This window comes from Rhodobacteraceae bacterium M382, assembly GCA_025141015.1.
GTDB lineage: Bacteria > Pseudomonadota > Alphaproteobacteria > Rhodobacterales > Rhodobacteraceae > Aliisedimentitalea > Aliisedimentitalea scapharcae.
In genome coordinates this window covers 57,672-287,933 of the sequence record CP081101.1, presented here as the reverse complement: position 1 = coordinate 287,933, position 230,262 = coordinate 57,672, and the positions used below count along the sequence as shown (strand labels likewise).

The following is a 230,262-nucleotide window of genomic DNA, read 5'->3' as shown; positions in this document are numbered from 1 at the left end:
ACGGTCGACCCCGCCACACTGGCCTGGTGATGTCGCGGCGAGGCACAACTCCAAGCCGCTTGAACCCTGCTCAAACGCCTTGGTACCTGTGGGATATGCTGGATTTAGTCGGAAGGCTGCTCGGCTTGGATCCGCCGGGCCACTTTTTGACGGAACCGCATCGCTCCTGCATCCAGTCCCAGGTTTAGATACGCAGACTTGCGATTGGCCATTCCGCGCTGGACCTCTTCGAGCACTTCCTTGTCCTCGGTAAATGCCATGATCGCCCCTTCGAACATATGTTTGTCGATCTCGGCGACGCCAGCATGGCGGTTGCGGTGCTGAAACCAGAAGTACAGCGAGTTTTCATGATCCACTGGTGTGATGAAGTTGTAGGAAATGTTCACGAATGCTTCGTCAGACAGCGGCCTGTCCGCGCCACCCTGTCCGGCGGGAGCATAGACCGACATGTTGATTGCTGTAGATGGCACCCGACATTCGTAATGCTGTTTGCGGTCACAATTGTCACCAAAGGTCAGCATCGACGCATAATAGGGTGCGGCTGGCTCTGAATGGATCCAGCGGAAGATCGTGACATGGTCGTCGCTTTCTTCCATCTCCAGTGGCCTGTTGTCGGTGCCGGCTCCGGCAAATGACGTAAGGTGGACCCACGCCACATGACTGGGATCCAGTAGGTTGTCGGTGATATAGAGATAGTTGCAGGCCATCCCCATTGATCCGCGTTCGGTGCGCCCCCATTGGGGATTGTCAAAGTTGGGGATGTCTATGATTTCGCCAGGGTCGGCGGTTTCTTCATCGCCCATCCAAATCCACAGGAACCCCCAACGATCTTCAACCGGATAGGATCGCACGGTCGCTCTTTTGGGGATCGCATTTTCCTGGGTTGGGGCGGCCACACAGGCACCGCTGCAATCAAAGGTCAGGCCATGGTACCCGCAGACCACGGTGCTGCCCTGGATTGACCCTCTGGACAGGGGCAGCTTGCGGTGTGGGCAGGCGTCCTCCAATGCGATGGGTTCACCGGACTCGCCACGAAAGATAACGACATCATCGCCCAGGAAACGGTTCGCCGTCAGGGATTGGCCAAAATCTTCGCTCCGCCCGGCAACATACCAGCAGTTGCGAATGAAGCCGTCACTGCCCGTTAAATCGTTTTGCATGAAATATCTCCCGATTGCGATCCGACCTCGTGATTAGGTCTGGAGCGTATTTAACCATCAGTTGAAAAATTTCATATCAAGAAAAAATGTTCCGAGCAAGAAAAAACGCGGCGCAAGGCCCGGCTTCAATTCATATCTGCACTTTCCGCCTTGGAAATCACGGTTACGAATGTGACCTTGGGTGTCAGCAATTCCACAGGACCATGAGCGGCGTTGGACACAAAAGACAAGCTGTCTCCTGGCTTCATCGTAAACTGCCCATCGCCGCAACGATAAACCATCTCACCGTCCAGCACGTGAATGAATTCAATCCCGCGATGTTGATACAATGGCCGCTTACTGAGCGGTTGTTCCAGTGTGACGGCAAAACTCTCAAAGCTGACATGGTTCGCATCGGCGCGTCCAACCAGTTTGTAGGAGTGGCCAAAGGCACTGCCTTGGCGTTGGACTTGAACGCCTTCGCCTGCAGGAACAAAAGAGACATCCGTCTTTTCCACGGTTCCGGCAAAGAAGTTGATCAGTGGCACGCCGATCGCTTCGGCCAGCGCCCCCAGTGTGGTTAACGACGCCGAAACCTGACCGCGTTCGATCTTGGATATCATTGCTGTGGACACAGAGGCGCGTTTTGACAATTCAGCCAAGGTCAATCCGGCGAGCATGCGGTCATTTTTGACAGCAGCACCGACGATCAGATCAAGAGATGGCCTGTCGTCCAAAGCCTTGCGGGGTTCTTTCATGATATCCTGTGGCGCGTTGTTTTGACGGGAACAGAGTTGCACGGAACGCCGCTCCTTGGAAGTCGTTGCCGTTGGCATTTTCCCATTTTCGCCAGAGCAGGGTCAGATTTTCACAGCTGCTGCTGTGGCAAAGGCGCAGCTGTCATCCCCGTTTCTTCAATCCATCCGTTGGCCGGGAGCGCCGTGAAGGAGCACGACGAAGAACAGGGGGGGGGGGGCGATATCCAGAACATCGAGGCGCGCCAATAGTGTGTTCGCCGGGCCTGGGACCAGCACCGACAATGTCGATGGGGAGCGGGTCCATCCGATTTATCCTGTTGGGCGCACGGCAGAAACACAATGCGGGTCCCACAACATGAAGCACAATGCGCATTGCTGCGCATAGGGCGGCACGACGAATGGAGCCATGGGGGATTGGCTGTCGCCCCTGCCGCCGCCTCAGACGCCCAAATATTGATTGGTCACATCATGAGACAGCTCGGCAAAGGCCCCGGTCCAGACAGATTTTCCTTTTTCGAGAATAACAGCCGTGTCAGCGACAGTGGACAATTCGCGTATGGATTTGTCGATGACCAGAATGGACAAACCAGCGTCTTGTTTCAACCGAGCGATGGCAGACCAGATTTCCTGGCGGATCACCGGAGCAAGCCCCTCGGTGGCTTCGTCCAAGATCAAAAGGCGCGGATTGATCATCAAGGCGCGCCCGATGGCCAGCATCTGTTGTTCACCGCCCGACAATGAAGCCGAAGATTGGTCCCGCCGTTCTGCCAGGCGTGGGAACAGGTCTGACACGGTCTCAAAGCTCCACGCGCCAGGACGCGCCGCTGCGATCAGATTTTCGTAGACTGTCAAGTTCGGAAAACACCGCCGCCCCTCTGGAACCAATCCGACGCCCAAACGGGCGACCCTGTGCGAAGGCAGGTGTGTCAGGTCTGTGCCGTCGAAATTCACAGCCCCGCCGCGGGCCTTTAGCATCTGGCATATGACTTTGACCGTGGTGGTTTTACCCATGCCATTGCGTCCCATCAGCGCAAGAACTTCGCCCGGTGCAATGTCCAGAGAGACATCGAACAACGCCTGTGAGGGACCGTAAAAGGCGGATACATTGGTCAGCTTTAACAGGCTCATGACAGGTCCTCCTCTCCCAAATAGGCTTCGCGGACCGCCGGATCGGACCGGATGTCATCAGCGGTTCCGGTCGCGACGATCTGGCCATAGACCAGCACGCTGATCCGATTGGCGAGCGAAAACACAACGTCCATATCATGTTCGATCAACAGGATCGGAGCCTGATGGCGCAATGTGTCCAAAACACCCGTCAGATGGTGCGACCCTTCGGCCCCCAGACCGGCCATGGGTTCATCCATCAGGAACACCCGCGGGTTCAGGGTCAGGGCGACTGCGACCTCCAGTTGACGTCTCTGACCATGGGACAGGTCGGCGGTTCGATAATTGGCAAAATCCTCCAACCCGACGCGGTCCAATGCCGTCATCGCGGTCTCCAGCAGGCCAGCGTCCTTCATCACCCGGTTGAACAGGCGAAACACTGTGCCACGTTTCCCCAGCGCTCCGAGCACCACGTTCTGTAAAACGGTGAATTCCATCGCCAGAGACGAGATCTGGAACGTGCGCCCCAGTCCCTTTTGGGCGCGTTTCACTGCATCCAGTGGTGTGACGTTTTCGCCCTGAAACCAAACCGTGCCGCTGTCAGATGCCTCGCTGCCTGCGATCTGTCGGATCAGAGTGGACTTCCCCGCACCATTGGGGCCGATCAAGGCGTGGATTTCGCCAGGACGCAGGTCCAGAGACACACCATTGGTCGCCTTGAGAGCGCCATAGGATTTATGCAGGTCCCGAACGTCCAGAATGGGCTTAGTCATGGGCGACCTCCCGTCCGGCCAGCAGTTCGATCAGGCCACCACGGGCAAACAGCACAACGGCCAACAGCAATCCACCCAGATAGATGTGCCAGAATTCGGAAATGCCACCCAGCACATGTTCCAGCAGGATGAACAGGGCCGCGCCGACGACTGGCCCAAACAACCGGCCTACACCGCCAAGAATGACAAAAATCATGATCTCTCCGCTGGTTTGCCAACTGAACATTGCCGGGCTGACAAAACGGTTGAGATCCGCATAAAGCGCGCCGGACAAGCCAGTGATCGCACCGGACAAGGTAAACGCCATCAACCGGACGCGAAACGGTTCAACACCGACGGTTTGCACCCTTTCGGCATTCTGCCGTGCGGCGGCCAGCACCAGGCCAAACGACGACCCAGCAACCCGTCCGGAAACACCCAAAACCACCAGAAGCAACACAAAACAGATACCAAAGAACTGCATCGGATCCAGGGTGTTGAGGCCGGGGAATTCGTTGCGGACATAGATCGACAATCCGTCTTCGCCGCCATAAGCGGGCCAACTGATTGCAAAGTAATAGAACATCTGACCAAAGGCCAAGGTGATCATGATAAAATAGACGCCGGCCGTGCGCAGTGAAAGTGCGCCGATCAGCAAGGCCGCCAAGGCGCTGATCACAACAGCCAACACCCAAATCACAGGCATCTGGTTGCTGCCCTCGATCAGGAACGGCCATTCCATCAGCGGGGAATAGTCCTGTGCGTGGCTAGCCAGGATGCCCATGGCATACCCGCCGATGCCAAAAAATGCAGCGTGACCAAAGCTGACCAAACCGCCCAAGCCAAGAGCCAGGTTCAACCCGACCCCGGCGATGGCAAAGATGACAACCTTGGTTGTCAGCGAGATGATAAAGATCTCGCCGGTCGATTTTGCCCACAGCGGCACGGCGATCAGCACCGCCAGAACCGCCAGATTGATCCATCGTTCACGTGTCATCTCAGGCCTTTCCATACAGTCCAGTTGGGCGGAACAGCAGGATGCCTGCCATCAACACATAGATTGACATCGACGCCAGCGAAGAGCCGACCGAATTGGCGGCCGCTGGGTCCATGAACAGGCCGAACACACCAGGCAGCAGCACGCGGCCAACAGTGTCGGTCAGGCCGACGAGAATAGACCCAACCAGCGCACCTTTGATCGAGCCGATACCGCCAATCACGATCACAACAAATGCCAGGATCAGCACAGGTTCTCCCATTCCGACCTGCACCGACTGGATCGCGCCCACCAATGCCCCGGCAAATCCGGCCAACGCGGCCCCCAAGGCAAACACCAATGTATACAGCCGGGAGATATCCACGCCCAATGCGGCAATCATTTCACGATCGCTTTCACCGGCGCGAATACGGATACCGATACGGGTCCGGCGGATCAGGGCGAACAGTCCGACGGCAACAGTCAGACCAATGGCGATGATGGTTAAACGATACAGCGGATATTCGATCCCACCGGGCAGGCTGACCGGGCCCGAAAGGGCAGGGGGGACATCCAGAAACAGCGGGAATGACCCAAAGATCCACCGCGTGCCTTCGGAAAAGATCAGAATCAACGCGAATGTGGCCAGCACCTGATCCAGATGATCCCGGTCATATAATCGGCGGATGATGGTGAATTCGACGATCGCACCGGCCAGCGCGGCCGCCATCAGACTGGCCGCCAGAGCCAGCACAAAGGATCCGGTGGCCGCAGCCACGGCCGAGGCTGCAAAAGCACCGATCATATAGAGCGAGCCATGCGCCAGATTGATCAGCCCCATCACGCCAAAGATCAGAGTCAGCCCTGCCGCGGTCAGAAACAGCATGACGCCAAATTGCAGCCCGTTCAAAAGCTGTTCGAAGAAAAGAACGAATGTCACAGGATTTCTACTTTGTTTGCTTTGATCACGCCCGCGCTCTTGTGATCGCGGGGGTCAACCTTTGGACGTGTCAAAAGGCGGTGGAGCACAATCAACGTCTTTGTCAAATCGCCACAGTTTGACGGACCAGGATTTTTCCAGAGAGCGCCTGAGTTCATGCGATAGGCAATAGGACCGTGTCCTGAGATAGGGCGAGCCATCTTCAAGCGCGGTCTTGAAAGCCGCCATTTCTGCTTCGACTCGCGAATTTTCGACCAACACCAGTTCACCCCAATACAATTCGAAGAACCGACGTTCGGCTGTTTTCCATTCAGGCGTGTCACGACCGGCGGTCGCAAGGACGGAAACTGTGGAAACAGCGTCGCGATACATTTCCAGCTGATAGTCGAGAAATGGTCGCTTGGCCTCAAGACGTTTGCTGATCAGAAACTCCGTCGCCCCCCAGGCGATACCCAAAAAGGCGACGAAGGTAGCCAGGAGCTTCAATTTGGCTTCCAGGGCCGAAGGCTCTTTTGCCATGTTGATCTCCTGATCCTTTGCCTATGCTTACATCTTGCAATCGGCGGCGTAGACGTCGGCATGGTTGCTCAGCGCAGTGCCGATGATTTTATTGGTGAACACGTCACCTTCCTGAATCACCTCACGCACATAGATGTTTTGGATTGGATGATGGTTCGACCCAAAGGCGAAATCACCCCGGACACTGTCGAATTCCGCTGCTTTCAAAGCTGCTCGGAAAGCATCCTGATCGTTTACATCAGCCTTGGCCGCAGCGCTGATCAACAGGTTGGCTGTGTCGAAACCCTGGCTTGCATATAGGGAAGGCAAGCGGCCGTATTCGGCCTGGAAGCTTTCGACAAAAGCTGTGTTTGCCGCGTTGTCGATGTCCTTGTTCCACTGGCTGGTGTTTTTCACCCCCAGAGCGGCAGACCCAACAGCCTGCAAGATACCCTGATCAAAGCTGAAGGCAGGGCCGACAACGGGCAGGTCCACGCCACTGTCAGCATATTGCTTGAGGAATGCGATCCCCATGCCGCCGGGTAGGAAGAAGAAGACGCTGTCTGCGCCGCTGGCGCGGATTTGGGCGATCTCGGCGGCGTAATCCTTTTGTCCCAGCTTGGTATAGACCTCACCAGCCAGTTCGCCACCATAAGTCCGTTTGTATCCGGTCAGCGCGTCCTTGCCGGCGGGGTAATTCGGCGCGAGAATAAAGGTGTTCTTGTAACCTTCGCTCTGGGCATAGGCCCCGGCCCCTTCGTGCAAGTTGTCATTCTGCCAGGCGACGTTGAAGTAGTTTTTGTGGCAACGCTTTCCGGCCAGCGCCGAGGGACCTGCGTTTGGTGACAGATAGAATTTGCCTTGTGCGGTGGCGGAAGGCACTACGGCCATCGCCAGGTTGGACCAGATGATGCCGGTCAGGACATCGACCTTTTCGGACTGAATCATCTTGTCAGACAGCTGAACCGCCACGTCGGGTTTGCGCTGGTCGTCTTCGATCACGACTTCGATGTCATCGCGGCCTGATTGTTTCATTGCCAGCATGAAGCCGTCACGCACATCGATGCCCAGACCAGCGCCGCCGCCGGACAACGTGGTGATCATGCCAACCTTCAGCCCTTCGGCTTGGGCATTTGCGCCGAATGCGACAACTGCGGCAACCGCCGCCAGAGTTTTGAAATTCATGTCCCTGTCCTCCCCTTGGGATCGTTTTTGCGCCCCTACCGTAAGATCGGAATTCTGATCTTACAATTCGCAAAGGGTCTTGGAGACTATTCCGCACTGAATGGAATTAAAATTCAACCCTAAAAATTTAGAGCTTAAAGTAATTGGATTTTGGAGGGCTCATGCAGGCGTATCCAGCGTCGCCCATGGTCCCGTGGAGCATTGAATTAGTTATATAATATGCAGTTTGAACGGGCAGGGCTCATGAAGCGGACTCTACTGTACCTCAAGGGTACAGGTTCCGCAAATGTAGTTGTCATGTTTAGTAATATGAAAGCGAAACCAGGCCGTTCAGACAAATAGATCCAAAAGCGGATCACCTGGGATCGGCCCGTTCAGATCAGTCGCGCTATAGGGATTATCAAACACCGTATCATAGCCCATATCTTCGAGAGCTGCGATGGTCATGAGGGACACAAAACTGTTGGTGTCCACATAGCCAGTCATGATTTCCGTATCAAATTCCGTTTCGTCCCAATGTCCGCCGGCGGTGCCAGGCCCGCCATCTGTTTCCACCGGCACACCCAACAGAGATCCTGAATCTGCACTTGCAATACCCGAGAATTCGGTTTGATAGACGTCGGTGGCATTGGCACCGGTAAACCGCATGTCGCCACCTGCAACTGAACCGCTGGTCAGCCCCATCAGAGACCACAACGTACCAAACCCCAAGGCGTGCATCATTTCGTGCAGTACAATGGTTTCCCAATTGCCAAGATCAAATTGGTCCTGCGCATCTGCGCTGTCAAAGGTCATCGCCCCTGTTGCGGACAAATAGGTGCCATCATTGCGGATCATGCGAGGTCCTGCACTTCCCAAGGTGCCGCCGATGCCGTCGATCCCTTCGAGTGTGGCCGTGATGGTGATATCATCAACCACAACCCCATCGACAACAGCGTCCGGAATGTCGGCTAGAATGATCGTGCTGAGATAATCGGCTGCTTCGGTGAATGCGGCCTGCAAGCTGGTGGTCCAGGTGCCGATGAATTCGATTGCAACGTTATACGAGGACGCAGCCGGACCGCCGCTGACATAGTCGGCAACTGGGCCGGTGACCGGGGGAACATCAGGGGTGGCTCCGGGATCGCGACCGTATTCGGCGTTGTCATCGCCCGGCGCAATGCTGGGCGGGGTTACCCGTGGCGTACCAGGGGTTTCCCCGGTTGGGCGGCCGTTGTTTGTTGGGGCTGGCGGGGTTTCCGGTAGCGCAACAGGAGTCGGTGCCGGGTCTGCATCAATGTCTTCAGGCGGTGTGTCATCGGAAGCGGGCCCTGTGTCATCGCGACCATTGCCGCGGTCAGCCGCCATATCGCCCGAAAAGGGTGTTGTTGTGTCGTCACGCGTGTTCTGGTCCTCAACCGGGATCGGTTCCAGATCCGACAGCGGCACGAATTCGAAATCGTCGACGCCCCAGGGATTGATATCCTGGTCCAGGCGGGTTGTCTCCGGATTGCGCCCGAGGTTGACCAGAACAACATCTGTTTCTGCAATCACCGGAACCACCGGATTGCGTCCGGAGGGTCCAGATGCAGAACGATTGAGCAAGTTCTCGGACTCTCTGGAACGCATGGGCTATGACCTAAACAACAACTGACGTGTCGACCGTATCACCCATGGCCTATTTGCGAAATGACTTCCTACTTAAAATAGGGCCGGTTTCCCCACCAACATGTTACGCTGGTGGGGCATCGGGGATCGGGGACTATTCAGCCGCCGCACGCACCTGTTGTTCCGCATCAATCAGCTTTTGCAACCGGCGGCGATACAACAGCGGGCCCGCGTCAATGGCAATGTCGATATTGCGGGTGGTTTTTTCCTCCATGCCCTTTTGCACTTCGATGAGAATGTCGCGGTCTTCGTTGAACGCGAACATCACCGAGTCGCTCATGTATTGAGAGATTTCTTCGTCGTCTGGCTTCACATTCCGGACCTGAAACCAGAAGTACCGGGTGGTACGTTCGTCGACGGGTGTCATGAAGTTATAGCTGTCCATCTGGAAATACTGTCCATCTGGAAGATTTTTGGCGTCGCCTCCGGTGCCTTTTGGGGTGAAGATCGCCTTGATATACGCCAGCGAAGGATAGCGGACTTCATAGTGTTGTTCGCGGTCGCAATTGCCCTCAAACGGAACCAGTTTCTTGTAAAAGGGTGCAACCTCGACGTCATACATCCAACGTGACACGATCACGCCGGTGTCCGTGCCGGTGACGGTCAGGGGCTCTTCTTCGCAGGCCGCATTCCCGAACGAACTTTGATGCACCCAGGCGACGTGCGAAGGATCCAGCAGGTTGTCGGTGATATACAGGTAATTGCAGGGAAACGGAATCGCGTCTCCCTTGTTGATCCCATAGTTGGGGTCGTCGAAATGTTCGACCACAAAGATCTTGTCTGGATCGGCCAACGCCGGATCGCCCATCCAGATCCAGACCAGCCCATAGCGGCTGACGACAGGATAGGAATGTACATTGGCCGCGCCGGGAATACGGTCCTGACCCGGCACCCGCACGCAGGAGCCCGAACAATCAAATGTCAGCCCGTGATAGCCGCATTCGATCTGATCACCTTTGATCCGGCCCTTTGACAGGGGCAATTTGCGATGGGGGCAGGCGTCCAACAGGGCGACCGGGTCACCGGCTTGGGTGCGGTACGTGACGATCTTTTCGCCCAAAATCTTGATCTGTTTGGGCTCTCGTGTGACTTCGCTGTCCCATGCAGCGACGTACCAGGTATTGCGGAGATACATGTTCAGCCTCTTCTGTCTGGAGCGTCCGGTGCCACCGGGCGCGGGGTTTTGGATGGATCGGCGGGAGGGTGTCGCAGCGACAGTGCCCTCAGGTGATCGGTCAGAGATTGTGCCAGGGACCGATCTGTTACGATGTGGACATCGCGGGTGTTGGTCCACCAGATTGTACAATCATAATGGTTCAGCCGGGTGCGCACGGCGCGCGCCTGCCGAATGGGGGCGCTGTGCAAATCGGCGCGGGTATACTGGGCGACGAAATGCAACGCCTCTACTCCGCGTAAACGCAGATGGGTAACGCCGTGGGAAATGTCGGTCTCGCGAAAATCTCCCTCGGGGAGCAGACCGCTGGCCCAGATTACATCGGGCCAAAGCCGAAGGCACAGGCCCGTGCTGTCCGAGCGAACCTGGCCAAAGGGCAACGCCATGTCCAGCGTGGCAGTCGAACCGGACAGCGACATCAGTGGCAGGAATTCTTCGTCCAGCCGCAGCCCCAGTGGCCCTGGCAGGAACCCGGCGGCATCGGTGACGGGGCGCGGAAGCAGTGTTTCAGACATGCAGACGCTCTCCTTTTGGGTCATAGGCGCAAGCGGGTGTGACACGCACACGGACCGATTGCCCGGCGATGGGGGAATGAGCCCAAAGGGTGTCACCCATACGGGCACGTCCGTTGGTCAGAAGCGCCAGGGCAATGGGGAGCCCCAGGGTTGGACTGAGGACAGCGGCTGTCAGGTGACCGCAGGTCTGCGCCAGTCCATTCGCATCCAGTTCCGTATCGCTGAGATGCGCGGCATAGGGAATCTGTGTGGTGCCATCTTCGGGGATCAACCCGACCAGCTGTTCGCGCCCTTCTGCTTGCAAGGCCGGGCGCTGTAACAGCCCGCGCCCGACAAAGCCCTTCTTTTGAGAGACCATGCCGCCCAGACCCAGATCAGCCGGAGTGCGCCGCCCGTCAATTTCTGTTCCGACCGAAAGGTGGCCCTTTTCAATCCGCAGCACGTCCAGTGTTTCCAACCCGTATGGGGTGATGTTCCATTGGCTGCCTGCGGCCATCACACGATCCAGCAAGATGTCGGCAAACCCTGCTGGAGTGTTGATCTCGTAACTCAACTCGCCCGAGAAGCTGACCGAAAACACCCTGACCGGTAGGTCGTTCAGAAACCCTTCGCGCACTGCGGCGAACGGAAAGGCGTCGCCCGATGCGTCAAAATCGGGCATGAGCGCGCTGAGAAGGTCGCGGGCGTGCGGGCCTGCAATGGCCAGCGACGCCCAGTGATCACTGACCGAGGTCAGCGTCACATCCAACTCGGGCCACTCCACCTGTGCGCATCGCTGCATATGCCGCCAGACCGATCCCGAATTGGCGGTTGTGGCGGTGACCAGAAAATGGTTTTCGCTCAAACGTGCGATGGTGCCGTCGTCAAACAGATACCCATCCTCGCGCAGCATCAGCGCATACCGCAGCCGCCCTGGTTGTAGCTTGGCAAAGGCATTGCAATACAGCCGGGACAGAAACTCCAATGCGTCCGGTCCCTGAACGTCGATTTTGCCCAGGGTGGACATGTCGATACATCCCAGGCTGCTCCGTACGGCGTTACATTCCCGCGTGATGGCCTGGGCCATGGTTTCACCTGCAACGGGAAAATAGCGCGAATAAAGCCAATCTCCCGAGGTCTGGAACACGCACCCCATTCGTTCAAACCCAGTGTGAAATGGCGTGCGGCGGGTCGGGGTCATTTCGGTCCCGACTTCGGTCCCGACCAACGCACCAATGGAAACGGGTGAAAATGGGGGGCGATAGGTCGTGTGGCCGATTTCGGCAGGGTCGTTGCCGGACAATTTGGCGATTTCCAGGATCCCATTGGTCCAGCTGGTCTTGCCCTGATCAGTGCCCATGCCAAGCGTTGTATAACGCTTGGTCAGCTCCACATCGCTGTACCCTTCGCGCTGTGCCAGCGCCACATCGGCGCGGGTCACATCATTTTGCAGATCGACAAACGCCTTTCCCGGCCCGGATTCGAACGCTTGTGTGGGGGCTGGTGTCGGTGTTGGGCGTGGCAGGTCGAGATGTTTGTGCATCTCAAGTTCGGCCATGGCCTGATGTGCGCCGGCCTTGCCGTCGGTCAGACATTCGTCCAGGCCCAGAACGCCGCGGGCACCGCCAACAGGTTGCAGGATGCCATCCGTGGCGGGGGGCAGCAGGCTTTGAGCGTCTGCATCGAAACTGAGCCGTGGGCCCATATGAGCAAGGAGATGGGCGGTGGGCATCCAGCCCGCGGACATGGCGATCAGATCACAGGAGGTTCGATGGCGTTTTCCAGCCTCGTCGCGCCAGACAAGGCCGCTCAGATGCCGCTTGCCGGAGGTGCCCAGCAAACGGGCTCCAGGTTCCAGAGCAGCGACGACCTGGATATCGGCTGCAAGCAACGCGGCAATTGTATCTGCGCGTTCCGCCGGATCGGCAACCGCGACTATAGCGCGTTTGCCCGGAACAACAGCAAAGCGACGGATATAGCTGCGCACTGCGCCTGCCAGCATCACCCCAGGGCGGTCGTTGCCGGGAAAAACCACAGGGCGTTCAATCGCACCGGCAGCCAGGAGGATGCGTTTGGCGCGGATCTTCCACAGGATGGCGCGGGTGACGCTGCCGGGGGGCTGAGTCTCGACCGCCTGCACATATCCATGATCATAGTGGCCAAAGGCCAGCGTATGCGGCATCACGGTTACATTTGACAGCGCGGCCAACGCGTCGCGCGCGTCCTGGACCCAGGTCCGGGCTGATATGCCTTGTATCTGGGTGTCGCTGTCCAAAAGAGCCCCACCCAATTCGTGGTCCTGTTCCACAATTATGATCGTGGCTCCGGCCTGGGCCGCAGTGAGAGCCGCCGACAGACCGGCCGGGCCGCTGCCAATGACCAGCAGGTCGCAATGGCGATGGCGTTTGTCATTGAGGGCCGGATCGGCCGTCGGATCAACCTGACCATGCCCGGCTGCGCGTCGGATGATAGGGGCATAAGTCTTTGACCAGGCAGCCTGGGGCCATTTGAAGGTCTTGTAGTAGAACCCTGCGCTCAGCATCTTGCCGCCCAGCCCCAATATAGCTGCGCGGTCGTTCTCCAGGGAGGGATGGGCGTTCTGGCTGCTGACCTGCAATCCATCCCTCAGAAGAACTTCGGTGACTTTGAGGTTGGGCGTGCTGCCGGTTTCATCCGTGACGGTGACCAGCGCCGATGGTTCTTCGAGCCCGGCCGACACGATGCCGCGCGGGCGGTGGTATTTGATCGACCGGGCCACCAGATGACGCCCATTGGCCAGCAGCGCCGAAGCCAGCGTATCGCCGGCATGGCCAATCATCTTGTGACCATCGAATGTGAAAGTCAGTGTGGTTTCGCGGTCAATCAGACCGCCGGTGGACAGGCGCATCATATGTCCCCTGTCACAAAATCATGGTTGGCGGTGTCACGGGTCAGGGTGATCCAGCATTCACAACCGGATGTATGGTACCACAGCTCGCGCAACGGGCCTCGCGGGTTGACCCCATGATAGAGCGCGTTGTGACCAGTGTTTACGTCAGCCTCCAATGCAGGCAACGCGCGGGCCGGGCCACCATAGGAAAATTCACCTTCGTCGCGGGGGCCGCAGTTGGGGCAAGGGATCAATAACATCGCACCTCTCCTTAGTGCAGCCAGGGATATGGGCCGAGACCCGCATCATCTTGTTCGGTGCCGCTGGTGAACCGGTCCAACGCAAATGGCGCGATCAGTGCGGGTGTTTTCCCGGTGGCCAGCAACTCGGCCATCTGGTGGCCGACTGCCGGAGTTGCCTTGAACCCGGCGTAACCCCAGCCGCCATTGATCATCAGACCCTGGATGGGGGTGGGGCCCATGATGGCGTTGCCGTCCATCGGAATGTCGGCGGTTCCCGACCAGTGCCGCATCACCCGCAGTCGCGACAGAAAGGGAAACATTTGCACCGCTCGGGCCAGCACGTCTTCGATACGCTCAAAGCTGCCGCGGCGGGCAAAGGAGCCATAGCCGTCAGTCGCTCCTCCCAAAACAAATTCACCCTTGTCTGTCTGGCTGACATAGGACAGGCCCGCATTGTAGTTCACCACCGCATCCAGAGCGGGTTTTACCGGTTCGGTCACAAAGGCCTGCACATTGATCGAATTCAGTGGCAGATCGACCCCGGCGAGGCCCGCAACATGGCTGCTGGCACCCGCGACGCTGATCATTGCCTGCTTGCAGCTGATGCGGCCCCGTGTTGTTTCTACTGCGTTCAAACGACCCTTCACGATGTCAAAGCCGGTTACCGGACAATTTTGAAAGATGTGAATGCCTGCCTTTGATGCCTTGCGGGCAAATCCCCAGGCCACTGCATCATGGCGCACCACCCCGCCGGCTTCCTGCACCAGAGCGCCGCTGACCGGGAACCGCTTGCCGTTGGACAGATCCAATTCCGGTACACGTGCTTGTAAGGCGTCACCCGTCAGGATCGAGGCGTCCGCCCCGCCCAACCGCATGGCGTTTGCCCGCAAGGTAAAATGCTCCAACTCGCCGTCCGAATGGGCGAGATCCACATAGCCGCGGGGTTCATACATCAGGTTGAAATTCAGATCACGGCTCAGGTCCGCCCACAGTCCAAGAGCGAAGTTCTTGAGCCCGAAGCTGGAATTCAGGAGGTAATCCGACCGCACGATTGTGGTGTTGCGGGCGGTATTGCCCCCGCCGATCCATCCGGCTTCAACTACGGCAATATTGCTTAGCCCGTGGTTGTCCGCCAGATAATAGGCGGTCGCCAGCCCATGACCGCCGCCTCCGACAATCACGATGTCATAGGTTGCGCGCATGTCCGGCGCAGCGATGATCGCTGGCCAATGCCTGTTTCCCGTGATTGCATGTCCCAAGAGGGACAGTCCTGAATAGCTCATGCTCGGATCCGTTTCGCGCTGAATCTGTGATCACAGTTAGCGCGGGAAATTCTATTTGGCAAGCTGCAGATTTTTATTGATCTGTGATCACAGAAGAGTCATAGCTGAGTCCATAACAAGACTTTTGCCAAAGGGGACGAAATGGCCGAGATCGCTTTGGAACAATTGGTACCTGGGGCACGTAACCTGTTGCTGGCCTGTGCGGGCGCACAAGCCGGGGACCGAGTTTTGCTGGTCGGCGAAGAAGGTCCTGATCTGTATTTCGATCCAGCCCTGTGCGACGCCGTTGCCAAGGTCGCCACCGATCTGGGCATGACACCAGAGGTGGTTATGGCAGCTCCCGTTACAGATGCGAGCGCCTTTCCTGCCAATGTGCGCGAGGCGATGGAGCGGGCAGACAGGACCATTTTCTTTTCCCGACTAGGCGATCAGGTGCGGTTCAATCTGTCGGGCGACAAGGCCAAGGCCGTGATGACCTATACGTTGGACCTGGGGTATCTTTCGGCCCCCTTTGCCAGTGCGGATTTTGCGGTGATGAAAAGGGTGCACGATGCGCTTCTGGATCTGATCCTGAGTGCGCGCAGTTACCGCATCAGTGGCGATTGCGGCACGGATCTGACCAGCGAGATCAAAGTGGGGCGCGAGGACGCCGTGGCCGATTTTGCGCTGGAGCTGTTTCCGGTGATGATCTTTCCGCCAGTTATCTGTCATCGGATGCAGGGGACCCTCGCGATCAAGCACTTTGTCACGTCGTCTTCGACACGGGCCTATGACGACAGCACCCTGGTGCTGAACGAACCGATCCTGACCAGGGTCGAAGATTCGCGCATGGTTGATTTTCAGGGGCCTGCCGATTTGGTGGCCCGGCTAAAGTCGCAGCTGGAACGCGCTGCGGCATTGACCGGGGGTGATCCTTATCTCATCAATTCGTGGCACACGGGGATCAACCCAGGCACGTATTATGTCGGCGATCCCTATGCAGATCTGGAGAAATGGGGCACGGTGACCTATGGTTCGCCGCGCTACACGCATATGCATGCAGCCGGGATTGATCCCGGAGATGCCGCCTTTCATCTGATGGACCTGACGATTGCATTCGATGATCAAGTGGTGTGGGACAGGGGGCGATTTGTTTTTCTGGACCGACCGGAAATTCAGACCATGATGGACCAGGACCAGCAGAAGCTGCTGAATTCTTCGGTGTTGCACGAAATCGGGGTCTGATCAGGTGGGCGACAAACAGATTGCATGGGTGCAGGTCATCCCTCAGGATCATGCCAGCGGCGATCTGTCCAAAGCTTATGACGCGGTCAAGGGCAAGGATGGTCAAGTCGAAAACCTGTATCTCGCCATGTCGCAGACGCCCAGGGCCATCCAGCCAGCCGATGCGCATTATTTGGCGCTGCTGCACAATCCGGACAACCCGTTACCCTGCTGGTTGGCAGAACTGGTCAGCACCTATGTCGCGATCTTGTGTGGCAGTGACTATGCCGCTGCGAACCATGGTGCCAACTTCATCATGTACCTGGGGGATCCGGTACGGGGAGAGGCGATCCTGCAATCCCTGAGAGATGGCCAATTGGAGGGATTGGGCGATGCATCGACACAGGCGGCACTGACCTATACGCGCAAGTTGTCTTTGCACCCGGATCAGATGACCGAGGACGATGTCAAAGCTCTGCGGCAGGTTGGGTTCTGTGACAAAGGTATCTCTTATCTGATTCAACTGGTGGCGGCATTCGCCTATTGGGCGCGCATGATCAACGGGCTGGGAACGCAACTGGGCGGCACCGTCGGGTTGCAGCATGTACATGCCAAAGGGACCGGGCGATGAAACGGGCCGGGTTCATGTCGGGGTTGTTTGCGCGCATGACCTGTCGGTCGCCCTGGCCGTCCTTCGTAATTGATTGCCGCAGTTCACCAACTCTCTGACGTGATTCCGAAACGCCTCTTGCGAGAGGGCATGATTCACGATCGGGGCGCATGCGTCCTGACAGGAGAGACACATGGATATCATCAAAACAGAAACCGGCCATCTTGCCGAAGAATACAAACGCGAAGGCGTGGTTGTGGTGCGCGGGGCGCTGACACCGTTCTGGCTGGATCAACTGCGAGCGGCAGTCGAGCAAGAGTTGAAACGGGGGGAACGGTATTTCGCCTATCGCAATATGCGCACCAACCCCGGCATCTTTCAGGACTTTTGCCTAAAATCCGGGATCGGGCGATTGGTGGCGGATATCGGCGGGTCGGACTGGACCTCGTTGATCTTTGACCAGATGTTCGTCAAGGAACCCGGGACCAAGACCCAGACCGGATGGCATACCGATCAACCCTATTGGCCGGTTGCGGGGCCAATCATCACGACTTGGATCGCGTTGGACGCGGTGGATGCCAACAACGGTGCGCTGGAATTTATTCCGGGCAGCCATGCCTGGGGCCAGAAATACCGCCCATTTACGACCGATCAGCTGGGCGGGTTCGTGGACTATGTCAAAAAGGACGACCCGCAATATGTAGACATGCCTGATTTCGAAGCCGAACGGGATCAGCATCGGGTTGTACATTGGGATCTGGAACCAGGGGACCTGTTGGCGTTTGACGGGTTCATTGTGCATTCGGCCATGGGCAATCGGACATCGACCCGACGGCGGCGTGGATATGCAGTGCGGTTCGGGTTGGATCAGGCCCGATATGATCCTGATCAGGGAGTGGCGGAATGGTTGGAGGATGATCTTCTGTCGCCTGGTGCCCCCTACGTGAGCCAGAAGTTCCCTCAGATCTTTGCACGGTAGATGCTTCCATTGCCCCCGCTCGATGTGGGCGGGGGCCGACCGACCCTAGCGTTTGCGCCGGGCTGTTTCGGCCCGGTGCTGATCCTGCATCCGCTGAACCGAGGGGCGGGCACAGATAGCGTCGCGGTGACGGGCGATATTGGGATAGGCGGTGATGTCACCTTCCGGGAAAATCACGTCCCACAGCGTCTGCATCCCCAGCACGAAATCTGGCACCGTCGGGTGATCGCCAAAGAAGTAGGGCCCATCCGCAAGCGCAGTGTTTAACGTTTCAAACACCCCACGAAGCCGCTGCATCGAGCTGTCCCTAAGCTGAGCCTGCAGTGTCGGGTCTGCGTGGTAGAACTCTGGATGATACTGGATGATCACGTCCGGTTGCAGGGTCGTGGCCAGATAGTGAAACCATTGCAGAAAAGCACCACGGCGTTGGTCGCCCACCGGGATGATCAAACCTGCTTCGGGGTGGCGTTCGGCCAGATACAGACAGACCGCCCCGGTTTCAAACACTGTACCATCAGGGCCTGCCAAAGCAGGGGTGCGGCAGTGGGGGCTGGCCGCCAGAAACGCCGGATCTGGGTCATTCTCGAACAGGTGGACCCAGTGTACCGCATAGTCGGCCTGGACTTCTTCGAGGACAGCATGGGCCCCCATCGCGTAGGTGTCAGGGGCACAGAACAGAGTATAATCGGCCATGTCAGAGGCTCTCCAAGAGATCGAGTGTCTTCTCGCGCAGCTGGGCCCGCAGAACCGGCCGCCCGGCGTCTTGCCAGTTTTCAATACCTTCCCGGCGCATCAAACCGGGGATCCACATTTCAGTTTCATAGCGTTCCAATGTGTGTGGGTCAGTCAAAAAGGAATTGTCAGCCGAGGCGCGGGCAATCACATCTGTGGCAATGGTCTCGGGGGTCACTTCGATCCCGGCACCGAACTTGGTCGCCATGGCGGCCATCTCATCACATGCGACGAGCATTTCCATCGAGCCGGTGCGTCCGCTCGACAGTACTCCCAGATTATGGGTCAGCGCGGTACCCGCGACGCAGGTGCCATGCAGGCTCGCGCTGGCCTCGGCAAAGGCCTGGGGGCTGATGTCATGCGCGTCAGTGCAACCTGATCCAACCCAGCTGGGGATCCCGAGGTGGCGGAACACATCCGCGGCCCCTAATCCCGCCAGTGTGTATTCTGGAGACCCAATGGCCATATCGGCACGGCGCATGTCCATGGGCATGACGGACGATCCGGACATGACCGGCGCACCCGGGGCGGCAAGCTGGCTGATCACGATCCCGGCGACGGATTCTGCCGTTGCCTGTGTAATCGCACCGGCCAATGTTAACGGGCAGGCCATGCCAGGAAAGATTGCGGGATAGCAGACCACCGGCAGGTGCAGGCGGGCAGCCATCATCAGCCGCTGGCAGGTTTCCCCACCTAGCTTTAGGGGCGACACGGGACCCACCAAATCCAAGCCAAATGGCCTGTCGGCGAGATTGCCCATGCCGCCAGCGCGCGCTGCCATATCCTCCCAGATTGCGCGCACGCCATGTTCGTCATGTCCGGTAAAAAAGATCGGTTTGGATGTGGTTTCCATCAAGGCCCGGGCGCTGGCAAGCGCTTCGGTGGCTGCGTCCACATCACTGGGATATCCCAGTGCGGCCGCTATATCTATATGGGGAAGGGCCTGTTGCAGACGTCCATGGTCCGAGATGTCGGATAGAACACAAGGGCGGTAATCGCCACTGCGCGGATCCAGAACCTGCACGCAGTTAACGGCCGTCCCAAATCGCGGCACCGCGTCGTCGGTGGCAAAGGCCTGATCGCCGTTCTGCGAAAAGAAGGCAATGCGCGCCGGTACGGTTTCCAATGCCCGGCGAACCAAGTCCGGAGGATAAAAAATCCGCTCGTCCTGCGCACGGGCACCTGCGGCCACCAGCATTGCCCGGGCCTCGGAGTCTTCGACCAGCATGCCGACGTTGCTGAGAACACTCAGCACCCCTTCAAAAATCATCTCGGCCTGATCGTTGGTGATAGTTTCCAGATAGGATTGCCGGGGTCTGCGTTGAGAGACAACAGAGCCAGCAACCCGCCTGCGACCACGGGATCGGATGGCCATTTCGGCACCTCATGTATTGGGGTTCAGTGGGAAAAAGGGCCAGCGCGCAAAACGCTGGCCCAAGTCAGAGGTAGGGGAGATCAGGTTATTCGTCGATCCAGGCAGTACGCTGCATCTGATAGAAACCCAACGGTCCCGAACCATGGGGAGTAATGCCCTGCACTTCGTTACGCGCCGCATCGACAAAGTTGCGGAAGCCCAAGGTGATATGGCCACCATCGTCATGCAGCATCATTTGCATTTCGTCGTACATCTCTTTGCGCTTGGCAAAGTCGGTGACCGAACGGGCCTCTACCAAAAGTTTTTCGAACCGGTCGTTGCTCCACAGGGTCTCGTTCCAGCTGGAGGTGTTGGAAAACGCGATGGAGAAGATCAGATCCGGCACCGGGCGCGGATCCCAGCCCGAGGTGACCATGGGCTTTTGGATCCAGACCGCCGACCAGAAACTGTCCGAGGGCGGGTTGATCACATTCAGGTTGATGCCGCCCGCCTTGGCGCTTTGCTGCAGGTGCTGGGCTGACGCCAGCGCACCAGTGCCCGCCACGTCGGAGCCGTAGATGTCGATGGGCGTGTTTTCCAGGCCTGCCTTCTTGATGTGGAAGCGGGCCTTGTCCGGGTCGTACTGCCGCTGTGGGATATTGGAGTTGTAATAGGGGTCGATCGGCGCGATCGGGTGGTCGTTGCCGATGCTGCCCAACCCTTTGAGGATATTGTCGCGGATGCCTTCACGGTCGACGGCGTATTTCATCGCCTGACGGAAATCGGCATTATTGGTAGGTTCGCGATCCATCATCATCGCCAGATTGATGAAAGCACCTGACGGGGCGTCGATCACATAGCCGATGCCGCTGTTGTCGATCAGGCGGGTCGCCTTTTGATCCAGCTGCAACAGGACGTTGATGTCGCCGGCGATCAGCGCGTTGATGCGGGCGGTGTTGTCGGCGATGCCAACAAATTCCAGCTCGTCCACATAGGGCCCGTCATCACCCCAATAGTTTTCATTGCGCGCCATGACATAGCGGCTGCCGGGAGTGAACTCGACCACCTTGAACGGGCCGGTTCCCGGAGGTGTGCCGGTGAAATCTTCGAGATCGCGTTTGGTCACCTGCACGCGGGTGTCCGACAGGATCATGGGAAAGTCGGCGTTTGGTGCGACCAGGTCAAAGCGGACCTGATGTTCGCCCAGCTTAACGATATCCTTGATCTGGCTCATGAAGGATTTTGAAGGTGCTTCGGACCCTTCGCGATAGTGGCGCTTCATCGAATAGATGACGTCTTCGGCAGCAAAGTCCGAACCGTCATGGAAAGTTACGCCCTGCCGCAGGTCAAAGACCCACGACGATGCATCAGCGTTGGATTCCCATGATGTTGCCAGCCAGGGCTGGGGTTGCAGATTCGCGTCCCGGTTCACCAGATTGTCATGCACCGCATAACCCATCTGGATATTCGAGGTGCTGAAATATTTGGTTGGGTCCAGGCTGTCCTGGGCTTGGGCAGATTCGATGCCAACGACCAGACGTCCACCCTTTTTCGGTGTTGCAGCCTGGGCGCGCTGCGCAGTCAACCCATTGATAACGCCTGCAGTAACCCCCGCTGCGGCCAAGGTTCCCATGAACTTGCGGCGCGAGATCTTGTTGGCCACATATTGTTTGAAAAGGTAGTTGTTGAACTTGTCGTCTGACATTCGCGCTTCTCCGCTGTTGGACGGTCCCGGCTGGTGCCGCCATTGGCTTGAACGGGGTCTTTTGCAACCCCTTATTATTCGCTATTTTCAAACTGTGATCACAGAATGATGCCAAAAGCAAGCATCTTTGATCACAGTTTCACGAATGCCCAGAAAATGCGCGACGCTGGATTAAATCTGATTCTCGGGCTAGGAATCAGCTAAACAACAGTGAGAAGCAGCCCATGGACAAAGCCGTGACGTCGGAAAATAGCGCACCTGAGAACCTGAGCGCCCGCATCTATTCCGACTTGCGGTTGAAGCTGATCGTTGGCGAATTGCGGCCCGCCGAATCTCTTTCGATTCGGACCCTGGCCGAAGAATACGACGTGTCGGCAATGCCTGTGCGCGAGGCGCTGCGCCAACTCGCGTCCGAAGATGCGCTGATCGGAGCCGCGAAAAAGGCCTACCGTGTGCCGGATCTGACCCCGGATGAGGCGGCGAACCTGTTTTTCGTACGGTCCGTACTCGAAGGCGCAGCGGCCGAAGTCGCGACTGAAAACATGCGCGAATCGGATATCAAGATGCTCGAAAAACTGGCGCGGGACATGGAAAAGGCGTGGGAGAAGCGCGACCCGAGCATGTTCCTGTTGGCCAACTTTCGCTTTCACAGCCGGATCTATGGGGTGACGGGCAACACGGCGCTGCAGTCGATGATCGAAGCGATGTATGTGCGCACCGGCCCCTGGTTGGCGCATGGTATCGTCAATTTGGTCAATCCTGACCATTGGTTGGGCGAACACCCGGACATCATCGAGGCGCTTCGGAAAAAGGATGCTGCCGAGGCACGTCGCCTCATGGAAACAGATGCCCAGTGGGGCGTTGATCTATACCGACGGCTTGGGTGACATCAAACGGGCTGTCGAATTTTTTTTGATGTATGGCAAAGTAATCTCTTGCATTGAAATCAATCTGTGATCACAGTTAGCTCTATTCTCCGGCCAGACAGGCCCAGCACGAAGGGGGAATTGGATGAGTTTGCTGGAAATCCTGGGAAAGCGGTTGGTACTGGGCGTGGGCACATTGTTGTTCGTGTCGGTTCTGGTTTTCCTGGGGACAGAAATTTTGCCGGGGGATGTTGCGAACGCAATCCTTGGGCAAGGTGCAACACCGGAACTGATCGCTCAAGTTCGTGAACGGTTGGGTCTGAACGAACCACTGCACATACGTTATATCGTTTGGCTGACGAATTTCCTGACGGGTGATTTCGGAACGTCGTTGGCGAATGGGGCAGATATCGGAACCGAAATCAGCCGTCGCGCCAGCAACACGATCATTCTGGCTGTTTGTACGGCGTTGATCGCGGTGCCGTTGTCGGTGTTGCTGGGCCTGGCAGCTGCCGTAAAACCGGGGGGGCTGTTGGACCGGATCATCACCTCGACATCTTTGGCGTTGATCTCCTTCCCTGATTTTCTGGTCGCGGTGGTGCTCGTCACTATCTTTGCGATCAAGCTGCGCTGGCTTCCGGCGATTGCGTCGATCCGGCCGAGTTATGATCTGGTCGATTGGATCCGCATTTTGATCCTCCCGGTGATGGGCCTGACCTTTACCATTCTTGCCCATATGGTGCGTATGACGCGCTCTGCGGTGCTCAGCGTTCTGTCCAGCCCGGCAATCGAAATGGCGATCCTCAAGGGTGTGCCGCGCCGCCGATTGCTGTTGCGACACGCGCTGCCCAATGCGCTGGGTCCGATCATCAATGTTGTGGCATTGAACCTGGCCTATCTGATCAGCGGCGTTGTCGTGATCGAAACCTTGTTCAACTTCCCGGGTCTGGGACGTTACATGGTCGAAGCGGTGACGAACCGCGACGTACCGATTGTCCAGACCTGTGCAATGATCTTTTGCACCTTTTATGTCCTGCTGAACATGACCGCCGACATCCTGTCGATCATGGCGAACCCGCGCGTGAGGTACAAGAAATGAACCCCGAAACCCGCACATGGCAAGGTGAGCTGCGCGAGGCGATTTTTGATCTGACGCCGGGTGTCAGCCTGTGCATCCTGATCCTCGTGTCTGTCTTTTTTATCGGGGCCTTTGCTCCTTGGCTCGCCCCATATGACGAAGGCGCTATTCTGACAAACGATAGCTTCCTTCCGCCGAACGCCGAACTGTGGCTGGGCAGCGACTATCTGGGTCGGGATGTGCTGTCACGGCTGATCTATGGTGTACGTGTCACGTTGTTCCTGGCGCTTATCATCACCTTCCTGTCCTTTTTTGCCGGAGTTGGCCTGGGGTTTCTGGCTGCCGCGTTTGGCGGGCGTGTCGACAATTGGATGAGCCGTATCAACGATGCGATGTTGTCCTTTCCGGCGCTAATGTTGGCATTGATTGTGATCAACTCGCTTGGATCGTCTTTCGTGGTTCTGGTCTTTACCATCGCCTTTATCGACATGACCCGGGTGTTTCGTGTCGCCCGAGCATTGGCGGTGAACATCATGGTGATGGACTACGTCGAAGCGGCCGTGGTCCGGGGTGAAGGCAAGGGCTGGATCGTCTGGCACGAGGTTCTGCCAAATGCGCTGACGCCGCTGGCTGCCGAATTCGGCATCCGGTTCACCTATGCGATCCTCTTCATCTCGGCCCTGTCGTTCCTGGGTTTGGGGGTGCAGCCACCGCAGTCGGACCTGGGTGTGATGGTAAAAGAGAACATGCAGGCAATTCTGTATGGCGAATACACCACGCTCTACCCCGCCATCGGCATCGCGTTGATTGCCATTTCCATGAATGTCTTTGTCGATTGGCTGTTGCAACGGTCGAGCGCAAAGCTGCCTGACGAGATCTGATATGCGTGATACATCCCACATCGACCTGACAGAAAATCCTCTGCTCAAGGTGCGCAATCTCGAAGTGTCGGTGCGCGACAAAAAGGGCCATGAGTTCAAGATTGTCGATGACATTTCATTCGACGTGCAACCTGGCGAAGTTATCGCGTTGATTGGCGAATCCGGATCGGGGAAGACCACGATTTCATTGGGCTGCATGGGGTATACCCGCCCGGGCTGCCATATCACTGGTGGCACAGTGGTTCTGGGCGAGACCAATGTTCTGGGGCAATCCCTGCCGGAACTTCAGGAATTGCGCGGCAAGGAAATCACCTATGTGGCGCAATCTGCGGCGGCGTCGTTCAACGGGGCGATGACAATTGACGCACAGGTGACGGAGATCCCTGTCATCACTGGCGCGATGAGCCGAGAACAGGCGTTGGCCAAGGCCGCCCGGCTGTACAATGATCTGGAACTCCCTGACCCGGAGACTATCGGCAAACGCTACCCGCACCAGGTTTCCGGCGGACAGTTGCAACGTCTGATGGCGGCGATGGCGATGATCAGCGACCCGCGTTTGCTGATCCTGGACGAACCCACCACCGCGCTGGATGTGACGACCCAGATCGAGGTGCTGTTTTCCTTTAAGAAGTTGATCAAAGACAACAATACGGCTGCGATCTATGTGACCCACGATCTGTCGCTGGTGGCCCAGGTTGCGGACCATATCCTGGTTCTGAAAAACGGCCAGATGGTTGAATATGGCGCGACGGAACAGATCATTTCCAATCCGCAACATGATTATACCAAGGCTTTGATGGCCGCGGCGCATGTGATGCCTGACGAAATCCATTCGCCATCAATTGGAACCGAAGAGCAGCCCCCCCTGATGCAGGTGCGCAATGTGACTGCCGGATATGGGACTGAACAGGAGATCATTGCCCTGCGTGACATCGACTTGACCATTCAGGCCGGTGAAACTGTTGGGGTGATCGGTGAATCCGGATCTGGCAAAACCACTTTGGGTCGTTTGATGTCGGGTCTCATGAATGCCAAATCCGGCGGTGTTTTTCTGGATGGCCAGCAATTGGCACAGAGTGTTTCCAAACGCTCACGCGATGAACTGCGCCAAATCCAATTTGCGTTTCAAATGGCGGATGTGGCGTTGAATCCGCGTCAGAGATTGAACAAGATCCTGAGCCGCCCGATGATGTTCTATCGCGGGCTGTCCCAGTCAGAAGCAACAAAGGAAGTGGCCCGGTTGTTGGAACGGGTCGACCTGCCGACCGAATTCGCCTGGCGGTTCCCGCCAGAGCTGTCGGGCGGTCAACGCCAGCGGGTCAATTTGGCTCGCGCGCTTGCGGCCGAACCCCGATTGATCATCTGCGACGAGATTACGTCGGCGTTGGATACGATCGTGGCCCAGCAGATTCTGGATCTGCTGGAGGATCTACAGGATGAATTGGGCCTGAGCTACATGTTCATCACTCACGACATTGCGACGGTGTCCAAGATATCCGAACGTATTGCGGTGATGCGGCATGGGCGCATCGTGGCACAGGGCCCGGTGGACGAGGTCCTGACCCCTCCCTGTCACGAATACACGCAATTGCTGCTGAACTCGGTTCCTGAAATGCGCACCGACTGGCTGGACGAGGCCGTGGTCGAGCGGCGCAAGCTGGTGGCCGCGCTGGATGGTGCCTGAGACGCGCAACACGAAACCCTGAAACCTGAACACTGGGAGGCCCGGGATGAACAAGCGATTCATGATGATGATGGAAGAAACCTGGGCCGGGGCCTGTCGGGACATGTTCCCACAATCAGGCACCATTTTTCAGGAGATCAGCAATGGCACACTGCCGCTTTGGCCGTCTCACCGGCACATTTGACTTAACACCCGCACCCCGGCAGCTGACCGAGGTGACATCATGAATTCGACAGCACGTGTGGTGGTGATCGGCGGCGGCGTTGTCGGCTGTTCGATCCTGTATCATCTGGCGAAAAACGGCTGGACCGATGTGACCCTGTTGGAACGGCAGGAGCTGACATCCGGTTCCAGCTGGCACGCGGCGGGGGGGCTGTTCACCGTGGTGCGGCCCAATGCATCCGCCGAAATGCACCGCTATACCTTTCAGATCTACCGTGAGCTGGAGGAAAAATACGACCAGCCCTGTGGCTTCCATTTCACCGGCGGCATCAATGTCTGCCGGACCCAGGACGAAATCGACAGCAACGCCATGATGCAAAGCGCCTGTCGCCGACTGGGGATCGAGGGACATTTCATCTCTTTGGAAGAAGCCAAGGAAAAGGCCCCGGTGCTGGACACCGACCATATGATCGGCGCGTTTTGGGAGGAGGAGGGCGGCCATGTGGATCCGGCCTCGGCCACGATGGCGTTTGCGGGGGCGGCGCGCAAACTGGGCGCAACGATTCACCGACACACGCCGGTCATCGCCACCACGCAGCGGCCCGATGGCACCTGGGATGTGGTAACCGACAAGGGCACGATCCACACCGAATATGTGGTGAATGCCGCCGGTTTGTGGGGGCGCGAGGTCGCACGGATGGCAGGTATCGAACTGCCGTTGATGCCGGTCGAACACCACTATCTGGTAACCGAAAACATACCGTTGATCGAAAACCTTGGGTTCGAGCTGCCGCAGATCAACGACAATGAAACCGGATCCTATGCGCGCCAGGAAAGCATGGGCATGCTGCTGGGTGCCTATGAGCTGAAGATGACCCATTGGGCCAAAGACGGCACGCCGCTGGATTTCGGGCACGAACTGTTGGCGGACAATCTGGAATGCATGGAGTGGAATTTCGAGAAATCGGTGGAGATCATGCCGGTGCTGGGCGAAGCCGGGGTGAAACGGGTGATTAACGGGCCGATGATCTTCTCTCCCGACCTTGGGCCGCTGATCGGGCCGCATCCGGCGTTGCGGAATTATTTCTGCGCCAATGGCGTGATGGCCGGGTTCAACCAGGGCGGCGGCATTGGCCGGGTCATGGCGGAATGGATCATCGGGGGCGAACCGGAAATCGATATCTTCAATTGGGATGTGGCGCGGTTCGGCAAATTCGCCACCGCGAAATACACCGAAGAGATGACCAGGTATTTCTATGAACACCGGTCGGAAAAAATCTTTCCCTATCAAAGCTTCCCCGCCGCGCGGCCCCAGGCGAAATCGCCGGTGCATGACCGGCTGGCGGCCGAGGGCGCGGTGTTCGGTACCGGTTTTGGCAGCGAACACGCCACCTGGTTTGCACCCGAAGGGACGGAGGCCGAGGACAGCCTGACCTACCGCCAGCCCAACTGGTGGGAGCCGGTCGCACAGGAGGGCCGCGCGGTGCGCGAGGCCGTCGGGCTGTTTGAATTCTCCGACATGGCAAAGTTCGAATTTTCCGGCCCCGGAGCCGAGGCGTATCTGGACCGGATCATGGCCAATCGCCTGCCGAAACCAGGGCGTCTGTGCCTGACCCCGATGCTGTCGGAAAAGGGGCGCGTGGTGGGGGATTTCACCATCTCCAATCTCGGCGATCGCTATCTGGTGGTTGGGACTTATGCGATGCAGTTGGCCTTTATCCGACATTTCAACCGCTACATGCCGGACACGGGCGTGGTGATGCGGAACCTGTCGGATAATCTGGCCGGGCTGCACATCGCCGGGCCGAATGCCACGGCGGTTCTGTCCGATCTGCTGGGGACGCCTGTGGACCTGCGGTTCATGGATGCGCGGCAGATGTCGCTGGCCGGGATCGACGGGGTCACCGTCCTGCGTGTCTCCTACACCGGGGAGACGGGGTATGAACTGTATCTGCCGCGCGCCGGTCAGCCGCAGCTGTTCGATGCGCTGCGTGAAGTGGGCACCGGTCACGGGATGCGGTTGTGTGGTCTCAGGGCGCTGATGATGTTGCGGCTGGAGAAGAGTTTTCCCGCCTGGGGGCTGGAGATCACCGCCGATTATCAGGCGCATGAATGTGGGATGATGCATCACGTAAGGCTGGACAAGGGCGCGTTTGTCGGGCGCGACGCGGCGGCAAGCTATGGCCCGGCCAAGGAACGTCCTGTCACCCTGACTGTCGATGCCGGGGACCTCGCGATCTGGGGGGACGAGGCGATTTTCCTCGATGGCAAGCCGGTGGGTTACATTTCATCCGGCGGTTGGGGGCCCGTGGCCCGCAAACACATTGCCTTGGGATATGTCGCGACAGAAGCGTATCGCGAAGACGGCGATTACGAAGTCGAATTGTTCGGATCCTTGCACAAGGCACAGCTGCAAACCCAGCCATTGTACGATCCTTCGGGTCAACGGATGCGGCAGGAATAGGGACAGGAAAGCCACATGTTTGTATCAGCCAGCCAGCCATATCAGGGATACAGCGTTGGAATTCTCATGTTTGACGGGCTTGAATTTCCGATGCCCCCCGGAGATGTGGGAAATGCGACCACCTATCCGTTTCCGGTGCTGTTGCGGGTGATGGAAGGGGTATTCGACAACCCCTTTCCCCCGCTGACAAATCCGGATGGCAGCTATACCGAACCAGTCCAGAAGTGCATCGCCGCCGCGCAACAGATGGAGAAAGACGGAGTGCGCGCTCTGGCGATGTGCTGTGGGTTCTTTTCGCTGATCCAACCCATTGTTGCGGCACATGTGGCCATTCCGGTGATGACTTCTCCGCTGATGATGATCCCGGTCATCCATCAGATGTTGAAACCCGATCAATCGGTGGCGGTGGTGACTGCGGATGGCAAATTGCTAACCAACGAATTCTTCACCGCCGTTGGCGCTGATCTGGACAATCGTATCACCGTGGCAGGGTTGGAGAACGCGCCGACCTTCCGGTCGTTTTGCATGTTCGGATCAGAAACCAGCTATGAAACAGACGATGTGCGCGACGAAGTCATTGCCTCGATTGCCGAGGCGCGCCAGCGCGACCTCAATATTGGCGCAGTGGTGTTGGAATGTACGTCGCTGACACCATACGCGCATGACGTGCGGGCTGCGACTGGCTTGCCCGTTTATGATTTCATCGCATGCGTGGAATGGATGCACCGGGCCGTCGTCCCAAAACAGTATTCGGGATATATCTGATACCATGAGCGCGCTATTGGAATATTTTGACGTGATCCATTCGGAAACTTGGGCGGGGGTGTCTGGGGGTTGAGCCCCCAATCCACAAACCCAACAGGAGTATCGAAATGGCCCGTCGCCGCACCCCTCGTAAACCCCGGACCACCGGGATCACCCAACGTCCATTCGCCGAACTGCGTAATCCGCTGCGCCCCGTTGAATTGATCTCGGCCGATCAGGTCGAAACCATCCACCATGCCAGCCTGCGTGTCCTGCGTGATATTGGGCTCAAGGTGGACAGCGCGGTTGCCCGGCAGTTGCTGGGCGATATTGGTGCAAATGTCGACGCGGACAGCCATATCGTCCGCTTTGACCCGGCGCAGATCGAAGAGATGATCACGGGGATTCCTTCAGAATTCACCATTCATGCGCGTAACCCTGCAAAAACAGTAACTGTGGGTGGCAATTCCTTGACCTTTGCCACCGTATGCGGCCCATCGTTCGTTTCGGATCTGGATCGGGGTAGGCGGGCTGGAACCCTGCAGGACATGCAAGATTTCGTAAAGCTTTCGGCCTCGCTCAATGTCTTTCACCACGAAGGAGGGGCAGGGTGCGAACCGTTGGAGCTGCCGCCGGAAACCCGCCATCTGGACATGATGCTGGCGCAGACGACGCTGTGCGACAAGGGCTGGCAGCCATGTTGGATGAATACGGCCGAACGGGCCCGCGATTGTATCGAAATGGCCCGCATCGCGTTGCAAGTCAGCGAGGACGAGCTGCGCCAGAGGCCGGGAATTCTGGGTGGGATCAATACCAATTCACCTTTGTTGCTGGATGATGGCCAGGCCGACGCGATGATCGAATTTGCCCGCGCCGGGCAGCCTGTTCACATCACGCCATTTACGTTGGCCGGGGCCATGGCACCGGCCACTGTGGGCGGAGCCTTGGTTCAGCAGAACGCCGAAGCCTTGGCGGGGGTGGTGTTGGGACAGGCCGCCTGTCGTGGTGCGCCGGTATTTTATGGGCATTTCACCTCCAACGTGGACATGAAAACTGGCTCGCCTGCCTTTGGTACACCCGAATATGCGCAATCGGTAATGGTCTCCGGCCAAATGGCGCGCCGTTATGGATTGCCGATCCGGTCTTCGAACACCACTGGCGCAGCCTGCGTGGACGCCCAGGCGGCGTATGAATCCGACATGTCGATCAATGCATGCATTCAGGGCCATATCAACGTGATGATGCACGCGGGTGGTTGGCTGGAGGGCGGGCTGACCTGCTCGTTCGAAAAGCTGATCCTGGATGCGGAACTGTTGCAATTGCAATCGGCGTTGCTGGACCCGATCGACCTGAGCGATGCGGCCATCGGGCTGGATGCCATGGCTGAGGCTGGACCGGGCGGACACTTCTTTGGCACGGCGCACACGTTGGAACGATATGAAGATGCCTTTTACAGCCCGATCCTGTCCGATTGGCGCAACTTTGAAACCTGGCAGGATGATGGGGCCAGAACAGCGACACAACGTGCCAATGGGATCTGGAAACAACTGCTGCGCGACTATGAAAAACCACCGATCGACCCCGGTGTCGAGGAAGAGCTGGAGGCCTATGTTGCCAAGCGTAAACGTGAAATCCGTCCCGGTTCCTGAAAGGGTTCCATATGGTGCCGCAGCTTTGGCGGTGGCGTCGCTGGCGATGTTTCCCGCCGCCGATGCACTGGCCAAATCGCTAGCGGATCATCTGGGTGTGCTGGTCATCGTTTGGGCGCGCCTGCTGGGGTCGGCCGTGCTGATCAGCCCGATTTGGCTGTGGCAGCGTCCGGGCCGTCCCACCCGTCGCGCTGTCGCGACCGAAGCTCTGAGGGCCGTGATCATTATTGCCGCCTTTGGCAGCTTTGTTCTGTCGTTTCGCACAATCCCATTTGCCGAGGCGATGACCTATTACTCCTTTGCGCCAATCGTTGCCTCGGTCCTGGCGGTTCTGGTGCTGAAGGAACGAATGACCGCTGCCAGAACATTGGCCCTGATGCTTGGATTGATCGGAGTTCTCGTTGCCCTGAACCCCGGAGCAACCCCCGCCGTTGGCGCCTATTTTGCAATGCTGACCGGATGCCTGTACGGCGGGTACCTGTTTCTGAATCGGGTGGTGGCGGTGCGCTGGCATCCAATTCAAGCACTGTTCCTGCAATTCTGGATCGGCGCGATACTGTTGACCCCATTGGTGTGGGCACAGCTGGGTCCGCACGTGGTCGAATACCTGCCACGGCTGGCCGCGATTGCTGGGGTCTCTGTGATTTGCAATGTGTTGCTGATCTATGCGTTCCGGATGGCCGAGGCGTCGTTCCTCGCGCCGTTCATGTATATCGAAATCCCTTCGGCCCTGTTGATGGCTGTTGTGTTTCTTGGTGAAATTCCGTCACTCAATCTGTTGTTGGGGGCGGCAATGATCCTGGGGGCCGGATTGCTGGTGATCCGACCCCCCCGAGCTTCTCAAATGAATGGAAAATGACCATGCTTACACACGGCCCAGTCAGGACAAGTTTTGATTTTGACGCTCCTGGTAAACGCAGCGGGTTTCTGGACCTGACCCATTCCAGCAATGATTTGGCATTTAGCGCCATCCGCGTGCCGGTTGGTGTGATCAACGGGGGAGATGGCCCAACGGTATTGATGAGTGCGGGCAATCATGGCGATGAATACGAAGGTCAGGTGATTTTGCACCAATTGATGCAAACACTGGACCCAGGCGACATTCAGGGGCGGATCATATTTTTGCCTGCGTTGAATACCCCTGCCGTGCGGGCGCGGGCGCGGGTGTCACCGCTGGACGGCGGCAATATGAACCGCAGTTTCCCCGGAGACCCGACATCAGGACCAACGGCAGCGATTGCAGCCTTCGTCAACGCGCATCTGATCGGGCGGGCAGATGTGGTGTTGGACTATCATTCTGGTGGTACTGCTACAGAGTATGTCGATTGCGGGTTTCTGTGTGTCGGACCGAACGCGACATTGAATGCGGCCAATCTGGAGTTGGCGCATGTGTTTGGTGCTCCGTTTACGATGGTTTGCCCAATTGACGGGACTGGTGGCGATTTCGACACCGCCGCATATCTGCAAAACACCCGGTTTCTGTCCTGCGAATTGGGCGGATTGGGGCGCTTTTCACCGGCCGCGTTTCAAATCGGCTGGGATGCCACGCGGCGCGTGCTGTCACATCTGGGTCTAATCCAAAAAGAGACAACTCCACCCAAGACGCGTTTCATAGACATCACTGGTCACAGCAGCTTTACCAGCGCTGCACATCACGGGTTGGCGCAATTGCATGTATCGCCGGGGGATCAGGTCGCTGTCGGAGATCTTTTGGCGACGTTGCACGACTTGCACAATTTTGGTGAGCAACGGGCGGCATATCACGCAGATCGGGCCGGAGTAATCTCGATCTGTCGGCGCAACCCTGTAGTCGCGCCAGGTGATCACCTGTGCCTGCTCAGCGCGGAAATTCCGGCCAAAGATGTGCTTTAGACCTGATAATAGTCGCGGTACCAATCGACAAATTGGCGAACCCCATCGGTGACGGATGTGGTTAAGGTGACCCCTGTCAGATCCTTTAACAGTTGGGTTTCGGCCCATGTGGCCGGAACGTCGCCGGGTTGCATGCCCATCATCCGTTTTTTTGCGGTCCGCCCGATGGCGTGTTCGATTGCAGCGATGAAATCCATCAGCGCAGTCGGCTGGCTGGCCCCAATATTGACCACCCGGAACGGTGCCACAGGGCTGAGGCTGTCATGCGCGCCGACTGGCTGTTCTCCCGGCGGTGCATCGGCCAGCTTGATGATCGCAGTCACGAGATCGTCGATATAGGTGAAATCGCGTTGCATCTTGCCATGGTTGTAGATGTCGATTGGCTCTCCATCCAGGATCGCACGGGTGAATTTGAAATAGGCCATGTCCGGGCGTCCCCAGGGTCCATAGACGGTAAAGAACCGGAACATGGTGATCGGCAAGCGATAGAGATGCGCATAGGAATGGGCCATCGCCTCGCTCGCCTTTTTGGTGGCGGCATAGAATGACATCTGGGTGTCAACCTTGTCCGTCTCGCGGTAAGGCATGTGTTCGTTGGCACCATAGATCGAACTGGTTGATGCCAACAGCATATGTGCAGGCGGATGGGCACGGGCGGCTTCGATCAATTCAAAAGTGCCCATCAGGTTTGCTTCGACGTAATCGCGGGGGGCCTCGATGGAATGGCGAACCCCGGCCTGGCCGGCCAGATGGATGACAATTTCAGGGCTGTGATCGGCAAACAGCTGACTCATCTGACCGGGGTCTTCGACCTTGGCGATGATGGGGATGAAACTGTTGTATTTCGTCAGATGGGCCTGGCGATCCCGTTTCAGATCGGGGTCATAATAGGAATTCATCGAATCGATCCCGACAACCTTCCAGCCCGCCTTGAGCAAGCTCAGGCACACAGTGCTGCCAATGAAACCGGCCGATCCGGTGACCAGGGCAGTGCGGGGACCATTAGTGTCAGAATTCGCCATGGTGACTCCCGCGAATGACGTCATTGAGTGTGTGGGCCGTTTCTGTCAAATTGCACGGTCAAAGGCAACGCGCGATCCCGTTATGCCCCGGTCGCGCGTTCAAGGCCCCCGAGGATGTGGCAAAAAATGGCCGGATCCCAAACTGCGGCGGTTCACCTGCATTTGGATGGTACCAACCGCCGTGCGCTGTTAAGGTTTCCGGGATGAAACCTATCCTGCCCTTGTCCAACCAATCCACCGGCCATAGCGCTGAAATTCCTGCATGGGTTGCAGCCCGGCGTGGTGAAACGGCAGAGATGGCCGCATTTTCCTCTGGTGCCGCGTTGGCTGTCTTGCATCCGTTCGTCGCGCAACGACATGCCAGCGTTCCGGGGGCGTTGTTGCGTCAAAGGTTGGCATTGCAGGCCACGGAATATTGCCTGACGCTGGAAGGGCGTCGCGATAGCCCCGGCGACATTCGCGATGCGGTATGTCTGCACCGTGCGGGCGAGGCGTTGGGACCGGCAGGGGAGGTGTTCTCGCTGTGGTCGCAGGCAACCCGTTTGCCGATGACCCACCGCAATTGGCTCAACCTGCTGACTGATCTGCTCCCAGCGACATTGGGGCCAGACGTTCCCGCGCTGGTGGCCGAGGCCGGACATGGGGATCCGGTCGGCGGGGCGACATCTGTTTTGGTGCAAATGTTGACCCGATGGCCGCGGGCGGAAACTGCGGCGTTGATCTGTGCCGATGTGGTCCTGGCACGGGCGTTGGGATGGTTCCAACCGGTGCCATTACTGGGTTGGACCTTGCCGCGCAAATTGGTGCGGCAGGCCGCCGATGGGGAAAAAAATATGACCGGCTGTCACCAGGCTTTGACTCAGGCGGCAACCCAAGCCATTCGGATCGCACAGGATCTGGAGCGGCGCGCCGAACAGCTACGGGCGGCGGCCCCCAAGCTGCGGGCCAAGGCATCGGATGCGGCGGTCGAGTTGTTTCTGACACAGGACGCAGTTTTCCCTGGAACCATGCTGACACCAATCGTTCGGGGGACTTCACAGCCCATGACCGATCGGGCGGCCCGCCGTCTGTGCGACCGGCTGGTCAGCCTGGGTGTCATTCGGGAGCTGACTGGCCGACCCAGTTTTCGCATCTACGGGGTGTAAACATGGCCAGGAAAAAGGATGCGTCAGATCTGGACCGCGAACTGAAGGATTTGCCGCAGGCGCAACGCTGGCGCGAATGGATGCATCGGATCGAAGCGGTGCTATTTGCCAGTGCCACACCGGTGCCGCGGGCCGATTTGGCACGTGTGGTTGGTCAGGGCGTGTCGGTTGATCTGTTGATCGACGATATTCAGGCGGATCTGGTGGACCGCCCCTACGAAGTGATGGCGGTTGGAGACAGCTGGAGCTTGCGGACCCGCCCGAAATTCGGTGTCGTGATCCGGGCCGCAGCGGATGTACGGGATCAGTCGCTGGACCTTTCCGAGTTCGAAGTCGCGGTATTGGGCGCCATTGCCTATCATCAACCGTTGGACAGGGCCGGGTTGGAAGACATTTTTGGCAAGGACGTTTCGCGCGACGTGATCTCCCGACTTCGCCAAAACGAACTAATTTCGACGGGTCCGCGCAGCCCCCGCCCCGGTGCGCCATATACTTATGTAACAACGGAAAAGTTTCTGATGATGTTTGACCTCAAATCCTTGCGTGACTTGCCGGACCGCGAAATGCTGGAAGATGCCGGGTTGGTGCAGAAGATCGGATGAGCGGATCAGCCAAGCAAAGCGCCAACGCCCCATAGGCCCAACCAGAAACCGATGCCACACAGGATCAGGCTGAGTCCGATGTTGCCTGCCGCGGTCAAAACGCTGCGGTCGCGGTGCAATTTCAGGGTCTGATAGGCAAAGCTCGAAAAGGTGGTGAACCCACCGCAAAAGCCGAATACCAGTTGACGCTCTTCTTCTCCCATCGAAGGGAGGCCGCCCAGGTTGGCAATCCAGGCACCCAAAAGCAGGCTTCCCATGACATTTACGACAAGGGTCGAGACCGGCAGGTCATGGGTGATCGCCTGGGCAATCCAATGACGCAGGACAGCACCCAGCCCACCACCCAGTGCAAAGAGACCATGGAGATAGAGGTCAGTCATGAAAATCGCCCCCCCCATACATCCAGCGACCGATGGTCTCTCCGATCATGGCGGCACCCAGACCACACAGGATTTCCAGACCCGGTGCGGTGATCACATGAATGCTGCCGTCGGCTGCAAACCGGGCAATCTCTGCCATAAAGGACGAAAACGTCGACAGCCCGCCACAAAATCCAACTGCTCCCAAATGCACGATATGGGCATGGACCCGGTGACGTATCGCATACAGATATCCCAGCACCAGACAGGCGGTGACATTGATGGCGAACGTTGCACTTAGAAATGGCAGGCCGGGGATTTGAGCAGAAAACACTTCGCGCAGAACCGACCCAAACGCACCGCCGACAAAGACAGCCAGATACATCAGCCCCCGGTTCAAGATATCTGTCCTCTTGTGTTTTGGTGGTCAGGTTAGATTGCTTTTTGGAGAGGCCGCCAAAGGCGTGCAAGAAGAAAACATGTTCGGTATATTGGTTTGGAGCATGATGGTGTTGGAGAACCGTCATTTGATCAAAACAAAGGGGAGTGGGTTTTTCTTGTCAAGCTGTATCATACGACACCAAGTTGGCAGGAAGTGGCTGGTTTGACAGAAAATGAGACCAAAAGACCTCCAGGTGCCGTCCGGCATTGATTGACAGGAATGATAATTTGATCATAAATTTGGTCAAACGTCGCCTCTGTCCATCCGGTTGCTTTGACCGGTGTCGACCTGCAACGCGAAATCGCAACACCTGACGCGCCGGGCCGTACCGGAGCGCATGACATGGGGCCCTCTGTGGATCTGTTGACCGTCAATGACCAACCGGGGGTCTATCCGGCCTCTTATTATGCAGCGTCCGCAACGCCGCTGGCTCCGTTTGCTCAGGCCCAGGGGCAACTGCAGTGCGATGTCTGTGTGGTGGGTGGCGGGTTCACAGGGCTGTCGACTGCGCTGCATCTGGCGCAGCGGGGATATGACGTGATCCTGATCGAAGCACAACGCGTCGGCTTTGGCGCTTCGGGCCGCAATGGAGGGCAGGTCGGGCAGGGGCAGCGGGTCGACCAGGAAGAACTGGAAAACATGCTGGGTGTTGATCACGCCCGGGCGCTTTGGGCCATCGCGAACCAGTCGGTCGATCTGGTCCGCGGCCTGGCCAAATCCGATTTTGTCCATGCGGACTTTCATGATGGGATCATTCACGCGGATCATCGCAAACGTTATGTGGCACACAGCCGCGACTATGTTCGCAAGCTGAACGACGACTATGGCTATGACAGGGTGCGTTTTCTGGATACCGAAGAATGCCGGCACCTGGTTAACTCTCCTGCTTACTTTGGCGGATCCATTGATATGGAGGCCGGTCATATTCACCCGTTGGAACTGGCATTGGGGTTGGCCCGCATGGCAGTTGCGGCCGGTGTGCGGATTTATGAACAGACGCGCATGACCGACTTGGAGCATGGAACCCGGGCAACGGTAAATACCGATCAGGTCCAAATCCGGGCGGATCACGTGGTGCTGGGGTGCAATGGATATCTGGGAGATGTGAACCGTCACGTGGCCGAACGGGTGATGCCGATCAACAATTACATCATTGCCACCGAACCCATGTCACCCGAGGCCCAAGAAAACCTGATCCGAAACAATCATGCGGTGGCCGACAGCAAATTTGTGGTGAACTACTTCCGGTTCTCAGATGACCATCGGTTGCTGTTCGGCGGCACCGAAAGCTATCGCTACAAATTTCCTGATGACATCGCGGGGGCGGTGCGCCGCCCGATGCTCGAAATCTATCCCCAACTCAAAGAGACCCGAATTGATTTCGCCTGGGGTGGGACATTGGGGATCACCATGAACCGGATGCCCCATTTTGAGCGGCTGGCAGGTAATGTGATCAGTTGTTCGGGATTTTCAGGGCATGGTGTGGCGATGGCCACCTTGTCAGGTCAGATCGCGGCCGAAACAATATCTGGTCAAGCCGAACGTTTCGACCTGATGGCCAAGGTGCCGACGCCGACTTTTCCGGGTGGCCCGGCGTTGCGATCCCCTCTTTTGGTTTTGGCGATGCTGTGGTTTTCCTTGCGCGACAAACTGTAACCGGAGGGGGTAGACATGAAGCGCATTTATGAACCCATGGCCTACCAGAACCGCCCGATCCGTGACCGGTTTTGGGACGACACAGTGCCCAAACAACGACCGGAATACCCGGAATTGACCGGTGAAGTGGTCGCAGAATTTGCCGTGATCGGTGGAGGTTATACGGGTTTGTCCGCGGCGTTGCATCTGGCCGAGGCGGGCGCAGATGTCGTGCTGGTGGATGCCGAGACGCCCGGGTGGGGTGCCTCGGGGCGCAATGGTGGTCTGGTGTCCGTGGGCGGATCCAAGGTCGAGGACGACTATATCATTCGTCGGTTTGGCCAAACCGACGCACAGCAGTATTTCGAAGCCGAACGGGGCGGTGTGGATCTGGTCGATGGATATCTGAACCGGTTCGAGCTGGATGTTGACCGGCATTCCGACGGCTATACCTCTGTTGCCCATACACCTGCAGCGATTTCTGGTCTCAGGGCTTATGGAGAAAGCTACTCAGCCCGCTATGGGTTGCCCTACCGGTTTGTGCCCAAGGGTGAAATGGCCGAGCAGGGTATGGACAGTCCCGATTTTTACGCTGCGGGGCATTTGCCGATCGGGTTTGCGTTGAACCCGATGAAGTTTGTTTTGGGTTTGACACGTGCGGTCAAGGCAGCAGGCGTTCGCATGTTTTCCAACACGCCGGTCTCTGCGGTTCATCGGGACGGGGCACATGTGTTGACCACGCCACAGGGGCAAGTCCGGGCAAACAAGCTGTTGATTGCCACCAACGGATACTCCAGCGACGACGTGCCCGGTGCGATGGCCAACCGATATTTGCCGGTGCAATCGAACATTTTGGTCTCCCGCCCCTTGAGCGATCAAGAAATCGCTGCCCAGGGGTGGTCCAGTCGCCAAATGTTCGTCGATACGCGGACATTGCTGCACTATTTTCGCCTGTTGCCAGACAATCGAATGATGTTGGGTTTGCGCGGCTCAGTGCGGGTCAGCGAAGCCCATTTGACCCGTACCCGGGCCATTGCCCGGGCGGATTTTGACCGGATGTTTCCGGCCTGGGCGCATGTCGAGACGCCGTATTTCTGGTCCGGTCTGATCTGCATGACCCGCGATCTGTTGCCTTTTGCAGGGGCGTTGCCGGGCGCTGATAATATGTGGGGTGCCTTTGGGTATCACGGCAATGGCGTAACGATGGCAAATTACTCTGGGGCTTTGATTGCTGATCTGGCGTTGGGTCGCCGCGAATTGCCCCATCCCGATTTAATGCAGCGCCGGTTGCGCCGGTTCGAACTGGGTCCATTTCGGCGCTGGTCGCTACCACCCGCTTTTGCCTGGTACCGGATGCAGGATAATCGGCTCAATTAGGGTCATTTCAGGTACGGCGAAAAAAGGGGTAAGGAGCTTCCCGGACTGGTGGGTTGGAAAGCGATTGTTCGCCTCTCCGGCACGACGAAAGACGGCCCTCAGACGGAGGGAGAACAACACCCCAACCGGGATCATGCACGGCATAACGCTGCCGGGCGCTCGTCAGGCAGTTAAATGATGGTTCTCGTCGCGTCACAGAGCTACAAGGTAGCGATTGCACTGATACTGGGGAGCCAGACTTTTTGTGTTTGGAACATTTAATGGACCCCTGGATCCCGGGGGAAAGACGCCATGATTGGTTACCTGGGCCTATTTGCTTCGGCGTTGATCGCGGCGACGGTTCTGCCGATGCAATCCGAAGCAGTCCTGGTCGGACTGTTGTTAAACGGGAGCCATTCGGTGGGTGCCCTGTTGGGTGTGGCGACGGTAGGGAATGTTTTGGGGTCGGTAGTCAACTGGGTACTGGGTCGGTTTTTGCTACGGTATCGGGATCAACGCTGGTTTCCCGTCAATGATCAACAGCTGCACCGAGCACAGGGGTGGTATCACCGGTATGGTCGTTGGTCGCTTTTAGGCAGTTGGCTGCCGATTGTCGGGGATCCACTGACCGTGGTTGCCGGTGTGATGCGGGAGCCGCTGGTTCCCTTTTTGGTGTTGGTCACGGTGGCAAAAGGCACGCGATACCTGGTTCTGGCTGCTGCCACTTTGGCCTGGGTGTAAGTCGGGCGTGGGACGAACCCACGCCCGGTTGATCCCGGTCAGCTCAGGTCAAAGCGGTCCGCGTTCATCACTTTTGTCCAGGCGGCGACGAAATCAGAGACAAAGGCTGCCTGATTGTCGTTCTGGGCATACACTTCGGACAGGGCCCGCAATTGCGAGTTCGAGCCGAAAACGAGATCGGCCCGGGTTGCGGTCCATTTAACGTCACCAGTGCTCCGATCGTGACCGTTGAATGTACCGGGTGCATCTGCGCTGGCTTTCCATTCGGTGCCCATATCCAACACGTTTACAAAAAAGTCGGTGCTCAGCGTGCCGACCCGATTGGTGAACACCCCATGTTTGCTGCCACCGCTATTGGCACCCAGAACCCGCAGACCACCGACCAGAACGGTCATCTCTGGCGCACCCAATGTTAACAGCTGTGCCCGATCGACCAGCAGTTCTTCGGCAGAGACGCTGAACTGCTTTTGCTGATAGTTGCGGAACCCGTCCGCTACCGGTTCCAGAACGTCGAACCCTTCGGCATCTGTTTGTTCGGCCGTTGCATCACCACGCCCCGGTGCAAAGGGCACCTCGACATCATGGCCACCATCGCGCGCGGCCTGTTCTACCGCTGCCGATCCTGCCAGCACGATCAGGTCAGCCATGGTGATATGACCGGATCCGGCGTTGAAGGCGGTACGGACCCCTTCGAGAGTGTCCAGAACACGGGCCAGTTGCTCGGGGTCGTTGGCTTCCCAACCATTTTGCGGGGCCAGACGAATGCGGGCACCGTTGGCACCGCCGCGACTGTCAGACCCGCGGAAAGTCGAAGCCGACGCCCAGGCGGTGGCAACCAATTCCGACACGCTCAGGTCCGCGTTCAGAACCGATGCTTTCAGCGCAGCGATATCCGCGTCCGTGACATTGGTGTCCGAGGCGGGGATCGGGTCCTGCCAGATCAGGTCTTCGGCCGGAACTTCGGCCCCCAGATAGCGCGCCTTGGGCCCCATGTCGCGGTGGGTCAGCTTGAACCATGCACGGGCAAAGGCCTCGGCGAATTGATCCGGGTTTTCGTGGAAGCGTTTCGATATCGGGCCATAGATCGGATCCATGCGCATCGCCATATCGGCGGTGGTCATCATGGTCTTGACCTTTTGCGTCGCGTCATGAGCGGCAGGGGCCATGTCTTCTTCGGTGACGCCGACAGGTTCCCAGATCCAGGCACCCGCAGGGCTTTTGGTGAGGTCCCAGTCATAACCGAACAACAGGTCGAAATAACCATTGTCCCATTTGATCGGGTTTGCCGTCCAGGCACCTTCGATGCCGCTGGTGATGGTGTCACCGCCCTTGCCGCTGGCGTGGGTGCTGAGCCAGCCAAAGCCCATGGCCTCGATTGGGGCTGCTTCGGGTTCGGGTCCGACATGGGACGGATCTCCCGCGCCATGTGCCTTGCCAAAGGTGTGCCCCCCGGCGACCAACGCCACAGTGTCCTCGTCGTTCATGCCCATGCGGCCAAAAGTGTCGCGGATGTCCCGGCCCGATGCCAGCACCTTTGGGTCGCCGTTGGGGCCTTCGGGATTCACATAGATCAGACCCATCTGCACCGCAGCCAATGGGTTTTCCAGATCGCGTTCACCAGAGTAGCGTTCGTCGCCCAGCCAGGTGTCTTCAATACCCCAATATATGTCTTCTTCTGGGGCCCATATGTCGGCACGACCCCCACCAAACCCAAAGGTCTTGCCGCCCATGGATTCAATTGCGCAGTTGCCTGCCAGGATCATCAAATCGGCCCAGGAAATCTGATTTCCGTATTTCTGCTTGATCGGCCACAATAGACGTCGCGCCTTGTCCAGGTTGCCGTTGTCGGGCCAGCTGTTCAACGGGGCAAACCGTTGGTTGCCGGTTGATCCACCGCCCCGACCATCTGCGCTGCGATAGGTGCCAGCTGCATGCCACGCCATGCGGATGAAGAACGGACCATAATGCCCATAATCTGCCGGCCACCAATCCTGGCTGTCAGTCATCAACGCATACAGATCCTGCTTCAACGCCCCCAGATCCAGCTTCTTGAATTCTTCGGTATAGTTGAAATCAGCGCCCATCGGGTCGGATTTCGGTGAATGCTGATGCAGGATTTTGAGGTTCAGCTGGTTTGGCCACCAATCGCGATTCGATCTGACGCCGTTGCCGACAGCCCCATGCATGACCGGGCATCCGCCCGAAGTGTTCATATCGTTTCCGTCCATAGTGTTCTCCGATCGTGGCTTAACATGTTGAATCTTATTGAGGTCCAGGCCCCGCCTGGGTGCGGATGCATGTTTATTCAGGGCATTGAAATTGGGTGGATGGCTCCTTTGGTGCGTGCTTAGAATAATTCTAGCAAAGGAAATTGATTGGATTAAGTTGCATTTTCTGATCGTAACGATAGGAAAAGGTTATGATCAACTTTACTCTCAGACAACTGCGCTATTTCGAGGCGCTGGCGCGCATCGGTCACTTTGGTCGCGCTGCTGATGACCGGTCGATTTCCCAGCCAGCGCTGTCAGTGCAGATCCGAGAATTGGAGGAATCGCTGGGCATGACGCTGTTCGAACGCAATGCCCGCCAGGTGAGATTGACGGGGTTCGGCGAAGAATTTGCGGTGCGGGTTCGCGACATCCTGCGCTCTGTCGAAGAGCTGGGCGAACTGGCGCGGGCGTCGCAGGAGCGCTTGGTGGGACGGCTCAGAATTGGGGTAATTCCGACCATCGCTCCTTATATGTTGCCTCAGATCATTCGCGATTTGTCACAGTCGCATGGGGATCTTGATCTGCATGTGCGCGAAACCCTGACACCGAACCTGTTGCAGGAACTGGCCGAAGGGCGCATCGACACGGCCATTCTGGCGCTGCCGATTTCTGATCCTGCCTTTGCCGAAGTTGATCTGTTCTCGGAGAATTTTGTGCTGATCCGCCCTGGTGTGGATGCCAACAAACCGGTGCCGGATCGGGACATGCTGCGCGAAATGCGGCTTCTCTTACTGGAAGAGGGGCATTGTTTCCGTGATCAGGCGCTGACCTTTTGCAATATCCAATCGGCACGTCCGCGGGAATGGCTGGACGGTAGCACCCTGTCGACGCTGGTTCAGATGGTGAATGCCGGGATTGGCGTAACGTTGATCCCCGAGATGGCTCTGCAGGTTGAAACCCGGTCCGCTTCGGTGGCGGTGTCGCGGTTTCCGGACCCGCAGCCGTCGCGCAGCATCGGGATGATCTGGCGCAAATCCAGCCCGCTCGCCTCACAGCTGACCCAGATCTCGGATGAAATACGTCAGTCGGCCCTGACAATGCGCGAAGCGCACGCAACGACGTTAAAGGGTTGAGAACGGAAAACGCGCGCAGGTTTGACCCTGCACGCGTTCCGGAAGAGTGGCCTGACCCGCTAAGGGGCAAACCCTTTGGCGTTATTCGGCTGCGCTGGTCGCCACGGCCGCAGCTTTGTCGCGCTGGCTGTCGCGGAACAATGCCTTGGCCAAGGCCACACACATCAGGCCCATGACCATGGTAAAGGGCAGTGCGCCGATGATCATCGCGCTCTTCAACGCTTCCATCGGATCGGCACCACCGTTGGTTTTACCTGCGATCAGCAAGGTCGCGATCACCAACGTCAACAACAGACCCCAAACGATACGGTGTTTGATGCCGGTTTGCTGTTCGCCGCCGGACATGATGGTGTTCATCACCAGAATGCCCGAGTCCGCCGACGTGACGAGGAAGGTCATGATCAGGACCACACACATGATAGTGATGGCCGACAGGAACCCACCCGAAATCATTTCGCCCAAGGTGACAAACAGTTTCGCAGTGTTGGAGGCCCCGATGATGGCACCTTCCGCATTACCGGTCAGCTCCAGATCAATCGCAGTTCCGCCCAGGATGGTCATCCACGCGAAACAAACCATGGCAGGTGCGAACACGCAGCCGATGATGAATTCACGTACCGAACGACCTTTGGAGATGCGGGCCAGGAACAGGCCAACGAATGGCGAGAACGCGATCCACCAAGCCCAATAGAACGTGGTCCATCCGGCCTGCCAGCCGAATTGACGACCCTGTTCACCAGCCGCGTAGGCAGCGGTCAGAACTTCGTCGGACAGGTTGGCAGCTTCGCCTTCCAGGCCGGATTTGAACCCGGCAAACGATCCCCATGCATTGGTTGCACCACCGCGCAGCGCATCAGCATGCGGTGCGGCATCAGCAGGCAGCCCCGCCGCAAATGCGTCAGCAGACATTGGACCAAAGGCACCAAAAGACAGCGATACATAGTGCAGGATGTAGTCAACAAAAGCCGACACATAAGTCGACATGGCAAACAGGAACGATCCAAAGATAACAAAAGTCATCAGCAGGATGATCGACAGAACCAGGTTGAGGTTCGACAGGTATTTCACCCCGCGGCCAACACCCGACACGGCGGACAGGATCGACATGCTCATGATGACCAACAGACCTGCTACCAGACCGACTGTACCCGGTTTGGGTGCGTCACCAGTCATATCCATCATCCATTCCATACCCGTGATGGCATACATGCCGTCGATGAACTGCGAGACACCGAAGCCGATGGTCACGGAAACACCCAGAATGGTTGCCACAACGCCCAGAACGTCTACGACGTGACCCAGGAAGCCGTTCATCAGGCTACCGAACAATGGTGTCAGGGCCGATCGGATGGTCAATGGCATGTTGCGGGTATAGGCGTAGTAGGCCAACGCCAGACCTGTGGTCACATAGATGGCCCATGCGTGGAAGCCATAGTGCAGGAACGTATAACGGTATCCAGACTGAACGGCCTCTTCGGTGTTCGGCGCTACATTGCCGGACAGGACTTCGGGGTTTGATCCCCACAGGCCCAGAGGTTCTGCGGTGGCGAAAACCATCAGGCCGACGCCCAGACCAGCCCCGAACATCATCGAGAACCATGAGAAGTTCGAAAACTCCGGTGCTTCACCCGGGGTTCCCATCACGCGTTTACCCGTGCTGGGCAGAATCGCGACAACCAAAAGGAAGAAGGAAAACAGGCCAACAATGATGATATAGAAGGCATTGAAATCTTCCAGCAGGCGCCAGTTCAGGCTGCCCAGAACGCCATTGGCGTTGGCTGGCCATATCAATGCCCAGATCACCAGCGCGACCATGATCCCCTTGCTCAGCAAGGCGATCTCGACGCTGTGACCTTCGTAAAAACCGCCACCAGCTTTGGGGATCTGGAGATCGGTAAAGGGTTGTTTGATAGACATGTGTTCCTCCCTGTTCACACAATTGTCCTAGTTTTCCCAATTGCGCCGTTTGCACTTGCTCTTGTCCGGTGGAAAACGGTCAAGAAACGACACATGTGTCGAGAAAACTGTCGTGTCAGAGCAGAATCGCGTTGATCCGCTCCAAAGTTGCGACGTTGACTGCAACGCCGTGTTCAGCGGACTTGCGCCGCTTGGCCTGACGTCCATCGCCAGGAAGATGGGCACCATCCTGTTCGTGGATGGCTGCCACCAGCGCTGACATGCGCGCGGCGAAATCGCCCTGCGATGTCTGGCCCGGGTCAATGGCGATAAAGAATTGTCCGGTTTTTGGGGGACCGCCTGCGGTGCCGGAAAACGGCGACGCATCTATGCCCAGCGTCGCGCCGGTCATTGCGGCGGCCATGATTTCGGTCAGTAGGGCGATGCCCACGCCTTTGTATCCACCCGAAGGGGCCATGGACCCTTTGAGGCCAACGTTGGGGTCCGTGGTGGGGTTGCCCTCGCTATCCAATGCCCAACCAACCGGGATCGATTTGCCTTCGCGGGCGTGTTTCATCACTTCGGATTTGGCGATGGTGCTGGCACTTTGGTCGATCAACAGGGCGGGTTGCCCGTCAGCTCCGGGGGCGGCGATGGAAAACGGATTGGTCCCGACAACGGGTTTGGACCCGCCCGAGGGCGCGATGGACGCAGGTGCATTGGTGAACCCCATGCCCAGCAGTCCGGCCTGGGCCAGCCGGTATGTATGGCAGCCCAGAACACCACAATTATAGCTGTTGTTGATCGCCAATGCGGCAATTCCCTGTTCCCGGGCCAGCGGGATCAGGGTTTCGAAACCCATGTCGATGGCCGCATGGGCGAACCCTGTGGCCGCATCGACTTTGACCACACCAGGGCGGGGTTGGGTCAGCACCGGTTTGGCCTGCCCATCAACCTTGCCACACTGCACATGTTCGCAATAAATCGGAATATAGGCCAATCCGTGGCTTGCAACGCCGTCCGCTTCGGTCTGGGCAGTTGCTGCGGCCAGCGGGCGGGCATTTTCTTCGGATGTGCCAGCGGCCATGAGGGCGCGCAAGGACAGGTCTTCGATCTCGGCAAGAGTCAGTGTTTTGGTTTCAATCATGGTGTCCTCGGCGTGTCAGTCGTTATCGGAGAGGCCAGCACCGGCCCCCTTGAGACGGGATTCTTCGGTTGCGGGGGCGTAGGTGCGCCCGGCTAGTTCGTTCAAATAGGTCCAGTCATTCACGTCCGGCGTCGCGCGGCTGTGCTGGGCGACTGGCTGACCTATCTGCCCGCCCAAACGGACGGTGACGATTTCGGCGATGGCGGTGGTTGGCATGTCCGCCACGTCCAGCCTGGATCCATCTGTCGCGATTTCAACGTCACCCCAGCCAATGGTGACGGGCTGACCCAATTGACGGGCAGCCGCGGCGGCGAACGGAATCAATAGCTGCGGCGCGATGACGTTTTCCATGTGGATCTCGCCCTGTGGCAGCCGATAGGCACAATCCGAGAGGCTGGCCCCAGCAATCAGAGCGCACAATCGGCCCGATGCCCCGTGCCAATTTCCATCCAGCGATACGGGAGCCATATCTGTGGCACGGTCTGTCTTGCGTAGCAAACCGGCCAAGGCCGCGCATCCATCCATGCCCTGCGCGCACAGCCAACGGGTCGCTTTGGAAGCTTCTTCGGCCAAACCCCAAGTGTAGGCCGCGCCGCGTGTCGCTTTTTTGGCGGTGGCTTCGACTTCGTTCAATGCAAAACTCATTGCGCGCCCTCCAACTCGGGGTAGACCCAGCGATCAGGGTCGCTGGTTGTCAGATCATTGGGGTAGGGCGCGCCGCCATACATGCTGATGCGCACCCAGCGGTCTGACCGCGGATCGAAATGGGTCGCCCCAAAGAACGCCAGCTTGCACCGCAGCATATCGATGGGCAGCACGGTTGAGCTGATGGTGTTGTCGTGGATTTCCGCATAAGGCGCGCGGGCATTGATCTGGGCGCGGCGCACCATGTGGCGGTGTTCGGGATGTTTTAGCAGGAATTCCGCCACCGGCGTTTCCGCCGGCCATTGGTTCAACGTCGCGTGTAGTGCTGCAGCGTCACGGGCTGGTGCCAAAGGCTGTTCATAATCTGCCACCGGTTCTTCAAAGCGTTCGCCCAGACGGGGTTCCAGCTTTTCCTCAGAGACATACCAGGCGCGGGCACAGTTCTGGGCGGCCTGCCAATCCGTGTTAAAACCCCAACCGAAACACCCGGACAACAGTTCGTTGACTTGACCAACGCTCATAGCGCCGTTGATGCGGAAGGCATTGGTGTCGAAATCAGCCATGCAGTCCGCCAACCCATCAACCAATTCGCCATATGGTTCCAGGATCAACGATGCGACCAGTTCCTGACCTTCTTCGCTCAGGTTCTGTTCTGCCCATGAATAGAGGCGGTTCCATGGGAGATCGTTGATCAGATCATCTGCCGCGACAAAGCGGTTGATCTTGTCCAGATCGGCACGCAAATCGGCCAGTTTATCAATTTGGATCGGGTGTTCGGACCGCCACAGAGCCACGGTTTTTTCCGACCGGCGCAATAGGTGACGGAAGGTGTCGACCTCTTCTGTGTTGGCGGTTTCAACTGAACGCACCCTGGCAATTGCCTCTTCGCGGGCCATGATCCAATTGTTGAACAGAACGGGGTGGTTGACGATATAGGGGGCCATGCCCAGCCCGGTTGAATTGCCAATACCAAGTGACAGCGCAATATCCGGGTCGAGTTCAACAGCCGTGTCGCCACCACGGGCGTGGGCCATGTGATTGACCAGATCGCGCACAAACCATCGGGTTAGAAATACCGACAGCATTTCCACTTGGAATGGGACCATGGTTTCGGGCCGGTTGGCGGATTTTTCACGATCCGCCGCGCCCAACTTGCCCGACCCATAAACGGCGGTGGTGCGCATCAAATATCCAACAGCAGCGGTTTTTTCGCGATTGGGTTGGTGACCGGCGGCCAATGAGCTAACAAAATGCTCCCACAGGCGTACAGACCGGTTGGCGCGTGATACCGACAGTTCGGTCTCCTGCACGCGGCCCGCTTCCTGATGGGGAACGTTCTGGTGCAACCTGTCTATGTCGGCCTGGGTCGGAACTCCGTCAAACAGGGTGAATGTCGCGTCCCATGCGGTGGCAATCACCCGGTCCGAGCGCATTTCCGGCGGCAGATCATGTGCAAATGCGATCAGCGAATAGGTGCGATCCGGGCCGATGGCCGAAAAGACGGCGTGGCCAACGCCCTTGGCGTCGATCTCGAAAACCGGACGCTCAAAACGCCAGTTTTCGCGCGCCATGCGCCGGGTCAGGATGCGCATGAAGCTGAGGCGGCACTGATGCAGAGATCCCAGGCGCGACAATCGCATGACTGTCGCAGGATCACGCCGTGGTATGGTGGTCTGCGCGACTGTTTCCATATGGTCAAACCCTTGTTTATCAACCCCGGGGATTACCCTCGGGGGCCAAAGTTGTCGGCAAAGAACCTGTACCAGTTCCCGCCCATGATCCCGGCAACTTCATCGTTGCTCAGGCCGGTCGCGCGTAGTCCTGTTTCGATCTGTCCAAAGTGGCGGTTGTCTTCGAACCATGTCGGCATCGGAGGAAACCCCGGAGCCGACGCGGATCCTTCGCCATAGTCGATAACCTTGGACCAACGTCCGACGCGCATCCATTCCACGATGCTGTCGGGTTGGTCCTGGCAGAGGTCGGTGCCAATCCCCAGTTGGCTTGCCCCATATTTTTCGGCCGTGCGTGCGATCATCTCGCAGAAACTGCTGAGCGTGCAGTCCGATTTATCTTTCAGGTGATGAGGATAGACCGAAAAGCCCATCATGCCGCCGTTTTCCGTCACTGCGCGGATGACATCATCCTTTTTGTTGCGCAGAGCAGGGGACCATTCATGCGGGTTGGCATGGGTGATCGCGATTGGGCGTTCGGAAATCTCGGCGGCCTCGATGGTCGAGCGGTCCGCCGAATGGCTCATGTCCACTACAAGACCGACTCGGTTCATTTCCTTGATGACCTGTTTGCCCATCCGGGTGATGCCGGTGTCTTCGGCTTCGTAACAGCCGGTGGCCAGCAAAGACTGGTTGTTATAGGTCAGCTGCATGAACCGCGCACCCAATGTGTGCACGATTTCCACCAGCCCGATGTCGTCTTCGATCGGGCTGGGGTTTTGAAAGCCAAAGAAGATGGCCGTGCGGCCTGTTGCTCTGGCTTTGTCGATATCGCTTGCCCACCGTCCCTTCATGATCAGATCCGGGTATTGTTCGAACCAGCGGTTCCACTGTTCGAAATTCAACACGGTTTCACGGAAATTTTCGTGATAAGCGATGGTGACATGGACCGCGTCCACACCGCCTTCGCGCATCTGGCGAAAGATCTTTTCCGACCAATTGGCGTACTGCAAGCAATCGATACGCATTACATGGGGCTCCCTGCCGAGATGTAGGCCGTTTTCACAGTTGTGTAGAATTCAGCAGCAGCCTTGCCCTGTTCGCGTGGCCCGTATGAGCTGTCCCCGCGCCCGCCAAAGGGAACGTGATAGTCGGTGCCAGCGGTGGGCAGGTTGACCGTGACAACGCCGGTTCGCGCGTTGCGACGGAAATGTGTGGCGCGGGCCAGAGACTGGGTCACGATGCCCGAGGTCAGGCCAAAGTTGGTGTCATTGACGACGCTCAGCGCCTCTTCATAGCTGTCGACCTTGATGACGGATGTCAGCGGGGCAAACATCTCTTCGCGGTTGATGCGCATGGTGTTGTTGGTGTTCAGGAATACGCCGGGGGACATGTAAAATCCGTCGTGCGGCATTTCCAGGCGCTGCCCACCACAGGCCAGTTCGGCACCTTCGGATTTGCCCAGATCCACATAGGCCAGGTTTTCGCTCAGCTGCTGCTGGCTGACGACGGGGCCCATCTGGATGCCGTCGGACAGCGCGTGGCCGACTTTCATTGCCTGCGCGCCTGCGACCAGCTTTTCCACAAACGCATCGTGCACGGCGGCATGAACCACCAAACGCGAGCTGGCTGTGCATTTCTGACCAGTGCTGCCAAAGGCACCGCCCAGGGCCAGGGTGACGGCCAGATCAACGTCAGCATCATCCATGACAGCCAGCGCGTTTTTCGACCCCATTTCCATCTGAACCTTGGTCAGGTTCTGGATTGCAGCCGCAGCGATACCTTTGCCGACCGGAACTGAGCCGGTAAAGGTGATGGCGTCGACCTTGGGGCTTTCGACCAGGCGCTGGCCGATGCTGCGGCCCGACCCCATGACCAACGAGAACAGACCCTTGGGGATGTCCTGACGGTTGATGATTTCGGTCAGGGCCACAGCGGACGCGGGGGTGATGTTCGCAGGTTTCCATACCACAGCGTTGCCATAACACAGCGCTGGCGCGATCTTCCATGATGCGGTCGCGGTGGGAAAGTTCCAGGGGCTGATGATGGCGACGGTACCAACCGCTTCGCGACGCACGTCCACCTCGACGCCGGGGCGCACGGAATCTGCGTTTTCACCCAGCTGACGCAGGCATTCGGCGGCGTAATAGGTAAAGAACTGACCGGCGCGGTAAACTTCCCCTTTGCCTTCGGCAAAAGGTTTTCCCTCTTCGCGGCTGAGCAGTGTGCCCAACTCTTCGGCGCGGGCCATCAGTTCGTTGCCGATGTTCATCAGGACGGCCTGTTTGCGCTCCATGCCGTAGGCGCCCCATTCGGCCTGTGCAATCCGTGCCTGATCCAGCGTCGCATCCAGCTGATCGGCGCTGGCCTGGGCAAAGAGGCCGACCAGATCGCTCAGATCCGAAGGGTTGCGGTTTTCGATTTCGCTTTCGCCTGTCAGCCATTCGCCAGCGATCAGGTTCAGTTTCGTATCAGCCATTACCAGGGTCCACACATGTCTAAGAGATAGGGCAGGATGGACTCTGGAACTGACATCAGTCAAATTCAAACTGTTTAAGTCAGTTTCAGGAAAATTGAAGTATGGCCATCAAAATCGAAATGCTGCGCTGTTTCAGCGTGGTTGCACAGGTGGGCAACCTGTCAGAAGCGGCCCAACGGCTGGGGCGCACACAGTCTGCGGTTTCGATGACGTTGAAGCAGCTCGAAGAGCATCTGGACCAGCGTTTGTTCGAAGGAGAACGCAAGAACAGGTTGACTGGCCTTGGTCAGCAGGTGTTCGAATTGGCTCAGATCCAGTTGCGCCAATTTGACGACACGATCAAGACCATAGAAACCTCGGCACAGGCCCCTCGGGGGCTGATCCGGATCGCGTCCATTCCGTCAGTGGCGGGGCTGGTGTTTCCGTCTGCGATCGAAACCATGGCGCGACGACATCCACAATTGATGATCGAACTGCGTGATACGGATACGCAGCAGGTCATCGATGCCCTGTTCCAGGGGCAGGCGGATCTGGGGGTGGTGTCTGGCGAACACGTCCTGAACGGTATACAAAACTTGCCCTTGTTTGATGATGAGTTCGGTCTGATCTGTGCGCCGGATCATCCGTTGGCGTTGCAAGGGGACACACCGGATCTGGCTGACGTGATGGCCGCGGGGTTCGTCATGAATGCGCTCTGCAATCAGATCGAAACCCGTGAATTTCGGGCAGCCTTTGGTGAATGCAATGTGACGGTGCACAATACCTTGTCGCTAATTTCCATGGTGCACACGCGCAATTGGGTGACGATCTTGCCGCGGTCAGTCGCGCATCTGACGCCGCATGATCTCCGGTTCCGCCAGATCCGGGGGCTGCATGATCGTCGGCAAGTCCATATGCTGTTGCGTGAACGATCACAGTTCAGGGAACTCGCCAGCGAGTTGGCCGATCTGGTGATTCAATTCGATTGGCAAAAGAAGGTTTGAGAACACCGTGCGAGGGGCCAGGCCCCCCGCACACTGGTTTCACCGCTTCTTAAAGGCGTCTTGCAAGGCTGCCCCAAGGGCACCGGTCGATTGACCACCACCCTTGGGACTGGATTTCATGGGTTGTTTCCCGCCTGGAGCATTGCTGCCGCGGCCGCCCTTGTCACCACGTTTCTGTTCCGTGCGCTGGCCCCGTGCATTTCGATCATCTCGGGCCGAAGCCCCGCCATCCTTGCGCATGGTTAACCCGATACGTTTGCGCGCCACATCGACTTCGGTCACGGTGACCTTGACCACCTGACCTGTCTTCACCACCTCATGGGGATCTTTGACAAATCGGTCGGCCAGCTGGCTGACGTGCACCAATCCATCCTGGTGTACCCCGATGTCGACAAATGCGCCAAAGGCCGCGACATTGGTTACCGTTCCTTCCAGCACCATTCCGGGTTTCAGGTCAGCCATCGTTTCGACTCCATCCGCAAAGGATGCAGTTACAAAGCTGGGGCGGGGATCACGGCCAGGTTTCTCCAGTTCGGCAAAAATGTCGCGGACCGTCGGCAGCCCAAAGGTATCAGTCACGAATTGTTCGGCGCGCAGTGAATTCAGCGCTGTGTCGTCGCCCATGATCTGACGAATATCGCGGCCACATGCTTTTACGATCTCGCGCGCAACCTTGTAGGCTTCCGGGTGAACCGAGGAAGCATCCAATGGCTCCTTGCCATCTCGGATCCGCAGGAAACCCGCGCATTGTTCATAGGCCCGAGGCCCAAGACGCGCCACCTTGAGCAACTCGCGTCGCGAGGCAAAAGCCCCGTTGGTGTCACGATGGGCGACGACCGCCTCGGCCAGTCCGGGACCCAGCCCCGAGACATGGGCCAAAAGAGGTGCGGAGGCCATGTTCAGGTCCACCCCTACTGCGTTCACTACATCTTCGATCACGGCTTCGAGCATTTTGGACAACCGGTGTTGATCCACATCGTGCTGATATTGTCCGACGCCGATTGATTTGGGTTCGATCTTGACCAATTCGGCCAGCGGATCTTGCAGGCGACGGGCAATGGATACAGCGCCGCGCAGCGAAACATCCAGATCAGGAAACTCCCGTGCCGCCAATTCCGAGGCCGAATAGACGGACGCGCCTGCTTCGGACACGACGACCTTGGTCGGTGCCTTGACCGATTTAGGCAGCATTTTGATCGTATCAGCCACCATTCGTTCGGTTTCCCGGCTGGCTGTGCCGTTGCCGATGGCAATCAACTCGATCTTGTGGTCGGCAATCAGCTTGTAGATTGTGGCTTGTGCGCCGCGCAGATCATTCTTGGGCTGGAATGGGTACAGGGTCTCGGTGGCCAGCAATTTGCCTGTCGCATCAACAACCGCAGCTTTGACCCCGGTTCGGATGCCAGGGTCCAACCCCAATGTCGCGCGCGGTCCGGCAGGGGCTGCAAACAGCAGATCCTTGAGATTGCGGGCAAAGACCTGAATGGCCTCTTCCTGGGCACGAGCACGCAGATCGGCCATCAGTTCGACCATCATCGACAGCGAAAGCTTTACCCGCCAGGTCCAACCTGCAACCTTACGCAGCCAAAGATCGCCAGGGCCAGTGCCACGTGTCTGCAGGTGCGCAGCGACGATGGTTTCGGCCCGGTCCGCGCCATCTTCGGGATCGGGCCCGATGTCCAAAGTCACGACCCCTTCCTTCTGGGCGCGCAACATTGCCAACGCCCGATGGGATGGAACATTGGCCCAGAGTTCGGAGTGTTCGAAATAATCGCTGAACTTGGCCCCTGCCTGCTCTTGACCTTCGATGACCTTGGCGGTCAACCGTGCCTCGCGCTGCAAAAATCCGCGCAATTCACCCAGCAGATTTGCATTTTCAGCCAACCCTTCGGTGATGATATCTCGGGCACCGTTCAGCGCATCCTTGGTCGTTGCAACGGTTTCGCTCAGAAAACCCTGTGCCACGTGTTCGGGATCAGCGTTGCGGTCTGCCAGAATGGCTTGCGCCAAGGGCTCCAACCCGTTTTCGCGGGCGATCATCGCCTTGGTCCGGCGCTTGGGCTTATATGGTAGATATATGTCTTCCAGCTGGGCCTTTGTGTCCGCAGCAACGATGGCTTTGGCCAGATCATCCGTCAGCTTGTCCTGATCCTTGATCGACTTCAGGATGGTGTCACGGCGGGCTTCCAGCTCTCGCAGATAGGACAATCGATCAGACAATGTTCGCAATTGTGTATCATCCAGTCCTCCTGTCACTTCCTTGCGATAGCGGGCCACAAAGGGAACGGTTGCACCTTCGTCCAACAACTTGACCGCGGCACCGACCTGGTCTGGGCGGGCGCTGATTTCAGTTGCGATAGTGCGGGCAATACGGGCAGGCGTGTCCAAGTTCGGCTCCAGAAACAGGAAATCGGGATCTCAGTTATATCGCCAGAACCAAAAACCGAAATCCCCTATCTGCGTGTGGCAGGGTTGTCGCAGAATGGATTACAGGCTTCTATGCCGACACAGCAGGAGATCGCTATTGCACGTGCAGCAAATCGGCCTGTTGGAGCGCAATCATGAAAGGAACGCCGATGGGTGGTGAGACAAATTTGGATGTTCTTGTTGGATCTATGTCGGCCAGGCTTGATAAGGGATTGTATGTGTTTGCGACAGTGCCTGACCGGGGTGTGCCGGATGGGGTGCACCCCAGGATGATCTTTCATGAGGCCGAAGGCGTGACGCTCATCTTGTTGCAAGAGGAGGCCGAGGCGGCAGGACTGACCTGGGAGTTCCCAAGTCGCATGATTACTTTGGGTGTGCATTCATCGTTGGAAGCCGTGGGTTTTCTGGCGCGGATCACCACGGCGTTGGCCGGGCAGGGCATGGGGGTCAACCCTGTGTCGGGGTTCTATCATGACCACTTGTTCGTGCCGGACGGGCGAGAACAGGACGCGATGGCAGTGCTGGCAGACATGGCCAAAAGGTCTGCGTGACCTGCGGGCGACGCGGTGCCCCTGTTGAATTTGATTTATGCGGTGTGTCGAAATGCGCGTTTTGATGTGATTGAACCTGTTGGCGTGTTGATCTATTGGGATTGTGCGTTGTTTTTTTGTGCGGATGGAGGGGTGACCTCAGGGTTCCGCATACGGTTGGCGGCTGTACGGCATGATGTCGTTCGGCGCGTTCCTTCTCAGATCTCATGGCCCTGGACGGGCAGAAAAGGTAAGAGACCCATGGCAGAGACTTTCAAGTCCGACATATTGTATACCATCGTAGACGAAGCGCCCGAGCTGGCTTCGGCGTCGTTTTTGCCGATCATCCGCGCCTTTGCGTCGGCGGCCGGAGTGAGCGTCGGCACCCGTGATATTTCCCTGGCCGGGCGCATCATCGCGGCCTTTCCCGAGGCCCTGCGCCCCGAGCAGCGTCAGAATGACGACCTGGCCGAGCTGGGCGAACTGGTCAAGACGGCAGAAGCCAATGTGATCAAGCTGCCCAATATTTCGGCGTCGGTGCCTCAGCTGGTGGCCGCCATCGAAGAGCTGCAGGCCCAGGGGTATGACATCCCGGCCTATCCCGAAGAGCCCAGCACAGACGCCGAACGGGCGACCCGCGCACGCTATGACGCGCTCAAAGGGTCGGCCGTGAACCCGGTCCTGCGCGAAGGCAACAGCGACCGGCGCGCCGCCCGCGCGGTCAAGAATTACGCCCAGGCCAACCCGCATTCGATGGGCACCTGGTCCGCAGACAGCAAGACCAAAGTCAGCTCGATGCCGGGTAGCGATTTTTATGCAAACGAAAAATCCGCCACCATCACCGCCGCGCAGGCCGGTGACGCCCGGATCGAATTCGTCGATGCCGACGGTGCCATCACCGTGCTGAAGGACGGCTGGACGCTGGAAGCGGGCACTGTTGCCGATGCCACCTTTATGTCGGCGCGTGCGCTGGCGTCCTTTCTGGCCGATGCCATCGAAGACACCAAATCAGATGGCACCATGTTCTCGTTGCACATGAAGGCAACGATGATGAAGGTCAGCGACCCGATCATCTTTGGCCATGCCGTCCGCGCCTGGCTGGCACCGGTGTTCGACCAGTATGGCGACGAGATGGCCGCCCTGGGCGTGAACCCGAATTCGGGTCTGGGCGATCTACTGGAGCGGGTCAGCGGCAGCGAAGAACACGGGGCCGACATCATGGCGGCCATCACCGCCGTGACCGCGGACCGGCCAGCCATGTATATGGTCGACAGCGACAAGGGTATCACCAACCTGCATGTGCCCTCGGATGTGATCATTGACGCCTCGATGCCCGCGGTGATCCGCGCAGGTGGCAAGGGATGGGACGCAAATGGCACCAAGGGCGATACCAATTGCGTGATCCCCGACCGATGCTATGCCACGGTTTATGACGAAACGATTAACTTCTTCAAAGCCAATGGCGCTCTGGATGTGACCACGGCGGGGTCGGTGGCCAACGTCGGTCTGATGGCGCAGAAGGCCGAGGAATACGGATCGCACCCCACCACGTTTGAGGCCGCAGCCGATGGCACCATCCGCATCGTTCTGGCCAATGGCGACACCCTGCATTCCCACGCTGTGGAGGCGGGTGACATCTGGCGCGCCTGCACCGCGAAACAGGCCCCGATCGAAAACTGGATCCAGCTGGCGCTGGACCGTCAGCGCCTGACCGGGAGCCAGGCCATCTTTTGGCTGGACGCAAACCGCGCCCATGACGCCGAGCTGATCAAATATGTGGACCCCGCCCTGCAGGCTGCTGGTGTGGCCGACAAATTCCAGATCATGGCACCGCGCGACGCAACCCGGGCATCGCTGGAAACTATCACTGCCGGGCAGGACAGCATTGCCATCACCGGCAACGTGCTGCGGGACTATCTGACTGATCTGTTCCCGATCCTGGAACTGGGCACCAGCGCCAAGATGCTGTCCATCGTCAAGCTGATGAATGGCGGCGGGCTGTTTGAAACCGGCGCGGGGGGCTCGGCCCCCAAACACGTGCAGCAGCTGGTGGAACAGAACCACCTGCGTTGGGACAGCATGGGCGAATTCTGTGCGCTGGGGGAAAGCCTGAACTTTCTCGCCGACAGCCGCGGCAATGCCAAGGCCGGTGTGCTGGGGGCCGCCGCCGAAGTGGCGACCCAGGGCATTCTGGACAACAACCGCTCGCCCTCGCGCAAGGTCGGTGAACCCGACAACCGCGACAGCCACTATTGGTTCGCCCGCTACTGGGCCGAAGCGCTGACCGCCCAGAGCGACGACGCCGCGCTGGCCGCCCATTTCGCCCCCATCGCACAGGCCCTGGCAACCGGCGAAAAGACCATCCTCGCCGAACTCGCCACAGCCCAGGGGCCAGCCGCCGACATCGGCGGATACTACAAACCCTCAACCATGCTCAAAGACAAGATCATGAGACCAAGCAAAACACTGAATGACATCATCAACTCCTGACAAAACAGGATGACCCAGAATCAAAGCAAGCCCCCGAAGAAAAATCTCCGGGGGCTTCTTTGTAACGGCAGCATGACATGAGCCAATTTTTGTTGAGAATGTGCCCTAGAAGCCGCACCGGCAAAGTCAATAAAGCCAGGTAGGGGGCATTTTCGATCAGCTGTTGAAAAGCGCGGACGCCCCACCTACGAGCTGGAACCAAGAACCGCTGAGGGCCCTATGACCAAGAAAAACTTTGAACCCCGCCACCTTGAAACGCTTGACCGGGATCTCGGTCGGTTTTCGAACTTGGAAAAGGCAACGAGCTATGCCGCCCGCCCGATGGTTGGGCCGGGTATCGCGTTTATCTTTGTTGTTCTAGCCGGGTTGGCCGCTGCATTGTTCTTTGGGCAGACCAGTAACACGATGATCGTCGTGATTGCGGCCGGGTTTGGTGCCTATATGGCGTTGAATATTGGCGCCAACGACGTGGCCAACAATATGGGCCCTGCGGTGGGGGCCAATGCCCTGACCATGGGCGGTGCGATCGCCATTGCTGCGATTTTTGAAAGTATGGGTGCCTTGTTGGCCGGGGGCGACGTGGTATCGACCATTGCCAAGGGTATCATCGCACCCGAAAGCATGGGAACAGCCGAAGTCTTTATCTGGGCGATGCTGGCAGCGCTGCTGTCGTCAGCTCTGTGGGTGAACCTGGCGACCTGGGTCGGCGCACCGGTATCGACCACCCATTCCGTCGTGGGCGGCGTGATGGGAGCCGGGATCGCGGCGGCCGGATTTGGTGCCGTCAGTTGGGGCACCATGGGCAAAATTGCTGCCAGCTGGGTGATTTCACCGGTTTTGGGTGGTGTCGTAGCGGCCGGGTTCCTGTGGTTCATCAAAGCACGGATTGTCTATCAGCCCGACAAAATTGCTGCGGCACGGAAATGGGTGCCTGTTCTGGTCGGTATTATGGCCGGTGCCTTTGCCGCTTATCTGGCGCTCAAAGGTTTGAAAAAGATCATCAAGATCGATATTCAGATGGCTCTGATAATCGGTGTTGCGGTCGGGATCGGCATCTGGTTGGCCATGATTCCGTTCATCCGACGCCAATCCGAAGGTTTGGAAAACCGCAACAAGTCGCTCAAGGTTCTGTTTGGCATTCCGCTGGTTGTTTCCGCAGCCTTGCTCAGCTTTGCCCATGGCGCAAATGACGTGGCGAATGCGGTTGGTCCACTGGCCGCGATCGTACAGGCGTCGCAGTCCGGGGATTTCACAGCGGCCGTCAGCATACCGTTCTGGGTCATGATCATCGGAGCCTTTGGGATTTCGTTCGGTCTGTTCCTGTTCGGGCCAAAATTGATCCGCATGGTGGGTAGCCAGATCACCAAACTGAACCCGATGCGCGCCTATTGTGTGGCCCTGTCAGCCGCAATTACGGTCATTGTGGCCAGCTGGCTGGGGTTGCCGGTGAGCTCGACCCACATTGCCGTAGGTGGTGTGTTCGGCGTTGGGTTCTTCCGCGAATGGGATACAGAGCGTCGCCTGAAGAAGGCGCGCGTAGAGATCCCGGACCGTCCGACCATTGCCAAAGAAGAACGCCGGCGCCGCAAGCTGGTACGTCGGTCACATTTCCTGACAATTATCGCAGCTTGGGTGATAACCGTGCCTGCTGCGGCGCTTCTGTCGGCTGTCATTTTTTGGGTTATCCGGGGCATCGCGGCCTGATCACAGGTCAGATTTGATCCCAAAGCAAGGCCGATCCCGGGCAATGGGGTCGGTCTTTTTGCGTGCCCTACACCTGCCCGATTTGGGTGCCGAAACACATGACTTTTACGTCGGTTATATGAACTGATCCGTCCCCGTCAGGGCGCGGGACCAAAAGAGATGCGAATTTTCCTTGGCGTCGTGAATTTTTTCGTGCTACGAAACTGTGATCACAGATGAAACGCAGCAGGGGAATCACATGCCCGCAACCCAAATCAAAACGGTCGATGCCTTGCGCAATGAACTGACCGAGCTCAAAGCGCTGGATCGTGAACAAGCGCGCACCATGCCGCCCAGCTTTTATACGTCGGCCGATTTTCTCGAACTGGAAAAGGAACACATCTTTCGCCGGGAATGGATCTGTTTGGGCCATGTCGGAGAGGTGCCAAACCCCGGTGATTTCTTTACCACTGAACTGGTCGGTGAGCAGTTGTTGGTGTCACGCGGTCACGATGAACAGGTCTATGTGCTATCGAATGTCTGCCGCCACCGTGGTAATCTGGTGGAAACAGCCCCCAGCGGCAACAAACGCGCGTTTGTTTGCCAGTATCATGCCTGGACCTATGACACAGATGGCCGCCTGAAAACCGCGCCGCTGATGAAGAAGGCCAAGAATTTCGATTTCAAAGGCTGCAAACTGCCCCAGATGAACACCGAGATCTGGAACAACTTCATCTTTGTCAATCTGGACGGCACTGCCGCACCACTGGCCGAACAGCTGGGCGGATTGCAGAACATTCTGCACAACTATCATCACGAGGACCGCAACCTGCTGTTCATGGATGAAACGGTTTGGAACACCAACTGGAAGAACCTGACCGAGAACTTCATGGAAGGGTATCATCTGTTTGCAACACACCCACAGACATTGCAGCCGATGACGCCGACACAATTGTGCAAAAAGGTCCCCGGCGAAGACCGGTGGACCGCCTATCGCGCCTATTACCACCCCGATTTCCCACCACGCGGCCCGTTCCACGCGGACATGACGGACGAGGAAAAGAACAATTCGGTCCTGTTCAACGTCTATCCCAGCTTTGTCTGCGCGATTGCGTCGAACTACACGCTGTTCCTGTGTCTGCGCCCTGCCGGATCTGACAAGGTGGCGATCCGCTGGGGGGTGTGCGGGCTGAAAACCGACCCCGAAGATCCCGAGGTCGTGGCCTATGTGGACCTGTGCAAATCCTTCAACGCCGAGGACAAGGAAAAGTTGGAAACCCTGCAGAAGGCCCAGAACACCCGCTATTATCAAACCGGACCATTGGCTCCGGATGACCTGGAAGGCACAATCTGGGACTTCCTGGGATATATGGGGCGGATGTTGGGCGCAGATCGTCCGCTTGGTGAAGATTGACGCCTTGGCGCGTGCAGGATCCTATTCGTCCCGCGCGCGCCATTCTTTCCAACGTAGAACCGCATTTGCCCCTAGTTTCGCAAACGGCTGGGGCGGCAGAGGTTTGGGGCGTGCTTCCCGCGAAAAGTGTCGGGAAATGTCGGATTCATGACCACAGGCCAGATCCGCCGCCCCGATACCGGTCAACGTACCTCGGGCAGTGCCCAACCCGTTTTGCACACAGCCAGAATACACGCCGTTGTCGATTTCACGCATGACAGCAACGCCGTTCAAGCTGAGGCAGAGATGTCCGGCCCAAGCATATTGCATCTGCAGTCCGGCAAGCTGTGGGAACCGGGTGTCAAATTTGCGTTGCATCACGCGTTTGGCCCGATCCAGACCCGCCTGTGAGGGAGACATGCCGGGGATCAGTTCGGCACAGGTCCGCGTGATGACCCGGTTGCCGCCCTGCCCACGATCAATCCGGCGCATGGTGGTGCCCATCGGATCGGACGGGGTCACACCCCAACGCGGTTGCCCGCCCAGTTTGGCCAAGGCATCGGCATCCAGCTCTGGTGTCATAGTGGCAAACAGGAACAACTGCATCAGACGCCCGCGTTCGATGCCAAAGCTTTCGAGGTGGCCATTCGTCGTCAGGATCACGCGGGGAGTGCTGACACCAAAGCCCCGATCCGTCGTGATTTGCCAGGTCTGCCCCTGTTTGATGAATCCCGTCACGGCGCTGTTTTCAAAGATTTGCACCCCGGCACGACGTAGCCCGTGGGTAAAACCACGAATATAGCCCGCGGGCTGTAACATTACAGTGCCCGGGGTATACAGGCCTGATTGGTAGTGGGTGCTGCCCGTGAGTTCTGCCATCTGCGCTCTGTCGAGCAGATTTGACGGCTCGCCCAGGCTTTCAAGGTGCTTGGCATAGCTTACGTTATGGGAATGCGCCAGGTCGCTTGCCGCCCCATTCACCTTGCCCGCACGGTCAAAGAAACTGGGTTCGATCCCGTATTCATCGACGGCCGCCTGTCCAAAGGTCTGCGCCTGTCGGTTCAAGGCGATCAACGTGCGATCATCTCCGCTGCCGGCATAATCGTCCGAGGACAAATCATGTGGCAGGTCAATCATAAACCCGGAATTTCGTCCCGCTGCACCTTGGGCAATCTCTCCTGCTTCGAGCACAACAATGCGCGCATTGGGTTGCAACTGGGTCAGCCGCCGCGCTGCTGACAACCCGGCAAAACCACCGCCAATTACAACAAAATCGGCGGTGGTATTTTCACTGAGAGCCAATCCAGGGGTATCCTCCCCCAGAATTGCAGCCCAAGCTGCCGGTCCGCGATGGACCGGCAATCGTTTGGCAGTGTAGCGGGTCAATCCACGGCCTCGTCAGCATCGTCGCTCAGGTCGACCCAGATGGTTTTCAGTTGGGTATATTGATCATGGGCATGGACCGAGTTGTCGCGCCCGCCAAAGCCGGACTGCTTGTAGCCTCCGAACGGGGTGGTGATGTCGCCTTCGCCATAGCTGTTAACGGTGACGGTGCCCGCCCGGATCGCCCGTGCGCCGCGAATGGCCCGTTTGACGTTGCTGGTGAACAATGATGCCGCCAAACCATAGTCAGTGTCATTGGCCACGGCGATAGCTTCATCAAATCCCGAGACCGTGATCACCGACAGAACCGGACCAAAGATCTCTTCGCGTGCCATCTGGTGGTCATTGTCGGGTATTTCGACCACGGTGGCTTCGACATGGGTGCCCCCATGCGCCTGACCCCCCAAGACGATGGCGTCGGATTTGTCGAGATAGCCACAGACCTTGTCAAAATGCGCCTTGGATACCAGCGCGCCCATTCGGGTTTCCGGGTCCAAAGGGTTACCGATGTTCCAGTGACGGGCATGGGCGGTGATGCGCTCCAACAGTTCGGATTTCACATCCTTGTGCACGATCAGCCGCGAGGTGGCAGAACAGTTTTCACCCATGTTCCAGAAGGCACCATTGACGATATGTTGGGCCACCATGTCCAGGTTTTCGGCGTCCTCCATCACGACACAGGGATTCTTGCCCCCCATTTCCAACACCACTTCCTTTGCATTGGATTCCGCAGCGTAGGACAAGAAGCGTTTGCCGGTCACAGTCGAGCCCGTGAAAGAAACCATATCGATTTCCATGTGTCGCCCGATCGGTTCTCCGACCTCGGCCCCGCCACCAGGTACAACATTGAATACGCCGCGTGGCAGGCCAGCTTCGGATGCCAATTCAGCCACCCGCAGCGCCGTCAACGACGTTTCTTCGGCCGGTTTCACCACCACCGAACAGCCAGACGCCAGCGCCGGGCCAATCTTCCAGGCCAGCATCAGCAGAGGGAAATTCCACGGCAGCACCAACCCCACAACTCCGATAGGTTCACGCACCACCATGGCGATGTGATCATCGGACGCCGGCGACACCTGATCATACAGCTTGTCGATCGCTTCGGCGTGCCATTTGATACAATTGATCGTTTCGGGAATGTCGACGGTTTCGCAATCAAAGATGGTCTTGCCGGAATCCAGCGCCTCCATCACTGCCAACTCCCGGGCGTTGCGGGTCAGCAGCTTGGCAAAGCGGATCAGGATATCCTTGCGATCCGAAGGATGCATCCGGCTCCAGCGGCCGTCTTCGAAGGCTTCGCGTGCCTTGGCAACGGCGAAATCCACATCCTGAGCATCACAGGCGGCCACATCGGCCAGCACGTCCCCGGTTGCGGGGTTCATTGTTTCGAATGTGTTGCCCGAAATCGCCGGACGGTACCCCCCATCAATGAATGCATTGGTGGCAAAGGTCAGATTGTCGGCGATGGATTGATATTCGGTGTGTGTCAGCAAGTCCATGTCGCTCACCCTTGTGCCTGAATGTCTGCAATGGTGGATTTCAAAACGCGGATCACCTGTTCCAGGGCGCGTTTGTCATCCTTGTTCAACCCTTTGAGCGGCGGGCGCATCGGGCCGGTGTCGATGCCGTTCATGGTCACCCCATGTTTGATGCATTGGATGAATTTCCCACCCTGTTCCAACACCCGCATCAAAGGCATCATTGCCGACATGATCCGGCGACCCTTGTCGAAATTCCCTTCGACCGCGCAGGCGTTGTACAGCGCCAGATGCTCCTCCGGCAGAAAATTCGAGCCGCCACAAACCCAGCTGCGCGCTCCCCAAGCGAAGAACTCTAGCGCCTGGTCGTCCATACCGCAGGACATCTGGATATGCGGATAATCCCGGGCCAAAAGGTGTACCCGGTTGATATCGCCCGAGCTTTCCTTGATCGCGCAGATATTGCGCGATCGCCCAACCCGATCCAGGAATTCCTCTCCCATATGCACACCCATCCGCCCAGGATAGTTATACAGCATCACCGGCAGGTTCGCGGCCTTGTCGATTGCCAGCGTATTCAGCGCGTTCTCTCGTTCGGTTGGGACCGAATATGGCGGTGTCGCCACCAGGATGGCATCGGCTCCCATGTCGCGCGCACCCGTGGCCAGCGAAATGGAATCCGGTGTCATCATCGCCCCGGTACCCACAATCAAAGGAACCCGCCCTTTGGCCTGTTCCTTGGTAAACCGGGCTATGTCCAGCCGTTCATCGACGGTCTGCGCATAGTTCTCGCCGGTGGATCCGCCCGAAATCAACCCGTGCACCCCTTTGTCGATCAGATTTTCGATCACATTCGACAACGCGTCCCAATTGACGCTGCCATCGGCGTGAAACGGCGTCACGACCGGGGTATAGATCCCTTCGAATTTAAAAATAGGGGTCATCTGATCCTCATGCTGGTGTTTTGCGCGACAGGGAACCCAGCTGAACGTCCAGGCCCGAAGGCATGACAAACAGCTCGATCCGGTCGCGGGACAGGTTCCAATGGTCAATCGCCAACTGCGCGGCAGCGGCTTCGTCTTGGGCCGCGATGGCAGCTATGATGGCGTCGTGCTGCTGGCTGGCCTCGGATACGCTTGCAGCCATTCCAGCATCCTGTGGCCGATAAAAGGTCATGGAAATGCGGGCGTGGTCGATCAACAAACGCTGAAAAGAAGGCAGTAGATAGATGTTGTCGGCCATTTCTCCGGTCACCTCGTGAAACCGGTTGTTGGCCATGGCGCGTTGTGTGCCGGATCCAGTGTGCAGTGCCTGTTTAAAGGCATTCTGTGCCTCTTGCAGATCCTGGATCTGTTCGGGGCGCGCGTTCTGAGCCGCCAGTTGCAACACCGCTCCGTAGATCATCGGTGCTGCAAGAAAAAAATCCCGCAAGGTCATGTGGGACATCTCGCTGACTCGCGCGCCCCGGTTTTCTCGCAGGTCCACATACCCTTCGCCTGCCAGCTGTCGCAGGACCTCACGCAGCGGGGTCCGGGACAGGGAGAATTCCTCCGACAGCTTTGATTCGTCCAGATCCGCACCTGGCCGCAAACCCAATGTCATGATCTCGGTCTTGAGATGCTCATACAGCTCTGTCTTGCGGGTCTTTGATGTGTCTTTCATCACGCGCTCCTGTCGATGCAGGGACCAAGCTGGGTCCGGGAATCTGTTTCTGCTCCTACTTGAAGCGCAGTGATAGACGAAAATACATATTGTGTACACAGAAAAAATGTGATGTATCCGAATGCAAGACAACCCAGTGCCAATACGGTGCTTGCGTCGGGTCGCACAGGGGCCCAATCTGGACATGACACCATTGGCTGCGCGCATCGTTTGGCGTGCCGCCTATTTCTCAGGGACACGGCCTATGCCACACACCCCGCAACATTTCACTTTTGTTCTGGTCGAAGACTTCACTCATATGGCGTTCTCCTGCGCTGTGGATCCGCTGCGCATCGCCAACCTTGTGAGCGGACAAGATCTTTACAGCTGGTCCTATGCGTCTGAAAATGGTGAAACAGCCACAGCGTCAAATGGCACCGTGTCTCTGGTCCATCACGGGTTTCTCGAAATACCCAAAAGCGACAGATTGTTTGTCCTCTCCGGGATCAACATGCAAACCCGCGCCACCGCCGCCCTGCTAAACATGCTTAGACGTGAACGGGTTCGGGGCACTGCGATCGGGGGTCTGTGTTCCGCAGCACACATCCTGGCCAAAGCCGGGTTTCTGAATGGCATGCAAGCCGCAATCCACTGGGATTATCACGATAGCTTCATGGAGGAATTTCCCGAAGTGAACCTGGTGCGCAATGTGTTCGTCTCGGACGAAAAACATCTGACTGCTTCGGGTGGCACTGCCACAGCCGATTTGATGCTGCACCTGATTGAAGAGGATCACGGGTTTGACCTGTCGGTCGCCGTGGCAGATCAAATGGTCTATAATGCCGTGCGCAATGCAACCGCTGAACAGCGCGTATCGCTGCAATCACGCAACGGCATGCGCAATGCCCATCTGTCCAAAGCGATCCAGATCATGCAGGAGCATCTCGAAACCCCCATTTCCCCGTCGTTGATCGCGCAGCAGATCGGGATTTCGACCCGTCAGCTTGAACGTTTGTTTGGAAAGTACCTCAATGCATCGCCCAAGAAGTACTTTATGGACATGCGGCTGGAACGGGCCCGCCATCTGTTGTTGCAAACGGAATCTTCAGTAACCGAAGTGGCTTTGGCCTGCGGCTTTGATAGCCCCGGCCATTTTGCACGGGTGTATCGGTCAGCGTTTGGCGTGACACCAATGCTGCAACGTGGGCGCCTGAGCTGACGGTGGATCACGAAGAAGCCCCCGGAGATTTTTCTTCGGGGGCTTGCTTTGATTCTGGGTCATCCTGTTTTGTCAGGAGTTGATGATGTCATTCAGTGTTTTGCTTGGTCTCATGATCTTGTCTTTGAGCATGGTTGAGGGTTTGTAGTATCCGCCGATGTCGGCGGCTGGTCCCTGGGCTGTTGCGAGTTCGGCGAGGATGGTCTTTTCGCCGGTTGCCAGGGCCTGTGCGATGGGGGCGAAATGGGCGGCCAGCGCGGCGTCGTCGCTCTGGGCGGTCAGCGCTTCGGCCCAGTAGCGGGCGAACCAATAGTGGCTGTCGCGGTTGTCGGGCTCGCCCACTTTGCGCGAGGGCGAGCGGTTGTTGTCCAGAATACCCTGGGTCGCCACTTCGGCGGCGGCCCCCAGCACGCCGGCCTTGGCATTGCCGCGGCTGTCGGCGAGAAAGTTCAGCGATTCCCCCAGCGCACAGAATTCGCCCATGCTGTCCCAACGCAGGTGGTTCTGTTCCACCAGCTGCTGCACGTGTTTGGGGGCCGAGCCACCCGCGCCGGTTTCAAACAGCCCGCCGCCATTCATCAGCTTGACGATGGACAGCATCTTGGCGCTGGTGCCCAGTTCCAGGATCGGGAACAGATCAGTCAGATAGTCCCGCAGCACGTTGCCGGTGATGGCAATGCTGTCCTGCCCGGCAGTGATGGTTTCCAGCGATGCCCGGGTTGCGTCGCGCGGTGCCATGATCTGGAATTTGTCGGCCACACCGGCTGCCTGCAGGGCGGGGTCCACATATTTGATCAGCTCGGCATCATGGGCGCGGTTTGCATCCAGCCAAAAAATGGCCTGGCTCCCGGTCAGGCGCTGACGGTCCAGCGCCAGCTGGATCCAGTTTTCGATCGGGGCCTGTTTCGCTGTGCAGGCGCGCCAGATGTCACCCGCCTCCACAGCGTGGGAATGCAGGGTGTCGCCATTGGCCAGAACGATGCGGATGGTGCCATCGGCTGCGGCCTCAAACGTGGTGGGGTGCGATCCGTATTCCTCGGCCTTCTGCGCCATCAGACCGACGTTGGCCACCGATCCCGCCGTGGTCACATCCAGAGCGCCATTGGCTTTGAAGAAGTTAATCGTTTCGTCATAAACCGTGGCATAGCATCGGTCGGGGATCACGCAATTGGTATCGCCCTTGGTGCCATTTGCGTCCCATCCCTTGCCACCTGCGCGGATCACCGCGGGCATCGAGGCGTCAATGATCACATCCGAGGGCACATGCAGGTTGGTGATACCCTTGTCGCTGTCGACCATATACATGGCTGGCCGGTCCGCGGTCACGGCGGTGATGGCCGCCATGATGTCGGCCCCGTGTTCTTCGCTGCCGCTGACCCGCTCCAGTAGATCGCCCAGACCCGAATTCGGGTTCACGCCCAGGGCGGCCATCTCGTCGCCATACTGGTCGAACACCGGTGCCAGCCAGGCGCGTACGGCATGGCCAAAGATGATCGGGTCGCTGACCTTCATCATCGTTGCCTTCATGTGCAACGAGAACATGGTACCATCCGCTTTGGTGTCTTCAATGGCCTCGGCCAAAAAGGACGCCAGCGCACGCGCCGACATAAAGGTGGCATCGGCAACAGTGCCCGCCTCCAGCGTCCAGCCGTCCTTCAGCACGGTGATGGCACCGTCGGCATCGACGAATTCGATCCGGGCGTCACCGGCCTGCGCGGCGGTGATGGTGGCGGATTTTTCGTTTGCATAAAAATCGCTACCCGGCATCGAGCTGACTTTGGTCTTGCTGTCTGCGGACCAGGTGCCCATCGAATGCGGGTTGGCCTGGGCGTAATTCTTGACCGCGCGGGCGGCGCGCCGGTCGCTGTTGCCTTCGCGCAGGACCGGGTTCACGGCCGACCCTTTGAGCGCGTCATAACGCGCGCGGGTCGCCCGTTCGGCGTCTGTGCTGGGCTCTTCGGGATAGGCGGGGATGTCATACCCCTGGGCCTGCAGCTCTTCGATGGCGGCCACCAGCTGAGGCACCGACGCCGAAATATTGGGCAGCTTGATCACATTGGCTTCTGCCGTCTTGACCAGTTCGCCCAGCTCGGCCAGGTCGTCATTCTGACGCTGCTCGGGGCGCAGGGCCTCCGGAAAGGCCGCGATGATGCGCCCGGCCAGGGAAATATCACGGGTGCCGACGCTCACTCCGGCCGCCGACGCAAAGGCGCGGATGATCGGCAAAAACGACGCCGAAGCCAGCTCGGGCGCTTCGTCTACGATGGTATACAATATGTCGGACTTGAAAGTCTCTGCCATGGGTCTCTTACCTTTTCTGCCCGTCCAGGGCCATGAGATCTGAGAAGGAACGCGCCGTACGACATCATGCCGTACAGCCGCCAACCGTATGCGGAACCCTGAGGTCACCCCTCCATCCGCACAAAAAAACAACGCACAATCCCAATAGATCAACACGCCAACAGGTTCAATCACATCAAAACGCGCATTTCGACACACCGCATAAATCAAATTCAACAGGGGCAATGTGGTTTTGCTCTGCAAGCGGGCTCCAAGGCAGCGATTGGAAGCTGTGGATGACCGTCGGGTGCCAAATAGAGTGGCAAGTGACACTTCAATAAAGATAAATAAAAGTTACTGGTAAGAAAAAACAGCTAAATAGTTTTGACGAAAAATCTGGGTCCGCTACCTGTATGGCCAACGCGAATATGAACAGGAAACGGTCCGATGCGAGACATGTTCAATGAATACACAGTGGTTTTGGGGGCAGTCGGCGGGCGCCGAAGGACCGGAAGAAACGAAGTGATTGTCCGCCAACTGGCGCAAGAAGGCATAACGGTTGTGAACATTGGTCCAACCGAGAATGCGGATGTATTCATAGATGCGGCATTGGCAACCGGCTCCCAAGCCATTCTGGTGTCCTGTCGCGATGCGCGTGCGGATGCTTTCTGTGCTGCTTTTCGACAGCGGTGCATCCAGCGTGGCCTGGTCGATATCACGCTGTATATTGGTGGCGATTTGGTCACGTTCGAGCGCCGTTTCAGCGAGGCGGAACGTCAGCTGGCTCAGGTTGGCTTCAATCGGGTGTTTCCCTCGAATGTGGATCTGACGGAGGTGGCCGCATTGCTCAAACAGGATATCACGGCCAAGCGGGCTCCAGCCATTGCGGCCCGGCCGCGATCAACCTGGGTCTTTACTGACTTTGCGAACTGATCATAGACCTTGTGTTTGGTGATAAGAGGGGCGGCGTATGCACCCTTGTCAGATCGGAAAGGGCAAGGTCGCAAAGAATTTCCGCATGAAGCTGTTGCCTTCAGCGATGACAAAATTCTTGAATGTGAGCGCGGCTGGACCCAAGGGTTTGCCGCGCAGGTGCAGAACAAACCACTCGCGCAATTCTGGCATACCTTCTGCATCCAGGATGGCCACTCGGCCAGCCTGAACCTCCAGGTCAATCGTATGTGCTGAAATAAATGCGAGTCCCATGTTGGCCATCACGGCCTGTTTGATGTTGGCGTTGCTATCCATTTCTTGTGCCCGCGGAGGTTCAAGCCCGGATTTTTGAAAATAGCTGTCGTGGACCACGCGGGTTCCCGATCCAGGTTCCCGGACGATAAAGCGGTGCGGCACCAGGTCAGATTTGCGGATCTTGCGGAATTTGGACAGCGGATGGTCAGGGTGGCTGATCAGCACATAGGGGTGTTTAGAGAACGCAAAGGCGTCCACTTCGAACCGGCGCGGGGTCCGCCCCATCAGGGCTAGATCCGCCTGACCGGATTCAAGCTTTTCAAGAACACCCTGTCGATTCGCGATTGCGATTTCGAGCTTGGCATCCGGGTGCTTTTGCTTGAACGCCTGGATCAGATGCGGACCAAAGTTGCGCGATGTCGATACCATGGCGATCCGGACCAGACGGTTCTTTTTCTTTTGATGGGATCCGACGACTTCGACCGCTTCGTGCAGGGTGTCCAATACTCGTTCCGCATAGGGCACCAGAGCGAGCGCGGCTGTTGTTGCTTGAATTGAACGGCCGTCCTTTTCGAACAGCGGCGCTCCCAGCGTCTCGCTCAGCCGGCTCATCTGCATCGACACGGCCGGTGGCGTCAGGCCCAGATCCTGGGCGGCGACGACAAAGCTGCGTTTTTCCATAGCCGACAAAAAGATCTGCATCTGGCGTACTGTCAGCGCTGAAGCTTTGTCATCCATCATGGGGTCCGCCTTTGCGCCACGCGGGAATGCCCGGTGGAAAGTTCAGTTTTCTCAAGACCTGTTATGGCGCAATTCGCCAAATTCTCTAGCGCAATCTAACGAGAATGCGACGGCCACGACCCGCGTGCGGGAATTTCCATCCAGCAAGCCAGCTGACGCACGGAGCGGGAAACCAGATGTGACCAGGCTGTTGGGGCTTCTTGGGTCACTGGGGCTTAAATCGCGAGGACCAAAGTCCAACACCGTCTGCAGGGCGGAGTTCTCAATGTGGAACGCGGAGACCGGTTTGGCACTGTCCAACGGGTCGTGCGTTCTGATCCTTTTCTCTACAGCGAAGAATAGCGTTTCGCGCAAGGTTTGCATAGGCGCTCTGCCGTGGCAATGTCTGGCGTCATGCAGGGTAGGGCCCTTGGGCTATCCAATTTATCTGCTCCTTATTTCGAGCTCTTATGAGCTTCGTTACGTACCCAGGAACCAAACGAATGTGCTGCGGCTGAGGGCGCATCGTTGATTTGTAGCCAATAGGCTCTGTCATACTGTGGTCCCGCAAGCGTATGTTCCACCAATCGCCCTTCCTTCACCGCCTCTCGAACGAGAAATGAAGGGCATAACGTCCAGCCCAACCCTGCTTCGGCCAGCGAAATCGCGCTGTGGACGCTGTCTGTTTCGGCATGATCCATAACACGAATATTGTTCGCCTTTTGGTCTGCGGACCAGGACGTGAATAGATTTTCCAAGCCTGAGATTCTGATAATGGGCAGCTCTTTGTCGGGTGCAGGTTGAACAGCGGCCTGAGAAGGTGCTGCCACTGCGACAATCGGGCAGTGGGCCAAAAGCTTGGTTCGGGCTGGGGGAGAGGCAGCACCAAGAAATATCTCGATATCCGCCTCATATCCATATCGGTCAGGCCGCCACAAGGCCGTGCGCAATTCCAACACGACCTCTGGATGTTGACGGTGAAACTCGGGCAATTTGGAAGTCAGCCATCCTGTTGCAAGGCTCGTATTACATAAGATCCGGAGCCGCTTGGTTTGGGGTGAATGATAGCGCGAAAGAACAGAGCCAATCTGGTCAAGGCTGGGCGCGATATCCGAATAAAGCCGTGTCCCCGAGGCCGTCAATGAAACGCCACGCGGTTCTCTGACAAACAGTTGCCGTCCAAGTCTGGCCTCCAGTGCTTTGATCTGCTGGCTTAACGCGGCTTGTGTCACGCCGATCTCAGTTGCGGCCAACGTCATGCTGCCCAGCCGTGCAGTGGCTTCAAAGCCATGAAGCCAAGTCATTGGAGTTTTCATGATATAAACTTTTTTATGGATTGGCCTATTTTTTATTTGATGGTGATCAATCCCGCAATCTTTAAATCAAGGGTGGACCGACACGTTTGAAGGCAAAAGGCATGGAAAAAATTAGCGATCAAAATCTACGCATGACCGCGGCAATCCGGTGTGGCCGGAATGCTGGGACCTGCCCATGAGCAGCAGAGTAGATGAACCCGCCAACTTGTTGATCATCATTTCAGATGAGCATCGCAAGGATGCCATGGGTTGCGCCGGCCACCAATTGGTCAAGACGCCGAACCTGGATGCGTTGGCTGCACGCGGGACACTGTTTTCGAATGCCTACACCCCGTCACCCATGTGTGTTCCTACCCGTGCCAGCATTGCCTGTGGCGAATACGTACATAAAACCGGCTATTGGGACAGTGCGACACCTTATGAAGGCAAGATCCGCAGTTGGATGCACCATCTGACTGATCAGGGCGTGGATGTAACATCCATTGGAAAGCTGCATTTTCGCTCGAACGCAGATGACAACGGCTTTACCGATGAACTGCTGCCAATGCACGTTGTTGGCGGGGTTGGCTGGGCCATCGGCCTGTTGCGCAAAAACAGGCCGCAGTATGACTCCGCTGCCGAGTTGGCCGAGGATGTCGGGGTTGGATCAAGCACGTATACGGATTACGACCTTGAAATCACCCAGACCGCCGAAGAGTGGTTACATGCAGACGCGCGCAAGGAAAAACCGTGGGCAGCATTCGTTTCGCTTGTCAGCCCACATTATCCACTGACCTGCCCAAAAGAATACTTTGATATGTATGATCCGGCCGAAATGGATCTGCCCATCGGGTATGGAACCCGCGCCCGGCCTGACCACAGCGAGTTGCGCAACATTGCAGAGTTTTTCGACTATGATCGTTACTTTGACGCGCAAAAGATGCGCGAAGCCAAGGCCGCCTATTATGGCCTAACCAGTTTCATGGACAACTGCGTTGGGCGTGTTTTACAGGCGCTGCAAGACAGCGGTCAGGCCGAAAATACTGTCATAATCTATGTGTCCGATCATGGCGACATGATGGGCGATCAGGGGTTCTGGACAAAACAAGTCATGTACGAGCAATCAGCGGGTATTCCGATGATTGCGGCGGGACCGGGAATTCCGGCAGGTCGATGTGTCAAAACCGGAACATCGCTGGTTGATCTGGCTGCGACAGCCGTGGATGTCACGGGAGTTGCGCATGATGCACAGAGCCGCGCATTGCCTGGTCTGTCATTGCGCGAAGTTGCCAACGCCGCGGATGACCTGGATCGAACGATCCTGAGCGAATACCACGATGGTGGCTCGACGACAGGGACGTTCATGGTGCGCTGGCAGAATTGGAAATATGTCTACTATGTCGACCATGACCCCCAGCTTTTTAATCTGTCTGTAGATCCAGATGAACTTCACAATCTTGCAATCGAAGGTGTGAATGATCCGGCGATCCGTGCCGCATTGACAGAGGGTCAGAGGCGCCTGCGCGATATCTGCGACCCCGAAGCGGTAAATGCAAAGTGCTTTGCAGATCAGGAACGTCGCATTGAGGAACTCGGCGGGGAAGAGGCATGCATCAACGCATATGTCTTCAACCATACGCCGACCCCGAACGAGCAAACCAAAATGCGGGAAGGCTCGCCGCTCTGACACCCATTGAAAAGTTACTTCAAGCTAGAATTGTCTGGGAGGACAATATGCAATCAAACGCGCGAACACCAATCTTGCACCCTGCAGCCAAGATGCATGCAGACGAGTGCAAAGCTGGCAAATTGGACCGACGTGAATTCCTTGCACGGGCAACCGCTCTGGGCGTCACGGCCTCTACTGCCTACGGTTTGCTGGGTCTGACGACACCGGCTCAGGCCGCGGCTCCAAAACAAGGCGGGACATTGCGCATTCAAATGAATGTTCGTGGTCTGAAGGATCCCCGCACCTATGATTTCGCTCAAATTGGTGCGTTGACGCGCAGCACCATGGAAAACCTGGTTGAATACAACAATGACGGAACCTTTCGTGGCATGTTGCTGGAAGGGTGGGAGGTCAATGACGATGCCACCGGGTACACGCTTTATGTGCGACAGGGTGTGACATGGACCAATGGGGACAAATTTACGGCCCATGACGTCGCCCGAAATATTGAGATGTGGTGTGAAAAAGACGTTGAAGGAAATTCAATGGCTGGCCGCATGGGGACGCTGGTTGATCCAAATACGAGAACAGCCATCGACGGCGCGATAACGGTTGCCGATGATTATACAGTTCTCTTGAAACTGCCGCGCCCGGATATTTCAATTATTCCAGCCATGGCCGACTATCCAGCGCAGATTGTGCACGCGTCATTTGATGTGAGCGATCTTGAAAATAACATCGGCACCGGACCCTACGCCATTGAAAGCATCAAAGTGGGAGAGAAATGCACGCTCAAGCGTGTGCCCGGCCATACCTGGTGGGGAACAGATGTTTATGGCGGCCCATATCTGGATCAAATCGAATACATCGACTACGGGACGGACCCGGCTGCCTGGCTCGCCGCGATGGAATCTGACGAAGTTGATATGGTTTATGAAACGGTTGGTGAATTCGTCGAGATCATGGATGGTCTTGGCTTGGACAAATCCGAAGTCGTAACGGCGTCAACCTTGGTTGTTCGCCCCAATCAGCTCGCGGAAATCGACGGAAAACGACCATATGCGGATGTTCGTGTTCGCCGGGCTCTGGCCATGGCCGTCGATAACGCGGTTTGCCTGGAGCTGGGATACTCCGGTCGTGGGACGGTGGCCGAAAACCACCACATTTCGCCCGTGCACCCTGAATATGCCACCCTTCCTGCACCGACGTTTGACCCAGCTCAAGCCATGGCGCTTATGGAAGAAGCAGGTATGGCTGATTTTGAACATGAGCTTTTCTCAATTGATGACGACTGGCGCAGAAATACATGTGACGCTGTTGCCGCACAGCTGCGCGATGCCGGGTTCAAAGTAAAGCGCACCGTTCTACCGGGCTCTACGTTTTGGAATGACTGGGTTAACTATCCGTTTTCATCGACAAACTGGGCACACCGGGCGCTGGGGGTCCAGATTCTGGCATTGGCTTATCGGTCCGGTGAAGCATGGAATGAATTCGGTTGGGCCAATGCTGAATTTGATGCCTTGCTCGAAGAAGCGCTGGCGATCGCGGATGCCGAAAAACGGCGTGACGTCATGCGCAAGATTCAACAATTGATTCAGGACGAAGGCGTCACGGTTCAGCCCTATTGGCGTTCGCTATACCGTCACAGCAAACCCGGCCTGCAGGGTGTAGACATGCACATCATGCTTGATTTGCATCACTACAAGATGGGCTATTCTGCATAGTCACAAACAAAGCTGACTTCAGAACGTGGTCACCAATTTGGCAAAGCGTTCTGGGGTCAGGACAATTGGCACACGAAATCCATGGCCGACTACTATCGCGGGAAAGCGATGTGGGGGGTGTTGTCACGTAAACCTGGCCGCGTTGCCGACGCTGGCCTTTGCTCGTAGGCATCTCGGATGAGCACGCAATCAATCAGGTACAAGCGCCATCGTTCTCCACCAGCGATTATCACTCACGCAGTAAAGGTCACAACATCGCCGAAAGGCGCAAGGGCGAGGATGCTGGCAACCTCAAGAGAGGTCTCCAGCAAATCCCTCATGGGTTCACAAGTTGCATGCTTTGCTCCTAGGACACGTACCCAAAGGCTATGCGCGGTGTGGGAGCACTATCCAGCCAGATGCTTTTCGCAGCAGTATATTCCATCAAGGCATCCGTTCCGCTGGATCGTCCATAGCCGGAATTGAGCGACCCGCCAAAAGGCGAGGACACATGGATCGCCTTGTAGCTGTTGATCCAGAAGGTACCTGCGCGCACGGCTTGCGACACGCGGTGGGCGCGGCCCACGTCGCTCGTCCAGACGGCACCGGCCAAGCCAAAGGCCGTGTCATTGGCGATGGCGATGGCTTCTTCTTCGTGGTCAAAAGGGATGGCGGTAACCACGGGGCCGAAAATCTCGGCCTGGGCGGCTTGGGCCTGATTGGTCAGCCCCGTCAAGACGGTTGGCGGAACGAAGAACCCGCTTTTGGGGGTATCAGACCGCGTGCGCACATCGGCCCCTTCGGTTGTGGCCCCTTTGATCATGTTACTGACATGGGTAAACTGGCGAGCATTGCTGATTGGGCCGATTTCGGTGGCCTCGTCCAGCGGATCACCCAATGTGATCCCGTTCATCCCGCCCGCGATCATATCAAGCAACTCGTCATGCACGGACCGATGCACCAACAGCCGCGATCCAGCGACACAGCTTTGCCCTGCGCCCGAGAAGATCGCCGCTTGCGCGCCAAGGCAGGCGTGTTTCAGGTTCGCATCGTCAAAGACAATATTGGCCGACTTGCCGCCCAGTTCCAGCACCGCAGGTTTCAACGCCTGCGCCGCGGCCACGGCGACACGGCGTCCGGTTTCGGGCGAGCCGACAAAAATCACCTTGCGCACAGCGCCATGTTCAATCGCCGCCTGTCCCGTCGTTGGGCCAAGCCCGCAAATGACATTGACCAAGCCTTTGGGCAGGCCTGCGCTTTCGGCGATTTTGACCAAGGCCACTGTGGTGACGGGCGTCAGCTCACTGGGTTTGATCACCACCCCGTTGCCCGTTGCAATCGCAGGGGCGATCTGCCAGCCGGCGGTGAAAATCGGCGCATTCCAAGGCGTGATCTGAAACACCACTCCCAAGGGTTCGCGCAGCGTATAATTCAGGTGTCCGGAGGGCACGGGGATCACTTCGCCATGCAGTTTATCAGCCCAACCTGCAAAATAACGGAACATCTCGGCGACCTTGGCGACCTCGATCCGGCAATCGCGGATCGGCTTGCCCGCGACCAAGGCTTCTAGCTGCGCGAGCGTGCCTATTGAACCTTCAACGGCGCGCGCAATATCTTGCATGATGTCGCCACGTTTTGCAGCGGAATATCCTTTGACCCAGCCTTCTTGCGCGGCTTTTGCTGCGGCACAGGCCTCTTGCGCCAGAGCCGCTCCACAGTCGAAATAGCTGGCGAGTGAGGTTTGAGCATAAGGGTCTTCAAGGGTGATTGCATCTCCTGTCCCATCGCGAAGCTGCCCGTCAATCAGGCTTTGGACGGTCTCGCCAAGGCTCAGATCTGACATGAGTTGGCGATACAAAATAGTACGATCAGACATTCTCGTTGGTTCCAAATTTCCAAATTTCGTTGAAATCGGCGCTATCCGCCAGCTCGCTGCGGCTGTCTTCCCAGATCGCGGCAATCGCGGTGGTGCCGGGCAGGTCAAGCCCCGCGGCCTTGGCCAGCTTGGTCGCAAGGCCGACGTCTTTGCGCATCAGCCCCATGGTAAAGCCAGAATCATAATTGCCGCTGACGATCCATTTGGGGAAATTCACTTCGCTGACGCCGCTGCGCCCCGAACCTGCATTGACACCCTCCAGAAGGTTCTCCAGCGGGATGCCAGAGTTTTTGGCGAGCTTTGCCATCTCGCCCATCAACACAAGGTTGGCGGCACACAGCAGGTTGTTGGCGATCTTGGCTGCGTGACCGGCCCCAGAGGGACCAACGTGGACGATCTTGGCGGTCAGGTCTTTGAGAACCGGGCGAATGCTGTCAATCGCATCCGCTTCACCCCCCATTACCATCGTCATGGTTCCTGACCGCGCCCCCAAAGGACCCCCGCTGACGGGACCGTCCAAAAAGACATAGTCAGCGGCTGCAGCGCTTTTGGCCAAACTCTTGGTCGTCTCGGGTTCCGAGGTCGAGGTATCCAGGACAATCCTGCCGGGTGTCAAAAACGGCCCAAGCTCTGCCATGACCGCGGCGACGATGTCGGCGCGGGGCAATGACAGGATGATCAGGTCACAGTCTTGCGCCAGATCGGCAGGGCTGCTGGCAATCTCGATGCCGCTGGCCTTGATCTTTTCGAGGGCCTGCGCCGACGTATCATAGCAACGCACAGCATGGCCCGTCTCGATCAGGCGCGCTGCCATTGCGCTGCCCATTGCGCCGCCGCCTATTAAACCAATCATCAGATCTCTCCCTCACTCAACCATTTCAATGTTTTTCGGATGCGTGCGCGGCGCGGTGTCCAGCAGCATGCGCGTGTAGTCGCTTTCTGGGGCTTCAAACAAAGCCTCTGCCGCGCGACATTCGATAATTTTGCCCTTTTTCATCACCGCGACCCGGTCCGACACCTGCCGCACCACGGCCAGATCGTGGCTGACAAACAGCATTGTCAGCCCCAAAGATCGGCGTAGTTCCATCAACAGCGCCAGCATGTCGGCCTGAATGGACACATCCAGCGCTGAGGTCGGCTCGTCACACAGCAGGAAACGGGGCCGCAGGGACAGGGCGCGTGCGATGCAAATGCGCTGACGCTGGCCGCCCGAGAACTGGTGCGGAAATTTGCGCCCGTCGCTGGCTTGCAGGCCGACCCTTTCCAAAAGCGCTCCGACCAGGCGGGGAATTTCATGTGCGGGCGCGAGCCCATGAAACCGGATGGGTTCCGCCAGAATGCGGTCCACGCGCATCCGGCCGTTGAGCGAGGAGAACGGATCCTGAAACACCACCTGCACATCGCGGCGCAGGGCTTTGCGAGCGGCGGCGGATTTGATACCGGACAGGTTGCCATGATCGGCAAAATTGACCTGCCCCGAACTGGGCGGGATCAATCCGGTCACGATCCGCCCAAGCGTGGATTTGCCTGAGCCGCTCTCGCCGACAAGCCCGAGGACTTCGCCACGGGGGATCGACAACTCATCCACATCGACCGCACGGAAACTGTCGCCTTTACCCCAGAAGGATTGCTTGCGGGTGGCGAAATCCTTGGTCAGTGCTGTTGTCGTAAGATAGTCACCGTCGGCGCGGGTTTGATGCCCTTCGAGCAGCCATTTATCAATCTCGCCGGTTTTCTTGGGCGGGTTGCGGAAGCGCTCTTCGCGGGCATCAATGCTGGGGATCGCGGCAATCAGGTCTTTGGTGTATTGAGCTGTGGGGGCGGTGATCACCTGCTCGGTCGGCCCCGTTTCAACCAGCTTACCGTGGCGCATCACGTAAACACGATCAGCGGTTTCAGCGATCACACCCATGTCGTGGGTCACAAGGATCACGCCCAGCGAGCGTTCGACGCAAATGCTGCGGATCAGGTCAAGCACCTGTTTCTGGACGGAAACGTCGAGCGCTGTGGTCGGTTCATCCGCGATCAGCAGGTCAGGATCACCAGCCATGGCCAAGGCGATCACAACCCTCTGGCGCATGCCGCCGGAGAATTCGTGCGGGTACTGCCCCATCCGGTTGGCAGCATCGGGAATACCGACAGCATCCAGTCGTTCGGCAGCCATGGTGCGGGCCTGCGACAGCGAAATGTCTTGAAGTAAGGAAATAGATTCGCTCAGCTGTTCGCCAATGGTCATGAGCGGGTTGAGCGAGGTCATCGGATCCTGAAAGATCATCCCAATGCGGCGTCCGCGCAGCCGGGCCATCGCTGCATCAGAGACCTGGGTGAGGTCCTGGCCGTCCAGATCAATCTGTCCCGCGCTGACGATGCCGGGATGGGACAGCAGCCCCATGATGGCATTGCCAATGGTGGATTTGCCCGCGCCGCTCTCGCCAATCAGGCCAACGATCTCGCCGCGACGGACCTCCATATCGAAACCATGCACAGCGATGAAATCGTTCAGACGGTGTGGAAAGGTAATTTGCAGGCCGATTGTTTTACAAAGGATATCTGTCATCTCAGCCTCGGGTTCAGATAGTCGCGGACCCAGTCGGCGACGAGGTTAAAGGCAATCACCATGATCAGCAGCATGGCGCCGGGAAAGATCACGACCCACCAGATACCTGAGAACAGGTATTGGCTGCCGATCTGGATCAGTGCGCCCAGCGACGGTTCCGTGAGGGGCGTGCCAAGGCCCAGAAAGGATAGGGTTGCTTCGGTCACGATGGCGACGGCCACTTGCAGCATCGCCAGCACCAGAACGGGTCCAAGGATGTTCGGCGTGATATGGCGCAGGATGATCGACAGGGTTGGCAGGCCGATAGACTGGCAAGCAATGATGTAATCCTGTCCGCGCTGGACCAGCACAGAGGCCCGCACGATACGGGCGAACTGCACCCAACCGGCCAGACCGATGGCAAGTATCATGATCGGCACAGCGGCACGGGCAAAGACATCCGCTGGCAGCGAGGCTTTGAGGATGCCGTTGAACAGCAATGCGATCAGGATCGGGGGAAAGGCAAACTGGATTTCCGCAATCCGCATCAGGATCGCATCGGTCATGCCCCCGAAATAGCCCGCCAGCAGTCCGACCATCAAGCCGATCACAACCGACAGCGCCACAGCGCCGAGGCCGACCAGCAAAGAAATCCGCCCACCATAAAGCATCGCTGACAACACGTCGCGGCCTTGTAAATCGGTGCCCAGCAGAAAGCGTGGGTCTGACCCAGACGCCCATGCGGGGGGCAGGTTGTTGTCCAGAATTGTAATCGTGGCCGGGTCAAACGGCGTGTGCGGGGCCAGGATCGGCGCGAAGGTGCAGCTGATGACCATTGCCGCGATGATCAGCAACGACACGAGGGTCACAGGCGAATTGAGCAACTCGTACCAGAAATCAGAGCGTATTTTCTTGAACATATCAGTCGGCTCCTCTTACCGCGCGCCGTGCCGGATGCGCGGATCAATCAGCACATAGATTGCATCGACCACGAGATTGGACAGGGTGAAGACCAGACCGACAAAGATCAGATAGGCAGCCAACAGGGGAATATCGCTTTGCCCGATGGCATGCAGCAGCAGCGACCCCATGCCCGGCCATTGAAAGACCCGTTCGGTGATGATCGAGAACGCAAACAGTGAACTAAGCTGCAAGCCAATCGCCGTTACCACTGGCACCAGCGTGTTCTTCAGCGCATGGGTCAGATAGACCTGCCGACCGGGCAGACCCCGTGCCCATGCAAAGCGGATATAGTCGGTGCGCAAAACCTCGAGCATCTCTGCACGGATCAGGCGCAGGATCACGCCCAGTTGAAACAGACACAGCACAGCAGCAGGCATCAACGCGTGGCTTAAACCGTCCCATGTGAACAGGCTGGAGTGTATGCCCATAAAAGACGCTTCATCCCCGCGCCCGAAGGACGGCAGCCAGTTGAGCCAGACCGAAAAGACAAGGATCAGCAGAATGCCCAGCAGGAAGGACGGGATCGACACGCCAATGACGGACAGCGCCATGATCGCCTGTGCAAAGCCACCTTTGCGGTGGATGCCCGTGTAAATCCCAGCAGGAATGGCAAGCAGCAGTGACAGCACGCCAGACAGCAGAACAAGCTCAATCGTGGCAGGCAAACGGTCCGCGATCATCTCGCTCACGTCACGGTTAAAGCTGTAGGATATGCCCAGATCGCCCTGCACGGCATCAACCACATAGCGGGCATATTGGACAATGATCGGATCGTTCAGCCCTAGGCTTTCGCGCAGCGCCTCGCGGTCTTCGACGCTTGTCTCTTGTCCGACCAGCGCCAGAACCGGATCTCCCACGTATTGGAAGACCAGAAAACCGACAAAGGCAACGCAAAGCATGACGATAGAGGCCTGAAACACGCGTGTCAGGAGAAAATACATATCTGGGATCCTGCTGGGAGAAGGGGTGGAAAAACAGGGGCCGACGCGGGGTCAGTCCCTGAATGCAGCTTAGTTCACGTTGAAATACTCCAGCGGGAATTCAAACGTGGGAAGCTGAACAACATCGATGTTTTCACCAGCACCCCAAACCAACTGCTGCACGTGCAACGGCACAAGGCAGACGTTTTCGACCATCATGGCCATCGCGTCTTGCAGCATCTTTTCGCGCACGGCAGCGTCCATCTCAACGGCGGCTTTTGCCGACAGTGCATCAGCTTCTGGGATCGAGCAGCCAGAGATGTTCCAGGCCCCCACACCATTGTCAAAATCCCGGGTACCCAGCACATTTTGGAAGACGTTCAAGCTGTCCATGGTGGACGGCGTCCAGCTGAGCAGGAAGAACGAAGTGCCAAAACCGGGGGACACGACTTTGGGGAAGAACTGCGCCTTGGGCTGCGCGATCAGGTTCACCTTGATGTTCGCACGCGCCAACAGGCTGACCACGGCCTGACAGATCTGTCCGTCGTTGACATAGCGGTCGGTGGAACAATCCATCGTCAGTTCGAAACCCTCTGGATAGCCCGCCTCGGCCAGCAGCGCTTTGGCCGTATCGATGTTGTATTCAAGACGTGTCAGATCAGGGTTATAGCCGTTCACCTTGTCCATCACATATTGCGTGGACAGCGTGGCCTGGCCCTGCATCACACGGTCAATGATCGCCTGCGCATCAATGGCGTGGGCAAAGGCCTGACGGACGCGCAGATCGAGGAAGGGGTTTCCTTCAACCGGGCTTTCGATGATCTGATCGCGCCACTGGTCCATGCCGATATACATTGTGCGCGCCTCTGGGCTTGAGACGACTTTGACAGCCTCGGCCGCCTCGACGCGGGGAATGTCTTGCAAGGGCAAAGGCATCACCAGATCAACCTCTTGCGAAAGCAGCGCCGATACCAGTGTTGCTGCGTTGTTGATCGGCGTGAAGACAACGTCAGTGACATTGCCCCGCTCTCCCCAATAGCTGTCATAGGCCGCCAGCGTTGTCTCTTCACCTTGCGCGCGCGAGGTGACGCTATACGGACCAGTGCCGTTTGCATTGGTAGCACTAAAAGCTTTTTCTTCAGCTTGAAGATTGATCGGTTCCTCAGCGCCATTGGCCTCGGCCCATTGCTTGTCGAGGATCATCAAGTCCAGCAAGTCGTTCAGCAGAATCGGGTTCGGCGCTTTGGTTTTTACCTCAACCGTCATGTCATCAATGGCGATAAAGCTTTCGACCGAGGACAGCACGTGCTTGAAATTGGATGTCTCGGCCAGCGCGCGTTCCATGCTGAATATCACGTCATCGGCAGCAAAATCCGACCCGTCATGAAAGGTCACACCGGAGCGCAGTTTAAACTGCCACGTGGTCGGGTCGATCTGTTCCCAACTTTTTGCAAGCTGTCCGGCAATTTCAAAACTCCGGTCTCGCGCGACAAGGCCTTCGTAGATGTTGGCCAGGAAGTAGTTGGTGAAGCTTTCATTATGGCTGTGCGGATCAAGGCTGGTGGCGTCCCCTTGCGAGGCGATGCGCAACGTTTCGGCCTGCATTGGTCCGGCCAGTGCAGTTGTCAGCGCCATGACGGTACCAACCGAAGTGAATGACTTGATGGACATGAATATCCCCCTGTTGAAGCGATGTTTATCCAATCAGGGTAATGTGGGATTTTCATTGCGGGAATTGCTATGAAAATAATTTAACGTTGCGTTGGACGCAACAATCAAGAGGGCGCAGTAAAGGCAACCATAGATTTCATGACATGATCCACGAGGCGGACCGCCCCATCGGGTAACCGCCGTCCAGCACGGGTAAAGACCGAGGCATCGCCCTGGCTGAACTCCTTGATGGCAAGGGGTTTGGTGATGATGCTGCCATCGGCAATTTCGCGGGTCACGACGAAGGACGGCAAGATCGTAACGCCCAACCCCTCGCGCACGAAGTTGCGCAAAACCGCGAGAGAATTCGCCTCGACCGTTGCTTTCAGCCGCACGCCATGGGCCACTTCAGCGGTCCTGATGATGTCGCCCACGCCGAAACCACTTTTCAAAAGCGCGCAAGGGAGTTGCGTCAACTCCTGCATGCCAATGGGTTCGGCCAGATCGGCCCATTCCGAAACCGGGCTGACCAAAACAGCCAGCGGTTGTGTCACGCGCGCCGCAATACGGATCGTGCGTTCTGGTTTGGCGTTATAGGCAAGGCCCACATGAGCTTGGTCAGTGCGCACAGCATGAAGCACCTGATCGGTCGAGCCGCTCATCAGATCATAGGTAAACCCTGGAAATGCCTCCCTGAAAGAGCGCAAACCGTTGCAGATGAAATCACTGATAAACCCGTCGCCAACCGCCACGACCAATTCGCCCCGGCGCATCCCTCTGAGCGCGTCGAATTCGGATAGCAAGGTCTCTTGATCGTTTTGCTGTCGCTTGAGGTAAGACATTAAAATACGCCCTGCCTCTGTCGGCCGCACGCCCTTGCGTCCTCGTTCGATCAGAACGATGCCAAGGGCCGTTTCCAACGATTTGATCTGTCGGCTGATACTAGACGGTTCTAACCCCAAACGCTCTGCGGCGGACCTTATCGTTTCCTCCTCGCAGGCGACGAGAAATGAAGCCGCTTGGGTTATATCAATTTTGAACACGTGCCATCTGCCCTGAATTGCGGAGTTTTGCGTTGCAGGTTGCACCAGAGGTTCTGGTTTGTCGATGATTGGAAAACCGCCCTTCAGAATGCTGACTTGCATTCAAACTCATTCACCCAACAGATCTATGATTTGCATGAATTCAGAGCCGCCTTTAACGTCAGTCATCCGAAAGCGGACATTTGACGCCGTCGCAGCAAGCGCCGTCGCGGGTTCATAGTGGCCGCACTCTGCGCCAGGCACGGCCGACTGCTGACAACCCGAATCGGACATTACTGTCACTTGTAAGCTGCAACAGCACTGCGGGACAAAGCCGTCTGATGCAGGTGCAGCAGAGTTCTCCTCAACAATTGAACACTGATACTAAAACCAATCCCTTCACAGGGGAACCGAGCAGAAAGTACCAAGAAACAAAGGGCGAGATACCTTAGGACAGCGCTATCAGGTCAAGTACGCCAGCAGCAAAAGCAATGGGAAGACGTTTGGTTACCCACGAATTCAATTACTCAGGTGTGTACCAGATTGGAGATGTATACGCGCGGTCTTGAACCGCTGCCGGCACGCTTTCCGGCAATGGAATATCGTAGAATGCTGCATCGTATGTCGTCCAACGCGGTTTAGGAATTTCTATGACCCGAACATAGTAGAATGCACTTTGGGTCGGATCGAATTCGGGGTCCTGCCAGTAGGCTTCCAGCCCGGCCGCGCCAATAGAATTGTCAAATGTCGCGTTTTTGATGTCGACAGTCGACCCAACGGGTTGTCGCGCACGGCCATCGTCACCAATCTCACGACCATTGGAAACCGCAACATCATAGACACGCTCAGAGGTTTCTCCAGCCTCATCGATCCAGCCCTTAATGATCTGAACGCGGTCCAGATTGGCTCCGTCCGGATCGCGCAGCGCATGGACAAGGAAGCGGGGTACAGCGCCTTCAGGTGCGTTGATCAGATCACTGCCCATCGGAACGCCGTTTTGGTATCCATTGGACACAAAGTCAGGTGCACGCAAATCAGTCTCTTCGAACTCCCAGCCACCAAACACCCGAACCCTTATACGGCTACCTGTCGTCGCATAGGCTTCCTTGCGGGAAATGGCACCATATACTTCTGCGCGTGTGTTTTCCCGTGCCCAGACTGCAGTAAGACCGGACGCAGATTCCTGCGCTGTCAGAATGCGGAGTGCCGGGTTTTCAGCAGGGATCACGTCACCGTTGTGCCGGTTCGCAGAAGGTTTCGTGTGCTGGTATTTGCCAAAGTAGTTGTCCTCACGCGATGTGGGAAGTGCAGTGTGCGTGTCGGTCGATGCCGAAAACCCGAATTTGTAAGGGTTCACCCCGATTTCTCGTTCAATCTCCATACCAACTCTCAACGCAGACCGAGCGTATTCGTACCTTAACATTTCAGGTGCCTTTGGGGCAGTTCCGGCAAGATTGGAAACATCCCAGCGCTCAAAGTAAGCAAATTCGTCGTCAGGCGATAGCATCGGATGGGTTTCCTCATCCCCCTTGATCTGGGTCATTTCATGCATCGGTTCCCATCGGATGCGCTTGGCTGCGTACTCGGCATCCAAGGGTGAGCCGTCGAATTTGTTCTTGGTGAACATCAAACCGTTCGACATGTTTCCGTTATGTGGAATAGCGATCGCGCTGCCACCCGTTGTGGCTTCATAGTGAGCCAGATAGTCCCACAACAGTTCAGGGTCTGGGGCATTAAAGAAGGACAAAGGGATTGTTTGGCTGGTTTTATCCGCACCGTCCCCGAACAGGATAACCCGGTGCAGGTTGTCACCCTTTGGTGTGAAGGTCCATTCAAACCCGCTGAGTGCAGTAAAGGTGCCGGGAACATTGTACTAATCCACGGTCTCTACAATGTCGAGCCAGATATCGCCATCCAGATCCAATCCGTCGGTCGGGTCGATGCCCCTCACCGTCGCCAATTCAATAATTTCTGAAAAAGCTGCCATTCGGGCTTCGCTCCCTTCGGTAAACCCGTCGTGGATGCGGCGACCCCATTCGTCTGCCAACAGGTTTGGATGCGATGTGCGGATGGCTGTAGAAAGACCGAGCAACTCTGCATGTTCCGTTATGGCCAGAAAATCAAGCGGACGAATGAGTTGAACCGGCTGCCCTGTATTTGAGATTATTCTTTCGCCCCGCGCCACCTGAAACGCGTCATGGATGTTGAGCGACGTGCCGATGAGGCCAGCATCAAAAGAAATCTCGGTGTGAAAATGAAGGTCCCCAAAGAGCACCTGATCCGGATAGGACCGTCCGACAAATGGAGAGTAATCCGGTTCCGTTTGCACCGCTTCGGGGGACACAACGCCCTCGAAAGCGAAGGCGACTGACACAAATGACGACATCAAAGCGGTGCTCAAACATAGCGTAACGACCGATGTCCGATCCAAGAACCACGTGTTTTTCATCCCATTCCCTCCCAGCTGCAGGCGCGTTGACCCACCTCAAAGACTGGCACAGTCCATTCTGAAAGAAATGATCTTCAGATTACATCCGGTGCATTTTGGGCATAAATCAGGTATTTTGGCGCATGAATGAAATCAAAGGTATCAAGGTCCAAGCAGCTCACACACGTAAACCGACACCAAAGCAAAAGGAGATTATGTGTGCTTCGGGTTGGTTGTCGACATGTCCCAAGACCTTTCAGGTAGACCTGTTGAACCTGGGTTCGGTGAAATTGCTGCAAGCCGGAGACACCCTGTATCGTCGTGGGGAAGTTCCACACCATGCATACGGTTTGATCAGCGGTCAGATAGATATCCTGTTGTTGTCGAACAACAACGAAGAGCTGGTATATCCCCACACCGGGTCTAGCAGATGGTACTGTATGGCCGATGTCATAACCCAGGAAAAAGCCGTAGCCACCGCGATCGCGCGTAAGCCGACCTTTGTATTGAGCATCTCAGAACCTGAGTTTTTAGGTTTTTTGGAAGCAGAGCCCATAAGATACCGAGAGATATTATCACACTATAGCGCTCAACGCAGACAACTTCAGGAAACTATAACTGATCTGGTTACATTCGATGGGGTTATTTTGGTTGCCAAGCGCCTCTTGTGGATGATGGATACTGGCCGTTTGTGCCCGGATCGTTCTTGCATCTTGTCTCAGCACGATCTTGCCGGGACCATGGGACTGTCTGTTCCGACAATCCAGCGCGCCTTTCGGAAGTTGAAATCGCAGGGGATTATATCGACAGACAATGGAAAATTTAGTGTACAAGACCGCAACAGATTAATGACATTTCTGGATAATATACCTCAATAAGCCCTGCTTTGCGCTACGCCTAAAAATTGCCACCCATTGCATCAAGCGAATTGATCGGACGCGTCTGTATTTCTGCCGTCCGCGAAAATGAAATTTCGGACATGTCAGTGATAACATAGCGCACATGCAATCCTGGAATTCAGCCTATGTCTGCTTTGGGCCTGCTACTGCCGTACGCCGCACCAGGTACGGGTGGCTGCAGGCAGCCCCAAGCGGATCTTGTTGCGGGTGAACGGCAGCGACCGCTTTGCGGACGGAGTGTGAATTGGCTGCGAGGTTACCGATGTTTGTTTTTTCCCAATCTTGAATTGTCTCATTATTTGCGATTTTGACATCGGCCATCCATTTGGCGAACCGCCCTACACTGGTCTCGACCTTGGTGTGGGCTGCGCCAAAGCCTGAGGGCAGGTTGGATGTTCCTGAGCGACCAATCGAATTCGTTAGGTTTTTCCTTGAATTCAACGCATAAAGATCGCCAAGGGGAGGGGAATTTATGAGTAAAACTGAGGGCGGTGTGAAATCAGCATATTTCGTGATCGCGGATATATCTGGCTATACGAAATTCATGTCCGAAACAGCCATCGAACACGCCAAGGGGATCCTAGAATCTCTGTTCGGCAGTATGATCCCCACTATCCGATCACCATTGGAAGTATCAGGGTTACAGGGTGATTCTGTTTTTGCTTACGCGTTGAAAAGCGAAGTGGTCTCGCAGCAGTTCATCCTGGATTTTGCGGAACAGCTCTACTGCGTCTTTGCCCGTGCGAAAGAGAAGATGCTGATCAACACCTCATGTCCATGCGATGCCTGTTCCACTGTTGACGCACTGGAGCTTAAGATCGTTGTGCATCATGGAGACTGTATCGTTCAAAAAACTGGAGATCGCGAAGAATTGGCCGGTCAGGATGTGATCACGGCGTTCCGGCTTCTCAAAAATAGCGTAAAGGAACGTACCGGATTGACGGCGTACACATTAATTTCGTGTGCTGCGCTTAAGTCCATGGAACTTGTTGAGTATTTTGACGGATCTGAGTTCTACACCGAAGAAATCGAGCACATCGGCGAGGTCGAATACGTTGTGCGGGACATGCGCGTCGCATGGGAGCGCCGTCGCACAACGGAACGCACGTTTGTTGAACCAGGAGACAACCTTCTCATTGAAGAGTGGATCATTCCACTGCCGGTTTCGCTGGATGTTGCCTTCACCATTTGCACCCGCCCAGAGTTGCGCGCCGAATGGCTGGGCGCAAACAAGGTCGAATTGTTCGATACAAACAAGGGCAAGATTGAACCCGGAACCCTCTATCACTGTTATCACGGCGAAGACATCTTTCCATTTCAGATTGTCGACTGGCATCACGGTGACTACGCGACAGGTAAATACAACCTGCCCATGGGCCTTACGATGATGGAAACCAACGAGCTGGTTCAAGTGGGCGAAGGGACATTGGTCAAAATCAGATTCGCAACTCCGACGTCACCCAAAATCATGGGCAAGCTGATGTCAGGCATGGTGAAGAAAAAGCTGCGTGGCATTATCGTGCCTGACAAGGAAAATCGCATCGCAAGGATGCAAGCGCTTGGCGATAAGCTAGCGAAGGACATCGCGGAACAAGAGACCGCTTGATCCAGTCAGAAGAAGAAACCGCAGGCCAGATTTTAACGCAGACATAACGGCAAAAGGATTGGTTCCAATGCGCTGTTTGGGCTCGCTACCGCCGTTCTCCGTGCCCAACACAGACGTCTGATCCCGCACCGAAGCTGACCTTGCCATTGTTCAAACCCGCACCTGCAATGCGGGACAAAACCATTGCTGGCGGTTTGGGTGCGAGCAACCGCTTTGCGCGCTTTTGAGAGCAGCAAAAACTCTGAGAAGGCGGGTTCCAGATGTTCCACGTCAATTATGAAGGGGCAGATGGCTTTGCTCTATGCGCCTGCGCTGCACTAACGGCATCCAACAGGGTAATCCTAGTCTGGCCAGACCATACGAAACCCTTGGTGGGTTGTTGTGCTGTCTGGCGAGGTGCCTGATCGCGCCGCGATCCTGTAGCGGTAGCAATATGAAGCGTGACACAAGAACGACCCGCCCTTGGACAGGCGATAGCCTTTCATCGTTGAAAGCCGCTGACGCACGTGTTTCTTCAATGATTTGACGCGATACGCATCTGCCGTCCACTCCCAAACATTGCCAACGACATTGTAAAGACCATAGCCATTCGGGTCGTAATACTGTGCAGGGGCTGTGGCTGCAAAACCGTCCTTCACGGTATTGGTCTTTGGAAAGTCACCTTGCCAAATATTACAGGGTTGGAAACTCGTATCGTTTGGCTCTTGATCCCCCCAAGGGAAGCGCACGTCTCCTAGTCCCCCACGGGCTGCGTGTTCCCATTCGATTTCGGTAGGCAGGCGGCCGCCGGCCCATTTGGCATAGGCCTGCGCATCATTCCACGATACATGAACGACCGGATGGGTCGGGTCCCATGCTGCCTCCATTGTGCCGGGACCGTTGATATCACGCCAATTTGCCCCCCCCACACGCCGCCACCATTCGACATCCTTCACACCCATTGTCGGGCCGACATTTTCCGCGACGTGTGCCCAGAATACAAAGGACCACCCAAAGCGCTCGGCTTCGGTGGTATAGCCCGTTTCATCGATGAATTCGGCGAACTGCGCGTTCGTGACCGCAGTGGCCCCGATGCGGAAGGGCTTCACGCGCGTGTTGCGGATCGGGTCTTCGCCGTCGTCTGGGATCTCGGGACGACAGGTACCAGTCAACGACCTGCCACCGGGGATACGTACAGCATCGGACGCCACACGCATCCGTCCTGCCACGCTCGGAGCGGCCAGTGGGGCACTGGAATCTGTACTCCGCGAGGGGCTGCAACAACTCTTATTTTGGGGCTCGGCATGCATTGGGTGAACTTAGGATCCGGGTGAGCGCTTGCCAAGTCGCTTGAACAGCAACCCGGCCATGCCCACTGTGAACAAAATACGGAAAAGATGATGGATAGAGACAAGGACGGGACTGACACCAAGGCTTAATGCGATGAGGCTCATTTCGGTGACCCCGCCGGGTGCAAAGCTGACCAGCAAGGTCTGGAATGACAGGGGGACGAAAGGTTCAAGCAGCAGCGCAAGCCCGGACGCAATCGCCAGCGTCACCAAAACCGAAACCATGCCAAGTGCGAGAGCGGAGACCAAATGCCGAGGTGTTGTCCTGGCAAACTGAGCCCCGAGGCTTGCGCCGACGACCAACTGGGCCAGATTGAGAAGTGTCGGAGGTCCGCCCAGATCAATCGCCCCTGTGGACTGAAGGGTCGCCGTCAGCACCAGGGGACCAAGCAATGGCGCCGCTGGCAAGCGGGAGAGTTTGCCGATCAAAAGTCCAACTGGGGCAATGGCAACCACCGTTGCCCAATCCCGCCAATCGGAAGGGCCCTTTTCAAGGGTCTGGTTTGCTGCGCTACCGACGGACTCTCCTGCCACCACAAGAAAAAGCATGGGAACGACGAGGATCACCAGAACAATGCGCACAAAATGCTGGATGCTCAGCGTTTCGACATCACCGCCCGCTTTGGCCCCCATTTCCACGGCCTCGATAAGCCCCCCCGGCATGGCCGCATAGAATGCGGTGGGCTGATCATAGCCACCCAAGTGATGAAAAATGACGTAGTTTGACGTCTGCGCAAGGACGACAAAGATCAACATGGCGCACAGGGTGATGGCCAGGGTTGGTGCCATCGCCAACACGTCCGGCGTGAAGGTTGTGCCAATCATCGTGCCGATCACGGCAATGAACACTTCCCGCAGGGGTCTGGGAAAGAAAACTGGTTTGTTCGTGCGCGCGACCAACGTTAACGCCAGAATTGCAGTTGCCACGAGGCTTCCCAGAAGGAAGGGAATTGGCCATCCCATCGCGAACGCCGCAAAGGCACCAGACAGCGCGGTTCCCAGGATCAAGGCCAGGTGAAGTGCATTGGATTTCAGGGTGTTCATGCTAAAAACGGTTCTTTTGGGCCAGGGCAAAACAAGGTGTCGTTGCGTTTCAAAGACGGTGGGGGCCAAGTTGCCCGTGTTCATGATGTTCAAGAGGTTAGTGGATTGCTTCAGTTGGGCTTTGTCACGCCAGTGCATTTATTTTGCGCAATAACCCGTCGACCGGGTGTCATCCAGTAAATCCCACAGCTCCGATAGTGCCAAAGAAGTATCATCCTGCATCATGGCGGATCCTTGCGTTGAGTTGAAACCAGTCACCGCCTAAGTGGAAGGAGGCGGGGTAGCTGAGGGCGCGCCAAGTTTCGAGGCGATCTCTTGCCCGCCATAAGCCTCAATCAGCGCGTCCTGATCTTTGAACGCTTGCACATTGACGGCTTCGGGATCGCAAATCTGACGAAGTTCGTTTTGCATTCTGGCCAGATCATCTGCATAGGCAGGATTCTGGGCCTGATTGGTCAGTTCTTCGGGGTCTTCGGCCAGATTAAACAACTCCGGCGCGAACCCAACATATTCAATCAGTTTCAGGTCGCCCTTTCGAAGCATGAAAGACGCAGAGACCGACCCGATCGCATGGTATTCGCTGAGCACAGCACGGTTGGGGTCGTCCTTGGACGCGGCAAGATCATAAAGCGATTGCCCGGGTCGATCACCCGGAAGTTCTGCACCAAAGTGGTCGATGATCGTTTCCGAGATGTCCAGCAGGCTTGTTGTGGTCGCGCTGGTTGGCCGAGGGTTTGTTTTCAGATCCGGCGCGGGAGCAACAATCAACGGGATCGCCGCGGATTCTTCATACATGTTCATCTTGCCCCACAGATCACGGACGCCAAGGTTCTCTCCGTGGTCGCTTGAGTAGATGACCGTGGTGTCATCAAAGCGCCCACTGTCCTTCAGCGCCTGGATAATCCGCCCGACATTGTGGTCCATATAACTGGTCAGACCGTAATACGCGGCGATTGCGATACGTCGTTCTTCCTCGTCCTTCCAACCATCTTCTGCGACCATCGCTGTGGCGACCTTTTCGATCCACGGATGTTGGGCATATCCGTCGCGAAGGCGTAGTTTATCTGGGGGAAGCCCGTCCAGAGGATAGAGGTCGTAGAACTCCTGAGGTGAGATCAAAGGGTGATGCGGGGCCACGAGACCCACATAAAGGCACCAAGGGGCGGTGCTGTGCTGAGTGTCGGATAACCAATCACAGGTCCGGTCGGTGACGCTGCGATCATATCTGGTATAGCTGCTTTCCCCCGGCCCGATCGTGTTCCCCATCATGCGAACATCTTTGTTGAAGATGCGTTCATCTTCACGACGGATCGAGCCCCAAACCATGCCAACACCATCGGCGACATGCATCGGGATGTGTTGAACGTCAAATCCAGCGTCATCGTCGATCTGTCGATAGTGTAGTTTCCCAATGGACTCCACGCGCACCCCTTTGTCCTGCAAGGCATGCCCCCATCCACGTGGTGTTCCCTGATAAGGCATCGCGTTGTCCCAATTGCCAATCTCGTGCACCGGTCGCCCGGTTGCAAATGCCGCGCGGGCGGGCACGCAGATCGGAGAGGGCGTGTAGGCGTTCGTGAACCGCGTTCCGCGCGCGGCAAGCGCATCCAAATTCGGTGTCTGCACCACCGGATGGTTCTCACAGGACATGGCGCGTGCTTGGTGCTGATCCGAAAGGATCACCAAAAGATTGGGAGTATTTTTCATTTCTTATTCATCTTCTGGAATCACATATGGGTCGGGGAAATCGGTCTTTTGGGCGGCTTCTGAAAGCAGCTTGATCGCTTTCAGTACGGTTGCTTGTTCGTCCGCCGTAAGCGCACTTACCAGGTGTTCTTGTCTGGCTTCCAAAACAGGGCCCAGGCGATCATGAGAGGTCCGGCCTTTTTCCGTCAATTCGATAAGATGCTGGCGCTTGTCTTCTTCAAACGGGCGCAGTTTGAGGTATCCCTTGTCTTCAAGGACGCCGAGCATTTTGCTGAACTGACTTTTATCGATGCCCGCACCTTTGCGCACCGCAGTGGTGGTGTTCGCAATATCAAGCGCGACCAGCCGAACGATGCGCCACTGCGCAAGATTCAGGTCGCCGTGCCGAGAAATGATCGCTTTTGCCTGGGTGCTTAAAGCAGAGTGCAACTGCGCAATCTGAAAAGGAATATGCAGTCCTTTGGCAATCGCCTCTGCTGCGGATTTTGTCATCGTCGGATATCCTCTTTGATGAAAAGAGATTCAGGTGTTTTGGTGGAAATGTCAACTTGTTCGTTGACTTTTCCACCTTATTATAGAACAAGTGACGTCAACAGACATGTGTTTCAGGGAGGAAAACATGAAGACGTTGCTCAAATCTGCGGTGGTCGCTGCTGCGATTCTCGGGACATCTACGACCGTATTTGCAGAGGATTGGACCCCACCAGGTCCCATCAAGATGATTATCTCATTTGCGGCTGGTGGAGGTGCCGATACTCAGGCCAGGCTGATCGCCGAAGAGCTCGAAGACCTGCACGGTTGGAAAATCATCCCGGAACAAGTAACGGGCAAAGGTGGTTTGAACGCAGTGAACGCGCTGAAGGAGGAGCCAGCTGACGGCACCGCAATCGCCATCATCGTGTCTGAAACGCTTGGCTACAACATGGCGGCCGCAAAAGCCGGCACCCCCCAAGACGTAACGCCGATCACCACCACTGCCGGAACCCAGATGGGCGTTGTCGCGCTGGCTTCGAAAGGCTGGAAGACGATGGGTGATGTGATTGAAGCCGCCAAGAGTGGTCAGGACATTCGTTTTGGTGTCATGACCGGCATGCTGGGCGATATCGCTTACATCGCGGGCAAGGAAAACGGCGTCAATTTCAATATTATTTCGGTCAAAGGCGGTAAAGCCGTCATGAATGGCCTGAATGCAGGCGACATGGATGTTGGTTTTGGCGCGGGCATACAGGCGAAAGCAGTTGCCGCAGGCGATATGGTGGAATTGGCGTCGGCGCGCAGCGAACCGCTGCAAAACTCGCCAGACGCCCCGCTTCTGTCCGAGTATGGCGTTGAGTTTGTTAGCGAAATCTCGTTCATTTTTGCAGGCCCGCCCAACATGGACCCGGCGGCACGAGATGCCATTGCGGCGGCAATCGGCAAAGTCGTAACGACGCAAGGCGGCAAGGCCAACGCTTTCATCACGAAAGGGTTTGGCGGCCCGGTTGTTATCTCGGGAGCCGAGCTTGAAGACGCTGTTCAGAAGGACTTCGATTCTTCCGGCGCACTTATCGCTGCGGCGTCCGAGTAAGCCTGGAAACGAAGAGCGGGCGGCGTGCGCACTGCCCGACATTCTCACCCTATTTGCGAGACCGATATGCGAAAGCTCTCTGCCACCAAGGCACTGGGTGTGGGCTGTATTGCCTTCGCTTTGATCCTTGCCTTCGTCTGGATCCCTTTGGACACCGACACCGGGTTGGTTGAACGGTCCCGCGGACAATATGTCGTGGGCGACAGCCTCGCTCCGACATTGGCCGCTGCGTTTATCCTGATTTCAGGCCTGTTGCTGCTGCTTGAACGTGGTGGCGAAAACGACCGCCCCTCTCGCAACAACGTGATCTATATTGGTGCCATCACCCTGTTCGGAGTCATCGGGATTGTTGTGATGCGATGGGCGGGACCCGTCGCGGCCAACCTGTTTGGCGGCGAAGATTACAGACTTCTGCGCGACACCATACCGTGGAAATATACAGGTTTCGTAATGGGCGGCGGGTTCATGGTCTTTGCCATGACCTCGTTTGTGGAACAGCGACTGACATGGCGCGCAGCGTTGATCGCGCTTGCGGCCGTCGCTGGGATCATCGTGCTCTATGACTTGCCATTTGATGATGTGCTGCTGCCACCAAATGGAGATGTCTGATGGTTGACGTGGGCACTCTTGACTACATCTGGCTTGGTATCCTGGCGGTTTTTCAGGGACCCGAGGCATTCTCTTTCCTTGGCGTTTCGATTTCCATCACCGTCATGATGGTCGCGTTCGGTCTGGTTCTTGGGATCGTCGTTGGCGCAACCCCCGGATTGGGCGGGGTCATTGCGATGGCCATTTCCTTACCGATCCTCATTTCTGTATTTGGCTTCACGTCCGATGCGCTTTTGCCCGTGATGGGGTTTCTGATCGGGGTCATGAAAGGATCAACAGTCGGGGGCGCGGTTCCTGCGATTTTATTTAACACCCCCGGCACGCCCGACGCCTTTATGACCACGCTTGATGGTTATCCAATGGCGCAATCGGGAAAAGCCCGAAAGGCGCTCAAGATTTCCCATTTCTCGTCTGTTTCGGGGGATACGTTTTCGGACATTGTTCTGATTGTCTGTGCCCCGTTTCTGGCGATCCTTGTTGAATCCTATTTGGACCTTCCCGAAAAAACTGCGCTTTTGATCCTATCGCTTAGTTTCATCGCAGCGGTCGTCGGTGGATCCGCTGCCAAAGGGCTTTTGAGCTGCGGGCTTGGTCTTCTGGCGGTATATATCGGAACCGGTGATGATTTTTATCCCCGCCTAAGCTTTGGCAGTTCGGCACTTTCCGACGGGATTCCCATCACCGCAGCGGTGATTGGTGTGCTGGTCATCGGGGCCATTTTCAGCGAGCTTGAAAACCTGTGGAACCAAACGCGCCGCAAAGGAGCGATTGAAGTTGCCAAGGACACAGGCGACCAGCGCCTCCACTGGGCCGACATTCGGCGGATCCTTCCTTATATCGGCCGGTCAGCACTTATTGGCACCACAATCGGCGCACTGCCCGGTGTGGGATCGACGCTTGCAGCGACGATTGGATATGCGACCGGCAAACGGTTCCACGCAAAAAATAAAAAGCCTGAGGACCCAGAGTTTGGGCAGGGTGCGCCCGAAGGTATTGCCGCGACAGAAGCCGCAAATTCTTCGGTTTCGGGGGCGAACCTCATTCCGGTTCTGTCGCTTGGCATTCCCGGCAACACGGCGGCCGTATTTCTGATCCTGGCAGCAGAGTCCATTGGGGGGTTCAACCCAGGCCCAGCAGTTTTCAAGTTCTCGACAGATTTGAACCCTGAACTCGTGATCGCCTTCGGGCTTTTCACCACCATGATCCTGGCCAACCTTCTGAACTGGACAATCGGCGGGTTTCTCATGCGGTTTCTTGGTGCCCTTGTTCGCATCCCGAAGCAATATCTGTTGCCCGTCGTTCTGCTTCTTACACTCGCATCTCTTTATGTTCAGGAAACCTCGATGAGCGCGATCTGGTTCGCCTTTGCATTCGGGATACTGGGTTATTTCATGATGCGCTTTGCGATCTCGCCGCTCCCGTTCGTCATTGGGTTCGTGTTGGGGGGGCGCATCGAAGAAACCGCGCGTCAGGCGTTTTCGGCGACAGGCGGCGATCCCTTGTTTCTTCTCAAAAGCCCACTCGCGGCGGCGTTCATCCTGTGCGCCGTGGGCGTACTCTTCATATCTCTACGCAAGCCAAAGGCAGACAAAAAATGACCCGCCCAAACATTCTTTTCATCACTTCGGACCAACAGCGTGGCGATTGCTATGGGTTTCGCGGGCGCAACGTCTATACGCCACATCTGGACATGCTTGCCGCTGAGGGCACCAGCCTTGAAACGGTCGTGACGCCTTGCGTTGTCTGTCAGCCTGCAAGGGCTTCTATCCTGACTGGTTTGTTGCCGCGCACCCATGGCGTGCATGACAACGGGATCGATCTGGATCCTGAGCTGGGTGAAAAAGGGTTTGCGGCGTCGTTGTCTGCTGCCGGATATCACACCGCAAAGATCGGGAAAGCGCATTTTGCGACCTATCACACCTACGGTGACAGCGACACGGTAGAATCCATTCCCGGTTCAACCAAAGTGCCCGCGGGATGGCGTGGTCCCTATATGGGGTTCGATCATGCCGAGCTTGTTCACATCGGGCACAACTGGTGGCTGCCCGAGAAACCTCCTGCCGGTCTGGCTTATGAGGAATGGTATTATGGGGATGGTCGGGGTGCGCAAAAAAACAAACTGCTTTGGGAAAGCCATCGTGACCACAATGGCGCGCCTCAGGTATGGTCATCAAAGCTCCCTGTGGCGTGGCATAACTCCACTTGGATTGCGGACCGCGCAATTGATTTCATCAAACAGGATCATGACAAGCCGTTTTGCATGTGGGTGTCGTTCCCTGATCCACACCACCCGTTTGATTGCCCTGAACCATGGGCTTCCTTGCATCGACCTGAAGACGTCGATTTACCAGAACATCGAACGCGTGATTTCGAGGGTCGACCTTGGTGGCACCAGGCCGCGGTTGAAACAAAGATCGAGGGTAAAGGCGCAGAGATCCGCACAAGCTATTCACGCTATCCCGAAATCTCGGATGAGCACCTGCGTGAGGTGATCGCCAACACCTATGGCCAGCTCTCTTTGATCGACCATTCCGTTGGCCGCATCATCACCGAATTGGAGGCGCAAGGATTGGCCGACAACACCTACATTGTCTACACTGCGGACCATGGCGATTGGCTGGGGGATCACGGTTTGGTGCTGAAGGGGCCGATGCCGTTCGAGGGCCTGCTGAATGTCCGTGCCATCGTGAAAGGGCCGGATGTACCAGCAGGTAAAGTCAGCTCTGAACCCCTTTCGACATTGGACTTTGGCGCAACATTTATGGACTGGGCCGGAGCGGACAGCCTGATGGAGATCCACGGACGATCCATGCATGATGTCATTTCGGGTGACGGAACGCGCGACGCGGCCATGAGCGAATGGGAGCTTCTGCCCGGTCGCGTCGGTGTCGGCCTGTCCCTGCGAACCGTCCGCAGCAAGACGGCCAAACTGACAATCGATCTGAAGTCAGGCGCTGGCGAAATGTACGACCTTGAAAACGATCCCCATGAGTTGCGGAACGTTATTGATGATCCGGTCTATGCGTCCCTAAAGGCTGATCTGACCGAAATTCTGATGTCTCGACCAGATGATATGCGACCAAATCAGGTTCAGGTCGGAATGGCGTAAGGAGGCCGGGCAATGCCAACCATCACATGTGTTGAAGATTTCCGTGCGCTCTATCAACGCCGGGTCCCGAAAATGTTCTATGACTATGCGGAATCAGGGTCGTATTCGGAAACAACATTCAGAAAAAACGAAGCCGATTTTGGCAATGTCAACATTCGTCAACGCGTGGGAATTGACGTCACGGATATCGATACCCGCACCAGAATGACCGGCGCGGCGGCCCAGTTGCCCGTTGCCTTTGCCCCTGTTGGCATGCTTGGCATCCAAAACGCCGGGGGCGAGATCAAGGTCGCAAAAGCGGCGCGTGACTTTGGCGTTCCCTTCATATTGTCGACGATGTCTATTTGCTCGATCGAACAGGTCAAAGAGGCGACAGGCACGCCGTTCTGGTTTCAGCTTTACGTGGTCAAAGATCGCGAATTTGTCCGCGATCTTATCCACCGCGCCAAGGCTGCCGGATGTTCACATCTGGTGGTGACGATGGACCTGGCGATGCTTGGACAACGCCATAAGGATGTGAAAAACCAGCTGTCGATCCGCCCAAATCTAAAGAACATGCTCAACATAGCGACCAAACCGCGTTGGGCGCTCGAAATGGCAAAAACGCCCTACAAGGGCTTTGGCAATGTGATTGGCCATGCAAAGGGCGTGGACGATCTGAGCAGCCTTCTTGCCTGGGCCAAGGAAATGGTCGATCCGGCGCTGGATTGGGACGACATCGAATGGATCCGCAAAGAATGGGGCGGACCGATTGTGTTGAAAGGTGTCATGGATGTCGCAGACGCGCGTCTTGCGGCGGGGATGGGCATTGAAACGATCATCGTCTCAAACCACGGGGGGCGCCAATTGGATGGGGCCGCAAGCTCAATCTCGTTGTTACCAGAAATCGCAGATGCTGTGGGTGACAGGATGGAGTTGTTGATGGATTCCGGTGTGCGCACTGGAATGGACATATTTCGCGCACGAGCTCTTGGCGCGTCAGGGGTCCTTCTTGGCCGCGCCATGGTCTATGCGTTGGGCGCAATGGGTCAGGAAGGCGTTGCCGCCTTGTTGAACATCCTTGAGCAGGAACTGAAGACAACTATGGCATTGGCCGGAAAAACGTCTGTGTCAGACATCAGCATAGACGACGTATTCAGAGCTTGAGAAACGTCTGATCTCTGACAAAGCTTGGTCATCTGTCTTCATGAACACGCTGGGAGGTTCTGATCGGACTTTGTGCGTTGTGGTTGCCGACAGAACAGTTGGTTCGATGAGCCGGGTCTTTGCGAGGCACGATTGGCAATCAGACCCCGTCCGCGCAATTATCGCCCAGGGTCGATGGCAAAGGCACAATGCAAAACGCATCTGAGTAGATTGGCCGATTCATCGCAGTGTCAGGTCGGGGTTTGTCGCCCCTGGCCACCTCAAGCATAGCAGATCTCCACTGCAAAGTGGCAATTCGGGACCTCTGGGCTCACTTTGGTCGATCGCTGCGAGCGCGGTTTAGGACCGGCATTTCAGAGGATCCGGCCGTTTTGTTTCTGATTGAATTGTCAGGTTGACGCGGTGTCAATGCTAGGCGTGGGAGGGGTGGAGTGACAGGCGTTCAGAAATATGCTGGTGCAGTGATCAGATTTTTTGTCTTGCACCGAGGTATTACAGTGCCAAAAGAGGGTGACAGTGGAGAAAAGATGCGGGTTTCTATTGTGCCGGACCTCATGCGAAATTACGAGGTATGATCCTCAAAATTAGTCTCGCTGACATAGCCAAATTTGCCGGTTTGCTGCAGAATGTAGTGATTGAGCCATTTGACTTTTCGCCGAGTGCTGACATGTCACGCATAACCAATCGCGAGAAGGATATGCTTCAACAAGCTGCTTTTGGGAAAACCTCAGGGGAAACCGCTGTGGTGCTGGATCTTTCTGAACGTTTTGTAGAGAGTTTTACGGAAACCCAGGGTCCGGACTGTGTGCCGCAAACACGGCACGCGCGGTTTCCACAGCGATTGCGATGGGGTTCATTCTAGCGGTTTCCAACAGCTAAGGATGGACGTCAGGTTGGCCATCCCCTTTCGAAGGAAATCAGATTTATTAACATAAGATAGATTACGCGTATCTGGGTCGCACAGGGGGGGCATTCTAAACCCCGTTGCGACAAATCCCCTATCTTGCTGGAAAGTAAGGAGAATGGAAAATGGAGCACAGGGAGCTAAACCTGCGTGAACGCCGCGCAACTGATGATTGCGGAGCGGCGCGCACGAAACCTGTGATGGGAAGGATCATGAAAACCATCAAAGACCTTCCCCTCGTTGCTCGTCGATCCATCACTTCGATCGCGGTACTGAGTTTGTCAGTTGGCCGCTATCTGGACGCAAACCTGGTTCTGTGATCCCTCCAGCCCTTGGCAAAAAGACATCGTCGAAAACACCAATTGCCGGGCCAGATGTTGGTTTCCCCGCAAATGTCTTGGGTGGAAAACGTCGACCGAAGTCTTCCGAGAAAAGATTTTGGAGGAAATGCGAGGATCCCCTACCCTGTCGCCAGACAAGAATAGCGGTTCAGGTATCGCTCACATCACCCAGGCCGTTGGATAAGTCCGTCAGGGGTAAGGGGAAGCACGTTCAAAACCCGACCTGTACACCAAAGCCTTAACAGTAGACCCGGTGATTGCGCTGCCCCCAATCGGTGTAAAGATCGGCCATGATCGTGCGGAACTGACTTTCGGCCAGGGGCGGCGCGATCTGGGCGCGCCCTTGGCCACCGATAACGGTGACACTGTCACCGATCCGGACATCTTCGATATCGGTGACATCGGCGACGATGGCATTCATCGACACTTTGCCAATGACTGGCGCCAGGCCGTTGCGGATGGAAACCACGGATTGCCCATCGGACAGGCGCCGAAAGCCATTCTGATAGCCGATCGAGATGCAGGCAAGCAGACGCGGTTGCCCCAAACGCCCGGCGCGGTCATAACCCACGCTGGATCCGCCGGGATACCGCTGAAGGCTGACCACCTGGGCCTCCAGGTCCATGGTGCTGCAGAACCCCAGATCGGGCCTCAGGATGCCATAAAGGATCGCACCACAGCGATACATATCCGTATCGATCTGCACCCCGGATACCAGGGTCAACGAGCTGCCCGCATGCACCACCACATCCGCGCGGGATAGGCCGCTGTTGTCGATCACCCAACCCACCTGCTGCTGAAACACGGCTGCGCTTTGCTGCAACTCCGGCGGCTCATTGGACGGAAAATGGGTACAGATCCCGGCAACTTCCGACCCCATGATTTCCAGAATCCTGCCACAGGCATCCTGTCCGGCGGGGGTAGCGATTTCCAGCGCGTCGCGCGACATGCCCGCCGCGTTCAGAGCCAGATGCACCGGGGCATGGTGGTGTCCCGCGTCCAGATCCGCGCGCATCTGTTGGGCCATCGCAACCGAGGCCACCTGTTCCTCGATCCGGTCCGATTGACCGGCGCGAATTTCCTGCGGGGTGGCCGCCCGCAGACGCATCAGCGCGCCGTCAAACCCCATGTCCCGCACCGCGCGGGCCTCGGCGTTTGAGGTGATGCCGATGCAGGTGACCCCCTGTTCCTGCACCAGCGGCACCACCTGACCTATGCCATGCCCATAGGCATCCGCCTTGAGCACAGCACAGAACCGACGGCCTGCGGGCAGCAGCCCCAGCGCCAGCTCCAGATTCCGCGAAATGCGATTGCGGTGGATGGTACACCACGAAGGGACACCGTGATCGGGCATGCTCACACCACGGCCCTGCCCAGCAGCTGGTCAATCAGGGCACAGAACAGATCCGTTACCACCGGCACCAGCGCATCGGGGAAATCATAATCCGGGTTGTGCAGCTGGGGGTGATCCACACCCGATCCCACATACAACAGCGCTGCTTGCGCCCCATCGTCGCCAATCCGGCCAAAATCTTCGGACCAGCGCATCGGGATCTCCATGTCGGTCACAGCCAGCCCCAGCACACTGGCGACCGTACGGGCCATCGCTGTGGCCTCGGGGTCATTGACCACCGAGCGGAATACATCATGCCACTGTACATTGACGGATAGCCCGGAAGTGACACGGTCGACCCGCGCCATAGCGTCCGCCATCATGCGGTCCATACGTTCGTTGGTCATCGACCGCAGCGTCACCCGAAGCTCTCCGTCGGCCGGGGCGATGCCGAATGTCGGCTCTCCCAGCATCGCGTGGGTCAGGGTCGCCAGCGCGAAATCCTGGTCGCCGATCTGCCCCTGACTGAGCCCCGGCAGCGACGTCATCAGCGCTGCCATGGCTGGACCGGGCGACACCCCATCCTCGGGCAAGGCCGCATGCGAGCTTTTGCCCTCCATTGTGATCTGCATCCCGCGTGAGGCACAATTGCCCGGCCCCGGGCGCAGTCCGATTTCGCCCAACGGGCGGCCCGGCACATTGTGATAGGCAAAAGCATAATCTGGGCGGATCTCCGGCCAGCGGGGATCCTCGATCACCGCCTGCGCCCCGGCCCCGGTTTCTTCGGCCGGTTGGAACAGCAGGATCACCCGTCCCCGGGCAGGCCGCCGGGCCAGCCCCATCGCAACCCCCAGCAATGACACCATATGGCCGTCATGACCGCATAGATGCCCCCTGCCTTCGATCTCTGACTGGTAGGGCAGATTGGAAATCTCGCGGATCGGCAACCCGTCCAGCTCACAGCGCAACAGGACGGTCGGCCCCTCGCCTGCGCCGGTGAACTCGGCGGCGACACCATGCCCACCCAGCCCCTGCCACAGGCGATCCGCCCCCAGCAGCGTCAGCTCGGCGGTGATACGCGCGGCAGTTTCCTGCTCTTGGCCCGACACCTCGGGGCGACGGTGCAGGTCGTGGCGCAGCGCCAGCAACGATGAGACCTGATCGGATGAAAGCACAGGCATGATGACCTCCTCAGAATATTTCGACCAGCCCGGCGGCTCCCTGGCCGCCGCCGACACACATAGAGACGACGGCCCATTTCGCCTTGCGGCGCTGCCCTTCTAGCAGGACATGGCCGACCATACGCGCGCCGGACATACCGTAGGGATGGCCAATGGAAATCGCGCCGCCGTTCACATTCAGCCGGTCGTCGGGGATGTCCAGATGATCGCGGCAATAAAGCAGTTGCGCGGCAAAGGCTTCGTTGATCTCCCACAGGTCAATGTCCGCCACACCCAGCCCCGCACGCTGCAACAGGCGCGGGACGGCGACCACGGGGCCGATGCCCATTTCGTCGGGCGCGACTCCGGCAACCGCAAATCCACGCAGCGCCCCCAGCGGTTCCAGCCCGCGGCGGGCGGCCTCTGCGGCTTCCATCACCACCAGCGCCGCAGCGCCATCCGACAGCTGGCTGGCATTGCCAGCGGTCACGGTTTTGCCGTCACCACGCACCGGTGTCAGCGCCGCCAACCCTTGGGCTGTGGTCCCTGGGCGATTGCATTCGTCCTGTGTCAGCCGTACCTGCTGTTCGTATGTGTCGCCGGTGGCCTTGTCAGTGACCAGTTTGACCGCCTCGACCGGCACGATTTCTTTGGCAGACAGCCCCTGTTCCTGCGCCCGGGCGGTGCGCTGTTGGCTGCGCAGCGCATAGGCATCCTGGGCCGCGCGGCTGACGCCATAGCGGTCTGCCACCACTTCGGCGGTGTCCAGCATCGCCATGTAATAGGCATCCGCTACGGTCGGATCGCGATAGCGGTGGCCGTTCCACTGCGCGTTCTGCACCAGCGAGATACTGTCGACCCCGCCCGCCAGCGCCACCTCAACCCCGTCGCCCTGCACCATATGCGTGGCAATGGCGATGGCGTTCAGGCCCGAGGCGCATTGGCGGTCCACCGTGGCCCCTGCCACGCTGTCAGGTAACCCCGCCGCCTGGGCAATGTGGCGGGCCACGTTGATCCCTGCCGAACCCTGTGTCAGGGCCGACCCAAAGACGATCTCTTCGATCGCACTCCCGTCGATCCCGGCGCGGTCAATGGCCGCGCGCACAGCAGGGGCGGCCAGGCTGGGCACTTCGAGGTTGTTGAACGCACCGCGATAGGCCTTGGCCATTGGGGTACGGGCAGTCGAGACAATGACGGCTTGGCGCATTGGTATTCCTTTAAATGGTTTCAACGCCGCACCAATCGGCGATGAACATCGCCGTGGCCTTGGTCACCCGGCGCATGCTCTCCAGTTCAACCCGTTCGTTGAACCCGTGAATGGCCTCGGCGCGGGGACCATAGACCAGCGCGGGCGTATCGGCATAAAGTCCAAAGAACCGCGCATCGGTGGTGGCGGTGATTGCCTCGCGCACCAATGCCTCGCCCGTTGCGGTCTGATGCGCCTGATCCAGCGCCGCGATGGCGGATTGCGCCTTGGCCGAACTGTCCTGTGACAGCGCATAACCTTCGGCATGGAATCCGTGATAGACGATCTCGGGCAGGGAATTGCGCAGAAAGTCATTGTCGCGCGCCGCGTCCAGAATGACCTGTTCGATCTCGGTCTTGGCCGCCTCGATGGATTGGCCCGGAAAGATCGCCATACGCACGTCAAATACCGCCCACGCCGGAACCGAGCTGGTCCAGTCGCCGCCTTCGATCTTGCCCAGATTCAGATTCAGCGCGTGGTCCATATGGGCATAGTCGGCGGGGCGGTGTTCGGCGGCGTTCCAGCGGTGTTCCATCTCGTGCAGCGCACGGATCAGGGGAAAGGCCGCCTCGATCGCATTGGCGCCGCTGCCGGCATAGGCAACATGGGTCGGGCGGCCACGCAGGTGCACCTGGAACCAGATCACCCCTAGCTGGGCGGTGACCAGATGTTCGGAAAACGGCTCTGGGATCAGCGCCGCATCGGCAGCATAACCGCGCGCCAGACAGGCCAGCGCGCCATTGCCGGTGCATTCCTCTTCGACCACGGATTGGAAAAACACATCGCCTCCCGGGGCCAGCCCACAGGCCGCCAGCGCATCCAGCGCAAAAAGGTTCGATGCCAACCCCGCCTTCATGTCGCCACCGCCCCGGCCATACAGCCAACCGTCTTCGACCCGCGGTTCAAACGGCGGGCTGTCCCACATGTCCAGCGGCCCGGCGGGCACGACGTCGATGTGACCGTTCAGGATCAGCGACCGGCCTGACTGAGTCCGGGACCGATGGGTACCGACCACATTCACCGCGTCCTCATAGTCACCGATCACCGGAGAGAACCCGGGAAGATGGCTGATCTCGGCCACGTCGATCTGCCAGCGGTCCAATTCGTACCCCCGCTCGCTCAGCGCCGTTGCCATGAAAGCCTGCGCGGATTGTTCGTTTCCCCGGGTCGACGGATGCGCCGTCAGGTCAGAGAGAAACTGCACCTGCTGGTCAAAGGCCGCATCCACGGCGTTACACAGGTTGGTGTTCAGATCGTCTTGCATGAGATCCCTCAGAAAGTTGGCAGGGCCGTGTCGGGCAGATGCAGCGGTGCCCCGGTTGCGGCGATCACGTCCTGAACATCCACGCCGTCGGCGATTTCGATCAGCGCATAGCCCTGAGGCGTGATGTCGATCACCGCCATTTCGGTAAACACCCGCGCCACGCATCCACGCGCGGTCAGCGGCAGTTCACATGCGGCCTTGAGCTTGGGGTTTCCGGCGCGGTCGGTATGGGTGGTCAGCACCATCACCCGGCGCGCCTTTTGCGCCAGCTCGATGCCGCCGCCGACGCCGGGGCTGAATTTGCCGGGAATCTTCCAGTTGGCCAGATCGCCATTGGCCCCCACCTCGAACGCGCCCAGCATGGTCAGGTCCAACCGCCCCGACCGCACCATGGCAAAGCTTGTGGCGCTGTCAAAGAACGCCGACCCCGGAACTGTCGACACATAGGCACCGCCTGCATCGATCAGATTGCGGTCGGCGTGGTCGGCGGCCAGGGTCGGTCCGATACCAGTCATGCCGTTTTCGGTGTGCAGACACACCGGGAAATCGGCAGGCAGGTGATTGATCACCCGCGTCGGCAGGCCAATCCCCAGATTGACCACCATCCCCGGGGCAATTTCGCGTGCAGCACGGGCGATCATCCGGTCTCTAGCGTTGGACAACGGCGTATTCCTCAGACAGATCAGTCAGTTCGACAAGGTAATCAACAAATACCCCGGTGGTGTGGATCTGGTTGGCATCCAAACCGCCGGGCAAAAGCACGGTTTCCGCCTCGGCAATCACGCCATCCGCGGCCATGGCCATCAACGGGTTGAAATTCTGCGCGGTGGCGGCATAGGTCAAATTGCCAAACGTGTCGGCCTGATCCGCATGGATCAGCGCCACATCAGCGCGCAGGGCGGTTTCCAGCAGATGCGGCTTGCCTGCCACCTCGACCACTTGTTTTCCTTCGGCCAGCTCGGTGCCGATGCCGATATCGCTCAGCACGGCACCAATCCCCGCGCCCCCGGCGCGGATACGTTCGGCCAAAATGCCCTGTGCGTTGAATTCAACCTGAATGCGCCCTTCGTTCATCAGCGCAATGGCATGGCTATTCAGCCCCAGATGGGTGGTGATCAGCCGCGACACCTGGCCGCTTTGCAGAAGATGGTCGATGCCCAGATCCGGTTCATTGGCATCATTCTTGATCAGCGTCAGATCGCGCGCGCCATGCTCGACCAGCGCCCGGATCAGCGTCATCGGCGTGCCCGGCACACCAAAGCCACCCACCATCACCGTGGACCCGTCCCGGATTCGTGAAATCGCAGATTCAATACTGCATCGTTTGTCCGGAAGCTTCATGCCGCAGCCTTTCCCACCGGCAGGCCAGTTTCGAACGCAAATGCGTCCAGAGCGTCGCGCAGGATCACCATCATTTCGGCAATCTGGTCCGGGGTGATGATCAGTGGTGGCGCGATCAGAAAGTGATCGCCTGCGGTCCCGCCCCGGGTGCGGCGCGAATAGATGATCAGCCCCCGTTCATAGGCCAGTTCGACCAGCCGGTCATAGGCGTTCAAACTCGGGTCCAGCGGTTCCATCGTGTTGCGGTCGGCGACGAATTCAAAGGCCGTCAACAGCCCTTTGCCGCGCACATCGCCGATAAAGGGATAACGTTCCATCAGCGCGCGTAGTTCGCCCATCAGCACCTCGCCCATGCGGGCGGCATTGTCGATCAGGCCCTGGTCTTCCATCTCTTCCAGCACCGCCAATCCGGCGGAACAGGCCAATGGATTGCCGGCATAGGTAAACCCATGCAGAAATCCACCGGCATCCAGCACCGGTTCGACCAGCCGTGCCTGGGCAACCACCGCTCCCAGCGGTGCATATCCCGCACCGAACCCTTTGGACATGGCGACGATATCAGGGGTGATGCCCCAATGTTCAGCAGCCAAGAATTTACCGGTGCGACCGGCCCCGGTCATCACCTCGTCATAGATCAGCAGCACCCCGAATTCATCGCAGATCTCGCGGATGCGGCCATAGTAGCTGTCCGGCGCCACAAGCGCCCCGGTTGACGCGCCGCCCACCGGCTCCATCACAAAGGCCAGAACGTTTTCAGCCCCCTCCTCCAGGATCTTGTCGCGCAGCAGGTTGGCATATTTCAGACCGCGGTCTTCTTCGCTCAGGTTGTCACGGTCCAAATAAGTAGCCGGGGCGTCGATCTTGGGCATCCCTTCCAGCATCGGAGCAAAGGGTTCGCGCAGCGGGTCATAACCGGTCAGATCCAGCGCTCCAAAGGTACAACCATGATAGGAGGGGAACCGCGATATCACCTTGTATCGCGTCTCCTGCCCCTGGGTCAGCGCATATTGCCGGGCCAGTTTCACCGCGCTTTCGACCGCTTCGGACCCGCCAGAGACAAAGAACACCCGGTCCAGCCCCTCTGGCGTCATGGCCACGGTCTTGGCGGCCAGATCCTCGGACGGATGGGTGCGGAAATGCAGCCGATACCCAAAGGTGGCCTTGTCCATCTGGGCTTTGATCTTGGCCAGAACACGGGGGTTGGAATGGCCAATGTTGGACACCATCGCACCAGACGATCCGTCGATATAGCGTTTGCCGGTCTCATCAATCAGATAGATGCCGTCGCCATGATCCAGAAACGGGCGCGGGTTGCGGGACTGGTAGAACAGATAAGAGTCGTCGCTCACTGTGCGGCCTCGATGTGTTTGCGGAGAAATTCCCGGGTGCGATCCCGGGACGGATTGCGGAACAGCACCTCGGGCGGGCCTTCTTCGACCACAACGCCCTTGTCCATGAACAGAACCCGGTCACAGACCGAAGCAGCAAAATCCATCTCGTGGGTGACGATGATCATGGTCATATGTTCCTGCGCCAGTTTGCGCATCACCTGGTTCACCTCTTCCACCAGCTCAGGGTCCAGCGCCGATGTCGCTTCGTCAAACAACATCAGCTTGGGTTTCATCGCCAGCGCCCGGGCAATCGCCACTCGTTGCTTCTGGCCGCCCGACAGCTGCGAGGGGTAATAGTCGATCCGCTCCAGCATCCCGACATGGTCCAGTTGCTCCTCGGCCAGTCTGTTTGCCGCGTCCTTGGACAACCCTTTCAGCATCATCGGCGCCATGGTGACGTTTTCGCGGGCGGTCATATGCGGGAACAGGTTGAAATGCTGAAACACCATGCCGACTTGCTGGCGCATCTCGTTGATGTGCTTTTCGTACTGGCGATGGGGTAGTTTCTTGTTCACCTGCACCCCGTCCAGCCAGACTTCGCCGCCGGTCAGAGGGTCCAGATCATTGATCGCCCGCAATAGGGTGGATTTGCCCGACCCGGACGACCCGATGATGCCGACGATCTGGCCCCGATCAACACTCAGGCTGATGTCTTTCAGAACCTCCAGGGTACCAAAGGATTTTTGGGCGTGGCGGATTTCAACAAATGCTGTCTGTTCGGTCATGAGAGCCTCGCTCGCTCAACGGGATATGGAGATGCGGCGCTCGATCTTGCGCTGCACCCATTCCATGCAAAGATTGATGACATAGTAGCAGGCGGCCGCCAGCATGTAGAATTCGAACGGGCGATAGGTCTTGCCGATGACCCGCTGGGCCGACAGGGTCAGCTCGCTGACGCCAATCACCGACACCAGGGCGCTGTCCTTGAGCAGGGCGATCATGTTGTTGCCAATAGGGGGGATCACATCGCGCACCGCCTGGGGGATCACCACCTTGCGCAGCGCCTGGCCCCGGCTCAACCCCATGGTTCGGGCGGCCTCCATCTGGCCTTTGTCCACCGCCAGGATAGCGGTCTGGATCAGTTCGGAATTATAGACCGCAAAATGCAGCCCCAGCCCGATGATCCCGGCCACGAATGCCGGCAGGTCAATGCCGATCTGCACCAGACCGAAATAGATCAGGAACAGCTGCAGCAACAGTGGTGTGCCCATGAACACCCATTCGATCAGGCGAAACGGCTGGCGGATGATCCAGGGCGCATACAGCGAGACCACCGCAAAGACGATACCCCCGAAAAAGCTGAGGATCGCCGCAGCTACGGTGATGCCGATGGTCCAGGCACAGCCTAGCAGGACAACGTCCAGGTATTTGGGGATAATCGAAAAATCGAGACCCATTTGTCTTTCCTTTCCCGATCAGGTGATCTGGACTTTGCGGTCGACCCAGGCAACGCCCCGACCCACCACAGAGATGATGATCATGTAGAGAATCCCGGCCAGCAGGAACATTTCAAAAGGCTTGTACGTCGACCCGATATAACGCTGCGCGGTATAGGTCAGCTCGATCACCGATATGGCGGCCACCAGCGCGGTGGACTTTACCAGCATGTTCAAGTTGACCCCAAGCGGGCGAACCATCAGACGGGCGGCCTGCGGCAGGATCACCCGGTACATGCCCTGCCACTGGCTCAGGCCCAGGGTGCGGGCGGCCTCGCGCTGACCTTTGTCGATGGCGATGATTGCGCCGCGGATGGTTTCGGTCATATAGGCCCCGGCATTGACGCCCAGCCCGATTACCCCGGCCTCAAAAGCATCCAGCTGAATGCCGATCTGCGGCCCACCGAAATAGAGAATGAACAGTTGGATCAATGCAGGCGTGCCGCGGAACACGCTGACATAGGCAGCGCCGATGAACCGCAACACCGCAAAGCGCGACAGCCGCGCCGCGACCCCCAATGCCCCGCAGATCAGACCCAGAATAGCTGTGAGGACCGACAACAGAATGGTGATCCAGGCCGCCTCCAGAAAGAAGGGATAGACCTTCAGCATCAGTTCAACGTCCATGTCGTCCCCTCTGTGACGTGACAGGTGGCTCTCCCGTCACCCGAGGGCGGCGGGAGAGGTCAGCTTTAGCGGATGTCCGCGCCGATCCATTTCTTGGCCAGCGCCAGATAAGTGCCGTCTTCCATCATGGAATCCAGTGCCTTTTGCATTTCGGCGGCCAGCGCCGGGTTGCCCTGGCGGATGGCGATACCTGCGCCAAAGGGTTCGGTGGTGGGGTCGGCAAACATCTCGAATTCCTGCCCCTTGGACGACATCGCCAGAATGGCGGCAATCGAATCGTTCACGATGGCGTCGACCCGACCGTTTTCCAGCTCCAGCAGCAGCTCGGGCAGGCCCTTGTAGGTGTTGACATCATAGCCCTTTTCGCGGGCCCAGTCTTCGTGGGTTTCACCCAGAGTCAGCCCGACCTTCTTGCCCGCCAGATCATCCAGGCTGGCGATGCCCGAGCCGGGTTTGGTAAAGATCGCGCGTTTGTCGGAGTAATAGGGGCCAACGAAATCAACGACCTCATCACGTTCGGCAGTGATGGTCATCGACCCGACGATGGCGTCGTATTTATTGGCCAGCAGACCGCCAATGATCCCGTCCCAGGCGGTGGTGACCACTTCGGCTTCCATCCCCATTCGTTTGGCGATTTCGGCCCCAACCGCCGGGTCGAACCCGACAACCTGGTTTTCATCATTCACAAAGTTGAACGGAGGGTAGGCCCCCGACATCGCGATCCGGATCACACCCGTTTCCTTAAGGCTATCCAGCTCTTCGGCAACGGCAGCGTTCAGCCCCAGAACCGCCATGCCGACTGCGGCGAATGCAGATTTCAGGATGGTACGGCGAACAGTCATCTTGTCTCTCTCCTGTTGATTTTTGCAGGGGATCAACGCCCTTGCAGAATATGCGGTTAGCCCCGCTCGACCTGAGCCTTGCATGACGATCTTGTATCGTGCAAATAAATATTACCCATTATCAATATAGATGTGATCTATGAGCTTACCGGAACAACAACGCTTTCCCTGGAACCTGGACTGGAACCTGTTGCGCACCTTCATGGTGGTGGTTGAACAGCGCGGCATTTCCAAGGCTGCGGATTTCCTGGGGTTGAAACAGCCTACTGTCTCTGCGGCGCTGAAACGTCTGGAACAGACCACCGGTCAAAGGCTTATCATCCGGAAACCAAATGAATTTTCCATCACCCGCCCGGGGCAGTCGCTGTATACCGAATGCGCCAAGATCTTTGGCTCGATTTCACAATTGCCGTCACTGCTCAACACAGAAAACGCCGAGCTGCGCGGACATATTTCCATCGTTACAACCAGCTCGGTTGTCTCGGAGCACTTTGATGACTTTCTCGATCGGTTTTCGACCGCACATCCCCATGTGACGTATTCCTTTTCAGTGCATGAAAGCGATGACGTCGAGACCATGATCTCGCAGAATCGCGCCAGTCTGGGCATTTGCCTGCTGACGAATCCGCCCCAGAATCTGGACACGATGGTGCTGTATCATGAATACTTTGGCCTCTACTGCGGCGCGCGCCACCCGCTGTTCGATGCCGATGGGATCGAGCCAAAGGATTTGGAGGGCGAACCTTTTGTCGCTTTTCAAACCGAAGCCGAGGGCGGCCCGCTTGAGGCCATCGCCCGATTGCGGGCCCGTCTTGGCCTGGCCAACAGCTGGCGTGGCATGTCGTCCAGCCTCCATGAAATCCGCCGGATGATCATGTCTAACGTAGGCATTGGTGCCCTGCCCGTTCACGTTGCCAAACACGATGTCGCCGCCGGCCACATCCGCCAGTTGCCGCCCTATGACAACCTGCCGATGGTATCGATCAATCTGGTCACCAACCCGGCGCGCCGCCGCTCCGACGCCGAAGCGACGTTTCTCACCGCCTGCCATGCTGAAATCAGCGCGATTGACATTCAGCAGCGCACATATGGCCGGGAATAAGTGATGTTGTTCCGTGCAAGGCATCTATGAGGTGCTCGTCACCTTTGCCTTCAGTCAGTAAGTGCTTGGCCAGTCCCACATCACCGGATGCGCCAAGGGTATGGTGCGCCCGCCCTATCTGCGGTTGGGAGAGTACAAGTTCATCCGCGACTACTAGTTCGGCGATTACTACATGGTGTTTGGCCTGCTGATCGCCTCGATCCTGTTTGCCCTAGACGTCGCACGGTTCCCCTTTGGCAAATCCCTGCGCGCCCTGCGCGACAATAATGATTCCGCCCGTGCCCGTGGTATCCCGGAACGTCGTCGCTCGACTTTGCCAATCCGCTTCTGCCGTCTCGCGGTATTCGATGCCTGGCTTGCCGCCACCCGAGCAGCTCGAAATTCAAGCATCGGGATTTCCTCGAAGACTGGGGGTTAACGTGACAACACCCCAGATCCTGTTCCTAATGAACGCAAGTCTTGACCAAATTTGCCTTGCCCTAGCTAAAGTTCTTTCGATTTGTGCAAGAAGCGCGCCTGCTGCAAGTTTGCAGGCAACGAAATTGCCTGAATGAGGCCTGCAATGACTACAAATCAGAACACTTTGTGCTTTCCTGAAACCGGAAAGCGCCGGGTTGAAATCCTGGACGAAATGGACGCCGCCCGCGCAGGAGATTGGGACTGGTTTTCGCTGAACAATCTAACCGCCTCGTACTATGGCGGCCCAGAGGTCGCCGAGGTTGCAAAGGAAGCTTTTGTCAAACACATCGGTGACAACGTGGTGCATCAGACCGGATTACACCCGTCGGTCCGCAAATATGAAACCGATGTCATTGCCATGGTAAAAGACCTGTTCAATGCGCCAGAAAACGCCGCTGCCACGATTACCACAGGCGGCTCCGAAAGTATTGTTTTGGCGCTGAAAACCGCGCGTGACCGGGCACGGGATCAGAAGGGGATCATCAGCCCGAATATCATCGTGCCGCAATCGGCCTATGCGGTGTTCAACAAACTGTCGCATTTCCTGGGCATCGACGTGATCCAGATGCAAGAGAGCCCGGACTATCGCGCCGATGTGGCCGGGATGGAAGCGGCGATCAACGAAAATACCATCATGCTGGTGGGCTCCTGCCCCCCGTTCCCGCTGGGCGTGGTCGACCCGATCGCCGAGATTGCCGGGCTGGCCCAGAAACATGATCTGTGGATGCATGTGGATGCCTGCATCGGTGGTTTTATGTTGCCCTTTGCCAGGGAACTGGGCGAAGACGTGCCGGATTTCGATTTCCAGGTGCCGGGCGTGACCTCGATGTCGGCAGATTTCCACAAATATGGCTATGGCTATCGCGGCTGCTCTATCCTGGTGTTGCGGGATGAGGCGCTGGTGAAATGGCAAGGCTTTGCTGCCAACAACTGGAATGCGGGCGACTACTACTCCAAAAATACCGCTGGTTCGCGCAACTCTGGACCAATTGCGTCGGCTTGGGCTGTGTTCAACTTCCTTGGTCGCGACGGCTTCCATCGGGTCACTGCGGATATCATCAAAGGCCGCAAAGCTTTCTGCAAGGGCATTGAAGCCATCGAAGGTCTGGAGATCCTAGGCACGCCACAGGGGCCGCATTTCGCCTTCAAGGCAGAAGACCTGAACATTCTGGCGGTGGCTGATGGTCTGATGGCCAAAGGCTGGGCGATCAACATTGGCAGCAAGCCGGACGCGATCCTGCTGATGCTCAGTTGCCATCATTACCAGATTGCCGACACCTTTCTGGCGGATCTGCGCGACGTGGTCGATGCGGTCAAGCAAGGCAGCCTGAAGGCGCGGGGCGACGAAGAGGTTTATGGCATATATTGATGCCATAAGCCTGCGGGGGCGGGCTGTTTCTTGACCACCCCCGCAGGTATTTTGCGAAAGGAGAATACCATGAAACTGCGCAAGATTGCGGTCTACTGCGAAACCGTGTTTGAAGAGGCCGGACAGGCCTCTCCTGCTCCGGTCACCCGCGTCGCCGCTTGCGGAATTATCGCAAACCCCTTTGCCGGGCGGTTTGAAGCCGATCTGAACCCGCTGTTCGATATAGGCGAAACCCTGGGGGAACAGCTGATGCAGGCTGCGCTGCCGTATCTGCCGGGCGTGGCGGTGTCTTATGGCAAGGCGGCCATTGTTGGTGTCAACGGCGACATCGAACACGGCCATGCGCTGTTGCACCCCAAGCTGGGCAAGGTGATGCGGGCACCTATTGGCGGCGGCAAAGCTCTAATTCCATCAGCGGCGAAGCTGGCTGTTGCGGGCACTGCGTTGGACGTTCCGCTGGGGCACAAGGATGACCTCTGGTCGTTTGATCACTTTGACGCAATGACGGTCAGCGTGGCGGACAGCCCACGCCCTGACGAGATCATGATGGTGCTGGCGTTGGCCGACGGTGGCCGCCTGAATGCTCGGGTGGGCAAGGCCCGGGCGGCGGTGTGACGAAAGATCTGATGATGCATGAAACTCCCGATGTAACACGGCTGACGAATACGCTGATTGAGCTGATCCGGATCCAAAGCGTGAATCCGTTTGACGACACACCCACAGAGGGCCACCGCGAGCAGGAGTTGGCCGAAGATCTGCTGGCCCGTTTCCACGTGCTGGGGCTGGAGACCGGATGGCGCGAAGTTGCGCCGGGACGCCCCAATATCTGGGGGCGGCTGAAAGGAACCGGTGGCGGCCCAACCATCATGCTGGCCGCGCATATGGATACCGTTGGCGTCGAAGGGTATGGCGATGCCTTTGAAGCGCGGCTGGTGGACGGCAAAGTGACAGGGCGCGGGTCCTGCGACATGAAGGGGGCCTTTGCCTGCTATCTGGAGGTGATCCGGATGCTGCAGGCCAGCGGAACCGAACTGCCGGGTGATCTGATCATTGCCGGTATTTCGGACGAGGAGCATTTGCTGACGGGTTCGGCAGAGATGGGCCGTAATGGCCCCCGCGCCGACTTTGGCATCATCGGCGAGCCTTCAAAGCTGGCGATCTGCCCGTCGCACAAGGGCCAACTGGGAGCGATGATCCGGACCTATGGACGGGCCACTCATTCCTCGGGCCCCGAAAACGGTGTCAACGCGGTTGAGCATATGGGGAAAGTGATCGGGCATCTGTCAGGCCTGAACGCTGAATTGCAGCAAAACCCCGCGCCGCACCCGCTGTGCGGTACAGGCCGGTTTTCGATGAATGTGATCCGTGGCGGCGCGTTTGTTTCAGGCATCCCGGACTATTGCGAAATGGAGGTAGACCGTCGGTTTTTACCGGGCGAAGAGCCGGAGGACATCCTGGAAGACTATCGCCGCCGTCTGCGGGAGCTGAAGAAAACACTACCGGACCTGAAAGCCGAAGTCTCGGGTCCGACCCTCTTGGCCCCCGCACTCAACGTGCCTCGGGACTCTGCCATAGTGGCCTCGCTGACAGAAGCGGCCCGTGAGGTGTTGGGGCGGGAGCCGGAGGTCACTGCTTTTCCAGGCGGGACTGATGCGCCCAACTTGGGTTTTCCTTGCGTGATTTGCGGCCCCGGTGATCTGGCACAGGCACACAGCACCGACGAGTACATCCAAGTGCAGCAGCTGGTTCAGGCCAGCAGCATCTATCTGGGCACAGTGCTGAAGATGAACGGCTTGGGCTGAAATCGCACAAAAAGAGTCGCGCCTTCCCTTGGGGAGGGCCGAACCATGACCTGCGACGCAGGGGGACAGATGACTTGTTACTTGTCCATTGCTTGTGTTGCCTCTGCGAGCCATTCCCAAAATGCCGCGACGCCCGGCTTCCGAAGAATCTCGTTTGTCGTCAATGCGAAATAGCTTTTTCGGCTGGGTATCTCCAAGTCGAAGGGTTTCACCAATTGACCGCTCTTCAGCTCTTTTTCCAGCAAACCGGTGTGTCCGATGGCGATACCACCGCCTTCCCGCACCGTCTGGATCATCGCGGAATACAGACTGAATCCAAGGCTATTCTGCAAGTCGCGACCACCCGCGGCCTCGAGCCATGTTGTCCAGTCGTCATCCCAATAGAGATCGTAAAGAGCCGGGATCTTTTGCACATCCTCCATCGTCATTCCCGCTGGAAAACTCTCTAAAAGCTGAGGCGCGCAAACCGGCGTCAGGGTTTCCGACATGATACGGATCGACGGGTATTGCGGCGGTGGAATCTCGCCATGCCAGACGACCACATCCAGGTTTCCAGAGCGAAAGTCAGGTTCGACCATGTCAGCAATCAGCTCTGCCCGCACGTCTGGATGATCAGAAAAGAACGCCTGTACCAACGGTCTTACCAGTCGTTCGCTTACAACATGCAACGCGGCGATGCGGATTGGCTGTGCGCGGTGTTGCGCCTTGAAGAGTTGGGTTTCCCTGGTCAAATCATCCAGCAAGCGCTCCACAATCCGCAGGTATTCTTTGCCCGCCTCATTCAGCTCGACTCCGCGCGGGCGACGCTGGAACAGCTCCACGCCCAGCTCCATCTCCAGTTTCTTGACTTGATGGGCGATGGCCGCTGCGGTCAGGTTGAGCTCATTTGAAGCCTTGGAAAAACTGGAATGGCGGGCGGCGGCCTCAAAGGCACGCAGGGAGTAAAGCGGGGGCAGGCGGCGGCGCATGTCTGTCTCTTTTCTTTTTCTGCGGAGAGTCAGTTGTCGATCTGACCGAGCCGTTTGCGGCTTTGGCGGAATTCGTTGGGCGGCAGGCTATAAGTTTTGTGGAACCAGCGGTTGAAATGGGCGGAGTCGGCGAAGCCACACTCATAGGCAATCTGCGCGATTGAACGGTTGGTGTTCAAGAGTAACCAGTGACTGCTGGCCAGTCGTATGTTGCGGAACACGACGGCGGGGCTTTCGCCCGCCTGCTCGCGAAAGGCCCGGGTCAGGTTGCGGGTGCTGATCCCCATCAGCCCGGCCAGCTCCGAGACCTGTAGCGGCGTGGAGACATGCCCTTCCATCAGCGCGACCGCCTTCTCGACCCGCCAGTCACCGCAGTCGGTGAGATTGGCATAGGGCATATGGGCAGAGGTGTTGGAGATATGTTTGGGGTCGATCATCAGCTGCCGTATCGCTTTTTGCGCCCGCGCCTTGCCGCAATGTTTGCCAATCAGATGCAGGATCAGATCCAGAGCGCGCGCGCCGCCGGGGCAAGTGATAACATCCCCGAGGTCGATGAACGGCTGGTCCAGCACGGGGCGAACCGCAGGAAAATTTTCTTCCAGGTCGGTCTTGTGATGAAAATGCATGGCGCACTCCCGCGCATCCAGCAAACCAAGCTGGGCCAACAGCATTACGCCGGTATCAATTCCGACCAGCGGGGTGCCTTGCGCATGCATCCGCTGCAGGTAGTCCCGGGTTTCAGGGGGTGCCATCAAGGCGGCAGGCATCAGGCCAGCAAACACCAAGAGGTAATCAAATTTGGCCTGAGGGTTAAAAATTTCAGTGGGCAGGATTTCAAAGCCACAACTGGCCCGGATCGGGGTCTTGTCTTTGGACAACAGGCTCCACTGACAGTAAATTTGACGACTAAAGTCCATTTTATCGGCAGCATGACGCAAACATTCAACAACGCATGTCAGGGGCATCATGGTGAATTGATTCAGTGGAACCAGGCCAATCCTCAGGTCAGGTTCGCTTGGATAGGCGGTGTTGCTGAACATCTAAGACCAAATCCTGTTTTCCCTTGTCCGATTCATACAACGAATGCGTCCTGATGTTCAATACAAAGTGGGAGCACTTTGGAAGTCTATGCCAACGGTGAATCAGCAGGTTCGCCGGATGGGAGGAGGCCCGCGCTGCTGCAAAACAGCCGGGCACGAAACAGAGGAACTTCTAAGATGACATTCAAGAAATCCGTCATGAGCGCCCTGCTTGCAGGCACAGTCGCAGCCGTGTCTGCGTTGCCTGCAATGGCCGCTGATCTGCGCCTGAAATTCGCCGGTACCTTTCCGGTCGAACATCAAGGTTCAAAAATGATGGAACAGATCAAAGCCGAGATTGAAGCCGCAGATGTCGGCCTGAAAATCTCGCTGTTTCCCGCCAACCAGCTTGGTTCCGGCGAGGAGCTTCTGGAAGACGCAATCCGGGGCAACGTTGATCTGGTCTATGGTTTTGTCTACGCCCACAAAGATCCGGCGTTTGAGATCAACTCGCTGCCATTCCTGGTGTCGGACAACGCCGACGTCGAACGCATCTACATGAACCGCGAGAGCGCCTATAACCAGATTTTCCGTGAGCGTCTGGATAATATCGGCATCCACCTGCTGGCCAACAACGCCGAAGGTTTCATCGGCATCGTAGCTGACAAGAAGCCCACCGATTGGGCGGGCACCGGAACCAAGGATATGAACATCCGCGTGTGGTCCTCGAATGTCGCCAAGGCGACCACTGAATCGCTGGGGTTCAACACCACCACTATGAATTGGGCAGAAGTGTTCCCGGCAATCCAGTCAGGCGTGGTTGACGGTGCCATCTGCTGCACCGCACAGCTGACCTACACCACTTTTGCGGTGTCCGATGTTGGCAAATACTTCATCCCCTACGGTGCGTTCATCGAAGGTTCGACCTACTACGCTTCGAACCGCACATGGGACAAAATGAACGAAGAGCAGCAGGCCGTGGTTTCTTCAGCTTTTGAAAAGGCCTCAGCCGAGTTCACCCAGTGGAATCTGGACAACGACGATGCCTTCCGCGCCAAGCTGCTGGACTCCGGTTATGAAATTCTGGACCCAACCGCCGAAGAAAAGGCTGCGATGGTTGCCCATGTGCGTGAAAACGTCTGGCCACAAGTTGGCGAGATCGTGGGCCAGGACATCCTCGACCGTTTGTTGGCTGACAAATAAGCCCTCCTCCCGGCCGGGCGGTGGCACGGTGTAAACCGGCTGCCGCCCGTTTTTTTCCGCTGGTGCGGAATCTCTACCAAGAAGGGGAGAGACATGCCTGAGCTTGTCGACAAACTTCCGAATGCCATCGCAGGGCCCGTCCGGGTCGCGCTGGCCATCAAAAACTTCATCATCGTCGTTGCTTCGCTGATCATGGCCCTGACCTTTGGCTTTGTCGTGGTCGCCCGCTACGGGTTCAGCGCGGACCTGTTTGCCTATGAAGAATGGCTGATGGTGATCTGCTTCTGGATGTTCTTCATGGCCTCGGCCATGGGGACATACGACAAAAGCCACGTGAACGCCGATCTGCTCGGCTTTGTCATCAAGGACCCACGCAAACTGTGGCTGCGCAATGTGATCATCGAGTTCATCGAAGTGCTGATCACCTTTGCCATCATCTATTGGGCCTTTCTGATGATCGCGGACGAGATCAGCTATTACCCGAACTGGCAGACCACCATTGCTCTGCATATCCCGTTTCTGGTGCCGCGCATCGGCATCTTCTTCGGCTTCATACTGATGGCGGTCTACTCAATCCTGCATCTGTACGTTCTGCTGAAAACCGGTGCGCCGGACACCCGCGAAGACAATCAGCTGATCCCGCGTCAAAGCGCGAGAGGACCCAACAAATGATCATCGGTATTTCCATTCTCATCATCTGTACTCTCTTGCTGGTTGGCGTCTCGGTGCCACTGTCTTTTGGCGGCGTACTGGTGTTCCTGTGGCTGTTTGGCGGCCATGATGTTGCGGGCTATCTGCCTTCGGGCCACTGGAAAATGAATTCGGTCGTGCTGCTGGCCATTCCGTTGTTCATCATGGCTGGCGCAGTCATGGAAAAGGGCAAGATCGCCGGACCATTGGTCAATCTGGCCGAGCTGTTCGTGGGTCACATTCGCGGAGGTTTGACTGCGGCGGCTGTTGTGGCCTCGGCAATCTTCGGGGCCATCTCCGGGTCGGGCGCGGCAACGTTGACCTGCATCGGTGGTATCATGATGCCGCACCTGCGCGAGGCCAAGTATCCACAGGGCATGTCGGCGGCGCTGATCGTGGCCGCAAGCCCCCTGGGTCTGTTGATCCCACCGTCAGCGGCGCAGATCCTCTATGCGTGGGTAACCCAGCAGTCGGTTCTGAAGTGCTTTCTCTCCACCGTGGTGCCGGGCATCATCCTGGTGACGCTTTTGTGCATCGTGAACTTTTTTATGCTGCGCAAGAACCAGGACATTGTACTGACCGACCGGCCCAAGCACTTCCTGCGCGAATGGCGCAAGCGTTCAGCGATTGCCATGCCCGCATTCCTGATGCCCGCCATCATCTTGGGTGGCATCTATGGCGGCATCATGACCCCGACCGAAGCGGCAGGCGTGGCTGTGCTCTATGCCATCCCAATCGGAATCTACATCTACAAGGGTTTGACCTGGCGCACGTTGCTGCTGACCCTTCGTCAGTCCGGTGTGACCATCGGTGTTGTTATGGCGATGATCTTTATGGTGCTGATCGTGTCACGTTTTCTGATCTTCGAAGACATTCCGACACTGGCCAAGGAACTGGTCTATTCGGTCAGTGAAAACCCGATCATCATCCTCTTGATGGTAAACATCGTGATGATCCTGATCGGGATGCTGATGGATGATATCTCGGGCCTGCTGCTTTCGGCGCCGCTGCTGCTGCCGATCGTCACTTCGGTGGGCATGGATCCGGTGCATTTTGCCGCTGTTCTCGGTGTGAACCTCGGGATGGCGAACATTACGCCGCCGACTGCGCCACTGCTCTATCTGGGTGCGCGGGTCACCGGCACGCCGGTGAATACCATGCTGAAGCCTATTCTGGTCTTCATCGCGTTTGCCTGGCTGCCGACGCTGATCATCACCACATATGTGCCTGATGTGGCGCTGTGGTTGCCGACGCTGATTTTCGGCTGACGCCCTTCGCTGGGGTCGCAAACCCCGGCCATGTTCAAGAAAACCTCCTTGCCGCCCCGGATGGCCGGGGCAGCAAGACCAACCAAGAGACTCATAAAATGCAACGATATTCACTCCTGAATATCCTGGGCAAAAGCCTAGGGTATCATAAGGGCTGGCAGCGCGCATGGCGCGATCCCGACCCCAAACCGGCCTATGATGTGATCATCATCGGTGGCGGCGGCCACGGTCTGGCGACCGCGTATTATCTGGCCAAGGAACACGGCATCACCAATGTCGCGATCCTGGAAAAGGGCTGGATCGGCGGCGGCAACACCGGGCGGAACACCACCGTGGTGCGCTCCAATTACCTGTGGGACGACAGCTCGGCCATTTACGAGCATTCAATGAAGCTCTGGGAAGGGCTGACCCAGGAGCTGAACTATAACCTGATGTTCTCCCAGCGCGGTCTGTGCTTTCTGGCACATTCCGAGCATGAGATGCAGGAGATCCAACGTCGTGGCAATGCGATCCACCTAAACGGGATCGAGAACGAATTTCTGAGCCCCGGTCAGGTCAAAGAAATGATCCCCGAGATCAACATCAACTGCCGCTATCCCGTGATGGGCGCGCTGCTGCAAAAACGTGCAGGCACCGCCCGACATGATGCGGTGGCCTGGGGCTATGCCCGCGCCGCTGACAGCCTGGGTGTCGATATCATCCAGAACTGTGAAGTCACCGGTTTCGACATTCAGGGTGGAAAAGTCATGGGGGTGAAAACCACCCGCGGCAATATCCGGTCGAACCGCGTTGGCGTGGTGGCAGCTGGCCATACCTCGGTCGTGATGCAAAAGGCGGGCGTGGACATGCCGCTGGAATCGGTACCGCTGCAGGCACTGGTCTCAGAGCCGATCAAACCCGTCATCGACTGCGTGCTGATGTCCAACGGCATCCACGTCTATGTCAGCCAATCCGACAAGGGCGAGCTGGTGGTGGGCGCAGGGACCGACCCTCAGAACTCCTATTCGCAGCGCGGCGGGCTGGATGCCGTCGACCATGTGATTGGCCCGCTGATCGAGCTGATGCCGATTTTCTCGCGGCTCAGGATGATGCGGCAATGGGCCGGGATCGTGGATATTTCGCCCGACCGGTCACCCATCATCAGCCACACCGGTGTTGACGGTCTGTATGTCAATTCCGGCTGGGGCACTGGCGGCTTCAAGGCGACACCGGGATCGGGCAACGTGTTTGCTGCCAGTCTCGCCAAGGACGAATTGCATCCCATCGCCAAACCCTTCTCGCTTGACCGCTTCACCTCGGGCCGCCTGGTCGACGAGGCCGCGGCGGCTGCAGCTGCGCACTAAGGAAAGAGAGCATGATCCAAGTAGATTGCCCCTTTTGTGGCAAACGCAACCTCACCGAATTCGCGTATGGCGGCGAGGCGCATATCGCGCGGCCCAAAGACATGGCTGCGATCAGCGATGCTGAGTTTGCCCGCTATCTGTTCACCCGCAAGAACCCCAAAGGCGCGCATCAGGAGCGCTGGAACCACGCAATGGGCTGTCGCCGCTGGTTCAACGCGGTACGCCACACGGTGACCGACCAGTTCTGGGCCACCTACAAGGTAGGCGAAACCGCGCCCCTGCCGCCCGACGATTGGGACGGTGTCCTGTCGAAATCCGAATTCGAAGCAACCACTGAAACCGAGGCCAAGTAAAATGGCGCAAGTAAACCGTGTAACCGGCAAAGGGCGGGTAAACCGCGCGAAACCGGTCAGCTTTACCTTCAATGGCAAAAGCTATCAGGGCTATGAGGGCGACACGCTTGCGTCCGCTTTGCTGGCCAATAATGTCAAACTTTTGGGCCGGTCGTTCAAATACCATCGCCCGCGCGGCGTATACACCGCCGGGTCCGAAGAACCCTCGGGCCTCGTGCAGTTGGAAACCGGTGCCTGGACCGAACCGAACACCCGCGCCACCATGGTCGAGCTTTATGACGGGCTGAGTGCGGCCAGCCAGAACTGCTGGCCCTCGGTCCACTGGGACGTGGGCGCGGTCAACAATGCAGCCTCCCGGCTCATCCCTTCGGGCTTTTATTACAAGACCTTCATGTGGCCCGCGAGCTGGTGGGAGAAAGTGTTTGAACCGGTGATCCGCAAGTCCGCCGGTCTGGGCAAATGTCCCGAAGAAAACGATCCGGATGTCTATGAACACCGCCATGTGCATTGCGATGTATTGGTTGTCGGCATGGGGCCCGCGGGTCTAGCGGCAGCGCTGAACGCGGGCCGCACCGGCGCGCGGGTCTTTGTTCTGGATGAAAACGCCTCGGCTGGCGGCTCGCTGCTGACCACGGGCGAAGATATCGACGGCAAGCCCGCCGACCAATGGATTGCTGACACGCTGAGCGAACTGGAGGCCATCGAAGAGGTTACCGTGCTGACCCGCACCACCGCTTCGGCCTATTACGACCACAACTACATCACCGCGCTAGAGCGGGTGACCAACCACAATGGCCCCCGTCAGAACGGCGTACGCGAACGGTTCTGGAAAATCCGGGCTGCACAGGTGGTGCTGGCTGCCGGCGCGCATGAGCGTCCGCCGGTTTTTGCGGAAAACGACCGCCCTGGCATCATGATGGCCAGCGCTCTGCGCACATATGTAAACCAATATGGCGTGCTGCCGGGCAAACAGGTGGTGATCTTCACCAACAACAACTCTGCCTATGCCGCCGCCATCGATGCCCGTGATGCCGGCGCAGAGGTGACCATCGTTGATACCCGTCCATCGCCATCAGGTCCGGCGTTCGAAGCCGCGCAGGCCAAAGGCATTCAGGTTGACGCAGGTTTTGGTATCGTCGCCACCAGGGGCAAACATAGCGTGAAAGGCTGTGAGATTGCGCCGCTTAGTAATGACGGGCGCACGGTCGCTGGCAATTCAATCCTGATCCCTTGCGACGCGATTGGCGTATCCGCTGGCTGGAACCCGTCGGTCCATATGTGGAGCCAAGCCCGCGGCAAAGTCGCCTGGGATCCCGCAGTGGCATGTTTCAAACCGGAGTTCTGCCAGCAGAAGGTCCGCGCGGCGGGTTCGGGCAATGGCACATTTGATCTGGCAGGTTGTCTGGCTGAGGGCACCGAGGTCGGCATGGCCGCAGCCCGGGACGCCGGATTTGACGGGGTTGCCAAGACCCCAATTGCAGCGTCTGAGGAAGCCTTTGACTTGCGTCCGATCTACTATGTACCGTCGCGCAAACCGGTGGGCGAAGGCAAAAAAGCCTTTCACGACCATCAGAACGATGTGACCGCCGCGGATATTCACCTTGCCCACCGCGAAGGGTATGTCTCGGTCGAGCATCTGAAGCGTTACACCACCACCGGCATGGCCACCGATCAGGGTAAGATGTCGAATGTGAACGCGTTGGCGATCATGGCGGATCTGCGCGGGGACACTATCCCCGGCGTCGGCACCACCACATTTCGCCCGCCCTATACGCCAACCACCTTTGGCGCGATGGCCGGACAGAACGCGGGCGAATTGTTTCACTTCACCCAAAAAACCCCGATGTGGGACTGGCACAGCCAGAACGGCGCAGTGATGGAGGCGATGGGCGATTTTCTGCGGCCCTTGGTCTATGCCCGCCCTGGCGAAAGCCACAAAGTCGCTGAGAACCGCGAAGTAAAGATGGTGCGTCAGTCGGTCGGGATCTATGACGCCTCGACCCTGGGCAAGATCGACGTGCGCGGCCCGGATGCCACCAAGTTCCTTAACCTTGTTTATACCAACGCCTGGGACAAGCTGAAGGTGGGCCAGGCCAAATATGGCTTCATGCTGAACGAACGCGGCATGATTTTTGATGATGGTGTCACCACCAAACTGGGCGAAAACCACTATCACATGACCACCACCACGGGCAACGCAGCGGCGGTTCTGGCCTGGCTGGAAGACTGGCTGCAGGTGGAGTGGCCGCATCTGGACGTGTATCTGACCAATGTGGCCGAACACTGGGCAGTCTGTTCGCTGGCCGGCCCCAACGCCCGCAAGGTGTTGGAAAAGCTCACCTCTCTGGATATCTCGGCTGGCGCCTTCCCCTTCATGACCATGAAGGACGGCAAAGTGGCGGGCCTCGACGCCCGCATCCTGCGGGTCAGCTTCACCGGTGAATCCAGTTTCGAGATCAATGTCCCCGCGCGCTATGGCCAGTATGTTTGGGAACAGATCATTGAAGCAGGTCGGGAGTTTGAGATCATCCCCTTTGGCACCGAAGCGCTGCACATCCTGCGCGCCGAACGCGGCTTTGTCGTTGTTGGCCAGGACACCGACGGCACGGTGACCCCGATGGACCTGGGCATGGGCTGGATCGTGTCGAAAAAGAAGGGCGACTTCATCGGCAAGCGCGGCTTTGACGCGCCCGAAGTGGCGCGCAGCGGGCGCAAGCAGCTGGTGGGCCTGCTGACCGACAAGCGCGACTATGTAATCCCGCATGGCTCGCATTTGGTGGAGATGGCCACCCAGGCGCCGCCGGTGAAAACCGTGGGCTGGGTCTGCTCGACCTATTGGTCAGAAACCCTGGGCCGGTCGATCGCGCTGGCGTTGGTCGAAGACGGCCGCGCCTGCATCGGTCAGACCCTTACAGTGCGCAACATCAATGGTGATGCTGAAAAAGTCACCCTGACCGCACCGGTGTTCTATGACGCAAAAGGAGAACGCGCCCATGCCTAAGGACATGGTATTTACCCCAGTTGCACGGTCGCTGATCACCCGGAAACCCCCGGTAACCGGCACCATCAGCTTGAACCACGCCGAGGAATTCGGCACTTTGAATCTTCGCCTCATGGACGAAGCGTCTTGTGTCGCGGCTTCCAAGGCGCTTGGCGTCAAGGTTCCAAAACAGGCCAACACCTTTGCCAGTATCGGTTTTGTCACCGTGTTGTGGCTGGGGCCAGACGAGTGGTTGGTACATGCACCGCACGCGGCCATCGCCAACCTTCAGACCGCGCTGGAAACAGCGCTTGTCGGCAAGCACACAGCGGTGACCGACGTCTCCGACCATTCGGTTGCCATGGTGCTGAGCGGTGAAGGGGCCCGTCGGATCCTGGAGAAGGGCTGTCCACTGGATCTGCACCCGCGCGTGTTCAGCACTGGCAGCTGCGCCCAGAGCCACTTCCTGCAAGCTGTAGTCATTCTCGCGCAGCTGGACCAGAACCGGTTCTTGCTTCGGGTACGCCGTTCGATGAGCGAGTATCTTTGGGACGCATTGGCCGACGCCATCGCCAAAGGTTGAAGACATGGGCAAGCCCGGTTTTCCGGGCCTGCCGTTTCACGTTCGCCCCGCTCAAGCGCATGATTCATTTTTTCTAGGCCAAGTTTGCAGAAATACTGGTTTGCTCCGCACCCGCGTGGCCGCCAGAATTGATCAAGTCCCGCCCCCCGCTTGTTGGAGTGTCCGAATGTATGATCAAGCCGTCGCCCCCTTCTCTGGCCGCTCAAGTTCCATCGGTCTGCACAAGGTCTCGATCCTGGTACAGTCCAGCAACTCCAATGCCGCCATTGGCGCCTGCACGGAATTGCTTGAAGCTGCAAATGAGCTGACGGGCCAGGATTTCTATCGTGTTAAGATCTCTGCCGGGCTTGATCACCTGCGCGGTGTCAGCAGTGGCGGGCGCAACCAGACCCTGATCCTGTTCGGGCAAAGCAGCGAACGTTGGCAGGCGTCCCCGGAAATCAGAAGTCCGCTACGTAGTAAATTGCCGTGTTTTCATCGTATCGGCCTGGTTGGCGGGGCGGTGTTCCTTTTGCAGGACCTGCCGGGACTGAGCCAACGCGAGGTGACTGTCCACCCTCGGCTTGAGTTTGCCGCACGAGAAAGCCGCTTTGCCGTGTGTTCAGACCCCGGCCCGGTCTGGCAGGACGGAAATGTCCACAGTGCCTTTGGCGGCATTGCCGCGATGCACATGATCCTGGCGCTGGTGGCCGAGGATCTGGGTGCCTTTGTGGCGCAATCCGTCGCCGCTGATGTCGGGCTCACCCTGGACACGCGCGCACGTGCCTTGTCTGAGCAGAGCAAATACATGCGCCAAGCTGAGGGCAGCCCCCTGCTCTTGCGTGGCCTTGAGATGATGCAGGACAATATCGAAACCCCAATCCCGGGCCGCAGCCTGGCGTTGGCGCTGGCTGTCTCGCCGCGCCAGTTGGAGCGTAGTTTTCGTTGTAAATTCGGCGAAACACCAATGACCGTCTACCGCAATATCCGGCTTGAGCACGCACATCAGCTTCTTTACCAAACTGACCTTCCGATCATGGAGGTTTGCGTGGCCAGCGGCTTTACCTCCAATTCCAATTTCTCGCACTGGTACCGGGAGCGATACGGGCAAAAGCCGACCGAAGCTCGCAAGTTGCGCTATACCGGGGTGGCCGGCTGATCCAGCCATCTGGGCCTCATGCCATCAGAGCGCGGCCTTTTTGCAAGAAACCCTGATATTCATCCTGGGGAACCAGGCTGCCGCCGGTGGCCCACATCACATGGGTACCTTGTCCGATGCAGGCATCCAGCCCGTGTTGCGCCAGATAGCCTTGCCCTTCCGCCGTTGACAGCAGCATCTGCGGTCCGCCAAGGCAGGCTGCGGCCGAAGGCTCCAACTGCAGCCCCGCATGTTCCTGTGCCAGCGCCAGCCAGCGGAACAAATCGTCATCCGCAACGGTGTAAACTCCACTCAGCAAGGGCTGCATGACTTGCGCCACGAACTGGCTGACCTCGGCTACCGCCATGCCATCTGCTTCGGTCTGGTTGGTCAGGCCGATGTCATAAACGTTCACCACGCTTTTCAGCCCCGACGCCAGTTGCACAAGTGCGCAGGGCGATTGTGCCGGTTCGACAAAGAAGCAATGGGCGTGATCGCCAAACACCTGCTTTAGCCCATAAGCTATCCCGCCCGGCGCACCGCCAATGCCGCAGGGCAGATAAAGGAATAACGGATGGTTCGCGTCCACCGAGACCTGCCGCTCGGTCAGCTGATCGCGCAACTCCGCAGCGGCGGCGGAATAGCCAAAGAACAGCAGTTCCGATCGTTCGTCATCGACGAAATAGACTGTTGAATCCGCCTGTGCCTGTTGTCGGGCTGAGGCGACCGCAGTGCCGTAATCCGCCTGGTGCTGCACCACATCGACCCCATGGCGGCGCAGGCGCGTAACCTTCCAGGGCTTGGCATCCGCCGACATATGTACGACGGCGCGGAACCCCAGCGCCCGGGCGGCGATGCCAACGCTTAGACCCAGGTTGCCGGTTGATCCAACCGCAACGGTGAAGCCGCCAAATTTCTCCCGCACGGCGTCAGATGCCAGCTCAGACGGTGTCGCATCCGGTGCGATCAACCCCAACTGCCGCGCGAGAGACAGCGCATGCAAGAAGACTTCATAGACCCCGCCGCGTGCCTTTACGGAACCCGCCACTGGCAGCGCGTGATCGCCCTTCACAAAATAACGACCCGGTGCCTTGCCCATGGCCGTCGCCAGATCCGTCGCCTCGGTCAATTCAGAGGCAATCACACCGCCGCTGTGTTGCAGATCGGCAAAGCAATGCTGTAGCAGCGGCCCCAGCAAGCGCCAGTTCTGTTCTGCCTCAGCTACCTGCTCTGGCCGCACTGGCACCTGCGCCGAGGCAGTGGGACCCAGCCCGGGGTTGATCCACATCAGCGGCTCTAGCGCGTGCAAGCGGCTCACCAGGGTTTTGTCCATTTCGTTGTCCTTTTTGCTTGCAGCCAGCATGCCCGATTTCGGATTTGCAACCATCCCGGAAACGGCTGGCAGGTAATGTGTTTGCGGCATAAAAATGCCCCGCCGCAATAAAGAGAGCACGGCGAGGCCAGGACAGCAGGTGGTGGACAGCCTGCTGGGGAGAGTAGTGGATCAGCCGTTGTAGACTGGGAAAGCAGTGCAGAGTTCGGCCACTTGGGCCTTGCAGCGTGCGACGGCGGCATCGGTGTCTTCGGCAGCTTCGGCCTCGACCAGGTCGGCGATCATCTCACCCAGCGCCTCGAACTCGGCTTCCTTCATGCCCCGCGTGGTGGCCGCGCCAGCCCCCAAGCGCAGGCCGACCCATTCGGGTGGACGCGGGCTGTCGTTGGGAATGGCATTCTTGTTGGCGGTGATATTGGCCTGTTCCAACACCGTTTCGGCGCGTTTGCCGGTGATGCCCTTGGGGCTGAGATCGACCAGCACCAGATGGGTGTCGGTGCCGCCCGACACGATGCGCAACCCGCGTTTTTGCAGGGTCGTCGCCAGAGTTGCGGCATTGCTCTTCACCTGCGTGGCATATTCTTTGAACTCATCCGTCAAAGCCTCGCCCAGGCACACGGCCTTGGCCGCGAGCACTTGGCTGTGGATTGAGCCCTGAACACCTGGGAAAACTGCCGATTGCAATTTTTTGAACCAGTCTGCGTTGTTGGTCAGGATCAGCCCGCCACGGGGTCCTCGCAGGGTTTTAGTGGTTGTGCAGGTGACGATATCGGCATGCGGAAAGGGGGAAGCGTGTACGCCGGCCGCGACCAGACCGGCGATATGGGCCATGTCCACATGGAACCAGGCACCTACCTTTTTGGCGATCGCCCCCATACGTTCAAAATCGATCGCGCGCGGGTAGGCCGAGCCGCCGGTGATGATCAGCTTGGGCTGAATTTCTTCTGCCTGACGTTCCAAGGCTTCATAGTCGATAACTTCGCTGTCCGCATCAACGCCATAGTGGTGCGGCTCAAACCAGCGGCCCGAAAGGTTGGCCTTCAACCCGTGGCTCAGATGGCCACCTGCGGCCAGATCCAGCGACAGAACCTTGTCGCCCGGTTTCAGCAACAGAAAGAAAACCGCCAAATTGGCTTGGCTGCCGGAATGCGGTTGGACATTGACATAATCGCAGCCGAACAGCTGCTTGGCACGATCAATGGCTGCATCCTCTACCACGTCGACAAAACGCCCGCCGCCGTGAAAGCGGTTGCCCGGATAGCCCTCGAGCGTCTTGTTGGTCATCTCGTGGCCTAGTGCATCCAGCACCGCCCGGCTGACAATGTTTTCCGAGGCGATTAATTCGATCTGGTCCTGCTGGCGCGTCTTCTCGCTGGCCAGGGCTTTGGCCACCAGCGGATCGGCGGCGACGACGGATTGGGTGAAATGCTGCGACATGAGGGCTCCTTAGGATCACATGTTGGACTGCCCTCAAGATGCGGTTTTCAACCTGTTCAAAGCAAATCAGTATTGCTATAAATTTCGCGTAGAAAAACTAAGGCTCAGATCATGGCAATTGTCCCCGTCCGTCCCAAAGGGCCACATCTGAACGCACTGCGTGCGTTTGAAGCTGCCGCACGATTGGGCAGCTTTACTGCGGCCGCCGACGAACTGGCGGTGACCCCTGGTGCCGTCACCCAGCATATCAAATCGTTGGAGGCCTGGGCCGAGGCGCCGCTGTTTGTCCGCAATGCCCGTGGAGTCGTGCTGACACCGCTTGCCGAGGAGCTGTTGCCCGGATTCACGTCAGCCTTCGATCAGCTCGGATTGGCGGTGCAGGCCCTGCGCGCCAAAGCGGCACCGAGTAAAGTAAAAGTAGCAGCCCTGCCCTCGATTGCTCAGCTATGGCTGCCGCCCCGGCTTGGGCAGATACGCAGGGCTGTACCGGAAATTTCAGTATCCGTGGTCGCGATGGAAACTCCGCCAAATCTGACCCGCGAACCTTTTGATCTGACCTTGTTCTACAGCGCTGCTCCATTGGGTACCAACGAGGTGGAAGTCGCCCGAGACAGGATTTTCCCGGTCTGCGCCCCTGAGATTGCGGCACGTCTGGACGGGCTTGCCGACCTGAGAAAAGAAACGCTATTGCATGATGGGGCTTGGGCCAATGACTGGGACATGTGGTTGAGCGCCCAGCCAGATGGCGATGGGATTGCCCGCGCCGGCACAGTGCATTCGTTGTTTTCCGTTGCCCTGGAAGAAGCCCGCCACGGTGGCGGTGTGCTGATCGCGCATGAGGCACTGGTCCAGCCGTTACTTGGCAGTGGTGAACTGGTGCGACCATTTTCAGCCAGCCTTGATTTGCCGACACGCCTCGTCGCAGAGACGGCTCCGTCTTTTGCCAGATCCCCCATTTTCAACCAAGTTCGAAACCTGTTGCTGGGCGAGACGTCATCGGCACCTACAAGCGGTCGCTGATCTGCCCCGATGCGACCTTGGCGGCCGTAACAATCGACTCTGTCCTTTCAGCTTCGAACCGGTACCCAGGGATGGTGATGCTGATTGAAGCCACTGGTCGCCCATGGCGGTCCATTACCGGCACGCCAATCCCGAAGACATCCGGGAATTCCTCTTCGAAATTTGTTGCATAACCCCGCTTTCGGGTTTTCTCCAGATCGGCAGACAGCGTTGCAGGATCCGTCAGAGTTGCGGGCATCAAAGCCTGCAGATCAGCGGCCAAAATCCGGGTGGCAACGCCTGGATCAAAGGCCGCAATCGCCTTTCCGGCTGAGGAACAATGGTACGGCGAGATTGATCCTATGGTTCCAACGGTGCCAACCGGATGGGTGCTGCGGTGGACAGCGATATAGGTCACTCCGGCAGGCTCTGGCACCGCCAGATGAACGGTTTCGCCGGTCTGGTCTCGCAACGTTTCCAATACGTCCCTGGACAGCTCGGGCAGACGCAGGTCCTCCAACATGATTCGTGTCATCCGCAGCAGACCAAATCCCAGCTGAAACGTTTTGTCGTAAAAATCTTGACGCACCAGCCCCTCGGACATCAGCGCTTGCAGTATGCGGTGCAAGGTTGCCTTGGGCATCCCGGTAACCTTCTGAAGATGTGCAAGATTTGCGGGTCTGCCGATCTCCGACAAAAGCTTCAGGACCTGAATACCCTTGGTCAGTGCCGCTGCTCCGGGAACCGGTTCCGTCAATGCCAGCCTCCAAATCACTTGACTCCGCAGGATTGCGGAGCATAGCTAAGTTCATAATATGGATTAGTGTTCCATATATTGGGACAAAAGACAAGAGGGAAACGAAAGATGGCGCAGGAACGTATTGGTCTGATCGGACTGGGGAATGTCGGTGGCTTCTATGCTCGCAATCTGCTCAAGGCCTTTGGTGCCTTGACGGTCTATGACCGGGACCCCGCGAAATGCACCGCGTTGCAATCCGAGGGTACTACTATTGCCGCGTCCTCTGCGGATTTGGCGGCGCAGACAGACATCATTGTGCTGGCCTTGCCGAACCCACAGGCTGTGCAGCAGGAAATTTTTGCCGAGAACGGTATCCTCGCCGCCGCAAACACCGGTGCGTTGGTCATGGACATTTCGACCATCGATCCCGAAACCGCCACCAAACTTTACCAAAGCTGCGATCGCGCCGGGTATCAGTATCTGGAGTGCCCGATGTCTGGTGGTGAGCCGGGCGGAGCCGGGCATTTTGGCGCGCAAAAGGGGCTGATCACCTTTATGGCAGGCGGTGATCAGGCGGCTTTTGATCGTGCCGTCCCGGTGTTTGATGCGTTGGGCAAACATTGGATGCTGTTGGGGCCCGCTGGTACCGGCAATGCAGTCAAGCTGATCTCGAATCTCATCGCCGGGCTCTATATGGCTTCCATGGCCGAAGGGTTCGTGCTGGGCGCGGCGATGGGCATCTCCCATGAGACCTTGCTCAAGGTATTTCGCCACACCGACGCGCAAAGCTTTACCATGTTCGAAGAGTTCGCCCCCCATCTTTCATCCAATGACTACGAGGAAGGCTTCCCTGTTGAGTTGATGCACAAGGATCACCGTCTTGCCGGGGAAATGGCGCGCAAACACAACGTGCCACTTTATTTCAATTCCCTTGCGATGGAGCTCTATCAGACCGCGATGGCCCGCGGTTTTGGGCGCAAATCCCATGCTGCAATTGTCGAAAGCATGGCCTTGGCCGCCAATGTCAACCTGACCAACAAGGGGGCAGCATGATGGACCGTTTTACAGGCCAGGTTGTGGTTGTCTCCGGCGGAGCCGATGGCTGCGGTGCCGCTGCCGCGCTGCGCTTTGCCGCCGAAGGGGCCAAGGTTGCGATCCTGGATGTCAACGAAGTCAAGGGCAAGGAAACCGCAGCCCGGATCAGGGCCACCGGCGGGGAAGTGATTTTTGCCAGAACCGATGTGTCGCTGGGCGCGGATGTTCACGCCTCGATCAAGTCGGTAATCTCCGCCTGGGGCCGGATCGATGTTCTTTTTAATCACGCGGGCACGGTGATCGTTAAGCCGTTCCTGGACACAACAGAGGCGGATTGGAACAGGATGATGGCGGTCAACGTCAATTCAATGTTCCATACCTCACAGGCGATTTTACCCCACATGATAAAGGCCGGCGGTGGGGCCATCGTGAATACCACGTCAATTTCAGGTCTGACCGCGTCCGCGCTGGAGGCGGCGTATTGCACGTCCAAAGGTGCCTGCATCCAGCTGACCCGGGCCATCGCTGTTGAATTTCGGGACAAGGGCATCCGCTGCAATTCTGTTGCTCCTGCGTTGATCCGCACTGCGCACGGGACAAGAGAAGCTGAGGAACTGATAGCGTTGGGTCAAGACTGGTCCGACGAGGACGTGGCCCGTATGCAAGGACGCATTTGTGAGCCGGAAGAGGTAGCCGCGGCAGTTCTGTTCCTGGCGAGCGATGATGCAAGTTTTATCAACGGTGAAACCCTGATGGTGGATAACGGTCAATTTTCGATGACATAACCTTTGCAGGCCCAGGCAGAACATCGAGCCGCCTGCCGAGTTTTGCTAACTGACATAGACTGCCACTTGGTGCCTGCTGGTTTTCAGAAAGGACCGGCAATGTGGAGAATGTCGTGCTGTCTGGGTGGCTGGCCTGCTGAATCGACAGGATGTCGCAAAACGTTTGTCGTGTATTCAGCCTTCGGTGCGTAAGATCAAAAGCGCTGAACCTCTCGCCGAGCTCTTGTGGGTTCTTCGGGCCGGCCCAGGCCTCCTCAGGGTGATTAGCCTGGGCAGCTGTTTAGATGCTTGGCTTGAAGCTCGCAAGTTTCACGCCGAATCCGATAAAGACAACTCCTGTCACACCTTTCAGCCATCTCTGGAAATGGCCGCTCCGCGCCACCGAAGTGAGTTTGGCGAACAGAAGTATCATGGCCGAGAACCAGACTGCTGCCACAACCGAGTGAAAAAACACAAGAAGGAAGGAGGAAGCGGCAGAGGTTTCGCCCACAGTGATGAACTGCGGGAAGGCCGCTAGGTAGAACATCGACACTTTCGGATTCAGGGCGTTGGTAATAAATCCTTCCACAAAGGCACGCCACAGAGTTCTGCGGTTTCTTGCTGGGGAAACTTTTTCAGCGGTTTCGACACCTTTGAAGGCCGCATGCAGCGCCTTGATCCCGATCCAGATGAGATAGGCCGCGCCGAGGTACTTCACGATCATGAAGGCCGTCGACGACTTGACCAAAATTATCGAAATGCCAAGCACAGACAGCGCACCGTGCAGAAAGAAGGCTGTGACAAACCCGGCAACATTCGCAAATCCGGCGGAACGCCCTGACGTTGGGACAGTCTTGGCAATCAGGAATCCATTCGGGCCTGGTGACATGACCAATAGCGTAGCAACAAACATGAATGCGGCAATCTCTGACCAAGCCATGCGCGAAACCTCCAAACTGTGATCACAGAGACTTTTGCCGCATCCAGGCCATCCAGTCAATTCGTGGCAGTTGTTTCGATACAATTTATAGGACCAAATTTTCTCTCGTATCGTAATCCCTCCTGAAATTGACGGTGTTCAAAGGCTGAATTTGCTCGACCAGATATCCGAGGAGATGTTGAATGAAGAACGGACGATTTGGCGACGTGCAGATCATGGGACTCCTGAAGCACGCAGAGGACGGTCTGCCGGTTTCTGAACTGTGACGGAATAAGGGATGAGCCGTGCAAGTTTCTACAAATGGCCGGCCAAATTTGGCGGCATGGACGCGTCCCTGATCGCCGGGATGAAAGACCTGGCCGAACAGAACCTGTGCTTCAGGAAGATGCATCCCGAGATGCGCATGCAGAACGCGCTGTTGAATGAGGCTCTTGGAAAAAATCGCAAAGGCCGTCTCACAGGCGAGCGAAGGCCGCGAAACCGGTGGCACAGCCGCCGCCAGTCGGTTTCCAAAAGAACGGCGGCACGGGCAGACAATTTTCCAGGTTGGGGCAATTCCTTTGGTGATTGGCTGCGCTCGCTCTTGCAGGGGCTGAAAACCGTGGCCACTGGGGCGATCCGTGAGAAAAACACCGCATCGTGCCCCGCTCCACTGGCCCTGCATCTCTGCGACAGGCCCGGATCAATCGCAGATTGCGCAAGCTTCCCTGTCATGCCGCGTGACCCGACACAAGCCAGCCAAAGACGCACATTTCTTGGGCAAGACTATCTACGATTCCCAGATTGTGCCGCAGAGCTATCCCGGTGTCGCGCAGGGCCCATGCCACCTCAGGCTCCGCCAGAACGCCAGCGATTCTGTTGAACCGCCCGCCGCCAGGGACCATATCGCTGTGAGATCCGATAGTCAGCGTACCACCCTGTGGATCGCTCCCATAGCGCCACCCGATCAGATTGCCCGCGGCATCAACGATGGGTGTCAGTTCCGCCGCGCAGAATTGGTCTTTCAGATAGGCACGCCCCTTGAGGGATATCTCGCCAAAGGCCCGGCGCTTTGTGTTTGTTCACACGCGTACTCTGCAGGCCCGCCGAGAAAAGATGAACTCACCGTGTCCCGGCACGGCCAGCACGTCGGCGCCGTCAAACACTTGTTGGACGCGCAAAAAGTTTGCTGCCCGTAGATAGAGCAGGTCGATGCCTGCATGTGCGCCCTTCGCTGCCGCAGCCAGCACATGAAACGGCTTTCTGTCCAGACAACCGGTGCCGGTGAAACGTACACAGGCAGTGCCCCCGACACATGCGCAAAATGGTCGGCGCGATGATGGTCATGAACTGGCTAAACTGACCTTGCTGGAGAACCAATCCAAACCAAAGACTGTATGGCAGAAGCTATTGCACATCCATTCCGACTCAGTTAAATGCTGGCCTCACACTACTTTAGGCGAGTTGGCGGAGTGGTGACGCAGCGGATTGCAAATCCGTGTACACCGGTTCGATTCCGGTACTCGCCTCCAAGACGCAAGCCATTGATATGGCTCACATATCAGAACGCGACGCTGAGATGCGCGGGCTGTCCACTGATTTTCAGGGGACGCCTATGCTCATCAAGGACGCAATCCGACTGTAGCGGCGCACTAAGTTTGGCAGAATTTTGTAGCGGCGCACTAGCTTCTGGATTTTTTGTGACTAGCCTCTGGACAGAAATTTTTTTCACCAAGCCAGTTCCTGACATGGTCAGACCACTATCGGGCTCTCCATAACGAACACTCGTTGATCCCCCAAAGTTACACGACGTTCGACCAGTGCATTTAGGTAGCGCCGCCTGCTGTGCCCTTCAACGAGTAAATAGTTACAGCACTCCTATTCTGGCAGTATGCATCGAAATTTTTAAGTGCTGCCGGAGGCCTGCTGGCAGCCCGAAGCGGGCATGGTGTTTCGACACTTCCGGGCGGAAGCCGGACCTTCGCTACGGGTGCACGATTGGAACGAAGAAACGGGCGTAGGCATTCAGCGGTTGGAAAAATCATGCTGCTTCAGATATTGATCGCCCCCTTTTCAGTGGGTTTTCACTGAAAACACGCGCTTGAAAAAATTTTGGATCAAGATAGCAAAAATTGGCGACACAGCTTTCGCGTTCTTTCGCAGCCCAACCTTTGTATCAGATGAAATCCGCATAGCTCCGGCCAATCCGATTTGCCGTTGACTGCAGATGCGACAAGTGAGCTTCCGCAACAGCCTCGATTGATTGATCGCTTGCATTCCACACAATATTGAGAGCGCCAATTGCTTCTGAACCAGAAAAGATTGGAACAGCAATCGCTGAGGGTAACTCACCATAATCTACGGCCCGCCCCCAATGGCCGTGTGCACGAATTGCGTAACCCCGTTTGGCACCGTCCGTCAGAAGTTTCTGCAACGGTGGGCCGACACCAACTGTGTCGCGTGCCCGACGTTTTTCTACAAGCTGTAGTTCATCGAAGTTACCCGTTTCAGCAAGCCCCATGAGAAAGGCGACCCCAAGGCCTGAATGAGTAGGAGAGGGACGAAAACCAACGGCATCCGGATAGACACCATGTTTTTTGAACACGCGCGTCGTATCCACGATCTCTGTCCGGCCCTCGCCTATCGCAGCGGCCAGATCAACACCCAATCCGGTGTCTATGGAAAGCCGCACGATCTCTTCTTTGGCGACAGCCACAAGACGGTCGGCCAATTCCGGCATGCCGCCGGAATGGGGGAAACCCGAGCCGATTTGATAACAGCCGTCGCTGCTTCTGCGGATCAGCCAGCGCCGATTTTCCAACGTCGCACAAATACGCAGCAATGTCGGCTTCGGCAGGTCTGTCTGCTCGGCCAGAAATGCCAGTGAACTCGCGCCAGAGCGATGGACAACTTCAAGCACCATGAGGCCGCGTTCGATGGATCGATTTAATTTTGTCATATCATATTTCACCTAGTGAAACAGTAAATCGACAAGAGTTCACGGGTTCAATAGTTTTCTACCACGCGCACCACGCATCGAACCAAAGACCGGGGCAGTTTGGAGCGCGTCACACTTGGGAGGAAGCTGTGCCAGAAAACAAACAAAATGCGTATCTCGGATACGTAGTGACGGGACTGTCGCTGATGATCATCGGCGTTGTGTTTTACGTGTCGGTTTTCGGTGTGTTCTCAGATTCCTACCTTCGTGTGGGTATGCTATTGGGCGGCGGATTGCTGATCATCCTGTCCTCGTTTGGGCGCAGCGACAGTCTTTTGGATCGAGCGCTTCTGTTTGCGGCCGCAATGGCCGTGATTCTGAGTGTTTACCAGTATTTTCGCGCCGCCGAAGAGATTGAAACCGGTCTATACTTTTTGACACCAACTGACATCTGGATGGGCTTTCTGGGTCTGTTTGCAGTCATCGAATTAACCCGCCGATCTGTCGGTCTTGTCATGGCAGTGGTTGCCAGTGTCCTGCTGGCCTATGGGGCTTTCGGCCATCTGGCACCAGGTTTCCTCAGACACGCTGGGATCTCAACCGAAGAACTTATGACCGTTCTGTGGTATTCCTTTGACGGTGTCTTTGGACGTCCCATGGCCACAGTTGTCTCGACAATCCTGATCTTCATCGTCTTCGGATCACTTCTTGAATTGCTCGCGATTGACCGCGTTCTGGTGCAACTTGCGATGGCTGCTACCGGAAGAATGCGGTCAGGTCCCGCGGCAGCGGCCACAGTGGCAAGCGGGTTGTTCGGAACCATTTCAGGCAGCGCTGTCGCCAATGTCGTGGGCACGGGTGTCATCACCATCCCCCTGATCAAGAAGCGCGGGTTTTCACCCCGGTTCGCAGCCGCAGTTGAATCTGCAGCCTCGAGTGGAGGCCAGATCACGCCACCAATCATGGGCGCAGTGGCCTTTATCATGGCCGACGTCACCAATGTTCCCTATCTGACCATTTGTGCCGCCGCGGCCGTGCCAGCTCTGCTGTATTATGGCGGCCTGTTCGTCGCGATTTCGAGCGCTGCGCGGAACATGGATCTCGCCGAAGAGCCACGCCCGAACATCTCCTTCAATTGGCGGGAACTCGTGCAAATCGGCATTTTTGTTCTGGCCCTTGCAGGCATCGTGGTGACCATGGTCGGAGGATCGTCTCCTGCTTATGCAGGCTTTGTCGGGGTTGCTTTGGCCGCAGTTCTGGGCTTTGCAGTGCGCCCCGATCTATTGACCAATGGGAAGGCATGGTTGAAATTTATCCGTTCGGCGGGCCTGATTTCGGCGCAACTGGTGGTGATCGTGGGCGCTGTGGGTATCGTCATCGGCGTGTTGAATCTGACCGGCGTGGGGCTGCGCTTTGCATCGCTTCTGTCGGGTCTTGCCGAAGACCAGATGATCCTGTCGCTGATCCTGATGGCGATTGCCTGCCTTTTGCTGGGGATGGGGATGCCAACGGTTCCGGCCTATCTGATCATCGTGTTGGTCATGGGTCCGTCGCTTCAGAAACTTGGGGTTCCAATCGTTCACACCCATATGTTTGTGCTGTATTTTGGTGTGCTGTCGGCCATCACCCCACCGGTTGCGCTTGCCGCCTTTGCAGCGGCCCCGATTGCAGGATCAAGCCCGATGCCGACCGCGCTCGAAGCGTCCAGACTTGCGCTTCCGGGGTTCGTGATCCCGTTTGCTTTTGTCTATCAGCCCGCGCTTCTACTCGGAACCGGGTTCCACTGGACAGAGTCGCTACAAGCCATCCTGTTCGTTCTTCTTGCCACCATCCTGATCTCGCGTGCCTGTTATCCGCGACGCGGCAAGGGCTACATGGTGCCCGTCGGGCTTGGACTGGCCGTCGCACTTATCTTCTTTGGACCAATCTTTTCATGGATCGCCGCAGCCGCGGGAATCGCGCTGATGTATTTCGACCGGTTGGACCTGAACATCAAAGACCAAACTTCATAATCACACTAGGGAGAGAGACATCATGAAGACAACACACCTTAATCGCCGCAGCTTGTTGGGTGGCACCGCCGCGCTCGCGACGCTGAGCATTCTGCCACGTGCCGCCCAAGCCAAAGAGCTTTTGCGCATGTCCACACTGGGGCCGGGCACCAGCCCGAACCTGGTGATGACGACCTTTGCCAACATCGTAAACAAAGACCTGCCGGACTATGAAATCCAGTTGAACGCCACCGGCGCGGCCACGCGCCATGTGCTTGAAGTTGCCATGGGCAAAACTCAGTTCTGCATGACCTCACCGGCCTTGCATGCATTAATGTCTAACCAGAAAGCCATGTTTGCAAAACTGGACCAAGCGCCGGAGCTGTCCAAGAAACTACGGACCGTGCTGAATTTCCCCATGGGCGTTTACCACATCGCGGTTTATGAATCCTCGGGCCTCAAGTCGATTGAAGACGCACGCGGCAAACGCGTATTCCTCGGCCCTCCGGGCGGTGCAGCTTATGCAACGATGAAGCGCCTGTTCAAGGCCGTGGCTGGTCTGGAAGAAGGCACTGACTACGAAGCGGTCAAGCTGGGGTGGGATGCTGCGGCGGCCTCGTTCCAAGATGGCAATCTGGATATCTACTGCAACCCAACAAACGCGCCCAGCCCCGTGCTGACACAGATCGCGGTGACCAACCCGATCCGTTTCCTTGGTATCCCTGCGGACAAACTGGAAACCGATGGCGTCAAGGCTCTGGTCAATCGTCCGGGCTTTGGTGCAGGCACGCTTCCTGCGGGCGTTTACGGTGACAACCAGAAGAACGAGAGCGACACAACCACCCTGCGTGTCACCGTCGGTATTGTCACCAATGACAGCGCAGACGATGAGATGATCTATGAGATGACCAAATCATTCTTTGCCGGTGTTGCCGAGATGCGAGATAGCGCACCTTGGCTGGCAGCTGTCACACCAGAAGGTGCTGTGGCCGACATCAATATGCCCCTGCATCCGGGTGCACTGCGCGCGCTTGAAGAGATGGGTGTCACCATCCCGGATGTTGCCCGCGGTTAATCAAAGATCGGTCGGGGCGGCACCGCCCCGACCCAAAATCCAGCTGGTGTTGAAGCATGCCCAAAAACGTCCTTTTCATTATGTGCGACCAACTTCGGTGGGATTATCTTTCCTGCACGGGTCATCCGCATCTCCACACGCCCCATATCGACAGGCTTGCGGAACGCGGGGTTTTGTTTGACCGAACTTATGTTCAGTCTCCGATTTGTGGCCCTTCGCGCATGTCATTTTATACCGGGCGTTATACCAGTTCTCACGGCTCGACCTGGAACAACATCCCGCTCAAAGTGGGCGAGATGACGCTGGGGGACCACTTGCGCCCGCTGGGTGTTCGCACGGCGCTTTGCGGCAAAACCCATATGACCGCAGATGTCGAAGGCATGCGCCGCCTTGGGTTGGCGCCGGACAGCACGATCGGCGCGTTGGTGTCGGAATGCGGTTTCGAACCTTACGAACGTGATGATGGCTTGCACCCGGACGGGCCCCGCTATGCACGCAACACGGCTTATGACACCTATATGAAGGAACGTGGCTGGCCAGATGAAAACCCCTGGCAAAGCGTCGCCAACAGCGCCCAAGACGATGACGGCAACATCCTGAGCGGTTGGTTCATGGACAACGCTGACAAACCCGCACGCGCCGCTGATGAAGAAAGCGAAACGCCCTATATCACCAGCCGCGCGATGGATTTCATCCGCGAGGCTGGTGATACGCCGTGGTGTTTGCACCTGAGTTATATCAAACCCCATTGGCCCTATATCGTGCCTGCGCCTTATCACGACATGTATGGTCCCGAGACCCATTTGGACCCGGTGCGCACCGACGCCGAGCGCGCCGACCCTCACCCCGTTTACGGCGCCTTCATGGAAGAGCGTGTCTCAAAAGCGTTCTGCGATGACGGAACACGCACCCGTGTTCTGACCGCCTATATGGGCTTGATCAAACAGATCGACGATCAGATCGGCAGGTTGATGGGTTTTCTAGACGACCAAGGCATCACCGATGACACGATGATCGTGTTCACCTCGGACCACGGCGACTATCTGGGGGATCACTGGATGGGGGAAAAAGAGCTGTTCCACGACGCTTCTGCTCGCATTCCGCTTATCGTGGTTGATCCGCGACCTGAAGCCGACGCAACGCGCGGCGTGAAATCTCCGGCGCTGGTCGAGGCGATCGACGTTGTTCCAACGATCCTGAATTACTTCGACGGAGAAGACGTTCCTCATATCATTGAAGGAAAATCGCTTCAGCCGATCCTGCATGGACAGGTAGAAAATCTGCGCGATTTCGCGGTTTCCGAATACGACTATTCGATGCGCAATGTTCGAAAGCGTCTTGGCGTATCCGTTCAGGATGCAAAACTAACGATGCTGTTTGATGGGCGATGGAAATACACCTTTGCCGAAGGCTTTCGACCGATGCTTTTCGATCTGGAAACCAATCCCGATGAAATTGCCGATCTTGGGGCCGATCCTGCCTATGCGGATGAACTGACCCGTCTGGAAAAGATGTTCTTCGGCTGGTCGCGTCGCACATCCCAGCGCACAACGCGGTCGGATGCTTGGATTGCCGCGCGTGACCCGAGCCTTGGAGAAGCCAAGGCAGGAATTCTGATCGGCTATCGCAATGAGGCAGAGCTTCACGAGGTTTTGCCCGAGACCAAACCCAAGGCAAAAAACACCGGCAAGATCTCCTGAAAGAATGTAGGATGTTAACCTTCGACGGTGCACCTGTCACAGCTCTAAACGCCCAGCCCCCCGGCATTTTCAAGCAACGGAATGATCTCTTCCACGCCTTCGCGATTGCGCAGAGAAGTAAATACGAAAGGCCGCCCGCGGCGCATCATTGTTGCATCGCGGTCCATGACGTCAAGCGATGCGCCCACGTGGGGGGCAAGATCAGTCTTGTTGATGATCAGGATGTCAGATTTGGTGATAGCTGGCCCACCCTTGCGGGGAATTTCTTCGCCAGCCGCCACGTCGATCACATAGAGGGTCACATCTGCCAGCTCAGGGCTGAATGTGGCCGACAGGTTATCGCCGCCGCTTTCGATTAGCACAATCTCCACATCCGGATGCCGACCGATCATCTCGGCCACAGCGGCAAGGTTGATCGATGCGTCTTCTCGGATCGCCGTGTGGGGGCAGCCGCCGGTCTCGACCCCGATGATGCGATCCTGCGGCAGAATCTGCATCCGCATCAGCGCCTCGGCGTCTTCTTGCGTGTATATGTCATTGGTGATGACGCCGATCGAAAACCTGTCGCGCAGGGCTTCGCTCAGCGCAGCCGTGAGGGTCGTCTTCCCGGCACCAACCGGGCCACCGATTCCGACGCGAAGCGGTCCGTTCATCGTGCTCATGTGCGGAAAATCCTTGAATACTGAGTTTCATGTTTCATGGAGGCGATGTCCGACAAAAAGGCGGAACTGCCGAGATCATCAAGCGCAGCACAGCTGGCTTGCGCAGCGACCTGGCTACAAAGCGGTGTCATTTCGCGGATCATCCGTTGCCCTTCGGTTTGGCCCAGCGGAACAAGACGCATCGTCACCGCCGCAAGGTTGGCCATGAAGGCTTGCAGGTAGAATTGAGTGGCGAGTTCGAGCGGCAGGCCCTGCAGACGGGCAGCGCGGCCAACAGCGACCGGATAGGTCAGCCCCTTCAGATCCGCGGCCCAGACCTTTGCGATGATATCACAGAATGCCTCGCCCTGAAGGCGGGTTTCCTTCAACCGTTCAGCCGACGCTGAAAAGGCGCGGCTCATGGCGTCTATCTCGTCCACGTCGGTGCTGCCAGCTCGATAGGCCGCGCCAAGGAACAGGCTGTCGTTCCATCCAGCGCCATGTCGCAGCACATCAGAAATCCACGCCTTGGATTGTTCTGTGTTGGTCACGTCCCCGGCATCAATCGCCCATTCCAACCCGTGCGAATAGGCGAATGCACCGACCGGGAAAGCTGGCGAGAACCATTGCGTCAGCGTGAGGATTTCAGTGGCTGTGGCCATGCGTCCGTCCATGACCATAAGCCCCGCCTTCTGGCGAGAAGGGCTCGACCACTTCGCGCACGTTGGCGCCAACCTTGTCCAGCATGTCGCGGATCACGTGGTCGCGTTGAATCAGCAACCGATCTTTCTCGATCTGACAGGGGGTATGGCGGTTACCGATATGCCAGGCGAGACGTGGCAGGTTGTCTCCGGTCACCTCTAACAAGTCTTCTTTGGCGGCAACAACCTCGATCAGCCGGCCATCTTCCAACGCGAACGCATCACCATGGTCGAGCGACGTGGTGTGGCCCAAGTCGACGAGGAATTGCTCGGCACGCATCGTGGTCAGCATCTTGCGACGCAGAAAACGGTCGTCGTAGCTGAGCGTCACAACGTCATAAGCACCGGACCAGTGTCCGGGTTTACGAATTTGGCGACTAGGCGGGAGAATGTTCATGGGCTGCACCTTCAGAACAGGAAATAACGTTGCGCCATTGGCAAAACCTCGGCGGGTTGACAGGTGAGAAGCTCGCCATCGGCGCGCACTTCGTAGGTTTCGGGATGGACTTCAATCTCGGGGGTCGCGTTGTTCAACACCAGATCGGGCTTACCAATGTTGCGTGTGTTCTTCACAGCCAACGTGTCCTTGGCGAGGCCCAACTTTGCACCGATCCCGACGTCCTGCGCAGCCGCGCTGACGAACGTGACGGCTGAGTTTTCGACCGAGCGACCATAGGCCCCGAACATTGGGCGGCTGTAGACAGGTTGCGGCGTCGGGATCGAGGCATTGGGATCGCCCATCTGTGCCATGACGATGGTGCCGCCTAGCAGAACCATCTCAGGCTTCACGCCAAAAAAGGCCGGGTTCCATAACACCAGATCGGCGCGCTTACCTTCTTCGATCGAACCGATCTCGTGGGCAATCCCGTGCGCAATCGCAGGGTTGATGGTGTATTTGGCGATATAGCGGCGTACACGGAAGTTGTCGTTGTTGCCGGTTTCCTCGGGCAAGCTGCCTCGCTGTTTCTTCATCTTGTCAGCGGTTTGCCAGGTGCGGATCAGCACCTCGCCCACGCGCCCCATGGCCTGACTGTCTGACGCGATAATCGAAAACGCACCCATGTCATGCAGGATGTCCTCGGCGGCGATGGTCTCGCGGCGTATACGGCTTTCGGCAAAAGCCACGTCTTCGGGGATCGACTTGTCGAGATGGTGGCAGACCATCAGCATGTCGAGATGTTCCTCCAGCGTGTTCACTGTGAAAGGGCGGGTGGGATTGGTAGAGGACGGCAACACATGCTCTTCGCCGCAAATCTTGATGATGTCCGGGGCATGGCCGCCCCCCGCTCCCTCGGTATGAAAGGCGTGGATCGTGCGCCCTTTAATTGCGGCCACTGTATTCTCGACAAAGCCGGATTCGTTCAACGTGTCGGTGTGGATCATCACCTGAACGTCCAAATCATCAGCGACCGACAGACAACAGTCGATGGCGGCAGGCGTGGTGCCCCAGTCCTCGTGCAGCTTCAGTGCGCAGGCACCGCCAAGCACCTGTTCTTCAAGGGCTGCTGGCAGCGATGCGTTGCCTTTACCTGCAAAGGCAAGGTTCATCGGAAAGGCATCCGCCGCCTGCATCATGCGCCCGATATGCCACGGGCCGGGAGTGCAGGTGGTGGCCAGCGTGCCGTGGGCCGGGCCGGTGCCGCCACCCAGCATGGTGGTCAGGCCGGAATGCAGCGCGTCCTCGATCTGCTGCGGGCAGATGAAATGGATATGACTGTCAAAGCCGCCCGCCGTCAGAATGCGTCCTTCGCCCGCGATAACCTCGGTTCCGGGGCCCACAATGACATCGACGCCCGGTTGGGTGTCAGGGTTTCCGGCTTTGCCAATCTTTTGGATGCGCCCGTCTTTCAGGCCAACATCAGCCTTATAGATGCCAGCGTGATCGACGATCAGCGCGTTGGTAATGACGGTGTCCACCGCGCCTTGGGCGCGCGTTATCTGGGATTGCCCCATTCCGTCGCGGATGACTTTGCCACCGCCAAACTTCACCTCTTCTCCATAGACATCGTCCCGCAGCCCTGTGGCGCTGAACTGTGCCGCTGTGGCCCGTTCCATAATCAGGTCTTTTTCGACCTCGATAATCAGATCGGTATCCGCAAGTCGCACCCTGTCGCCGACAGTTGGGCCGAACATGGCAGCATAGTCACTCCGACTTATCTTGCCCGGCATCTGTCAGCGCTCCCATGATATGTTGATTAAAGCCATAGATATGTCGTCGTCCCAGGTAGGGTATCAGCATCACCTCTCGACGCTGTCCCGGCTCGAAGCGGACGGCAGTGCCCGCCGGAATGTCCAGCCGCCTGCCCAAGGCTGCATAGCGATCAAATTCCAACGCCGGGTTTGCTTCGGCAAAGTGGTAGTGGCTGCCCACCTGCACTGGGCGGTCGCCGGTATTGGCCACCAACACCATCAGAGCGCTGCGACCGGCGTTTAGCGTCAGCGACCCCTCGGCAGGAAATGTCTCGCCCGGGATCATTTGCGCCGCCGTATGTGAACCAATGTCATGGTCCCGCCCACGGTCATTGCTGCGAGGATCACGGCAATCCATGTAACTGCCCCATGCGGATGGATATGCGCGCCGGAATGGGCCAAGGCAGGGGATGCGGCCAGCGCGCTCAGAATCGGTAAAACGTGTTTCATTGGATCAAGTTCCTCTAGCGAATTGGGTTGTGAACGGTGACAAGTTTGGTGCCGTCAGGAAAGGTGGCTTCGACCTGCACTTCGGGGATCATCTCGGCGATGCCCTCCATGCAGTGTTCGACCGAGACAACCTGGGCGCCCGCCTCCATCATATCGGCGACAGAGCGTCCATCGCGTGCACCTTCGACGACGCTGTCGGTGATCAGGGCAATGGCCTCGGGGTGATTGAGTTTCACACCGCGCGCCAGACGCTTGCGGGCCACCTCGGCGGCCAGGGCGATCAGGAGTTTGTCTTTTTCTCTCGGGGTCAGGTTCATGTCAGATCATCCAGCATCGGGGAAGGTCACTGCCATTCAGTCTTTGCAGAACTGGCAGCAGGGTTTGTCTGAGGGTAAAATCGTCGACAGCCAGCAAGCGCAACACCAGCACATCGGACTGGATCATGCTGACACCACCGGTTTCAGGAAGAACCTCCCTAAGGGGCCCCAAATGGCGTTCGGCATCCTCCGCGACCAGCACTGTCAAAGCTGTTGCCCCGGCACCGTTGGCGATGAAGGGTTTCGACAGATGGGCATGCAGGTCTCCGGACAAGACCACCGAGTCGAGAAAGAGGGGTGCGCCTTCGCGTCGTATCTCGATACGGTCCCGAAAACGGATATCAGTCAGCGTTTCGCCCATTGCCGGGCGACCAAAAACCATAGGCTCGACCATCAGCAGTGAGGCGTCCAGTGCCAGGTTGATGTTAAGACGGCGATCCAGCGCACTGCCGTTGAACAGGATCGTTTCCTGAGGCAGCCAGTTGAGCCGGGCACCGGGTTCGACCCGAATGCGGTTGCGAATCTGGCCGGTTTGATTGGGTTGCGCCCTATAGGCGCGTTCGCAGGCCTGGGTTGTCAGCGTCAAAGCGGTGTTTGCCGCCACATGACCGGAAAAAGAAAACTGATCACCTCCAGTGATCCCACCGGCGGTGTTCAAAAGGACGGCGTCCATGGTGCCACCACGGGCCTTTGGAAACAGACATTTGAAGGAGCCAGACTGGCGCAGACCATCCAGAACGGTACGGCCTCCGACCCTTTTCGTGCTCACGCGCAAGTTGCCCTCGGCCCGGGGGGGCTGTGCGTCATTCGGGGGCGATATGTCTGCCTGACGTGTGATTGGGGTATCCTCGGGTCATATAGAACTGTCCTTGGTTGTGACGTCATCTGTGCAAATCACCATCCGAATTGGCAGTTCGAAGGTCTCGACTGGGGGGCGCTGTCTATTGTTTGTGCGCCTGCGGCAATTGCTGGTTAAAAAATATGCATTCGCCGCGAGCGTTTGGGAAATGTCGTGTCTCAGGTTTGCTAATTACGCTGCAATGCAGAATCGATTGGACACCTGCCGGAGACACGTTGTCAAAAAACCGGAGGTGTGTGACGGCCATACGAATTGGACCTCGAAGCGGCCGCCACACGAATTGCAACATGACGTTGCGGGGACAGGTAAGAGAAATCGGCATTTATGTGCAAGGTCTCTCTCCAGCGCCCTGCCTGGAGGATAATATGAACTTTCTCAAATCCACTCTCGCCGGATCAATCGTCTTTGCCACATTGGCTGGTGCTGCCATGTCTGCCGAAGACGCTATCAAAGTTGGCGTCCTGCACTCGTTGTCGGGCACGATGGCGATCTCTGAGACGACACTGAAAGACACCATGCTGATGCTGATCGACCAGCAGAACGCAAAGGGTGGACTTCTGGGCAAACAGCTGGAAGCCGTGGTGGTAGACCCGGCATCAGACTGGCCGCTGTTTGCCGAAAAGGCCCGCGAACTGCTGACCGTCCATGATGTCGACGTAATCTTCGGAAACTGGACGTCTGTTTCACGCAAATCGGTTCTGCCGGTGATCGAAGAGCTGAACGGACTACTGTTCTACCCGGTGCAGTACGAAGGTGAAGAATCGTCCAAGAACGTATTCTACACTGGTGCCGCGCCGAACCAACAGGCCATCCCTGCAACTGACTATTTCCTGGAGGAACTGGGGGTCGAGAAATTCGCTCTGCTCGGCACAGACTATGTTTACCCCAGGACCACCAACAACATTTTGGAAAGCTACCTGAAAGACAAAGGGATTGCGGATGGTGACATCTTCATAAACTACACGCCTTTCGGTCACTCGGATTGGTCAAAGATCGTGGCTGATGTCGTGGCGCTCGGCGCGGATGGCAAGAAAGTCGGCGTGATCTCGACCATCAACGGCGATGCCAATATCGGCTTTTACAAGGAACTGGCTGCGGCAGGCGTTTCAGCCGACGACATCCCGGTTGTGGCTTTCTCGGTAGGTGAAGAAGAACTCGCCGGTCTGGATACCTCTAACCTCGTCGGTCACCTGGCGGCGTGGAACTACTTCCAGTCGGCAGACGCAGAAGTGAACGCCGAGTTTGTCAAAACTTGGAAAGCCACGATGGGTGAAGAGCGTGTGACCAACGACCCGATGGAAGCACATTTTATCGGCTTCAACATGTGGGTGAACGCGGCCACAGAAGCGGGGTCTACCGAAGTGGATTCGGTGCGGTCTGCCATGTACGGACAAGAGTACCCGAACCTGACCGGAGGAACCGCGGTCATGCTGCCGAACCACCACTTGGCCAAGCCGGTTCTGATTGGTGAAATTCAGGACGACGGTCAGTTTGATATCATCAGCCAGACAAGCGAAGTGCCTGGTGATGCCTGGACCGATTTCCTGCCTGAATCAGCGGTTTTGATGTCGGACTGGAAAGATCTCGGCTGCGGTATGTACAACACCGCGACTAAAACCTGTGTTCAGACGCTTTCGAACTACTAAGGCCTGAATTTGAGAAGGGGGCGGCTTTCTGGCCCCCTTCCAACCCAATTCGCGGAACACTCCAATATGATACGACTATTCCTTGCGGGCCTCGCAGTCCTGTTGTCATGCCTGACAGCAACGGCTGAGGAACGTGCCATCCAGCCGCTACTGCAAGAGTATCACGAGGTGATCGCAAAAAGCTCGCGCAAGACCATTGCTCCGGTCATCAATGCGATTGCCACCAGTGGCTCGCCAAAGGCGCAATTGGTGCTTGAGACATGGACGGCCAAGGCCATGTGGATGCGCAAATCTGACGGCGTGTTCTTTATCGGTGAAAAAATTGACAGCAAAAACTATCAGCTGACCGATTTCGACAGCGGTGAGGTGGTGGGAAACTATCCCAAAAAAGAATTGAAACAGCTGAAACCCAACAGCGGTATCCGGGCCATGATTGCCACCGCGCTGGTGATGTTCCAGTTGTCGGACCCTGATAAAGCCAAGCGGCATGGCGCGCTGACATCAATCCAACGCGACCCCGAGGCCGCCTTGCTGGCGCCTCTGCGCGCCTCGATCGAGACCGAGCCAGATGCGGCTCTGAAAACCCAAAAGCAACGGCTCGAACGGCTGCTGACGATTGGTTATGATGACAACACCCAGGCTCGTGTGGCCGCCATTGAGGAAATGTCCGGCGATCTGGGCGTGGATGTTCGCGCAACGCTGAATCCTTTGGTGGCGACAACACGCGATGTGGTGCCGGGTGACCTGCCCAAGGGGGTGAATGTCTCCGAGATCTTGACGCCCGGCACAGAAAGCCTGTCCGAAACGGAAGCCTATGACCTGTTGGTCGCCAAAGGTCTGTCCCCCGCGCGGGTTTCGCCGGACGACATACGCAACTCGCTGGCCGCCAATATCGATGGTGGCCGGGTGGGCGGCATTCCGGTGGCGCAGTTAGCTACAAAAGACGCCCGCCTTCGTGCCTATGTCGTGCTGGCACAGGCTCGCAAAGTGCCCCCGCTTGTCACGCAGGCAGATATTGACGCGGCCCTCAACGCACATGTCTTTTTTGAAACCTATTTCGAGCCGTCTGTCGATGTGACGACATCGGCCAACAAGGCCTTGGATACCATAGGCCTCAAGGTTGGTTTGAACCAGACACTAGACCTGACACTGGATGCGCTTTCGCTGGCCTCGATCTACTTCCTCGCCGCCATCGGCCTTGCCATTACGTTTGGTGTTATGGGGGTGATCAACATGGCCCATGGCGAGTTTATTATGATGGGGGCGTACACAGGGTACGTGGTGCAGCAGATCATTCCTGATCACACGGTGTCGATCATTGTCGCCATTCCGCTGGCCTTTGCGGTGACCTTTGCCGCTGGTGTGGCGATGGAGCGGCTGGTGATCCGCTGGCTCTATGCCCGTCCGCTGGAAACCCTGCTGGCGACCTTTGGCATTTCGATTGCCCTGCAACAGCTGGCCAAGAACATCTTTGGCACACAAGCGCGGCCTCTGACCGCGCCGGGCTGGCTGGATGGGGCTTTCGTCATGAATGACGTCGTTTCAATCAGCTACATCCGCATCGCCATCTTTATTCTGGCACTCGTTTTCCTTGGCGTCTTTCTGTTCATCATGAAGCGCACGAGACTTGGGCTGGAAACCCGCGCCGTGACCCAGAACCCGCGTATGGCCGCGTCGATGGGGATCAACCCCGGCAAGGTCAATATGCTGACCTTTGGCCTTGGCTCAGGTATCGCGGGCATTGCCGGTGTTGCCATTGGACTTTTTGCCAAGGTCACCTCCGAACTGGGCAACGACTATATTGTCCAAAGTTTCATGACCGTGGTTGTCGGTGGTGTGGGCAATATCTGGGGCACGCTTGCGGGGGCCGCCATGATCGGCTTCTTCCAAAAAGGGATTGAGTGGCTGAACCCGTCGAACACGCTGGCGGCACAGACCTATATGATCGTCTTTATTATCATTTTCATTCAGTTCCGGCCACGGGGCATCATCGCCCTCAGGGGCCGCGCGGCAGGAGATTGATCAATGCAACGTTCTTTTATTGCCAAAAACCCGTCTGTCCTGATTTTTCTCGCCTGTCTGGCCCTGTTCACGCTGATGGTGACGGTGCTGTCCGAAGGCTTCGGCGTCGGCGTGATTTCAACAAGTTTCGTCAAGACGCTGGGCAAGACGCTGTGTCTGTGCCTGATCGCTGTGGCGATGGATCTGATATGGGGCTTTACCGGCATTCTGTCGCTGGGCCATTTCGCCTTTTTCGGTCTGGGGGGCTACATGGTCGGCATGTGGCTGATGTATGAACGCACACGCTTGATCGTGGTCGAGTCGCTAAGTCAGTCCGAAATCCCACCCACAAGCTCCGAGATAGTCGACGCTATCGGTAATCAGATCTTCGGCGTGGTCGGCTCTAGTGAGTTCCCCCTGATCTGGGCATTCGCCGACAGCCTGTTCCTGCAATTGGCCTTGGTGGTTCTGGTGCCCGGGATACTGGCGCTCGTCTTTGGCTGGCTCGCGTTCCGCAGCCGGGTCGCCGGCGTTTACCTGTCAATCCTGACGCAAGCGATGACGCTGGCGTTGGCGCTGTACCTGTTCCAGAACGACAGCGGCCTGCGCGGCAATAACGGGCTGTCAGGCTTGCAGAACCTGCCGGGTGTGACCGCGTCGCAGGGCGTGGTGTCCGTGTGGTTTCTCTGGGTCTCGGCGTTGGCCTTGGGACTTGGTTACCTCCTGGCCGCTTGGGTCGTGTCGGGCAAGCTTGGCTCGGTCATTCGCGGCATTCGCGACAACGAGGCCCGCGTGCGGTTTCTGGGCTACTCGGTCGAGACCTACAAACTGTTGGTCTTTACCCTAACCGCCTGCATCGCGGCCATTGCTGGCGCGCTTTATTACCCGCAGGCCGGTATCATCAACCCTGCTGAAATTGTGCCGATTGCGTCGATTTATCTGGCAGTCTGGGTCGCTATCGGCGGGCGGGGACGGCTTTATGGCGCGGTGATCGGGGCGGCTTTCGTCAGCCTTCTCAGTACGTGGTTCACCGGCGGGCAAGCTCCCGATATTCCGCTGGGTTTCTACACGATCAAATGGGTTGACTGGTGGCTGGTGTTGCTAGGCCTGTCCTTTGTCGCAGTCACGCTGTTTGCTCCGAAGGGTATGGGCGGACTGGTCGATCTGTGGAGCCAACGCAAAAGCCCAAACCGTCACGGCGCAGACCTAGGCCCGGATGACGGTGCCCTGCGCGAACATGAGGCAAGCCAATGAGAACACTTCTCGAAGTTTCAGGCGTGTCAGTTACTTTCGATGGCTTTCGCGCCATCAACAACCTGTCGTTCCAGATCGGTGATGCTGAGCTGCGGGCCGTTATCGGCCCCAATGGTGCCGGTAAGACGACGTTTATGGATATTGTCACCGGTAAGACCAAACCGGACGAAGGCCGGGTGATATGGGGCGAAAAATCCATTTCTCTTTTGAAGATGAACGAGGCGAAGATCGCCCAGGCCGGGATTGGACGCAAATTCCAGAAACCAACGGTGTTCGAAGACCAGACCGTGCAGGAAAACCTGCTGATGGCTTTGAAAAAACCGCGTGGCTGGTTTTCGGTTCTGGCCTACAAGCCAAGCGCGGAGGATCTTGAGAAAGTTGCCGATCGGGCACAGGAAATCGGCCTTCTTGATGAGCTGAAACGTAAATCCGGCGAGTTGAGCCACGGGCAAAAGCAATGGCTGGAAATCGGCATGTTGCTGGCACAGGAACCGCGTCTGCTGCTGGTGGATGAACCCGCGGCGGGGATGACCCCGCAAGAACGCGAACATACCACGGACTTACTATTAGAAGCAGCCAAGACACGCGCCGTGGTGGTGGTAGAACACGACATGGAATTCGTCCGCCGACTGAATTGCCGGGTGACCGTGCTGCACGAAGGGTCAGTCCTGGCCGAAGGCAGTCTTGACCACGTTACCTCGAACCAACAGGTCATCGATGTCTATCTGGGGCGCTGAACCATGCTGAAACTACAAGATCTGACCCTGCATTACGGGCATTCTCAAATCCTCAACGGTATCTCGATGGAGGCCGCGATGGGCGAGGTGACCTGCGTTATGGGAACCAATGGTGTTGGCAAGACCAGCCTGATCAAGGCCATTTCGGGCACTCACCCGCGGTCTGGAGGCAGTGTTGAGCTGGCAGGCGAGGTGCTGGGCATCCTACCAGCGCACAAACTGGCCCATAAGGGAATCGCATATGTGCCGCAGGGACGGGAAATTTTTCCCTTGCTGACCGTGTGCGAAAACCTGGAAACCGGGTTTGTCTGTCTGCCACCTACCGAGCACCACGTACCGGATGAGATTTTCGAATTGTTCCCGGTGCTGAAAGAGATGCAAAACCGGCGCGGCGGGGATTTGTCTGGGGGGCAACAACAGCAACTGGCCATAGCACGAGCGCTGATTACCAAGCCACGGCTTTTGCTTTTGGATGAGCCGACAGAGGGCATCCAGCCCAACATCATCCAGCAAATCGGTGACGTGATACGGTTGTTGCGAGCCAAGGGCGATATGGCGATTGTCCTTGTTGAGCAGTATTTTGAATTCGCCTACGACCTAGCCGACCAATTTGTAGTTTTGCGTCGGGGCGAGGTCATGATGTCAGGGACCAAGGGAACGCTGGCCAAGGAGGACGTGCTAAAGGGTGTGTCCGTGTGAGTTGAGAGGCGGAACAAGAAGGTTCTCATCGCCCAGTTTTTGAATTTAACAAGCCTGGAGTGGAGGGGTTTATTAGCCCCGTTCAGGGTTGCTTAGATTGCGATACGAATTTGCAACGACAACAAACATCAGCTTTGAGGGCAGCATCAAAGCATCAGCGAGCGCGGATCAAGGTCCTCTCAGGGCCGTTCGCACGACTTTGCAAAGGTCGCCTTTCTGCGCGCAACAACCATTGACGGCCGGAACAGCATCCTGGGTGTGGGCCAGTGCGGCTGGTGTTGGCCCTGAACGTCTGTTCGCAGGTCGGGCGGAAACCGGTCTTTCGCTGCATCCGCGCGGCACTCCCACCAAACTGCAAAAGCGGCCATTCACGGGCTCGTCCTAGCCAACCAGATTGGCGACGAGATAGGGCATTGGCCGACGTAAATAAACCCTAAGCCCGTTGCTGAGATGTTCAACATGAATGATGCGCGTGTTTTGGTTCATCAAAAAGTGGGCGCTTACCGTACCTGGGAGCAGCAGAAGTGCGCCAAGACAAAACCGCCAGTACGGCTGCCTATGCTTTTGCTGACAACACCCTAATTCTTGTGCTCTTCATCTGCGATCCATTAGTTTTCTGGCCGTGCACTTGTGACCGTCAGGCCAGTTATTTTCCACGCATTGTCCACTGGGCCGACATCCATCAACGCGCTGAAAAGAATAACTTTCCGATGGGGATGTCCCCAATGATCTCCGTGTACTGTTGCGCGCCAACTTACCGACGTCTGAAACCCACCGTCGTCAGAGATCTGACGCACACTCGCGACAGTCAGGTTCTGGACTTCCTTGACGATGCCCGCCCCTCCACCTTGCATTTTTACGACAAGTGCGCGGTCCAGTTCTTGTTTCACTTCAACAAAGGACCCGGAGGAGATGCTTGTGCTCAGCGCGGCGTTCAGGTTTTCGGGAATTCTCTCCGGAAGAGCCTTGTAAACGTTTTGAACCAACTGGCCTGTAATGCGCTCGGCGGACGTTTCATCCGGCGCACCGGCAATCGGGTTCACCATTGTCACCCAGCCGATGCGCGTGGACAGACCGGTGATCAACACGAGCGCAGCCAGTGTGACAAGTCTGGCGGGTCTGCAAATTGTGTTCAACTGGAACAGAACGAACGCGGCTGCCAGAGACAGGGGAATCATCAGAAGTGTGGCCATAGGAACGTCCACCAATCGTTCTTCACCGAACACGACGGGCGCGATTGCCGGAGGATTGTGGTCCGTAAAATAATTGACCCATTCCAATAACGGTTCTTCAGGCGTTAGCTCGGTGATAAAGGGGCCGGCCGCGTCAATTGTTTGGGCCGGAATTTTCTGGATGGTATCGGTAAATAACGTCCATGTGACGGTTGCACTATTGGCTAGGGATGCCGTTGGAACAGAAAAAATTAACCCAACAATGGCCGCATCAGTCCGAACGGCCTCATCTTTCTCAAGAAATACCAGTCCCGATGCCGAGACTTTGAGAAAGGACATACGGCTGAACTCCGGCTGGACGGGTTTGCCGTTCACAGTCATCGGAGAACTGTCGTTGAGCAGGTCCGGCAGCGCCTGTGTGATCGCGTTGCGGTCACCGGTGGACAAGATGTCTCCTTCAAGCTCTGTACCGGTCAACAGCGCGGCGTCACGCACCCGCATCACCGCTTCGTGCCGGATCTCGTAGGGTTCGGCATAGATATACGACATCACAGGGTATCTGTGGTGCCGCCGAAGGTTGGGGTTATCGAATTTGCTATACCAGGGATCATCCCAGTTCAGTGACAGTCGCGCGACTTTTGACAAAAAGCGGAAATCGGTCACGGCCACGTCACGATCAAATACGATCATACCAACAGTTGCGACCGGTTGACCGTCGCTATCGGTTGGGGAAGAAATCTCCAATCGCTCAGGTTTTTGATCCTGAAAACCATAAAACAGCTCTGCATAGGCGACCCGAGGGTCTTCCGGTGGTTTGGGAACCGTGCGGCCCGTGAGCGGGTCAATCATGCCCGCATTAGGAGATGCCCTGTCTACACGTAGGCGGGGCTCAAAAGCACGAACGGAGACAGGCAAAGCGGCTCCGTCGGCGGTTCGAAAACTGAGGCCGGTTTGAGAAAACCGTTTGAGGCGTTCAACCTCGGGCAGTCGGGAACCAGAGCCAGGTGGCATCCAGCTGTCTGGCAGGATGTCCTCGAAGTACTTGATGTCTTCGACAAAGATCTCCAGAGCGACGGTCACGCCTTGCTCTGAGATCGTTATTTCAGCGATGTTGGGCGCGACTGCAGCTCCGTTAAGTGGGGACAAATCTGCGCGAGCGCAGGTCGCCGCGGTCAAAAGGGCAAAGCAAAGGGGAATGGCAAGCGTCCTAGCCCACCTCCTCAACACACAAATCAAATCGATGCTACCTCGCGCCTGCGACTACTAGGTCGTTCAACACCCGACCGGATTACTCGTCAAATTTCAACCGCCCTGCGTTAAGCCATTCGGAAATGCTGATCCGTTCGCTTGGATCAGGTGGGCCTGCAGGGGTTGGGGGGGCTGCCGGCAGCGGGTTCTCTATCCCTACGGCCTCGCGAACCGTTATGCCTTGATCAGTGATGTTCCAGACCAACATATCACGGGCCAGCGTCAATTGGCCGTCATAGTTTTCCCGTATGGCGGCGATTGTACTGGGGGTAATATTGAAATCGTCAAACGTATGGTAAGCGACGGCGTGACGCGGTTTCACCATGTTGAAAACCTTGCCACAGGCATCCGGTGGGGTGTGGATTACCGAGGCAATAATGCGGGCGCGTTCGGGGTCATAATTCTTAAATTCGATGAATTGCTGAACCGTCAGGTAACATTCGTGAATCAGAAGATCGGCATTTTTCGCCTCTGCCACGAACCATTTGTTGGGATTGGTATCGCCGGAGTAGACAAACTTCTTACCCTTCCACTCCAGACTATACGACACCGGGCCGTCGATCGCATGAATTGCAGGCCACGACCGAATGACAACACCGTCTTCTTCGTAGACGGTCAGAACTTTGGAATAGTCGAATTCAGTGACCTCAAGATGACCTCCGGAAGAAGGCATGTTACCCCTGCGTCCCGCCACGTCCCAGGCAAACATCCGCTCCATGTTTTCCATGGCAGCTTTTGTGCCAAACTCTGGTTTGAAACTGCTGGGCCCCCACACGCGCAGCGGTATGGTTCTGTTGGATACCCAGCCGCCGATGTAGAGCGCGTCAAGGTCCCCAATGTGGTCAACATGCAGGTGGCTAATGAAAACCTTGTCCACCGAATTGTAGGGAATTTCGAGCGACGCCAGATTTGCAAGAGATCCGGTGCCAACATCAAACAGAAATTTGTCACCATTACCTAGCTCAACAAGCCACGCGGCGGAGGCCTGCGAGTGCCGGAAATTCGGTGTCCCGGTACCAAGCGCGACAACCCGGATTTCGTCCGCCGCCAAAGGTTCGGCATTGGGAAAATAGTGACTTGCTTTGGGCACGTCTTCGGCCCTGACGGTTCCGGCCAAAATAGAACTGAGCGCCACAGCTCCGACCAGTGCTACTAGAAATCTTTTCAAGACATATTCTCCCCGGAGTTGGCGAGTTTCACCCGGGCCAACTCTGCCATCCCGAGCACTAACCCGTCTTAGTTATCCGATGTTCTTTTCGGCATAGGCGGAGGTGTATATCCGTCCCATTTCCCAGCGTTCACTTTGTCAGAAGGACTTTTTTCCTCCGACCGTGTTGCCTGGATGTATGCCTGACCAACCGATGGCGGGAGTACGTAGTCATCCACAGAAGTTTCCCGAACAACAATGTAATCCTTGGTCAGGTTGATAACCTGGAGATCGCGCGCCAAGGTCAGCGGCCCGTCATAGGTTGTGCGGACCCCTTCAAGAATTGCCTGAAAGTTTTCCGGCGACAAAACCGAATGGTATCCAAGAGCGTGGCGCGGCTTGACCGCGGACATCACTTTGCCAAACGCTGCAGGCTCGGTATGAATTCTTGTGGACACATAGGTTGCCTGTGCCAAATCCCAGCCAAAGTACGTGGACAAGGCTTTGGGTGGAAGAAACGCTTCGTGCGAGGCAAGGTCAGCCCCGGCAGCATATTTTACGTACCATTTGTTGGGGTAGGTATCGCCTCCAAACACGTATTTCAGGCCGTTCCATTCCAGAGAGTAGCTGACTGAACCGTCAAGGCTGTGAATCGCCGGCCAGGACCGGATTGTTACGTCGTTTTCCTGATAGACGATTTCATTTTCCTGCATGTAGTCGAATTCGTGGATTTCAAGTTTGGCTCCGGCATCGGGTAAAGCGCCAGCGCGCGTCTCGAGGTCCCAGGCGTAGGCTTTTTGCATGTTTTCTACATAAGACTTGGTGCCGAGTTCAGGCGTGGCTCCTGACGGGCCGAATATACGCAGAGGTGTGTAACGGCCAGACAGCCATCCGCCCACATGCATACCCATGAAATCGCCCACGTGATCGACGTGCAGGTGGCTAAAGAACATCTTGTCGATCTTGGAGAAATCAGGCCTTAAGGAAAACAGGTTGCCCGAAGATCCCGTGCCAACATCGAACAAAAACTTATCGCCATTTCCTAACTCTACTAGGAAAGAAATCGAGACCGCAGCCTTGGTCTGATTGGGCATACCTGTACCCAACGCTGTGATCCGCATCTCATCTGCGCCAAGAATTTCCGTGTTCGGGAAATAGCTAGCCGGATAGACACCATCCTTGATCTCAACGGCTGACCGTCCGGCGGGCATGATATCCTGCGCTGCAGCCTCGCGCGTCACCGGTAAAGCCAAAAGTGTGCCCATCACACCCGCAACCAATCCGCAGAACACCTTATTTAAGATACTAGCCGTCATTTTCCCCTCCACAATTCGCTCCGTGTTAGTTTAAGCGTTAGTTTCTGCGCTTCTGCACGGCGAGATAATCGGAATTTGCAAATTCCATAGATTACTCTACGGTAAGGGGCTCCCGTCTAATGTGTCAATAGAGTTGTCTATGGTTAAGCCAGAACAGAAAAAACAACGGGCCAATCGCGAAGTTTGGCTCAACGCAGCGCTTGAAGTTCTGAACGAACGTGGCGTTGATGGGATCAAAGTTGTCTCACTTGCTGATAGGCTTGGCCTGACGAGTGGCAGTTTTTATTGGCATTTCAAAAATATTCAGGATCTTCTCGATCAGATCTTGGAGTATTGGGAAAACCACCTAACAGATCATATCATTCGCGACGCTCAGCATTTTGACGGTCCACCCGAAGTACGGATTCTCAATCTGATGCTACAGGTTATCCAAGAAGACGCGACCGTTCCTGATCACGCAATATCCGTTTGGGCAAAACGCGATGCCAAAGCCCATCTCGCTTATCAGCGCACTCTTACAAAACGGTATAGATTTGCCAAATGGATGTTTGAAGAAGTCGGTTTTGAAACACCGGCTGCCATTTTACGCGGCCGATTAATGGTCTCATCGCTCATTGGAGATTCCTCGGTCGACCTGAAAGCCGACCCGGATTGGGAAGAACTCATTCGTGGACAATGGCGGGTCTTGGTCGACCGATAGGTGTGAAACTCAACTTCAAGAAGGCCGCAACTGTCGCGGCATCGCGCAGTCCAAGCGAATGTCTCCTATGACGGGCCGCACCGCAGTGGCAGAATGTTTTGACCAATGACCGGTTAGGGCCGTTCGCAGGACTCTACATAGATCGCCTTTCTGCGCTTAGCTGCGGTTCTAAACTGATTGTCGTGTGGGTTCCTGAATATCGAAAGCCCAATCGTGGGGAAGCTCTAATCGCCGCATCGAAGAATTGACTTCCGAGATCGGTTGCACCAACTGCACCCGCAGACGACGCGTCAAACCATTAGAAATAACACCTGCACACAATTTCTAACGCATTCCGGAAAACTCAGAAGCGATTTCCGAGTTCCAGTGTTCTAAGTCTGGCAAAATTTGTGACCTTCCATCCATGCCGCCCAGTTTTACCATAAGTTATCAACTGCATACTAATGCTCGAATTGGTTCCAAATATTGCACGGAAATGTATGCAAGATGTTAGCAAATCCGCCCTGATCACCCCCCCAATATTCACAATCGGCCGCGCCTCATTCACGCGTACTCAGGTTTTTTTGCATAAAGTCAAAATCTCACTGGAATTCGGAAGTTTTCTAGGGTCTCTGTCAAAGTGAGTCCCCCCTACAAATCGCCTTAGGTTTCACGCGCGCTGTGAACACCGAGGGTTATGTTTTGGCTTTCAAACGTTTGCGAGTGTTTATCGAAATCATATGTCTATTGGGCACCTGACAAGTTCGTGCGAATACCCCCAGAGCGTCCACTTTCAAGCTTGTAGTTGACGACGTCACTGCCCCCCCTGCGATTGTGTCGTTGCCGTCGCCTCCGACAAAGATATCTGTGTCGTTACCGCCATGAATGTAGTTGCCGCCAGGTCCACCATATATCGCGTCGTCGCCTACACCGCCTTGGATCGTGTCACCAAAATTGCTCCCCAATATCGTGTCGCTACTCACCGTACCCGGGATGCTCTGTTCGCTGTTGAGTGATCAATAAACGCCATCGAAAATTCCGTGTCCTATAAGAAAAAATTGATTGAATGAGCAATGAAGCAGGTGGATGTAGCCACCTATGCTCGGGGCATCAAAAATCGAATTCGATCCGACCCTCTTGCGTGGTGAGAGTTGCGAAGTCGAGCGCCGCGCCATCGACCAAAGCCCAGAGGAACTGACCTGATGGGACATGCGTCACAAACGCCTCGGCCACGCCACCATTCAGTCGGTCGAAGCCAAAGCCACCATTCAGGAAGTCGTCCCCCTCGCCGCCAAAAAGCACGTCTGAAAGTGCCGCTCCCGTCAACACGTCGTCGTCTGCTCCTCCCACGAGCGTATCGGCCCCGAACCCTCCCAGCAGCGTATCATTTCCATCGTCGCCGCGCAGTTCATCATTGCCATGCCCGCCGTCGAGGTAGTCACTCCCGGCACCTGCAAATATCACGTCGGCGCGGTCCCCTTCCAGAGTTGCACCACGCAACGCACCAAACAGGACGTCATCGCCGTCCCCGCCTTGCAACGTGTCACCGCCCAGCCCACCTTCAATCGTGTCCTTCCCTACGGACCCGCGCAATGTATCGAAATAGCCGTTGCCGGTAATATGGTGGCCCCCAAGCCAGTCCATCCGTCACGATACGGTAAGCGCCGCCAGAGCCGTCGAGGCGATCATTCTCTGCCGAGTCTTCCAGCCAATATCGCGCGCCCGTGATGGCCCAGGAGAAGTCGATTTCGAGGCTATCGAATGCCGTGACATTCGAATAGATGAGGTCCTCAGCGCCCAATGATATGTTGCGCGGCACACGCGTTTCGCCAGGATCCAGCTGCGCCCAACCGTCAAGTGTGGCGTCAAAGTTATCCATACTCATCGCGGTGACCGATAGGCTCAACCCTTGGGACGAAAGCGACGACAGATCCCATACGCCAAGGCTCTGATCAAAGGAAGTGGCCCCTTCGAAAATGTGGATCATGGAGCGAACGTTGCTGGTAACCCATCCACTAATGTCCTGATCAAACGCTGCAGCAGCATCAAACGTGCCGTGCAAGGACGTCACACGCCCTGTGTCCCACCCACTGATATCCCGATTAAATGGGTTTTACCGACCAAGCGTTGCGGCGAACGTGCCAATCATGCGGGTCACCGCGCTTGTGTCCCACAAGCCTATGTCATCGGGAAACACACTGTCGACGCCGAAGATGTCATCTGCGCCCACACGAAATAGACCGCTAAGATCTGTAATTGGAGCAGGAACCATGGAGTTTCTCTTTATATTTGCATATGAATACTACCAGAGGTTATTTTCAGAATCTCTAGTTTATGCCAAAATTACGTGGGCTGTGACTCAGACCCAGGATTTGCAAATGGCCTGCCGCCACACAGCGCTCGACTGGAAAAGCCCCTTGGCGATCGGAGCGGCACTAAAACGTGACCGCTGTCACCACCACTCACCCTGTGTTCATGGATGTTTCGTTGAGTTTGGTCGAGTAGGTGGCGCGGTTACTTTGGATTTTGCAACAGGTGAGGTCTCCCCTGCCCCGTAGCATCGTTTCTAACGGTGTTGTCACGTTAACTGTCGTTCGGTTGCTGATACCCGCAATTGGACGTAGGTGACATCGATGAAGTCACCGTCGATCAGCTGCAAGCGTCACCGGTTTCCTCATCAGATCATCTCTCATGCAGTGTGACTCTATGTTCGCTTCGTTTTGAGCCTGCGTGAAGTTGAAGAAATGCTAGTGCAGCGTGAGATCGCAATTAATTTGTTGATCCTATTTGCGCGCATAGAGTTCACCGATGAACCCCGCATCTTGCGAGACAACCTGAACAAACAGCCAACGTGACTGGCCACCCGCTCCCAGCGGGGGATTGTCGAGGGAGACCGGCGGACCGCTGGTACACGAAATGAGCGCGCCGAGGAGCGCACCGGTTGTCAAAGCCCTTTCTCGAACTGTTTTCGTGGGCAACGTTTGATTTCCTTGCTTGGGATGTAGTCTTTGAAAAGTACAATTCGATTTTCCTTAGACCCACGACTCGTTCTTGTTTTCTGGCCTGAACACGACGGTTGCGCCCCCCCCTATTGCGGACTGCAAGACCCTTGGGCCCGGTATTCCCCATGTATCCCGCCGTCCAACCTCAAGATCGCCTGACGAGGCCAGCAGATCAGGTGCGTGCTGCCCCGAGCGACGTCTGCGGTTGTGCAAACGCCTGAAAATAGTCCGATCGGGCTGCCTGCAGCCATCCGCACCTGGCGCGACCAAGGGCAGTAGGGCGCCCGTATTGGTATGTGCTGCACCGTAGAAGAATGTTTGTTAACGAAGTCGAACGACAGGTGCCAATCCAATTTAAACCCACTGTTGGTTTGGAGGTGGAAGACCGACAAGGCTTTGGCTGTATTGGATGGTCTAATTTTTGCTTTGCACCCGAACTCCCCTAGGCGACCTGCACGCGAGTCTCAAATAGAAACGCTGCGAGAGCCTGTTCGACCACAGCAGTCGATGGTCTGTCTTTTGGTGCAAGCACCACGTTGACGCAAAGTCCGCGCGGACCACCGGCGACCACGTCGACCTTGGCATCGGGCAGTTTCAATTCGTCTTGAAGCAATCTGCACACCACCAATTTGGCGGCATCACAGCGCAGACTCGGTTTGAAAATCTTGCCAACAGAAGTCAGAGGGATCGCATCAATAACTTGAAGCATCTTCGGCCAAGCCGGACGTTCATCAATTGTTTTTTGCGCATGGGCCATGAGGTCATCCATGCTGGCATCAACGCCCTGGTGGAGCTGCACAAAACACATTGGCAGTTCACCAGCATAAGCATCGGGCATGCCAACTGCTGCTGCGAGCGCCACAGCCGGATGCGTGCTCATCGCGTTTTCGATCATGGTGGGATCGATGTTGTGACCGCTCCGGATAATCAGGTCTTTTGAGCGCCCCGCAACGTAGAGACAACCTTGTGCATCCTTGTATCCCAAGTCACCTGAATTCAGCATGCCATCAGTGAAGACACCCTTGTTTTGGGTCGCATCACTATAGCCGGGTGACAGATGATCACCACGAATTGCGATGACGCCAATTTCCCCGGTTTCGCAAGCTTCTCCGAGGCGGCCTTGCGATGTCAGCTTCAAAACCTCGACTTGCGTGTATGGCAAGGCCCAGCCGACGGACCCTGTCGTGCCCTCGCCACAGCAGGGATCAATGCTGATCAGCCCTGAGGCCTCTGTCATGCCGAGTATCTCAAAAAGCGTACAGCCAGTGACGTCCTTGAACTTCTGCCCGACGGCAGGTGGCAACAGCGACGCTCCGGTTAGACCGGCGCGCACTGCGCTGATATCGTGATCGTCCAAAGGGGTTTGTAAAACCGCACCAATTGCCGTTGGAACGCCGGCCACCAATGTCACCTTGTGATCCGCGACCAGCCGCCAGAAGCTCTCGACGACCGTCGGATTACGCAGCCCTGCGGGCGTCATGACCAGCAGTTCAATTCCCGCCATGAACCCGCTGAGACCCGCGACGATTGTCCCAGCAACATGAAAGAGCGGAAAGGTGGCCGTCAAAACATCGTCAGGCGTATAGCCACACATTGCAGCGCCACCAAAGGCCGCCACCAACTGACTGCGATGGGTGTGTGCAACGAGCTTGGGAACACCGGTTGTGCCTCCGGTATGAAAATACGCGGCGATATCATCACCGCTGCGCGCTTGCCCAAATGTCAGATGATCATCAGGTTGGGCCATCAAAGCAGCACCAAGATCAATTACACCTTCTTCTGGAGGCGTGCCCGGAGGTGAAACGCGCACTAACACGAGCTCGGGAATTTGCTCGCGCAATGCAAGTGCCTTCTCCCAGATATCCAGTTGCGGATGCGCCCCCAGGGCAACGAGGATCTTTGCACCTGAGGCTTTGAGCAGTTCCGCGATGCTTTCCGGCTGCAACAGAAAATTGATCGGCACCGCATAGCCTGCGGTTTCCGCACCCCATAAAGTGACGTGGGTTTCGATCAAGGCGGGCAGCATGAAAGCGACGCCCGGTGATGCGCCGCCAATATCGGTGAACAGATTGGCCGCGCGCCGAATGTTTCTGAGCAATTCTTGATAGCTGATCCGCCGTGGGTGCTCGTCCGCCGCTCCTGTCATCAACATGGTCATGGCCGTGGCGTCGGGGGCTCGCTCAGCGCTGTTGATAAAGGCATCCAGAATGCTTTGTTCCGGCAAACGCTCTTCAATGGTCATTTCAGTTTCAAAGCGTTTAAGATCACGTTCGGTTCGAATCGGCTGAGCGCCTAGATTGGCCATAAAATGCTCCTCACATGTCAATTAAGTATCGGGAGAGCCTTTCCCAAAAGACCAATTTTGGCAAGCTTCAAGCACTCCGCAAGGGTCAAACAACATCCCGGACCGGTCGATCAAACCACTTCTACGCATGCACATTTCGTCCACGTTGTCGCCGGAGCGCGGGACTGACGCCAAGGTCGCCATTGGGCCGAAGTTTCGGATGGGTAGCTACCAGAAGATTGGATCGTCAAACGCTGTAACGCACCGAGACGGTCCTTGGAGCGGCGTCTTTGTCGCATTATTGAGAAATTGACCGAGCCAGCCTTCGGGATGCTGCAAAGGAAAAGGTGCTGGCACGTCTTTCTCGGTGATGGTCGAGAAGCCGACGCGCTCGTAGAAACGAGGATCTCCATAAGTCGCCGCGAAATCGACGCCCTCCTGCTGAAGCACCCTGAGGCCATGGGCAATCAATCTCTGCCCGATATTTTGGCGCTGCCGCTTTGTGGCCACCGCGACAGGTCCAAGGACGAACACCACGCGTTTGTCGCCTTTGAAAGTGAGGCGCGAAAAGATGATTGCGCCATCCAGCTCGCCATTATTCCAAGCCGTGAAAACACGGAGATGCTCCGAGGGAGTTTCCTCCATCAGACGGCGGGCCAAAGCCCCTATCAGCTCACCTTCGTCCGATCCCTCCGAGGCGGTGAAGCTCGCTGTAAAAAGGTTGGCAATCGCCGAAGCGTGTACCTCGTATTCTGCCGAAAATTCCAAGTTCCTGTCCTCGCGATGGGGGGCGTTCTGCGGCGTTTTACCAAAACCTTACGCCCAACATCTCATTTGCCGCGAACGTCGGCAATGCGGGCTGCGACTGCCCAGGCATTAACGAACAATTCTGTAAAAGGCCGTGATAGGGATCAATAAAAGCCAATTTCTTGCACGTCGACCTCCGCTTGGTGGTCACGACCATAGGCCACTATGCCGATTGACTTGATAGATCCCGCGCGTGGTTCAGACCTGAGCATTCTGCCCGATGCTTTGAAGGCCGAAAATGGAATGCGCACTTCTGCCCATTGTTGCGTCACCTCGAAGCTAGCTTGGTAATACTGCCACGGCAAAACCGTTCCGCTGGTGCGAAGGTGGACATAGTACGTTTGATCGTTGCCTCGGGAGATGAACCGTACACCCTTTGTGTTTATTGATGGTTTTTCTGAGAGTTCCGTCCGAAATTGAATAAAGCCGCCACGATTTTCGGTGCTCACATTTCCAGTCAGCCGTGCATACCCGGACCCGTTTTCCTGTGCAAAACTGACCTGCCCAGTTGATACGCCGCCCATGACGGTGTCCGCGATAAATTCCCAACGGCTTTCGGGATTATTGTCAAAAGTTTCCAGCATGACCTGCTCCCCTGCAGCAAGTGTTGAGAACCAACCAAGCGCGACGCAAATGCCCAGAGTTGCTGCCAGTTTTCTCATAGAAATCTCATCCATTTTTGACCGCGTTATCTGTCGTAAATGGGTCCGAACTGTTATTGACCCAAGTGTTTTTGTCGAGCGAGCTGGTCGATTATGCCCCGACCACCATTCGGCATAGACATTGAGCACTCCTTGCACACGCTAGACGAAAAATGGTCCAAAGGCGCTCTTGGCTCGTAAACGTTGAACAAGGAGGTTCTTTCATGATCCGAATAGTATTTCTGCTGGCGCTTCTGTTGACTGCCTTTCAAGTGAAGGCCCTAGAGCTTGATGCGCCTTTCGACTCCATCGACGGGGGCAGCCTGACCCTGTCTCAATGGAGCGGTCAACCCATTCTTGTTGTCAACACTGCCTCCCGATGTGCCTTCACCAAACAATACAGCGGGTTACAGGCCCTATATGATACCTATCGTGACACAGGTTTAGTGGTTCTGGCTGTTCCGTCAGACGATTTCCGACAGGAGCTTTCCAGCAATGAAGAGGTAAAAGATTTCTGCGAAGTTCAGTACGGCATCGATATGCCGATGACTGGGATTACGAATGTAACAGGTCCAAAGGCGCATCCGTTCTTTTTATCGCTGAAGCAGGAGGAGGGTTTTGAACCGGCTTGGAACTTCAACAAAGTTTTGATCGGGCCGAATGGTGATCTGGTTGGCACCTACGGCTCTAAAACAAAGCCCGAGTCTTCGCGACTTCGTGGTGACATAGAAGGTCTTCTGAATTGATGGCCATAAAACAAAAGGACCCGCAGAATATCACCGTATTCTATGACGGGTCCTGCCCCTTGTGTGCGTCGGAGATATGTTACTACAAACGGGCTGACACCGATCACGTGCTAAATCTTGTCGACGTTTCATCCAAGCGCTTTTCGGGGGATGACAGCGTCACTCGGTCGGACGCGATGGCCAGGTTCCATGTTCGTCTGGCCGACGGTCGGCAAATGTCCGGGGCACGGGCGTTCGTAGAATTATGGCGTGCCATACCGGGCTGGCGCTGGTTGGCGAGATTGGCAAGCCTTCCGGGCGTCGTGCCCCTTCTGGAAGGGCTCTATCGCCTTTTCCTCCGCATGCGCCCTCTGATCGTGCGAGGTTTCGGCAAATATCAGCGGTTTTTCGGCACTTCACTGCCGAGATAGCCCTACCTTCTCGTCTGTTCACATTAGAGGTCTGATCACTGTGAAAAACTTCGGTTCCTTTCTGCTTTTCCTGATTGTGGTCATGGGCGGCGGAATCGCGATTGGCACGCTCACTGCTCCGGGCGAATGGTACGGAGATCTGCAAAAGCCGTTTTTCAATCCACCCAACTGGATTTTTGGACCAGTGTGGACAGTGTTGTATCTGATGATTGCTTACGTTGGCTGGCGCGTTTGGCAACATGACGACCGGGTTTCGCTAAATCGCCTTTGGATCGTCCAGATGGGCTTGAACTTTTTGTGGTCACCGGTGTTTTTCGCTGCTCAGAATCCAGCGTTGGCGCTTGTCATTATTCTTTGCCTTCTACTGACCATCGGGGGCTTCATTCGGACCGCGTGGCGACCCGACCGACTGTCTGCTCTGCTCTTCGTTCCGTATCTCGCGTGGGTTGGCTTTGCATCGGCCTTGAACGTCGCGATCGTCCAGCTCAATTAGACGGGATATTGGCCATGGAGAGACGTGCACTTGTTGTTGGGGCCTCAGGCGGCATCGGACAAGCATTAGCAAACGAGTTGGTGTTCAGGGGATACCGGGTCGTTTGTCTTTCTCGTTCACAGGATGGCCTGGACATAGCCTGCGAAGCGAATGTGTCGGAAAAGCTTGGAAGACTGCAGGCCAAGTTCGATTTGATAGTGGTTGCAACGGGTGTTTTGTCGAGCAAACGCGGACCAGAAAAATCGTTGCTGGCGTTGTCTGCGGATGAGATGGCAAATCTGTTTGCAGTGAACACGATTGGGCCCGCTTTGGTTCTAAAGCATGCCAAACGCCTGCTGCCAAAAGACAGGAGAGCCGTTTTTGCGGTACTGTCTGCGCGCGTCGGGTCGATCGGGGACAACAGGCTTGGCGGCTGGTATTCCTATCGCGCCTCTAAAACGGCCCTCAACCAGATCATCAGAACAGCATCAATTGAACTAAAACGGACACACAAGCATCTGGTTTGCGCAGCATTGCACCCCGGCACCGTGGCGACCGAGTTCACGCAAAACTACTCGCAACACAAGACGGTTCCCGCGCAACAGGCTGCAAGCAACCTGCTGAATGTCATCGATACTCTTACGCCAGACAACAGCGGACAGTTTTTCGACTGGGCAGGAAAAGAGATTCAGTGGTGACTGCGCCTTTTGAACCGAACACCGACACGGATCGCCCAGGTATCGTTTTGATTCTGGGGGATCGACTTTCGCCCGACATGCATGCGCTGAAAAACGCGAACCCGGACACATAAATTATTCTGATGGCTGAGGTCCGCGAAGAGGCCACCTATGTGCCGCATCACAAAAAAAAAGCGCGTTTTTATTCTCTGCCATGCGCCATTTTTCCGAGGAGCTTGCGGCAGTCGGTTGGCGAGTCCGCTACCTCCGCCTAACAGATCCCGAAAACATCAGGTCGCTGCGTGGCGAGGTTGAAGCTGGCGTATTTTGCTGTTTATGCTGCGTGAGCGATGAACGGTGACTCCGTCCGCAAATTGTGAGTTCGACCGTCGCCTGATTTTGCGCCTGCAGCGAATGTCGGGAAGACGTGCCGCGCTGCAACAACTCAGACCCCCACGAGTGGTCGCAATTGGCCGTGATGCGCCGTTGTTTCCTGTGTCTCCTTAGGTTCAGAAAACCTGCTCTTGGACGCGCAATACTCGCCAGAGACGAAGCCTCGTTTTCAACATTATCAATATATTTCAAGAAATTGAGGGTTATAGGCGGATTCTCACCCTCGCGCTTAATGTTTTTTACATTGACTAAAGTCCAATCGATACCTTATGTATTTTAACATCACTAAAGAACATTAAGGATCTTGCTATGAACAAACAGCCTACAAACTCCTGGGAGCAGAGAGACATGGACAATGTCTTTCATGGGTTCACTGATCTGGGCACTCTGAATTCGAATGGTCCGGTTGTTCTGACGCACGGCGAAGGCATTCATGTGTTTGATGTTCATGGCAAAAGCTACATGGATGCCAATTCCGGCCTGTGGAACAACGTCGCCGGGTTTAACCATCAGGGCCTGATTGACACGATCTGTGACCAAGCACGCCGCTTCCCTGGTTATCACGCTTTTTTTGGCAGGATCGCGGATACTACCGTCGCCTTGTCAGAGAAGCTGATCGAGGTCTCCCCCTTTGACGCGGGCAAGGTCTACTACACCAATTCCGGGTCCGAAGCGAATGACACGATGGTCAAGATGCTGTGGATGCTGCACCGGCGCAATGGCCAGCCGCAGCGCCGCAAGATCATCACCCGTCTGAACGCCTATCACGGGGTAACGGCTGTGTCCGCGTCAATGACAGGCAAAGCCTATAATGCCGAGTTTGGCCTGCCCCTGCCCGGTTTCCTGCATGCCGATTGCCCACACTACTGGCGGTATGGGCTGGACGGTGAAAGTGAGCTGGAATTCTCGCAACGCCTCGCACGCAACCTCGAAGAGCTGATCATCAAGGAAGGTCCAGACACCATTGCAGGCATGTTTGCAGAGCCTGTCATGGGCGCAGGTGGGGTCATCCCCCCGTCAGAAGGGTACTTTGAGGCGATCCGCCCGATTTTGCGGAAATACGACATTCCGTTCATTGCCGATGAGGTGATCTGTGGATTTGGCCGCACTGGCGACATGTGGGGCAACGTCAAATACAACATGGAACCTGATGCCATCATTGCCTCCAAATGTATCACCGCCGGGTATTTCCCGATGGGCGCGATCATTCTGGGCAAGGACCTGAGCGACGAAATTACCCGCGTGTCTGAACAGGCCGAAGAGTTCCCGCACGGGTTTACTGCAGGCGGCAACCCATTGGGCAGCGCCATCGCCCTGAAGGCACTCGAAGTGCTTGAAGACGAAGGGCTTTTAGAGAACGTCAACCGTGTCAGCCCGCGCTTTATGGAGCGGCTCCATAAGCTGGGAGAGCTCAAATACGCTGGCGAAGCACGTGGCGTTGGATTGATGGGAGCGGTTGAGCTTGTTGCAGACAAGACCACCAAAGAAGCCCTGCCCGGTGATCTGCAGGTCTCAGAACGAATTGCCAACAAGGCGCTGGAAAAAGGGTTGATCTGCCGCCCACTGGGGGCAGCTATTGTGTTGGGCCCCCCCTTTATCATCACAACGGAACAAGTCGACGAGATGTTCGATATTCTCGAAGAAACCATGTCCGAGGTATTCGCCGATGTCGGTCTTTGATCAACATCCCTGGGATCTTCGCTGTTTTGGGGATCCCGAACCGATGCGCGGTTTGCTGAGCAAGACAGATCCCTCTCCTGTCAAAGTGCTCAACACCACGGGACAGGGCGCATTCGTTTTCGGATGCGAACACGCGGGCAACCGCATTCCCCGCGCACTTGGGACGCTCGGCCTGTCGAGGGCCGAGCGGATCCGGCATATCGCCTGGGACATCGGTGCCGCACAGCTGACCGAAAAGCTGTGCGAGAAACTGGATAGCCCGGCCGTTTTGCAGCGCTATTCCCGACTGGTCTATGATTGCAATCGCACCATGCGTCACCCCGGCGCATTTGTTGTCGAAGCAGACGGCGCGCATGTTTCGGGCAATGCCGACCTCAGCACAACAGACAGGCAAACCCGTGCAGACGCGATCTATCGCCCGTTTCACAATACCCTGAGCCATATTATGGACCAACGGCGCCTGGTAGGTCGGAGGACGGCATTTGTCGCGGTGCACAGCTTTAATGATGTGGTGCGCGGACAAAAACGCCCCTGGCACGTTGGCTTTCTCTATAACCAGCAATCTCAGATGTCGCGGTTCCTAATAGATTGGTTCCGGCGACACACTGATTACGAGGTTGGCGACAATCAACCCTATTCGCCGTTGGACGGCGTCGATCACACGCTTCGTGTTCAGGCCGAAGCCCGCAGCGTTCCCTACACGATGGTCGAAATTCGCAATGATCTTTTGCGAACCAACAAGAACATCGCGATGTGGGCGGCCCTGCTGGCCCAATCCCTTCGTGCCTTTGAAAAAGCCACCGAACTTTAAGTCAGGATTCTCGCAATGGCAGGTCAGCACCTCAATCTGAAAACCATAGAAGACGTTCGGACATACCTGTCTGAAAAAGACCCCAAACACGTCAAGGTCGGGTTCTTTGACCTGGATGGCGTGTTTCGCGGCAAGTTCATGGCCAAGGGAAAGTTTCTGTCGGCGCTGAATGACGGCTATGGATTTTGTGATGCAGTTTTGGGTTGGGATGTGGCTGATACGCTCTATGACAACTCGAAATTCACGGGTTGGCACAGCGGGTTTCCAGATGCCAACCTGCGGATCATTCCCGAAAGCGGCATGATCCTGCCGTTCGACAATGAGACGGTGTTCTTCAGTTCCGAATTTGCAGGGCGCGCCGAAGCAATCTGTCCGCGCGGCGTTTTGCGCCGGGTGCTTCAGCGGGCCAAGGACATGGGTTTTGTCGTCAATGCGGCGATGGAGTTTGAATTCTTCATATTCCAGGAAACCCCGGACAGCCTGGAAGAAAAGGGCTTCAGGGATCTGAAAACCCTGAGCCCGGGCAGTTTCAGCTATTCTGCCTTGCGCTCGATTGTCCAAGAAGACCTGTATCAGGACATTCTTGATACATTTGACAGTATCGGGATCGAGCTGGAAGGGCTGCATGCAGAAACCGGCCCCGGTGTTGTTGAAACCGCGATTGCGGTCGATGGTGCGCTGGCGATGTCTGACAAGGCGTCGATTTTCAAGGCGTTCATGAAGATCCTCGCCCAAAAGCGCGGGCTGATGGCGACCTTCATGGCGAAATGGAACCAACAGCTTTCTGGGCAAAGCGGTCATACGCATATGTCCTTGTGGTCCCAAGATGGTGCGCCGTTGTTCTTTGATCCGGCAGGTGAATATCAGATGAGCCAAACGATGCGCCATTTTTTGGGTGGTCAGCTGGCGCATTTGCGCGAATTTGCGGCAATGATTGCCCCCAACGTCAACAGTTACGCACGGCTGACACCCGGCCACTGGGCCCCGACATCAGCAACCTGGGGCGAAGACAATCGGACCGTCGGCATTCGGGTCATTCAGGGATCACAGAAATCACAGCGTTTGGAATATCGCATTCCCGGTTCGGATGTGAATCCGTATCTTTCGATGGCCGCCGCGATCGGTTCGGGGTTGTTGGGGATCGAACGCGGGATTGACCCGGGCCCCGCATCGGTTGGCAATGCCTATGATCAGCATGTTCCGATTGATCGGCAGTTACCCACCAACCTTGAAAGCGCGGGCATTCTGTTTGGTGCCTCTGACGCAGCCAAAGAGCTGTTCGGCGATGAATTTGTCGAACATTTCGCCGCCTCGCGGGTCTTTGAGGCCCACGAATTTGGCCGCGCGGTGACCGATTGGGAACTCAAACGGTACTTTGAGATCCTCTGAACCCTTCGAAAATCTCGCAAAACCCAGAACTGGCAACCTCAGGAGGTCAGAATGACACACATGATCCAATGCATTTCACCGGTCGACGGCAGCATCTATGCCGAACGCCCAGCGACCACACTTGAAGACGCGCGTCAGGTTTTTGACACCAGCAAGCAGGCGCAAAAAAGCTGGGCGGCCATGACGCTGGCCGAACGTTGCGCCATTCTACACAAAGCGGTTGATCATTTCATTTCGGTAAAATCCGAGATCGGTGTCGAACTTGCCTGGCAAATGGGCCGCCCTGTTGCGCAAGCCGCCGGGGAAATCGGCGGGCTCGAAGAACGCGCCCGACATATGATCGACATCGCACCCCAGGCGTTGCAACAGGACGCCCTGCCCCAAAACGGTTTGGCGCTGCGCACCATCCGGCGCGAGGCGCTTGGCACGGTTTTTGTGATTGCGCCATGGAACTTCCCCTACCTGACAGCAACCAACGCCATTTTCCCCGCACTTGCGGCGGGCAATGCGGTGGTTTTGAAACACTCGGCGCAAACGCTTTGTTGCGGGGAACGCTTTGCCGAGGCCTTTGCTGCGGCCGGTCTTCCCGATGGCGTTTTCCAGTTGCTGCTACCAACCAACGACGACACAGCCACGCTGATTGGCGAAGGCCATCATGATCACATCGTCTTTACCGGGTCTGTCGGCGTCGGTCGGCATCTGCAACAGGCCAATGCGGTCAATTTCTCGGGTATTGATCTGGAGCTGGGCGGCAAGGATCCGGCCTATGTGCGGGCGGATGCGGATATCAATTTTGCGGCGGAAAACCTGGTGGACGGGGCGTTCTTCAACTCGGGCCAATCCTGTTGTGGCATCGAACGCATCTATGTTCATCAGGATGTTTTCGCGCCCTTCGTCGACAAAGTGGCAGAGGTTGTAAAGCAATATCGCTTGGGCAATCCGACTGATCCAGACGTCAATCTTGGTCCCGTCGTGAAACCCGGTGCCGCGGATTTCGTCCGTGGCCAGATTGATGACGCGGTTGCCGCGGGGGCCAAGGCCCTGATCGACCCTGCGTATTTCCCCGCTGACAATCCCGGAACGCCCTATCTGGCACCACAGGTGCTGGTCAACGTGACCCACGGCATGCGCGTAATGAACGAAGAGAGCTTTGGCCCTGTGGTCGGAATCATGCCCGTCAAGGATGACGCCGAAGCAATACGGCTGATGAATGACAGTGACTTTGGCCTGACGACCTCAATCTGGACAAAAGACATGGCAGCGGCTGAAACCTTGTCGGCACAGCTGGAAACCGGCACCTGTTTTGCCAACCGCTGCGACTATCTTGATCCGGGGCTGGCCTGGACCGGGGTCAAGGATACCGGGCGCGGATGTTCGCTTTCGTCTCATGCCTACCAACATCTGACCCGGCTGAAATCCTACCATTTCAGAACCCAGCCGGAATGATCGTTCATTGACCGTGGGAAATGCCTTTACCGGCATTTCCCAGCTTTGCGCAGCAATGCCACCAGCGCGTCGTGATCAATGGCCTTGCAGGTCAGCCCCTTGGGTTTGACCGTGGGCGTATCCTCGGCCGCCAGCATCGCGTTGATGATGCTTTCGTCTGTGGCCTGAACCACCGCGTTATACACCTCGTCCAGATGTTCATCGTTCAGATGGCGCATGGTTTGATGAGCGCTGTCGACTTGTGGCAGGATGCGCGCATTGCCGGTGCTAAAGGCAAGAAATATGTCACCCGAGTTGTTTCCACCCGGCGATCCGGTTTTGCTGATGCCAATCGCACCACGTTTCGCAATGCGCCGCAGCTGATCGGGCCGCAACGGCGCATCTGTGGCGATAATCACAATGATCGACCCGTTTTCCTTTTCCAAAAGCACATCATCGCGCATGGCCTCCCCTACCCGTTCGCCCAGGATCGTCAGCCAATCCCGTTGGCCATGATTGGCCTGCACCAGAACGCCAATCGAATAGGTCTGTGCATCGATGGTCACGCGGCGTGATGACGTCCCTGTGCCACCTTTGAAGTCATAGCAGATCATGCCGGTCCCACCGCCCGAATTGCCTTCGGCAACCGAACCTGGGGCTGCGGTATTCAACGCCTCAAACACATGCTGTTCGGTCACGTGTTGTCCGTTTATGTCATTGAGAACGCCGTCATACGTCTCGGCGATCACGGGCATCGCCCAGAGGTGATTCTGCTCAAACGCCTCTTGGTATTGCGAAATCATCCATTTTGTCGCCGCGTGATGGGTGATGCCGACGCTGTGGGTATTGGTCACACAGATTGGCCCCAGAAAATACCCCGCATCCTTGATCCAATGCGTACCGGTCATTTCCCCGTTGCCATTCAGCGCAAACATGCCCGCATGTGCGATTTTGGCAGAAGAATCGTGCCCAAAGGGCAAGATGGCCGTGACCCCGGTTCTGACTTGCCGAGGTTCGTCGCCTGGTGTCGGGCGTGCTGTATCAGCCAAAGTCGTTTGCCCAACAAGAACGCCGGGCACGTCGGTGATGGCGTTGAATTCCCCGGTAAGTCCCTCAAATTTAAGACCCAATTCCCGACCGCGCATTTTTCTCATCTTTCTTCCTCGCTTGAAAGGCAGGCCACCGCGGTGTCGGTGGCGAGATTGCGTGTTGACACAATGTATTTAAGCATACTACAAATACACTGTATTTTGCGCCACTATAAAAACAAGACTGGTGGGCTCGAAGGGAGAAATCAAGCTATGAGTTTCTTGAAGATCGCATCGGCACACAAAGCCTACAAAACGCCGGAAGGTGGTTTGATACATGCTTTGGACGATGTGTCTCTGAATGTACGCAACAACGAGTTTCTGACTCTCCTTGGCCCGTCCGGGTGCGGCAAGACTACACTGCTGAAATGTATCGCCGGGTTCGAAGATATCGATGCGGGTGAGATCACCCTTGAGGAGCAAAGCCTGAAAGGCGTGCCTGCTCACCGTCGCCCCTTTAATACGGTGTTTCAGAACTATGCCTTGTTCCCCCACCTGAGCATTGCCAACAACGTCGGCTACGGTCTGGATGTTGCAGGGGTCGCCAAAAAGGAACGAAACCACCGTGTCGAAGAAGCACTAGAGCTTGTCGGCCTAGGTGGGTTTGGCAGCCGTGAGCCAAAACAACTTTCGGGTGGTCAGCAGCAGCGTGTCGCACTGGCGCGGTCCTTGGTGCTGAAGCCTCGTGTTCTGTTGCTGGATGAGCCCCTGTCGGCGCTGGATCGCAAGATGCGCGAGAATATGCAGATCGAACTGAAGAACCTGCAACATTCTGTCGGGATCACATTCGTCTTTGTGACCCATGATCAGGAAGAAGCCCTGGCCATGTCGGACCGGATCGCAGTGGTCGCGCATGGCAAGGTTCAGCAACTGGCAGCCCCGACCGAAATTTATGATGAACCCGCAAATGAATTTGTGGCCAATTTCGTTGGAACCAGCAACATATTTTCAGGGAAAGTCGTGGCCAAGGATGGCCAGCTTTTGACGGTTCAGACCGCCAATCAGCGGCAGGTGATGGCAAAGTCGGATCAGTTCGACAGAGGCGACCAGGTCGAGCTGATCTTGCGCCCCGAACACCTGAAATTGACGCCCGGTGGCAATGGAATTCCAGACAGCTGTATCGAAGGCACGGTCGAAGCCAGCGTGTTTGTCGGGTCTGATCTGCATCTGCATGTCAACGTTGGCAAAGGCCGCACGGCCATCGTGCATCATCGCCACAACCGCGGCGATGATGGCGAACGGATCGAAGCCGGAACCGACGTCAAACTCTACTATTCTCCAAGCGCAGCGCACCTGATCAAAGCGACAGGAGGCTGATATGACGAGCTCTGACACGATCCTGAAGCGCAAGCGACGGTCTCTGATCCTGCTGCTGGCCCCTTTTTCGATCATGCTGCTGGTGTTCTTTCTGATCCCTCTGGGCATCATGATGGTCTACAGCTTTCTCGAACCTGGCCTTTACGGTGGGGTCGAATGGAACTGGTATCCCTACAATTACGGTCGGATCATTGGTTGGCCGCTGAACGACTTTGAAGAGTTCGAACCGATCTATCTGAAGATCTTCCTCAACTCTCTCCAGATCGCCATCATGACGGTGATCGGAACATTTGTGTTGTGTTACCCGGCGGCATTCTGGGTCAGCCGCATGCAGGGCGCAAAAAAGAACTTTGCCCTGTTCCTGATCACCCTGCCGTTTTTCGCCAACCTGCTGGTGCGCATCTACGCCTGGCTCTTGCTGCTGCGCCCCACCGGATTCTTCAACACCGTGTTGCAGTCCGCAGGGCTGATCATCGAGCCTCTGGATCTGTTGTTCACCAACTTCTCGGTGATCATTGGCATGGTCTATATCCTGACGCCGTTCATGTTTCTGCCGATCTACGCGAATGTCGAAAAGCTCGATTATTCGCTGGTGCGGGCGTCTCAGGATCTTGGGGCCAACGCATTACAGACCTTTCGCCGGGTCATTCTGCCCCTGACGGCCCCCGGCATCATTGGTGGCTCGGTCATCGTGTTCATCCCGGCGCTCGGTAACTTTATCGTGCCGTCCTTCCTTGGGGGATCCAAGGTCCAGATGACCGGCAACCTGATCGAACGGTCGTTTCTGCAATCGCGTGACTGGCCGTTCGGTGCGGCGCTTGCCCTGCTGATCATGGCATCGGTCGTGGTGCTGATTGTCTTCCAGCTGAGCCGACAGGCCAAAGCCGAAGCCCGAGGAGTTTCCTGATGTTTGACAAAATTCTCGATAGCAAAATCTGGTCGCTCTTTTTCAAGGGCTACGGATTTCTGTTCCTTGGCTTTCTCTATCTGCCGCTGGGTCTGATCTTTGTCTATTCCTTCAACGCCAATTCCATCAACATGGCGGTCTGGACCGAATTCACCTTTGACTGGTATCTGACGATTTTTGGCGGTGCGAGTTCGCAATCCTCATTCGATGCCGCATTCACTGAATCGCCCGAACGCATTTTTGAAGTGGTGAAGCACAGCGTCATCGTGGCCCTGTCTGCCAGCACGGTTTCAACCGTCATTGGCACCGCTACGGCCATCGCCCTGGCGCGCTACAACTTTGTCGGCAAACGCTTTTACCAGGCGCTGCTGGTTCTGCCGATGATCGTGCCAGATATCGTTCTGGGCATCGCCTTGCTCATCTTCTTTGTCGGTGCGGGTTTCCACCTGAGCCTTCTGACCGTCATCATTGGTCACACGACATTTTTGTCGAGCTATGTGTTTGTGGTTGTCAGCGCCCGCCTGGCCGGAATGGACACCAGCCTTGAGCAAGCCTCGGCAGATCTTGGTGCCGGACCCATCACGACCTTTCGCCGGGTGACGTTGCCACAGATCATGCCGGGTGTTGTCGGCGGGTTCCTGTTGGCCTTCATCATCTCGCTGGATGATGTGGTGATCACCTATTTCATCGCCGGTGTCGGCTCGCAAACCCTGCCGCTGTTCATTCTTGCAATGATGCGCCGGGGCCTGCGCCCACAGATCAACGCGCTGGCGGTTCTGCTTCTTCTATTCACCTTCGTTGTTGCTGCGGTCGGTCTTTGGCTGCGCAGCCGCAAATCCTGAACGCATACGTAATCCAAAATCTGGGAGGAATTTCATGAAACGCGTATCAACATCCAAACTGGCAACAGCCGCAACGGCCCTGATGCTGGCGGCGCCGATGGCATCGGCTGATGGCAATCTCGCGCTCTACAATTGGGGGGAATACATCAACCCCGAGGTCATCGAAAAGTTCAGCGCCGAATACGACGTCGACGTCACGCTCGACACTTATTCCACCAACGAAGAACTGCTGGCACGCCTACAAGCAGGCGCAACGGGGTATGATCTGGTCTGGCCGTCGGTACACATGCATGACGTCATGCAAAAACTCGGGTTGCTGCAACCCGCTGGCGTCAACCAGATGCCGGGGTTTGAGAACATTGATCCCGGATCCATCCGGTCCAAGGAAGACCCCAATGCCGAATACTGCCTGCCCTATGCCTGGGGTGCGGTTGGCATCTTCTATAACAAGGAACTGATCCCCGAGCTGACCTCGTGGCAGCAGTTCTTTGACTATGCGGCGGCAAACCCGGGCCGTGTGACCATGCTGGATGATCTGCGCGAAACCATTGGCGTTGGCCTGATCATGAACGGCAATTCGGTAAATTCGCAGGACAAGGCCGAAATCGCGGCGGCCGAGGCGTTCATTCTGGAGCAAAAGCCAAATATCGGTGCGTTCCGCTATGACGTGATCCCGCTGGTGACATCCGGCGATATGGCAGCGTCGCATTATTATGTGGGCGCAGTGCTGAACGTGAACCAGAACCCTGACCTGTTGGGCTTTGTCATCCCCGAAGAAGGCGCAACGATGTATCAAGAAGACATCTGCCTGCTGGCATCGGCCCCCAACCCGGACAACGCCAAGCTGTTCTTGCAGTTCATGATGCGGCCCGAAATTTCCGCGATGAATACAGAACGTTTGACCAATGGGTCGGTCAACACACCTGCGATTGAATTGCTGCCAGAAGAGCTGAAAGGTCACGCCGCTGTAAATCCACCGGCTGACGTGCGCGCAAAGCTGCAGATTTTTGATGATCTGGGTCGCGCACTCAAACTTTACACCCGCTCTTGGGATCGCATCAAAACCAACTAAACTCCCCTGAACTTGCCGGGGCGCTCGGTCGCCCCGGTCCTTTATCGGAGACAGCAATGGCCCGCTATCAGATCACAGAAACGGATATACCCTTTGCCAGAGAGTTTCTGGCGCAGCCGATTGGATATCACAGCCCCGGACTGCAACGTGTTCTGAATCGAATGCGCGGTGCGGACTGGGAGTTCAAATATATACTGGTCGTCGAAGAACGGTATGCGAAATGGCGTTTGGGCCGTTTGGCCAAGAAACGCGGTGCCAAGGTCGAGATGGTTGAAAACGTCATCTACACCGATCTGCTAGAGGCAGAGCGCGACATTTTCAAACGCCGTTGGAAAGATCTGACAGGACAGGATGTCGAAACCCTGCTGTCGCAAACCTCATAGGGGAAGATGAAAAGATGCTGCCGATCGTCGGATACACAAACAAGCTGACCGTTGAACCGGGCGAAACCATCGACGTCATGGTCAGCTCGTTTGGTGCAAACCGTTACCGCGCCGACTTTCGCCAGATCATCCAGGGCGATACCAACCCCGACGGTCCGGGGTACAAGGACAGGCTGATAGATCTGGATCTGGGCAGCGACCGCACCGCCGTGGCAAAACCTTTTCGCCCGGGATCCTGTGTCATTGTTCCTGGGCTGGAAGCCCTGCCCCGCATCCGTGATTTCACGCTGGCGGCCGTCGTCAAACCAACCCTGCTGGATGGTCGCAACCGATGTGTTGTCTCGCTTCCCGGTTTTGCCGAAATTGGCATTGATGAACACGACCGATTGACGGGTTTGGCGGGTGACCATGCCCTTGTCACCTCCACGCGGTTATCTGTTGACCATTGGCACATTGTGTCCCTGAGTTATTGCGCCGCGACACAGAATTTGTCTCTGTCCGTCGTCAAGGATCTGGATGCCTCAAGCGAGCCACCGCTTCCAGAAACCGTGACTGTAAAGGCCGACCTTCCGCCTGGCGAGCTGACCCAGTGCGTCATCGCGGCGACCCGCGACAGCGATGGTGAGCTGGCTGGCTTTCTGGATGGAAAGATTGACCGCCCCGCGTTTTTTGACACGGCTTTGGACCCCAACAATTTGCGCAATCTATTGGCGGATTTCGCGCAGCTGCGCCGACAGCGGTCGCTTTTGGGGGCCTGGGATTTTTCGTGCAAGATGACCACGCAAACAATTTGCGACGTGTCGCCCTATCAACTTCACGGCCAGATCCATAACGCGCCAACGCGCGCCATGACCGGCTGGTTGTGGAAGGGACAGGAGCTGGATTGGAAACTGCGCCCTGACCTGTATTCGGCGATCCATTTTCATTCGACCGATATGTATGATGCAGGGTGGGAGGTGGATTTTTCCCTGACCATTCCCGATGACCTGAAAAGCGGCGTCTATTCGGTACGGCTGGTGCCCGACGGGGATGAGGATGCCGCGTATTATTGCGTTTTTGCTGTCCGCCCGCCCCGAAACCGGGCCTCTGGCAATACCGTAGCCTTTTTGTTCCCGACCTGCAGTTACATGGCCTATGCCAACCACCGCCTCGGCATGGATGTGCCGGGCACCGAAATTGGTATGGGGCGCGCGGTTGAACTGGATCGTCACCATATGTTTCTTCAGGATAACCCCGGCATCGGATTTTCAGTCTATGAAACCCATGACGATGAAACGGGTGTGTTCCACTCATCTCGTCTCAGGCCCATCGTGGACCTGCAGCCCAAGGTGAAATCCTTCCTCGGAGGGTACGGCTCCAATATCTGGCAGTTCAATGCAGACACCCACATTCTGGGCTGGCTGGATGCGATTGATCAGGACTATGACGTCATCACTGACGAAGACATGCACGCCGACGGCTTGCGTCTGTTGCAGCGGTATAACGTCATCCTGACGGGCACCCACCCAGAGTATTATACCGGCAACATGGTTGAGGCGATGCAGGGGTTCACCGATCGCGGCGGGCGTCTGATGTATCTGGGTGGCAATGGGTTTTATTGGGTGGTCAGCTTTAACGAAGACATGCCCGGCATCATGGAGTGTCGCCGGTCCGAGGCGGGCATCCGTCCCTGGGAGCCCGGTCATGGTCAATTTTACCATGGTTTTACAGGGGAATACGGCGGCCTGTGGCGCCGCAATGGGCATCCGCCCAACCATCTGTGTGGCGTTGGCATGACGTCACAAGGATTTGACATCTCGGAACCTTATGTCGTCAGCCCAGAGGCGGCGAACCCGCGTGTTGGGTTCATTTTTGATGGCGTTGAGGGGCAAAAAATTGGTGACTTCGGTCTTGCCGGAGGTGGCGCAGCTGGGCTCGAGGTGGATCGCGCCGATCCAACACAGGGCACGCCGGACCATGCTCTGGTATTGGCCTCGTCGACCCGCCACACCGACATCTATCTGATGACACCCGAAGATTTGCTAGATCCTACGCCGGATTGGAGCGGTACCCAGGCCGATATCATTCGTGCGGACCTGACCTTCTTCGAAACCATCGGCGGGGGCGCGGTCTTTTCGACCGGATCAATTGCCTGGGCCGGGTCCATGGCGTGGAACGGGTATGACAATGAAATTTCCAAAATGACGGAAAATGTGCTGCGGCGATTTGATGACAAAACCCCATTTGAATATCCGTAACGTTAGGCCTGTATCCAATCAAAGTGGTTGTGTTAAGGGGGATGGTAAATACAATTAGGAGGTAGGATGACCAAAGTAAGCTCCAAGAGCGACCTGCAGGTGCGCCTTGCCCGAAAGCTGTTGCAGTTGGTGGCTGATGGCGAAATCAAGTCTGGTGATCACCTCCGCGAAGTCGAGCTTTCGGAACGATTTGCCGTTTCCAGGACCCCCATCCGCGCAACTCTGACCCTTTTGGAGGAGTTTGGCGCATTGGAGAAACAGGCAAACAAAGGCTTTTTTGTTACTGTAAACGCCAATTCCGCCCTGAAAATCATCGCAGAACTTCCAAAGGAAGACGACGAGAAGATCAAAGAACAGATTGCCATGGATTGGTTCAACGGCGAATTGCCCAACGCCGTCTCCGAAGGGGAGATCAGGAACCGGTACAACCTTGGCAAAATGACGGCCTCGCGCGTGCTGGTATCATTGGCCGACGACGGGATTGTATCGCGTATGCCCGGTTATGGCTGGCAGTTTGAGCCCACGTTGAATTCGGCTTCAGCCCATGATGAGAGTTATGATTTTCGCCTGATTATCGAACCTGCCTCCATTCTGGCATCAGAGTTCAAATTTGACCCTGTCAAAGCATCCAGCCTGCGCAAACGTCACGAACAGGTACTCAGCCGGCGGCGGAAAACCAACCTCGCTGAGATCATCAGGCTGGATGAAGAGTTTCACGAGTTCCTCGCACAATGCGCTAACAATCGGTTTGCGTACCAAGCCGTTGCACATCAGAACCGACTTCGTCGTTTGATGGAGCATCAGTCTTTGATCGATGCAGGGCGTCTCAAGGAGTCCTGCTTGGAGCATATCGAGATTTTGGATCATCTTGACGCTGATGATCGGGAAAACGCGGCAAAGGTGATGCAACAACATCTTCAGAAGGCCAAGGAATCCGGGCCCACCTTTTTGAAGTAGTATCGTCAACGTTGATCTATGCAGACATTCACGAAGAGTGCGATCAAAGTCAGCAAAGGGCCGTCCAAAACCATCCACGCGCCAGGTGAGCCCGAGTTTGCAAAGCCCGCCTTCTGCGCTGCGCTGCCATTTTAACCTGATTGACGTCTGGATTCCAGAACATCGAAAGCCCAATCGCGGACAAAGCTTTGATCGCTGCATCGGAGAATTGATTTCCGCGTTCGGTTGCAACAACTGAACCCGTAAACGACGGGTCAAACCGTTAGAAATAACGCCTGTACGCAAGATGTTGGCAAATCCGCCTGATCAGCCCCACCTGAGTGGTCCAGTTTGAATGTTAGTGCAAGATCGGCAGGGTCACAAGGTGATCCCCGCCAGGGTTTGAGATCCGGGTTCTGGTGACGACCAGGGGCCGGTTGACGACTGACAACCTGCGCGATTACAGCCTGAGCACATGCACGGTACAATGCGCATGGCGCACGACAAGCGCGGCGGTCGAGCCCAGAAAGAACTCCTTCATTCCGGGTTTATGCGACGCCAAAACAATACAATCGATGTTGTTTTTGTTCGCATATTCCGTGAGCGCTCTACCAGCTGACTGGCTTTCGATAATGATCGAAGAAACATCGGTCTCAGTTCTCAGCCGATCAGTCAGGCCCGCCTTTGCCTTTTGGTACGATTTTTCCGTTACTCCTTGCTCCATATAGTACATGCTCTGTTTGTTTGGCGGTTCGTGTATGTGAGCTGCGGTAATTTTACCCCCGTTGGAAACAAGGTTGCGGGCAGCGGCCAGTGCAACCTCGCTGATGCCATGTTCCAAGGATAGCGCTACGAGAACGTTGTTATACATGTTTGACCTTTCGTATCGGGTTACTCCTGTTCCTGCATTTGGACCGGATGATGCGCCATCTGGGTTCTTGCTGGAGGTCGGGCAAAAGATTGAAGCGCCCCAATTTTGGGCTCGGGGCGCGTGTTTTGATTTGAGTCATTCGACCTATTTGCCCAATAGAAGATCAGGCAAAAAGAGCGCAAGTTCTGGTATGAAGGTTGTCAGCATCAGTGTCGGCAGCCAGGCAAAAAAGATAAAGATCAACGTAGGCCAAAGCATACTCGAGACGGGTTCATCACAAACCTGGGCACCCAGATAGAGCAGAGGCGCTGTCGGAGGCGTGATGTTTGCCATGCCCAAGTTTACGCCAATCACAGCTGCAAAATGGATCGGATCCATGCCAGTGCTCTGGGCAATTGGCAGCAAGATCGGAGTTGCCAGAAGCAGTCCCGAAATATCATCCATCAACATACCAATCAGGATCATTACGACGTTGATCATCAGAAGGATCACGATCGGGTTGTCCGATACAGAGTAGACCATGTCTTTGGCCAACTGCGGTGCACCTTGGGAGATCAAGTTGTCGGACACGATCAGAACCATGAAGATCATGACCATGACCACGCCGATTGTCACACCAGAATTTTGAACGGTTTGCGCCAGAGTTTTCCAGGTCAGGCCACGATAGAAGTAAATCGCGATCGGAATGGAATACACCACCGCAATACCGGCTGCTTCGGTCGGGGTCATGATGCCACCATAGATGCCGCCCAGAATGATGAGCGGCATCATCAGAGCTGGCCCTGCCAGGCGCGCCTGACGACCAAACGTCGGAAGAAACGGCTTGGGACGCTCTGTAAGGTCGATATTGTCATACTTACGCAGCATGAACTGATTGGTCACGATCAACAATGTGATCAGAATGATCCCGGGAATGACCGTGGACAGAAAGCATTTCAGCACGTGCTGTTGTGCGACCCAGCCATACAGGATGTGCGACGAACTGGGCGGGATCAGAAGACCCAAAGGGCTTGCCGCAACAATCAGGGCTGCCGATTGTCCGCCCGGATAATTGGCCTTTTTCAGGTGAGGCATCATTATGCCGCCAATGCAGGTCAGCGTCGCATTCGCACTACCGGAAATGGAACCGAACACACCACAGGCCAACACTCCAGCAGCACTCAGACCACCCTTGACGTGGCCAATGAACATTTCAGCCAGCGAAACAAGAGGCGCGGCAATCTTTCCTTTTTCCATGATGCCGCCGGCGATCATGAAGAGTGGAATTGCCAAAAGCACCAAAGAACGAATGCCTGTGGAACCGGTTGGCAAATAACCTGTTATGGATTGATCCCCAACAGCCGCGATGAAGATCAAAACCGCCCCAAAGGCGACATAAACACTTACGCCAAGCAGAAGCATGACGCATACAATAAAAAGACTTCCGCCGATGATCATTGTGCGGCCTCCTGAGCGATATCTGATTTGAGAGGTAGGCCAAGGCCCTTGCGGATGTGCACGTACAGGTAGGCTGCGGTGAACATTGCCATAAATCCGAAGGCAATCATGATCCCGATCCTCCAGGTGACAAATGGAATTCGCAGAACCGGCGTTGCACGCAGCCGCGGAAAAGAGAAATCATCAAGCAAGGAGATGTAGCAGGCGTACATCAGAAACAAGATCACGATCAATTCAACGGCCAAAACGACGAAACCGCGCCACCAGATCAGTCGCGGGTTTTGAATCACGATGCCCAGAATGTCCGCGTTGATATGCAAATTGCGGGCAGACGCCAGAACAGCACCCGCAAAAAAGCCAATGATGCTGAGACCCAGAAGCCATTCCTCATAGGCAAATAGATCACCACCAAAACCGTATCTGATTACAACAACCGCCCCAAACGTGAGTGCCATCAAGAACCCGGTGAATGTCACGATCTGCCGCATGGCAAATGCGATCCCCTTCATCGGGTAACCAATAACAATCGGCAATTCATCAGTGACTTTCTTCGGGCCGTCTTGCCCTCCGCTTTCAATGACTAATGTGTGTTCACTGTCTGAACTTGACATATCTCTCCCTCCCCATGTCGCCCCTTTCACAAGAAACAGGGGCCGACAGTGTTGCCGGCCCCTGTTGATACATTTTATTGACCTTTGGCTGCCAACAGGCGGTCGATGATGTCCTGACCAACACTCTTGGCCATCTGTGGCCATATGGTGGCCTGAATATGAGCCGCCATCGCAGCCTGCTCTTCGGCATTCAGCGACAGGATGGTATACCCCTTGTCGAGCAGCTTTTGGCCGAAAACCGCATCATTTTCGCGGTTGTAGTTGAAGAAATCATCCGAAGCTTTGGACATGGCTGCCTGCAACGCTGCACGCTGTTCGTCATTAAGCTTGTCCAGCGTCCGCTGAGATGCGTAGAACGTCGTGAGCTCTGAGATCGAATTGTATTCGACAAAGTGGGTCCCAACGTCAGATTGAGCAAAGATGGAGTAAGTTGCTGTCTTGGTGCAGCAAATCGCGCCGTCTACAATACCTGACTGCAGCGCCGGGAAGATATCGCCCCAGGCCATGGTTGTTGCCCGGTAACCCAGCTCTTCCACCATCGACTTTACGACGCTGGACGACCAGACACGAATATTCATGCCCTTGTCGTCAAAGCTATTCCAGTTGTCGGGCTCCTGCGAAGCTACAATCCCGATGAAACCCTCGGGGTTCTGCGCCATCACACGGACGCCATATTCGTCGGTGATCTCTTGCAGGATGGTGTTATATTCGGAATCCATGTTGAGCATGATATTGTTCATGTCGTCCCAACCACCCACAAGGAACGGCATCGACAGGAACTCAAGGCGCGGGTCGGTGTCGGCATAGATGAATGCCGCCGCCAGATCGATGTTGCCCCTCGCAACGTCTTCGAACAGCGCTTCGCCCGAACCAAGCTGGTTGGCCGGGAAGACGTCAATCTTCAAACCAACATTCGCAGCGGCGACATCAGCGGCGACCTGCTCCATCATTTTTGTGCCCTGGTGATCAATCGGGAACACGCCCGCGAAACGCAGAGTCTTGTCTTCCGCAAAAGCGGCCGTCGACATCAAAACGCTCAGTGCGCCAGCTGCCATGCCTGCTGCAATCTTTTTGAAACTCATCGAATATCTCCTCCTGGTTGACGAGTAACGCCCGCCCGGCGGTATGCCGGAGCGGGCGTTGATTTGCTGATGTCAGCAAAGTTCCGGGGCGACGAACTCGTATCCGAGATCATCGGCCACAGCCTTGTAGGTCACCTTGCCGTGGGCCACGTTCAGGCCGTTCATCAGGTGACGATTGTCTGCAAGCGCCTGCTTCCAGCCATTGTTGGCAATGGCCAGAGCGTGCGGGAGCGTGACGTTATTCAGGGCATAGGGAGACGTGCGCGCAACCGCGCCCGGCATGTTGGCAACACAATAGTGAACCACGTCGTCAACCACATAGGTCGGTTCGGCATGGGTGGTTGCCTTGGACGTTTCAAAGCATCCGCCCTGATCGATCGCAACATCGACGACAACCGCGCCCGGCTTCATCTTCGAGATCAGCTCACGTGTGACCAGCTTGGGTGCAGCAGAACCCGGGATCAGTACAGCGCCGACTACCAAATCTGCATTGGTGACTTCTTCTTCAAGTGCAGCTTTGGTCGAGTAGACGACCTTGGCCGATGCTTCGAAATGGTTTTCCAGCTTTTCCAAAGCCGCAGGGTTGCGGTCCAGAATGGTCACATCAGCGTGCAGGCCAACCGCCATTTGTGCCGCGTTGAACCCGACGACACCGCCACCGATGACCACAACCTTGCCAGGTTTCACACCGGGAACACCGCCCAGCAACACACCCAATCCGCCCTTGGCCTTTTCCAATGCGCTGGCCCCAGCCTGGATCGACATCCGACCCGCAACCTGGCTCATCGGTTTCAGCAACGGCAGCCCGCCATTGTCATCCGTCACGGTTTCATAGGCGATGCAAACCGCGCCCGAGTTCACCAGATCCCTGGTCTGTTCGGGGTCGGGTGCCAGATGCAGGTAGGTGTAAAGGATCTGACCTTCGCGCAGCATGGCACGCTCAACGGCCTGAGGTTCTTTGACCTTCACGATCATCTCTGCATTTGCAAATATCTCGGCAGCAGTGGCCGCGATCTCGGCACCGGCCGCACGATAGGCGTCATCATCGGCACCGATGCCGCTCCCGGCATTGGTTTCGACAACAACAGCGTGACCGTTCGACACAAGCTCGGCGACGCTCTCAGGGGTCAGGCCGACTCGATATTCGTGGTTTTTGATTTCCTTGGGAACACCAATGAACATGTTCTTCACTCCTTGGATCGGATGATCATTTTGCTGTTGGCATGACGAATTCGGCACCATCCGAGATGCTTTCAGGCCAGCGCTGCATGATGGATTTCTGTTTGGTGTAGAAACGAACACCTTCTTCGCCATAGGCGTGCATGTCGCCGAACAGGCTCTTCTTCCAGCCGCCAAAACCGTGCCAGGCCATCGGAACCGGGATCGGGACATTGACACCGACCATGCCGACCTGAACCTGCTTGCCGAATTCACGCGCAGCGTTGCCATCACGGGTGAACAGCGACACGCCGTTGCCGAACTCGTGGTCGTTGATCAGTTGCAGACCTTCGGCAAAGCTTGAGACACGGACACAGGACAGAACCGGGCCGAAAATCTCTTCCTTGTAGATCTTCATGTCCGGGGTGACATTGTCGAACAGGGTACCACCCAGGAAGTAGCCGCTTTCGTGTCCTTCGACGGTATATTCACGGCCATCCACCAGGAGGTCGGCACCGTCTTCGACACCCGAGTCGATGTAGCCTTTGATCCGGTCACGCGCCGCAGCGGTAACAATCGGGCCCATCTCGGCGTCCAGTTCGAGGCCGTTCTTGATCTTCAGCGTTTCAGCACGCTCTTTGAGAACCGGCATCAGCCTGTCAGCGGCGTCGCCAACCAGAAGGGCAACCGAAATCGCCATGCAGCGTTCACCAGCAGAACCAAAGGCTGCGCCGATCAGCGCGTCTGCCGTTTTGTTCATGTCAGCGTCCGGCATCACCAGCATATGGTTTTTCGCACCGCCAAGGGCCTGAACCCGCTTGCCGTGCCGCGCACCTACTTCGTAAATATAGTTGGCAATCGGGGTCGAACCGACAAAGGACACCGCCTTGACGTCATCGTTTTCCAACAGCGCATCCACGGAAACCTTGTCACCCTGAACAACGTTGAATACGCCATCGGGGAACCCGGCCTTTTTCATCAGGTCCGCATAGAACAACGATGCGGACGGGTCGGTCGGCGACGGTTTCAGGATAAAGGTATTTCCTGCGGCGATAGCGATCGGGAACATCCACATCGGCACCATGACCGGGAAGTTAAAGGGAGTGATCCCGGCAACAACGCCCAACGCTTGACGCGTGGTCCAATTGTCCATGCCAGTGGACACTTGTTCCGTGTAGTCGCCCTTGAGGAGTTGCGGGATGCCGCAGGCAAACTCGATGATATCAATGCCACGCTCGACTTCACCTTGCGCATCGGTAAAGACCTTGCCGTGCTCGACAGTAATGGCGCGGGCCAGATCGTCTTTGTGTTCGCGGACCAGGGCCAGGAAATTGTTCATCAGGCGAGCACGGCGAATGGGCGGCGTGTTCGACCATTTTGGAAAGGCTGCTTTGGCAGCGGCCACTGCGTCGTCCACGGTTTGGACATCGGCCAGCGATACTTTACCGGTTTGCGCCCCGGTTGCGGGGTTGAACACCGGCTGAGTGTTTTGGCCGGAAGGAACAGTGATTTGGCCATTAATGTAGTGGCCGATCAAAGCGATCGGGGATGCATCTTGCATGATGTCAGTCCTTTTAGGGGTTAGCAGTCAGGGGTTATGGCAAGTCAGCCAATACCTCTCCAAGCGTTTGACAAAGCTTTGTTATCTCAGGTTCTGAGATGATCAGCGGTGGCGACAAAGCAATGATGTCGCCGGTGACGCGGATCATGATTCCGGCATCCCAGGCCCGTTTCATCGCATCATAGCCACGGGCACCCGGTGCGCCGTCACGCGGGGCCAGCTCGATCGCGCCAACAAGGCCAAGATTGCGAATGTCGATGACATTGGGCAGATCTTTGAGGTTGTGAAGCTGCTCTTCCCACGGGCCCGACAGCAACGCCGCACGGCGGAACAGGTCATTTTGTTCATAGCTTTCCAGTGTCGCCAGCGCTGCCGCACAGGACACAGGATTGGCGGAATAGGTATAGCCGTGGAACAATTCGATCGGCGCGTCGGCGTTGTCCATGGCAGAGCTATAGATCTCGTCAGAGACGATGACAGCCCCCATTGGGATGACACCGTTGGTCAGACCTTTTGCTGTTGTGATGATGTCCGGCTTCACATCGAAATACTCGGCTGCGGTTGCGGCACCCAGACGGCCAAATGCGGTAATGACCTCGTCAAAGATCAACAGGATGCCGTGGCGGTCACAGATTTCGCGTAGCCGCTTCAGATAGCCTTTTGGGGGCAGAAGCACACCAGTGGATCCGGCCATCGGCTCAACGATCACCGCTGCAATGGTCGATGCGTCATGCAGTGCAACCAGGCGCTCCAGATCATCCGCCAGTTCGGCACCATGCTCGGGACAGCCACGCGAGAACGCATTTTTCTCCAGATCATGGGTATGGCGCAGGTGATCGACACCGGTGAGAAGCGTACCGAAATGCATCCGGTTCTTTACGATGCCACCGACCGAGATGCCGCCAAAGCCAGTGCCATGATATCCGCGTTCGCGGCCGATCAAACGCGTGCGCGCCCCGTCCCCACGCATCCGGTGGTAATGCAGAGCAATCTTGAGCGCGGTATCAACGGATTCGGACCCCGAATTGGTAAAGAACGCGTGGCTCATCCCGTCCGGCATCATCGACGTCAGCTTTGCCGACAGCTCGAAAGCCTGCGGATGAGAGAACTGGAAATTTGGTGCATAATCCAGCTCGTGCACCTGTTTCTGTACCGCTTCAACGATCAGCGGATCACGGTGACCCGCGTTGACACACCACAGTCCGGCGGTGCCGTCCATGATTTGGCGGCCATCGGAGCTGGTGTAATACATCCCTTCGGCGGAATGGATCATGCGGGGCTCACGAAGGAAATCACGATTGGCCGAAAACGGCATCCAAAACGATGACATTGTGTTGGGTTGATCGAGCACAGAGCTACCTCGCAAAGCAGATTTTCATTTGTTGACAAATCCTTGCAGAGTTCAGGCCTTCCGCACACCCAGCTTTATGGGTTTTTGTAAGTGATTGAAAAACAGTCCTTGCCCGCCTAAAGTGCTTTCGATCAAAAGCAGGAAATCGCAATGGGTGACACTTCGACTTCCGATCTAGAAACCGCACGACGCTTGCGGTTGATTCGGACATCAAAAGGCCTCAGCCAGCGTGAACTGGCCAAACGCGCCGGCGTCGGCAGCGGGACAATCTCACAGATCGAAAGCGGATCAACCCAACCTTCCGTCGCTTTGCTCAAAAAGGTGCTCGCGGGCATTGATGTCAATCTTGGGTTCTTTTTCAGCTTTGAACTCAAGAAAGAGGACAGTTTCTACTTTCCTCACAACAGCATGCGCGATCTCGGATCACCCGGTGTTTCCTATCTGCTGGTCGCAGGTGAGCGCCGAGACAGAAAATTACAGATGCTCATAGAGGAGTACGAAGTAGGTGCCGATTCTGGCCGAGCTGCGCTGTCTCACGAAGGAGAGGAATGTGCGGTTGTTATTGAGGGCCGTCTTGAAGTGACAGTAGATGGGCAGTCCAGGGTGCTGAGTCCCGGAGACGCATACTATTTCGCGAGCATGCTGCCGCACAGGTTTCGGAATGCCGGAGATACGCCTTGCAAAGTTGTTAGTGCTTGTACGCCGTCGTCTTTTTGATCCTGAGAACAGTGGTAACTCTGGCCAGTTGCATTATCAGAGAGTCCGTAAGGTCCATTTCTGTCGTGATCTGCAGAGTTGTGGGTGATAGTGAAGATTTCGCGTGTGACGGCAAGGGTCTTGGCTTGGTCGATCACGAACACGCTGGAACCTGCCCCCTGTGTCGAGGCATTGAACTAGGCCGTCCACCCACACGCCTGGGATGCGTCAAAGAAACCGTTTGGCCATTGCCCGTCACTGTGCAACCTCTGTCATCGCACCCGAACCTGACACGTCAAAAGAGCCAGTTGGCCTCTTTGGAGCACTTGCATGCCAAGAAAAAACATAAACCAAGAGTTCGCTAAGATCAGTCTCGAGGCAGAAGCGCTCGCTGCTCATGCGACCGCGACCACCGGAAGAGATTTTAGGCAGCCAATCTCCGAAATTCGGGCGATGTCACGTGATGCCAGCGCTCAAGCCACAAATGATGTGATAGAAGCAACGGGAGTATCCTTGTCAGAACGAATGATCGAGGGCACGTCGTGTCTGGTCATCGATCCGCCGGTTCCACGGGGCAATCGTGAAATTGTCTATCTTTTCGGGGGCGGATTTTCTCTGGGTAGCCCTTTCGAGGACTTGCCGATTTCAGCCAAACTTGCCGAAAAAACCGGTGCGCGCATAATTTCCCCCCATTATCCACTCGCTCCTGAGCACCCATTTCCTGCAGCGCTAAATGTTTGTGAAGATGTCATATCTGCCCTCCTTGGTGAAAACCCTGAGGCATGCCTTTGCGGAGAATCCGCCGGCGGAAATCTGGCTCTCGCCTCTGTCCACCGATTAAGGGCACGTGGTCAACGCCTTCCACGCGCGCTGGCACTCATGTCGCCTTGGGTGGATATCAAGAATCTGGGGGATAGTGGGGTTGCACAACGCGACCCGTTTCTGCGTGCGTCCGAGATCGAAGTATTTCGCTCATTTTACATTCCAGATAACGCTGATCTGACCAGCCCCGATCTGTCGCCGATTTACGGATCTTTCGATGATCAGTTCCCTCCGGTCTTCGTCACCAGCGGAACGCGGGATTATCTGTTGAGTGGCTGTGTGCGTTTGGACCGGCTAATGAGAGAATCCGGAGCCACTTGCAACTTGAGAGTTTGGGAAGGCATGTGGCATGTGTTCGAGTTCTATCCAAGCATTCCTGAGGCCGAGGCATCAATAACGGAAGTTGCGGAATTTCTGGTCGGAAAGTTCTAAGGAACCAAGGCAACGAGACATGGTGGTTTCTATGCAGGTTTTTATCTTACCATGGCCCAGCGTTGGGTGCAGCAACCCGGCGTCCTGTGCTGCGGGCAGGGCGGTTCTCGACGTGATCGAAAACGAAAACCTGATCGAGAACGCTGCAGACGTTGGCACATATGCCAAGAAACGCCTCAAGAAATTGGCAAAAAAAAGCACAACTTCATAGGCGATGTCCGGGGCGCGGGCCTTTTCTTTGGAACCGAGATCATCAAACCAACAGGCAAACTGGCGGCGGACAAGAAACTGGCCAAGCGGGCCACAAACCTGATGCGGGAGAACGGTGTTGTCATGGGATTGCTGGGGCGTAAGGAAAACCTTTTTAAAATCCGACCACCAATGCCATTTTCAAAGACGAATACCGATCACCTCTTTGAAGTCATGGAGCACGTCCTAAGTCGCCTTTGACAGAGTTGCTGCACCGGAAATTCGGTATCCGTGGTCGGCCTGGAAACTCCGCCTAATCTGACCCGTGATGCGCCCCCCGATGTCAGTCTGTGCTGATTTCCATCGCCGCAGTGTCAGCCCGAACCAGGCATCGGGGCGGGCTTTGCAAGTGCGGTCAGCTGATCGTCAACCATCGCCATTTACTCAGCGAGGAGCGCGCGTGCACGAAGCATGACGGAAAACCAGATGCCGTGGTTTATGGCCGGCGAAATCAAACATCCAACTTCGATCAGCAGGTGCAAAGAGGATCTCCAATTGCCTAAACCCTGTCCAACCTTTGGAGCTGGCGCTACGGCTGCGTTTTGAACTCCTGTGCGTATATTACGTATTGCGATGCATCCTGCCTGTCGGCCATCTCAAATACGGTCCCTTCTTCGAGCAATGTTTCCAGCACTGGCGCAAGCGACCAGTTTCCTCTCGCGCCGAATTGGCGTGCCGCTGCTCCGGCCAGTCTTGGGTCAAGCCAAAGAGAGCTGTTAATCGCCTGCATAACGGACGTTTCCATCTCAGGACTTGTCGAGCCACCATGAAGAGCGACCGCTTCGATTAGCAATTCGCGCGATAGCAGCGAATGGTTTGGATTCGTCAGGTGTTTGGCCGCAATGGACGCTACGGCTTCAGGGCCAACAAGTTCGATCAACGCAGTGGCATAGGCCCCCAGATAGATCCCTTCGGATCGGACGTTGTTTTCGACACCCGCTTCCAACAGGTCACGAAATTGCAGATCGTCGCTCATACCAAGAAGCAGGATACGTATTGCCTTGAAGTCGGCCTCGTTGGGTTCGTCCAGCCGGGCCTGCAGCCGCCGGGTTTCAATTGCAAGGTTGAGGCTGCGCAAAGTGGCATAGTCTGCCTGATCCAGTTCGCGCAGAGCCATTTTGTGGATGCGATCATCCGGGTGGTTGAGAAGGGTCGCGAAATAGCGGAACCGATCCATTTGGCTACCGATTTCCCAGGCGGGCAGCTGTTCCATAATGGTGTTCAGGACAGGAGCCATCGTGGCATCAACCAGAGCAAGACGCTGCCAGGGTCCATAGTCTCCGTCCCGCGCAAAAAGAACTGCTGTTTGGGCATCCATCGCAAAGCGGTGGCGGGTAACGCTGTCAACAAGAAAGGGAATCTCGGATGAGTCAAGATTACCTTCCAAGGCTTCAATTGCTTCAAACCGAAAAGGATTGTTCGGTGCCGAACGGGCAAGAACAATTTCGTCGCTTCCAAGCAACCGATCAACCAATGTCGGTTGCGGAGCATAATTGTGAAATCCGCAAGGCGTGGCAGAATTGGGAACCATCAGGCCAGCAGCCAATAAGAAGGAAACAGTGATTTTGTTCATGAAACATTTATGCGTGAAGGCCGGGAGCATTTGAACTCCAATTTTCTCTGTTCAGGTTGCAGCAGCAGTTCCCCCCGTCGCCCGTTTGAAAAAAGGCAGAATTCCGCTCTTCAAACGTCCTGCGCAGCGGTCTTCCGCCGCTGGTCGGCTGGGTAACCGTCGATCGCTACTTATAGATGTCCACCGACATGGCTTCTACGAAATAGGTCGTTTCGATGTCAGCTTGCCCGTCCACCAGATGCAGCGCATTCGAGTGGCTTTGGGCGCGCATTTCGCCGCTGATCCAAACTGGTTTGTACAGCTCATCCACATCAAAGCCCTCGTCATAGCGCACAAAAACCATCTGGTTTGCAGGAGGCGGAGGAGTGTGGATACAGGCACCGACGGTCGGAACGAGCAGAAATTCGATTGTTTTCTGATCGACCATTTCCAAGGGCAACAAATACCCCGGCAACCGCACGACTTTTCCAATCAGATCAACATTTGGCTCGGTTGCGGCCAATTTGCGCTGATTCATCACAATGTCGCGCTGCTTGAACAACTGGTCAGGATCCAGTCCCTGAGACGCGAGTTTTTCCCGGATCACTGCGGCCCTGGCTGGCATAGTGTCACTTTCTTCAGAGGGCTTCAAAATCTCGATGCGATACAACTCAGCAAGATCGCTGATCTGGCTGTACTCCAGCTCTGCAAAAGGATCATGGTAGGGCCGTTCTTCGGGCAGCAGATCCACCCAGGTGATTTCAAGCGGCTCCGACGCTCCGGCAGGATGCGCAATGGTAAATGCAAGAGAAGCTGCAAGAGCAAGCGCCAGTGTTTTCATCACTTCCATCTCTCCTTAAAGCCGCAATGACAGCCCGTCTGCCAAAGTCATCCGGTAAACTCGAAATGCCGGAATAGCGCCAGCAACCAGACCAGAGCAGAAAACAAACGCTATGAGAAGGGCCTCACGAAAACTTGGCAGCCCAAAGCCGACCTTAAGCCCGAAATTCGCCATCAGAACTGGGTTGGCCGCCATCATAACTGTGGTCAGCAGGATGTAGCCAAGGATAACCCCCGTCAATAACAGAAGCACCGCCTCGAGCATTATCAGTGTAAAGATCGCGCGAGGTGTCGCCCCAACCGAGCGCAGAATGGCGAATTCACGCCGCCGCGCGTCAAGCGTTGCTGACAGCATCACCACCATACCAATAACCCCCGCCAGCGCCACCGCGCCTGCCATCAGGCGCAAGGCTGTTTCAGCGGTGCCCGTTATTGACCAAAGTTGGAGCAGCGCGACATTGGGCAGGACCGCCGTCAGCGCATCGCCGCGATATTCGGAAAGCTGGCGTTGGACTGATAGAATTGCGGTCTTGCTCTTGAGCCCCGCAAAAATCGCATTGATTGTGGCGGGCTCGTGCCCGTGATCATCGTGCCCCTGTTCATCGTGGGCGGCATGTGCGTTGGCGTCGTGTGGCTCCTCGTTCCCACTATCGTCATGTTCACTGTGATCTGCCTCAGCCACGTGATCTGTGTGTGCTGCGTGATCGCCTTCTGCGGCGTGCCCTGTCTCGTGTTCGTGTTCCTCGTGTTCATCCTGTAACAGCAGCTGCTCATCACCGTCATCAGATCCTCCCAATTTCGCGAAGGGGTCGGCGTTTTCGGGCACCGCGTCTTCGTGCAAAGCGTCAAAGCCTTTGAGCGACACGAAGACCATTCGATCAACGGCAGTTCCGGTCACTGCCAGGACGCCGCTGATCGTGAATGGTGCTTCGTCGTGAATATCGAATGACACCTCTCCGGATCCGTGGGCATTTACGATTTCAGTTCCAGGACCATAACCAAAAGCCCGCGCAACATCGGCCCCAACGACGGCGCCCATCGAAGTGTCAAAAGCACGCCCCTGTGCAAAGGTCAAAGATTGTCCACCACTGTAGCGAAAGCGTTCAAAATAAGCCTCGGAAGTGCCCACGACCGGATAGCCACGGTGGGAATCGCCCATCATGAGCGGCACCGTCCAGTCGATGCCGGGCATGTTCTCAACCATCTCGTAGCTTTCCCAGCTGAGGCCCGTTCCGGTCGAGCCAACGCCAAAAACAGTCGCCATCAGGATTTGCACGTCATTGCCGCGTGCGGCCACGATCAGGTCCACGCCTGAAACCGAGTTTGCAAAGCCGGCGCGTGCCTCGGTACGCAGCCTTTCAACACCAAGGATCAGCGCAACGCTAAGCGCGATGCTCAGGATGGTCAAAGCGGCAACAAACCGTCGGTTGAGCAAGCTTTTCAAGCAGAGATCAAGCATCACTCTGCTCCACCATTCAGCGCGTCCAATTCCACCGTTCGGTCGAAATGCGTTTCAAGGGTTCTATCGTGACTGACAAACAGCAGGCTTGATCCGGATTGATTACACTCCTTTAACAGAAGTTCGACAAATACATCCTTTGCCTCTTCGTCCAGCGCTGATGTTGGCTCATCAGCCAAAACGATTTCCGGTGATCCGATCAAAGCCCTGGCTGCCGCAACCCTTTGCTGTTGACCAATGCTCAGCGCGCTGGCCGGGCCATTCAGCGTTTTGGTGTCGGTCAATCCCAATTCACCCAACAACCGAGACGCAGCTTTTTGGGGTTCGGCCGATATGTTTTCCCGCCGCCGGGCCGAAAAGCGACAGGGCAGCAAAACGTTGTCAATCGCACTGAGCCAGGGCAGCAGATTGAACACCTGAAAGATTATTCCCATGTGATCGACACGAAAACGATCACGATCACTGCCGGACAATTCCCCTACATCCGTGCCTGAAACGAGAACCGATGCGCTGGGAACGTCAATGACCCCGGCAATCGCCGAAAGCAAAGTCGACTTTCCGCTCCCGCTAGGGCCACGTAACATGACTTTCTCGCCGGTGCTCAGTTCGAACTTGTCAATATCGAGTATTGGTTTCGCTTCGCCCGGCCAGCGATACTGTAATGAATTAATTGCAATGGGTGTCATAGGGATAAGTAGATAAAGCGGTTTCTCACTGTGTCTAGTGCTCCCGTCGCAAAACGGCTTTTCTGGCAACCTCTCTCAGTGTGCGCGTTTTTTTGAGGGACACTGTCCTCCCCTGCCCTTACGGCCCATAGGTGCCAAGGTTCTGTATCGCCCACACCCAAAATCAGGCCCGCGCCGAAATGTCCGGATGAAAGCAGGTCGCTTCCATCCGGACATCTTGTCAAAGCAGGATCAATGGCCTCCCCCTGTGAGCCCGATACCGGATGCCAGAGCGACCCAGACCTTGATGCGCAACAAAATCGCCTTGAGCGCCCCCAATGCTTCGATCACATGGGCCAGAACACTTCCCTCCAGCGGGCCGGTTACATGCGTTGTATAGGCTTGCACCATACAGCCACTGCCATCGATCAAGAGCTCGGTATGCTCTGGATGTACAAGTTTGAAGTGCGCAACAATCTCGCCCCGCTGAGCCCGCTCTGAAGTTTCCATGAGATACCCGGTCGGCTTGATTTGACCTGCAGCAATGACCTCTTGCAAGCGAACCAACCTGGCAGGCAGCACTGTATTGCGCATACTGGCGTTGAAATTGCTGTCACACGCGATTTCAGCGGCCATTCCTTCGTACAGAACTGCGCTGGCCACTTGGGAAAATCCTGCTGCAACCTCCGACGTCGGATCGGCCCTGTCGTCCGGCACAATCACCATCGCGGCGCTCAGTGCGGTTTGCCCGGCACGCGCGCCAACGTTCAACGTCAATTGTTCAACCGTCCCGTCGACCACGGCATAAACCCGGGTTTTCGCCAGCTCAGCCTGCGCCTGTTCCAGCATGGATTCAGCTGTTTCAAGTTGCGCAGGCAAAACTGACGTCACCTTGAGGCTCGCCGACTCAAGCTGTGTCCGGGCGGCTTCGACTTCGGACAGACGCGCCAACCGCGTGTTCTGAGCCCGTTCGAATTCATTCTCTCTGAAGGCCGCAGAATTGCGGTCCTTCAGGGCAGTTTGATCCGCCAACGACAATTCAATCTGGGCAAGCCCGGCTTCAGCGCCCTTTAGAACAGCCTGCGCCGTTCGCACTTCGACCTCGCCGGCTTCGATGGCGTTCTGCAGCTCAACCACTTGGTGTTCGGCAACATCCACTGCAGCCTGCTCACTGGTGTTTTCGACAGTGAAAAGCAGATCCCCCGTGGCAACATGATCGCCAGGTTTGACCAGCACCTGCGTGACCGTACCACCATTTTCGGCAACCACCGGCACAATCCTGAAAGGAACCAAACCGGTGTAGGATTTGGGGTAATAATAGAAAACCGTAAAGAATAGGGCGACGGCAATGACGAACCACAAGAATACAGCCCGATGCACATTATAGAGCGTGACAGGAATCCCGCGCCAGCGCAGATACATGATCCGGATCACCAACGGGAATGAGGTGAGTATGAGTTCGATCATTCTGAGACCTCTTCGTGCTGGTGTTCGTGGGCGTGTTCATGCTCTGGTTTCAACCAGACCATCAAATCCCTTGCCAACGCTGCCGAAATCAGCGCAAGCGGCAGCAGGACGCTAAAGTGGGACAAAGGTGGCAGCACCTCGTATGCCAGCGCCACAGTCAGCAATGTCGGAATCGTCGTCTTGAGCGGCGTCATTTCAGACTTGTGCTCCGCGTGTTGATCAAACCTTGCATATAGGTGGATCACCAGAAAAACGATCAGGAACACAAATGCCAATGCAACAAAGGCAAAAGTGTCCGTTTCTCCCGGTGCCGTCCACCAACCAGGCCCCGCTCCATGGGTTTCAGTTGCCATTTCTTGGTCCCTTTCCTGAAAACTTGGTCAGATCGAAAGTATTATTAGCCATAAGATGTGCCAGGCGCTGAATACATACCAACAATTTTTCTACCTTCCCAAATGTTGATTTCGGTCGGTGCCCATCCGATCTTGCGAACACCAATCGTCCTGGTACGTCGGTTTTTCCATGAGGGTAAAATACCCATTGCCGACATCAGCGAATAAACATCCATCAATTGTGGCCTCGGGTGAACACCCAACGCTTGGTCCTGTCAGTGCGAGCATAACAGCAGAAGCACAAGGATTGTGACCCCGATTTTGGAGTTTTTTTGACATCTTTCAATCGATTGCTCCACGCGACCGGGACATTTTCATGACGCCTGGCAGACGTCCACCCTGGGTCAGGCAGGGCACACACACGGCGTCGCTATCCCAAAGGATCCAATTTCACCCCGGGCCCCCAAATCAAGATGCAACAAGGCTGTTTTCGAGACGCATTCTTTGATGACCTTGCGTAAGGGAAATATGCCGGGAAAATCGTTCAAATCCGTCTCTGACAGCACCGCAATGCCCACACCGGAATTCCTTTCCCTGTTTGGTGCAAAACACACGATCTGCAATATTTTGTGGGGCATCTTGCGGCGGCCTGACTCGCAACGCTTGTAGAATTTGGCGCGCCCCGGTGTATTTCGATGCACAAAAAGTCGGCTTGAAATTCAATTAAATTCTATCATTTCCGATCAGTACCCGAATTTTGAGGGATTGCGTCACCGCCACCATCTGCTAGCGTTACGCGCAATATCCGGGCCAATACCAATTCGATCAAATTTGCCCTTTCAGGGGTCCGCCCTATTATCCCTACCGGGGAAACTGCACCTAACGAAGAAATAAGTAGGAGGTCATTCATTTATGAAACTCAGTCCATTAAAATCTCTGGCCAGTGCGCTATCCGTATTTTCGGTTGTCGCAACGATGCCAGCGCTTGCTGCCGCGCAAGACAAACCAAATATTCTGGTCATCTGGGGCGATGATATCGGCCAATCCAACATCTCGGCCTACACGATGGGTCTGATGGGATACCGGACACCCAATATCGACCGGATCGCTTCGGAAGGCATGATCTTTACCGACTACTACGGGGAACAATCCTGTACGGCGGGTCGCTCTTCATACATCATGGGACAATCCGTGTTCCGGACCGGCCTGTCAAAGGTGGGTCTGCCGGGTGCAGAGCTGGGTATGCGGGTCGAAGATCCAACCATCGCAGGATTGCTCAAGGCCGAAGGTTACGTGACCGGCCAGTTTGGCAAAAACCATCTGGGCGACCGGGACGAAATGCTGCCCTCCAATCATGGCTTTGATGAATTCTTTGGTAACCTTTATCACCTGAACGCCGAAGAAGAGCCCGAGAATGTCGATTATCCTGGCGATACGGTTCTGGCCGATGGTCGAACCTTCCGCGAGGCATACGGCCCGCGTGGTGTTGTACGGTCCTCGGCAGATGGCAAGATCGAAGACACCGGTCCACTGACCAAAAAGCGCATGGAAACCGTAGATGATGAAACCGTGGCTGCGGCCATTGATTTCATGGCACGGTCCGTCGAACAGGAAAAACCGTTCTACATCTGGTGGAATGGCACACGCATGCATTTCCGCACCCATGTCAAAGACGAGCTGCGCGGCATTTCCGGTCAGGATGAGTATTCTGACGGCATGGTCGAACATGATCGTCATGTCGGCATGCTGCTGGACAAGGTCGATGAACTGGGCATTGCCGACAATACCATCGTGCATTATTCGACTGACAACGGCCCCCATTACAACACGTGGCCCGATGCGGCATCGACCCCCTTCTTTGGGGAAAAGAACACCAATTGGGAAGGTGGATGGCGTGTACCGTCGATGGTGCGCTGGCCTGGCAAGATCGACGCCGGAAGCGTGTCCAACGAGATCATGCACCACATGGATTGGCTGCCCACCTACTTGGCAGCAGCTGGCAACCCGGACATCAAAGACCAGCTGAAAGCTGGTGGTGTTCAGGCAATCGGGCGTGAATACAAGGTGCATCTGGACGGCTACAATTTCTTGCCCTTCCTGACTGGTGAAGCCGAAGAAGGACCTCGTCACGAAATCTTCTATTTTTCGGACGATGGCGACCTGACCGCGCTGCGCTATGACGACTGGAAAATGATCTTCCTGGAGCAGAAGGCCTATTCGACCCTGCGGGCCTGGATCGAACCTTGGACCGAACTGCGTATTCCGCTGATCTTCAACCTTCGTCGCGACCCTTATGAACGGTCGTACCGCACCTCGAACACCTATTATGATTGGCTGTTGGATCGTGCCTATCTGCTGGTGCCCGCACAGAATTATGTCGGGCAATTCCTGGCCACTTTCCAGGAGTTCCCACCGCGGCAAAAAGCAGCTTCATTCTCTCTTGATCAGGTGATGGAGAAAATGACGACGAACCACGGCAGCAACTAATTGCCATTGGTAACGTCCTAAAATCGGCGGCGGCACACGGGTTATCGTGTGCCGCCGCATATCTCCTCGAACGAACTCCAGAACAGGAAAACCCTGTCACAACGCTGGAAAAATGAGGGCGACCAAACCCGGCGGCTATAGACGCGAACACAGTCTGTCAGTGCTCCAAACCTGATGACACGCATCCCGGACGCAGCTCATGTTTGCCGGACCCTTTTCGATCCTAGGGATTGGGCACCTCGTGATGAACAACCTCGCAAACCGTGCTATGCTGTTGGAAATCCTCGCAATCGCCCCGTTGCCGAGTAATAGGTTTGGGTGTTTTCGCTTCGTGTTCGGGCTCAGAAACATGCCCTGATCTGAACCACAAACGCCCGACTAAATCTGGTGCGGGTAAGGCCCCGCGCCTCTTGCTACCAAAGAGTTGTCATGTCCAGTTTTTCAAAACTTTCTTTTGCATTTGGTGCCATTGCGCTTTCGACGTCAGTCCTGACGCCGGTTCACTCCCTAGCGGGCGACTTGCCCCGCCTGGTTTTGCAGATCACCGTGGATCAGCTTCGCGGCGATCTGATCAACAGATACGGGTCTCATCTCGGTGAAGACGGGTTCAACTATCTTCTGAACAATGGTGTCGTTTTCAAGAACGCGCATCACCGCCATGCCAATACTGAAACCATTGTCGGGCACACCACGCTGTCCACCGGGGCTGATCCTGCCATTCATGGGATGGTTGCAAATCTTTGGTTCGACCGAAAAACTGGTGAACAGTTCTATAATGTTCAGGACCCTGATTTCCCTCTGGTTGGGGCCGCTGGGATAGATGCTCAGAACGAAATCGACCCGACGCAACGGGCCGCTACAACCGACGGGCGGTCGCCCCGTAATATCATCAGTTCGACCCTATCGGATGAGATTGCCCTGCATTTTGGCCCTGAATCCAAGATTTTTGGTGTCTCGGTCAAGGATCGCGGTGCCATCGCCATGGCCGGCCACGCAGGTCAAGCCTATTGGTTTTCCAAAGCCGAAGGCCGGTTTGTCACCAGTACCTTCTATCGCCAAGACTACCCAAGCTGGATTGCCGATTGGGAAGCCCGAGGATTGGTCGCATCTTATGCTGAACAACAATGGACCCTGTTGCGTGAACCCGCCACCTATGCCTTTAGCGGTCGTGATGACCAACCCTGGGAAACCGAAATGCCCGGCTTTGGTCGAACATTCCCGCACAATTGGGGTCCCGCCGACAACAAGTACTTCACAACGCTCCTGACGCTCAGCCCGGCCGGGGATGCAATCACAGTCGATTTTGCCAAAACACTGATGGATGCCGAAGAACTGGGTCGGGACACTATACCCGATTACCTGTCAGTGAGCCTGTCATCGACCGACTACGTGGGTCATTTCTTTGGCCCCTCGAGCCTGGAGGCCGAAGACAATTTGGCTCAACTGGATCGCCGTTTGGCGGATCTGTTTGCCCATGTTGATGCAACGGTCGGATTGGACAAAACCCTGATCGTGCTGTCCGCTGATCATGGCGCGCCAGAGCACCCGGGTTATTTGGCAACTCTTGGGATACAAGCGGATGTCTTCAATTTTGATGATGTCGACACAAAACCCGGCTTTGTCAGATTGCAGGAAGAATTTGGGGTTTCGCGCGATCTGATCCAGAACTTTTCAAACCCCTATGTCTACCTCGATCAAAAAATGATCGCAGACCGGGGTCTGGATCCTATAGCGGTGGAAAAGGCCGTCGCAGAAGAATTGCAGAAACTGCCCGGAATTGCGTATTCAGTTGCCAGCTCAGATTTGCGAGACGGCACCTTTGCACAGGCAAAAATTACCGACGCCGTTTTGAACAATTTCCATTCCGAACGGTCGGGGGACATCTATGTGGTCTTTGAACCGCATTGGTTTGTCGCCGATCTTGACGGGTTGGTCGTTGCGTCGGCGCACGGGTCGCCATGGACATATGACACGCATGTACCCCTGATCTTTTCTGGCCCTGGGATCAAGGCAGGGAATGTGTCCCGCCGGGTCGAAACCGTAGACGTCGCCCCAACGGTGACAACATATCTGGGAACCAAGATGCCGTCGGGGGCAACAGGCACCGCCCTGCCCGAAGCCATGCCAGAATAACGGATCTGGGCCGGTGCGTTTTCCCGGTATCGGCCCCGGTCATCCACCCAGATCTGCGCGCATCAAATTCAACGGAACATCGTCCGGGTTTGCCTCCAGCGCCCTGTTCACCGTCTCCAATGCAGCCTGTTGGTTTCCCATAGCGCTGTGAATACGCACCATCATGGACCACGCCTGTGTCAACTGTGGATCCATGTCAACCGCTTCGCCAAAGGCGCTCAGCGCGATTTCCATTCTGCGAGTCGTCAGACCAATACCCGCCAAAACCATCTGGGCTTCGGGGAAGTCGGCCTTGGACTCTAGCGAACTCTGCCAGTCTCCCATTGCCTTGCCCAGGTTTTCATTGATGCGGGGCGGCAGATAGGCGATGCGCATTCCCAGAAACCCACGGGCTGCTGCAATACGAACCGCCTTGACCGGGTCCTCCAGCAACCCGGCCAACCGCGCGGAACGCTCGACTTCTGGCGCACCCCGTTGCAGTGCGATCGCAGATACACGCACCAAGGGATCTGGGTCGGACAACATGGGGTCGGCGCGGGTCGCCAGGCCCGGGTCCGCAATGGGGAGCAACATATCCAATGCTGTTGCTCGAACAATCCCCGGCAATTGATCGTACTCTGCCAACATGATTAGAGACTCCCGCTGGCTGCGCAAATCGGTTCGTGCCGCTGCAAAGGTCTGGGAAAAATGCCGTCCTTCGCGACGCGAGCTATCGGGAAACCAATCGGCAATCTTACCTGCGGCCCAACGGGCGGATTGGTCGTCGTGGCAATCGTTACAGGCATTGGGCGCGCGAGTTTCGAGGCTCAGATCCGGCCGTGGAACCCGAAACGAATGATCCCGCCGACCGTCAACCCCCATATAATTACGTTCGATCATGTGGCAGCTTTTGCATTCAGATCCCGCCGTATCCGCCAGATGAAACGTATGTGACGGGTGGTCGTATTCCTTGGCGGTCAGTGATGGGAAGTCCGGATTGCCTGCCGGAGAATGGCACTGGGTGCAAACCGCATTTCCTTCGGCTTTCAGCTGGGCCGTGTGCGGATCGTGGCAATTGCTGCATGTCACGCCATTTGCATACATCTTGGACTGCAAGAAAGATCCATAAACATAAACTTCGTCCAGGATCTGCCCATCTGCGTGGTACAATCCAGGTCGCAAAATACTGAGCCGATAAGCATCATGAAACGGGGTGCCGGGCAGTGGGTTGCCGCCCTCAAATGGCTCACGCCGCGAATGGCACGAGGCGCATTGCTGGATCTGGACCTCGGTATCGGTGAGCCTACTCAGCGGTTGCGTCGTCCCGGCCAGATAGCGGCGCACAGCGGACTGCCCGTCGTCCGTCAGGTTCAGATTGACCAAAAGCCCGATGCCATTCACACCGCTCCATTTGCCTTTGGCCAGGCTTTTTCCGGCCTCGGCCCATTCGACATGGGCCTGGGCTGGGCCATGACAGGCTTCGCAACCAACACCGGTTTCGACCTGTGTGCTTTGATACAGGTTCCGTTTGGGATCATAGTTCTTTTCGAACCCAGTTGCATGGCATTCGGCGCAGCGCGCGTTCCAATTCTTATAAGGGCCGCTCCAATGCAACCCGTCCTCGGGGACCAATTCCTGATCCGGATATAGATGGTACCAGCGTTCCTGTTCCACATCCCATACGACATCAAACGACTGCATCCGTCCGGGTTCGGTTTCGACGATATATTGTTGCAGGGGCGCGATCCCGCCAACACCCACCACCGGAAACTGACGTTTGCCCCCCGGGATATCGTCGGTCTCAATTATATATTGCCCGTCTTTGCGCCGAAATCGAGTCGTCATGCCCTGATGCGAAAAACTGCGTCCGTCAAATGCGCCGACAACTGTTTTTTCTGACGGTTCCGTCCAGGCCTGCGCATGATGGGATTTCTGCCAATCCTGCATCGCCTGATCATGGCAGTTGCCGCAGGATTGCGATCCCACATAATTGGGGCGGTCAAATTGTTCCGCATGCGCCATTTCGATCCAAGCGAAGAAAAGACCGGCAGACAGAACCGCCCACCTTGAAATTGAGACCAAACATTCAAGGACCGAACTGGTCTTTCCATTTTGTTGCATTGTAAATCCATTTCAGGCTGATCATAGCCCAACTCATTGACAGGAAATATTTTTATCGCGATGTTACCCAGTGTGACACCTGCAGTACAGCACAAAAAACGCGCCATTCACCTGGCTTCTGTACATCCGCAAGCCTTTGACTGACAGTGAATTCAAAACCGGCAGATCGTTGATACAAATCAGAGCCAGTTCCCGGCGCTCTCCAGTATTCTGGATCAACATGCAGTCGTGGCGATAGCGGACCATTCGGCTTTGGCGGTTTACTATCGCTTTGGCTAGGCTCATCCCTGCGCTGGACGCCAGCGATCAACATAGAAACAGAGGCCATATAGGATGCTCAAAAAGCTATTATTTCCGGTCATTCTGTCGCTTTTGATTCTTGGGCTTTATGTCAGCCCGGATTTTCAGGAAATATCAGCCGGAGTGGCGATCTTTCTGTTTGGCATGTTGATGCTCGAAGACGGCTTTAAACTATTCAGCGGTGGATTTCTGGAAATTGCGTTGGAAAAGGCGACCGGATCGATCCCCAGATCATTGGGGTTCGGGATCATCACCACCACCATCATGCAATCCAGTTCGCTGGTGTCGGTCATCACCATTTCCTTTTTGTCGGCCGGGTTGATTTCCCTCCTGGCCGGTGTCGGGATCATCTTTGGTGCAAATATCGGCACGACAACGGGCGCGTGGTTGGTGGCGGGGTTTGGGCTCAAGGTCAAGATTTCGGCCTATGCACTGCCAATGCTGGCGATAGCGATCGTCATGGTGTTCCAAAAGAACAAATACTGGCGTGGTGCTGGCTTTGTGTTGGCCGGGCTGGGGTTTCTGTTCCTGGGAATCCACCACATGAAGGAAGGGTTCGAGGCCTTCAAGGATCAGTTTGATCTGACCCGCTTTGCCATGACGGGTTTCACAGGGCTGGTGGTCTATACGATGATCGGGGCGACTGCGACCGTGGTCATGCAGTCCAGTCATGCCACCATGGTGCTGATTATTACTGCATTGGCCGCCGGTCAGATTTCCTATGAAAACGCGCTGGCCTTGGCGATCGGAGCCAATATCGGCACCACGATTACCGCCATTATCGGATCCTTCACCGCAAATTTTCAGGGCAAACGCCTGGCTCTGGCGCATCTGATTTTTAATCTGGTCACGGCGGGCGTCGCCCTGGGCTTTATTGGACCAATCCGAGACGCAGTGGACATCATCAGCTTGAATGTCGGCATTGCAGACACCGATTTCGCGCTGAAGCTCGCCGTCTTTCACACGATCTTCAATGTTCTTGGGGTTGCGTTGATGTTGCCGCTGATGCGCCGAATGATTGCCATGCTGGAACGGGTGGTCGTTGAGCCGACCGAAGACCTGAGCGAAGCCAGATACCTGTCCGCAGTCGTCGACGAATTCCCCCAGACCGTCAAGGTGGCCATGCGCAAGGAGGTCATGCACTTGTATGACAACGCGGTCGAACTGATCACGCATGGGCTCAATCTGCACCGCCATGACATTTTTGACAGCTCGGACATCGCAGCCACGGTCAGAGCCTGTAGAACTCCGGTCGAATTCGACATTGATCAGCGATACGAAGCAAGGATCAAAACGCTTTATGCCGCCATTGTCGAATTCGCAACGCGCGTCGGGCCCAAGGATCTGCCCGAGGAGGTCATGGAAGACATTTATACCATGCGCGACGCGGCCGGACGCATTGTGCGTGCCGTGAAATCGGTCAAACATCTGCGCCGCAACGCGACCCACTATACCGAACAGACACAGGGGGTGATCACCGATCTATACGATCAGCTCAGGACCGAACTGGCGCGCATATTGGTTGAAATCAGAAAACTGGATCAGGCAGACCCCGAAGACAGATCAACACTATGGCTGGACCAGGAACGTATCCAGGTGGAAAAGGATGCCAAGGGCACCAACGCCACCGTCGAAACACTGATCCGGGACAATGCCATAGACGCCTTTATGGCAACTTCATTTTTGAATGATTCCGGGTATGCCTATGGTGCCATGCGCGATCTGCTGGGTGCCGCCCAGGCCATGTACAATGAACCTTCTGATGCGTTGGCCGAAGTCGAACGCATTCTGTCACTGGAGGACGACGAGGTTTCCGCCTACGCCGACACGGGATTTCCGGCGCATTCGGAACCGAACCACAAGGAACCAGCTTCTGCATCACAAAACTGACACACCAAGCTGCTATAATTGAGCGTCAGAGGAGCGCATCCGTCATGGGACTTGAAGACACAATTCAGAAGCTCGACAAATATCTGGAGCGCCTGAAGAAGGGGAAATCGAAAAAGATCAAACCTGCGCATCTGGAAAAGATCAAACGCAAGCTGACAACCAAACAGGACATGCTGAAAACCGAATTGGCGGAAACCACCAAACCGTCCAAGCGAGAAAGGTTGGAGGGCAAGTTGCAGATCGTTCAGGAACAATTGGGCCGGGCGCACTGGCTGAGCCAGCAACTGTCAGAACCCTGATATTTCTGTGGTATTGCAGGGATTTTGACAAAACATTCGCCCTCAGTTTCCCCTGTGCACAAATTCCTTGCCAAAATTTCAAAAAATATGATTATGACGTCATATTTATGATGAGCCGCCCATGCCCCACGAATCCACATCGTCCCCGACCAGTACCACAGCTGCCTTGGGGTTCTGCTTTGCAGACGACCTTTCCCGATCGGCCATGACCCTCAGAAAGGGAGAACGCACCCGATCCGCCATTCAGGTCGCGGTCTGCAAACAACTCGAGACAGTGTCGCTGGCCGATCTGACAATTGCCGATATCTGTGACGCAGCCCAAATCTCACATGGGACGTTCTATATCTATTTTCCGAACCGCAATGCGTTGGTCGCGGATGTACTGTTCCGTTTTTCTGCCTTTGTGCAGGCCCGGATGCGCAACGCCTCGCGCGAGGATCCTGATGATCGACCCGCACGGGCGGCAACATATGCCTATTTTCAGCTGTTTGAAGCCAACCTGGGATTGATGCGCTGTCTGATGCGGCATTTGGACAACTTTCCCGAGGCACAGGCCGAATTTTGGAACCTGAACCGCGAGTGGTTGGAAACCGTCGCAACTTCGACCGCGAACAAACTGCGCAAGACAGGCCAGGACATCAAACACGACGAACTGATGCGACGCGCCTATGCATTGGGAGGAATGACAGATCAGTATCTGGCCGGGCTGCTATTGGACAAGGACCCGAACATGCAGCCGTTTTCCCGGGATCGGCAGGCATTGATCGACACTCTGACCTTGCTATGGGAACGGGGATTACAATCATGACACTGCTACGGAACGCACATACCCTGCCAGCAAGCACCCTGTCCGACAACGCCCGGAACAGTTGGAGGCAACAATGTTCCCATGTCGCAAAAAGCTCGGAATTTTATCGTCGCCTCTGGGACGGGAAACAACCACCCTGCGACCTGAATGATCTGCCCGATCTGCCCCTGTCAGACAAATCGCAACTGCGGGTATCGCAGGCGGATCACCCGCCCTTTGGTAACTACCTGGCTGCGCCCCAAGCCCGAGCCGTGCGGCTGCATCGCACCTCTGGCACCACGGGTCAGGCCATGAACCTGGCCCTGTCCGAACCTGATTGCGAAATCACCGAAACAGTCGGCGGACGGGCCCAACGCCTGGCCGGACTGACCCCGGACGACACTGTCGCTCATTGTTTGAATTACCAGATGTGGATGGGAGGGCTGACCGATCACATGACCCTGCAAAAGACCGGCGCATTGGTCATCCCGTTTGGCGTCGGCAGCACCGAATTGCTGATCCGCACCATTCAAGAAGTTGGAGTGACGGCATTGTCCTGCACCCCGTCTTATCCCGCCGTATTGGAACGGGTGATCGCCGACAGGTTTCCGGACCTGTCACCCAGGGATCTGGGACTAAGGTTGGGTCTGTTCGGGGGTGAGGCGGGTTTGGATGATCCGGCCTGGCGGGCGCGAATGACACAGACCTGGGGGCTAGAGCCTCGCAACGCCAACTATGGTGTCTCTGACGTGTTTTCCAATTTTGCCGCCCAATGCGAATACGACACACGCCTGCATTTCGTGGCTGCTGATGTTCTGTATCCGGAACTGATTGACCCAGAAACAACACAGCCCCGGCCCATAGCGCCCGGGGTTACGGGCGAATTGGTTCTGACCCATCTTGAACGTGAATGTCAGCCCCTGGTCCGGTTTCGAACCGGTGACATCATCGCTGTTGATGCCACCGATCCCTGCCAATGTGGGTGTACCGGATTCCGGTTCCGGGTTGTCGGGCGGTCCGACGACATGATTGTTGTGCGGGGGTTGAACATGTTTCCCACCATGGTGGCCGCGGTCATCAACGGATTTTCCGACCTCAATGGCGATTACCGGATTATTCTGGACCAACCACCACCCTTTGACGTGCTGCCGGTTCACGTGGAATTGGCGGACAACGTCACCCCGTCTGTGGCGCTGGCCCAGGCCATCGAAAACAGATTCAAACAGGTGCTGGGCGTCACTGCCCGATTGACCCTGTTGTCCCCAGGCACCTTTGGCGTCACCGAAGGCAAGACCAGCAGAGTCATCAGGAGTTTTTCATGAGCGATCCCATCTTTGAAACCGTCCTTAGCACATTGGCGGAAACCGGTGTCAGAACGATCACCCTGAACCGCCCCGCCAGCCTCAATGCGATGAACCGGTGCCTGATCGATGACGTGGCCCGTGCTTTTGATCACGCCAATGGCGACCCCGCGACGCGTGCCATCATCTTTACCGGCGCGGGCAAAGCATTCTGCGCCGGTGATGATCGACGCGAACATGTGCATCCGGCGTCCGAACAGGAAGCCCGCGACCTGGTACAGGCGATCCAACGCGCGACCCACGCCATTACCTTTGGTGCCAAACCCGTTGTCGGTGCCATCAACGGTTGGGCCGTGGGGGGCGGGTTTGAATGGGCCATCAACTGTGACTTTCCGATCTGGGGTAAAAGCGCCAAAGGATTCTTTCCCGAAGTCTCACTGAATCTCTTTGTCACCGGAGCAGTCACGTCATTGCTGCCCGCGCTGGTCGGAGTGCACAAGGCCCGAGAGATGCTGTACTTTGGTGATAAGTATTCGTCCGAGGATCTATTGGCCGCAGGTGTCGCATGGAAGGTGGTCGAAGATGACGCGCTGATGCAAACCGCCCATCAAACTGCTGAACGGCTGGCAAATTTGCCCATTCTCTCGGTGCGCGCAATGAAGCGTGTTTTGAATGCCTCGGCCAGTACCGATTTGAACCGCGCATTGGCACTGGAAACAGAAGCCACCATTGCCGGTTTCATGGACCCGACCACAACCGAATTGCTTTCAGCCTTTTAAACTGCGGCACAGGCGGACCTACCGAAGGCCCGCTGTGGCCTTTTGCATCGCTGTAATCAATGCATCCCGTTTGGCCGAAAGCTCGGATGGCGTATGCCCTTGTGCCGCCTCCCCAACCCCCTGAATCAGAGCCTGGGCCACAGTGTCGTCCAGGTGCACCTGCCCCAGATCGTCCCACCACCCGTTGAAGGTATCGGTAAAATGGTCGCAAAACGCCTGTAATCCACCTTCGCCTGCGCCCAGATTGAACAGCATCGTTGGCCCCATCGCGGCCCATCGCAATCCCGGCCCGGCCCAGACCGCCTTGTCCACATCTTCGACGCTGGCCACACCCTCCATCACCAGGCTAATCGCTTCGCGCCAGATTGCTGCCTGCAGACGATTTGCAACATGTCCGGGAACTTCCTTGTTTACCCGGATCGTCACCTTGCCGATGCTTTCATAAAACCGCTCAGCAGCCTCGACCGTTCCGGGGGCAGTTCTGTCATTTCCCATCACCTCGACCAGAGGAATCAGATGGGGCGGGTTGAACGGATGCCCCAAAACCAATCGTGCAGGGTCGCGCCACCCCCCCTGCATCTGGCTCAGCGTCAATCCAGAAGCCGAACTGGCCACAACCGTCTCTGGGGTCAGGACCGGTTCGATCTCGGCAAACAGGGCATGTTTGATCTCGACCCGTTCCGGGACACTCTCCTGAATAAAGCTCGCTCCCTCCACCGCTGCGGGGGCCGAAGTGTGAAAGCTGACGGCGTCAGGCGTGCCCTGTTCCGTCAATCCCAATTCAGCCATTGTCGGCCAGGCCATTTCCACATAGTCACGCACCCGTTTTTCGGCACCGGGTGCCGGGTCAAAAACGGCCACCGATCGACCCGAAGCCAGAAACAGCGCGGTCCAGCTGGCCCCGATTACGCCTCCGCCGAGGCTGGCGGTATGTGCAAATTCTGACATTAGAACAATCCTGGATTAAGAGGCGATGCGGCGGTCATGCCACCATCAACGGTCAGACATTCACCCGACACATAGGCCGACTGATCCGAGGCCAGCCAAGCCACCATATTGGCGATATCTTCAGGTCGACCAAATCGGCCCACTGGATGACGCGCCAATGCATCAATCTTGGCCCTTTTGGGATCTTTCGCCAATGCAAAAGCATCATCGGCCATTTCGGTCATGATCCATCCCGGGCGAATGGCATTGCAGCGAACCTTTGGTCCATGGTCCACCGCAATCGAGCGGGTCAAGCCATGCACAAATGCCTTGGACGCATTGTACAATGCCATCGACGGATCCGCGACAACGCCAGAAATAGACCCGATATTGATAATATTTCCACCATGTTCAGCCATATCCGACAGGGCAACCCGACACATGTTGAACACGCCCTTGCAGTTGACGTTCATCACCAGATCCCAATCGTCATCATCGCTGTCAGCCAGGGTCTTTTCGACTTGTACACCCGCATTGTTGACCAGCAACGTCACCCGGCCAAAGGTTGCATTGGCGGTTTCGATCACAAGCGCAGCATCACCTGTCAAAGACACATCCGCCTGCACCCAAATCACTGCCTCTTGCAGTTCGGCGGGCCGTGGTCCGCGCCCACAGGTGACAACGCTGTATCCATCCGCTACCAAACGGTCGACAATGGCCCGCCCGATCCCCCGGCTGCCGCCAGTTACGATGGCTGTCTGTTTTCCCATGTTCCGTTCCCCTCAGAGTTTCATCTGCTGGACCTGGGCCGATAGCCCCCCGTCCAGAACCCAAAGCTGCCCACTGGCATAACGCGCTTCGTCCGACGCCAGCCAATTCACCAGATTGGCGATATCTTCGGGTGTGCCATAGGTGCGCATCGGGTGGACGTCGCGGACCGCCTTTTGCAAGGTTTCAATATTGCCCCCCTCCCCACCGGATCCGTCACCGGCAAAGAAACTCTGAAGCATCGGTGTGTCGATATACCCAGGGCAAATCGCATTGACCCGGATACCTTCGGGGCCGTGATCGCAGGCCATTGCACGGGTCAGCGCATGAACCGCGCCCTTGGTCGCGCAATACGCCGCAAGACCCGGATCCGCGATGAACCCATCATAGCTGCCGAAATTGATCAGGCTGGCACTGTTGCCAGATTTGGCTGCCTCACGCATCAGCGGCAATGCATATTTCGAGGTCAGGAACGTACCCGTGCAATTTACTGCAAAGGATTGGTTCCACTCTTCCAACGACGTGTCTTCGATGGTCTTTTCGATTTCGATCCCTGCGGCATTGACCAGGATGTCCAGCTTTCCGCATTCTTTCCGAACTCGCTCCATTGTGGCCTGGACAACAGCTTCGTCTGCGACATTCATTTGTACAAAGCGGCTGCCGTCATCATCATGTTCCGCCAAAGACCCTTGCGGGCTGAGATCTGCCGCATAAACCGTGGCCCCTTCGCGCAGGAAACGGGCCACAATGGCCCGACCAATACCGCCGCGTCCGCCTGTAACCAGTGCGATTTTTCCTTCAAGTTTCATGTTTTTGGCCTTCATTTTGATGCACTGTCGTTGTGTCGTTTGAGCGCGTATTCAAAGGGGGGAACCGATAGCGGTTTGCCGCCACAGTCCAATCCATGTGATTTCGGACATATTGCTGGCTGGCGTCGCTGGGCGGGTTATAGTCCCAGGCCTCGCCAGCCCCGGCTTCCATCGCCGCGTGCAACGCGCGGCGGGACTTCTGAGTGGCCATGATATCACGCCGTAATGCATCACCGTTCCAGCGATCCTTGACCTCGGCTGAAAACACTTCCGCCTGGGTGGCATACGCAGCGTCGGCCACCACATTGACCTTTTCCAGAGGGTCATTTGCAAGATCATACAGCTGTGGCGGGTCAATATCGCAATGGATATATTTTAGCGTCCCACGCCGGATCATGAACACCGGGGCGGGAGTCATTTCGGCACAATACTCACCTATGGCTTCGTCACACGGATCCACCTCACCCCGTGCCAGCGGCATCAGGCTGCGCCCATCCACCGGCTCACCCAAGATCGCATCATTGCCCCCGGCGATTTCGATGACTGTTGGCAGAATATCGACAAGCGAACACGCATTGAGCGCCGCCCCCTGCTCCACATTCGGTCCAGCCATGATCAGGGGAATTCGCGCCGAATGTTCAAAGAAGTTCATCTTGTACCACAATCCGCGCTCGCCCAACATGTCACCGTGATCAGCAGTGACCATGACAATGGTATTGTCCAGCTCTCCGATATCTTCGAGCGTTCTGACAATTTCGCCAACTTTGCTGTCGAAGTAACTGACATTGGCCAGGTAGGCCCGGCGTGCACGGCGCACTTCTTCGTCTGTTAACGCAACCGTGCTGGCCTCGATCCCGTCCATCACACGACGCGAAAACGGATCCTGCGCTTTGGCAGACAGTACGAATTCAGGCAATTCGATGTCGTCGTCCGAATAGAGATCCCAGAACTCGGGTTTGGCCACATAGGGGTCATGCGGGTGAATAAAACTGGCCACCAAGGCAAACGGGGCGCTCTGTCCCTGTGCTCGATCCCGCCCCCTATCAATCAGCCACCGCCGCGCGGTAAAGCCGACTTCGTCATCATAATCGGTTTGAAACGTAGCGACCGCCACGCCACTTTCCTTGACGGTTTGCATGTTGTGGTACCATTTGTCGATGCGTTCGTCGGGGGCCTCCCAATCTGGCGTCCAGGCAAAATCAGCCGGGTAAATATCGGTGGTTACCCGATCCTGAAAGCCGTGTTTCTGGTCTGGGCCGACAAAATGCATTTTGCCCGACAGGCACGTGTGATAGCCCAACGCTCCAAGATAGTGAGCAAAAGTGGGCACCGATGCGGGGAACTCGCTTGCGTTGTCATAGGCGGCAATGCGGCTGATCAACTGTCCTGACATGAGAGCAAAACGGGACGGCGCACACAGCGGACTGTTGCAATAGGCCGCGTCAAAGCGCATTCCACCCGCAGCCAATGCATCAATATGCGGGGTTTTGGCGACCTTGTGCCCATAGGCACCGCAATAGTGCGGTGCCAGTTGGTCTGCCATTATGATAACGATATTGGCCGGCTGTGCCATTTTTTTCTCCCTGTTGAACCAATGTGATGAGGTCACCACCCTGCGGCGGTGGCTCGTACAACATCGGCTTTGTCCGCGGCGAACCAGACGGACAGGGGGACATCATCCAGCGGCCCGTTTATAGGCATCTAGAACCAGACCGTGGAAATGATGCACCGCATGTTCCGACATACCGGACCCGCCAGGATCGTTGACAATGCGGCCTCTGTCGAACGCAGGTGTGTTCATGCCCTTTTGCACGCTTTCAACGATGTTGATGTCTTCGACCTGCAAAACCTCATCCAGATACCGGATCGAATCCAGCTCGGCCTCGTTCGGAGTTTTGTCCTCAAGAAAGAAATCATATGTCTCCAGCGTCCGGTCGGGGCCTGCCGGAATGATATTCAGGATAATCATCGAAGACCGCCCCGGATATCGCATGATGCACGTATTCGGCCAAAGCCACCAAACGGCGTGTGTTTTCACTGTGGCATTGGAAACGTCATAGGCGCTGTTGGGTGTATTGCCCGCATCTGCCATGTGACTGGAATAAATCCCATGGGTTGTCACCTTGTAGGTGTCCATATCGACCAGGTCACAGAAATCCTTGTGCGCTGTGGGGCAGTGATAACATTCCAGAAAGTTATCGACGACATTCTTCCAGTTGGATTTGATGTCATAGGTCAATCGATGCGCAAATGTCAGGCCATCAATGTCTGGTGCCCAATGGCGAATTTCAGTTTCAAGATCACCTGACATGTCCGAAAGGGACCGAGCATTCTGATCGAGGTTCACATAAACAAACCCACAGAATTCCTCGACCTTGACCTCATCCAGGCAGATCTCACCGGCGTCGAACCCCTCCAGGTTTTCGGTATGGGGCGCACGCACCAATTGGCCGTCCAGTTTGTAAACCCAGGCATGATACGGGCACATGATCCGGGTTGTTTCCCCTTCGCCAGACAAGAGTTCGTGGGCCCGGTGTTTGCAGACGTTGTAAAACGCTCTCAATGCCCCATCACGTCCACGAACCACGGCAATCGGCTGGCCGGCAATTTCGATGGTGGTGTAGCTACCAGGGACGCGAACCTTTTCGAAGTGGCACACCCATTGCCATGTTTTGGCGATGATTTCACGCAGGTCCACCTGATACCAGGCCGGATCGGTATAGGCCTGTGCACGCAGAGAAAATGATCGAGACGCATTTTCATCATAGCCGCGGGAAATCTCTGCGAATTGCTGGGTGCTGGGCAGCTCCGTCATAACAAGCCTCCTCCGAAATTGGTTGATGAGCAGGCCGGGCGATCCGGCTTATGTATCAGAATTGGGCTTTTCCTGTTCAGTTTCTGTGCGCAGTTCGCCACGTTTTATACAAAATCGGCCAGCTTTCGGCTAATCTGTCTTTCGATGCATCGGCCAGGCCCGAAATTCAAATGGAACCCGCCCTTCGACTCGATCAGAGCGCGGGGCCAGCCCAAACCGCTGACGATAGGCTCGGCTGAAATGTACCTGGCTGGAAAACCCCGACGCGACCGCCACTTCGGCAAGCGGAATTTCGGTTTGGGTCACCAGCCCACGTGCGCGATCAAGCCGGATGTCCCTGTAATACAGCATTGGCGTTTTTTTGACGTAGGTGGTGAATTGCCGATTCAGCTGGCGCTGTGAAATCCCGACGGCGGCACAGATTTCCGGAATGCTAAGCGGGGCTTCCAGGTTCTGTTCCATGACTGCAATGGCACGTTTCACAACGCCAGGTGCCAGCTGTCCTATCGGTTCGGCCAACCCCGGATTCTGTAACGCTCCGACCGGGCGGACAGTCTGGTGAAACAGGTAACGTGCTGCCGCATTGGCCAGCTCGTCGCCATGGGTGCCCCGTATGATGTGCAGGGCAAAATCCACCACAGCCCCCCCGCCGCAGCAGGTGATCCTGTTGCCGTCGAACACAAACAGTTCTTCGCTGGTTCCCACATCGGGAAACAGTTCAATCATCGCATCGATATGTTCGTAATGCACCGTCGCACGACGGTGTTTCAGCAATCCCGCCTCGGCCAGGATAAAGGCTCCGGTGTCAATCGCCCCGATGGTGCTGCCCTGGCGAGCCCATCGCCAAAGCGCCGCATTCAACGGAGCCGATTTATGCGTCTCTGGTGCCCAGCTGCTTGACACGATGACAATATCGTAACGCGTCTCCTGTACCATGGACAGCGCCACGGTATCCATGCTCATACCGTTGCTGGCCAGACATGCGCCCCCGGTTGGCGAGACGAGCTGCCATTGAAAATGGGACCGTCCGTCCAAATAATTGGCGGCTCGGAACGGGTCCAGGAATCCAACGGTTGCAGCCATGTTAAAGCTGGGCGTCACGAGAACCAGAATCTTGACGGTTTTGTCAGTTCGATTGTCAGTCGCGTTTTGCATCTGGCTATTTTGGCAAACTGGACGGCGAATGAAAGCTATATCGCATTACTGTGTCAGCCCCAGCCGCTGCAACACCGAATTGACCGCCAGCCCGAACACCCGCGCCTGTGGGGCCGGTGTTTCATCCGGGCGTTGCATCAACCCGACGGGACCTCGTGTGATCCCTGTATCAAAGGGCAGCGCCACCAGATGTCCGTCTGAAATCTCGTTGGCAACGACCCCCGCTGAAATAATCCAGATCGCATCCGACCGGCGGGTAAAGACGCGCCCGAACGCACCCGATACGGTTTCCAACCGATTGTCGATGCCCCCAACCCCATGTGCGATCAAAAATCGGTCCACCAGCGGACGAATGGCCGATCCTTCGGACGGATAGATCACCTGCCAGTCGCCAATGCGTTGAATGTCGGGGGCCTGCAACAATGGGTGTCCTGCCCGCACCACGAATTCGACACGCTCTTCGTATAGCTGTGTAAAGGAAACGCCCTGCATGGTGTCAGGTCGCCCCAATCGCCCGATGACCAGATCCAGATCCCCGACCCGCAACCGCTCCATTAGATACCCATGCGGCCCATCCATGATCCGCAGGCTGGATCCCGGTGCCAGATCAGCAAATTCGGCGGCGACATCCGGCATCAACCGGGCCGCAACAGAGGGCAAGGCCCCCACAGACAACCGTGTCTTGCCTTGCGCACCCACCTGTTCAACACCGCTCAACCCCTGCTGCAAGGCCGCCAATGACATTTCGGCAAAATGCAGGAACACTTCACCCTGTCGGGTCAGCGTCACCCCTGATCGGCTGCGGGTCAGCAGGGTGGACCCCATGATCTCCTCCAGTTCTTTGAGGGTCTTGGAAATTGCGGGCTGTGTCAGGAACAGTTTTTCCGCAGCCAGCTTAAAGCTATGCTCACGGCAAATTTCGATAAAACACTGTATATGTCGAAATTTGATCCGGCGATCTATCATTTACTTTCCATTTTTAGAAACTAAAATCTACACAACCTCATTTTACTTTGTGTTTTCCAACATTCAATATGATCTCATATGTTTCCAAAGGGGGTCACCATGCGTACTCAAGTTGTCATTATTGGTGGGGGGCCATCGGGCCTGTTGCTGAGCCAACTGCTGCACCGCAAGGGCATCGATACCGTTGTTCTGGAACGCAAGACCCGTGACTATGTTCTGGGTCGAATTCGTGCCGGCGTGTTGGAAACCGGGTTTGTCAATCTGATGCGAGAGGCAGGGGTCGCTGAACGGATGGATGCCGAAAGCATTGTCCATGACGGCACCGTAATCGCCTATGGCGAAGACCAATTTCGCATTGATTTCCAGCAGAGCACCGGAGAAAGCGTGGTGGTCTACGGGCAGACCGAATTGACCCGCGACCTGTATGATGCACGCGAAGCCGCCGATGGGAAAATCGTCTTTAACGTGGAAAACGTCACCATCCATGACGCCGAGTCAGAGACACCCCATGTGACCTACCAGTGCGATGGTCAGGAACATCGTTTGGATTGTGATTTTGTCGCCGGCTGTGACGGCTTTCACGGGGTCAGCCGCCAAACCATCCCGCTGAGCGTGCGCCGCGAATACGAAAAACTGTACCCTTTTGGTTGGCTGGGTCTTCTGTCGGACACCCCGCCCGTGCACCCCGAGCTGATCTATTCGAATTCGGAACGTGGTTTTGCGCTATGTTCGCAACGCAGCTGGACCCGCAGCCGCTATTACATCCAGTGTTCGCTGTCAGACAGCCCCGATGATTGGACTGATCAGATGTTTTGGGACGAATTGCGCCGCCGTCTGCCCCAAAAGGCGGCCGGTGAGCTGGTCACCGGCCCGTCAATCGAAAAATCCATCGCTCCCTTGCGCAGCTTTGTCACTGAACCGATGCGTTGGGGCCGTCTGTTTCTGTGTGGCGACGCCGCCCATATCGTTCCACCCACCGGCGCCAAGGGGCTGAACACCGCGGCATCTGACATTCATTATCTTTATCACGGGCTGCTGCAATTCTATCAGGAAAAGGACAGCGAAGGGATCGACCGCTATTCGGAAAAGGCTTTGGCCCGGATCTGGAAAGCCGAACGCTTCTCCTGGACCACCACCATGCTGCTGCACCGGTTTCCTGAAATGAACCAATTCGATTTGCGGATGCAACAGGCCGATATCGACTTTCTCCGTGAAAACAAGGACGCACAAAAGGTGTTTGCCACCAATTATGTTGGCCTGCCGTTTTGAACCCGCGTTATGTGAAGGAGCCATTGATGACTGATCGTTTTGAAACAGGAATGAAAGTCCGCAGGCACATCCTGGGCGAGGCCCATGTGAACCGAGCCGAAGCTGGCAAGTCGGATTTCGACGAACCGTTCCAAACCATGATTACCGAAACCGCCTGGGGTAATGTCTGGGCCAGCGACGGGATCAGCGATCGGGATCGTTCGATGTTGACCCTGGCGCTGTTGGCCGCCTTGGGGAATTTTGACGAAATCCCAATGCATATCCGCGCTACCGCACGCACCGGAGCCAGCAAGCAGGATGTTTTGGAGGCCTTTCAGCATGTTGCCATTTACGCGGGTGTCCCGCGCGCCAACCATGCATTGAAACTGGCCAAGCAAGCTTATGCAGAGATGGAACAGGACTGACTGAGCGTGCAAGCCGCCAGACCAAGGAGGAGATCCCACAGATGCAAAAACCCGGAGAGTTCTACCAGCGGGACCGTGAATGGCACGCCCCTGCCCTGACCCGTGATTACAAAACCAGCGTCGCCCGGTCACCGCAATATGCCCTGATATCGCTTCAGAATTCAGCCAGCGAAATCACCGGGCCGGTCTTTGGTCACACTGACATCGACCCGATCGACAATGACCTGACCAGCAATTACGCCCAACCGGACCAAAGCCCGATTGGCGAACGCATCCTCGTTCACGGTCGGGTTCTGGACGAAAACGCCCGCCCCGTCCCCAATACGTTGGTCGAAATTTGGCAGGCCAACGCTGGTGGACGCTATCGGCACAAGAAGGACACTTATCTGGCACCGATTGATCCCAACTTTGGCGGCTGCGGACGAACCATGACGGATGAGGACGGGTATTACTATTTCCGAACCGTCAAACCCGGTGCCTATCCTTGGCGAAACTGGGTCAACAATTGGCGTCCGGCGCATATTCACCTGTCAATTTTTGGAACCGGGTTTGCCCAGAGGCTGATCACCCAACTCTATTTTGAAGGTGATCCCCTGATCCACAAATGCCCGATCGTCAACACGATCCCGGATCCGGATGCCATTGAACAATTGATTGCACGTCTGGACCTGAACGCCACCATCCCGTTGGACACGATTGCTTATAAATTCGACATCATATTGCGCGGCCGCCGCTCGACCCTGTTTGAAAACCGCCTCGAAGGAAACTGAGGCACAATCAGGAAAAGTGGGGACCGGTTTTCCGGTTCGCAAAGGCGTCAATAGGAGAACACAATGCCACAATCGCTCAATTATCTCAAAGAAACCCCGTCGCAGACCGCGGGCCCCTACGTCCACATCGGGCTCGCGCCCGGGGCGGCCGGGTTCGACATATACAAACAGGAATTGGGCTGGGACATTGCTGGCCCCAACGCCACAGGTGAACGTATTCGCGTCGAAGGTCTGGTGATTGATGGCACCGGTTCTCCGATCAAGGACGTGTTGCTGGAAGCATGGCAAGCCAACGCAGACGGTATCTATGCTCACCCCGAACATCCGGGAGACGTCGAAGATGGGTTTCGCGGTTGGGGTCGGGTCATCACCGACTTTGACACGGGTGAATGGGGCTTTGACACAGTCAAACCAGGCTGTGTTCCGGGTCGGTCAGGCACCGTGATGGCACCTCATATCAACCTGTGGATTGTTGCACGCGGTATTAATGTCGGGCTTAACACACGGCTTTATTTTGAGGACGAAGCCGAAGCCAACGCTGCGGATCCTGTGATCAATCTAATCGAGTGGGAACGGCGGCGTGCGACGTTGATCGCAAAACGGAGTGAACGCAACGATCAGGTGGTGTATCGTTTCGACATTCAGTTGCAAGGTCAGGACGAGACCGTCTTCTTTGATATTTGAATTCCATTGATCGCTCGGTGTTCCCGAACGATCACACCGCACAAGGGCTGAACCATGACCAAACCCTGTATCATCTGCGTCGCGATCACCGGGTCCGTGCCAACCAAGGCTGACAACCCGGCGGTTCCGACCACTGTTGCCGAACAGATCGAAAGCACCCATGCAGCCTTTGAGGCGGGGGCAAGTATAGCCCATTGCCATGTGCGCAATGATGACGAAACACCGTCTTCGGACCCGGAGCGCTTTGCCCGGCTCAAGGAAGGCATCGAAAAACACTGCCCCGGCATGATAATTCAATTGTCCACCGGTGGGCGATCTGGTGCTGGCAAAACCCGCGGCGGAATGTTGCCGCTAGCCCCGGACATGGCTTCGCTTTCGGTGGGGTCCAACAACTTTCCCACGCGTGTCTATGAGAACCCACCGGATCTGGTTGACTGGCTGGCCGGGGAAATGCGCAACTATCAGGTAACGCCAGAGATCGAAGCCTTTGATCTCTCTCACATTCTCCAGGCGATCCGCCTGCATGGTGAACACCGGTTGTTCGGAAATCTCTATGTGCAATTTGTCATGGGTGTGAAAAATGCCATGCCTGCAGACAAACAGGTGTTCGATTTTTATGTCAAAACAATGCAGGACCGCGCACCAGATGCCGAATGGTGTGCCGCAGGGATTGGACCAAATCAGCTTCTTGTGAACGAATGGGCCATTGCCGCAGGGGGGCATACCCGCACGGGGCTGGAGGACAATATCCGGCTTGACCGGAACACTCTGGCCCCCTCCAATGCGGCGCTTGTGGCACGGGCAGCCGCCTTGTGCGAAAAACATGACCGTCCCGTGGCAACCTGGCAACAGGCGCGCACCATTCTTGGGCTGCGACAGCCCGGATGATACATGTTCCGCAGGCGGGACCTGGCCTGATGATCCCTGGGACTGTGCAAGAGGTAGTGTCGACCGCGCATCCACCCCGCTAACTCGACACAATCCGATGTTCTCAAGGCGAGGTCGGCACGGCGACTTTCGCATTCCACCATTTGTGTGGCTTCATCACGCCGCCCTATGGTCTCAACCTCTATGTCGCATCGGGTGTGACGGGCGTTCCCTACTTCCGTCTGCTGCGCTATACAGTGCCCTACCTTGCAGCCTTGATCGGCGTTTGGGTGCTGGTATCGCTGGTGCCGGAGCTCGCGTTGATCCTGTTGCCCAACAGATGAACGTGATGCGATGCCCGACCCGACCCTGGACAATGCGACCCCTGAAAAAGAGGCGCAGATTCCCACCAATCTGCGTCTTCTGCTGCTCCTCGAAGAGGTCGCCCGCCTGGGCACCGCCGTCAAACCCGGTCAGCTGATCGGCACCATGGGATTGCCCAAGCCGACCATCCACCGGCTGCTGCAAACCGCCGAGGCCGAAGGGTTCCTGCAACGCGACCTGGACGGGCGGTCCTATGGGCCGGGGCCACGGCTGCGGGCGCTCGCGGTACATACGATGTCCTCCGAACATCTGCGCACCGCACGGCTCGCCATTCTCAAGGCCGTCGCCGAGGAAATCGGCGAAACCTGCAATCTGGCCACGCCCGACCGCGAAGGCATGACCTATCTGGACCGGGTCGAAACCAAATGGCCCCTGCGCATCCAGTTGCCCATCGGCACCCAGGTGCCGTTCCATTGTACCGCCAGCGGCAAGATGTACCTGTCCACCCTGCGCCCGGCCACGCTGCGCGGCGTGCTGTCGGCCCGACCACTGGAACGTCAGACCGGTCGCACCATCACCGACCCCGACGCGCTGATCGACGAACTCGCACGGACCCGCGCCCAAGGTTATTCCACCGACGATGAAGAATTCATGAACGGCATGGCGGCAATCGCGGTGCCGATCCTGGACGGTCAGAACCGATTGCTGGCCACCCTGTCGGCCCACGCCCCCGTCCAGCGCCGCACCCTGGACGACATCAAGGCCTTCCTCAGCCCGCTCAAAACCGCAGCCCACAAAATGGCCAAATTGCACACCGACCCGACGTGAAACATGCATTCGGAGCGCGTAAGCGCGACCCGGTTCAGAGTACATTGGGTTTCGTTGAATATTACTATTCGAATTCCAGCGGTGGTATCCAACATCAGACCAACCCTTGCACGACCTTCCCGCTGCCTGGTCCTGGTTCCGATTTCCTGCACAAGGCCCCAGCTACATCCGCTGCTGATCTTGCAGACCATTTCCCGCCGCAACACCTGAACACATCGCCCCGCTGATTGACCCCTGGGATTGGCAAGGGTCAGATCAAAACCCTACCCAGAGCCGACCGCCCAGAGATCAAATCATGGATCAATATTGCGAAGCCCACGCCCCGCAGTCTGATCGTTGGCTGATTGCCGGGTGTCCGTTTTTACAAAATGGTGACGTTGATACAGATGTAGCCATATCCGACCTCTGTGGTCCCCAGCCAATACGGCTGCAACCCGACGGAGATTGCCAGTTCTGATATGTGTGCCATGCGCTGTGCATGGCCCATGCAATAACTGCATTGGACTTCCGGCTCGGTTTGCCGTTTCCGTCGCGACATGGCCTCGCGATAGGAGGCAGGGGAAACATCGGACAAGACCATGAGCCAACAAGACTTTCTGACCAGCGTTCAGCACTTCATCGAAACCGCGACCGAACATCTCGAATTGCCAGAAGGTCTGGCAGAACGGATCGCGCAATGTAATTCGACGTATTCGGTACGTTTCGGCGTCAAGCTGCGCGGGCGTATTCACAGTTTTCAGGGCTGGCGGTCGGTCCACAGTGAGCATATCGAACCGGTCAAGGGCGGGATCCGTTATGCACCTGACTCCGATCAGGACGAGGTCGAAGCATTGGCCTCGCTTATGAGCCTGAAATGTGCGCTGGTGAACGTCCCCTTTGGCGGATCCAAAGGCGCGCTGGCAATTGATCCCAACGCATGGACCGAAGATGAGCTGGAAAAAATCACCCGCCGCTTTACCCAGGAGCTGGCCCGGCGCGATCTGATCCATCCGGGCCGCAATGTCCCTGCCCCTGATATGGGAACAGGCGAACGGGAAATGGCGTGGATGGCAGATGAATACCGTCGCATCGGATCGTCTGACGCCATGAACCAGAACGCCTGTGTTACGGGCAAACCTGTGGCCCGAGGTGGGATCGCCGGCCGGGTCGAAGCTACGGGACGGGGGCTGCAATTTGCCCTGCGCGCCTATCTGGCCCACCCCGACACCGCCCCACTTTCAGGCCAGAAAACCGCCGAGGGGCTGACGGTTGTTGTGCAGGGTTTTGGGAACGTGGGATATCACGCGGCCAAATTCCTGGAACAGGATGGCTGTCGGATCGTCGGGATTGTCGAACATGACAAGGCGATCTTTGATCCCGAAGGTCTGGATGTCGAAGCGGTTGCCGCCTATCGCGCTGAAACCGGTTCGGTGTCGGATTTCCCCGGTGCGCAAACCGTGCCCAGCGAGGCCGGGTTGACCCATATGGCCGCCGATATCCTGATCCCAGCCGCCAAGGAGAACGCCATCACCCTGGAGAATTGCGAGGATGTGAATTATGCGCTGATCGTCGAAGCTGCGAATGGCCCGATCACGGCAGACGCCGAAGAGTGCCTGAACCGGCGCGGCATCGTTGTTTTGCCGGATCTTTACGTCAACGCCGGCGGGGTTGTGGTCAGCTACTTTGAATGGGTCAAGAACATTACCCATTTGCCCTTTGGATTGATGGATCGTCGCCAGAACATTCGCGCAGGCACGGCCGTTGTATCGGCGCTGGAAGAGATCGCGGGCCGCCCGCTACAAGAGCCGCAACGCACCCAGATATCGCGCGATGCCCGGGAAATTGATGTGGTGCGTTCGGGTCTGGAAGAGATCATGGTTCAAGCGTTCGACGATATCATGGAACGCAAGACAACCTTGCCGGATGTCACTTTACGAACAGCGGCTTACGTGGTTACCATCGCCCGCATCGCAGATTACTATCGGGCGATCGGTTTGTAAGGACACGATATCAATGGACGTTCGGTGGCTTGAGGATTTTCTGGCTCTTGTGGAACTCAGAAATTTCACCCGGGCCGCCGAATTCCGGCACGTGTCTCAGGCAGCTTTTTCGCGCCGAATCCAATCGTTGGAACAATGGTTGGGGACGCCTCTGGTCGTCAAAGGTGCGGTTCCGGTGCGCCTGACCGATGCGGGCGAACAATTTGTCGACAGTGCCCGCATTGCGGTTGATCGATTGTTCGAAGCGCGGGCGTCGATCCGAACCAGCCAGTTCGAAGTCATGTCCCAAGTGCGTATCGCGATGCCCAACGTCCTTGCGCGATCTGAATTCAAGGCACTGCTCAATGTGATCGAACGCAAGCACAACAGTTCGTTTTCGGTAATCGTCGGCACCACATTGGATGTGGTTGCGCGCTATCTGGCAGGGGATGCGGATATCCTGTTCGCGCACGATTGCCCTGCCATTCCTATGCACGACACGTTGGATCAACACGAACGTCTCGTTCTGCGCAAGGACCGGTTCCAACCCTATGCGACCGTTGATCCGGTCAAGCGTAACAAGCTGGACTTTCCGGGCACACCCCGAAACCCATTTCCAATGATTTCTTATTCACACAGGGCCTATTTCGCCCGGTTGTTCGAACATGTCGTTGCGCGCAACAAGACCCCGCTTCCGCACAAGGTCGTCGTGCAATGCGAAATGTCAGATGTTCTGAAAGAAGTGATTTCGGCCGGATACGGAATTGGGTGGCTCCCCCAGAGCGCAGTGGGCGATGCTGATCCACATTTGATGTCGCCGATCGGCCCCCCTGAATGGGGGTTGGATCTGGACATCTGTGCATTTCGACCATCCCGCCCTTTGGGAGCGAGCATCGAAGGCATCTGGCGGGCGTTGGAGGCCGGCGAGGAAAAACAAGCATCCCTTTGATCCAGACTTCGACCCATCACGCAGTTTCTCACGGGCGGTTCTGGCTCATGTTGGCACACAGTTCAAAGCTCTAGATAGTGCGTTCGCCTGACCAGCCATCGGACGGCCCGGCGACTGACTTTGTCGTGGCGCGCTGACATTGCGTCTTGCGGGCAACCCACGCTGATGCAACCTTTGATGCATCGAATCAAAGTATAAGTCGGAATAGGCCAGATGCAGAAAAAACTTGTGACCCTTGTCGCGGCCCTGTCACTCATGGCCGGATGTTCCGAGCAATTGTCGGGCACAGGCGGCGCAGCACCCAAAATCGGAAACCTTCCGGATTCCGTTGTGGAATTGGCTGCGCCGGGACAGGATCTGGCAACCGCACGTCTTTTGCCACAGGATAACTGTTATTGGTATGAACACAGCGGACCGGTCGAGGTAACCTTGCTACCGTTGCGGGCGACGAATGGCGGACCAATCTGTCTCGCCGCCCAATCCTGATTTCGACCCTGACTTCGGCAGGGCTGAAGACAGGCTGTGAAGAAGCGAATTTTCCGTCATGTACGCGCTGTAACGCTGTCCGCTGCTGAATACAGATGCGCCGTGGCACCAATTTTGATGTTCGGATAAAGATCATTGATGTGCGCCATGATCATCCGGACGCAGCCGGAACTGGCCCGACCACCAATGCTTTGCGGGTGAGGCGTGCCGTGGATCCTCAGATATGTATCCCGATTACCTTCGAAGAGATAGAGCGCCCGTGATCCAAGCGCATTGTTGGGTCCCGGTGCCATGCCGTCCTTGTATTTTGCATATTCCGGGTTGCGTTCGATCATTGATGCAGTCGGTGTCCACGTCGGCCATTCAACCTTGCGCCGGATGACATAGGTTCCCGGCTCGTACAGGTTTCCCCGTGCAATGGCGACGCCATAGCGCATCGCGGTTCCACCTTCTTCGATGTGATACAGATACCGTGCGACTGCATCCACGTGAATGTCACCTGGCACCAAACCGTTTTTGGCAGTCACCCGTTGAGGCAGAAACCGGGTGTGCACGCCCCACGGGTTCGACGTTGCCGCGTCATAACCAGTGGGCGTGATTTGAGCGTCCCAAGCGGCTTTTTGTGAACCGGTGGGTGATGTCCTGGCCAAAACAGGACTGGCAACAGTTGCTGCAAACAAAGCAGCGCTGGACTGGATGAAATGGCGTCTTGTCAGCATAGTCCGGATCCCGATTTGCACTCATGAATGACTGGCGTCACGATTCTCTACCAAAGTCAAATCTTAAAGCCTCTGGCAACCGGTGCTTCAAGGGGTTTCAGGTAACAATTGGTTCATCTGAGCAGCCGCGAGGTTACCAGCCTCCAAAATACGCCAATCCCTCTGTCCGAGCCCCGGCTGCGGTCCTTTGACGGGAAACAAGATTTTGTTGAAGTGAACAGCGCCGATATTTCAGTGGGTCGAATTGTGACGGGTCGCATGGATCCGTCGCAAACGTTTGCGGTCACGCAGCTACCATAGGGTAACATTCTGCCCCTGTGGATTTACCTGCCGTTTTCTGGACCCGGCCAATGTCATTTGCAAAAGCCCCTTAAACACAACGCAGTTTTTGGCTACCAATACCGGATAGAGTTTACTGATCTGCTGAACACACGAATTGATGACCGACTGTTCCGAGACCGCAAGGATTTTGCGCGCAAAACCGTTTCCGGAGATATGCAAATATGAATGACCAATCCCCAAGCCCATTGTTGATCGTGGCATTGTCCGTCAGCGCCGCCATTGCCGTTTGGGGAATTCTGGATCCGATTGGCATGGGCGAATTGGCTGCATCCGCTGTCGCCAAGCAATTCGATAGCCGCGGCTGGTTCATCATGCTGGAAACCAGCGGTTTGCTTGTCCTGGCCTTGTTTCTCGCCCTCTCGCGGTTTGGTCAAATCCGCCTCGGTCCCGACGACGCACGGCCCGAGTTCTCAACCCCGGCGTGGATCGCAATGCTTTTTGCCGCTGGAATGGGCGTTGGCCTGCTGTTTTACGGGGCCGCGGAACCGCTCACCCATTTTGAACAAATACGACAGGGGTTTCGGGATCCCCAAGCAGCCGGTTATGCGTTGTTTGTTACCTATTTGAACTGGGGTTTTCACGCGTGGGCCATCTATGGGATGGTCGGGTTGATTGTTGCCTATTTTGCCTTCCGCCGGGGCCGTACACTTTTGTTGAGCGCCCCATTGATGGAGTCCTTTGGCGAAACGCGCTGGAGCTTGGTTGTGGCCTGGGTATTTGATCTGTTTTCGATCATAGCCATTGCCGTCGGGCTCGCCGGCTCGCTGGCGATGGGGGTGTTTCAGATTCAGACCGGTCTGGCAGGCCTTGTCGGCATCGAAGACAGCAGTCGCCTCACGATCCCGGTGTTCATCGCCATGTGCGTCGCCTTTGTCATTCCCTTGCGTCGGGAT

General features: G+C 56.7%; 199 protein-coding genes, 1 tRNA gene and 5 pseudogenes (1 of these 205 cut by a window edge). 100 read left to right on the top strand and 105 right to left on the bottom strand.

The window, feature by feature from the left end; all coding sequences use genetic code 11:
• Positions 1–104: 104 nt before the first annotated feature.
• From K3727_23725 to K3727_23660, 14 genes are all read right to left on the bottom strand, one after another.
• Positions 105–1,160, bottom strand: coding sequence for an aromatic ring-hydroxylating dioxygenase subunit alpha (locus tag K3727_23725; GenBank protein UWQ93815.1), 1,056 nt, complete (start codon positions 1,158–1,160; stop codon positions 105–107).
• Between the two features lie 125 nt (positions 1,161–1,285).
• Positions 1,286–1,897 (bottom strand): XRE family transcriptional regulator, encoded by a 612-nt coding sequence (locus K3727_23720; protein ID UWQ93814.1) that lies wholly within the window; start codon positions 1,895–1,897, stop codon positions 1,286–1,288.
• 438 nt (positions 1,898–2,335) lie between these two features.
• A complete protein-coding gene (locus K3727_23715; protein ID UWQ93813.1) occupies positions 2,336–3,025 on the bottom strand; it encodes an ABC transporter ATP-binding protein in 690 nt (229 codons plus the stop codon).
• Positions 3,022–3,777 carry an ABC transporter ATP-binding protein gene (locus K3727_23710; GenBank protein ID UWQ93812.1) on the bottom strand — a complete coding sequence of 252 codons (756 nt, stop codon included), beginning with the start codon at positions 3,775–3,777 and terminating at the stop codon, positions 3,022–3,024. Before K3727_23710 ends, K3727_23715 begins: the two co-directional genes overlap by 4 nt.
• Positions 3,770–4,753, bottom strand: a complete 984-nt coding sequence (locus K3727_23705; protein ID UWQ93811.1) for a branched-chain amino acid ABC transporter permease — start codon at positions 4,751–4,753, stop codon at positions 3,770–3,772. The genes K3727_23710 and K3727_23705 overlap by 8 nt, the downstream gene beginning before the upstream one ends.
• Before the next feature lies 1 nt (position 4,754).
• Positions 4,755–5,672, bottom strand: a complete 918-nt coding sequence (locus K3727_23700; protein ID UWQ93810.1) for a branched-chain amino acid ABC transporter permease — start codon at positions 5,670–5,672, stop codon at positions 4,755–4,757.
• A 54-nt stretch (positions 5,673–5,726) separates the two neighbouring features.
• Positions 5,727–6,191 (bottom strand): hypothetical protein, encoded by a 465-nt coding sequence (locus K3727_23695; protein ID UWQ93809.1) that lies wholly within the window; start codon positions 6,189–6,191, stop codon positions 5,727–5,729.
• Between the two features lie 27 nt (positions 6,192–6,218).
• Positions 6,219–7,355 carry an ABC transporter substrate-binding protein gene (locus K3727_23690; protein UWQ93808.1) on the bottom strand — a complete coding sequence of 379 codons (1,137 nt, stop codon included), beginning with the start codon at positions 7,353–7,355 and terminating at the stop codon, positions 6,219–6,221.
• 330 nt (positions 7,356–7,685) lie between these two features.
• Positions 7,686–8,963: a hypothetical protein gene (locus K3727_23685; GenBank protein ID UWQ93807.1), complete on the bottom strand. Its 1,278-nt coding sequence runs from the start codon at positions 8,961–8,963 to the stop codon at positions 7,686–7,688.
• A gap of 133 nt (positions 8,964–9,096) precedes the next feature.
• The gene (locus tag K3727_23680) at positions 9,097–10,137 is read right to left on the bottom strand and encodes an aromatic ring-hydroxylating dioxygenase subunit alpha (GenBank protein ID UWQ93806.1); all 1,041 of its coding nucleotides are present in this window, start codon (positions 10,135–10,137) and stop codon (positions 9,097–9,099) included.
• Positions 10,138–10,139: 2 nt separating this feature from the next.
• On the bottom strand, positions 10,140–10,691 hold the full coding sequence (locus K3727_23675) for a hypothetical protein (protein ID UWQ93805.1): 552 nt from the start codon (positions 10,689–10,691) through the stop codon (positions 10,140–10,142).
• Positions 10,684–13,560, bottom strand: coding sequence for a (2Fe-2S)-binding protein (locus K3727_23670; GenBank protein UWQ93804.1), 2,877 nt, complete (start codon positions 13,558–13,560; stop codon positions 10,684–10,686). Before K3727_23670 ends, K3727_23675 begins: the two co-directional genes overlap by 8 nt.
• On the bottom strand, positions 13,557–13,799 hold the full coding sequence (locus K3727_23665; GenBank protein ID UWQ93803.1) for a sarcosine oxidase subunit delta: 243 nt from the start codon (positions 13,797–13,799) through the stop codon (positions 13,557–13,559). The genes K3727_23670 and K3727_23665 overlap by 4 nt, the downstream gene beginning before the upstream one ends.
• A gap of 11 nt (positions 13,800–13,810) precedes the next feature.
• A complete protein-coding gene (locus tag K3727_23660; GenBank protein UWQ93802.1) occupies positions 13,811–15,064 on the bottom strand; it encodes an FAD-dependent oxidoreductase in 1,254 nt (417 codons plus the stop codon).
• A 141-nt stretch (positions 15,065–15,205) separates the two neighbouring features.
• On the opposite strand from K3727_23660, the gene K3727_23655 reads away from it, so the two are divergent.
• The 3 genes from K3727_23655 (at position 15,206) to K3727_23645 (ending at position 17,856) form a co-directional block, all read left to right on the top strand.
• Complete coding sequence (locus tag K3727_23655; GenBank protein UWQ93801.1) at positions 15,206–16,288, top strand: hypothetical protein; 1,083 nt, start codon at positions 15,206–15,208, stop codon at positions 16,286–16,288.
• A 4-nt stretch (positions 16,289–16,292) separates the two neighbouring features.
• Positions 16,293–16,898, top strand: a complete 606-nt coding sequence (locus tag K3727_23650) for a peroxidase-related enzyme (protein UWQ93800.1) — start codon at positions 16,293–16,295, stop codon at positions 16,896–16,898.
• 172 nt (positions 16,899–17,070) lie between these two features.
• Positions 17,071–17,856: a phytanoyl-CoA dioxygenase family protein gene (locus K3727_23645; protein UWQ93799.1), complete on the top strand. Its 786-nt coding sequence runs from the start codon at positions 17,071–17,073 to the stop codon at positions 17,854–17,856.
• Between the two features lie 45 nt (positions 17,857–17,901).
• Here K3727_23645 and K3727_23640 read toward each other — a convergent pair whose 3' ends face one another.
• The 3 genes from K3727_23640 to K3727_23630 form a co-directional block, all read right to left on the bottom strand.
• Positions 17,902–18,549 carry a glutathione S-transferase family protein gene (locus K3727_23640; GenBank protein UWQ93798.1) on the bottom strand — a complete coding sequence of 216 codons (648 nt, stop codon included), beginning with the start codon at positions 18,547–18,549 and terminating at the stop codon, positions 17,902–17,904.
• 1 nt (position 18,550) lies between these two features.
• On the bottom strand, positions 18,551–19,963 hold the full coding sequence (locus K3727_23635) for a trimethylamine methyltransferase family protein (GenBank protein ID UWQ93797.1): 1,413 nt from the start codon (positions 19,961–19,963) through the stop codon (positions 18,551–18,553).
• Between the two features lie 85 nt (positions 19,964–20,048).
• A complete protein-coding gene (locus tag K3727_23630; GenBank protein ID UWQ93796.1) occupies positions 20,049–21,647 on the bottom strand; it encodes an ABC transporter substrate-binding protein in 1,599 nt (532 codons plus the stop codon).
• Between the two features lie 224 nt (positions 21,648–21,871).
• Here K3727_23630 and K3727_23625 point away from each other — a divergent pair, with 224 nt between their 5' ends.
• The 10 genes from K3727_23625 (at position 21,872) to K3727_23580 (ending at position 33,047) form a co-directional block, all read left to right on the top strand.
• Positions 21,872–22,534 (top strand): GntR family transcriptional regulator, encoded by a 663-nt coding sequence (locus K3727_23625; GenBank protein ID UWQ93795.1) that lies wholly within the window; start codon positions 21,872–21,874, stop codon positions 22,532–22,534.
• Positions 22,535–22,658: 124 nt separating this feature from the next.
• Complete coding sequence (locus K3727_23620) at positions 22,659–23,612, top strand: ABC transporter permease (protein UWQ93794.1); 954 nt, start codon at positions 22,659–22,661, stop codon at positions 23,610–23,612.
• Positions 23,609–24,472 (top strand): ABC transporter permease, encoded by an 864-nt coding sequence (locus tag K3727_23615; protein ID UWQ93793.1) that lies wholly within the window; start codon positions 23,609–23,611, stop codon positions 24,470–24,472. The genes K3727_23620 and K3727_23615 overlap by 4 nt, the downstream gene beginning before the upstream one ends.
• A 1-nt stretch (position 24,473) precedes the next feature.
• Positions 24,474–26,156, top strand: a complete 1,683-nt coding sequence (locus K3727_23610; GenBank protein UWQ93792.1) for an ABC transporter ATP-binding protein — start codon at positions 24,474–24,476, stop codon at positions 26,154–26,156.
• A 46-nt stretch (positions 26,157–26,202) separates the two neighbouring features.
• Positions 26,203–26,340 (top strand): hypothetical protein, encoded by a 138-nt coding sequence (locus K3727_23605; GenBank protein UWQ93791.1) that lies wholly within the window; start codon positions 26,203–26,205, stop codon positions 26,338–26,340.
• Between the two features lie 39 nt (positions 26,341–26,379).
• Positions 26,380–28,782: an FAD-dependent oxidoreductase gene (locus K3727_23600; protein ID UWQ93790.1), complete on the top strand. Its 2,403-nt coding sequence runs from the start codon at positions 26,380–26,382 to the stop codon at positions 28,780–28,782.
• A 15-nt stretch (positions 28,783–28,797) separates the two neighbouring features.
• Complete coding sequence (locus tag K3727_23595; GenBank protein ID UWQ93789.1) at positions 28,798–29,547, top strand: aspartate/glutamate racemase family protein; 750 nt, start codon at positions 28,798–28,800, stop codon at positions 29,545–29,547.
• 107 nt (positions 29,548–29,654) lie between these two features.
• Entirely contained in the window at positions 29,655–31,175 is a 1,521-nt protein-coding gene (locus K3727_23590; protein ID UWQ93788.1) for a trimethylamine methyltransferase family protein, read from the top strand.
• On the top strand, positions 31,135–32,034 hold the full coding sequence (locus tag K3727_23585; protein ID UWQ93787.1) for a DMT family transporter: 900 nt from the start codon (positions 31,135–31,137) through the stop codon (positions 32,032–32,034). The genes K3727_23590 and K3727_23585 overlap by 41 nt, the downstream gene beginning before the upstream one ends.
• A complete protein-coding gene (locus K3727_23580; GenBank protein ID UWQ93786.1) occupies positions 32,031–33,047 on the top strand; it encodes a succinylglutamate desuccinylase/aspartoacylase family protein in 1,017 nt (338 codons plus the stop codon). The genes K3727_23585 and K3727_23580 overlap by 4 nt, the downstream gene beginning before the upstream one ends.
• Here the strand turns inward: K3727_23580 and K3727_23575 are convergent.
• Positions 33,044–34,069, bottom strand: coding sequence for an NAD-dependent epimerase/dehydratase family protein (locus K3727_23575; protein UWQ93785.1), 1,026 nt, complete (start codon positions 34,067–34,069; stop codon positions 33,044–33,046). The two genes, K3727_23580 and K3727_23575, sit on opposite strands and share 4 nt — an antisense overlap.
• A gap of 203 nt (positions 34,070–34,272) precedes the next feature.
• Between K3727_23575 and K3727_23570 the strand changes: the two genes are divergently transcribed.
• Entirely contained in the window at positions 34,273–35,214 is a 942-nt protein-coding gene (locus tag K3727_23570; protein ID UWQ93784.1) for a DUF1403 family protein, read from the top strand.
• A gap of 2 nt (positions 35,215–35,216) precedes the next feature.
• Positions 35,217–35,816 carry an SMC-Scp complex subunit ScpB gene (locus tag K3727_23565; GenBank protein UWQ93783.1) on the top strand — a complete coding sequence of 200 codons (600 nt, stop codon included), beginning with the start codon at positions 35,217–35,219 and terminating at the stop codon, positions 35,814–35,816.
• A gap of 5 nt (positions 35,817–35,821) precedes the next feature.
• Here K3727_23565 and K3727_23560 read toward each other — a convergent pair whose 3' ends face one another.
• Both K3727_23560 and K3727_23555 read right to left on the bottom strand, forming a co-directional pair.
• A complete protein-coding gene (locus tag K3727_23560; protein UWQ93782.1) occupies positions 35,822–36,196 on the bottom strand; it encodes a CrcB family protein in 375 nt (124 codons plus the stop codon).
• Positions 36,189–36,560 (bottom strand): CrcB family protein, encoded by a 372-nt coding sequence (locus K3727_23555; GenBank protein ID UWQ93952.1) that lies wholly within the window; start codon positions 36,558–36,560, stop codon positions 36,189–36,191. Before K3727_23555 ends, K3727_23560 begins: the two co-directional genes overlap by 8 nt.
• Positions 36,561–36,971: 411 nt before the next feature.
• Here K3727_23555 and K3727_23550 point away from each other — a divergent pair, with 411 nt between their 5' ends.
• From K3727_23550 to K3727_23540, 3 genes are all read left to right on the top strand, one after another.
• Complete coding sequence (locus K3727_23550; GenBank protein ID UWQ93951.1) at positions 36,972–38,273, top strand: FAD-binding oxidoreductase; 1,302 nt, start codon at positions 36,972–36,974, stop codon at positions 38,271–38,273.
• Between the two features lie 15 nt (positions 38,274–38,288).
• Entirely contained in the window at positions 38,289–39,629 is a 1,341-nt protein-coding gene (locus K3727_23545) for an FAD-binding oxidoreductase (GenBank protein ID UWQ93781.1), read from the top strand.
• A 291-nt stretch (positions 39,630–39,920) separates the two neighbouring features.
• Entirely contained in the window at positions 39,921–40,349 is a 429-nt protein-coding gene (locus K3727_23540) for a DedA family protein (protein UWQ93780.1), read from the top strand.
• 38 nt (positions 40,350–40,387) lie between these two features.
• Here K3727_23540 and katG read toward each other — a convergent pair whose 3' ends face one another.
• A complete protein-coding gene (gene katG / locus K3727_23535) occupies positions 40,388–42,577 on the bottom strand; it encodes a catalase/peroxidase HPI (protein ID UWQ93779.1) in 2,190 nt (729 codons plus the stop codon).
• Positions 42,578–42,768: 191 nt separating this feature from the next.
• Here katG and K3727_23530 point away from each other — a divergent pair, with 191 nt between their 5' ends.
• Positions 42,769–43,692 carry a LysR family transcriptional regulator gene (locus K3727_23530; protein UWQ93778.1) on the top strand — a complete coding sequence of 308 codons (924 nt, stop codon included), beginning with the start codon at positions 42,769–42,771 and terminating at the stop codon, positions 43,690–43,692.
• A gap of 81 nt (positions 43,693–43,773) precedes the next feature.
• On the opposite strand, the gene K3727_23525 is transcribed toward K3727_23530, so the two are convergent.
• The 6 genes from K3727_23525 to K3727_23500 form a co-directional block, all read right to left on the bottom strand.
• Complete coding sequence (locus tag K3727_23525) at positions 43,774–45,609, bottom strand: BCCT family transporter (GenBank protein UWQ93777.1); 1,836 nt, start codon at positions 45,607–45,609, stop codon at positions 43,774–43,776.
• Between the two features lie 115 nt (positions 45,610–45,724).
• Positions 45,725–46,735, bottom strand: a complete 1,011-nt coding sequence (locus tag K3727_23520) for an Ldh family oxidoreductase (protein ID UWQ93776.1) — start codon at positions 46,733–46,735, stop codon at positions 45,725–45,727.
• Positions 46,736–46,750: 15 nt separating this feature from the next.
• Positions 46,751–47,380 carry a DUF3726 domain-containing protein gene (locus K3727_23515; GenBank protein ID UWQ93775.1) on the bottom strand — a complete coding sequence of 210 codons (630 nt, stop codon included), beginning with the start codon at positions 47,378–47,380 and terminating at the stop codon, positions 46,751–46,753.
• Complete coding sequence (locus K3727_23510) at positions 47,377–49,071, bottom strand: hypothetical protein (GenBank protein ID UWQ93774.1); 1,695 nt, start codon at positions 49,069–49,071, stop codon at positions 47,377–47,379. Before K3727_23510 ends, K3727_23515 begins: the two co-directional genes overlap by 4 nt.
• Positions 49,072–49,103: 32 nt before the next feature.
• Positions 49,104–50,078, bottom strand: coding sequence for a dipeptidase (locus K3727_23505; protein UWQ93773.1), 975 nt, complete (start codon positions 50,076–50,078; stop codon positions 49,104–49,106).
• Positions 50,078–51,529, bottom strand: coding sequence for an aldehyde dehydrogenase family protein (locus K3727_23500; GenBank protein UWQ93772.1), 1,452 nt, complete (start codon positions 51,527–51,529; stop codon positions 50,078–50,080). Before K3727_23500 ends, K3727_23505 begins: the two co-directional genes overlap by 1 nt.
• 101 nt (positions 51,530–51,630) lie before the next feature.
• On the opposite strand from K3727_23500, the gene K3727_23495 reads away from it, so the two are divergent.
• Positions 51,631–52,512 (top strand): LysR family transcriptional regulator, encoded by an 882-nt coding sequence (locus K3727_23495; protein ID UWQ93771.1) that lies wholly within the window; start codon positions 51,631–51,633, stop codon positions 52,510–52,512.
• A 39-nt stretch (positions 52,513–52,551) separates the two neighbouring features.
• Here K3727_23495 and K3727_23490 read toward each other — a convergent pair whose 3' ends face one another.
• Positions 52,552–54,900: an RNA-binding transcriptional accessory protein gene (locus K3727_23490; GenBank protein UWQ93770.1), complete on the bottom strand. Its 2,349-nt coding sequence runs from the start codon at positions 54,898–54,900 to the stop codon at positions 52,552–52,554.
• A 188-nt stretch (positions 54,901–55,088) separates the two neighbouring features.
• On the opposite strand from K3727_23490, the gene K3727_23485 reads away from it, so the two are divergent.
• The 4 genes from K3727_23485 (at position 55,089) to K3727_23470 (ending at position 61,056) form a co-directional block, all read left to right on the top strand.
• Complete coding sequence (locus K3727_23485) at positions 55,089–55,490, top strand: ACT domain-containing protein (protein ID UWQ93950.1); 402 nt, start codon at positions 55,089–55,091, stop codon at positions 55,488–55,490.
• A gap of 240 nt (positions 55,491–55,730) precedes the next feature.
• Complete coding sequence (locus K3727_23480) at positions 55,731–57,959, top strand: NADP-dependent isocitrate dehydrogenase (protein ID UWQ93769.1); 2,229 nt, start codon at positions 55,731–55,733, stop codon at positions 57,957–57,959.
• Positions 57,960–58,178: 219 nt separating this feature from the next.
• On the top strand, positions 58,179–59,663 hold the full coding sequence (locus K3727_23475) for an inorganic phosphate transporter (protein UWQ93768.1): 1,485 nt from the start codon (positions 58,179–58,181) through the stop codon (positions 59,661–59,663).
• Between the two features lie 238 nt (positions 59,664–59,901).
• Positions 59,902–61,056, top strand: coding sequence for an aromatic ring-hydroxylating dioxygenase subunit alpha (locus tag K3727_23470; GenBank protein UWQ93767.1), 1,155 nt, complete (start codon positions 59,902–59,904; stop codon positions 61,054–61,056).
• Between the two features lie 21 nt (positions 61,057–61,077).
• Here the strand turns inward: K3727_23470 and K3727_23465 are convergent, their stop codons facing one another.
• Genes K3727_23465 through K3727_23450 form a run of 4 tightly spaced genes read right to left on the bottom strand, consistent with a single transcriptional unit; the run spans position 61,078 to position 65,558 of the window.
• Positions 61,078–62,421: an FAD-binding oxidoreductase gene (locus K3727_23465; GenBank protein UWQ93766.1), complete on the bottom strand. Its 1,344-nt coding sequence runs from the start codon at positions 62,419–62,421 to the stop codon at positions 61,078–61,080.
• Positions 62,418–63,917: an aldehyde dehydrogenase gene (locus tag K3727_23460; GenBank protein ID UWQ93765.1), complete on the bottom strand. Its 1,500-nt coding sequence runs from the start codon at positions 63,915–63,917 to the stop codon at positions 62,418–62,420. Before K3727_23460 ends, K3727_23465 begins: the two co-directional genes overlap by 4 nt.
• 5 nt (positions 63,918–63,922) lie before the next feature.
• Positions 63,923–64,840, bottom strand: a complete 918-nt coding sequence (locus K3727_23455; GenBank protein ID UWQ93764.1) for a dihydrodipicolinate synthase family protein — start codon at positions 64,838–64,840, stop codon at positions 63,923–63,925.
• Positions 64,841–64,847: 7 nt separating this feature from the next.
• On the bottom strand, positions 64,848–65,558 hold the full coding sequence (locus tag K3727_23450; GenBank protein ID UWQ93763.1) for a GntR family transcriptional regulator: 711 nt from the start codon (positions 65,556–65,558) through the stop codon (positions 64,848–64,850).
• Between the two features lie 244 nt (positions 65,559–65,802).
• Here K3727_23450 and K3727_23445 point away from each other — a divergent pair, with 244 nt between their 5' ends.
• Positions 65,803–66,756: a GlxA family transcriptional regulator gene (locus K3727_23445; GenBank protein ID UWQ93762.1), complete on the top strand. Its 954-nt coding sequence runs from the start codon at positions 65,803–65,805 to the stop codon at positions 66,754–66,756.
• Positions 66,757–66,828: 72 nt separating this feature from the next.
• Here the strand turns inward: K3727_23445 and K3727_23440 are convergent, their stop codons facing one another.
• Entirely contained in the window at positions 66,829–69,057 is a 2,229-nt protein-coding gene (locus K3727_23440) for an NADP-dependent isocitrate dehydrogenase (protein ID UWQ93761.1), read from the bottom strand.
• Between the two features lie 426 nt (positions 69,058–69,483).
• On the opposite strand from K3727_23440, the gene K3727_23435 reads away from it, so the two are divergent.
• A complete protein-coding gene (locus tag K3727_23435) occupies positions 69,484–69,969 on the top strand; it encodes a methylaspartate mutase subunit S (GenBank protein ID UWQ93760.1) in 486 nt (161 codons plus the stop codon).
• A gap of 48 nt (positions 69,970–70,017) precedes the next feature.
• On the opposite strand, the gene K3727_23430 is transcribed toward K3727_23435, so the two are convergent.
• Together K3727_23430 and K3727_23425 are read right to left on the bottom strand one after the other, a co-directional pair.
• A complete protein-coding gene (locus tag K3727_23430) occupies positions 70,018–70,965 on the bottom strand; it encodes a LysR family transcriptional regulator (protein ID UWQ93759.1) in 948 nt (315 codons plus the stop codon).
• 434 nt (positions 70,966–71,399) lie between these two features.
• Entirely contained in the window at positions 71,400–72,260 is an 861-nt protein-coding gene (locus K3727_23425) for a LysR family transcriptional regulator (GenBank protein ID UWQ93758.1), read from the bottom strand.
• 175 nt (positions 72,261–72,435) lie between these two features.
• On the opposite strand from K3727_23425, the gene K3727_23420 reads away from it, so the two are divergent.
• Both K3727_23420 and K3727_23415 read left to right on the top strand, forming a co-directional pair.
• Positions 72,436–73,926 carry a sulfatase-like hydrolase/transferase gene (locus tag K3727_23420; GenBank protein UWQ93757.1) on the top strand — a complete coding sequence of 497 codons (1,491 nt, stop codon included), beginning with the start codon at positions 72,436–72,438 and terminating at the stop codon, positions 73,924–73,926.
• 47 nt (positions 73,927–73,973) lie between these two features.
• On the top strand, positions 73,974–75,632 hold the full coding sequence (locus K3727_23415) for an ABC transporter substrate-binding protein (GenBank protein ID UWQ93756.1): 1,659 nt from the start codon (positions 73,974–73,976) through the stop codon (positions 75,630–75,632).
• Positions 75,633–75,978: 346 nt separating this feature from the next.
• Here the strand turns inward: K3727_23415 and K3727_23410 are convergent, their stop codons facing one another.
• The 8 genes and pseudogenes from K3727_23410 to K3727_23375 all read right to left on the bottom strand — a co-directional run bounded on the left by K3727_23410 (position 75,979) and on the right by K3727_23375 (position 87,027).
• Complete coding sequence (locus K3727_23410) at positions 75,979–77,487, bottom strand: aldehyde dehydrogenase family protein (protein UWQ93755.1); 1,509 nt, start codon at positions 77,485–77,487, stop codon at positions 75,979–75,981.
• Positions 77,480–78,340, bottom strand: coding sequence for an NAD(P)-dependent oxidoreductase (locus K3727_23405; protein UWQ93754.1), 861 nt, complete (start codon positions 78,338–78,340; stop codon positions 77,480–77,482). Before K3727_23405 ends, K3727_23410 begins: the two co-directional genes overlap by 8 nt.
• A gap of 12 nt (positions 78,341–78,352) precedes the next feature.
• The gene (locus K3727_23400) at positions 78,353–80,044 is read right to left on the bottom strand and encodes an ABC transporter ATP-binding protein (GenBank protein ID UWQ93753.1); all 1,692 of its coding nucleotides are present in this window, start codon (positions 80,042–80,044) and stop codon (positions 78,353–78,355) included.
• Entirely contained in the window at positions 80,041–80,943 is a 903-nt protein-coding gene (locus K3727_23395; protein ID UWQ93752.1) for an ABC transporter permease, read from the bottom strand. Before K3727_23395 ends, K3727_23400 begins: the two co-directional genes overlap by 4 nt.
• A 15-nt stretch (positions 80,944–80,958) precedes the next feature.
• Complete coding sequence (locus tag K3727_23390; protein UWQ93751.1) at positions 80,959–81,927, bottom strand: ABC transporter permease; 969 nt, start codon at positions 81,925–81,927, stop codon at positions 80,959–80,961.
• 69 nt (positions 81,928–81,996) lie between these two features.
• Positions 81,997–83,577, bottom strand: coding sequence for an ABC transporter substrate-binding protein (locus K3727_23385; protein UWQ93750.1), 1,581 nt, complete (start codon positions 83,575–83,577; stop codon positions 81,997–81,999).
• Between the two features lie 104 nt (positions 83,578–83,681).
• Entirely contained in the window at positions 83,682–84,701 is a 1,020-nt protein-coding gene (locus K3727_23380; protein UWQ93749.1) for a LysR family transcriptional regulator, read from the bottom strand.
• Positions 84,702–85,101: 400 nt separating this feature from the next.
• Positions 85,102–87,027 (bottom strand): annotated as a pseudogene (locus tag K3727_23375) (DUF3604 domain-containing protein).
• Between the two features lie 122 nt (positions 87,028–87,149).
• On the opposite strand from K3727_23375, the gene K3727_23370 reads away from it, so the two are divergent.
• Positions 87,150–87,884, top strand: coding sequence for a Crp/Fnr family transcriptional regulator (locus K3727_23370; protein UWQ93748.1), 735 nt, complete (start codon positions 87,150–87,152; stop codon positions 87,882–87,884).
• A 493-nt stretch (positions 87,885–88,377) separates the two neighbouring features.
• The gene (locus K3727_23365) at positions 88,378–89,511 is read left to right on the top strand and encodes a DUF2652 domain-containing protein (GenBank protein ID UWQ93747.1); all 1,134 of its coding nucleotides are present in this window, start codon (positions 88,378–88,380) and stop codon (positions 89,509–89,511) included.
• Positions 89,512–89,852: 341 nt separating this feature from the next.
• On the opposite strand, the gene K3727_23360 is transcribed toward K3727_23365, so the two are convergent.
• From K3727_23360 to K3727_23345, 4 genes are all read right to left on the bottom strand, one after another.
• Positions 89,853–90,800 (bottom strand): formylglycine-generating enzyme family protein, encoded by a 948-nt coding sequence (locus K3727_23360; GenBank protein ID UWQ93746.1) that lies wholly within the window; start codon positions 90,798–90,800, stop codon positions 89,853–89,855.
• 9 nt (positions 90,801–90,809) lie between these two features.
• Positions 90,810–91,883 carry an AbrB family transcriptional regulator gene (locus K3727_23355; GenBank protein ID UWQ93745.1) on the bottom strand — a complete coding sequence of 358 codons (1,074 nt, stop codon included), beginning with the start codon at positions 91,881–91,883 and terminating at the stop codon, positions 90,810–90,812.
• Positions 91,884–92,144: 261 nt separating this feature from the next.
• Positions 92,145–93,590, bottom strand: coding sequence for a sulfatase-like hydrolase/transferase (locus K3727_23350; GenBank protein UWQ93744.1), 1,446 nt, complete (start codon positions 93,588–93,590; stop codon positions 92,145–92,147).
• A 3-nt stretch (positions 93,591–93,593) separates the two neighbouring features.
• Positions 93,594–94,082, bottom strand: a complete 489-nt coding sequence (locus tag K3727_23345; protein ID UWQ93743.1) for a MarR family winged helix-turn-helix transcriptional regulator — start codon at positions 94,080–94,082, stop codon at positions 93,594–93,596.
• Between the two features lie 127 nt (positions 94,083–94,209).
• Between K3727_23345 and K3727_23340 the strand changes: the two genes are divergently transcribed.
• The 6 genes from K3727_23340 to K3727_23315 all read left to right on the top strand — a co-directional run bounded on the left by K3727_23340 (position 94,210) and on the right by K3727_23315 (position 101,245).
• On the top strand, positions 94,210–95,157 hold the full coding sequence (locus K3727_23340) for a tripartite tricarboxylate transporter substrate-binding protein (GenBank protein ID UWQ93742.1): 948 nt from the start codon (positions 94,210–94,212) through the stop codon (positions 95,155–95,157).
• 66 nt (positions 95,158–95,223) lie between these two features.
• A complete protein-coding gene (locus tag K3727_23335; GenBank protein ID UWQ93741.1) occupies positions 95,224–95,766 on the top strand; it encodes a hypothetical protein in 543 nt (180 codons plus the stop codon).
• Positions 95,766–97,364, top strand: coding sequence for a tripartite tricarboxylate transporter permease (locus tag K3727_23330; GenBank protein ID UWQ93740.1), 1,599 nt, complete (start codon positions 95,766–95,768; stop codon positions 97,362–97,364). Before K3727_23335 ends, K3727_23330 begins: the two co-directional genes overlap by 1 nt.
• Entirely contained in the window at positions 97,361–98,875 is a 1,515-nt protein-coding gene (locus K3727_23325; protein UWQ93739.1) for a sulfatase-like hydrolase/transferase, read from the top strand. The genes K3727_23330 and K3727_23325 overlap by 4 nt, the downstream gene beginning before the upstream one ends.
• 12 nt (positions 98,876–98,887) lie before the next feature.
• Positions 98,888–100,021, top strand: coding sequence for an alpha-hydroxy-acid oxidizing protein (locus tag K3727_23320; protein UWQ93738.1), 1,134 nt, complete (start codon positions 98,888–98,890; stop codon positions 100,019–100,021).
• A 1,029-nt stretch (positions 100,022–101,050) separates the two neighbouring features.
• The gene (locus tag K3727_23315; GenBank protein UWQ93737.1) at positions 101,051–101,245 is read left to right on the top strand and encodes a hypothetical protein; all 195 of its coding nucleotides are present in this window, start codon (positions 101,051–101,053) and stop codon (positions 101,243–101,245) included.
• A gap of 259 nt (positions 101,246–101,504) precedes the next feature.
• On the opposite strand, the gene K3727_23310 is transcribed toward K3727_23315, so the two are convergent.
• The 11 genes from K3727_23310 to K3727_23260 all read right to left on the bottom strand — a co-directional run bounded on the left by K3727_23310 (position 101,505) and on the right by K3727_23260 (position 111,906).
• A complete protein-coding gene (locus tag K3727_23310) occupies positions 101,505–102,620 on the bottom strand; it encodes an alanine racemase (protein UWQ93949.1) in 1,116 nt (371 codons plus the stop codon).
• A gap of 2 nt (positions 102,621–102,622) precedes the next feature.
• Positions 102,623–103,780, bottom strand: a complete 1,158-nt coding sequence (locus tag K3727_23305; protein UWQ93736.1) for an amidohydrolase — start codon at positions 103,778–103,780, stop codon at positions 102,623–102,625.
• Between the two features lie 10 nt (positions 103,781–103,790).
• Positions 103,791–104,966: an acetyl-CoA C-acyltransferase gene (locus K3727_23300; protein ID UWQ93735.1), complete on the bottom strand. Its 1,176-nt coding sequence runs from the start codon at positions 104,964–104,966 to the stop codon at positions 103,791–103,793.
• 10 nt (positions 104,967–104,976) lie between these two features.
• On the bottom strand, positions 104,977–106,269 hold the full coding sequence (locus K3727_23295; protein UWQ93734.1) for an ArgE/DapE family deacylase: 1,293 nt from the start codon (positions 106,267–106,269) through the stop codon (positions 104,977–104,979).
• 8 nt (positions 106,270–106,277) lie between these two features.
• The gene (locus K3727_23290) at positions 106,278–106,910 is read right to left on the bottom strand and encodes a CoA-transferase subunit beta (protein UWQ93948.1); all 633 of its coding nucleotides are present in this window, start codon (positions 106,908–106,910) and stop codon (positions 106,278–106,280) included.
• Positions 106,911–106,917: 7 nt separating this feature from the next.
• Entirely contained in the window at positions 106,918–107,610 is a 693-nt protein-coding gene (locus K3727_23285) for a CoA transferase subunit A (protein ID UWQ93733.1), read from the bottom strand.
• Positions 107,607–108,959, bottom strand: coding sequence for an aspartate aminotransferase family protein (locus tag K3727_23280; GenBank protein ID UWQ93732.1), 1,353 nt, complete (start codon positions 108,957–108,959; stop codon positions 107,607–107,609). The genes K3727_23285 and K3727_23280 overlap by 4 nt, the downstream gene beginning before the upstream one ends.
• Complete coding sequence (locus K3727_23275) at positions 108,956–109,726, bottom strand: amino acid ABC transporter ATP-binding protein (GenBank protein ID UWQ93731.1); 771 nt, start codon at positions 109,724–109,726, stop codon at positions 108,956–108,958. Before K3727_23275 ends, K3727_23280 begins: the two co-directional genes overlap by 4 nt.
• Before the next feature lie 15 nt (positions 109,727–109,741).
• A complete protein-coding gene (locus K3727_23270; GenBank protein ID UWQ93730.1) occupies positions 109,742–110,398 on the bottom strand; it encodes an amino acid ABC transporter permease in 657 nt (218 codons plus the stop codon).
• Between the two features lie 18 nt (positions 110,399–110,416).
• On the bottom strand, positions 110,417–111,064 hold the full coding sequence (locus K3727_23265; GenBank protein UWQ93729.1) for an amino acid ABC transporter permease: 648 nt from the start codon (positions 111,062–111,064) through the stop codon (positions 110,417–110,419).
• Positions 111,065–111,129: 65 nt separating this feature from the next.
• Positions 111,130–111,906, bottom strand: a complete 777-nt coding sequence (locus K3727_23260) for a transporter substrate-binding domain-containing protein (GenBank protein ID UWQ93728.1) — start codon at positions 111,904–111,906, stop codon at positions 111,130–111,132.
• A gap of 139 nt (positions 111,907–112,045) precedes the next feature.
• Between K3727_23260 and K3727_23255 the strand changes: the two genes are divergently transcribed.
• From K3727_23255 to K3727_23235, 5 genes are all read left to right on the top strand, one after another.
• Complete coding sequence (locus K3727_23255) at positions 112,046–113,008, top strand: LysR family transcriptional regulator (protein UWQ93727.1); 963 nt, start codon at positions 112,046–112,048, stop codon at positions 113,006–113,008.
• A gap of 172 nt (positions 113,009–113,180) precedes the next feature.
• Complete coding sequence (locus K3727_23250; protein UWQ93726.1) at positions 113,181–113,426, top strand: hypothetical protein; 246 nt, start codon at positions 113,181–113,183, stop codon at positions 113,424–113,426.
• Positions 113,427–113,570: 144 nt separating this feature from the next.
• On the top strand, positions 113,571–114,836 hold the full coding sequence (locus K3727_23245) for an aminotransferase class V-fold PLP-dependent enzyme (GenBank protein ID UWQ93725.1): 1,266 nt from the start codon (positions 113,571–113,573) through the stop codon (positions 114,834–114,836).
• Positions 114,837–114,905: 69 nt separating this feature from the next.
• Positions 114,906–115,451, top strand: coding sequence for an amino acid synthesis family protein (locus tag K3727_23240; GenBank protein ID UWQ93724.1), 546 nt, complete (start codon positions 114,906–114,908; stop codon positions 115,449–115,451).
• 11 nt (positions 115,452–115,462) lie between these two features.
• Positions 115,463–116,638, top strand: a complete 1,176-nt coding sequence (locus tag K3727_23235) for a M20/M25/M40 family metallo-hydrolase (protein ID UWQ93723.1) — start codon at positions 115,463–115,465, stop codon at positions 116,636–116,638.
• A gap of 77 nt (positions 116,639–116,715) precedes the next feature.
• Here K3727_23235 and K3727_23230 read toward each other — a convergent pair whose 3' ends face one another.
• A complete protein-coding gene (locus tag K3727_23230) occupies positions 116,716–117,606 on the bottom strand; it encodes a LysR family transcriptional regulator (GenBank protein UWQ93722.1) in 891 nt (296 codons plus the stop codon).
• A gap of 29 nt (positions 117,607–117,635) precedes the next feature.
• A complete protein-coding gene (locus K3727_23225; GenBank protein ID UWQ93721.1) occupies positions 117,636–118,484 on the bottom strand; it encodes a helix-turn-helix domain-containing protein in 849 nt (282 codons plus the stop codon).
• Positions 118,485–118,823: 339 nt separating this feature from the next.
• Here K3727_23225 and dctP (K3727_23220) point away from each other — a divergent pair, with 339 nt between their 5' ends.
• From dctP (K3727_23220) to K3727_23185, 8 genes are all read left to right on the top strand, one after another.
• On the top strand, positions 118,824–119,828 hold the full coding sequence (gene dctP, locus K3727_23220) for a TRAP transporter substrate-binding protein DctP (GenBank protein ID UWQ93720.1): 1,005 nt from the start codon (positions 118,824–118,826) through the stop codon (positions 119,826–119,828).
• A gap of 93 nt (positions 119,829–119,921) precedes the next feature.
• Entirely contained in the window at positions 119,922–120,500 is a 579-nt protein-coding gene (locus tag K3727_23215) for a TRAP transporter small permease subunit (GenBank protein ID UWQ93719.1), read from the top strand.
• Positions 120,497–121,786 carry a TRAP transporter large permease gene (locus K3727_23210; protein ID UWQ93718.1) on the top strand — a complete coding sequence of 430 codons (1,290 nt, stop codon included), beginning with the start codon at positions 120,497–120,499 and terminating at the stop codon, positions 121,784–121,786. The genes K3727_23215 and K3727_23210 overlap by 4 nt, the downstream gene beginning before the upstream one ends.
• A gap of 98 nt (positions 121,787–121,884) precedes the next feature.
• Positions 121,885–123,129 (top strand): sarcosine oxidase subunit beta family protein, encoded by a 1,245-nt coding sequence (locus K3727_23205; protein ID UWQ93717.1) that lies wholly within the window; start codon positions 121,885–121,887, stop codon positions 123,127–123,129.
• Positions 123,130–123,140: 11 nt separating this feature from the next.
• Positions 123,141–123,482, top strand: a complete 342-nt coding sequence (locus K3727_23200) for a sarcosine oxidase subunit delta (GenBank protein ID UWQ93716.1) — start codon at positions 123,141–123,143, stop codon at positions 123,480–123,482.
• A 1-nt stretch (position 123,483) separates the two neighbouring features.
• Positions 123,484–126,483 carry a sarcosine oxidase subunit alpha family protein gene (locus tag K3727_23195; GenBank protein UWQ93715.1) on the top strand — a complete coding sequence of 1,000 codons (3,000 nt, stop codon included), beginning with the start codon at positions 123,484–123,486 and terminating at the stop codon, positions 126,481–126,483.
• Complete coding sequence (locus tag K3727_23190; GenBank protein ID UWQ93714.1) at positions 126,476–127,045, top strand: hypothetical protein; 570 nt, start codon at positions 126,476–126,478, stop codon at positions 127,043–127,045. The genes K3727_23195 and K3727_23190 overlap by 8 nt, the downstream gene beginning before the upstream one ends.
• A gap of 4 nt (positions 127,046–127,049) precedes the next feature.
• A complete protein-coding gene (locus K3727_23185) occupies positions 127,050–128,183 on the top strand; it encodes a helix-turn-helix domain-containing protein (GenBank protein UWQ93713.1) in 1,134 nt (377 codons plus the stop codon).
• Positions 128,184–128,199: 16 nt separating this feature from the next.
• Here the strand turns inward: K3727_23185 and K3727_23180 are convergent, their stop codons facing one another.
• Both K3727_23180 and K3727_23175 read right to left on the bottom strand, forming a co-directional pair.
• Positions 128,200–129,495, bottom strand: coding sequence for a D-serine ammonia-lyase (locus K3727_23180; protein ID UWQ93712.1), 1,296 nt, complete (start codon positions 129,493–129,495; stop codon positions 128,200–128,202).
• Between the two features lie 171 nt (positions 129,496–129,666).
• On the bottom strand, positions 129,667–130,932 hold the full coding sequence (locus K3727_23175; GenBank protein UWQ93711.1) for a serine hydroxymethyltransferase: 1,266 nt from the start codon (positions 130,930–130,932) through the stop codon (positions 129,667–129,669).
• A gap of 111 nt (positions 130,933–131,043) precedes the next feature.
• Here K3727_23175 and K3727_23170 point away from each other — a divergent pair, with 111 nt between their 5' ends.
• Positions 131,044–131,952, top strand: a complete 909-nt coding sequence (locus tag K3727_23170; protein ID UWQ93710.1) for a LysR family transcriptional regulator — start codon at positions 131,044–131,046, stop codon at positions 131,950–131,952.
• Here K3727_23170 and K3727_23165 read toward each other — a convergent pair.
• Complete coding sequence (locus K3727_23165) at positions 131,936–132,688, bottom strand: IclR family transcriptional regulator (protein ID UWQ93709.1); 753 nt, start codon at positions 132,686–132,688, stop codon at positions 131,936–131,938. The two genes, K3727_23170 and K3727_23165, sit on opposite strands and share 17 nt — an antisense overlap.
• A 108-nt stretch (positions 132,689–132,796) precedes the next feature.
• On the opposite strand from K3727_23165, the gene K3727_23160 reads away from it, so the two are divergent.
• Positions 132,797–133,723, top strand: a complete 927-nt coding sequence (locus tag K3727_23160; protein UWQ93708.1) for an NAD(P)-dependent oxidoreductase — start codon at positions 132,797–132,799, stop codon at positions 133,721–133,723.
• Positions 133,720–134,490, top strand: a complete 771-nt coding sequence (locus K3727_23155) for a glucose 1-dehydrogenase (GenBank protein UWQ93707.1) — start codon at positions 133,720–133,722, stop codon at positions 134,488–134,490. The genes K3727_23160 and K3727_23155 overlap by 4 nt, the downstream gene beginning before the upstream one ends.
• Positions 134,491–134,770: 280 nt before the next feature.
• Here the strand turns inward: K3727_23155 and K3727_23150 are convergent, their stop codons facing one another.
• Complete coding sequence (locus K3727_23150) at positions 134,771–135,409, bottom strand: LysE family translocator (protein UWQ93706.1); 639 nt, start codon at positions 135,407–135,409, stop codon at positions 134,771–134,773.
• 1,437 nt (positions 135,410–136,846) lie between these two features.
• On the opposite strand from K3727_23150, the gene K3727_23145 reads away from it, so the two are divergent.
• Positions 136,847–136,920, top strand: a tRNA-Cys gene (locus K3727_23145).
• Positions 136,921–137,564: 644 nt separating this feature from the next.
• On the opposite strand, the gene K3727_23140 is transcribed toward K3727_23145, so the two are convergent.
• The gene (locus K3727_23140) at positions 137,565–138,347 is read right to left on the bottom strand and encodes a helix-turn-helix domain-containing protein (GenBank protein ID UWQ93705.1); all 783 of its coding nucleotides are present in this window, start codon (positions 138,345–138,347) and stop codon (positions 137,565–137,567) included.
• Positions 138,348–138,475: 128 nt separating this feature from the next.
• Here K3727_23140 and K3727_23135 point away from each other — a divergent pair, with 128 nt between their 5' ends.
• From K3727_23135 to K3727_23125, 3 genes are read left to right on the top strand one after another with little or no spacing between them, the layout of a single operon-like run.
• Positions 138,476–140,338: a TRAP transporter fused permease subunit gene (locus K3727_23135; GenBank protein ID UWQ93704.1), complete on the top strand. Its 1,863-nt coding sequence runs from the start codon at positions 138,476–138,478 to the stop codon at positions 140,336–140,338.
• Positions 140,339–140,360: 22 nt separating this feature from the next.
• On the top strand, positions 140,361–141,392 hold the full coding sequence (locus K3727_23130) for a TAXI family TRAP transporter solute-binding subunit (protein ID UWQ93703.1): 1,032 nt from the start codon (positions 140,361–140,363) through the stop codon (positions 141,390–141,392).
• Positions 141,393–141,448: 56 nt separating this feature from the next.
• Positions 141,449–143,092, top strand: a complete 1,644-nt coding sequence (locus K3727_23125; GenBank protein UWQ93702.1) for a sulfatase-like hydrolase/transferase — start codon at positions 141,449–141,451, stop codon at positions 143,090–143,092.
• A gap of 44 nt (positions 143,093–143,136) precedes the next feature.
• On the opposite strand, the gene ureG is transcribed toward K3727_23125, so the two are convergent.
• The 8 genes from ureG to K3727_23085 are packed head-to-tail and all read right to left on the bottom strand — an operon-like array spanning position 143,137 to position 148,166.
• On the bottom strand, positions 143,137–143,754 hold the full coding sequence (ureG, locus tag K3727_23120) for an urease accessory protein UreG (GenBank protein UWQ93701.1): 618 nt from the start codon (positions 143,752–143,754) through the stop codon (positions 143,137–143,139).
• Entirely contained in the window at positions 143,751–144,395 is a 645-nt protein-coding gene (locus K3727_23115) for an urease accessory protein UreF (protein ID UWQ93940.1), read from the bottom strand. Before K3727_23115 ends, ureG begins: the two co-directional genes overlap by 4 nt.
• Positions 144,379–144,831 (bottom strand): urease accessory protein UreE, encoded by a 453-nt coding sequence (ureE, locus tag K3727_23110; protein UWQ93939.1) that lies wholly within the window; start codon positions 144,829–144,831, stop codon positions 144,379–144,381. Before ureE ends, K3727_23115 begins: the two co-directional genes overlap by 17 nt.
• A gap of 11 nt (positions 144,832–144,842) precedes the next feature.
• Positions 144,843–146,603, bottom strand: a complete 1,761-nt coding sequence (gene ureC, locus K3727_23105) for an urease subunit alpha (GenBank protein ID UWQ93938.1) — start codon at positions 146,601–146,603, stop codon at positions 144,843–144,845.
• Entirely contained in the window at positions 146,578–146,910 is a 333-nt protein-coding gene (locus K3727_23100; GenBank protein UWQ93937.1) for an urease subunit beta, read from the bottom strand. The genes ureC and K3727_23100 overlap by 26 nt, the downstream gene beginning before the upstream one ends.
• Positions 146,907–147,074, bottom strand: a complete 168-nt coding sequence (locus tag K3727_23095) for a hypothetical protein (GenBank protein UWQ93936.1) — start codon at positions 147,072–147,074, stop codon at positions 146,907–146,909. The genes K3727_23100 and K3727_23095 overlap by 4 nt, the downstream gene beginning before the upstream one ends.
• A 14-nt stretch (positions 147,075–147,088) precedes the next feature.
• Positions 147,089–147,391, bottom strand: a complete 303-nt coding sequence (locus tag K3727_23090; GenBank protein ID UWQ93935.1) for an urease subunit gamma — start codon at positions 147,389–147,391, stop codon at positions 147,089–147,091.
• Position 147,392: 1 nt separating this feature from the next.
• Positions 147,393–148,166, bottom strand: a complete 774-nt coding sequence (locus tag K3727_23085; GenBank protein ID UWQ93934.1) for an urease accessory protein UreD — start codon at positions 148,164–148,166, stop codon at positions 147,393–147,395.
• 449 nt (positions 148,167–148,615) lie between these two features.
• Here K3727_23085 and urtA point away from each other — a divergent pair, with 449 nt between their 5' ends.
• The 5 genes from urtA to urtE all read left to right on the top strand — a co-directional run bounded on the left by urtA (position 148,616) and on the right by urtE (position 154,587).
• A complete protein-coding gene (urtA, locus tag K3727_23080; GenBank protein ID UWQ93947.1) occupies positions 148,616–149,896 on the top strand; it encodes an urea ABC transporter substrate-binding protein in 1,281 nt (426 codons plus the stop codon).
• A 66-nt stretch (positions 149,897–149,962) separates the two neighbouring features.
• The gene (gene urtB / locus K3727_23075) at positions 149,963–151,918 is read left to right on the top strand and encodes an urea ABC transporter permease subunit UrtB (GenBank protein UWQ93933.1); all 1,956 of its coding nucleotides are present in this window, start codon (positions 149,963–149,965) and stop codon (positions 151,916–151,918) included.
• Between the two features lie 3 nt (positions 151,919–151,921).
• Positions 151,922–153,151, top strand: a complete 1,230-nt coding sequence (urtC, locus tag K3727_23070; GenBank protein ID UWQ93932.1) for an urea ABC transporter permease subunit UrtC — start codon at positions 151,922–151,924, stop codon at positions 153,149–153,151.
• Positions 153,148–153,888, top strand: a complete 741-nt coding sequence (urtD, locus tag K3727_23065) for an urea ABC transporter ATP-binding protein UrtD (GenBank protein ID UWQ93931.1) — start codon at positions 153,148–153,150, stop codon at positions 153,886–153,888. Before urtC ends, urtD begins: the two co-directional genes overlap by 4 nt.
• A gap of 3 nt (positions 153,889–153,891) precedes the next feature.
• Positions 153,892–154,587, top strand: coding sequence for an urea ABC transporter ATP-binding subunit UrtE (gene urtE / locus K3727_23060; protein ID UWQ93930.1), 696 nt, complete (start codon positions 153,892–153,894; stop codon positions 154,585–154,587).
• Positions 154,588–155,195: 608 nt separating this feature from the next.
• On the opposite strand, the gene K3727_23055 is transcribed toward urtE, so the two are convergent.
• The 3 genes from K3727_23055 to K3727_23045 form a co-directional block, all read right to left on the bottom strand.
• Positions 155,196–156,839, bottom strand: a complete 1,644-nt coding sequence (locus tag K3727_23055) for a hypothetical protein (GenBank protein UWQ93929.1) — start codon at positions 156,837–156,839, stop codon at positions 155,196–155,198.
• Between the two features lie 208 nt (positions 156,840–157,047).
• Positions 157,048–158,175, bottom strand: coding sequence for an MBL fold metallo-hydrolase (locus K3727_23050; GenBank protein UWQ93928.1), 1,128 nt, complete (start codon positions 158,173–158,175; stop codon positions 157,048–157,050).
• Positions 158,176–158,243: 68 nt separating this feature from the next.
• Positions 158,244–159,470: an MBL fold metallo-hydrolase gene (locus K3727_23045; protein ID UWQ93927.1), complete on the bottom strand. Its 1,227-nt coding sequence runs from the start codon at positions 159,468–159,470 to the stop codon at positions 158,244–158,246.
• Between the two features lie 139 nt (positions 159,471–159,609).
• On the opposite strand from K3727_23045, the gene K3727_23040 reads away from it, so the two are divergent.
• Positions 159,610–160,170: a TetR/AcrR family transcriptional regulator gene (locus K3727_23040; protein UWQ93926.1), complete on the top strand. Its 561-nt coding sequence runs from the start codon at positions 159,610–159,612 to the stop codon at positions 160,168–160,170.
• Positions 160,171–160,844: 674 nt separating this feature from the next.
• Here K3727_23040 and K3727_23035 read toward each other — a convergent pair.
• From K3727_23035 to K3727_23025, 3 genes are all read right to left on the bottom strand, one after another.
• Positions 160,845–161,132, bottom strand: a complete 288-nt coding sequence (locus K3727_23035; protein UWQ93946.1) for a hypothetical protein — start codon at positions 161,130–161,132, stop codon at positions 160,845–160,847.
• A gap of 127 nt (positions 161,133–161,259) precedes the next feature.
• Positions 161,260–161,793 carry a hypothetical protein gene (locus K3727_23030; GenBank protein ID UWQ93925.1) on the bottom strand — a complete coding sequence of 178 codons (534 nt, stop codon included), beginning with the start codon at positions 161,791–161,793 and terminating at the stop codon, positions 161,260–161,262.
• The gene (locus K3727_23025) at positions 161,711–162,220 is read right to left on the bottom strand and encodes a DUF285 domain-containing protein (protein ID UWQ93924.1); all 510 of its coding nucleotides are present in this window, start codon (positions 162,218–162,220) and stop codon (positions 161,711–161,713) included. Before K3727_23025 ends, K3727_23030 begins: the two co-directional genes overlap by 83 nt.
• A 562-nt stretch (positions 162,221–162,782) precedes the next feature.
• Here K3727_23025 and K3727_23020 point away from each other — a divergent pair.
• Positions 162,783–162,899, top strand: a pseudogene (locus tag K3727_23020) (IS6 family transposase).
• A 694-nt stretch (positions 162,900–163,593) separates the two neighbouring features.
• Here the strand turns inward: K3727_23020 and K3727_23015 are convergent.
• The 3 genes from K3727_23015 to K3727_23005 form a co-directional block, all read right to left on the bottom strand.
• Positions 163,594–165,456, bottom strand: a complete 1,863-nt coding sequence (locus K3727_23015; protein ID UWQ93923.1) for an AMP-binding protein — start codon at positions 165,454–165,456, stop codon at positions 163,594–163,596.
• 207 nt (positions 165,457–165,663) lie between these two features.
• The gene (locus K3727_23010) at positions 165,664–166,203 is read right to left on the bottom strand and encodes an N-acetyltransferase (GenBank protein UWQ93922.1); all 540 of its coding nucleotides are present in this window, start codon (positions 166,201–166,203) and stop codon (positions 165,664–165,666) included.
• A gap of 143 nt (positions 166,204–166,346) precedes the next feature.
• The gene (locus tag K3727_23005; GenBank protein UWQ93945.1) at positions 166,347–166,904 is read right to left on the bottom strand and encodes a CIA30 family protein; all 558 of its coding nucleotides are present in this window, start codon (positions 166,902–166,904) and stop codon (positions 166,347–166,349) included.
• A 203-nt stretch (positions 166,905–167,107) separates the two neighbouring features.
• Here K3727_23005 and K3727_23000 point away from each other — a divergent pair, with 203 nt between their 5' ends.
• The 9 genes and pseudogenes from K3727_23000 (at position 167,108) to K3727_22960 (ending at position 174,907) form a co-directional block, all read left to right on the top strand.
• Positions 167,108–167,629 (top strand): glutathione peroxidase, encoded by a 522-nt coding sequence (locus K3727_23000; GenBank protein ID UWQ93921.1) that lies wholly within the window; start codon positions 167,108–167,110, stop codon positions 167,627–167,629.
• Complete coding sequence (locus K3727_22995; GenBank protein ID UWQ93920.1) at positions 167,629–168,039, top strand: DUF393 domain-containing protein; 411 nt, start codon at positions 167,629–167,631, stop codon at positions 168,037–168,039. Before K3727_23000 ends, K3727_22995 begins: the two co-directional genes overlap by 1 nt.
• 82 nt (positions 168,040–168,121) lie before the next feature.
• The gene (locus K3727_22990; protein UWQ93944.1) at positions 168,122–168,532 is read left to right on the top strand and encodes a tryptophan-rich sensory protein; all 411 of its coding nucleotides are present in this window, start codon (positions 168,122–168,124) and stop codon (positions 168,530–168,532) included.
• Between the two features lie 14 nt (positions 168,533–168,546).
• Complete coding sequence (locus tag K3727_22985; GenBank protein ID UWQ93919.1) at positions 168,547–169,209, top strand: SDR family NAD(P)-dependent oxidoreductase; 663 nt, start codon at positions 168,547–168,549, stop codon at positions 169,207–169,209.
• 77 nt (positions 169,210–169,286) lie between these two features.
• Positions 169,287–169,549, top strand: a pseudogene (locus K3727_22980) (cryptochrome/photolyase family protein).
• A 341-nt stretch (positions 169,550–169,890) separates the two neighbouring features.
• Positions 169,891–171,261: an aminotransferase class III-fold pyridoxal phosphate-dependent enzyme gene (locus K3727_22975; GenBank protein UWQ93918.1), complete on the top strand. Its 1,371-nt coding sequence runs from the start codon at positions 169,891–169,893 to the stop codon at positions 171,259–171,261.
• Complete coding sequence (locus K3727_22970; GenBank protein ID UWQ93917.1) at positions 171,248–172,072, top strand: N-formylglutamate amidohydrolase; 825 nt, start codon at positions 171,248–171,250, stop codon at positions 172,070–172,072. Before K3727_22975 ends, K3727_22970 begins: the two co-directional genes overlap by 14 nt.
• A gap of 15 nt (positions 172,073–172,087) precedes the next feature.
• The gene (locus K3727_22965; GenBank protein ID UWQ93916.1) at positions 172,088–173,461 is read left to right on the top strand and encodes a glutamine synthetase; all 1,374 of its coding nucleotides are present in this window, start codon (positions 172,088–172,090) and stop codon (positions 173,459–173,461) included.
• Positions 173,462–173,512: 51 nt separating this feature from the next.
• The gene (locus tag K3727_22960; protein ID UWQ93915.1) at positions 173,513–174,907 is read left to right on the top strand and encodes an aldehyde dehydrogenase family protein; all 1,395 of its coding nucleotides are present in this window, start codon (positions 173,513–173,515) and stop codon (positions 174,905–174,907) included.
• A gap of 26 nt (positions 174,908–174,933) precedes the next feature.
• Here the strand turns inward: K3727_22960 and K3727_22955 are convergent, their stop codons facing one another.
• Positions 174,934–176,040 carry a P1 family peptidase gene (locus K3727_22955; protein UWQ93914.1) on the bottom strand — a complete coding sequence of 369 codons (1,107 nt, stop codon included), beginning with the start codon at positions 176,038–176,040 and terminating at the stop codon, positions 174,934–174,936.
• A gap of 147 nt (positions 176,041–176,187) precedes the next feature.
• On the opposite strand from K3727_22955, the gene K3727_22950 reads away from it, so the two are divergent.
• The 7 genes from K3727_22950 (at position 176,188) to K3727_22920 (ending at position 183,689) form a co-directional block, all read left to right on the top strand.
• Positions 176,188–177,291 (top strand): ABC transporter ATP-binding protein, encoded by a 1,104-nt coding sequence (locus K3727_22950; protein ID UWQ93913.1) that lies wholly within the window; start codon positions 176,188–176,190, stop codon positions 177,289–177,291.
• 1 nt (position 177,292) lies between these two features.
• Entirely contained in the window at positions 177,293–178,198 is a 906-nt protein-coding gene (locus K3727_22945) for an ABC transporter permease (protein ID UWQ93912.1), read from the top strand.
• On the top strand, positions 178,198–179,040 hold the full coding sequence (locus tag K3727_22940; protein ID UWQ93911.1) for an ABC transporter permease: 843 nt from the start codon (positions 178,198–178,200) through the stop codon (positions 179,038–179,040). Before K3727_22945 ends, K3727_22940 begins: the two co-directional genes overlap by 1 nt.
• A gap of 34 nt (positions 179,041–179,074) precedes the next feature.
• Positions 179,075–180,112 (top strand): spermidine/putrescine ABC transporter substrate-binding protein, encoded by a 1,038-nt coding sequence (locus tag K3727_22935; GenBank protein ID UWQ93910.1) that lies wholly within the window; start codon positions 179,075–179,077, stop codon positions 180,110–180,112.
• 56 nt (positions 180,113–180,168) lie between these two features.
• Entirely contained in the window at positions 180,169–180,495 is a 327-nt protein-coding gene (locus K3727_22930) for a hypothetical protein (GenBank protein UWQ93909.1), read from the top strand.
• A gap of 14 nt (positions 180,496–180,509) precedes the next feature.
• Complete coding sequence (locus tag K3727_22925) at positions 180,510–182,732, top strand: N,N-dimethylformamidase (GenBank protein UWQ93908.1); 2,223 nt, start codon at positions 180,510–180,512, stop codon at positions 182,730–182,732.
• A 66-nt stretch (positions 182,733–182,798) separates the two neighbouring features.
• The gene (locus K3727_22920; GenBank protein ID UWQ93907.1) at positions 182,799–183,689 is read left to right on the top strand and encodes a GntR family transcriptional regulator; all 891 of its coding nucleotides are present in this window, start codon (positions 182,799–182,801) and stop codon (positions 183,687–183,689) included.
• A gap of 439 nt (positions 183,690–184,128) precedes the next feature.
• Here the strand turns inward: K3727_22920 and K3727_22915 are convergent, their stop codons facing one another.
• The 7 genes from K3727_22915 to K3727_22885 all read right to left on the bottom strand — a co-directional run bounded on the left by K3727_22915 (position 184,129) and on the right by K3727_22885 (position 191,718).
• On the bottom strand, positions 184,129–184,539 hold the full coding sequence (locus K3727_22915; protein ID UWQ93906.1) for a universal stress protein: 411 nt from the start codon (positions 184,537–184,539) through the stop codon (positions 184,129–184,131).
• Positions 184,540–184,683: 144 nt separating this feature from the next.
• Positions 184,684–185,976, bottom strand: coding sequence for a TRAP transporter large permease (locus tag K3727_22910; protein ID UWQ93905.1), 1,293 nt, complete (start codon positions 185,974–185,976; stop codon positions 184,684–184,686).
• Positions 185,973–186,587 (bottom strand): TRAP transporter small permease, encoded by a 615-nt coding sequence (locus K3727_22905; protein ID UWQ93904.1) that lies wholly within the window; start codon positions 186,585–186,587, stop codon positions 185,973–185,975. Before K3727_22905 ends, K3727_22910 begins: the two co-directional genes overlap by 4 nt.
• A gap of 74 nt (positions 186,588–186,661) precedes the next feature.
• A complete protein-coding gene (gene dctP / locus K3727_22900; protein ID UWQ93903.1) occupies positions 186,662–187,669 on the bottom strand; it encodes a TRAP transporter substrate-binding protein DctP in 1,008 nt (335 codons plus the stop codon).
• A gap of 72 nt (positions 187,670–187,741) precedes the next feature.
• The gene (ald, locus tag K3727_22895) at positions 187,742–188,851 is read right to left on the bottom strand and encodes an alanine dehydrogenase (protein ID UWQ93902.1); all 1,110 of its coding nucleotides are present in this window, start codon (positions 188,849–188,851) and stop codon (positions 187,742–187,744) included.
• Positions 188,852–188,876: 25 nt separating this feature from the next.
• Positions 188,877–190,388 carry a CoA-acylating methylmalonate-semialdehyde dehydrogenase gene (locus K3727_22890; GenBank protein ID UWQ93901.1) on the bottom strand — a complete coding sequence of 504 codons (1,512 nt, stop codon included), beginning with the start codon at positions 190,386–190,388 and terminating at the stop codon, positions 188,877–188,879.
• A gap of 34 nt (positions 190,389–190,422) precedes the next feature.
• Positions 190,423–191,718 (bottom strand): aspartate aminotransferase family protein, encoded by a 1,296-nt coding sequence (locus K3727_22885; protein UWQ93900.1) that lies wholly within the window; start codon positions 191,716–191,718, stop codon positions 190,423–190,425.
• 171 nt (positions 191,719–191,889) lie between these two features.
• Between K3727_22885 and K3727_22880 the strand changes: the two genes are divergently transcribed.
• From K3727_22880 to K3727_22870, 3 genes and pseudogenes are all read left to right on the top strand, one after another.
• Positions 191,890–192,456 (top strand): cupin domain-containing protein, encoded by a 567-nt coding sequence (locus tag K3727_22880; GenBank protein ID UWQ93899.1) that lies wholly within the window; start codon positions 191,890–191,892, stop codon positions 192,454–192,456.
• A 309-nt stretch (positions 192,457–192,765) separates the two neighbouring features.
• Entirely contained in the window at positions 192,766–193,689 is a 924-nt protein-coding gene (locus K3727_22875; GenBank protein ID UWQ93898.1) for an alpha/beta hydrolase, read from the top strand.
• Positions 193,690–193,708: 19 nt separating this feature from the next.
• A pseudogene (locus tag K3727_22870) lies at positions 193,709–194,139 on the top strand (aminotransferase class III-fold pyridoxal phosphate-dependent enzyme).
• 328 nt (positions 194,140–194,467) lie between these two features.
• Here K3727_22870 and K3727_22865 read toward each other — a convergent pair.
• The 6 genes from K3727_22865 to K3727_22840 form a co-directional block, all read right to left on the bottom strand.
• Complete coding sequence (locus K3727_22865; GenBank protein UWQ93897.1) at positions 194,468–195,511, bottom strand: hypothetical protein; 1,044 nt, start codon at positions 195,509–195,511, stop codon at positions 194,468–194,470.
• A 166-nt stretch (positions 195,512–195,677) separates the two neighbouring features.
• On the bottom strand, positions 195,678–196,334 hold the full coding sequence (locus tag K3727_22860; protein UWQ93896.1) for a DUF3299 domain-containing protein: 657 nt from the start codon (positions 196,332–196,334) through the stop codon (positions 195,678–195,680).
• A 12-nt stretch (positions 196,335–196,346) separates the two neighbouring features.
• The gene (locus K3727_22855; GenBank protein UWQ93895.1) at positions 196,347–197,789 is read right to left on the bottom strand and encodes an ABC transporter permease; all 1,443 of its coding nucleotides are present in this window, start codon (positions 197,787–197,789) and stop codon (positions 196,347–196,349) included.
• Positions 197,789–198,475, bottom strand: coding sequence for an ABC transporter ATP-binding protein (locus tag K3727_22850; protein ID UWQ93943.1), 687 nt, complete (start codon positions 198,473–198,475; stop codon positions 197,789–197,791). Before K3727_22850 ends, K3727_22855 begins: the two co-directional genes overlap by 1 nt.
• A 231-nt stretch (positions 198,476–198,706) precedes the next feature.
• Positions 198,707–199,921: a biotin/lipoyl-binding protein gene (locus K3727_22845; GenBank protein ID UWQ93894.1), complete on the bottom strand. Its 1,215-nt coding sequence runs from the start codon at positions 199,919–199,921 to the stop codon at positions 198,707–198,709.
• A complete protein-coding gene (locus K3727_22840; GenBank protein UWQ93893.1) occupies positions 199,918–200,274 on the bottom strand; it encodes a hypothetical protein in 357 nt (118 codons plus the stop codon). The genes K3727_22845 and K3727_22840 overlap by 4 nt, the downstream gene beginning before the upstream one ends.
• Before the next feature lie 891 nt (positions 200,275–201,165).
• Here K3727_22840 and K3727_22835 point away from each other — a divergent pair.
• Together K3727_22835 and K3727_22830 are read left to right on the top strand one after the other, a co-directional pair.
• Positions 201,166–202,740 carry an arylsulfatase gene (locus K3727_22835; GenBank protein ID UWQ93892.1) on the top strand — a complete coding sequence of 525 codons (1,575 nt, stop codon included), beginning with the start codon at positions 201,166–201,168 and terminating at the stop codon, positions 202,738–202,740.
• 429 nt (positions 202,741–203,169) lie between these two features.
• Positions 203,170–204,873: an alkaline phosphatase family protein gene (locus K3727_22830; protein ID UWQ93891.1), complete on the top strand. Its 1,704-nt coding sequence runs from the start codon at positions 203,170–203,172 to the stop codon at positions 204,871–204,873.
• 39 nt (positions 204,874–204,912) lie between these two features.
• Here the strand turns inward: K3727_22830 and K3727_22825 are convergent, their stop codons facing one another.
• The gene (locus tag K3727_22825) at positions 204,913–206,874 is read right to left on the bottom strand and encodes a hypothetical protein (protein UWQ93890.1); all 1,962 of its coding nucleotides are present in this window, start codon (positions 206,872–206,874) and stop codon (positions 204,913–204,915) included.
• Positions 206,875–207,306: 432 nt separating this feature from the next.
• On the opposite strand from K3727_22825, the gene K3727_22820 reads away from it, so the two are divergent.
• The 5 genes from K3727_22820 (at position 207,307) to K3727_22800 (ending at position 212,329) form a co-directional block, all read left to right on the top strand.
• Positions 207,307–209,163, top strand: a complete 1,857-nt coding sequence (locus K3727_22820; protein ID UWQ93889.1) for a Na/Pi symporter — start codon at positions 207,307–207,309, stop codon at positions 209,161–209,163.
• A gap of 44 nt (positions 209,164–209,207) precedes the next feature.
• The gene (locus K3727_22815; GenBank protein UWQ93888.1) at positions 209,208–209,462 is read left to right on the top strand and encodes a hypothetical protein; all 255 of its coding nucleotides are present in this window, start codon (positions 209,208–209,210) and stop codon (positions 209,460–209,462) included.
• 121 nt (positions 209,463–209,583) lie between these two features.
• Entirely contained in the window at positions 209,584–210,270 is a 687-nt protein-coding gene (locus K3727_22810) for a TetR/AcrR family transcriptional regulator (GenBank protein ID UWQ93887.1), read from the top strand.
• A complete protein-coding gene (locus tag K3727_22805) occupies positions 210,267–211,571 on the top strand; it encodes a phenylacetate--CoA ligase family protein (GenBank protein ID UWQ93886.1) in 1,305 nt (434 codons plus the stop codon). The genes K3727_22810 and K3727_22805 overlap by 4 nt, the downstream gene beginning before the upstream one ends.
• On the top strand, positions 211,568–212,329 hold the full coding sequence (locus K3727_22800; GenBank protein ID UWQ93885.1) for an enoyl-CoA hydratase/isomerase family protein: 762 nt from the start codon (positions 211,568–211,570) through the stop codon (positions 212,327–212,329). The genes K3727_22805 and K3727_22800 overlap by 4 nt, the downstream gene beginning before the upstream one ends.
• A gap of 18 nt (positions 212,330–212,347) precedes the next feature.
• Here the strand turns inward: K3727_22800 and K3727_22795 are convergent, their stop codons facing one another.
• From K3727_22795 to pcaQ, 7 genes are all read right to left on the bottom strand, one after another.
• The gene (locus tag K3727_22795) at positions 212,348–213,277 is read right to left on the bottom strand and encodes a 3-hydroxyacyl-CoA dehydrogenase (protein UWQ93884.1); all 930 of its coding nucleotides are present in this window, start codon (positions 213,275–213,277) and stop codon (positions 212,348–212,350) included.
• Entirely contained in the window at positions 213,277–214,026 is a 750-nt protein-coding gene (locus K3727_22790) for an SDR family oxidoreductase (GenBank protein ID UWQ93883.1), read from the bottom strand. The genes K3727_22795 and K3727_22790 overlap by 1 nt, the downstream gene beginning before the upstream one ends.
• 12 nt (positions 214,027–214,038) lie before the next feature.
• On the bottom strand, positions 214,039–214,833 hold the full coding sequence (locus K3727_22785; GenBank protein ID UWQ93882.1) for an SDR family oxidoreductase: 795 nt from the start codon (positions 214,831–214,833) through the stop codon (positions 214,039–214,041).
• Positions 214,823–216,406 carry a choline-sulfatase gene (betC, locus tag K3727_22780; protein UWQ93881.1) on the bottom strand — a complete coding sequence of 528 codons (1,584 nt, stop codon included), beginning with the start codon at positions 216,404–216,406 and terminating at the stop codon, positions 214,823–214,825. The genes K3727_22785 and betC overlap by 11 nt, the downstream gene beginning before the upstream one ends.
• 102 nt (positions 216,407–216,508) lie before the next feature.
• Complete coding sequence (locus K3727_22775) at positions 216,509–217,648, bottom strand: ring-hydroxylating oxygenase subunit alpha (protein ID UWQ93880.1); 1,140 nt, start codon at positions 217,646–217,648, stop codon at positions 216,509–216,511.
• Positions 217,649–217,777: 129 nt separating this feature from the next.
• Entirely contained in the window at positions 217,778–218,803 is a 1,026-nt protein-coding gene (locus K3727_22770; GenBank protein ID UWQ93879.1) for a GlxA family transcriptional regulator, read from the bottom strand.
• Between the two features lie 45 nt (positions 218,804–218,848).
• Positions 218,849–219,769, bottom strand: a complete 921-nt coding sequence (pcaQ, locus tag K3727_22765) for a pca operon transcription factor PcaQ (GenBank protein ID UWQ93878.1) — start codon at positions 219,767–219,769, stop codon at positions 218,849–218,851.
• A gap of 99 nt (positions 219,770–219,868) precedes the next feature.
• Here pcaQ and pobA point away from each other — a divergent pair, with 99 nt between their 5' ends.
• The 10 genes and pseudogenes from pobA (at position 219,869) to K3727_22715 (ending at position 228,308) form a co-directional block, all read left to right on the top strand.
• The gene (pobA, locus tag K3727_22760; protein UWQ93877.1) at positions 219,869–221,038 is read left to right on the top strand and encodes a 4-hydroxybenzoate 3-monooxygenase; all 1,170 of its coding nucleotides are present in this window, start codon (positions 219,869–219,871) and stop codon (positions 221,036–221,038) included.
• Positions 221,039–221,064: 26 nt separating this feature from the next.
• Positions 221,065–221,442 carry a 4-carboxymuconolactone decarboxylase gene (gene pcaC / locus K3727_22755; GenBank protein ID UWQ93876.1) on the top strand — a complete coding sequence of 126 codons (378 nt, stop codon included), beginning with the start codon at positions 221,065–221,067 and terminating at the stop codon, positions 221,440–221,442.
• A gap of 41 nt (positions 221,443–221,483) precedes the next feature.
• Positions 221,484–222,212, top strand: coding sequence for a protocatechuate 3,4-dioxygenase subunit beta (pcaH, locus tag K3727_22750; protein UWQ93875.1), 729 nt, complete (start codon positions 221,484–221,486; stop codon positions 222,210–222,212).
• Between the two features lie 63 nt (positions 222,213–222,275).
• A complete protein-coding gene (gene pcaG / locus K3727_22745; GenBank protein ID UWQ93874.1) occupies positions 222,276–222,896 on the top strand; it encodes a protocatechuate 3,4-dioxygenase subunit alpha in 621 nt (206 codons plus the stop codon).
• Positions 222,897–222,950: 54 nt separating this feature from the next.
• Positions 222,951–223,784, top strand: a complete 834-nt coding sequence (locus tag K3727_22740; GenBank protein ID UWQ93873.1) for a 3-keto-5-aminohexanoate cleavage protein — start codon at positions 222,951–222,953, stop codon at positions 223,782–223,784.
• 149 nt (positions 223,785–223,933) lie between these two features.
• Positions 223,934–224,107: pseudogene (locus K3727_22735) on the top strand (TRAP transporter large permease subunit).
• A 10-nt stretch (positions 224,108–224,117) separates the two neighbouring features.
• Positions 224,118–224,915 (top strand): IclR family transcriptional regulator, encoded by a 798-nt coding sequence (locus tag K3727_22730; protein ID UWQ93872.1) that lies wholly within the window; start codon positions 224,118–224,120, stop codon positions 224,913–224,915.
• Between the two features lie 578 nt (positions 224,916–225,493).
• Positions 225,494–226,894, top strand: a complete 1,401-nt coding sequence (locus K3727_22725; protein UWQ93871.1) for a Glu/Leu/Phe/Val dehydrogenase — start codon at positions 225,494–225,496, stop codon at positions 226,892–226,894.
• Positions 226,895–226,907: 13 nt separating this feature from the next.
• Positions 226,908–227,822 (top strand): LysR family transcriptional regulator, encoded by a 915-nt coding sequence (locus K3727_22720; GenBank protein ID UWQ93870.1) that lies wholly within the window; start codon positions 226,908–226,910, stop codon positions 227,820–227,822.
• Between the two features lie 213 nt (positions 227,823–228,035).
• Positions 228,036–228,308 (top strand): hypothetical protein, encoded by a 273-nt coding sequence (locus tag K3727_22715; GenBank protein UWQ93869.1) that lies wholly within the window; start codon positions 228,036–228,038, stop codon positions 228,306–228,308.
• Positions 228,309–228,364: 56 nt separating this feature from the next.
• On the opposite strand, the gene K3727_22710 is transcribed toward K3727_22715, so the two are convergent.
• Positions 228,365–229,027, bottom strand: coding sequence for a L,D-transpeptidase (locus tag K3727_22710; protein UWQ93868.1), 663 nt, complete (start codon positions 229,025–229,027; stop codon positions 228,365–228,367).
• Between the two features lie 503 nt (positions 229,028–229,530).
• Here K3727_22710 and K3727_22705 point away from each other — a divergent pair.
• Positions 229,531–230,262, top strand: partial view of a BCCT family transporter gene (locus K3727_22705; GenBank protein ID UWQ93867.1) — the 5' end (the start) only. The gene runs 762 nt beyond the window's last position; the window shows 732 of its 1,494 coding nt (coding positions 1–732); it begins with the start codon at positions 229,531–229,533; its stop codon lies off the right edge, out of view.

Excerpts from the sequence above, each read along its gene's own strand:
- K3727_23725 (UWQ93815.1), bottom strand. The coding sequence starts at position 1,160 with ATGCAAAACGATTTAACGGGCAGTGACGGCTTCATTCGCAACTGCTGG.
- K3727_23720 (UWQ93814.1), bottom strand. The coding sequence starts at position 1,897 with ATGAAAGAACCCCGCAAGGCTTTGGACGACAGGCCATCTCTTGATCTG.
- K3727_23715 (UWQ93813.1), bottom strand. The coding sequence starts at position 3,025 with ATGAGCCTGTTAAAGCTGACCAATGTATCCGCCTTTTACGGTCCCTCA.
- K3727_23710 (UWQ93812.1), bottom strand. The coding sequence starts at position 3,777 with ATGACTAAGCCCATTCTGGACGTTCGGGACCTGCATAAATCCTATGGC.
- K3727_23705 (UWQ93811.1), bottom strand. The coding sequence starts at position 4,753 with ATGACACGTGAACGATGGATCAATCTGGCGGTTCTGGCGGTGCTGATC.
- K3727_23695 (UWQ93809.1), bottom strand. The coding sequence starts at position 6,191 with ATGGCAAAAGAGCCTTCGGCCCTGGAAGCCAAATTGAAGCTCCTGGCT.
- K3727_23690 (UWQ93808.1), bottom strand. The coding sequence starts at position 7,355 with ATGAATTTCAAAACTCTGGCGGCGGTTGCCGCAGTTGTCGCATTCGGC.
- K3727_23685 (UWQ93807.1), bottom strand. The coding sequence starts at position 8,963 with ATGCGTTCCAGAGAGTCCGAGAACTTGCTCAATCGTTCTGCATCTGGA.
- K3727_23680 (UWQ93806.1), bottom strand. The coding sequence starts at position 10,137 with ATGTATCTCCGCAATACCTGGTACGTCGCTGCATGGGACAGCGAAGTC.
- K3727_23675 (UWQ93805.1), bottom strand. The coding sequence starts at position 10,691 with ATGTCTGAAACACTGCTTCCGCGCCCCGTCACCGATGCCGCCGGGTTC.
- K3727_23670 (UWQ93804.1), bottom strand. The coding sequence starts at position 13,560 with ATGATGCGCCTGTCCACCGGCGGTCTGATTGACCGCGAAACCACACTG.
- K3727_23665 (UWQ93803.1), bottom strand. The coding sequence starts at position 13,799 with ATGTTATTGATCCCTTGCCCCAACTGCGGCCCCCGCGACGAAGGTGAA.
- K3727_23660 (UWQ93802.1), bottom strand. The coding sequence starts at position 15,064 with ATGAGCTATTCAGGACTGTCCCTCTTGGGACATGCAATCACGGGAAAC.
- K3727_23655 (UWQ93801.1), top strand. The coding sequence starts at position 15,206 with ATGGCCGAGATCGCTTTGGAACAATTGGTACCTGGGGCACGTAACCTG.
- K3727_23645 (UWQ93799.1), top strand. The coding sequence starts at position 17,071 with ATGGATATCATCAAAACAGAAACCGGCCATCTTGCCGAAGAATACAAA.
- K3727_23640 (UWQ93798.1), bottom strand. The coding sequence starts at position 18,549 with ATGGCCGATTATACTCTGTTCTGTGCCCCTGACACCTACGCGATGGGG.
- K3727_23635 (UWQ93797.1), bottom strand. The coding sequence starts at position 19,963 with ATGGCCATCCGATCCCGTGGTCGCAGGCGGGTTGCTGGCTCTGTTGTC.
- K3727_23630 (UWQ93796.1), bottom strand. The coding sequence starts at position 21,647 with ATGTCAGACGACAAGTTCAACAACTACCTTTTCAAACAATATGTGGCC.
- K3727_23625 (UWQ93795.1), top strand. The coding sequence starts at position 21,872 with ATGGACAAAGCCGTGACGTCGGAAAATAGCGCACCTGAGAACCTGAGC.
- K3727_23620 (UWQ93794.1), top strand. The coding sequence starts at position 22,659 with ATGAGTTTGCTGGAAATCCTGGGAAAGCGGTTGGTACTGGGCGTGGGC.
- K3727_23615 (UWQ93793.1), top strand. The coding sequence starts at position 23,609 with ATGAACCCCGAAACCCGCACATGGCAAGGTGAGCTGCGCGAGGCGATT.
- K3727_23610 (UWQ93792.1), top strand. The coding sequence starts at position 24,474 with ATGCGTGATACATCCCACATCGACCTGACAGAAAATCCTCTGCTCAAG.
- K3727_23605 (UWQ93791.1), top strand. The coding sequence starts at position 26,203 with ATGAACAAGCGATTCATGATGATGATGGAAGAAACCTGGGCCGGGGCC.
- K3727_23600 (UWQ93790.1), top strand. The coding sequence starts at position 26,380 with ATGAATTCGACAGCACGTGTGGTGGTGATCGGCGGCGGCGTTGTCGGC.
- K3727_23595 (UWQ93789.1), top strand. The coding sequence starts at position 28,798 with ATGTTTGTATCAGCCAGCCAGCCATATCAGGGATACAGCGTTGGAATT.
- K3727_23590 (UWQ93788.1), top strand. The coding sequence starts at position 29,655 with ATGGCCCGTCGCCGCACCCCTCGTAAACCCCGGACCACCGGGATCACC.
- K3727_23585 (UWQ93787.1), top strand. The coding sequence starts at position 31,135 with ATGTTGCCAAGCGTAAACGTGAAATCCGTCCCGGTTCCTGAAAGGGTT.
- K3727_23580 (UWQ93786.1), top strand. The coding sequence starts at position 32,031 with ATGACCATGCTTACACACGGCCCAGTCAGGACAAGTTTTGATTTTGAC.
- K3727_23575 (UWQ93785.1), bottom strand. The coding sequence starts at position 34,069 with ATGGCGAATTCTGACACTAATGGTCCCCGCACTGCCCTGGTCACCGGA.
- K3727_23570 (UWQ93784.1), top strand. The coding sequence starts at position 34,273 with ATGAAACCTATCCTGCCCTTGTCCAACCAATCCACCGGCCATAGCGCT.
- K3727_23565 (UWQ93783.1), top strand. The coding sequence starts at position 35,217 with ATGGCCAGGAAAAAGGATGCGTCAGATCTGGACCGCGAACTGAAGGAT.
- K3727_23560 (UWQ93782.1), bottom strand. The coding sequence starts at position 36,196 with ATGACTGACCTCTATCTCCATGGTCTCTTTGCACTGGGTGGTGGGCTG.
- K3727_23555 (UWQ93952.1), bottom strand. The coding sequence starts at position 36,560 with ATGTATCTGGCTGTCTTTGTCGGCGGTGCGTTTGGGTCGGTTCTGCGC.
- K3727_23545 (UWQ93781.1), top strand. The coding sequence starts at position 38,289 with ATGAAGCGCATTTATGAACCCATGGCCTACCAGAACCGCCCGATCCGT.
- K3727_23540 (UWQ93780.1), top strand. The coding sequence starts at position 39,921 with ATGATTGGTTACCTGGGCCTATTTGCTTCGGCGTTGATCGCGGCGACG.
- katG (UWQ93779.1), bottom strand. The coding sequence starts at position 42,577 with ATGGACGGAAACGATATGAACACTTCGGGCGGATGCCCGGTCATGCAT.
- K3727_23530 (UWQ93778.1), top strand. The coding sequence starts at position 42,769 with ATGATCAACTTTACTCTCAGACAACTGCGCTATTTCGAGGCGCTGGCG.
- K3727_23525 (UWQ93777.1), bottom strand. The coding sequence starts at position 45,609 with ATGTCTATCAAACAACCCTTTACCGATCTCCAGATCCCCAAAGCTGGT.
- K3727_23520 (UWQ93776.1), bottom strand. The coding sequence starts at position 46,735 with ATGATTGAAACCAAAACACTGACTCTTGCCGAGATCGAAGACCTGTCC.
- K3727_23515 (UWQ93775.1), bottom strand. The coding sequence starts at position 47,380 with ATGAGTTTTGCATTGAACGAAGTCGAAGCCACCGCCAAAAAAGCGACA.
- K3727_23510 (UWQ93774.1), bottom strand. The coding sequence starts at position 49,071 with ATGGAAACAGTCGCGCAGACCACCATACCACGGCGTGATCCTGCGACA.
- K3727_23505 (UWQ93773.1), bottom strand. The coding sequence starts at position 50,078 with ATGCGTATCGATTGCTTGCAGTACGCCAATTGGTCGGAAAAGATCTTT.
- K3727_23500 (UWQ93772.1), bottom strand. The coding sequence starts at position 51,529 with ATGGCTGATACGAAACTGAACCTGATCGCTGGCGAATGGCTGACAGGC.
- K3727_23495 (UWQ93771.1), top strand. The coding sequence starts at position 51,631 with ATGGCCATCAAAATCGAAATGCTGCGCTGTTTCAGCGTGGTTGCACAG.
- K3727_23485 (UWQ93950.1), top strand. The coding sequence starts at position 55,089 with ATGGGTGGTGAGACAAATTTGGATGTTCTTGTTGGATCTATGTCGGCC.
- K3727_23480 (UWQ93769.1), top strand. The coding sequence starts at position 55,731 with ATGGCAGAGACTTTCAAGTCCGACATATTGTATACCATCGTAGACGAA.
- K3727_23475 (UWQ93768.1), top strand. The coding sequence starts at position 58,179 with ATGACCAAGAAAAACTTTGAACCCCGCCACCTTGAAACGCTTGACCGG.
- K3727_23470 (UWQ93767.1), top strand. The coding sequence starts at position 59,902 with ATGCCCGCAACCCAAATCAAAACGGTCGATGCCTTGCGCAATGAACTG.
- K3727_23460 (UWQ93765.1), bottom strand. The coding sequence starts at position 63,917 with ATGGACTTGCTGACACACACCGAATATCAATCCATCGCCGACAATCTG.
- K3727_23455 (UWQ93764.1), bottom strand. The coding sequence starts at position 64,840 with ATGACCCCTATTTTTAAATTCGAAGGGATCTATACCCCGGTCGTGACG.
- K3727_23450 (UWQ93763.1), bottom strand. The coding sequence starts at position 65,558 with ATGAAAGACACATCAAAGACCCGCAAGACAGAGCTGTATGAGCATCTC.
- K3727_23445 (UWQ93762.1), top strand. The coding sequence starts at position 65,803 with ATGCCACACACCCCGCAACATTTCACTTTTGTTCTGGTCGAAGACTTC.
- K3727_23440 (UWQ93761.1), bottom strand. The coding sequence starts at position 69,057 with ATGGCAGAGACTTTCAAGTCCGACATATTGTATACCATCGTAGACGAA.
- K3727_23435 (UWQ93760.1), top strand. The coding sequence starts at position 69,484 with ATGCGAGACATGTTCAATGAATACACAGTGGTTTTGGGGGCAGTCGGC.
- K3727_23430 (UWQ93759.1), bottom strand. The coding sequence starts at position 70,965 with ATGATGGATGACAAAGCTTCAGCGCTGACAGTACGCCAGATGCAGATC.
- K3727_23425 (UWQ93758.1), bottom strand. The coding sequence starts at position 72,260 with ATGAAAACTCCAATGACTTGGCTTCATGGCTTTGAAGCCACTGCACGG.
- K3727_23420 (UWQ93757.1), top strand. The coding sequence starts at position 72,436 with ATGAGCAGCAGAGTAGATGAACCCGCCAACTTGTTGATCATCATTTCA.
- K3727_23415 (UWQ93756.1), top strand. The coding sequence starts at position 73,974 with ATGCAATCAAACGCGCGAACACCAATCTTGCACCCTGCAGCCAAGATG.
- K3727_23410 (UWQ93755.1), bottom strand. The coding sequence starts at position 77,487 with ATGTCTGATCGTACTATTTTGTATCGCCAACTCATGTCAGATCTGAGC.
- K3727_23405 (UWQ93754.1), bottom strand. The coding sequence starts at position 78,340 with ATGATTGGTTTAATAGGCGGCGGCGCAATGGGCAGCGCAATGGCAGCG.
- K3727_23400 (UWQ93753.1), bottom strand. The coding sequence starts at position 80,044 with ATGACAGATATCCTTTGTAAAACAATCGGCCTGCAAATTACCTTTCCA.
- K3727_23395 (UWQ93752.1), bottom strand. The coding sequence starts at position 80,943 with ATGTTCAAGAAAATACGCTCTGATTTCTGGTACGAGTTGCTCAATTCG.
- K3727_23390 (UWQ93751.1), bottom strand. The coding sequence starts at position 81,927 with ATGTATTTTCTCCTGACACGCGTGTTTCAGGCCTCTATCGTCATGCTT.
- K3727_23385 (UWQ93750.1), bottom strand. The coding sequence starts at position 83,577 with ATGTCCATCAAGTCATTCACTTCGGTTGGTACCGTCATGGCGCTGACA.
- K3727_23380 (UWQ93749.1), bottom strand. The coding sequence starts at position 84,701 with ATGCAAGTCAGCATTCTGAAGGGCGGTTTTCCAATCATCGACAAACCA.
- K3727_23370 (UWQ93748.1), top strand. The coding sequence starts at position 87,150 with ATGAATGAAATCAAAGGTATCAAGGTCCAAGCAGCTCACACACGTAAA.
- K3727_23365 (UWQ93747.1), top strand. The coding sequence starts at position 88,378 with ATGAGTAAAACTGAGGGCGGTGTGAAATCAGCATATTTCGTGATCGCG.
- K3727_23360 (UWQ93746.1), bottom strand. The coding sequence starts at position 90,800 with ATGCATGCCGAGCCCCAAAATAAGAGTTGTTGCAGCCCCTCGCGGAGT.
- K3727_23355 (UWQ93745.1), bottom strand. The coding sequence starts at position 91,883 with ATGAACACCCTGAAATCCAATGCACTTCACCTGGCCTTGATCCTGGGA.
- K3727_23350 (UWQ93744.1), bottom strand. The coding sequence starts at position 93,590 with ATGAAAAATACTCCCAATCTTTTGGTGATCCTTTCGGATCAGCACCAA.
- K3727_23345 (UWQ93743.1), bottom strand. The coding sequence starts at position 94,082 with ATGACAAAATCCGCAGCAGAGGCGATTGCCAAAGGACTGCATATTCCT.
- K3727_23340 (UWQ93742.1), top strand. The coding sequence starts at position 94,210 with ATGAAGACGTTGCTCAAATCTGCGGTGGTCGCTGCTGCGATTCTCGGG.
- K3727_23335 (UWQ93741.1), top strand. The coding sequence starts at position 95,224 with ATGCGAAAGCTCTCTGCCACCAAGGCACTGGGTGTGGGCTGTATTGCC.
- K3727_23330 (UWQ93740.1), top strand. The coding sequence starts at position 95,766 with ATGGTTGACGTGGGCACTCTTGACTACATCTGGCTTGGTATCCTGGCG.
- K3727_23325 (UWQ93739.1), top strand. The coding sequence starts at position 97,361 with ATGACCCGCCCAAACATTCTTTTCATCACTTCGGACCAACAGCGTGGC.
- K3727_23320 (UWQ93738.1), top strand. The coding sequence starts at position 98,888 with ATGCCAACCATCACATGTGTTGAAGATTTCCGTGCGCTCTATCAACGC.
- K3727_23315 (UWQ93737.1), top strand. The coding sequence starts at position 101,051 with ATGGAGCACAGGGAGCTAAACCTGCGTGAACGCCGCGCAACTGATGAT.
- K3727_23310 (UWQ93949.1), bottom strand. The coding sequence starts at position 102,620 with ATGCCCGATCACGGTGTCCCTTCGTGGTGTACCATCCACCGCAATCGC.
- K3727_23305 (UWQ93736.1), bottom strand. The coding sequence starts at position 103,780 with ATGCCTGTGCTTTCATCCGATCAGGTCTCATCGTTGCTGGCGCTGCGC.
- K3727_23300 (UWQ93735.1), bottom strand. The coding sequence starts at position 104,966 with ATGCGCCAAGCCGTCATTGTCTCGACTGCCCGTACCCCAATGGCCAAG.
- K3727_23295 (UWQ93734.1), bottom strand. The coding sequence starts at position 106,269 with ATGCAAGACGATCTGAACACCAACCTGTGTAACGCCGTGGATGCGGCC.
- K3727_23290 (UWQ93948.1), bottom strand. The coding sequence starts at position 106,910 with ATGATCGCCCGTGCTGCACGCGAAATTGCCCCGGGGATGGTGGTCAAT.
- K3727_23285 (UWQ93733.1), bottom strand. The coding sequence starts at position 107,610 with ATGAAGCTTCCGGACAAACGATGCAGTATTGAATCTGCGATTTCACGA.
- K3727_23275 (UWQ93731.1), bottom strand. The coding sequence starts at position 109,726 with ATGACCGAACAGACAGCATTTGTTGAAATCCGCCACGCCCAAAAATCC.
- K3727_23270 (UWQ93730.1), bottom strand. The coding sequence starts at position 110,398 with ATGGGTCTCGATTTTTCGATTATCCCCAAATACCTGGACGTTGTCCTG.
- K3727_23265 (UWQ93729.1), bottom strand. The coding sequence starts at position 111,064 with ATGGACGTTGAACTGATGCTGAAGGTCTATCCCTTCTTTCTGGAGGCG.
- K3727_23260 (UWQ93728.1), bottom strand. The coding sequence starts at position 111,906 with ATGACTGTTCGCCGTACCATCCTGAAATCTGCATTCGCCGCAGTCGGC.
- K3727_23255 (UWQ93727.1), top strand. The coding sequence starts at position 112,046 with ATGAGCTTACCGGAACAACAACGCTTTCCCTGGAACCTGGACTGGAAC.
- K3727_23250 (UWQ93726.1), top strand. The coding sequence starts at position 113,181 with ATGGTGTTTGGCCTGCTGATCGCCTCGATCCTGTTTGCCCTAGACGTC.
- K3727_23245 (UWQ93725.1), top strand. The coding sequence starts at position 113,571 with ATGACTACAAATCAGAACACTTTGTGCTTTCCTGAAACCGGAAAGCGC.
- K3727_23240 (UWQ93724.1), top strand. The coding sequence starts at position 114,906 with ATGAAACTGCGCAAGATTGCGGTCTACTGCGAAACCGTGTTTGAAGAG.
- K3727_23235 (UWQ93723.1), top strand. The coding sequence starts at position 115,463 with ATGATGCATGAAACTCCCGATGTAACACGGCTGACGAATACGCTGATT.
- K3727_23230 (UWQ93722.1), bottom strand. The coding sequence starts at position 117,606 with ATGCGCCGCCGCCTGCCCCCGCTTTACTCCCTGCGTGCCTTTGAGGCC.
- dctP (UWQ93720.1), top strand. The coding sequence starts at position 118,824 with ATGACATTCAAGAAATCCGTCATGAGCGCCCTGCTTGCAGGCACAGTC.
- K3727_23215 (UWQ93719.1), top strand. The coding sequence starts at position 119,922 with ATGCCTGAGCTTGTCGACAAACTTCCGAATGCCATCGCAGGGCCCGTC.
- K3727_23210 (UWQ93718.1), top strand. The coding sequence starts at position 120,497 with ATGATCATCGGTATTTCCATTCTCATCATCTGTACTCTCTTGCTGGTT.
- K3727_23205 (UWQ93717.1), top strand. The coding sequence starts at position 121,885 with ATGCAACGATATTCACTCCTGAATATCCTGGGCAAAAGCCTAGGGTAT.
- K3727_23200 (UWQ93716.1), top strand. The coding sequence starts at position 123,141 with ATGATCCAAGTAGATTGCCCCTTTTGTGGCAAACGCAACCTCACCGAA.
- K3727_23195 (UWQ93715.1), top strand. The coding sequence starts at position 123,484 with ATGGCGCAAGTAAACCGTGTAACCGGCAAAGGGCGGGTAAACCGCGCG.
- K3727_23190 (UWQ93714.1), top strand. The coding sequence starts at position 126,476 with ATGCCTAAGGACATGGTATTTACCCCAGTTGCACGGTCGCTGATCACC.
- K3727_23185 (UWQ93713.1), top strand. The coding sequence starts at position 127,050 with ATGGGCAAGCCCGGTTTTCCGGGCCTGCCGTTTCACGTTCGCCCCGCT.
- K3727_23180 (UWQ93712.1), bottom strand. The coding sequence starts at position 129,495 with ATGGACAAAACCCTGGTGAGCCGCTTGCACGCGCTAGAGCCGCTGATG.
- K3727_23175 (UWQ93711.1), bottom strand. The coding sequence starts at position 130,932 with ATGTCGCAGCATTTCACCCAATCCGTCGTCGCCGCCGATCCGCTGGTG.
- K3727_23170 (UWQ93710.1), top strand. The coding sequence starts at position 131,044 with ATGGCAATTGTCCCCGTCCGTCCCAAAGGGCCACATCTGAACGCACTG.
- K3727_23160 (UWQ93708.1), top strand. The coding sequence starts at position 132,797 with ATGGCGCAGGAACGTATTGGTCTGATCGGACTGGGGAATGTCGGTGGC.
- K3727_23155 (UWQ93707.1), top strand. The coding sequence starts at position 133,720 with ATGATGGACCGTTTTACAGGCCAGGTTGTGGTTGTCTCCGGCGGAGCC.
- K3727_23150 (UWQ93706.1), bottom strand. The coding sequence starts at position 135,409 with ATGGCTTGGTCAGAGATTGCCGCATTCATGTTTGTTGCTACGCTATTG.
- K3727_23140 (UWQ93705.1), bottom strand. The coding sequence starts at position 138,347 with ATGACAAAATTAAATCGATCCATCGAACGCGGCCTCATGGTGCTTGAA.
- K3727_23130 (UWQ93703.1), top strand. The coding sequence starts at position 140,361 with ATGAAGACAACACACCTTAATCGCCGCAGCTTGTTGGGTGGCACCGCC.
- K3727_23125 (UWQ93702.1), top strand. The coding sequence starts at position 141,449 with ATGCCCAAAAACGTCCTTTTCATTATGTGCGACCAACTTCGGTGGGAT.
- ureG (UWQ93701.1), bottom strand. The coding sequence starts at position 143,754 with ATGAGCACGATGAACGGACCGCTTCGCGTCGGAATCGGTGGCCCGGTT.
- K3727_23115 (UWQ93940.1), bottom strand. The coding sequence starts at position 144,395 with ATGGCCACAGCCACTGAAATCCTCACGCTGACGCAATGGTTCTCGCCA.
- ureE (UWQ93939.1), bottom strand. The coding sequence starts at position 144,831 with ATGAACATTCTCCCGCCTAGTCGCCAAATTCGTAAACCCGGACACTGG.
- ureC (UWQ93938.1), bottom strand. The coding sequence starts at position 146,603 with ATGCCGGGCAAGATAAGTCGGAGTGACTATGCTGCCATGTTCGGCCCA.
- K3727_23100 (UWQ93937.1), bottom strand. The coding sequence starts at position 146,910 with ATGATCCCGGGCGAGACATTTCCTGCCGAGGGGTCGCTGACGCTAAAC.
- K3727_23095 (UWQ93936.1), bottom strand. The coding sequence starts at position 147,074 with ATGAAACACGTTTTACCGATTCTGAGCGCGCTGGCCGCATCCCCTGCC.
- K3727_23090 (UWQ93935.1), bottom strand. The coding sequence starts at position 147,391 with ATGAACCTGACCCCGAGAGAAAAAGACAAACTCCTGATCGCCCTGGCC.
- urtA (UWQ93947.1), top strand. The coding sequence starts at position 148,616 with ATGAACTTTCTCAAATCCACTCTCGCCGGATCAATCGTCTTTGCCACA.
- urtB (UWQ93933.1), top strand. The coding sequence starts at position 149,963 with ATGATACGACTATTCCTTGCGGGCCTCGCAGTCCTGTTGTCATGCCTG.
- urtC (UWQ93932.1), top strand. The coding sequence starts at position 151,922 with ATGCAACGTTCTTTTATTGCCAAAAACCCGTCTGTCCTGATTTTTCTC.
- urtD (UWQ93931.1), top strand. The coding sequence starts at position 153,148 with ATGAGAACACTTCTCGAAGTTTCAGGCGTGTCAGTTACTTTCGATGGC.
- urtE (UWQ93930.1), top strand. The coding sequence starts at position 153,892 with ATGCTGAAACTACAAGATCTGACCCTGCATTACGGGCATTCTCAAATC.
- K3727_23045 (UWQ93927.1), bottom strand. The coding sequence starts at position 159,470 with ATGACGGCTAGTATCTTAAATAAGGTGTTCTGCGGATTGGTTGCGGGT.
- K3727_23040 (UWQ93926.1), top strand. The coding sequence starts at position 159,610 with ATGGTTAAGCCAGAACAGAAAAAACAACGGGCCAATCGCGAAGTTTGG.
- K3727_23030 (UWQ93925.1), bottom strand. The coding sequence starts at position 161,793 with ATGGACTGGCTTGGGGGCCACCATATTACCGGCAACGGCTATTTCGAT.
- K3727_23015 (UWQ93923.1), bottom strand. The coding sequence starts at position 165,456 with ATGGCCAATCTAGGCGCTCAGCCGATTCGAACCGAACGTGATCTTAAA.
- K3727_23005 (UWQ93945.1), bottom strand. The coding sequence starts at position 166,904 with ATGAGAAAACTGGCAGCAACTCTGGGCATTTGCGTCGCGCTTGGTTGG.
- K3727_23000 (UWQ93921.1), top strand. The coding sequence starts at position 167,108 with ATGATCCGAATAGTATTTCTGCTGGCGCTTCTGTTGACTGCCTTTCAA.
- K3727_22995 (UWQ93920.1), top strand. The coding sequence starts at position 167,629 with ATGGCCATAAAACAAAAGGACCCGCAGAATATCACCGTATTCTATGAC.
- K3727_22990 (UWQ93944.1), top strand. The coding sequence starts at position 168,122 with ATGGGCGGCGGAATCGCGATTGGCACGCTCACTGCTCCGGGCGAATGG.
- K3727_22985 (UWQ93919.1), top strand. The coding sequence starts at position 168,547 with ATGGAGAGACGTGCACTTGTTGTTGGGGCCTCAGGCGGCATCGGACAA.
- K3727_22975 (UWQ93918.1), top strand. The coding sequence starts at position 169,891 with ATGAACAAACAGCCTACAAACTCCTGGGAGCAGAGAGACATGGACAAT.
- K3727_22970 (UWQ93917.1), top strand. The coding sequence starts at position 171,248 with ATGTCGGTCTTTGATCAACATCCCTGGGATCTTCGCTGTTTTGGGGAT.
- K3727_22965 (UWQ93916.1), top strand. The coding sequence starts at position 172,088 with ATGGCAGGTCAGCACCTCAATCTGAAAACCATAGAAGACGTTCGGACA.
- K3727_22960 (UWQ93915.1), top strand. The coding sequence starts at position 173,513 with ATGACACACATGATCCAATGCATTTCACCGGTCGACGGCAGCATCTAT.
- K3727_22955 (UWQ93914.1), bottom strand. The coding sequence starts at position 176,040 with ATGAGAAAAATGCGCGGTCGGGAATTGGGTCTTAAATTTGAGGGACTT.
- K3727_22950 (UWQ93913.1), top strand. The coding sequence starts at position 176,188 with ATGAGTTTCTTGAAGATCGCATCGGCACACAAAGCCTACAAAACGCCG.
- K3727_22945 (UWQ93912.1), top strand. The coding sequence starts at position 177,293 with ATGACGAGCTCTGACACGATCCTGAAGCGCAAGCGACGGTCTCTGATC.
- K3727_22940 (UWQ93911.1), top strand. The coding sequence starts at position 178,198 with ATGTTTGACAAAATTCTCGATAGCAAAATCTGGTCGCTCTTTTTCAAG.
- K3727_22935 (UWQ93910.1), top strand. The coding sequence starts at position 179,075 with ATGAAACGCGTATCAACATCCAAACTGGCAACAGCCGCAACGGCCCTG.
- K3727_22930 (UWQ93909.1), top strand. The coding sequence starts at position 180,169 with ATGGCCCGCTATCAGATCACAGAAACGGATATACCCTTTGCCAGAGAG.
- K3727_22925 (UWQ93908.1), top strand. The coding sequence starts at position 180,510 with ATGCTGCCGATCGTCGGATACACAAACAAGCTGACCGTTGAACCGGGC.
- K3727_22920 (UWQ93907.1), top strand. The coding sequence starts at position 182,799 with ATGACCAAAGTAAGCTCCAAGAGCGACCTGCAGGTGCGCCTTGCCCGA.
- K3727_22915 (UWQ93906.1), bottom strand. The coding sequence starts at position 184,539 with ATGTATAACAACGTTCTCGTAGCGCTATCCTTGGAACATGGCATCAGC.
- K3727_22910 (UWQ93905.1), bottom strand. The coding sequence starts at position 185,976 with ATGATCATCGGCGGAAGTCTTTTTATTGTATGCGTCATGCTTCTGCTT.
- K3727_22905 (UWQ93904.1), bottom strand. The coding sequence starts at position 186,587 with ATGTCAAGTTCAGACAGTGAACACACATTAGTCATTGAAAGCGGAGGG.
- dctP (UWQ93903.1), bottom strand. The coding sequence starts at position 187,669 with ATGAGTTTCAAAAAGATTGCAGCAGGCATGGCAGCTGGCGCACTGAGC.
- ald (UWQ93902.1), bottom strand. The coding sequence starts at position 188,851 with ATGTTCATTGGTGTTCCCAAGGAAATCAAAAACCACGAATATCGAGTC.
- K3727_22890 (UWQ93901.1), bottom strand. The coding sequence starts at position 190,388 with ATGCAAGATGCATCCCCGATCGCTTTGATCGGCCACTACATTAATGGC.
- K3727_22885 (UWQ93900.1), bottom strand. The coding sequence starts at position 191,718 with ATGTCATCGTTTTGGATGCCGTTTTCGGCCAATCGTGATTTCCTTCGT.
- K3727_22880 (UWQ93899.1), top strand. The coding sequence starts at position 191,890 with ATGGGTGACACTTCGACTTCCGATCTAGAAACCGCACGACGCTTGCGG.
- K3727_22875 (UWQ93898.1), top strand. The coding sequence starts at position 192,766 with ATGCCAAGAAAAAACATAAACCAAGAGTTCGCTAAGATCAGTCTCGAG.
- K3727_22865 (UWQ93897.1), bottom strand. The coding sequence starts at position 195,511 with ATGAACAAAATCACTGTTTCCTTCTTATTGGCTGCTGGCCTGATGGTT.
- K3727_22855 (UWQ93895.1), bottom strand. The coding sequence starts at position 197,789 with ATGCTTGATCTCTGCTTGAAAAGCTTGCTCAACCGACGGTTTGTTGCC.
- K3727_22850 (UWQ93943.1), bottom strand. The coding sequence starts at position 198,475 with ATGACACCCATTGCAATTAATTCATTACAGTATCGCTGGCCGGGCGAA.
- K3727_22845 (UWQ93894.1), bottom strand. The coding sequence starts at position 199,921 with ATGATCGAACTCATACTCACCTCATTCCCGTTGGTGATCCGGATCATG.
- K3727_22840 (UWQ93893.1), bottom strand. The coding sequence starts at position 200,274 with ATGGCAACTGAAACCCATGGAGCGGGGCCTGGTTGGTGGACGGCACCG.
- K3727_22835 (UWQ93892.1), top strand. The coding sequence starts at position 201,166 with ATGAAACTCAGTCCATTAAAATCTCTGGCCAGTGCGCTATCCGTATTT.
- K3727_22830 (UWQ93891.1), top strand. The coding sequence starts at position 203,170 with ATGTCCAGTTTTTCAAAACTTTCTTTTGCATTTGGTGCCATTGCGCTT.
- K3727_22825 (UWQ93890.1), bottom strand. The coding sequence starts at position 206,874 with ATGGCGCATGCGGAACAATTTGACCGCCCCAATTATGTGGGATCGCAA.
- K3727_22820 (UWQ93889.1), top strand. The coding sequence starts at position 207,307 with ATGCTCAAAAAGCTATTATTTCCGGTCATTCTGTCGCTTTTGATTCTT.
- K3727_22815 (UWQ93888.1), top strand. The coding sequence starts at position 209,208 with ATGGGACTTGAAGACACAATTCAGAAGCTCGACAAATATCTGGAGCGC.
- K3727_22810 (UWQ93887.1), top strand. The coding sequence starts at position 209,584 with ATGCCCCACGAATCCACATCGTCCCCGACCAGTACCACAGCTGCCTTG.
- K3727_22805 (UWQ93886.1), top strand. The coding sequence starts at position 210,267 with ATGACACTGCTACGGAACGCACATACCCTGCCAGCAAGCACCCTGTCC.
- K3727_22800 (UWQ93885.1), top strand. The coding sequence starts at position 211,568 with ATGAGCGATCCCATCTTTGAAACCGTCCTTAGCACATTGGCGGAAACC.
- K3727_22795 (UWQ93884.1), bottom strand. The coding sequence starts at position 213,277 with ATGTCAGAATTTGCACATACCGCCAGCCTCGGCGGAGGCGTAATCGGG.
- K3727_22790 (UWQ93883.1), bottom strand. The coding sequence starts at position 214,026 with ATGGGAAAACAGACAGCCATCGTAACTGGCGGCAGCCGGGGGATCGGG.
- K3727_22785 (UWQ93882.1), bottom strand. The coding sequence starts at position 214,833 with ATGAAACTTGAAGGAAAAATCGCACTGGTTACAGGCGGACGCGGCGGT.
- betC (UWQ93881.1), bottom strand. The coding sequence starts at position 216,406 with ATGGCACAGCCGGCCAATATCGTTATCATAATGGCAGACCAACTGGCA.
- K3727_22775 (UWQ93880.1), bottom strand. The coding sequence starts at position 217,648 with ATGACGGAGCTGCCCAGCACCCAGCAATTCGCAGAGATTTCCCGCGGC.
- K3727_22770 (UWQ93879.1), bottom strand. The coding sequence starts at position 218,803 with ATGCAAAACGCGACTGACAATCGAACTGACAAAACCGTCAAGATTCTG.
- pcaQ (UWQ93878.1), bottom strand. The coding sequence starts at position 219,769 with ATGATAGATCGCCGGATCAAATTTCGACATATACAGTGTTTTATCGAA.
- pobA (UWQ93877.1), top strand. The coding sequence starts at position 219,869 with ATGCGTACTCAAGTTGTCATTATTGGTGGGGGGCCATCGGGCCTGTTG.
- pcaC (UWQ93876.1), top strand. The coding sequence starts at position 221,065 with ATGACTGATCGTTTTGAAACAGGAATGAAAGTCCGCAGGCACATCCTG.
- pcaH (UWQ93875.1), top strand. The coding sequence starts at position 221,484 with ATGCAAAAACCCGGAGAGTTCTACCAGCGGGACCGTGAATGGCACGCC.
- pcaG (UWQ93874.1), top strand. The coding sequence starts at position 222,276 with ATGCCACAATCGCTCAATTATCTCAAAGAAACCCCGTCGCAGACCGCG.
- K3727_22740 (UWQ93873.1), top strand. The coding sequence starts at position 222,951 with ATGACCAAACCCTGTATCATCTGCGTCGCGATCACCGGGTCCGTGCCA.
- K3727_22730 (UWQ93872.1), top strand. The coding sequence starts at position 224,118 with ATGCCCGACCCGACCCTGGACAATGCGACCCCTGAAAAAGAGGCGCAG.
- K3727_22725 (UWQ93871.1), top strand. The coding sequence starts at position 225,494 with ATGAGCCAACAAGACTTTCTGACCAGCGTTCAGCACTTCATCGAAACC.
- K3727_22720 (UWQ93870.1), top strand. The coding sequence starts at position 226,908 with ATGGACGTTCGGTGGCTTGAGGATTTTCTGGCTCTTGTGGAACTCAGA.
- K3727_22715 (UWQ93869.1), top strand. The coding sequence starts at position 228,036 with ATGCAGAAAAAACTTGTGACCCTTGTCGCGGCCCTGTCACTCATGGCC.
- K3727_22710 (UWQ93868.1), bottom strand. The coding sequence starts at position 229,027 with ATGCTGACAAGACGCCATTTCATCCAGTCCAGCGCTGCTTTGTTTGCA.